The sequence below is a fragment of the Streptosporangium vulgare genome (assembly GCF_042428775.1).
GTDB lineage: Bacteria > Actinomycetota > Actinomycetes > Streptosporangiales > Streptosporangiaceae > Streptosporangium > Streptosporangium vulgare.
The window spans coordinates 340,023-570,708 of record NZ_JBHMBS010000004.1 but is presented as its reverse complement, the minus strand read 5'-3'; the positions used below and the strand labels follow the sequence as shown (position 1 = coordinate 570,708).

The following is a 230,686-nucleotide window of genomic DNA, read 5'->3' as shown; positions in this document are numbered from 1 at the left end:
CGATGCCGAGGGTCCAGCCGATCGCGGAGGCGGAGTGCCTGCGCATCCAGGCGCGCAGCCGTTCCAGCTTCGGGTCCAGCCGGCCTCCGGCGACGGTCTTGACGCCGAGCAGCACGAGCGGCGGCAGGACCATCACGAGCACGTAGCCCGCGAGCAGCGGCACCCACTGGGCGGCGGGCAGGTCCGCGCCGGTCATGAAACCGATCGCGCCGAGATAGGGGATCATCGTCGCGACCTCCAGCAGGGCGGCGGTCAGCCCCAGGAGGACCATCGCCCCCGGCCCGCCGAGGCGGGGCTCCCAGCGCCCCGGCTTGTCCTTCCGCTTCTTGGAGTCGAAACGGAAGCTGAGCAGGAACAGTCCCACGCCGATCACCAGCTGGATCCAGTAGGCGGTGCGGCTGTACAGGGCCTCCTCGAAGGTGTCGAGGGCCGCGGCCAGCCCGAGCATCAGGGCGACGCCGACGGCGAAGTAGAAGGCGGCGACCGTGGCGAGATAGACCAGCAGACGGCCGGCCGGTGACCGGTCCGAGGCGAGCAGGAGGTAGGCGGGGATGCCGAGGGTCCCGAAGCTCGTGCTGTCGACGAGCGCGAGGGCTCCCAGGGTCAGTACCAGTTCGGTGGTCAACTTCAGTCTCCGTCGGTGACGCCAGGGGACGCGGCGACCCCGCGTGCCCTTGTGCTCCGCGTCCGCGTCCGGGTCCGCACCCGGGTCCGCGTCCGGATCTGGGTCCGGGCCGGGGTTCGCTTCCGCGTCCACGTTCGCGACCGCGTCGCGCGGATCCCGGGTCCGCGTTCGGGTCCGGGTTCGCGTGCGAGCCGGGGTCCGGGTCCGCGTTCGGGGCCGGTGCCGTGGCCGGGGAGGCGGGTAGGGGGATCGGGTTCCGCTTCTTCTCACCTACGATCATGTGACGCCGGACCCCGCGTGACCTCCTGCGTGACGCCGAAGCCGCCGTACATCTTTCGGACTACGGCCGGTCGTTCGTCTTTCCGTCCACGTCCACGTTCGCGACCACGTCCACGTTCGCGACCACGTCCACGTTCGCGACCACGTCCACGTTCGCGACCACGTCCACGTTCGCGACCGCGTCGCACGGATCCCGGGTCCGGTACCCGTCGGGCGCGAACCCGGGCGCGCGGGGGACTCCCCGCGCGCCCGGGGCGTCACGGCTGGGAGGGCGTGCCGGTCAGGCCCCGCGAGATGCGGTCGCGCAGCCAGTGGTAGGAGGACTTCGGGGTGCGCGTCCCGGTGGGGAAGTCGACGTGCACGAGCCCGAAGCGCTGGCTGAAGCCCTCGGCCCACTCGAAGTTGTCCAGCAGGGACCAGACGTAGTAGCCGCGCACGTCCACCCCCTCGGCCCGCGCCTTCTCGACGGCCCCGATGTGGCCGTCGAGGAAGGCGATCCTGCCCTGGTCGTCGACCGTGCCGCCGGGGCCGGGCTCGTCGGGCTGGGAGCAGCCGTTCTCGGTGACGTAGACCGGGGGGAGGGCGTCGCCGTACCTGGCCTTGAGGCCGGAGAGGAGTTCGCGCAGGCCGTCCGGGACGACGGGCCAGCCGAAGGCGGTGGTGGGGTAGCCGGTGACGCCCGCGTCCTCGAAGGGGAGGCCCTCGCCGGTGGGCGCGGCGATCCGGGTGGGGTTGTAGTAGTTGATACCGAGGCCGTCGAGGGGGGCGCCGATCAGCTCCAGGTCGCCGTCGCGGACGCAGTCGAGGCTCACCTCGTACGCGGACAGGTCGGGATAGGCGCCGAGGAGGACGGGATCGTTGAACAGGCGGTTGTGCAGGACGTCGTAGGCGTCGGCGGCGGCCAGGTCGGCGGGGTCGGAGGAGGCGGGCCAGACCGGGGTGCAGTTGTTGGTGATCAGGACCTTCTCCGCGCCGCGCGCCCTGAGCTCCCGTACGGCCAGGCCGTGCCCGAGCAACTGGTGGTGGGCGGCCGGGAGCGAGTCCAGGACCAGGGTCCTGCCCGGGGCGTGGGTGCCCAGGGCGTAGCCGAAGACCATGTGGATGAAGGGCTCGTTCAGGGTGATCCACAGCGGGATCCGGTCGGCGAGCCTGTCGGCCACGGCGGCGGCGTACTCGGCGAAACGGTACACGGTGTCGCGGTTCAGCCAGCCGCCCTCGTCCTCCAGGGTCTGGGGCAGGTCCCAGTGGAAGAGCGTGGCGGCGGGGACGATGTCCTTCTCGCGGAGCGCGTCGGTCAGCCGGTCGTAGAAGTCGAGGCCCGCCTGGTTGATCGCGCCCTTCCCGTCGGGCTGGACGCGCGGCCAGGCGATGGAGAAGCGGTAGGAGTTCACCCCGAGGCCGGACATCAGCGCGATGTCCTCCGGCCAGCGGTGGTAGTGGTCGCAGGCCACGTCTCCGGTGTCGCCGTCGCGGACGCGGCCGGGCTCGTGGGTGAAGGTGTCCCAGATCGAGGTGCCCCGCCCGTCTTCGGCGACGGCGCCCTCGATCTGGTAGGACGCGGTTGCCGTACCCCACAGGAACATCCCGACCTCCAAATAGCGTGAGTCTGGCTCATGTTAATCCCCCGGGTCCGTCGTGGGGGATGATGGGGAGATGACGAACGTCTCCGGGGGAACGCTTCGCCGCCAACCCGCTCAGCGCCGCAGCCTGGAACGGGTGGAGCGCATGCTGGACGAGTGTGCGCGGTTACTGGACGAGGTCGGCTACGAGGCACTGACCACCAAGGAGGTCGCGCGCCGCGCAGAGGTGCCGATCGGCACTTTCTACCAGTTTTTTCCCGACAAACAGGGTCTCGTACGCGCGCTGGCGCTGCGCAATCTGGAGGCGTTCCTCGGCCGGGTCACGGTGAGGCTCTCCGAGGTGCGGCTGTCCGAGTGGACGGAGATGGTCGACCTCGCGATCGACGAGTTCGTCGCGATGAAACGGTCCACGCCGGGGTTCGCGGTCGTCGACTTCGGGGGAGTGCTCGCCTCGCCCGGCGGTCCCATCCTCATGGGGACCCGTCGCATGCTCGACGCCGCCCTGGAGAACAACGCCATCGTGGCCGACCGGCTCCGCACGATCGTCGTCGAGCTGCTCGGCGCCCCGCTCGGCCCCGAGCTGGACCGGGTCCTCTTCGTCGCCGTCGAGGCCGCCGACGCGGTGCTCAAGCTCGCCTTCCGCTCCCTGCCCGACGGGGACCCCGAGCTGATCGCCGAGTGCAAGCACCTGGTCCGCCGCTACCTGTCGGCGCACCTGCCGCAGGAGTGACGGCGCCGGCCGTCGTCGGCGGGCGCCGTCAGTGCGGGCTGTCAGCGGGTGGTGTCCGGGTGGGCGTGGTACGGGGGCGTCGGCGGGAGGTGAGGTCGAAGCGGGTGCGGGTCGTCAGCGGGTGGTGGTGTTCAAGCGTGTGCGGGTGCGGGTGTCAGCGGGGAGTGGTGTCCAGGCGGGTGCGGGTCGTCAGCGGGCGGCGTCCAGGCGGGCGCGGTGCTCGTCGTCGAGTTTGAGGTCCAGGGCGCCCAGGGCCTCCTCCAGCTGGGCGAGGGAGCTCACGCCGACGATCGGGACCGTCGTCACGTCGCCGCCGATGAGCCAGGCCAGCACCACCTGGTTGACGGTCGCGCCCAGCTCACCCGCGATCTCCCGCAGCACGGCGAGCCCGCGCTCGGTGCCCGGGTGATCGTAGATGTCCTGGATAGGCCGGTCCTCGCGGGTGTAGGCACCGAACATGAGCGTGTTGTACGCCCACAGGGTGAGGTCGGACTCCGAGCGCAGATAGTCGAGCATGTCGTCCTGGACCAGGACATGGCCCCCTTCCCGCAGCCGTACCCCCGGCCGGGGACGCAGGTAGGTGTGGCGGAGCTGGACGTTGGTGTAGAGCGGCCAGCCGTTCGCCCGCGAGGTGGCGCGGGCGCGCTCCAGGCGCCAGGCCGGTACGTTGCTCGCGCCGATCTCACGAACCTTGCCCGCCGAGGCCAGCTCGGCGAAGGCGCCCAGGGTCTCCTCCAGCGGAACGGAGCGGTCCTCGATGTGCGCCCAGTACACGTCGATGTGGTCGGTGCCCAGTCTCCGCAGGCTGCCCTCGGCCGCGGCGGCGATCGCCGTGGCGGACAGGCCCTCGGCGGAGTCCAGGGTCCGGTCACCGGGGACGGTCGGCCGCCCGCCGCACTTGGTGCTCAGCACCATCCGGTCACGGTTGCCCCGGGCGGCCAGCCAGCGCCCGATGGCCAGCTCGCTCTCGTCACCGGTGGCGCCCTCGTTCCAGAACGGGTAGTTGTTCGCGGTGTCCAGCAGGGCGCCTCCGGCGTCGGCGAACCGGTCGAGGATCGCGAAGACGGCCTTGTCGTCGAGGGCGGTGCCGAAGGGGATGGTGCCCAGGGCGAGGGGAATGCGTGTCATGAAGGCCACCCTGAATGCTGGAGTGGACTCCAGGGCAAGTGAATTTCCGAGAAATGGTAGGACTTGACCTTGAGTGGGTTCCAGGTGAAATGCTGCCCGGTGTGAGTGTGTACACACCGGGACAGGTGGTGGAGGAGACCGGCTTCAGCCTCGACACGCTTCGTTACTACGAGCGGATCGGGTTGCTTGAGTCGATCAGCCGTAACGCGGCCGGGCAGCGCAGGTTCACGCAGGAGGACGTCGGCTGGCTCGGCATGCTCCGTTGCCTGCGTGACACCGGCATGCCGATCGCGGAGATGCTCCGCTTCGCGGAGATGACCAGGTCGGGTGACCACACGGTCCGCGACCGCATCGCGCTGCTCGAAGCCCACGACCGGCGGGTGCAGGAACAGATCGAGAACCTGCGCGAGAGGCAGGTGGCGATCCGGAACAAGATCGCGTACTACCACTCGGTGGTCGACTAGGAACCGAGCGCCCCACCTCGGGGGTGCCGGGACCCGCGCGGCCCGCGTCGGCGGGTGCCGGGAAACCGCACGCCCCACCTCGGCGAGGAGCCGGACGTCGTGCGGCCCGCGTCGTCGGGTGCCGGGAAATCGCGCGGCCCGTGCCGGCGGGAGGCCGGACGGGCGCGCGGTTCGTGCCCGCGACGAGCCCTTGGGCCTCCGCGACGAGCCTTGGAGCCTCTGCGCCGAGCCCTGGGGTCCCTGCGGCGAGCGCTGGGGCTTATGGCCGTTCGGAAGCCGTACGACGGCTTTGCCCCTGGTCGAGGTGCCCTTTTCGGTCCGGCTGTTAAACCGGTATCGAGGTCGGGTGTCCGGGGAGGGGCCATGGTCGCACCGCGCGCGCGCCGGATCAACATTCCGCTGCGCCACGTCGCACTGATGTGCGGGGGGATGCTGTTCGCCCTCCTCGCCAACGTGACCTACCTCCAGGCGCTGGACTCCGAGCGGCTCAACGAGGACCCGCGCAACAAGCGGACGATGATCGCGCGCTTCGAGAGTCCCCGGGGCAGGATCCTGCTCCACGACGGCACGGTCATCGCGACCAGCCGCAAGGCCAGAAGCGCCACGTACCGATACCGCAGGGTCTATCCCGGCGGCCCACTCTACGCGGCGATCACCGGGTATTTCTCGCTCCACGGCACCGGCGGCGTCGAGCAGGCCGAGGAGGCCCTGCTGTCCGGCAACGACCCCCGGGTGAAGGTGCGCGGGCTGGTCGACGGCACCCGGGGCGGCGCCACGCTCAGGCTCACCGTCGACCGCGGTGCCCAGCGGGCCGCCTACGACGGGCTGCGCGCCACGGGGAAGCCCGGCGCCGTCGTCGCGATCGATCCTCGCACCGGCGCGATCCTGGCCATGGTCTCCCTGCCCTCGTACGACCCGAACCTCTACACGAGCTTCGACGCGGCCAAGCTCGACCGGGTGGACAAGCGGCTGCACGGCGACCCCGAGGACCCGCTGCTGAACCGGGCGATCCAGCGGAACTACCCGCCGGGACCCACCTTCAAAATCGTCACCGGTGCGGCGGCGCTCGGTTCGGGGCGCTACGACCTCGGCACCCGCGTCAGCGCCCCGAAGTCCTTCCGTCTCCCCGGCACCGGCACCTACCTGCGCAACCTCGGCGGCGCCGCCTGCGGTCGCGGCACCCTGCCCCTGCTCCAGGCGTTCAGGCTCTCGTGTGACACCCCCTTCGCGAAGCTGGGCGTCGACCTCGGCCAGGACGCGCTGCGCGAGCAGGCCGAGGCATTCGGGTTCGACACCGACGACCTGCAGGTGCCCATGCCGGTGGCCAGGAGCGTCTATCCCCCGACCCTGGACGACGCGCAGACCGCGATGTCGGCGCTGGGCCGGTCCGACGTCCGGGCCACCCCGCTCATGATCGCGATGATCGCGGCGGCGGTGGCCAACGACGGCTCGCTGATGCGCCCCCACCTGGTGGACGAGGTTAGCCTCGCCGACGGCACGGTGATCGACGTGACCGAACCCTCGCCGTACCGCCGCGCGCTCGGCGCCGAGGAGGCCGAACGGCTCACGGAGATGATGGTCGCCGTCACCGGGAGGGGAGGGGCCGGTGTCGCCGCGGCCGTCCGGGAGGTGAGGGTCGCGGGGAAGACCGGCACGGCGGAGAACGCCGTCCGAGGTGAGGAGCACGCTGTTTTCACCGGCTTCGCCCCGGCCGTCTCTCCCCGGATCGCCGTCGGGGTCCTGGTCGAGGGCGGCGGGCCGGGCGGGCGGGTGGCGGCCCCCATCGCCAGGGCCGTCATCGAGGCGTTCCTGGGTGGTCAGACCGGGTAAAGCCCTCGCGCTGGGGAGGTCCCCGGAGGCCGTCGAGGTCGTCGCCGAAACAGCCGTCGAAACAGCCGTCGAGACCGTCCCGGCATGGTCAGGCCGAGTAGGCCCTGGCCTGGAGGCCGTAGAGGTCGGCGTAGAGGCCGTCGAGAGCCATGAGCTCGTCGTGGGTGCCGTGCTCGACGACCTCGCCGTGGTCGAGGACGTAGATCCGGTCGGCGTAGCGGACGCTCGCCAGCCGGTGGGTGATCAGCAGTACGGTGCGCCCGTCGGCGTGCCGCCGGATGCGTTCGAACAGGGCGTGCTCGGCGCGGGCGTCCAGGGCCGCGGTGGGCTCGTCGCAGATGAGCAGCGGGGCGTCCCGGTGGAAACCGCGGGCCACCGCGATCCGCTGCCACTGGCCGCCGGACAGCTCGTGGCCGTCCTTGAAACGCCGGTCGAGCAGGGTGCTGTAGCCGTGCGGCAGCTCGGCCACCACCTGGTCGGCGCCCGCGACCTCGGCCGCGGCGACGAGCGCGGGCTCCCCCTTGTCGGTGCCCATGCTGATGTTGTAGCGGGCGGTCAGCGGCCAGCGCGTGTGGTCCTGGGCGATGACCGCGATGCGGTCGCGCAGCTCGTCGGGATCGACGTCCGCCAGGTTCGTGTCGTCCCAGCTGACCCGGCCGTCGTCCGGTTCGTACAGCCCGGACAGGATCTTGGCCAGCGTGGTCTTGCCCGAGCCGTTCTCCCCGACGAGGGCGATCACCTCGCCCCTGCCGATGGTCACCGTGAGCCCCTGGAGCGCCGGGGCGGTGGAACCCGGATAGGTGAAGACGACGTTCTCGGCGGTGATCCGCTCGAAGCTCTCCGGTGCCTTCGCCGGGCGTCCGGCGGGCAGCCTGCCCTCGGCCTCGGAGCAGAAGTCGAGGAAGTCGGTGAAGTAGAGGCCCTCCTCGTAGAGGCGGTTCGTGGCGTACATCAGGTTGGCCAGATAGGTCTGGCCCGAACGGATCGCCAGCACGGCGGTGCCCGCGACCGCCAGGGGGACCGCGCCCACCGCCAGCAGCACGCCTAGGGCGACGTAGACCATGGCGGTGCCGATGCCGCCCAGCGCCTCGCCGACGACCCGCGCGAGGACCTGCCGCCGGGCCAGGCCGAGCATGACGGCCTGCTCGGCGGTCGCCACCGCGTCGTACATCCGCATCAGGAAGCCGCGCATGGTGAACGAGCGCACCTCCGCGGCCGGGTCGCGGTCCGCGAGCAGCTCCGCGATGATCCACTTGCGGCGCCTCGCCGGGATCAGGGCGTACATCGTCGTGTAGCGCATGCGCGCCGAGCGGACCGCCGCCCACGCGTCGGGCAGCACCGCCAGCACCAGCAGCGGCAGCAGGACCGGGTGGAGCACCCCCAGCACGCCCGCCGCGGCGACGATGCCGATGATCGCGGTCAGCGTGTTGATGGCCGTGCCCACCACCTCGTCCGCGACGGCGACCCCGCGCGACCTGGCCCGCTGGAGCGCGTCGTGGAAGTCGGGGTCGTCGAAGGCCGCGAGGCCGACCCGGCTGGTCAGCCCGTACAGGCGCTCCTCGGCGATCCGGCCTACCTGGGGCTCCAGCCGCGACTGCGCCCAGCCCGCCCCCGCCTGCGTGAGGGTGCGCAGGGCCGCGGCCACCCCCACCAGGATCAGACCGGGCAGGGCGGCCCGTACCCGGTCGGGCGTCGGCCCCGCCTCGAACAGCGCCGACAGCACCCCCGTCGTGGCGAGCAGCCCGAACGCGGTGAACGCCCCGCTCAGGAGGCTCAGGGTGATCGCGACCGCGGTGTCGCGGGGACTGGCCGCCCACGCCAGCCTGACGGCCTGCGACACCAGCGCCGGAAGCCTGCGGGCGATGGTCAGGAAGCCGACCTTCGCCATCTTGTCGGTGTGGGCGTACCAGCCGGAGACGCTGATCTCACCGATCTCGGGAGCCGGGTCGGCGGGGGAGTCTGTCATGGGAGCAGTGTGAGTCGCCGCACCGGCGATGGCCATCGGATGAGCGCCGGATGGCCGTGTGCGGTCACGGCGGGGCAGGATAATCCATAGGCCGGAAAAGGCCTAAGACTGGGCATGGTTCGGTAATTGATGTCACACTTTCTGTGACGGTTCTATCCGCGACCTCTCCTAAGAGCCGATGACCCAGGACACCGCACACGCCTCCCTCACCGGAGGCAACCTCCCCCTCGAACCCAACGGCTTCGTGGGGCGTGAAGCCGACGTGGAAGAGCTCACCGACCTGCTGGGCGTCGCCCGGGTGGTGACGCTCTGCGGGGCGGGCGGCATCGGCAAGAGCAGGCTCGCGGTCCGGGTCGCGAGCCAGGTGGCGGGAGAGTTCCCCGGCGGCGTCTGGCTGGTCGAGCTGGCCGACGCGGTGCGCGGCGACCAGATCGAGCCCCGGGTGGCCGCCGTGCTCGGGGTCAAGGCCGAGCCGTCCCGCGCGCTGGCCGACACCCTGATCGACGCGCTCGGCGACCGGCGGCTGCTGCTCGTGATGGACAACTGCGAGTCGCTCATCGAGGAGTCGGCGCGGTTCTGCCGCGCCGTGCTCAACGTCTGCCCCGACGTACGCGTGCTCACGACCAGCCGCGAGCCGCTCCGGGTGGCGGGGGAGACCGTGTGGCGGGTGCCGCCGCTCACCCTGCCCAGGAGTGACGGCCACGACCTCGGCACGAGCGAGGCGGTGCGGCTCTTCCTCGGCACCAGCGAGGCGGTGCGGCTCTTCGCCGACCGCGCCACCGCCGCCTCGCGGGCCTTCTCCGTCACCGAGCAGAACGCGGCCGACATCGCCGGGCTCTGCGAGGCCCTCGACGGGATGCCGCTCGCCATCGAGCTCGCCGCGGCCCTGTGCAGGGTGCTGACCGTGGAGCAGATCAACGCCAGGATCAGGGACAGGTTCCGGCTGCTGTCGGCGGGCGACAGGACGGCCCCGGCCAGGCAGCAGACGCTCAGGGCGACCGTCGACTGGAGCTACCAGCAGCTCAACGAGCCCGAGCGGATCCTGCTGCGCCGTCTCGCGGTCTTCACCGGCGGGTGGACGCTCGACATGGCCGAGCAGGTCTGCGCGGGCAACGCGCTGTGGGCGGAGGACGTCCTGGGGGTGCTCTGCGACCTGGTCGACAAGTCGCTGGTCCTGGCCGACGCCGAGGTGGCGGGCGAGACGCGCTACCGCATGCTGGAGACGATCCGCGAGTACGCCATCGAGCAGCTCGACGCCTCGGGCGAGGAGGCCGAGTTCCGGCGGCTGCACCGCGACCACATGATCGAGGTCGCCGCCCGGATCCACCAGACGATCGTCCGGTGCCCCCGCCCGGCCTGGTCCGAGATCTGCCCGATGCTGGTCATGCTGGACGAGCTCCAGGCCAACGTGTGGGCGGCGGTGCGCTGGTCGGTCGAGTCCGCGGGCGACCCCGAGAGCGCGCTGCGCCTCCTGGTCCTGCTGCGCTGGCCGATCATCGCCGGGGGAAGGTTCACCCCGGCCGACAAGTGGCTCGACCGCCTGCTCGACGCCGCCCCCGAGGAGCTGACGCCGTGCGTGCGCGGCGACGCGCTCGCGCTGCGCGGGCAGGTCGCCTTCGGGCAGGGCGACCCCGACACCGCGCAGATCGCCTGCGCCGCCGCGGTCGACCTGTGCCGCGAGGCGGGCCTGTACGGACCGCTCAGCGGCGCGCTCGCCATCCTCGCCTGGGTCGCCATCTACCAGCGACGTCCCGAGCGGGCCAGGTCCCTGCTGGACGAGGCGCTGGAGGCCGTGCGCATGGTCGACGACCCCTGGCACGAGACGGTCATCCGGTCCATGGAGGGCACGTTCGCGCTGTCCGAGGGCAGGGCGAAGGAGTCGCAGCGGTCCTTCGAGGCCGCGCTCGCCATCGCCCACGATCTCGACAACCACTGGGCCGCGCCGGTCGCCCTCATCGGCCTCGCCCAGGTCGCCTGGCTCCGCGGCGACCTGGCGGAGGCCCGCGCCCACTACGAGCGCGCCCTCGACATGCTCCAGGACATCACCGCCCACTGGCAGGCCATCACCTGCCTGTCGGGGCTGGGCCGGATCGCGCTGGCCCAGGGAGACCTCCCCACCGCCCGGGGCAGGCTGATCGAGAGCCTGCGGCTCTGCATCGGGACCGGCCAGCGGCTCGGTGTGGCCCGGCGCATCGAGACGCTCGCGCAGCTCGCGCTCGCCGAGGAGGACGACCGCCGGGCGGTGCGCCTGGCCGGGGCCTCCGCCGCGATCAGGAGCGCGATGGGCGGCGCCGTGCTGCCCCCCGGCTTCGGGGCGCGGATGGAGGAGCTGCTCCAGCCCGCCCGGGTGCGCCTCGGCGACGCGCTGGTCGCGCAGCTGTGGGCGCACGGCCAGGAGATGTCCCAGGAGCAGGCGGTCCGCTACGCGCTGCAGTTCGACGAGCCGTACGAGACGCCCCTGCTGCTCGGCAAGCAGGCCGTCGCCCCCATGACCACGCTCACCTGCCGGGAATGGGAGATCGCCGAGCTGATCGCGAGGGGGATGAGCAACAAGGCCATCGCCGACGAGCTGGTGATCAGTCCCGCCACCGCGGCCCGGCACGTCGCCAACATCCTGGCCAAGCTCGGCTTCTCCTCCCGCACGCAGGTCGCCACCTGGGTCATCGAGCAGAACCGCTCCTAGCGGGCACGGCCGCCTGTTCGCCTGTTCGCCTGTTCGGCGGCTCGTCCGGCTTCACGGGCACGGCCGGCTTCACGGGCTCGTTCGGCTTCACCGGCTCACCCGGCGCCCGTGAGTTCCACCGAGTTCTACACACACCGGGCTACACATTCGCGGGTGTGAAGATACATCCCGGGATACGCAGTCCGGAGCATGTGTCGTGCCCGCCGCGCACCGTACGTTTTCCTGGTGTTCGACCGATGACGTCCAGCCTTCCGCACCGTGCCGGTCACAGTTCCGGTCCGGGACGGCAGGTCCACACCATCCCGGGCGTCTCGGTCGAGCACGCTGCGGACGTCGCGTGTCCTTGTTGATGGTCGAGGTCTCCTCGGAGGGGTGGGGGCCTGGGCCATGGGTCATGCGACAGCGGGCTCGAGTCGCGCAGGGCTCGGGCCCGCCCAGCCGTTTCCAGGTTCTTCTTCCGATTTCTCCTTCCAGCCGCGGCGTCGGGGGGCCGCGGACCGGGCACCGTCCAGGGGACGCCGGTGTTCGCGGGCCGGGCACTGTCCCAGGGGCGTCAGGGACTTCCAGGGGCGTCAGGGCCCGCGGATCGGGGACCGTCCGAGGAGCGCCGGGACGTGCGAGCCGGGCACCGGGCTCGTGGGCCGGGCACTTTCGAGCCGCAGGGGGCGAATACACAGTCATCTACATACATCTGCGGATGCCCGCGTGGATCGAGCGGCCCTACCGTCGGCGGAATGAGACCCACCTCCCCGTCCACCAGCTGCACCCTCACCGAAGCGGTGTTCGGCTACGCGCACGGTCGAGGTGACCGGCCCGCACTGATCGACCTCGGCGCCGGAGTGGTGTACGGCTACCGCCGGCTGGCCGCGGAGGTGACGCGGGGGGCTTCGGGTCTGGTGAGGCGGGGAGCCCGGCGGCGCCAGGTGGCCGGGATCCACGTCGACAGCGCGGTGGCCCAGACGCTGGCGGTGCACACGGTCATCGCGGCGGGCGGGGTGGCGGCGCCGATCACCTCCGGATGCGAGGAGATGGCCGACCTGCTGGCCGAGTGGGACGCACGGCTGCTCATCACCACCCCGCGCCTGGCGGACGCGTCCCTGCGGGCCGTCGAGGACTCGCGGGTCCGGCAGGTGATCGCGTTCGGCCAGGCCCGTGACACCGTCGACTTCGCCGACCTGCTGCTCCTTGAGCCCGTCCCGCTGCCCTTCCTCGACCCGGCGGTGCAGCCCGCCCTCCTGGTCGACGACGGGGGCGTGCTCACCCACCACGACCTGATCGTACGGATGAACGTGCTCGACGAGGGCGCCGAGCTGGGGAAGTCGGACGTCCTCCTGGTCACCTGGCCCCTGCGGTGCAGCCTGGCCATGACGACCCTGATCGGGCTGGCACTGATGCGCGGCTCCCTCGTCGTCGTGGCCCCCGGCCTCTTGCCCGACGAGCTGTCGGCGACCATCCACGACTTCGGTGTCACCGTCGTGGCGCTGTCCGACGGGGCGGTCCAGCGCGTCTGAGACGCTCGCCCGGCTTCCCGGCGGTTCGGGCCGTCTCGTGAATCCCTGACGGACGGCGGTTCCCGCACGTCCCCGGATCTTCGCGGGACGGCGGTCCCCGCGTGTCGCGGGGCCTCGGTAGATCGCTGACAGGGGGTGCCACCTGGGCCGATGCGTGTCCGACGGCGTGTGCTCCCGCCTCGTGGGTAGTTAACGACCAGCATGTTCTGCAAAAGGGGATCGTTCTCATGGCGCGCATTCTGATCACCGGCTCCACCGACGGCCTCGGGCTGATGGCCGCCCGGCTGCTGGTTCACGACGGCCACGGCGTCACGCTGCACGCGCGCAACGAGACCCGCGCCGACGACGCGCGCGAGGCGCTGCCGGAGGCGGAGGCCGTCCTCGTCGGAGACCTGACCACCATCGAGGGGATGCGGTCCGTGGCGGATCAGGCCAACGAACGGGACCGCTACGACGCGATCATCCACAACGCCGCCGTCGGATACCGGGAACCGAGCAGGATCGAGACCGCCGACGGCCTGTCCCACGTGTTCGCGGTCAACGTGCTCGCCCCGTACCTGCTCACGGCACTCATCACCCCGCCCGACCGGCTGGTCTACCTCAGCTCCGGCATGCACCGCGGCGGGGATCCCAAGCTGGACGACCTCCAGTGGAGAACCCGGAACTGGGACGGCTCACGGGCGTACGCCGACAGCAAGCTGCTGGACGTCGTGCTGGCGTTCGCGGTCGCCCGCCGATGGCCGGACGTGCTGTCCAACGCGCTCGAACCCGGCTGGGTCCCGACGAAGATGGGAGGGCCGGGCGCGCCCGACGACCTCTCCCTGGGCGCCGTGACGCAGGTGTGGCTGGCCACGAGCCAGGACCCTGCGGCCACCGTGACCGGCGGCTACTTCCACCACCAGGAACCCTGTTTCGCCCACCCCGCCGCGCGGTCGCCCGAGGTGCAGGACGGCCTCCTCGACGCGTGCGCCGAACTGACCGGCGTCCCGCTCCCGTCGCACGCGACGTGAGCGCGTCGTCACGTGAGGAACCGCCGGCGCTTCGATGCTCCGGCCTTCCCGCGTCCATCCCCGCGACGGTCGTCCATGCTCTTCTCGGCCGGTTCTCGCACGGTTCCACGACCTGGCGGCCTTCGCGAGACTGAACCGGACGAGGCCCGCGGACGTCTCATGATCATGCGATTGATCGTCCTCACGCCTCTCATCGCGTTGACCGCCTGCGGCACACCCGCGACCGTGGATCGGAGCACGGGCGCACCGGCGGCCTCCACCCCTGCTTCGGCGCCGGCCTCGATGGGGCCGCGGGCGGAGGCGGAGTCCGGACCCAGGTGTGCCCCAGCCCCCGCCACGAGGCTGGACGTCAAACTGCTCCGGCAGGTCGCCTTCGACTACGATCCCCTCAACTCCCCGGAGGAACTCGCGGCGAAGATGCCGCTGGTCGTCGCGGGAACCGTCAAGGACTTCGTACCGGGACCGGTCGTCGAGGAGGGGATTCCCGGCGACCGTACGCACTATGTGCTGATGCCGGTGCGGGTGACCGAGCGGTTCAAGGGGCGCTCGGCCGGTCTGGTCCACGTGAAGTTCTTCCAGGGCGGGACATGGAAGAAGCAGACCCCGGTTCACTCGGTGGCCGACTTCCGGAGGGGGATACCCGAGGGCACCAGGATCCTGCTGTTCGTCTCCCAGGACACCCGGGAGGAGTGGCCTGTGATCAAGGACCGGACGGTTCTCCCGGCCGGGACGCCGATCTACACGACCCATCCGCAGGGAGCGCTCCTCGGCAGGGGACCGCGGGTGATCGGCGGGATGGAGAAGATCAACCCGGCCTCTCGCTGGGGCGATCCCTGCGGTCTGGACGGTATCGCCACGCGGCTACGCGCCGCCGGGTATCGCGGTACCCCCTGAATCGGTCCTGGCGCTCCGGCCTCGGGTCGCCGGGCAGTCTGTTTCCTGACGGTTCCTCAGGGCCGGAGTCCCGAGGGGCTGACCAGGGAGTCGCCCAGCGCGGTGCGGTGGTACAGGACGCCCCGGCCGGTGCGGCTCCCGGTGACCAGGCCGGCCTTGCGCAGGGCGGCGATGTGGCCGCCCACGGTGCCCAGGCTCAGCTCCAGCAGGGGTACGAGCTGGGTGGTGGTCGCGGGGGTCGCCAGCTCCAGCAGGAGGCGGCTCCTGGTCCTGCCGATCAGCCCGGCCAGGCCGTCCGGCGTCTCGGGCGGGATGCCGGTGCCCCGGGCCGGATAACTGATCGCGTACGGCCAGTCGGTCTCCAGGTAGGAGCCGATCCCGGTGGGGAACACGGTCGGCACGAAGAGCAGCCCGCGTCCGTCGAGCCGGTAGGTCTCGTCCGCGTCCCTGGAGAGCACCTCGATGACACCGTCGGGACGCCAGCGGACCCGGGGGTTGAGGTCGTCGAGCGCCGCCGCCCAGCCGTAGGTGGCCAGGCGGCCCGCCCGCTGGACCACGTCCCGCTCCAGGATCGCGTGGAAGCGCGGCCACGCGGGAGAGACGATCTCCTGCCAGACCGCGGTCAGCGCCTCGGCGAACAGCCGTACGACGTCCGGTGAGAAGAGCACGTCCCTGACGGGATCCGGGAGGCGCGGCATCCCCTCCAGGTTCCTGGTGATCTCGGCGTGCGCCCGCGCCACCGGGGTGGCGCGCACCACCGCGAGTTCCGCCTCGACCGGGGTGTTCACCCCGGTCGGCGGCGGCGCGGGGAAGTCGGCGTTGTAGTCGCGCTCGCGGAACAGCGCCACCATGGGCCCCAGCCCGGGGTGCGCGAGCAGCAGTCTCCCGTACGGCTCCCGCATCCTTCCGGCCCACGCCCGCCACTCCCCGGCCTCCCGCCGGCCGGAGAGGATCCAGAGCGCGTGCTTGGTCACGATGAGCGGGGAGATGGCGAACCTGCTGGCCATGATGTCCTGCGGGGTGACCTCGATGCGGAAGACCATGAAACGACCTTTCGGATATATCCGAAAGCTTAGCCAGCCGTCCGGACACCTCCCAGCATCGTCTCCATGACCACACAAGAACGCGGCGCGACCTACACGGAGGTCTTCGCGAGCCGGGAGTTCCGTGTCCTGTTCGGCAGCTTCACCCTCCTGGTGGCGGGGGACCAGGTCAAGATGCTGGCCCTGTCGGCGCTGGTCTACGCGCGGACCGGCTCGCCGGGGTTGTCGGCGGCGACGTACATGGTGGGTTTCCTTCCGTACATCGTCGGCGGGACGTTCCTGCTCTCGCTGGCCGACCGGATCCGGCCGCGTGCGCTGATGGTCGCCGGTGAGCTGCTGCGGGTGGTGACCTGCCTGCTCCTGGCCTTCGCCGGGCTGCCCGTCTGGGCGACGCTGGTCCTGGTCCTGGTCACCGGATTGTTCTCGCCGGTCTTCGGGGCGGCGCGCAGCGCCCTCCTGCCCGACCTGCTGCCGGGCGACGCGTTCGTCCTGGCCAGGTCCGTGCTGAACGTGACGTCCGCCGGGGCCCAGATCGGCGGCCTGGCGGCGGGCGGCGCCATCCTCGCCCTCGCGGGACCCGCGGGGGCGCTCGCCGTCACCGCCGCCCTGTCCGCCCTGGCGGCCGCGGTGCTGCGCTACGGCCTGCCCGACTTCCCCGCCAGGAACGCGGGGGACTCGGGGCGCGCGGGGAGCGCGAGGGACGAGGGCTCCCCCGGCGCCGGTACGGAGGACACCGGTCTTCCCACCACCGTTCTCACCGACACCGGCCTCACCGGCGGCGGTGATTCCGCTGCCGGGAAGGCGGGGAACGCGAGCGTCGCGGACCCGAAGGGGGACGGTGCCGTACGGGAGACGCTGCGGGTCAACCGGGCCCTGCTGGCGGACCCCCGGGTGCGTGGCCTGCTGCTCGCGCAGTGGCTGCCGGTCTCGCTCGTGGTGGGTGCCGAGGCGATGATGGTCCCCTACCTGGGAAACGCCGCCGGGCTCGCGCTCGCCGCCGCCTCCGTCGGCCTGGCGGCCGGGAGCTTCGTCGTCGGCCGGTTCGTCTCGCCCGCGGGCAGGGAACGGCTGGCGTTTCCCCTCGCGGTCGTGTCGGGCGTCCCCCTGTTCGCCTTCGCCGTCCAGCCGGGGCTCGCCGGGGCCGCGCTGATCGTGATGCTCTCCGCGGCGGCGTCGACCGCCTGCCAGCTGGGGTTGCAGCGGTGGTTCGTGGACGCGGTGCCCGAAGCGGTCAGGGGGCAGGCGTTCGGCCTGGCCTCGGCGGGAATGATGACCGGCCAGGCCCTGGGCGGCGCCCTGGTCGGCGTCGCCGCCGAGGTGACCTCCCCGCACATGGCGGTCGTCGTCACGGGAGCCGCGACCGTCATCTCCTCCCTCGCCCTGCACCGGTCCCTGAGAGCGGGCGGACAGCGCCCCGCGTGACGACGTCCGCCGGCTCGCCTACGGTTCCGTCGGCGAGCCGGATCCGCGAACCCGGCGCTCTCGGGCTCCCGCCGGGGGCCTAACGGCGGGTGCCGAGCCATCCGCGTGAGGGACGGACGCGCAGGCGGCCGTACTCGAGTTCTCCGGTGATCCGAACGTGAATACCGCCCGGACGCGGGCGGCCGGGCGCCCCGCAGGTCACGCTGCCCCACCCGATGCGGACGCCGTCGGTGTTCGCGGTCGCGCCGGGCGGGAGGACGATCGTGGCGGAGCCGTACGCGAGCCGTAACTCGATGTCGATCTCCGGATACCGGACGAGGGCTCGGGACAGGTCGAGCCGCACCCTGCCGTACTCGGACTCGACGCGCAGCAGGCGCGGGACCCGCCAGTCGCCCGACCGTTTGACACGTCCGGCCGTGGGGGTCAGCCGGACCACGTCGTCCGGGGCGTCCAGGTCGTCGGGCAGGTCGGCGACCGCCGGCAGCAGGTCGCCGTGGGAGGTCGCCGTGAGCGCGCGTTCGAGCCGTTCCTCCATCTCGCCGGGGCCGAGGCGGCCGTCGGCGAACGCCTGCTGGAGCCGGTGCACGACCCTGTCGCGCTCTCTGCCGGAGACGCGTGTCCGCGGTTCCATCCGATCCGTCACCTGCCCTGTCTCGTCGAGGCGGATCACTGGCTGACCGCCTTCTTGTACAGCCGGATGGAGAGGGGTACGAAGACGACCAGGAGGAGTACCGACCAGAGCAACGTCGCCGGCACCGCGTGCTGGAGTGGCCAGGCGCCGGGCGTCGGCATGGCCGCGTTGGTGTTGCCGAAGAGTTCGCGGGTGGCCTGGACGACCGTGGAGACGGGGTTCCACTCGGCGACTACCCGCAGCGGTCCGGGCAGGCGGGTGCTGTCGACGAAGGCGTTGGACAGGAAGACCAGCGGCATCGACACGATGGTGGCGATGTTGTTGAACACCTCGGGCTTGCGCAGGGCGAGCGCGACCGTCGCGGTCACCCACGAGAACGCGTACGCGAACAGCAGGAGCAGCAGGAAGCCCAGCACGGCCCGGTAGGGCTCCGAGTGGACGCGCCAGCCGACGGCCAGCCCGACGAGGGTCATCGCGATGACGCTGCTCGCGTTCATGAGGACGTCGCTGGAGGTCTGTCCGGTCAGCACCGCCGACGGGGCCATGGGCAGCGTGCGGAACCGGTCGAAGATGCCCTTCTGCAGGTCCAGGGTGAGCGTGTAGCCGGTGATCTGCGCGCTCGTCACGATCGTCTGGACGAAGATTCCCGGGATCATGTACTCCTGGTACGACATGCCCGGCAGCTGCATCATGCTGCCGAAGACGTACGCGAACAGCAGCACGAACACGATCGGGAGGATGATCACGCCGCCCAGCAGGTCGGGCGCGCGCCTGATCTTGAGGACGTTGCGCTTGGTGATCGTCATGCCGTCGGCGATCGCCAGTTGGAGGGCGTTCATCGGGTGTGCTCCTTCGTCTTCGTCGTGGCCGGTTCGCCGGTCGAGTGTCCGGTGAGGGTGAGGAACACCTCGTCCAGCGTCGGCCGCCGCAGCCCGGCGTCGCGTACGGCGACGCGTTCGGCGGCCAGGTGGCCCAGGGCCGTGGTGAGCGAGGCCGTGCCGTCGCCGACCGGGATCGTGAGCCGGAGCGTGGCGTCGTCGGTCCGCGGGTCCCCCACGGCCAGGGGGGCGAGCACGCGCCGCGCGGTGTGCAGGTCGGCCGCGCTCGTCATGGTCAGCTCGACGCGGTCACCGCCGACCTGGTCCTTGAGCTCGTCGGCGGTGCCGAGCGCGATCACCCGGCCGTGGTCGACCACCGCGATCGTCCTGGCCAGCCGGTCGGCCTCCTCCAGGTACTGCGTGGTGAGCAGCACGGTGGTGCCGTCGGCGACGAGTTCGGAGATGACGTCCCACAGGCCCGTGCGGGCCCGGGGGTCGAGGCCGGTGGTGGGCTCGTCGAGGAACAGCACCGGCGGGGCGGCGACGAGCGCCCCGGCCAGGTCGAGGCGGCGTCGCATGCCGCCCGAGTAGCCCTGTACGGGGCGGTCGGCCGCCTCGCCCAGGTCGAAGCGTTCCAGCAGCTCGCGGGCCCGCTGCCTGCTGCGTTTGACGCCGAGGTGGTAGAGGCGGCCGACCATCTCCAGGTTCTCGGCGCCGGTGAGGTGGTCGTCGACGGCGGCGTACTGACCGGAGGCGCCGATGTGGGCGCGCAGCCGGTGCGCGTCGGCGACGACGTCGAACCCGGCGACCGTGGCGCGTCCGGCGTCCGGTTTCAACAGGGTGGTCAGGATCCGCACGGACGTGGTCTTTCCCGCGCCGTTGGGGCCGAGCAGGCCGAACACGGTGCCCTCGGGGACGGACAGGTCCATCCCGTCGAGGGCGACGACGTCGCCGTACTTCTTGACCAGCCCTTCGGCCGTTATCGCGGGGGGCATGTGGTCCTCTCCTTCGGTCGTTCGTACCGGTGAGATGAGGGGGGATGAGGGGGATGAGGGCGTGACGGGGTAGCGGGCGGTCGCGTGGCGACCGTCCGGTTGCGGTGAGCGGATGGGGCTAGATGTCGAGGTCCTCCACGGCGGGACGCTCGGCCATGTCGGCGATCAGGTCGTAGAACTCGTCGGGGATCCTGCCGCGCAGCTCCTGGAAGGTGTTCAGGACCTCGAGCGTGGCCTCGCCCTGGACGAAGCCCCAGCTGGAGTCGGTCAGGCCGAGATAGCTCCGCCACGCGCCGCGCGAGAGGAGACCCTCCAGCCAGTTGTCGGACCCCGAGGTCAGGCTGTCGGTCCAGTCGGGCGAGCGGTCCACGTGCAGGACGTACTTGTCCTTACGGGAGCGGTACACCCGGAACATCTCCACCCGGCTGCCCGTCGTGCGTCCCCACTCGCCGAGCAGCACCCCGGAGAAGCGCTGCTTGCGGCCCGTGCCACCCTGGCCGACCTGCACGATGATCTCGTCGTAGCCCTCCTGGCGGCCTTCCTCCATCTCCACGTAGCGCCGCAGCGCCACGCTGATCGCCGTCGACAGCTTGCCTCCGGCGAGCTCCTGCGCCCGCTGGAACAGGGGCAGGTCGTCGTCCGAGACGTAGATCGTTTTGTTGGGCATCGTTTCATCCTCATCCCGTATACGTATAAGGCTACGTATAGAACGGGGAGGGCGGCAAGGCCCTCCCCGGATTTCGCGTTATGTCGTGACTTAACGGTGATGAGCGCCGCCGGGCAGCACGTCGGCGAGGGCTCGGCCGCCGGGTCCGGGGATCAGAGTTCGACACTCTCGCCGGGCTTGAGCCGCCGGATGTCGGCGCCGAGCTTCTCGGCCTCACCGGCGAGCACGCCCTCCAGCACCTTGACGCCCCACTCGTTGATCAGACCGTCGTGGATCGCGTACGCGCGCCGGGGCGCCATCGTCCGCAGGTAGGCGATCATGTCGGGGACCGTCATCCAGGGAGCCTGGCCGGGCACCAGCAGCGTCGGCACGTCGACGACGGTCAGCGCGTCGCCCGGGTGGAGGACCTCCCCGTCGACGACGAATCCCACATTGTCCACCGGCGGTACGTCGGGGTGGCTGAAATGGTGTTTCTCTCCCACGACGGTCACCTCGAATCCGGCGATCGGCAGCACGTCCCCCGCCCGCACGACCCGTACGCGCTCGCCGAGCCCGGTCAGGTGCCGGGCCACGCCGGGGCAGGTATGGACGACGAGACGCGGGTCCTCGGCGACGGCCGCGCGCAGACGCTCGGGTTCGAAGTGGTCGAAGTGCTCGTGCGTGACGAGTACGGCCTCGGCGCCGGTGACGGCGTCGGCCTCCGGGGTCATCGCGCCGGGATCGATGACGAGGCTCCGCCCGTTCTTCTCCAGCCGCACACACGCATGTCCGAATTTAGTGAGTTTTATCGTCATGCGCCCCATGCTGCTCGCCCGATGGCGTCTCCCCGTTCGGATCTGCCGCAGGCGAACGCCGTCCCCCGATCGGCGGTCGTACGCGGAAGGGAAGCCACGGCCGATCAGGGCCGGGTCAGAGCCGGGTCAGGCGGTCGTACACGGTCGCGGCCGTCAGGCCGTAGGCGAGATGCGGGACGATGTCGGACACCCACGACGACGCGCTCCAGTCGCGCGGGTCGGTCAGGCGCAGCGCGGTGAGAGGGGTGACGCTCGCGGCCATCGCCATCGCCGACAGCCCCAGTGCGGCCACCGGCGGGGGAAGGCGCCGGTCCCCGGCGAGCAGGCCGTAGAGCCCGCCGACCGCCAGGCCGGTCGCGTACCCGAGCAGCGCGCCCAAGCCCTCGCGCCTGCTGTCGGCGGTCTCCCCGGAACCGAGATCGGCACCGGCACGCTCGGCCAGCTCGCCCGCGGCCCGGGCCGGTAGCACGCTCGCCGGTCGGCCGCGTACGGTCATGTCCAGGTAGCCGGCGATGTTCAGCGCGGTGGTGCCCGCCGCGCCCGCGAGGATCCCTGCCGTCAGGCTCACGGCCGCCTCCCCGCCGGGAGCGGGCGTACCGGACCGCGGGCGCGTCCCGGTCCCGCGATGCTCCGCGCCCGTGGGCGCCGCCCCTGGACGGCCGTCTTCCACCCCTGTGACATGCGTTCTCCCCCGAGTCGGCAGTGAGGTCGGTATGCCCGCCGTCGTCACGGCCAATCCCGCACCCGAGTCGCTGGTCTCGACCGCGTCGCCGCCCGGCCGCCCCGCCGGGCCCTCGGCCCCGCGGCCAACGCCCGGCTGTGGGCCGAGGCCGGACGCCTCACCGGCGTCGCCCTGCCCGCCCACGTCGCCTGACCGCTACCGGATCTCCGGGCGGATCCGTACGAAGGAGCCGGTCACGGCGGGAGCTCTCCCGAGCCGCGGGGGATGAGCCGGGTCGGCAGCTCGATTCGTTCGGGAGGGCCGTGGTCGCCGGAGAGGCGGCGGAAGAGCAGTTCGGCGGCGGTGCCGCCGAGCCGGACCGGGTCCTGGGCCACCACGGTCACGCCGGGGTCCAGCAGGTCCGCCAGCTCGAAGTCGTCGAAGCCCACCAGGGCGGGCCGGTGTCCCGTGCGCAGCGCGGCCACGGTGATCCGGCCGTTGCCGGTGAACACCGCCGTGGGCGGGTCGTCGCCGGAGAGCATCCGGACCAGGGCGGGACCGGCCTGCCGGGCCGGGCCGGTCGCGACCAGGGAGGCGTCGAAGGGCAGGCCCGCCTCCCCGAGGGCGCGACGGTAGCCGCGCAGGCGCTCGCCGGAGGTGAAGATGGGCGCGCTGTCGCCGACGAAGGCGACGCGGCGGTGACCGTGCCTGATCAGGTGGGCCACCCCCGCCCGCGCGCCCCCGGCGTTGTCGCAGAGCACCGTGTCGGTGTCCAGCCCGCCCGGCCGGTCGGCGAAGACGGCGGCGACGCCCGCGCCGAGCTCGGGCCGCAGGTAGTCGTGGTCGGTCCCGGCGGGCACGATGATCAGACCGTCGACCCCCCGGGAGCAGAAGGCGAGCGCCAGTTCCCGCTCGCGCCGGGGATCCTCCCCCGAGGAACCGCTGACCAGCAGCGAGCCGTGCCGGAGCGCCACGTCCTCGACCGCGCGGCTGAACCCCGAGTAGAAGGGGTCGGCGAGGTCCTCGATGACCAGGCCGATGCTCGCGGTCCTGCCCCGGCGCAGGACGCGGGCGCTCTCGTTGCGCCGGTAGCCGAGCCGCTCGATGGCGGACGCGACCCGCTCGGCGGTGGCGGGATTCACCCCCGGCTCGCCGTTGACGACCCGGGACACGGTCTTCAACGCCACTCCGGCCACCGCCGCGACGTCCTTCATGGTGGGACGTCCCCGCGAACTCTCTGTCACGGCCCCGATCATCGCCCAGGTTCGGCGCGGTGACAACGTTGTCATCCAGGTGATGTGCCAGGGGACGAGGCCGGGGTCAGCGGGGGGACAGGGTGCTGCTCCTGACGCCCGAGGCGTGCAGGTCGGCCTCCACCCGCGCGGCGGTGGCGAGCAGCGGCGGGAGCAGGTGGCGGCGGGCGGACTCCGAGGTCGTACGGCTCGCGTGGGAGGAGATGTTGATCGCGGCGGTCACCCGCCCCGAACGTTCCCTGACCGGGACGGCGATCGAGCGCAGGCCCTCCTCCAGCTCCTGGTCGACCATCGCCCAGCCCTGGGCGCGGACCCTGTCGAGCTCGGCTCCGAGGGCGTCGGGAGAGGTGATCGTCTTGGGGGTGAACCTGTGGAGCTCGACGTGCCCGAGGTAGGCGTCGAGGTCGCCGGGCGGCAGCCAGGCGAGCAGCACCCTGCCCATCGAGGTGCAGTGGGCCGGGAAACGGGTGCCGATGTTGATGGTCACCCGCATGATCCTGCTGGTCGCCACCCGGGCCACGTAGACGACGTCCTCGCCGTCGAGCACCGCCACCGACGCCGACTCGTGCACCTCGGCGACGAGGCGTTCGAGGTGCGGCTCGGCGACCTCGGGCAGCGAGAGGCTGGACAGGTAGGCGTACCCGAGGTCCAGGATGCGGGGGGAGAGCGCGAACAGCCGCCCGTCGGTCCTGACGTAGCCGAGGTCGACGAGCGTGAGCAGGAACCGCCGGGCCGCGGCCCGGGTCAGGCCGGTCGCGCGGGCCACCTCGCTGAGTGTCAGCTCGGGGCTCGTCGCGCTGAACGCCTTGATCACCGAGAGCCCGCGTGCCAGCGACTGCACGTGGTCCGAGCCACGGTCAACCGGTTCGACCATCCCCGCCCTCCTCGTTCCGGTCGAACTCTAGCGCCGCCCGTGCCACCGCGAACGCCCGGTTCGCGGCGGGTACGCCCGCGTAGATCGCGGTCTGCAGCAGCACTTCCTTGATCTCCTCCTCGGTCAGGCCGACGCGGAGCGCCGCCCGCACGTGCATGGCCAGCTCGTGCTCGTGCCCGAGCGCGGCGAGCATGGCAAGCGTGACGCAGCTGCGGGTCCGCCGGTCCAGGCCGGGACGGGTCCAGATCTCACCCCACGCGTACGTGGTGATGAACTCCTGGAAGTCCGCGGTGAACGGGGTGGTGCCCGCGACGGCGCGGTCCACGTGCTCGTCGCCGAGTACGGCCCGGCGCGTCGCGTCCCCGGCGGCCCACCCGGTCGTGCCGTCCGTCTCCCCGGTCTTCCCGCTCACGTGTCCGCTCTCCCGTTCATGTGTCCGCTCTCCCGTTCGTTCGTGCCGGTGTCCCGTTCGCTCATCCGCCGGCTCCCGTGAGGTTGTCGTGGGCGGCGAGCGCCCGGTCGACGAAGGTGGCGGCCGAGCCGAGGGCGCCCGCCGGGTCGAGGGCCGCGTCGATCTCCGCGGCGGTCAGGGAGACGGCGGGGTCGGCGAGCAGGACCTCGCGCAGCTCCGCGCCCTCCTCGGTGGCGCGGGCGCAGGCGGCGTCCACCAGCCGCCGGGCCTCCGGGGTGCCGCCGAGACGCACGACGACCTGCTCGGCCATGAGCAGCCCGCGGGTCGCCCCGAGGTTGGCGCGCATCCTGGCGGGGTCCACGGTGAGGCCCTCCAGCACCTCGCGGAGCCAGGAGGCCGCGCTGCCGGTGAGCCGGAGCAGCTCGCCCAGCGTCTCCCATTCGGCCTGCCAGGGGCCCGTCGCGCGCTCGTGTTCCTGGACCATGCCGTCCAGGACCGAGGCGACCAGCCCGGGGACGCGCTGGACGCAGGCGAGCACGGACATCGAGCCCACCGGGTTGCGCTTGTGCGGCATCGCGCTGGAGGTGCCCCGGCCGGGACCGGTGGGCTCGGCGACCTCCGCCACCTCGGTCTGGGCGAGCAGCTTCACGTCGTTCGCCACCTTGCCGAGCGTCCCGGCGGCGGTGCCGAGCGCGCAGGCGAGCCGGGCCACCGGGGTCCGGTCGGTGTGCCAGGGGAGGACCGGCTCGGCGAGCCCCAGCCGGGCCGCCAGGAGCGGCGGCACCTCGTGGCCCCGCTCGCCGAGGACCGACAGGGTGCCCGCCGCCCCGCCGTACTGGACCGGAAGCGGCACCTCCGCCAGCCCGGTCCGCGAGCGGTCCAGCGCGCTCAGCCAGCCCGCCGCCTTCAGCCCGAACGTGATGGGCACGGCGTGCTGCAGGACGGTGCGCCCGGCCATGACGGTGCCGCGATGCCCGGACGCCAGCCGCGCGCAGGCGTCCGCGCAGGCGGACAGGTCGGTCAGGATCGGGGTCAGCGCACGGCGGGAGACCAGCGCGGCGGCGGTGTCGTTGATGTCCTGGCTGGTGGCGCCGTAGTGGACGAACCGCCGCAGGCCGGGTTCGATCCGCTCCCGCAGGGCGGCGACCAGGGGGATGACGGGGTTGCCGGTCCGCGCGGCCCGCTCGCCCAGCTCGGCGATGTCGTAGAGGCCGGGGCGGCAGGCCCCCGCCAGCGCGGCGGGCACCTCGGCGGGGACCAGGCCGATCGCGGCCTGCGCGCCGGCCAGCGCGGCCTCGACGTCCAGCATGGCGGCCAGCCACGCGACGTCCGACACCTCCGCCGCGGCCCCGCCCCTGGCGAACATCCCGGAGAACAGGCCGGGGCGCGGGCCGTCGTTCGTGGGGGAGGGGCCGTTCGAGGGAGAGGGTTCGTTCGTGGGAGAGGGAGAGGGAGAGGTCATGTCCACCTCCGGGTGGTTCGGGCGCCGGTCATGGCCGCTCAGGAACCGATTCCCTCAAGGACGACGGCGAGTCCCTGGCCCACGCCGATACAGATGGCGGCGAGGCCGTACCCGCCGCCCCGGAGGTGCAGCTCGTGGGCGAGGGTGCCGAGGATACGCGCCCCCGAGGAGCCGAGGGGGTGGCCCAGCGCGATGGCGCCGCCGTTGACGTTGACGATCTCGGGGTCGAGGTCGGGCCACTCGGCGAGGCAGGCCAGCGACTGGGCGGCGAACGCCTCGTTGAGCTCGACCACGCTCAGGTCGGACCAGCCGACGCCCGCCCGCTTGAGGGCCGTACGGGCCGCGTCGACCGGCCCGATGCCGAACAGGTGCGGCTCGACGCCGATCACCGCGCGGGAGACGATCCTGGCCAGCGGGGCCCGGCCGGACCGGGCGGCCCCCGCCTCGTCGCCGACGAGCAGCGCGGCGGCGCCGTCGTTGAGGGGGGAGGCGTTTCCCGCGGTGACGGTGCCGCCGGAGCGGAAGACCGGCTTCAGGCCGGCCAGGGACTCCTCGGTCGAGTCGGCCCTGACGGACTCGTCGTGGCCGAGGGCGTCGAGCGGGACCACCTCGCGGCCGAAGACGCCGCGCTCCCAGGCCGCCGCCGCGCGCCGGTGGCTGCGCAGCGCGAACCGGTCCTGGGCCTCGCGGCCGATGTCGTAGCGGTCGGCGAGGATCTCGGCGCCCTCGCCCAGGGCGACCGTCCACTCGGCGGGCATTCGGGGATTGACCATGCGCCAGCCGAGGGCGGTGTCGTGCAGGGTCCGCTCCCCGCGGTCGAAGCCGCGTGCCGGTTTGGGCATCACCCACGGCGCGCGGCTCATCGACTCGGAGCCTCCGGCGATCACCAGGGACGCGTCGCCCACGGCCACCGCGCGGGAGGCGGCGATCGCCGCCTCCAGGCCGGAGCCGCACAGCCGGTTGAGGGTCGTGCCGGGCACCGTCACCGGCAGTCCGGCCAGGAGCACGGCCATCCGCGCGACGTCCCGGTTGTCCTCGCCCGCCCCGTTGGCCGCGCCGAAGAACACGTCCTCGACGGCGGCGGGGTCGAGGGCGGGGGCGCGGCCGACCAGCGCGCGGACGACGTGCGCGGCCAGGTCGTCGGGGCGGACGCCCGACAGCGCCCCGCCGTAGCGGCCGATGGGCGTGCGGACCGCGTCGAGGATGTAGACGTCGTTCACGATCGGAAGCTCCTGTCCGCCCGGTGCCTGGGTGTTCGGGTGTCACGGTCGCCGGAACGCGTGTTCGTTATACGAACGAGTGTTCTCTCAATGAACATACTGATTCGCCGTCCGGGTGGTCAACTCGGCGGGGCGCGCTTCCTTGACACGCTTGACGTCGGCGGCGTAATTTCCGCGATATGCCTCGTTCGTCCGGAGAATCATTGTTCGCATAACGAACGCCTCTTCCCATCGGGAGGTCCTGTGCGCCGTCCCCCAGCCGTCCTGGCCGGCCTCCTGACCGGCCTCCTGGCCGGCTCCCGGGTCGACTTCCTGGCCGGCTTCCTCATCGGCGGCGGGCGCGTTCTCCCCGCCGGACGTGTGAGGCTCGGCCGGGCAGCCCGCCGGGGACGGCCAGGGTGCCGGGACAGGGGCGGCGCCGCGAGCATCTCCGGCACCGTCGGCAAGCGGTTGTGCAGTTGAAAATGACGAAGGAGACGCTATGCCGCTTATGGAGGCGAAGACGTGGGCCGGGCAGGTTTTCGGGGACGGCTGGGTCACCTCGCATGCGGGTGACGCGCCCGTGATCGAGCCCGCCACCGGCGCGGAACTCGGCCGGGTCGGCGTGGCCGGGGCCGAGGACGTGGCGGCGGCGGCCGTGCGCGCCGTACGGGCGCAGCGGGAGTGGGCGGCGACCTCGTTCGAGGAGCGGGCGGCCGTGCTGCGGCGGGCCGGGCGGCTGTTCGAGGAGTACGCGGAGGAGATCCAGGACTGGCTGGTCCGCGAGGCCGGGTCGATCCGTCCCAAGGCGGGCGTGGAGACGCACGTCGCCGCCCAGGAGTGCCACGAGGCCGCCGCGCTGGCGTCCCAGCCGCTGGGGGAGATCCTGCCGACCGTCAAGCAGCGGCTCAGCCTGGCCCGCCGCGTACCCGCCGGGGTGGTCGGGGTGATCTCCCCGTTCAACTTCCCGCTGATCCTCGCCATCCGCTCGGTCGCCCCCGCGCTCGCCCTGGGGAACGCGGTGATCCTCAAGCCCGACCCGCGCACCGCCGTCTCCGGAGGCGTCGTCATCGCCCGCGTCTTCGAGGAGGCGGGACTGCCGGCCGGGCTGCTCCACGTGCTCCCGGGCGGGGTGGCGGCGGGGCAGGCGCTGGTCGGCGATCCGCTGGTACGGGTGATCTCCTTCACCGGCTCGACCTCGGCGGGGCGCGCGGTCGGGGAGGCGTGCGGGCGGCTGCTCAAGCGGGCGCACCTGGAACTCGGCGGCAACAGCGCGCTGATCGTCCTGGACGACGCCGACCTGGACCTCGCGGTCTCGGCGGGTGCCTGGGGCTCCTTCCTGCACCAGGGGCAGATCTGCATGACCACCGGACGCCACCTGGTGCACTCCTCGATCGCGGAGGAGTACGTGGCGCGGCTCGCGGAGAAGGCCGACCACCTGCCGGTCGGCGACCCGGCGGGCGGGCAGGTCGCGCTCGGCCCGCTCATCGACGCCGGTCAGCGGGACAAGGTCCACGGCCTGGTCACCGCGAGCGTCGACGCCGGGGCGCGGCTCGCCGCGGGCGGCACCTACGAGGGGCTCTTCTACCGGCCCACGGTCCTGGCCGACCTGCCCGCGCACTCTCCCGCGTACGTCCAGGAGGTGTTCGGCCCGGTCGCGCCCGTCGTGCCGTTCTCCACGATCGAGGAGGCCGCCGCGCTGGCGTCCGACAGCGAGTACGGCCTGTCGCTGGGCATCCTGACGCGCGACGCGATGCGCGGCCTGGCGCTGGCCGACCTCGTTCCCACCGGGATCGTGCACGTCAACGACCAGACGGTGGACGACGAGGCGGTGGCCCCGTTCGGCGGGGTCGGCGCGTCGGGCACCGGCTCGCGCTTCGGCGGGGGACGGGCCAACATCGAGGCCTTCACCGAGACCCGCTGGGTGACGATGCAGGGGAACATCGCGGCGTACCCCTTCTGACGAACTGACGGACCGGTTCCAACGGGGTATGCCCGGTGGACCACCGGGGGAGCGGGAGATTGTGGGTAACCTCCCCCGGCGGTGCGCTGTGAGGTATATGGGAGAGTTGGGCGGTGTCCGAGCCAGGGGGAAGTGTGTCGCGGGTGTCGCCGGTGTCGCGGGTGTTGCTCATCGCGGGGTTCGTGCTCGCGGCGCTCAACCTGCGGCCCGCGCTGGCCGGCGTCTCCCCGGTGCTGGACGAGATCATGGACGATCTCGGGCTGAGCGCCGCCGGGGGAGGGGCGATCACCACGGTCATGGTGGTCTGCCTGGGCGTCCTCGGCCCGCTCGCCCCCCTGCTCGCCCGCCGCTTCGGCCTGGACCGCACGCTCATGGCCGGGCTGCTGATCCTGGCGGCCGGAGTGGCGCTGCGCAGCACGGGAAGCGTCCCCGCGCTCTACGTGGGCGCGGCCGTCGCCGGCACGGCCATCGCCGTGATGAACGTCGCGATGCCCGGCGTGGTCAAGCAGCACTTCCCCACGCGGGTCGGGCCGTTCACCGCGATCTACGTCTCCTGCCTGGTGCTGGGCGCCGCGGTGGCGTCCGGCTCGGTGGTCCCGATCGAGCGGGCCACCGGGCTCGGCTGGCGCGAGGTGACGGCGATGACCGCGATCCCGGCACTGGCCGCCGCGGCGCTCTGGCTGCCCCAGGCGCTGCGTCGCCCCGCCCGCCCGAAGGTCGCGCCCAGGTCGTTCGCCGTGCTGCTCCGCAGCCGGGTGACCTGGTACGTCACCGTCTACATGGGCCTGCAGTCGCTCACCTTCTACATCATGCTGGCCTGGATACCGACGATCTTCAAAGACGCCGGGCTCCCCGCCGACCAGGCCGGATACATGCTCAGCCTCACCAACCTCGCCCAGATGGCGGCCACACTGACCGTCCCGGTGCTCGCGGGACGGGCCCGGTCGCAGGTGCCGTACGTCACCGCCGCGACCGTCCTCACGATCGCCGGATACCTCGGCGTGCTGATCGCCCCCGCCGCCCTGCCGTGGCTCTGGATGATCCTCCTCGGGGTGGGGCAGGGTGCCTCGATCGCGCTCGCCCTGCTCATCATCACGCTCCGCGCGCCCGACCCGGTATCGGTCACCGCGCTTTCGGCCGTCGCCCAGTCCGTCGGCTACACGCTGGCCGCGCTCGGACCGCTCCTGATCGGCGTCCTCTACCAGCTCTCGGGCGGCTGGACGCTTCCACTGCTGGCCGGGCTCGGCGCGTGCGGCCTGCAGCTGGCGGCCGGGTTCCTGGCCGGGCGATCGGTCGCGCCGTCCGGCGCCGACGAGCCCCGCCCGTCCGAGGACTCGCCCTCCCTGGCCTGACCCGCGCCGGATGTTCGCCTTCCCCGGCCCGACCTGCCGAGGGAATCCCTCTTCCCTGGCCTGATCCGTGCCGGGGATCCGCCTCGCCCGGCCTGAATCGCGCCGGGGATTCACCCTTCCCGGCCTGACTCGTATGCGGTAAACGCGCTGGTCAGCGGGGTTATGTGGCCTCTTGTGGCTTTCCTGGCGGGCGCGTAGCGTTGGACGGGGCCGCCACCGGATGACCGGGGGGCGGAGCCGCGTTCCGCGGCACGCCGTACGGCATCGCGTTCACCCGGATCAGGGTGGCCATCATTCCATTCTCTTCGCGCCTCCCTTCGCGACGGACCCCTGTGTCACAGGGGTTCCTCGCGACGCGGACGCGGACAGGGAGGCGGACATGGTCGTGACGGCGCGACGGCTCGTGAGGCGAGTTCCCGCCACCGGCGCGAACCTGCTGGTCGGCTGCCTGGAGAAGTCGGGGATCGAGTACGTCTTCGGCATCCCGGGCGCCAAGATCGACGCGGTGTTCGACGCCCTGGTCGGCGCCGGGTCACGACTGGTGGTGTGCAGGCACGAGCAGAACGCCGCCTTCATGGCCGCGGCGGTCGGCCGGCTCACCGGACAGCCCGGCGTGGTGCTGGTGACCTCCGGGCCCGGCACCTCCAACCTGGCCACCGGCCTGGCGACGGCGACCACGGAGGGCGACCCGGTCATCGCGTTCGCCGGGGCGGTGCCTCGCGCCGACCGGCTGAAGCGGACGCACCAGTCGATGGACTCGGTCGGCCTGCTCCGGGCGGTCTGCAAGTTCACCTGGGAGGTGGGCGACGTGGCCGCCCTGCCCGAGGTCGTGTCGAACGCCTACCGGGCGGCCACCACCTCGCCTCGCGGGGCCGTGGCCGTCATCCTCCCGCAGGACCTCCTCGGTGACACCACCTCGGAGCCCCCCGCGGGGACGCCGGACGTGCCGCCGCTCGGAGCCGCCCCTCCGGAGGCGATCGACCGGGCCGCGGACGCCGTCAGGCGGGCACGGACACCGGTCGTGCTGCTCGGGGCCCGGACCGGCGACCCGGCCGCCGCCGAGGCGGTGCGCGGCCTGATGTCCCGCACCGGGCTGCCGGTGGTGGAGACCTTCCAGGCAGCCGGGGTGGTGCCACGAGGTGACCTGGAGGGACGCTTCCTCGGCAGGGTCGGCCTGTTCCGCAACCAGCCGGGGGACGAGGCGCTCGCCCAGGCGGACCTCGTCCTCGCCATCGGTTACGACCACGTCGAGTACGCCCCCGGCCTGTGGAACCCGGGCCCCGGGGCGGGAGTGGAGATCGTCCACCTGGACGACGGCCCGGCGGAGATCGACAATCGCTACCGGCCGTCGGTCGAGCTGCGCGGCGACGTGGCGGCCACCGTGACGGAGCTGGCCGACCGGCTGGACGGGCTCACCCTCGCACCCGGCGCCGCGGCCCGTGTCGCGAGGCTGCGCGCCAGGCTCGCCGACCTGGACGCCGCGCCCGACGAGTCCCGTCCGGACCGCGTCCACCCCCTGCGGATCGTCCGCGCCCTGCGGGAGGCGGTCGACGACGACGCCACCGTGGTCTGCGACATCGGTTCCCACTACATCTGGATGGCCCGTCACTTCCGTACCTACCGGCCGCGCGGCCTGCTGTTCTCCGACGGCCAGCAGACGCTCGGTGTGGCACTGCCCTGGGCCGTCGCCACCGCGCTGGTGCGGCCGGGCCACAAGGTGGTGTCCGTCTCCGGCGACGGGGGCTTCCTGTTCTCCGCGATGGAGCTGGAGACCGCCGTGCGCGTCGGCGCCGACCTCACGCATCTGGTGTGGCGCGACGGCGCCTACGACATGGTCGCCTTCCAGGAGCGGCTGAAGTACGGGCGGACGTCGGGGGTCGACTTCGGCCCGATCGACATGGTGCGCTTCGCCGAGAGCTTCGGCGCGACCGGGATGCGGGCGACCAGCGCGGACGAGCTTCCCGCGGTGCTCCGCCAGGCCCTCGGCACGCCGGGGCCCGTCGTCGTCGACATACCGGTCGACTACAGCGACAACGAGAGCCTCGGGGAGGTCCTGCGCCTGGAGTCGTTCGAGTGACATCCTCCCGGGAGGGGTGACGGCACGATGGACGAAAGCCGCGGACACCGCGGACGCCAAGGACGCCAAGGACGCCAAGGACACCACGGCCTCCTGGACGGGCTGGTGCGCGCCTTCCTCGCGCACCGGGACGGCGACGGCGCCCTGCACCGGGACCCCACCCGAGCCCGCGAGATCTTCCAGTCGTCCACGATGGACGCGCTCCTGGACGGGGTGTACGAGGGCGATCTCACCATCGGCGAGCTGCGCCGCCACGGGGACTTCGGTCTCGGGACCTTCAACGAGCTGGACGGCGAGCTCGTGGGGTTCGACGGCCGGTTCCACCATCTCCGGTCGGACGGCACCGCCGTACCGGCCGACCCCGAGGAGAAGACCCCCTTCGCCGCCGTCACCTTCTTCCACGCCGACCGGGAGGCCGAGGTCGGCCCCGGCACCTCGCGCGCGGAGCTGGAATCGCTGTGCGACGAGCTCACCGCCGGACGCAACCTCTTCTACGCGGTGCGTCTCGACGGGCTGTTCACCCGGGTGACCACCCGCACCGTGGCCAGGCAGCACCGGCCCTACCCGCCCCTGGTCGAGGCCACCCGCGGTCAGCGCCTCACCACCTTCACCGACGTCGAGGGCACCATCGCGGGTTTCCGCACGCCGGACTACGCGCAGGGGATCGCGGTCGCCGGCTGTCACCTGCACTTCCTGGACGCCGGCCGCACCGGCGGCGGTCACGTGATCGACGTCACGGTAGGGCGGGCGACGCTGCGGATCGGCACCGAGGCCGAACTGCACCTCAGCCTCCCCCGGACACCGCAGTTCATGAACGCCGACCTCACCGGTCATGACGTGGACGCCGAGACGAGACGGGCCGAAGGGGGAGGGGCCGGCGGCGCCTGAGGCGACCCCCGCCACCCGGCGCCCGCCGGAAGCGGCCCGCCGTCCGCCGGAAGCGGCCCACCGTCCGGGGAAAGCCGCTCGCCGCTCGCCGGAAGCCGGCCACCGGAGGCCGAAGGCGCCCCGAAGGCCCGGACTCGCTCTCCGGGCCGGGGTGTGTCACCGGCCGCCCGCTCCCCGGGCCGGGACGGATCACCGGCCGCCCGCGCGTCCCGTTCCCTTCGCGAGTCGTTGTTCCAATGGTCATCCGGGCGGCTTACGTTCCTGGACATGATCCGTAGGCTTCTGGCCGCGGCGCTCGCGGTCCTCGCGACCGGTACCGTCGCCGTTGTGCTGCAACAACCCGAACCCGCCACCGCCGAGCCCCGCGGCCGCGAACCCGTCGTCATCGGCCACCGGGGCGCCAGCGCGCACCGGCCCGAGCACACCCTGCTCTCGTACGAGACCGCGATCGCGCTCGGCGCCGACTACATCGAGCCCGACCTGGTCTCGACGAAGGACCACGTGCTGGTGGCCAGGCACGAGAACGAGATCGGCGGCACCACGGACGTCGAGAACCACCCCGAGTTCGCGGCGCGCCGGACGACCAAGACCATCGACGGCACCCCGATCACCGGCTGGTTCACCGAGGACTTCACGCTCGCCGAGCTGAAGACGCTCAGGGCCGAGGAGCGCATCCCCGACCTGCGTCCGGGCAACACCGCCTTCAACGGCCTCGCGGAGATCCCGACCTTCGACGAGGTCGTCGCGCTCGCCAAGCGGAGCGGGGTCGGCGTCTACCCCGAGACCAAGCACCCGAGCTACTTCGACTCCATCGGCCTCTCCCTGGAGGAGCCGCTGCTCGATGTGCTCGGCCGGCACGGCTGGCGCGGGAGCCGGGACCCGGTCTTCATCCAGTCCTTCGAGACCGCCAACCTGCGCGAGCTGAGCAAGAGGACCAGGCTTCCGCTGATCCAGCTCGTCACCGCCACGGGTGCCCCGTACGACTGGGTCGCCGCCGGAGACCCGCGCACCTACGACACCATGGTCACCCCGGCCGGGCTCCGCGACGTGGCGGGCTACGCGGACGGCGTTGGTGTCGACACCAGGCGGATCGTGCCCACCGGCCCCGACGGCCGCCTCCTGCGGCCCACCTCGTTCATCAGCGACGCCCACCGGGCCGGTCTGAAGGTCCACACCTGGACCGTGAGGAACGAGAACTCGCAGCTCCCGGTGGACTTCCGGCTCGGGAACCCGGCGAGCCCTGCCTACCCGCGCGCCACCGGCGACGTGATGGGCTGGCTGGAGAGGCTCTACTCCCTCGGCGTCGACGGCGTCTTCGCCGACGACGCGGGCATGGCCAACGCCGTCAGGGCGCGCGTCTTCTAGCGTCCACCGGCCCCGCCCCCGGGTACGGCGACCCGTACGGGGTCTCGCGACGGCGAGATCCCGTACGGGTAGGCGACGCGGTCGGCCGAAGGAGGGGAAGAGGCAGGCGGCGGCTTTTCCCCGGAACCCGTCTGTCTCAGGCGACCTCGACCATCTGCTCGGCGTCGTCCATGGGGCGCAGCTCGTCGGCGTAGCTCACCGAGACGCGGCGCATCACGCCGCTGTCGCTGATGGAGTACTGGCCCAGGCGCCACAGCGGCGGCGAGTAAGCATGGATCGAGACGCTGCCGTGCACCGCGCCGGTGAGCCGGTGGATGTGGTCGGGGCCGAAGGAGAAGGACTCGCCCTCCGAGATCACGGTCTCCAGGTGCTCGCCGCCGATGCGGGGGTTGCACTCCAGGAGCGTCCCGGCCACCACGCGGACGGCGCCCGAGGAGGTGTCGTGGTCGTGCCAGCCGGTGTCGTCCTCGGGACGCCAGCACAGCAGCCAGACGTCCACGTGGGAGTCGCGGTAGAGGGAGGCGAAGTGGCGCCCGCCCTCCTCGGGGAACTCCACCTGGTCCTGCCACCCGGACGGGTCGGCGGCCAGCTCGTTGACCAGGTCGAGGAGCTCGCGCCGGTCGAGGGCGCGGGCGGGCAGGGCCTCGTAGCTCATGAGGTCTCACCGCCGGACGGCCTGGAGCCCGCGATGTCCACTCGCCAGGCGTGACCGACATGACGGGCGTGACCGGCGCGGTCGGCGGGCCCGGCGGCTCGTGCGCGCCGCTCGCTCACGGCTTTCCTCGCCGGGAGCACACAGCTCTCGCGGCCCTGGTACTGGTTCACTTGCGCGACTCCTTTCCGTTCAGCAGGCGGTTCGGGTTGGTGACCGCGATGGCGTGCCAGGCGGCGTCGCCGAGCGCGGGGTCGGGTGCGGTGGCGTAGGGCTGGTCGGAACCGCTCACCACGACGTCGACGCCGAGTTCGCGGACGACGGCGTCGATGGCGCGCGGGCCGTAGGAGGAGGTCTCCAGGAACATGTCGGGATCGACCTGTCCCCGGCCCTCGCCACCCCGGTTGGCCAGGCGCTCGGAGTGGAGCGGGGCCAGCCCGGCGAGCAGTGAGAAGCAGACCCGCAGGCGGGGGTGGCGGGCCCGCCCGAAGGCGGCGAAGGCGTACCACGCGGCGTGCATCTGCTGCACGTACGGCACGACGGCGGGCCACCAGCCGGGCCCCTCGGGCTCGGCGGCGGGACCGGGGTGCACGAAGAGCGGCAGGTCGCGCTCGGCGAGCACGTCGAGCAGCGGGGCGACCCTGGCCAGGCCCGCGGCGTCGCGCACGGCGGTGGCGGGCAGCTGGAGGCCGACGAGCCCCGGCCTCACGTCCCACACGCCGTCGCCGTCGCCGTCGCCGTCGCCGTCGCGCACGTCGCCCCGTACGCCGTCTCGCGCGTCGAGGGCCTTGGCGAGCCTGGCGGGGTCGATCTCGCTGAGGCAGGTCGCCGCCCAGGCGCCGAAGGGCGCGGGCAGCGCGAGGGCGTCCTCGTGGTAGGCGTCGATGATCGGCCACGCCTCGCCGGGGGGCAGTGACTCGACGCCGAGCGGGCTGGACAGCGACACGAGGGCCAGGTCGAGCCCCGCGTTCAGCGCGAGGCGCCCGGCGAGGTCGTGGTCGGCGGGGTCGACCTCGTAGGCGGGCTCGCCGTCCAGGTGGAGGGTCCAGCCGTCGAGCCGGGGCGCGGTCGTGCGACGTCTGAGCGCGTCCACGAACGCGGGCGTCCACAGATGCTGGTGAACGTCGACGGTCACGACGGGTCCCCTCCTTTCACGTCTTCGAGGTATTCCCTACCTAGAATAGGGGTAAACGTCTTCACCTCACCACATCCAACAGTGACACGGTTCAGTGAACCGTTTCAGTGAACCGCTTCACCTGGCTTCGTGTCAATACCCCCCGACGCCCCGCGACACCTCCGATCGGGTGGGTGGCGCGCCTGCGGAGGCCCCGAGGAATAGGCTGGTCCGATGCCCCAGCCCCGGAAACGAGCGACCATACGGGAGGTGGCGAAGGCCACCGGCCTGTCGCCCGCCGCCGTCTCGTACGCCCTGCGCGGTCTGCAGGTTTCTGAGGAGACCATCGAGCGGGTGCGCCAGGCCGCGGCCGAGCTCGGCTACGAGGCCGACCCCATCGCCCGCGCCCTGGCCAGCGGCCGGACCGGCATGATCGGCCTGCTCTGCGGCTCCCTGGAGGACCTCTGGCAGCAGGCGCTGGCCGTCGGCATCGGCCGCGCGCTCAAGGACAACGACCGCTACGCCCTGATCCTGGACGCCGCGGGAGACCCGGCCAGGGAGAACACGCTCGCCAGGCAGCTCCGCGACCAGCGGGTGGACGCGCTGATCGTGCAGCCGGTCGACCCCGCGGCGCCGCTCTGGGCGGAGCTGTGCGAGGGGTTGCCGGTGGTGTCGATCGGCGACGCCCTGGCCGGGGCGCGCGCCGCGGGCGAGGTCGTCTTCGACAACCGCGCCGGGGTGACCCTCGCCCTGGAGCACCTGCGACGGCGGGGCCACCGGCGCCTGGCCGTCCTCACCTCGACGCGGGCCAGCACCCCCGACCGGCCCGCCGACGTGCACGTCCTGGCCGAGGCCAAGCGGCTGGACCTGGACATCGAGATGGTCACCGCCTCCCAGTCGCTGGGGCCCGCCACCCGGGTCGCGGGCGAGATGCTCGACGCCGGCCACCGGGCGTTCTTCTGCTTCGCCGACTCGATCGCCTACGGCGTCTACGCGGCCTCGGCGGAGCGGAAGCTGGGCATCCCGTTCGAGGTGTCCGTGATGGGCTACGACGACCATCCCATGTCGGGCCTGCTCACCCCCGGCCTGACCACGGTCGACTGGGACATCGACGGCATCGTCCGGGCCGCCGTCCGCATCGTGGTGGCCGCCGCCGACGGCAACACGCGCCGCCGCCGCATCGTCCAGGCGCCCCAGCTCCGCGAGCGCGGCTCGGTCGGCTGACCCGCGGTCGGCTGACCCGCGGCCCCCGGCGGCCTCGCGGGTCTCAGGGAACGAGGCCGGGCAGGAGCCCGCGCGCCGCGTCGAGGTCGGCGTCCAGGGGGCGGTCCTCCATCGCGGGGTCGAGCGGCAGGTCGCAGGGCAGTCCACGCCGCCGCAGGGCCCGTACGGAGGCCACCAGCTCGCACGCCAGGACGATCTCCAGCGGTTCGGCGGCGGCGAGCGCGGAGCGGGCCGCCTGCGGGGTGAAGCTCGCGTGGTCCTCGGTGCCCAGGGAGAGCACGGCGCCGCCCAGGGTGACCGGGGCGGCCAGGTGGCGCAGCTCGGCCAGCGCGGAGTGCGCGACGTATTCGAGGATCATGACCCCGGACAACCCGGGACGTTCGGCGAGGAAGGGGAGCAGGCCCGTGTGGGCCGGGTCGTTCAGGGTGGCGAGCCTGGCGACGCTCAGCGTCGCGGTCTGCACGAGCGCGGCCCGCAGGGCGTCGAGGACGAGCGCGACCCGCGCCGAGTGGAAGTTGCCGTTGTGCCAGGCCCGGCCGTCGGCGATCAACGGGTTCTCCGGCGCGGCGTTCATCTCCTCGGTGATCGTCCGCTCCGCCCGGCCGAGCGCGTCGAGGACGGCTCCGTGGACCTGCGGGAAGGCGCGGTAGCCGTACGGGTCCTGGACGCGGCGCGGGCTGGTGGAGCCGACCAGGGCGCGCAGCGCGGCCGCGACCCCGGTCTGCTCGGGGCCCCGTTGCACGACGGGGGAGAGCGGTTCGAGCGAGGCGTCGACCGCCCGGAAGGAGTGGGCCGCGACCGCCGTGGCGGCGGACAGCAGGACGCCCAGGCGATGACAGGCCAGCGCCGCGTCGGCCAGGGTCGCCGCACCCGAGCTGATGAACGGCAGCGCGTCACCGGAGGCGAGCGCGAACCGGGGCACCGGATCCCCCGCCCGCGTCCCCGGCGGACCGCCCTCGGCGCCGCTCCCGGTTTCCGAGGCGGGATTCCCGGTCCGGCCGCCGGTGTCTCCGGCCCGCGCCCCGGTCCGTACGTCCTCGGCGGGCGAGGTCCAGGGAAGCTCGCCCAGGAGGCAGAGCGCGGTGGTGGCCAGGGCGGTGAGGTCGCCGGTGCCGATGGCGCCGTAGGTGCGGATCGGCGGGGTGAGGCCCCGGTTGACGGCGGCGGCGAGCACGGGCAGGAGCGCGGGATCGACCCCCGAGCCGCCGGCGAGCAACTGGTTGAGGCGGACCACGAGGGTCGCACGGGCGCGGAACGCCTCGATCACGGGACCGGCGCCGCCCGCGTGGCTGCGGAGCAGGTCGAGGCCGGTGTCCTCGGTCGTCACGTCCTTGTTGGCGCCCACGCCGGTGGTCCGGCCGTACACGGGCCCGTCGAGCAGGCCGGCCGTCCGCCACGCCGCCTCCGCGCGGCCGGTGGAGCCCAGCGCGACCCCGGAGCCGTGGGCCGCCCGGCCGACCTGCTCGCAGGTCAGGTGGGCGCCGTCAAGGACGACGGTCATCGGCTCAGTCGCCGACGATCGCGTCGAGGATCAGGTCGAGCAGCCAGCTGACCAGGCCGATGACGATCGCGCCCCAGAACGCGGCCCAGAAGCCGTCGACGTGGAAGGGCAGCGAGAGCTTGCCGGCGATCCAGCTGGTCAGCAGCAGCAGACCGGCGTTGACCACCAGGGCGAACAGGCCGAGCGTGAGGATGTAGAAGGCACAGCCGAGCGTCGCGATGATCGGCTTCAGGACCGCGTTGACGATCCCGAAGACGAGGGCGACGGCGACGAGCGTGCCGATCTCCTTGACGGGGGTCCGCGCGGACACCGTGATGCCGTCCACGAACTGGGTCGCCGCCCACAGAGCGGCTGCTACCACCAGTATTTTGATGATTATTTTCACGTTTCGGGATCCTCGCATGGATGGCCGGGCGGGCGGTAGGTTCGCGCCCCGAATATGGATATATAGGCATAACAGGTGATTTGCCGATCGACCGCGCGCCTCACCGATCCGGTCACCCCGGACGACGAGGGCACAGCGGTCGCCACGGTCGCCAGGACGGTGAGCCGACCCGTCACCCGCGGAAAGTTTCGCATCCGTGACCGTATGCGGTCATGAAAGTGGCGAGATCATGTCAGGCGCGCCGTTCCCCGGCGGGGAGAAACGCCGCCGGATGGGAAGGTCCCAGGTGAGGAGCACGAATCGCCGAGGGGGCCTCATGACGTCCAACGCCCGATCATCCACCGGTCGACCGGAGAAGCCGTTCGCCGGAGCCGGGAGAACGCCCGGAACCGGAACCGAGGCTCACTCCGTTCCCAAACCCGGCCCCCCGCCCAAACCTGGACCTCCGCCCAGGCCCGGCCCCCCGCCGAAGCCCGGTCCGCCCAAGCCCGGCCCCCCTCCCGGCCCCGGTCCTGACCCCGATCCGGGCACAGGGCCAGGACCGGGCACAGACCCCGATCCGGGCGCGGGCCCCGATCGGGGAACGGAGAGCGGGGAGAGCGGGGAGGGAGCCGGGGCCGGACCCGCCCCCGGGTCCGCGTCGCAGGCCGGGCACGCCACCGCGAACGGCACGAAGACCGGACCCGCCGGTCGTACGCCACAGGGGGAGGGGCGTACGACCTCCAGGGAGATCCGGCTCGCGTCGCGGCCCTCCGGGTGGCCGACCCCGGAGAACTTCGAACTGGCGGAGGTCCGGCTGCCCGCCCCCGCCGAAGGGGAGATCCTCGTCCGCAACCTCTTCATGAGCGTCGACCCCTACATGCGGGGCCGCATGAACGAGGGCAAGTCCTACACCCCGCCCTTCCGGGTCGGCGAGCCCCTCGACGGCGCCGCCCTCGGTGAGGTCGTCGTGTCACGCGCGCCCGGCCTCGCGCCCGGAGACACCGTCACCCACAGGTACGGCTGGCGCGAGTACGCCGTCCTCGACGCGAAGGAGGCCCGCCGGGTCGAGGAGATCCCCGGGGTACCGCTCTCCGCGTACCTGGGCGCGCTGGGCATGACCGGCCTCACCGCGTACGTGGGCCTGCTCGACATCGCCCGCTTCAAGGACGGCGAGGCGGTGTTCGTGTCCGGCGCGGCGGGGGCGGTGGGCAGCATGGCCGGGCAGATCGCCCGGCTGAAGGGCGCCTCGCGCGTGGTGGGCAGCGCCGGGTCGCCGGAGAAGGTGACCCACCTGGTCCGCGACCTCGGCTTCGACGCCGCCTTCAACTACCGCGACGGCGAGATCCACGAGCAGCTCGCCAGGGCGGCCCCCGGCGGGATCGACGTCTACTTCGACAACGTCGGCGGCGAGCACCTGGAGGCGGCCATCGACGAGCTGAGGACGTACGGCAGGGTCGCGATGTGCGGGTCGATCTCCTCCTACAACGCCACCGAGCCGGTCCCGGGCCCGAGGAACATCGGCCTGGTCGTGGGGAAGCGGCTCACCCTGCGCGGGTTCATCGTGTCCGACCACCCGGCGCGCCTGCCCGACATGATCGCCGAGGTGGGCGCCTGGCTCCGCGAAGGCAAGATCGCCTTTACCGAGACCGTGGTCGACGGCCTGGAGAACGCTCCGAAGGCGTTCATCGACATGCTCCACGGCGCCAACACGGGAAAGATGCTGGTCCGGTTGGCGCAGTGACGGTGCATACCGTCAATTGCGCATGATGGCCATATTCTCGGGGCAGAAGGGGCGTGAGGGGGTGGGTCTGTTGGAAACGGACGAGCTTGAGTCGCTGTCGGCCCAGGAACTGCATGATCGCGCGGTCCACTACGCCGTGCACCACGGAGATCTCGGCTTCCTGTGGGAGCTGCTCACGTTGATTCCCGCGGCGGAGGCGTCCTCGGGGAACGAGGACGAGACGACCAACGACCTCAGCCGGGTCTCGGCCCTGCTCAGCGACGCGATGGCCTCGGGCCACGGGCAGCTGGGCGAGGCACTGCGGCCGTTCTACATCGAATACCTGTCCAGGCATCCGGAGGCCTGAGGCGGGCCGGGCTCCCGCCTCACCCGGGCGTTCCTCTCCTCGCGGGCCTCTGTAGGGTGATCCGCAGATTCAGGGGAGGAACGCCATGGCACAGGTGAGGGTGGAGCGGACCGACGACGGGTTCGTGGCGCGCAACGACCGCGGAGCCGAGGTCGCCATGGGCGGCGGTGACGAGCAGGGGGTGTTCACCCCCGTCGAGCTGCTGCTCGCGGCGCTCGGCGGCTGCAACATCGTCACCGTGGAGCCCCTCACGGCCCAGCGGGGCCACCGGATGACCCGCCTGGCGATGACCGTCCAGGCGGAGAAGGTCGACTCGTCCAGGCTGGGGACGATCACCATCACCTACGACGTGGAGCTGCCCGAGGGCGACGAGAAGGCCGCCGAGGTCCTCCGTGCCGTGGCCCACCGCGTCGAGGAGAAGTACTGCACGGTGAGCCGGGCCCTGAGGGACAACATGGAGATCGACCTCGAAATCCCCTGACGGCCCGCGACCCCGCCGGCCCCTCCCTGGGCTCTCGCCACGCCCCTGCCGGGACCCCGCTGCGATCTCGCTGCGATCTCGCCGGGAGAATCCGCCGTGACCCCGCTGGGAGACCCCGCCGCGACCCCGCCGGGGGAGCCCGCGCCCGCGTGTTCTCCGCACCCCCCGCCCGGAAACCTGATGATCACCACGATCCCGGCCCGAACGGCAGGCGGGCCCTGGCGAGTGCCCGGAAACCAATGGAATCGCCTCCTCGATGCCGAATCCTCGCGTATCCACCGGGGTTCACGGCGCTTCGGTGATACCGGGTCAAGGTTGGGTGTAGGCGCAAAATCAACCTTTGGATGACGCGCACGTTACATTTGGCTAGGTAGTGTTGTTGCAGGTCGAGGGGTCTGCGAAGCCCGGGGGGAGCGTTGCAGAGACTTTTCACCGGATAAGAACGCGAGGGGGATCGCGTTCCTGAGCGGAGCCGCCGGAGTCTTGGGGGAGACGATGGCAAAGCCCGCGAAGAGGTCGGGGCCGGACAGTTGGGGGACTGTCCGGCCCCGCACCTGTTTCAGGACCCGCACCTCGCAGGGACCCCGTATCTGTTCAAGGACCGGACGGCTTCAAGACCTGTTCCAGGACCGGACGGCGTCGGACGCCCTGGTTCCTCCGGGAAACGGACAGGGTTCCCCGGGAGGCCGGACAGGGGCCGAACGGGATCAACCGGGGTGCGAGCGCGCTGAGGCTGCTGCTAGAGTTACCCCCGTTGCAAGCGCCGCTAGCTCAGTTGGTTAGAGCAGCTGACTCTTAATCAGCGGGTCCGGGGTTCGAGTCCCTGGCGGCGCACCACCGGCTGAAGCCGATGACCTGGGCACCTTCCACATCGTGGAGGTGCCCTCAGTCATTTCCGGCCCCCGTCGGGACCCTGCGGCCACGACCGCCCCTCACGTGATCGCCGATCTCTCTCCGGTGGGTGCCCGGGGGCGTGCGGATGGCGAAGGACCTGAGCGCGTACGGCGTCGTCGAGGCCGTTGAGCAGCCGGTCGGCGCGCCCGTCGGAGGACGCCTCAAGCAGTTGGGCGATGATGACCGGGGGCACGTGGTCGAGCACGTCGCATGCCCTTCTTGTCGGCATGGTCTCGATCAGGCGGATGGCGAGCGGGGCCGCGGCGAGGACGCGGACGATGCCGGCCGCGGTCCGGGCGGCGGTGCGCGCGAGGATCTTCGCGACCTCACCGGGAGGGATGGCGCCCAGCAACGCGCCGCCCTGTCCCGGATCGATGTGGTTCAGCGCCTGACCCGCGCGGGCCGCCCCCATCGCCCGGAGAACCGCGGCGGTCTCCTCTCGCCTGGCGGCCATCATGTTCAGCGCGGCACCGACGGTTCTCGCCGGGATCGCGTCGAGGAACGAGGCGGCCCGCTCCGCGGACATCTCCAGCAGGATCGCTCCCACGGCCTCAGGTTCCATCCGGATCAGTACCCGCTGGACGACCTCCGTGGGGAGGCGGGCGAGCAGCCTCGCGGCGGGCGAGGCCGCCATGGCGTTGACGACCCGGGCGGCCTCCGCCGGATCCAGCCCGCCGAGGTCCACGGGTCTCTCCGGGGTGTGCTTCGCGGCCCTGGGCGAGGGGGCGGGCCGGAGCGAGGGGGAGCGGGAGCGGTCGGGAGAGGGTGACGGGAGCGGTGAGGGTGGTGAGGCGGCAGGCCTGGACCGGCGCGGCGGGGGAGCGGGGTCGGCCGAGGGCGGCCGGGGAGTGGATCGGGGCCGGTGCGAGGGAGAAGCGGGGCCGGCCGGGGGCGGTGGGGGAGCGGGGCGGGGTGAAGACGGTGAGGGCGAGGGCGCGGCGACGATCGACCGCAGCACCCCGTCCAGCCCCCGCGCGTCCATCCGTCGGCCGGGGTCCTTGCGCAGCAGACCGGCGATCGCGTCGGACAGCGGCCCGGTACGGGTGACGCGAGGAGGGTCGTCAAGGGTGATGGCCTTCATGGTCGCCGGTACGTTGCCGCGGAGGAACGGGGAGCGTCCCTCCAGGGCGTGGAAGAAGGTCACTCCCAGTGACCACAGGTCGGCGGGCGGCCCCGGGGAAAGGCCGTTGATCCGTTCCGGTGCCATGTACTCCAGCGTGCCCGCGAAGGCGTTCTGCGAGGTGAGGCGGCTCTCGCCGACGATGTGGGCGATACCGAAGTCGACGAGAAACACCTCGCCCCCTTCGGCGATCAGAATGTTGGCGGGTTTCACGTCACGGTGCAGTACGTCGGCCCGGTGCGCGGCGGTCAGCGCGGCCAGCACCCGCCGGCCGATTTCGGCGATCCGGCGCTCGCCGAGGGGGCCGTGCTCGATCAGGTCCTGAAGTGAGCGGCCCTTGACGTAGGCCATCACGATCCAGGAGAGATCGTCCTCCACGAACATGTCGTAGATCTCGACTATGCCCGAGTGCCTGATCCGCGCTGCCGCCCGCGCCTCGCGCCGCACGCGCTGGTGACGTACGGACAGGCGCTCGCCGTTCGGGGCCAGGACGAGCTCCTTGAGCGCTACACGGCGCCCGAGCACCTCGTCCTCGGCCAGCCAGACATGGCCCATCCCGCCGCTGCCGATCATGGACAGCAACCGGTAGCGGCCGTTGACCAGGCGGCCGTTCATCACATACCTCCAACGTGGAGACCCGCGGCTTCGGCCGTGGAGGGTGTCAACCGGGGGATCCCGCAGGGTCAGTCGTCGTCATCGGGGAACAGCTCGATCTTGCCGTGGCGCTCGGCCGCCGGGCCGGTGGAGTCGGATCTGTGGAACACCCGGGTGCTCTGCATCTCGCGCAGCATGTCGTCCTCGGCGGAGTAGTGGTCGCTGTCCGGGTTCTGAGGGTCGGCCAGATGCGCGGTCTCCGACGGCCCGGACGGAGCCTGCGTCCCGCGGGTAGTGCGCAAGAAGTCTGGTTTTTCCCAGATATCCCATATTGATGAGGAGTCGTCGTCCTGCCTCGGCGCGGAACCCGCCGGGGGGGCCTGGTAACCGAACTGGGAGCTGTAACTGTCTCGCGCGTCGCGGAACTCCTGCTTCGCCGCGAGGTTGAGAATCCTCTCGTAGTTGCCGGGCTTCTGCATCAGCTTGACCGTCACCGGCAGGCACTCGATCAGCAGGAACACCAGGAACAGCAGGAGGTGGGTCGTTCTGAGGGTGACATCCTCGCCGGACACCTCGTTGAGGGCCTGCAGCCGGATCAGCAACCCGTTGGTGGTCCTGTTCTCCGTATCGAACGCGTCCTGCAGGTCGCGCTGGCGCTGCACCGCGGCGTCGAGCAGCTCCTGGGTCTTGGGCAGTGCCTGCGTCGCCTGGGCGAGGCGCTCCTTCTTGCTGTTCTCGTCCGTGGCGGTGAGCTCTGCCTTGCGGTCCTCGATCTGCCGGTTGAGCAGGTCGACCCGGTCCTTGGCCTTCTCGTAGGTGCTCTTGCTGGCCTGGGCCAGCGGACCGTTGCCCTTGCGCGGGCACGTCTTCCCGCCGTAGAGCTGACACTGCCACTCGTCGTAGAGATTCCTGGCCTGCGCCTGCTGGGCGTCGCGCTCGGCGGTCAGCGATCTGACCTTCGGATCCTTGGCGGGATCCAGCGGGACGTCGCCCTCGGAAGTGATCACGTTCTGGAGGGTCGTCGCCTCCTTGCGGAGGCGGGCGACCTCCTGGGCGACGCTGCCCGAGTTCTGCCGGACGGAGAAGTCGTTGGCGCGCTGCTGCTTGATCTGGACGATCTGCGCGTCGATCTCGGACTTGAAGATCTGCAGCACCAGCGGGGTCGAGATGACGAGGCCGAGCAGCACGGCCATGAGGATCCGGGGCAGGGCCACCCGCCAGCGCCTGGGCCCGTCGGCGTGCATGGTGCTGACCAGCCAGCGGTCGAGGCTCATGATGGCCAGGCCCCAGACGAGGCCGGCCAGGACGGCGAGGACAAGGGAGGTGCCGAGCGCGGAGTTCAGGGCGAACGTCATCGACACGAACGCCAGCACGCTGGTGGTGAGCACGGCTCCGCCGATGCCCTCGAATTTGCCCTGCTCGGTCGGGCAGAGTTTCAAGATCTTTGGACGTGCGCCGGACAGGGTGATCAGGAGTGTTCTCATCTATTCCCCTTCCGAATGGCGCCCACGCTCGCGGTTATGAACTTTAGATCATGGGCTGGGGGCGTCGCCATGCCGTCGACACTATTATAATTCCGTAAGGTGTGATTCCTTATACCGCAGGGAAATCAAGTCCGTGGGGCGCCGTGGAGGTGATCTTCGGCGGGGTGGTGCGACGCTGACAAAAGACAGAAAGACAATCGCACCGCGGGTGTTCGGAAATTCGCCAGGAGATTCCGGGGCGGGTGGAGTCGTCGCGCCGGCAGCAGTTCATGCCTTTCTTTGGACGCGTTACGGAGGCTTTCAGGTGACCGAGCCGGGTGAGGATCTGCTCCGCAAGGCCCTCGCCGGGGCGGTCGCGGGTCTCGACGAGTCCAGGCGGCTGACCGTGGTGGAGGTGGCCGCTGACGGCCTCACCACCTTCGAGCTGTATCGCGACGACCTGGGCAGACCGCGTTGCCGGTTCGATCCGGTGACGCCGTGGACCTCCCTGGCGGGTGAGCGTGGATGGGACCGTCCGGGATACGCCTCCACGCACCCCGACCTCGGGCGGCAGGATCCCACCGAGGAGGCCGTCATCCGCGCCGCGGGCATTCACCCCCATGCCGCGCTGGTCCTGGTGTGCTCCTTCCCTGACAGTCCCCTGGCCGGCCAGGCGCTGGCCTGGCTGCACGCCGCGTTCCCGGAGGCGATGGCTTTCGTCCAGGCGGACGTGCGGGTCGACGCACTGCTCCGCGAGGTCGTCACGAACGACCCGCTGGACCGCCCGTACGAACTGGTCGTGCTGAAGCGGAGCGTGGTGACGGGCCACCTCGAACTCAGTGCCCATCAGCTGTTCACCATCGGGGCACGGCCCGGCGCGGTCGCCAGGGTCACCGCGCGCTGCGAGGCGGGTGACGAGAGGGGCACCGCCTTCGCCGTGGTCGCCTGGGGCCGGAGGCCGCTGCTGCTTTCACTCCAGTCGGCGAGGCTCGCCCCCGGCCGTTACGACTTCACGGTTGAGCTGGAGAGGCCGGGCCGGGTCCGTCTCACCGGCCTGCCCGGCCTGGTGAAGGACGATCGCGACTGGGCCGACCTGGTCGCCGCGGTGCCGCGCCGCCTCGACACCCGGGCCGGGTCGCAGCACCTGATCTGCGCGGTCGAGATCAGCGGCGCCCCGGGTGACGTCGGGAAGCGACTTGAGCGCCTGCACCAGATGATCGCGACGATGTCCGCGGGTGCCTCCGGCCTCCTCGAGGTGTCGCTGGTCACCTATGGCGCGCACTCCTACGACCGAAGGGTCCCCGAGCGGAAGGTCGAGGTCGTGGACTGGCTGGTCTCCCCCGGGCACGCCCTGACCTCGCTGGCCGGCCTGGAAGAACGCCCCCCGGTGTCGAAGGGCCATCCGCACGGCGCACAGCTGGAGGACATGCTGGCCGCGGTGGCCGGCCGGATCGTCCCGGGCGAGGCCGAGCGGACGGTGCTGCTCACGGTCGGCGACCGGGGGCCGCATCCGGCCAGGGTGAACGGGACGATCCTGCCCTGCCCGCACCGCCATGACTGGCACGCTCTGCTGAACCGGCTCGAACAGTATCCGGGCATGGCGTTCGGAGCGATCTGCGACCGGGACGTCGGGGAGACCGATCCCGTCTGGTCCCGTCTGGGCGCGACGGCGCTGACCTGGCTGGACGCCCTGGACATCCGAGAGTTTCGCGCCGAACTCGGCTTGGCGACGCCCCAAGACCGATCGATTCCCTTCCCCCTGATCGAGGTGCCATGACGAACATGTGGAGCGGGCAGCGTACGGCCCCTGACGCAGGATCCGGGCGTTCGCAACCCAACATCACGATGTGGGGCGCTCCGGGTAGTGGTAAGACCACGTTTCTCGCCGCGCTCAACACCGCCCTGCTCCGCCAGGAGGACAACTGGAGGGTCGTGGGCGCGGACGCCCCGTCCACCAGCTTCCTGATGGAGAAGACCACGGCGCTGGTGCGGGACAAGGTGTTCCCCGAGGCGACGCAGAGTCTGGACAACTACAACTGGTTCCTGATCGGGCGCGAGCGGCAGCGGCGCGCACGCTGGTTGCGCAGGTCGAGGGAGGCCCGCGCCCTCAAGATCGGCATCAACCTGCTCGACCCGCCCGGCGGGGCCTTCGGCAGCAACCGGGGGGGCGCCAGCCAGCAAGATCTGCTCCGCAACCTGGTGCACAGCAGAGGCGTCGTCTTCCTCTTCGATCCCATCAGGGAGAACGAGGACGGCGACGCGTTCGAATACTTCTACGGGGCACTGGCCCAGCTCGCCGAGCAGGTGATCGCCGGATCCGAGGTGACGGACGGCAGGCTGCCGCACCATCTCGCGGTCTGCATCACCAAGTTCGACGACTTCAGGGTTCTGGAGACGGCGAAGCGGCTCAGGTTGCTCACGACCGACCCCGAGGATCCCTTCAGGTTTCCCCGGGTGGCGAACGAGGACGCGAAGGAGCTGTTCCAGCACCTGTGCAGAGTGTCGGCCAGCGGGAACGCCGATATGGTATTGAATGCTATTGGGCGATTTTTCCGAGAAGACCGAATTAGGTATTTTGTCACTTCGTCAATCGGCTTCTATGTCGGGCTCAAGAGTAGGACTTTCGACATGGACGACTATCAGAATCTCGTTCCGACGTTGTCCGAGTCCGCGGATGGTCAATCGGTCTCTGACATCAAGTACAACACCGAGATCCGGATACGCGGTGAAGTGCGCCCCATCAATGTGATGGAGCCGATGCTCTGGCTCGGGCAGCGGATTTTCACGCCGTAGCCGATCAGGAGGACTGGCCGATGAGCACGGTGCGGTTGCCGTTCGAATGGGCGGTGGGGGGCAAGCTCCCGGGCAGCGGTGACGACTACAAGATCCTCGCCTGCAGTCAGGGGCTGCTGAGCTACGACGACTTCGAAGAGATCAGAACGGTCTACACGATCGGCACTCCGGAGACGCTGCCCCAGGTCATGATCGCGTGGGTGGGCAGCGGCGACGACGCGCACCTGGTCCTGGCCATCCAGAGGTGGTCGGACGAGGAGGACAGGCAGCACCGCAGGATCGCCCGCACCAACTACTTCTGCGTGCCGTACTCCCACATCGCCCGGTCTCCCCGCCCGGTGTCCTACGAAGACCTCTACCACGTTCTCAAGGAGTGCCCGCTTCCCATGGAGGGCCAGCTCGTCGTCTCGGTTCCCACGCTCGACTCCGGCGCGCTGGCGGCAAGGGTCGACGGGAGTGCCATGACCACGGCCGCGTTGCTCATGACCGGTCAGCAGGTCTGCGTCGTCGAGGGCGAGGCCGTTCCGATGATTGAGCGCCTGCGATTCCTCGACATGGTGGCCGCGCTGCTCCCGTACGGCATGCGCGCGAGGCTGGCGGTGTCCACGTGGGCCAGCAGTACCGCCGATCACAAGATCAGGTTGGCGTTCACCCAGCATGTCCCGGCCAGGACATACCCGGTCGTCTGGGGGCACTTGGCGCACATCCCCGATGTTGAGGAAGACGCGTACCACTACCTGGCCCTGCTGGGACGTCACGATCCGGACGCCAAGCTGATCGACTGGCTCGCCGCGCGGACCGAACCGCTCACGTTCGGCAGGAACGGGAGGGGACGTGCGCTGGACCTGCTCCGGGGGTTCGCCCCTTCGTCCGCACCGGCACTCATGCCCCCGCCCGCCCCCGTGCCCGCCCGGCCGCCTGTCCAGGAGCCGCTGGAAGGGCTGCTGACCGAGTGCGCCGACGTCCTCGAAAGCGGGAGAACGGCCGAGATCAGGGCCGTTCTCGAACGGCTGGACGGCGTTGTCGCGAGCCGTGGACAGATGATCTCGGATGACGAGCGGGCCCGGTACCAGAAGATCATCGAGGATCGGCGGTTGCTGGCGCCGAGGGTCAACCTGCCCGAGGACCTGGAGGCTTACCTGCATGTGATGGTCCGGATGGCCGGACAGGGGCCGACGTCCGCGCAGGCGGGTGTGTCCACCCAGGACGAGGGCCTGCGGACCGGGGCGCCGACGACGGCGGTCGTTCGCAGGCCCCCTCCCGATCCGGTCGCCTCCATGAAGGCGGCGTACCAGCAGGGACGGGAGGAGCTGGACGCGAGGCTCAGGCTGCTGCGGACCACCGAGCTGGTCGCGGAGGCCGCGCGGCGGCCCTACGAGATGCGGACGGTGAGGATCGCCCGTGACGAGCTCGTCAAGCGAGGCGACGGCAACGCCAAGGACCCGAACGTCGCCGAGGCCCTACGCGAGTACGACTACCTCGCCGACGCGATCGACGCGCTCTATTCGGCCGGGAGCCGAGCCGGGTTCGACCTGCTCTCCGATCTGCTGAGGGCGGCCTACGGGCAGGAGCTCGACTCCCGGGCGTTCGAGCAGGTCTTCCCCTCACTGAGCAGGCGGCAGGGGACGCTGATCGCCGCCGCGGTGGTCCTGTCCGGCGTGGACGCGGGGGAGGCCCTGAAGCAGTCCGTCGTCAGGCTCGTACACGACTCGGGGCTCGACCGCGAGATCGTCGAGCGGGTGGAGGAGCGGCTGCGCGAATCCGAGCCCTCGAAGAAGCGGTGGTCCAGGCGCGAACGCCAGGGCGTCAAGGACGTCAAGGGTGGCAAGGACGTCAGGGATCTCAAGGATGTCAGAGGTCTCAGGGACCTCAGGGATGTCAAGGAGGTCAGGAACAAATCTCTTGTACCTACGCTGACCCTGTACTTCCTGGTGTTCCTGTTCGCCACCATCGCGCTGGTGGAGTTCTTCATGCTCATCCCGGGCTCCTGAGCGGAAGGCCGGTCATGTCGATAAAAGCCGAGTGGGCCCTGTGGGGCGTGCCCCCGGGAAGCAAGGACACGCACGACGTACTGGCCTGCAGCCGAGGGCGGATCGGCCGCTCGGGCTTCTCCGCGCTTGTCGACCGCTACGCGAAGGTGACCCCGAGGAAGCTCCCCCAGGTGACGATCGCCAGGGCGAGCGCCGACGAGGGCGCGCACATCTTCCTGGCCGTCCAGGAGTGGTCCGGCGCGCTCGACGGGCTGTTCCGGCGGATAGCGGTCACCCGCTGCTTCTGTGTGCCCTACGCGCAGGCCGCCTCCGGCCCCTTCTCCTATGAGGGGCTCTACCAGGCGCTGAACGGTCAGGTGCTGCCGTCCGGCGGTGATCTGCTCGTCATCGACCCACCGGCACTGGACGCCGAGGCCACCGCCGAGGCCGTGGACCAGACCGCCATGGGGGCGGCGGCCCTCCTGCTCACCGGCCGACGAATCTGCGTCGTCGAAGGCGGCGGAGCGCCGCTGCTCGACCGGCTCCGGTTCCTGGACACGGTGGCCGCGCTCCTCCCGTACGGCTTCAGGACCAAGCTGATCGCCTCGACGTGGGCCCCCTTCGCGGCCGGGCACCGGAACCGGCTGTTCTTCGCCGAGCATCCGTCGGAGGACGCGCTCAACATCACCTGGAAACAGGAGGTGAGCGTTCCCGAGAGCCACGACGTCGCCCACCGCTATCACGAGCTGCTGGTGAGCAGGAAGGAGAAAGGGCTCGCGGAGCTGATCGCGCGATTTTCCCGCGAGACCGGGCAGCGGAAGTTCTCCACGGAGACCCTGGAGGCGGTCCTTCCGATCGCCGAGTCCGGAACGGGGGCTCCCCGCACGCCGATCGACGACCTGCTGAGCGCCTGTGCCGACAGCATCGAGTACGGGCACGCCGACCTGATCCCCGGTCATCTGGCCCAGCTCGACGCGCTGCGGGGCTCGGCCGCCGTGAACGGCAGCGTGCGCCGCCGGCGCAACATCGTGAGTGACCGCCGCCTCCTGGCTCCACATCCCGCTCTGGTCCCGGCGGTTCAGGAGCATCTCTACGATCTGGTGCTGCACGTGGCCTACGGGCCCGAGCTCACCGTCGACGGGCTCGACCAGATTCTTGAGGAGGTGAATCCGATTCCCGCCCGGCTGCTGACCGCGCTGACCCGGATGCCGCCGGCTGATCCGGCCGTCAGGCTGAGACTCGCCGGCCGTCTCGACCCGCACCGGTCCGCACCGGTCCTCGCGCCGCTGTCCGTCGAGGAACTCGTCGCCGAGGGGGAGCGGGCGCCGGCCGACGCGCCCGTCGTGCGGCTCGTGTGCTCGGAGCTCGCCGCCCGCTGGGCCGAGCCCCTCCAGCGGACCGGCATCAGCGCGGCCCTGCGAGGCCGCGTGCGGCTCATGGCCGCGATCGAGCGGCTCGACGAGTCCGATGCGGACAGCCAGTTCGAGAGATGGCTCGTCCTGCTGGTGGCCGGATACGGCCCGTCCCTCGACTCGGACAAGGCGCGGAAGGCCTTCACCGTACATGCCGAGGCGTTGTCGGTGCCGCTGCTCGCCGCGCTGGCGCTGCTGTGCGACGCCCCTGCCCGCCGGCTGCTCCCGCACCTTCTCTTCCAAAGGCTTCTCGGCCAGGGCGGCATCACCTCGAAGACCTTCGAGAAGTTCCAGATCGAGCACGACACTCCGGAGCCTCTCCCGCCGGGGACGCGCACCACCCGGCCGGAGGAGTCCGGCGCCGACTCCTCACTCCTGCGACGCCTCGGGTTCACGTATCGCAAACGCGTCTAGGACGGGCCGGTTCGCCTCACTGCCGCGCCAGCCAGAGGAACGGCTCCAGCACGTCGATCGGACGCACCTCGCCGCGTATCCGGAGCCCGTCGGCGGGGTCGGTGCCGAATTCCGCGGAGAAGGCCGGCCGGTCACCCGCGGGCCCGGACCTCGTCGAGACGAGGTTCTGGTAGTCCTCCATGTCGAAATGCCCGCTCTTGGAGTTGACGTAGAAGCCGATCGACGAGGTCACGAAGTATCTGGTCCGGCCTTCGTGGAAGAAACGGGCGATGGCGTTCGGCACCATGTCCGTGTTCCCGCCGGGGGATAACCGGCACAGCTGCTGGAACAGCTCCTTCGCGTCCTCGTTCGCCACCCGGGGAAACCTGAAGGGATCCTCGGGGTCGGTCGTGAGCAACCTGAGCCGCTTCGCCGTCTCCAGAACCCTGAAGTCGTCGAACTTGGTGACGCAGACCGCGAGACGTTGCGGCAGGCGGCCGGTCGTATCGAGGTCCCGGCCGAGCCGCGGCAGCGCGCTCAGGAAGAAGCCGTGGGCGTCGTCCCCCTCCGACTCACGGAGGGGGTCGAAGAGATAGACGAGGTCATCGCAGGCGGCGAGCCATCGTGTCGTGTCCTCGCGCGGCCCGCCCGAGGTGTCCATGACGCCGAGATGGAGACGGACGCTGGTCTCGCGGCGCCCCATCCCCCAGAAGCCCCGGGAAGACAGACTTCCCCGGATCGTCAACTCCGTGTCGTCCAGGACGATGTTCGACGGGGGGAACCCGCGTTCCTGTACGAGGGCGTTGGTGAGCGTGACGAGCTGACCGGCCGCCGCCTGGTCGGCACCCAGCAGCGACAGGTCCGAGTCATGGCGCAGGGTCGCCACGTTGAGCGCGGCGAGAAAGGTGGCCTTACCGCTGCCCGCGGGGCCGAGCAGCCCGACACGGCGCACGCGCTGGCCGGGTTCCGGCGCCGGGCCGCGCTCGGCCGTGAACCTGCGCGTGGGAGCCGGCCTTCTCGCGGGGGCGGCGTGCTGTATGGCCATCGCGTCCACGAGGGCGGCAGGGTCGGCCCGGCGGAGTTCCACGAAATGGTCGGCGCCGAACCGCCTCAGGTGCGGGGACGTCCGGCCCGGCGCGTTGTCGGAGACGGTCATGAGGCGCACCCCGCGTTCGGCGAGTCGGCGGGTCAGCTGCTGGTGGTCGTAACGGTGCGGGCACGGGAGCCCCGCTTCGCGGCTGGCCCTGGCCGGATGGGGCGGCTGCCTCGCCAGCACCACGAGGACGACGGGACGGCCCGTCCCGCCAGAGGGGAGGAGGCTGTCTATGCGATGCAAGGCGTCTTCCAGGGGGGCCGCCCCCGGGAAGCTCTGCGACGTCGACCTCAGCTCCGCCAGTGATGCCAAGGCGTTCTCCGCGGGCTCCAGCCAGGAGCAGGTGACCACGGCCCGGCGCCCGTCGCCGCCGCGGCTGAAGTCGTGGTAGGTGTAGCCGACGAGCGCCACGTTCACCTCGCCGGGATATCTGGTCGTCAGCTGTTCGATCGTGGCCGCGGCCAGCTCCCGGCGTCGCAGGACGGCTTCGTCCCTCCCGGACATCTCGATAGCGAAGATCACGTCTGCCCGGCCTCGGTGAGCGAGGGAGGGCCGCGCGGCCTGTTCGCCCAGCAGGCCGTCCAGCGGCCTGGCGTCGGAATCCGGTGAGACATCGTCGTCGTGGTCCCGCGGGACTCCGGCGCGCACCGGGACCAGGTGACCCCGCCGGTCACGGACACCGGGTCCCCTTCCACCGCCCAGGGACAACTGTCCGGGAAGCAGCGCGTCCACCTCCCGCATCGTGATCGCCACACAGCCGCTCGGCCCGCGGACCTGCGTGACCATTCCGACGACGGCTCCGTAGCCGGGCGACCACACCGCGGCGCCGCTGAGGCCGGGGTCCAGCCGGTGGCCGGGATCGGTGGTCAGTGTGACGCTCCCGTGGGCGAGAGCGGCGTCCATCACCCCCTTGACGATCACACTCCGGCCCTTGGCGTCGGGCAGCCCCGCCGCCGACCACCGTCGTCCCACGAGGTCGTCCACTTCGTCCAGCCGTACGGGCGCCGTGACCACCTCGGGGGAGGGAGACTCCGCGAGCACCAGGACCGTCAGGTCACCCGAGGGTGTTCCCGCTCTCGCCCCCGTCCCCGATCCTCCCGAGGTCCTTGCGGCCACCGAGGCCCCGTACCGGTGCGCGGGCCGGTTCGCCCTGGGGAAGGTCACCCACAGCCGGTCCGTGGGCCGGTGGCCGGCCAGGATGACATGGGCGCAGGTCAGCACCCGATCGTCGTCGATGAGCACCCCGGCGCCCACCGGCGTCGGATCGTCCCCCCGATGGATCGCGGCGATCCAGGTTCCCTCCTCCCCCGGCCGCCTGCCGGGCCGAGGTCTCCCCGGCACGGTCTGGAGATCGGGCTGAGGATCTTCGTCCTCAGGGTTCGGCGTGGTGACGCGTACGGGCAGGATGTCGATCCTGACGGTGGCGCCCCGCTGGGTGCTGAGGCTGAGCCGGAGCTCGTCGTCCCCGGCGTCCCCCCGCGCGGTCACGACGAACCGGGCCGGTCCGTACGTGCCGCCGAACCGGTGGAGGATCACCGAGATGTCGTCCACCGACTCGACCGCGATCCGTTCCCCGCCGTCGAGCATGCAGCTGAAGGCGAACTCCTCCTCCCGGTAGGGCCACCCGTCGCCGGGCGACGCGAGCCTGAGATCCACCGTGACCAGGTACTCCTGACCCACCAGCATGGTCTGCGGCCAGCTGACCAGCGGTTCCAGCTGGACGGTGGGCGGACTCACCTGGCCTCCTCGCGCGGCCTCAGGGTGGTCTGCGGGTTTCCGAAGTACGTGTACATGAAGGCGTAGAAGAACGGGAGCAGCCGCGCGGCGGCCTCGGCGTCGTTCTCTGCGGGGACCTTCATGCTCGGTTCCGAGGCTTTTCTCCGGCAGTCGCGCAGGGCCACGACCACGGGCGTGTCGGGGTTCTCGGTGAGCGTGTGGAGCAGGGCCTTCGCCAGGTCGTATCCGTGCTCCCGGCCGACCTCTCCCATGGTGCCGATGAACCCCGAGGCCCCCGCGTCGAGGAAGACCTTGGCGAAGCTGCGCAGTGTGGTGTTGTCGAGGTCGGGGTCGACCCTCTCCCTGCCTGAGTGACAGGTGTTGAGGAAGACGAGCCCGCCGGTCTGTTCCAGGCGGAGCAGGTCGTGCGCGTGGATCTCGCGGAGACTGATCCCGCGCCCTGAGTCGCGAGGGCCCTCGATGAGCCTCATGTCGGCCCTGGCGTACGGGGTGTCGACCCTTCCGTACTCCCCATGGCAGGCCACGTAGACCAGGGAGACGGGATCGCCCTTCGCGTCCAGGGAGTTCAGCAGGGTTCTGAGGGAGACCTCCCGGGTGGTCACCTGGAACCGGTCAAGCAGGGCACGGTCGCCCGCCATGTCGGGAGCGACATAGGTGAGGATCTCGCCGGTGCATCTGGTCACCGCCGCGGTGGGCCTTCCCACCGAGCGGGCGATCGGGAACAGCGCGCCCAGCCATTCGACGGTCAGGTCCTTGTCGCGGTGCCACAGCAGTTCCCAGGGAAGGCCGTAGCCCGTCAGGTCCTCGATGATCATATAGACGTCGTCACCGTGCGCCCGGCGGATCTTGGAGAGAAAGCCCTTGAGGTCCTCACTGGCCTCCTTCGACCAGGTGATGAGGCGTATGAGTGTGCTGTTGGGAGACTCCCCGCCGTCGCCACCGTGGATGAGGTCTCCCAGTGTGAGCCTGGCGGGTCTCACCTGACGCGGCTGCCGCCGGTAGGCGAGTGCGATGCCGCAGCAGCAGACTCCCTCGATTCCGTAGCTCTCGGCGCCGCCGTCCCTCCACACTTTCAGGAAGGCGGTTTTGGGGGGCAGACTCGCGCTGAGCGCGATGGGGCTCGGGGGGAGAGGCCTCGGTTCGGAGACCACCGCGCCGAGGGCGTCGACCGGCGAAACCCGTCCCTCCGCAGCCTCGGGTGAGGAGTCCCTCGCTCGCGCGCGCCCGGCGCCGTGCGGCTTGAAGGAACGCCCCTCGTGGAGCAGGGCCCTGCGCAACCCGTTCGGCATGCCGGTCATCGGGATTCACCGCCCTGCTGGAGCCGGGCACCGCAGGCTTCGGCCAGCGCACGGGTCAGGGCCGCGCCCGGCCGGGGTCCCGGATCGAGGACGACGGCGTGGATCCGTTTCATTCTGCTCAGCTCACGTGCCATCGCCAGCGCGTCCTCCACCCCCTCGCTGCCGACGCGGTCGGGCAGCTCGCCCGTCGCGCTCGCGCGCAACGGTACGTTTCCGCGCCCGTCGGTGACGATGACGAGCAGCACGTCGTCGGCCGGCACCCTCCCCAGGTGGAGCCGGTGGCGCAGTGTCTCGACGGCGAGGTCGAGCCCGTGCGCGAGTGGGGTGCAGCGGCCCACGGGCCGTTCCAGGGCTCGTACGACCCGGGGGTCGAGCAGGCTGGACGCGCTGAACCGCTGGGCGCGGAGTTCGTTGGCGACGTCCGCCGCGCCGACCTCGATCACGGAGACGCCGGCCCTGCCGGTGTAGGCCCACTGCAGGTAGGGGGCGAGGGCGTCGAACCAGTCCCAGCCGATCCTGCACGTGTGGTCGAGGACGAGGACGAGGAGCCTGGCCGGGGCGGCGCCGCGGCGGTGAACCCTCAGGTCCGGCGGGATCAGGTGCAGGGAGTGCGGCGGGCGGGAGTGGTGGTCCTCGCACCGCCGTGCCTGCAGGGGAGCGGCGCCGAGGATGGTGGCGACGATGGCGAGATCGCCGAAGGTGCCCGGTCGCGACCCGATGGATCGGCCATGGCTCGGCCGCGACGAGGAGTGCCGCGTGGCCGGCGAACGGAGCGACCCCGGGTCTCGCTCGGGCTCGGCGTCGTCCTCCGGGTAGGGGCCGCCGGGGTCGGCGGGGGAGATGGGACCCGGATCGAGCGGCTGGGCGGGGCCCGGGGCCGCGACGTGGAACCCGTCCGCCCGAGGCGAGGGGGACGGTTCCTCTCCGCCGCGCCTCCCGGCTCCCCGGTCCCCTCCGGGGGCACGTCGTTCGCAGGCCTCACCGTCGGGGCCGGAGCCCCGCCCCCGGTCGCGCGGGGAGGGGAGTCGCAGGAGTGACGCCGCCAGCTCGACGTCGGCGTTCGTGGTCCGCGTACGGCCGTCGAGGGTCGCCAGCGCCCGGCCGATCCTGGCGAGGGCGAGGTCGCGGCGCGCACCGGTCGTGCCCGCCCGGACACGGTCGAGGACCTCTCCGACCACCTCGTCGGGCACCGTCGCGAGCCGGCCTCGGGCCAGCGCGCGGCGCCACTTCCCGGCCGGAGGCTCCAGCACCGAGGACAGCCCGGAGGCGTTGACGCGCAGGGGGAAGCGGTCGAGGAGATGGGGTGGGACACGGCCGGCGTCGGCGCGGGCACAGGTGGCCACCCACCGGGTTCGTGGCATCCAGGTCACGCTGAGCCCTTCGCGCTCCAGGTGGGCCACATCGGCGTCCAGGAGGGTGATCGCGGCCCGCTGCCCGGTGAGCGAGAGTCTCGCGAGATCGGAGACGAGGACGGTGCGGGGAGGAGCGCCGTGTTCGTCGACCAGAGGTCCGGGGGAGACGCCGAACGCGGGACTGGAGGTCAGGCCGATCCACGCGTTGTCGGCGACGGCCGACGTTCCCAGTACGTACGGGTGGGGATTTCCGAGAAGTGAGCCGAGCCAGTGCCCGATGTCGAGGAGCAGGGCGGGCTCCAGGTCGAACAGGAGCACCCCGCGGAGCCGCGGGTCGAGCGCGGCACACGCGAGGGCGTATCTCACCCGCACTGCGGTCGGCATGGCCATGGTCACTCCAGGATGATCCTGTTCAGCTGGTCCCGCTCCTTCGCGGTCCATGTGATGGACTCGCCGTACACCGCCTCGGGCAGACGGTGCGCCAGCGCGAACTCGGCCACCGCGCGGACGTCGTCGGGGGTGACGACCTCGTGTCCGTCCAGTGCCGCCCGCGCTCTGGCGGCCAGTGCCATCACCTTCTCGCCGCGGTGCCCGGCCACCTCGAACCTCGCCGAGATCCGGGAGCAGAGACCGAGGATCTCGTCCGGCATCTTCACCTGGCCCACTCTCGTCCTGGCCCGGTCGAGACGCGTCCGGATCTCCCGATCCCGCGCGGCCCCCTTCGCCAGCCACGGGGAGTCCGGCCTGGCGATCTCCTCCTCGAACCGCAGGACCGTGCGGAGGATCTCGTGCCGCTGCTCGACCGAGGTCTCGGCGCTGACCGGCACCAGAAGGCCGAACCGGTCGAGAAGCTGCGGGCGCAGCCACCCCTCCTCGGGGTTCATGGTGCCGACCAGCGTGAACTTGACGGCGACCGTCGGCCTGTCGAGCCCTTCCCGGTGGACCACCAGCACATTGGTCGAGGTGACGTCCAGGATGATGTTGACCAGATGATCGTCGAGGAGATTGACCTCGTCGATGTAGAGGAGGCCCTGTTTGTCGGCGGCTTCGAGCAGACCCGCCTGCCACTCGGTCTTGCCCGTCATCAGCGCGTCGATGCTCCAGCCGCCCAGCACACGGTCCTCGGTGGCGTTGATGGGCAGCGTGACCGGAAGCCCGCCGTAGGCCATGAGGCTGAAGGACCGTACCGTGGTCGACTTGGCCGTGCCGCGCTCGCCGCTGACCAGCACGCCGCCGATGCCCGGTGCGACGAAGGCCAGCTCCAGGCAGCGGCGCAGGTCCGTCTGCCCGACGACGTGGCTGTAGGGCAGAATGCGTACCTCGGTCATGGAATCGGCTTCCTCCAGCGCAGCGTCACCAGGAGCTGTGCCCCCGAGCTCAACTCCACGATCTTCGCGCCGACCTTGCCGTCGACCTTCACGGCGAGTTGCATCTCGAACTCGTCGGGACGCGCCTTCTCCGCCATCGTCGCGATCTGGTCCCGCGCCTCGTAGGCGCAGCTCGCCACCATCTGGATCGCCTCGCTGAACAGGTGACGGCTGATCACCAGCGGCTTTTCCAGCGGTCCCCGGGTTTCGCCGTCGTAGATCGATGAGAGGTCATTCGTCGGTAATTCGTCGAGCTCGATTTGGATGTCCCCGTGACCGGACGCACTCGGGACCGCCACCACAACCATGAAACCTCACCGGAGATTGACGTTGTTTCCCGTGCCGTATGGCAGGTCACTGATTCTGCCGTAGATGCCGGTGCGCGTCACCATATCCGATGATGTGCTTTCTTTGGAATGCGACTCGGTTGATTATCCGGCCATCGGGGCTTCGGGCGAAACAACTCGCATTCATCGGGGCCGGGGCGGATCTCCTGTGTTCTTGCAGTTCGTGCGAGGTGCCCGTCCAGCTGGGGAGCCTTTCGTGATCTCTTCCGTCAGGGGGAGAGGAGGGGGCCTGGTTCGTGCGGGGTGGCCGGTACGGGCGGGTTCTGCGCCGGTACGTGGCCACGAAGATCTATAAGTGTATTTAGGGGGAATAGTATGAAATATCGTCCTAATTCTGGCGGGGCACCCAAGGGATTCCGGCTGGGCGCCCGAGAGGACACGGAACAGCCGGTTCCCGGCCGTTCGTCGCCCCTCCAGACCTCCGCGGGCGCCTGGCCGGAAAGCCGGAACGGCTCCGCCGGTGTACGGCCGGAAAACGCGCCCCGACCCTGGTGGTCTTTCTTTGGAATCCTGTTCTTTCGTGTCAGGGCCTGTCGATGATCTCCCGACCCGTGGAACGGGTGAACTCCGCGGACGACCGCGCGAATTTCTCGTGTCCGCGGGGATCCAGACGTCCACGGCCCGCTCGGAACCAGCTGTGAGCGGGCCGTTCGACGGACTTCGATGTCACCGCACTGCCAATGCGGTTCGGGTTTACCGCCCGTCCGGGCTCGAACTCCCTTCCGTACTCCGCGGGCCCTCTCCAAGGACCGGGAGGGGACCGCGGCCACCGGACCCCGCAGGGTTCCGGTCGCGGTCGCGGTGAAGCCCTGACTCGGTGACGCGGCGACATGGAAGACCACGCCCGGCCGGACCGGTCGCGTGTGATCACGCCACGGCATGGAGAAGTGCGGGCTCCTGTCCCGGATCCGCGGAAGGTGGGGGGACGGTAAGCCCGGAACCGGGTGTTAGGGGTGAGGCCGTGTTTGACGACACGGTGGTCCGGGGTCTCACTCCGGGATCGCGGTCCGAGGCCGCGGCCCGACGGGCGTGGTCCGGAGCGGCGTGGAGGGGCGTGCCGTACGCCGGCGAGTTGGCGATCATGAAGAGAGCGCTCCCTGGCAAAGGATGATTGCGTTCACGTTTCCCGTCAACGCCGGAGCCGGTTCGGCCCGCCGACGTACCCGGCGAAGGTGGGAAAGCGCTTCCTCTGAAGGACCCCGATTCGGCCAGGTCAGCGGCGATTGGCACGATGCAAAGGGGAGTGAGGGAACGTTCCCCGAGATACGCCGGTACCCGCCCACGGTGTACGGGCTGTTTCCGTCAGGTTAAACAACCCCTTGACAAGGATTGTCGGGCAAGAGCAATCTCGGGTTGGGAGAGCGCTCCCTCAGATTTTTCGGTGTCCCCCTCCAGAGACCCCGGACCACCGTCCCGAGACCTTGACCACCGGTCCACCCCCCACAGAGACCTGGAGTCTCGCCCATGGCCTCGCTCCGCCGATGGTTACCACCCCTCACCGCTCTCCTCACCCTCACCGCCCTCCTGTGTCCGCTCCCTGCCACCGCGACCACTACGACGTCCGACACCGCGATCACCACGGCGGCCGACGCCGCGACCACCGCGGCCGCGCCGCCCGTCGATCCCGCCAAGTTCCAGCAGGTCACGCTGGCCAAGGGGGTCGCCGAGGTGGGGGAGCCCATGACGATGGCGGTGCTGCCCGACCGCTCCGTCCTGCACACCGCCCGTGACGGCACGGTCCGGATCACCGACGCCGCCGGGAACACCAAGGTCTCGGGCAAGCTCTCCGTCTACTTCAACGACGAGGAGGGCATGCAGGGCGTCGGTGTCGACCCGGGCTTCGCCACCAACCGGTTCGTCTACCTCTACTACGCGCCGCCGCTGTCCACACCGCCGAACGGTTCCCCGCCCGACGGGACCCCGGCGGAGTTCGCGCGTTTCGACGGCGTCAACCGGCTCTCGCGCTTCAGGCTGAACACCGACGGCACCCTCGACCTCGCGAGCGAGAAGAGCGTGCTGGAGGTCAGGGCGAGCCGCGGCGCCTGCTGCCACGTCGGCGGCGACATCGACTTCGACGCCGCGGGCAACCTCTACCTGACCACCGGCGACGACACCGAGCCCGGGTTCAACGACGGCTACGCCCCCCTGGACGACAGGCCGAACCGCAACCCCGCGCTCGACGCCCAGCGCGGCGCCGCCAACACCAACGACCTGCGCGGCAAGGTGCTCCGCATCAAGGTGAACGCCGACGGGTCGTACTCGATCCCGGCCGGCAACATGTTCGCCCCGGGCACCGCGAACACCCGTCCGGAGATCTACGCGATGGGCTTCCGCAACCCGTTCCGGATGAGCGTCGACAAGGCCACCGGCGTCGTCTACCTCGGCGACTACGGCCCCGACGCCGGCACCGCCGGCCCGCGCGGGCCCGGCGGGCAGGTCGAGTTCAACCGGATCACCGAGCCGGGCTTCTTCGGCTGGCCGTACTGCACGGGCAACAACACCCCGGCCGAGACCTACGCCCGCTACGACTACGACACCTCGACGATCGGCGCGAAGTACGACTGCGCGGGCGGTCCCGAGAACACCTCGCGCAAGAACACCGGCCTGGTCAAGCTGCCCGCGGCGAAGGCAGCCTGGATCACCTACGACGGCTGCACCCTGGTCCCGGAGTTCGGCTGCGGCGCGGAGTCGCCGATGGGCGGCGTCGTCTACCGCTACTCCGCCGCGCTGAACTCGCCGGTCAAGTTCCCGCAGTCGCTCGACGGGCACTTCCTCGCCGGTGAGCTCCAGCGTCAGTGGATCAAGGACATCGAGGTCAACGCGAACGGCACCCGGGGCACCATCCAGCCCTTCCCCTGGTCGGGCAAGCTGGTGATGGACATGGCGTTCGGCCCCGACGGCGCCCTCTACGTGCTCGACTACGGCACCGGCTGGTTCAACGGCAACGAGGACTCGGCGCTGTACCGCATCGAGCACATCGGCACCGGCGGGCGGGCGCCCATCGCGAAGGCGACCTCCGACAAGGTCTCCGGGAAGGCGCCGCTGACCGTGGCGTTCTCCTCGGCGGGCAGCTCCGACCCGGACGGCGACGCGCTCACCTACTCCTGGGCGTTCGGCGACGGCGGCACGTCCACCGCGGCCAACCCCACCCACACCTACACCACCGACGGCAGGCGGATCGTCACGCTGACCGTGCGCGACGGCACCGGCAACACCGCGACGGCGAACATCGAGATCAACGTCGGCAACACCGCGCCCGTCGTGCGGATCGACCTCCCGCTCAACGGTCAGGTGTTCGGCTTCGGCGACGCCGTGCCGTACCGGATCACGGTCACCGACGCGGAGGACACGACGATCGACTGCACGAGGGTGAAGATGAACTACATCCTCGGGCACGACACCCACGGGCACCCGATGGCCACCGCCAACGGCTGCACCGGCACGATCCAGACGCCCGGCAACGGCGAGCACGACGGGGCCGCCAACCTGTTCGGGGTCTGGGACGCCGAGTACACCGACGCGGGCGGGCTCACCACCCACACCCAGCACGTCACCCAGCCGAGGAACCGGCAGGCCGAGCACTACACCACCTCCCAGGGGGTGACCCAGTACGACAAGCCGGCCGCGCACGGGGCGAAGACCGTGGGCAGCATCGAGAACGGCGACTGGATCTCCTTCGACCCCTACGTCCTGAGCGGCGTCACCGGGTTCACCGCCCGGGTCTCCTCGGGCGGGGTCGGCGGGACGATCCAGGTCAGGGCGGGTTCGGCGACCGGGACCCTGCTGGGTACGGCCACCGTGGCGCCGACCGGCGGCTGGGAGACGTTCGTCGACGTCTCCGCCACCCTGGCGAACGCCCCGGCGGGAACCACCAGGCTCTTCCTGGTCTTCGCCGGGGGGACGGGCGCGCTGTTCGACGTGGACGACTTCACCCTGACCGCCGGGACGGGCCCGCCGCCCACCGGCACGCTGCTGTCGGCGGGACGCCCGGTCACCGCGTCCTCGACGGAGAACGCCGCCTCGGCGGGGTCCAACGCGGTGGACGGCAACCTCGGTACGCGCTGGTCGTCGGCGTTCTCCGATCCGCAGTGGATCTCGGTCGACCTGGGCTCCGCCCGCCAGGTGAACCGGGTGAGGCTGCAGTGGGAGGCCGCCTACGGTACGGCGTACCGGATCGAGACCTCGACCAACGGCACGACCTGGTCGCAGGCGCATGCGACGACCGCCGGAGACGGCGGCGTGGACGACGTGAGTTTCGCCGCGACGAGCGCCCGCTACGTGCGGGTGTACGGAACGCAGCGGGCTACCCAGTACGGCTACTCCCTGTGGGAAATGGAGGTCTACGGTGCGTAATATCATCGCGGTCGTCACCGCGTTGTTCGTCGTCATGATTGGTCTGGGGGCTCCGGCCATGGCAGCTGATCCGGCATACAAGGTTCTGGTCTTCTCCAAGACGGCCGGATTCCGGCACGACGCCATCCCCGCGGGCATCACCGCGCTGCGCGGGCTGGCGACCGAGAACGGCTTCACCGTCGACGCCACCGAGGACGCCGGCGCCTTCACCACGGCCAACCTCGCCCAGTACCGGGCGGTCGTCTTCCTGCTCACCACCGGCGACGTGCTCAACGCCACGCAGCAGGCGGCGTTCGAGTCGTACATCGGGGCCGGTGGCGGATACGTGGGCGTCCACGCCGCCGCCGACACCGAGTACGACTGGCCCTGGTACGGCAACCTCGTCGGCGCCTACTTCGCCTCCCACCCCGCCATCCAGCAGGTGACCGTACGGGTGGAGGACCGCACGCACCCCTCGACGGCCCACCTCCCGGCGACCTGGGTGCGCACCGACGAGCTGTACAACTACCGCACCAACCCCCGCTCCACCGCCCACGTGCTCGCCACGCTGGACGAGTCGACCTACTCCGGCGGGTCGATGGGGGCCGACCACCCGATCTCCTGGTGCAAGTCGTACCAGGGCGGCCGGTCCTGGTACACCGGCCTCGGCCACACCATCGCCTCCTACACCGAGCCGAACTTCCGGGCGCACCTGTACGGCGGGCTCCGCTACGCGGCCGGGGTCGTCTCGGGCGACTGCGGGACCACCCCGAACCCGACGCCCACCCCCACCCCGACTCCCACGCCGAGCCCGGGTGTCGTGCTGCTGTCGTCCGGACGTCCGGTGACGACCTCCTCCACGGAGAACGGGTCGTTCGCCGGGAGCAACGCGGTGGACGGCAACGGCGGCACCCGCTGGTCGTCGGCGTTCTCGGACCCGCAGTGGATCTCGGTGGACCTGGGCTCCGCCAGGCAGGTCAGCCGGGTCCGGCTGAACTGGGAGGCCGCCTACGGCAGGGCGTACCGGATCGAGACCTCGGCCAACGGCACGACCTGGACGCAGGCGTACGCCACGACCACCGGTGACGGCGGCGTGGACGACGTGAGCTTCACCGCGACGAGCGCCCGCTACGTGCGGGTGTACGGCACCCAGCGGGCGACCCCGTACGGCTACTCCCTGTGGGAGCTGGAGGTCTACGGCAGATAGGCCACCGGGGCCGCGAGGTCGGGCCCCGAGGTCTCCCGTTTTCTCCTGGACGATTTTTCCCGGACGAGAATCCCGGGCCGGTTCACCGGCCCGGGATTCTCGGCGTTTCCGGGCGGTCGCGGCCGAGCGCGACCGAGGGCTTCCGGCACGCCGTTCCCGGCCGGGCGCGAGGGCGGGGGTCAGGAGATGGATAGGGCGGGCATGGGACGCGACACGTCGCCGACTCGTGGCCGGACCAGGGGCGAGACGTTTCACCGCACGACCGTGTCGTCTTCGACGGGAAAGGCGGGAAATCGGCCGCGCCGAAAGAGACACCGTGCGCGTCTGCGACGTAGGTAATTCTTTCTATGGCGATAAACGGCGTGCCGGAGTCGGGTCTCCAGCATGTCGAACAACGAGGGTGAAGGTGACGATTAATAAGATCGGAGGCCGTGGCGCATCATCAATAATGCGCTGATGTGAGAAATGTCAAAAGAAAAGTTCGTTCGGTGACGAACAACAAAAATCCTCGTGTCGTGCGACGACGCGACGCCCGCTCCTGGCTGGCGGGGCCCTCACCGCCCTCGTCGCGCTCGGGTGCGTCGTCGCGACGCCACGTGCCGCGGGCGCGGTGGTTCTGACGGCTGCCTACACCGACGCGGCCTCGCGTACCCCGGCGGCCACGGTGGGGCGGAGCTGGGCGGGACCACGGTGACGCCGGGGGTCTACACCTCCGCGGCGGGCACGTTCGGGATCACCGGCACGCTGACCCTGGACGCGCAGGGTGATTCCGGACGAGGTGTTCGTCTTCCCGGCGGCGTCCACGCTGATCACCGCTTCGGCGAGCAGGGTGGTCCTGACCGGTGGCGCTCAGGCGCGTAACGTCTTCTGGCAGGTGGGCAGTTCGGCCACGCTGAGGACGGGCCCGATCGTCTTCACCGCGACCGTGGAAGTCCGTCGAGTCGACGGTCGCGATCCAGGCGGCGTCCGGGGAGTAACGAGTGTCGGTCACGGTGACATCACCGAGAGAGGCCGACACGGTGGCGGTGCCCGCCACCACGGATCCCAGGTCCGCGGTCGCCGGCACGCTGATGGAGAGGGCGCCGGTCGGCCTGGTGACGGTGTTGGTGTCCAGGGTGACGGCGCGGTTGCGGGCCAGGACGCGGCCGTTCACGCTCGCCCCGGTGGTCACGGTGATCGAGGTCAGCGCCAGGATGTTGCCCGCGAAGGCGGAACCGGTACCCAGCGTGGCCGGACCGGCCACCTGCCAGAAGACGTCGGCCGCCTGGCCGCCGCCGATGAGGGCCACCGTGCTGGCGGACGCGGTGACGAGGCTTGAAGCTGGAAGACGAACACCGCGTCCGGATCACCCCGCGCGTCCAGGGCCAGCGTGCCGGTGATGCCGAACGTGCCCGCCGCGGAGGTGTAGACCCCCGGCGTCACCGTGGTCCCGCCCAGCTCCGTCGCCACCGTGGTGGCGGCGGGAGGAGAGGTCGTCGACCGCGGAGCCCGGGTGATGGGCCCACGGCCGGACGGTAAGCCTGTTACAGCACCTGGCCGGACCGGCACATCGGTGACGTGCGGCGAGGACGACAGGTCGTCCGACCCCTGCACGTCCCTCGCGATTTCGGAAGACCCTGAGCCTTCTCTGACCACATGAGGTCAGCGCGAAAAGCTGGCGAGGATTGACGTTGACTCAGGTCCGGCTATCACCCAGATTTCGGACATTCCTGTTTTTCGGGGGATGTACGGAGGTAGCAATGAAACGTGCGAGATTAGTCATTCTCGCAATCGCGGTCCTACTCCTGGGCTTGGTCGTGAGCACACCCGCGTCGGCGGTCCCCGATCCGCCCGCCGGCGACGACGGAGTGAACGTCTACGTCGGCGAACTCACCGCGGAGCAGCTGAAGGAGCTGCTGAAGTCGGGCGTCGAGCGCGAGGAACTACGGTTCACCAAGTCCGCGGACGGCAAGAAGGTCACCGTCGAGGCGATCCTCGGCGCGGCCCAGGCGGAGCAGCTCCGCAAGGCGGGCCTCGGCCTGAAGGTCCAGCGGTCCGCGGCGGCGAGCAGGCAGGCGGCCAAGGGGGACGGCGTCTTCAAGCCGTACAGCGGCGCCGGAGGCATCCGCGACCAGATCGTCACCGCGGCGAACGCCAAGCCGAACATCGCCAAGGTCGTCGACCTCGGCACCACGGTCAAGGGACAGCCGCTCACCGCGATCAAGGTGACGAAGGACGCGCGGCAGCTCAGGGACGGGTCGCGCAAGGCCGTGCTCTACATGTCCGCCCAGCACGCCCGTGAGTGGATCACCCCGGAGATGACCCGCAGGCTCCTGCTCCACTATCTGAACGGTTACGGCACCAACCCCGAGATCACCCAGTTGGTCGACACCGTCGAGCTCTGGTTCATCCCGGTCTCCAACCCCGACGGCTACGACCACACCTTCACCGGGAACAACCGCCTCTGGCGCAAGAACCTCCGCGACAACAACGGCGACGGCCAGCTCACCAGCGCCGACGGCGTCGACCTGAACCGTAACTTCGACTACAAGTGGGGCTACGACAACGAGGGCTCCTCCGACAACCCGGCGAGCCAGACCTACCGGGGCCCGAAGGCGCAGTCCGAGCCGGAGACCATGGCCGTCGACACCCTCGCCAAGAAGGTCGACTTCACCTACGTCCTCAACTACCACTCGGCCGCCCAGCTGCTGCTGTACGGCGTCGGCTGGCAGCAGGCCACCCCTTCTCCCGACGACCTCATCTTCGAGGCGCTGCTCGGCGACGACGCGACGCCCGCCGTGCCCGGCTACGACCCCGACATCGGCGCCGAGCTCTACACGACCAACGGCGAGACCGACGGTCACATGACCAACAAGCGCGGCGCACTGACGATCACGCCGGAGATGACCACCTGCGAGGTGGCGGTCGAGAGCGTGCCGGACGACGAGTGGACGCTCGCCGACTGCGCGGGCGGCTCGGGCTTCACCTTCCCCGACAGCGAGGCCCTGATCCAGGCGGAGTTCGCGAAGAACATCCCGCTCGCGGTCGACCTCGCCAAGTCCGTGCAGAACCCCGACAGCCCGGTCTCCCCGGTGAACCGCACGGTCCCGGACTTCCGCCCCGACAGCTTCACCGTCTCGTACGGCGACCCGCAGCCGGTGGCCGTGACCATGCGGCGTTCCCTGTCGGCCAAGCAACTGCGCTTCCGGATCAACGGCGGCTCCGTGAGCGTGCGCGACCTCGAGGAGTGGGACGGCGGCGAGCGGTACGGCGACGAGAACGACCTGTACTTCGCCGAGTACCGCGCCAAGGTCGAGGGCGCCCAACCGGGGGACGAGGTAGAAGTCTGGTTCACCGGCGACAAACCCGGCACCGGGACCGTGGAGAGCCAGCACTTCACGTACAAGCTGGAAAAAAAGTCCAACGCCAAGGTGCTCGTCGTGGCGAACGAGGACTACACCGGCTTCAACCCCGACTACCCGGCGTCGGTGACCGCGCCGAAGTACGCGGCGCAGTACAAGCAGGCGCTGCAGACGGCCGGATACTCCTCGGAGACGTGGGACGTCGACGCCCAGGGCGTGCCGCACCACCTCGGGGTGCTCAGCCACTTCAAGGCGGTGGCCTGGTACCTCGGTGACGACCGGCTCGCGATGGACGCCCAGGACGTGGAGACCGACACCCCGTTCGGCCCGCTCCCCGACATGGACGTCAAGCGGCAGCAGCAGGACCTGACCATCTCCGTCCGCGACTACCTCAACGAGGGAGGCAAACTGCTCTACACCGGGGAGACCGCCGCGTACTTCGGTTTCTTCGGCACCAGCCTCGGCGGCATCTACTACGGCCTGGACGGCGCGCCGGACTCCGACTGCGTCATCACCAGCCAGGACGGCTTCTTCGAGGAGTGCCTCATCCTCGCCGACGACTTCGCCCAGTACTACCTCGGCGTCTACGGCCGCAACCCGCGCGTCGGGCCGACCGGGTTCACCGGCAGCGGTGCCGCGATGAACGGCACGAACGGCACCTTCGGCGGCCCGGCGCTCGCCGACAACCCGCTGGACGAGGCGGGCACTCTGCAGGTGACCAGCGACACGCTGCCACCCGCGCAGTTCCCGCAGTTCAGGAGCTCGGCCGTAGCCGACTACATCGGGGCGACCGGTCCGTTCGACCCGGTCGAGGGCGACTGGTACGTGGCGGGCCCGCACACCGACGACGCGTACAAGAGGCTGACGCGCACGGTCGACCTCGCGGCCGTCACCGCCGCGCAGCAGCCCAGGCTCCAGTTCCAGCTCTCGTACGACACCGAGGAGGGCTACGACAACGTCATCGTCGAGGCGCACACGGTCGGCCAGGACGACTGGACGACCCTGCCCGACCTCAACGGCGGCACCAGCGCCGACGTCCCCGCCCAGTGCGAGGCCGGCTTCCTGCTGGACGAGCACCCGTGGCTGCTGCGCTACCTCACCCCGGGCAACCCCTGCACGCCGACCGGGACGAGCGGTTCCTGGAACGCCTTCACCGGCAGCTCCGGCGGCTGGCAGCAGGTGGCCTTCGACCTGTCCGCGTACGCGGGCAAGCAGGTCGAGGTGTCGATCAGCTACGTGACCGACCCCGCCACCGGCGGCGTCGGCGCGTTCGTGGACGACACCAGGATCACCACCACCGGCGGCCCGCTCGCCGCCGAGGGCTTCGAGTCAGGTCTCGGCGCCTGGACGATCCCCGGGCAGCCCCCGGGCAGCCCGGCGAACGTCGGCGACTTCGCCAGGGCCCAGGCCGACAAGACGGCGGCCGTCTCGACGAAGGACACCGTGTTCCTCGGCTTCGGCCTGGAGCAGGTGGCCTCCCCGGCCGATCGCGCCGCCACCCTCAAGAAGATCATGAAATACCTGGTCGGGTAGCCGGGCTGTTCCACCGGTAACCGGTGCTTCCACTGACCGGGTCCGACCGTGAGGCCGGGCGTCACACCCGTGGCGCCCGGCCTCCGCGCGTCCGGGGTCCCCGTCCCGCCGCGGCGGTCGTCGTCCTCGAAGGCATCGGGCATCGAAACGGAGCACCACGCGGGATGAGCACGGTTGTGCGGTCGTCCGTGGTTCGAATGCCCGTCAGGGCAGCCGGTACTCCCATCCCTCGCGCCAGCCGAAGTCGGCCTCCACCAGCTTCTCCAGGGGGACACCGTCGATGAGGTGGTCGAACGCCCACCGTGTCGCGACGTGGCCGATCACCAGGACGCGCGTGTCGGACCAGCGCAAGGACAGGTCACCGAGAAAGCGGCCCACGCGACGCACCGCCTGCCGCCAGCTCTCCCCTCCCGGATACGGCGTGTCGAGGTGCTCGGACCGGTTCCGGTGCATCCGGATCGCGGGCATGCCGTTGCCGGTGCCGTAGTCGCACTCCCGGAGCCGCCAGTCATGCAGGATCGGGATGCCGGTGTCGGCGAACGCCAGGGAGGCGGTCTCGACCGCGCGGGCGAGGTCGGAGGTGAAGACGGCCGCCAGGCCGTCCCCGCGCCGTCGCCCGCCCAGTTCCCCGGCCAGGTGCCGTCCCCGCTCGGACAGTCGGCCGGGCAGCCATCCGGTGGCGATCCCCCGGTCGTTGTCCTCGCTCCACGAATGCGTCTCGAACACGATCTCCATCGGCATGCCGTCACGCTAACGCCGCTTCTGGCGTGCCTCCCGGCTCTTCTCGCAAAGCGGATCACCTGGCGGAGGCGACGATCGCCACCCCTCCGGAGAGGTCCAGGCCGTGTTCAGTCCTGCGAGTCGTCCCAGTAGTCCTTGAGCATCTCGCCGGGCCAGCCGGCCCTCGACTCGTCTACTTCTTGGACAGGTCGAGCACCAGGGCGTCGCTGGCCCTGGCGTCGGGTGCGGCCCGTACGGCGCCCACCAGCCGCCAACCCCAGCGCTGGTACATGGCGTGAGCGGGAGCGTCCCGATCAGCCAGCAGCGTCGCGTACGGCACGTCCTGCTGGGCCAGCAGCGTCTCCAGGAGCCGCCGACCTATGCCACGCCACCGGTAGTCCTCGCGGACGTCCAGCTCGATCACCGCGAACCTCGGCGAGCCCGCCAGCTCGGCGGGAGCGGGAGCGGCCTCTCCTGCCCACCACCGGTCTACCCCGAACGTGAGGCCGAAGGAAAATCCCACGAGCTCCGACCCGTCTCGCGCCGACACCAAGGCGAAGCTGTCATTCTTCACCTGCCTGCCCGTGCGTTCAAGAAACCGCTCACGGCTGTAGAGCGGGCCAGACAGATAAGGGGGTTCGGCGTAATTCTCCAGGTACAGGCGGATGTACTCATCACTGAGCACTTCGGCGGCATCATCGCCGGTCAGACACTGGTACTTGATATCGGTCACGTATCCTTCTCCGCTGCCGTCAGTGCGAGGTGTTCCCGGTACTCCGTAATGGCTCGTTGTGCCTTGTGCCCTGCAGGCGCGGCGTCGGCCACACCGTGAGCGACATGCAGCACGAACTGCGTCACATGCTTAGGTTCGAGGCTTGCCAGGATCGAGGCAGCGTTCTGGAGCCCATCGTCAACGGAGCCGTCCCGGACCGCCGAGGCCGCTTGGTGGAGACGGATCTGTACTACCGGCCGAGCGAGTCCGTGAGGATAGGAGTCGAGCGCCTCCTGCTGGGCCGAAGCGGCGTCCGGGGCGCCGGTCATGGTTCGGATGAGAGATCGGGTGTGCAACAGCCGAGACTCCGACCATCCCTCAAGGGACATCCGGTCGCGGGTAACGGTGTCGGAGAGCGTGGTGAAAACGTCGGCCTGCCGCTCCAGGCTGTCGCGCGCACCGGTGTGGTCGCCCATGAGGGCCAACGCGTAGGCGCGGGCGCAAAGAGCTTCTGCCGCGGCGCGTCCTGGCTGCTTGGCGGTGAGGGCGAGAGCGGTATTCGCGCGTGACAGCACCAAGGCTAGCGGTCGCCTCTCGTACACGGCCTGAACGGCTTCCCACGCGTATGCCGCTGCGGTGACCTCGTCGTCGCCGGTCTGGGCTGCGGCCCGGCGTGCGGAAACCCACCAATGCCTCGACTGGTGGGCGTATCCGGCCGCCCCGAGTACATAGGCCAGCAGGAACGTCAGCCGAGCGTTCACCATCGCCCAGCCAGCCGCGTCGCGGCTGGGGGCGGTCGGCAGTGTTTGCTGCAAAGTCAGCAGGTCCACCGACAGGTCACGGATCACCTCGGCCAAGGGACGCGATCTGACCCCATGGGCATGCTCCCACGCGATTTCTTCCCACTCGTCCAGGTCCGGTCCGCCGAGCCGCGTGTCCACGATGGTGCGCAACGGTTCCAGTCCTGGCAGTAGGACGGATGCGCCTGCTGTTGCGGCACCGAGTAGGAGCCGCCTCCGTACTTCGTCCATAACGACAGGATCAGGCAGGCCCGTTGATTCTGCTAGCGGCACCGGCCCGGTTTTGGTCGCCTGGACGAGCGCGTGTAGAGAGGTCAGGGCGCCGTCGGCGCGGTAAAGCCTGTCGAGGCTTTCGACGGCTTCGATCGGCGCGAGGCGCTCGCCACGCTCCTAGCGGCCAAGAACCGACCAATCGGTATTGATTTGCGCCGCAACGCCTTTGAGAGAGCCTTCGCGAAACTCTCGCCAATGCCTTAGGGAAGCGCCGAAAAGGGCAATTGGTGACTTCGAGGGATCAACCGTGTCCGGTCGACGAGGCATGACGACCTCCCGCTGTATTGGCCAATTTGGCTGCTCCTATTAGCCAAAACAGATCTCTAGATGAGCTCTTATCTTCCCTTCACTATGGCACGTAAGGCAATACCGAACGTGCCCCTTACGTCCAGCTGGTGCCACATTTACTTTTTTCTTTTTGGGGCCCAAAGGGACGTGAATGGCATCTGCTCTTGTAGCAGCACCTCAGTGGACGGTCGCATCGCCCCATCACGAAAGGAACAGGTGAATGATCAGGGAGTATCGCAAGACGATTCCGCCCTTAAGCAGGGCGGATGGGGACCTGAACATGGTCCTGGCCAGCGACGCCCTCAACCGCCTGCGTGCAGTCCTGCACGGACACCGGATCTACCCGTCCATCAGCTACTTCGACGGGATCACGCTGCACGTGGCGAACGAAATAGCGGTGCGCGTCCGGAGTGACGACGACGGCGGCCTGTTCTACCGCTGGAGGGACGAGCGTCCAGGCGCTTCCCGTGAGGAGTTCGAAGCACCCGCCGCCGACGTGGACGACATCGCCTCCCGGATCGCCGCCGCTCTCTACGGGGCGCCGAACGCGCAGATGACGCCATGAGACCGCCATGGCGACCTGCGGAGGAACGCTCAGGTCGTCACGCGGACCTGATCCTCACCGCTCGACCAGGAGGCGCGCCATGACAACCGCCGCGCCGACACAGCTGCGTGTCCCCTACGTCATCGCCCACGCGGACGAGGTCGCACCGCAACCCTTGTGGTTCGTACGGCGTCCGCTCGGCGGGATGCAGCTTGCCTACAAAGATCCGCGCCGGGGCGATGCGGTTCGTGGGGTGTTGCGCGTCCGCGTGCTGACCAACCGCCGAGGGGCGCCGCAGTGGCGGAAGCTCAACACGCTGCGTCAGTGGCGTTGCATGGAAAGGATGCGGTGCCAGGTCTGCGGGAAGGCCGCGACCGACCCCGCCACCGGACGCATCCCCTGGATCATGACCGATACCGCGTTCCGCGAGATCCCCGACGAGCCCACCGGGGGCCTCGCCAGTGCACCCCCGACCTGCTGGGCCTGCATCCCGGAGGCGCTGGCCACCTGCCCCCAGCTTCGTATCTCCTCGACCGTCTGCACCGTCGCCCGCGCCGAGCCCGTCGCCGTACTGGCCGACATGTTCACGCCCGGTCCGGGCCGGAGGGCCATCCCCACGGGGGAGCGCAACGTCGAGATCAGCCTGAAAGACGAGACGGTGCTGCCCTACGCGCTGGCCACGCAACTGATCGTCCACGTCCACGACCTCCAGCCAGCGGTTCGGGACTGAGGGACATGATCATCGAATCTACCCGCACGAAAAGTGAGGGCTGTAAATGATCAAGGAAGGCGCGTTCACCTACATCGACGGCCGCGACCTGGTCGTCCCCTACACCGGGAAGTACGCGGTGAAGGTCCCCGACGTGTTCGACCGGATCCGCGATCGCTGGGCCCAGGCGGGTTTGGCCGAGACGCCGTACCGGCCGTTGAGGGTCGAGTTCGAGTTGACGACCAAATGCAACGACACCTGCCCGAGCTGTGGCATGGGAGCCCTTTCCCTGCAGACGGGCCGGTCTCTGAGCGACCGGCAGTTGGAGCACCTGGTCGGAGAGTTCGCCGACGTCGGCCTGCCGTGTGTGGCCATCACCGGCGGGGAACCGTTCGTCGCGATGCGCGCGCTGTTGCGCTTCATGTCGCGGGCGCGCGGCGCGGGCGTGGAGGTCAACAAGCTCACCACGAACGGTGTCTGGGGGTCGGCCAAACGCTGTGGCCGCACCTTCGAACAGCTCGTGAAGGCCGGGCTGCTGGACAACGAGCTGTTCGTGCCGCTGCTGATGGTGTCGATCGGGGAGCAGACCACCCGGCTGGAGGACGTGGCCCGGATCATCCACCACACGGTCACCGAGTTCACCGAACGGGACCTGAACATCGCGATCAGCAGCCTCGCCGATCCAGCCGACCGCGAGCACAGGATCTACCCCCTCATGCGGCTGTACGAGGAGACCTACGGCGACTTTCCGCACGATCGCGTTCACTCCACGATGCGCGTCTACCTCGACAACGAGCGCCTGGAGGATCAGGCGCCGATCCATCGGCCCGGTCAGACACCTGTGGAGAAGTGGATGGACCACTGCTACGACTGTTTCGCGCCCACGGTCGGCTCCTACGTGCTGCCCACCGCGCTGTTGAAAGCCTCCGGTGACCTGTACACCTGCGCGGCGTTCAACGTGCCGGAAAAGCTCGGCTTCGGCAACCTGTTTCGCGAGCGGCTGCGCGACATCATCGCTCGCACCAACCGCTCGGCCTACGTCGCCCAGGTTCGTGCCGGCGGCGGCCTCAAGGCGCTGCACGACGTGATTCCTCGCGCCGAGACCGCGCAGATGACGTGTGACAGCTTTTGCGGCTCCTGCTCTCTGCTGATCAACGAGTTCGAGCAGCGCACCGGCGAAACCGGCCCCGGAGGACCGGCGTTGCCGTTCGTACCCACCGGCGCACTGTGGTCACGCACCGGCGCGGCCGGTGGCCGCCGTGGATGACGAGCTCTCGCCGCGAGCGGGGGTGGTGGCCGCCATCGCCCATGCCGCCCGGCGCACGCCACGCGACTGCGCCGATCCGGGTCTGGACCTGTGGAATGACCTGGGCATCGATAGCCTCTCGCTGCTGGAGCTGATTCGAGACCTCGAAAAGCGGTTCCAGGTGACCATCCCGGATGAGGACACCGGCCAGGCCAACACGGTCGGTGACCTCATCAGGACCATTCAGCGTCTCGCGGGCTCCGACCCGCCTGCGGACCCGACCAGATAGGCACACGATGACAAAACGACTTATCGAACCTCGCGGGCGCGGGTTCCTGCTGTTCGACTCCCACCCAGGCGGATGCGAGAAGATCGTCGGCGACATGTGGGATCGTGTCGCTCCCGCGATCCCGGACACGAAGGCCGAGCGCCGTCCGGTCGCCCTGGTCATCGGCTCCAGTGCCGGCTACGGGATGGCGACCACGATCGCCGGGATCCGCCGTTACGGCCTCGACGGTGTCGGCCTGTGCTTCGAGCGCCCGCCTACCGAGCGGCGTACGGCCACCGCGGGCTGGTACCGCACCGTCGCGACCGCCGAACTCGCGGCCAAGGCCGGTCGTGACTGGTCGTTCGTCAACGGCGACGCCTTCGCCGACGACACCAAGGAACAGGTGCTCGACCTGCTCGCCGAACGGTTCGGCGGCATCGACTACCTGATCTACAGTGTCGCCGCGCCTCGGCGCGTCGACCCCGTCACCGGGCAGACGCACCAGTCGGTGATCCAGCCGCTCGGGGCGGGGTACAGCACCAAGACCCTCGACGTCAGCGGAGACGAACCGGTGCTTAAGGAGATCTGGGTCGAACCGGGCAGCGACACCGAGCGGGCCGACACCATCAAGGTCATGGGGGGTGAGGACTGGGCCCTGTGGGTCGACGCCCTGAGCGACCGTGGTCTGCTGCGTCCGGGGTTCACCACCGTGGCCCTGTCCTACATCGGCTCGCACCTGACCGGGCCGATCTACCGGGAAGGAACGATCGGTGCCGCCAAGGCACACCTGGAGGAGACCGCGCTCACGCTGAACGGCGACCTGGCCGGGGTCGGCGGGCGGGCCATGACGTCGGTCAACGGCGCCGCCGTCACCCAGGCCTCCACCGCGATCCCCGGCATCGCCCTGTACGTCAGCCTCCTGCGCGGCGTCCTCGGTGAGGCCGTGCAGTCCCCGCTTCAGCAGTCCGTCGAGCTGTGGGACCGGCTCACCGGCGCCCAGGCGCTCGACCTCGACGACCAGGGACGCATCCGCCTGGACCAGTGGGAACTGCACCCGCGCATCCAGGAACAGGTGACCGAACGGTGGGAGGCCGTCGCCCCCGACACCATCGGCGACCTGGTCGACATCGGCTGGTTCACCGCCGAGGTGCACCGCCTGTACGGCTTCGACGTGCCCGGCGTGAACTACGGCGCGCCGAGTGAGCCCGACCTGCCCTGGCCCACCCCCACCGAGTAGCGCCCGACTGGAGGACACGTGACGACCGCAGGCGACCGCATCCGGCAGTGTGAAAAGTACATCCACCGGCCGCGCACCCCGTACAGAGCGCGTAAGGCCCGCTACGACGCGACAGCCGACCAGCTGTTTTCCGCGGGTATCTCCAACCGCGACATCCTCGTGGACGTCGGCGCGGGCGGGACCGAACTGGATGTGTGCCTGCGGGTCGACTACGGCTGGCGCGGCCGGTACGTGCCCGTCGACGGATGGCTCGACGGGGTGGATCTGGAGGCCTGGCAGCCGCCGCGAACCTTCGACTGGTTCGCCTGCCTGGAGGTCCTGGAGCACCTGCGCGACCCCGGCCGCCTGGTCGAGGCGCTCCAGGACAACGCGACCTGCGGTGTTGTCATCACCACTCCGAACCCCGAGGTCTGGGACGTCCTGGCCATGGACTCCACCCACCTCACCCCCATCAGCCAGGACATGTTGAGGGAGTGGGGTTTCCGAACCACCCTGCACACCTTCTACGGCAAGTACCAAGACGGCATCACCGGCTTGTGGACCGGGGCCACGTAGGCCGACCGCCTGTTTCGACGTGAAAGCGGCTTGCCTGCCGCGTGGGCCCCGGCCGGGGCCGATGACCTGCCCTTGTTCTAGGTCGATGCCAGCGCGGCGCGGACCAGTGAGTCGTAGGTGTCGGTCACCCGCTCCAACTCGACACCGAGCGACCGTGCGAAGGTGTCGAGCTCGACCTGCACGGCGGTCCCGGCTTCCTCGCCGCTCACCGTGCGCTCGATCTCGACGAAGGCCCCGGCGTGCTCGACCTCGTCAACGCAGATCGTCATGTTTCCCAGCGTCGCGGTGCGCCGGGTCTTCACGATGCGGACCGTGGGATGAAAGCCCATGAGCGTGATGGCGTGGTGCATCTGCTCGCGGTCGGCGACGGTCGTCTCGTGCTCCAGGCACGCCATCGCGTTGTCGACGGGTCGCTTCACGGTGAACAGGTGGCGGCCCTGCTGGGTGCGCAGCCGGGCGAACGACCTGCCGATCTTGCTGTCGGCATAGGTCCACCCGTCCTCGGCGTACGCCTGATCGTCCTGGTGCGCGGGGGCCGACAGCAGAGCTCCCCGCTGCGCGAGAGCGTCCTCCAGCGCCGCCAGGTCGCCCACCCGGTATTTGACCTCGATCTCCTGCACCCCGTGCGTCACGACGACCTCCCCGGTCTCTGCTACGACTCGGGGAGCCTACCGAGATTGCCAAGGCCCTCACGCGAGGAACGTCGCAACTGGTCGCGGCGGGCTGGTGGCCGGTGTCGTGGATGACCCGGTGGGGTGAGACCGTCCACACCCTGCCGTCGTAGGTATCGCGCCGGATCGCTGTGGCGCCGACGGCGGGGTACCCGGGCGCCCTGAATACTTAGCCCTTGCGCTAAGTATTCAGGGCGAGCAATACTTAGCCGCATGGCACAGTATTCGGCCGAGCTCGACGGTGTGTTCGTCGCCCTCGCCGACCCGACGCGGCGCGGCGTCATCCGGCGCCTCGGCCGCGGCCCGACGAGTGTGGGCGACCTCGCCCGTGAGTTCCCGATGACCCTTCCCTCCTTCATGAAGCACGTGCGGACGCTGGAGGCGAACGGCCTGATCCGCACGGTCAAGCTCGGCCGGGTGCGCACCTGTGTGCTCAACCGCGACCGGCTCGCTCTCGTCGACGGCTGGCTCGAAGAGCAGCGCCAGGTCTGGGAGGAGCGCACCGACCGGCTCGAACGCCTCGTCACCGATCCCAAGGAGAAACACCCGTGAACCCCGATCTCGACCTGAGCCTGCAGCGGGTCATCCGCGCACCCCGCGCCGCCGTGTGGAGAGCGTGGACCGACCCGTCCCTCTTCGGGCAATGGTGGGTCCCGGCGCCGACCGTGTGCCGCGTCGACCGTCTCGACGTCCGGCCCGGCGGCGCGCTCGTGACGCGACTGAGCGACGACGGGGTGGACTTCGTCCCGCACATGGACGCGAGCTTCCTCGTCGTCGACGAGTTCGAACGGATCGTGTTCACGAACGCGATCGACAGCGCCTGGCGCCCCGCCAACCCCGCGCCGGTGCCCATGACGGCCGAGATCACGCTGAGCGATCATCCGGACGGCACGGACTACCGGATCATCGTCCGGCACGGCGACCCGGCCGCCCGCGCCCACCACGAGGAGCTCGGTTTCCTCGAAGGCTGGGGCACGGTCACCAAGCAACTCGCCGTGTTCGTGGAAAGCCAGGTCGCGGAGAGCCAGGCCGTGGAAAGCCAGGTCGCGGAGAGCCAGGCCGTGGAAAGCCAGGTCGTGGAGAGCCGGGCCGCACGATGAAGATCACTCTCACCGAGTTCGTCACCCTCGACGGGGTCAGCCAGGGCCCCGGCTCGCCGGCCGAGGACACGAGCGGCGGCTTCACCCGGGGCGGCTGGCTCGTGCCCCACCTGGACGAGCTCTTCGTCCGGCGTACCTCCGAGTGGCTGGACCTCGCCGACGGACTGCTGCTCGGGCGGCGGACCTACGAGGCGTTCGCCCGGGACTGGCCGCGGATCACCGACCCGGACGACCCGTACACCGCGCGGATGAACTCACTGCCGAAGTACGTGGTGACCAACACCCTCACCGAGGGGAGCTGGCATCCGACGACCGTGCTGCGCGGTGACCCGATCCGGACCGTCGGGGAACTCAGGGCGCGGCCGGGACGGGAACTCCAGATCCACGGGAGCGCGCGACTCGGCAACGCCCTGCTGGCGGCGGGCCTCGTCGACACGCTCCGGCTCGTCGTCGCCCCTGCCGTGACCGGTTCCGGGCGGCGGCTGCTCGACCACCCGGGCCCACCCCTCGGCCTGCGGCTCGCCCACCACGAGGTGACGGCGACCGGCCTGCTGCTGCTCCGGTACGAGACCGCCGGCACCGCCCCGGTGGCGGAGTACGAGGGCGTCACGGCCTTCGTCTAGCGAAGTCCGGTGAGGTGACCAGGGGCGGACACGTCATACGAGTGCGTCACGGCCTTCGTCCAGCGCCGGCCGGTGAGGTGACCTGGGCCGGACTCGTCAGAGGAACGGCGGCTCAAGGCTCAGGTCGGGCTTGCCCGACAGGCTTCCCGTCTTGCTCCACTGCTCCAGCACGAGCGGTGAGAAAAGCCGCTCGTAGAGCAGCTCCGCGGTGCCCTGGACGCCGCCGGCCTCGCCGAGCGCGGCCCTGCGCACGAGCAGGTCGCGGCTGGCCAGCGGCAGGGCCCGGGCGTAGAGGCTCTTGCGGACCGACGACAGCAGCACGTCTCCGGAGTAGGACAGGCCGCCGCCGATGACCAGCTGGGAGGGATTCAGCAGGCTGACGACGAAGGCGAGAACCTCGCCGATCTGGGCCCCGGCCAGCTGCAGGACCTCCAGGGCCTCGTGGTCGCCGTGCTCGGCGGCGCGTGCCAGCGCGGCGGCGTTGAGCGGCCCGTTCTCCCGCATCGCCGCCAGCACGCTGCTGCGGCCGCTGTCGGCGATCTCCTCGGCCACCCGTGCGAGGGCGAATCCACCGGCGACGGCCTCCAGGCAGCCGATGTTGCCGCAGCGGCAGGGCAGCGTCTGGCCCGGCACCGGAAGATGGCCCACGTCACCGGCGCAGCCCCCGTCTCCGTGCTGGAGGACGCCGCCCATGATGATGCCCGAGCCGATCCCGCTGCCCAGCTTCACGTAGACCATGTTGCGGTGGCCCTTGCCGGCGCCGTACCGGTACTCACCGAGGGCGATGGCGTTGGCGTCGTTGCCGAGCCAGGCGGCCAGGCCGAGCTTGTCGCCCAGCCAGTCGCGGATCGGGAACTGGTCCCAGCCGGGCATGATGGGCGGGGACACCACGATCCCGCGATCGATGTCGACCGGGCCGGGGACGGTGACGCCGACCGCCCACGGGCGGCCGCCGACCTCGTCACGGACCCGCTGGCACAGCTCGACGCACACCCCCAGCACCTCGTGAGGCCCGGCCGCGATGTCGACCGGCTGCGACTGGTCGTCGATGATGGCGCCCGACAGGTCGACGGCGGCCACGGTGACCCCGCTCGCGCCCAGCGCCACCGACAGGACGTAACCCGCCCGCCTGCGCAGCGCTATCGCGCGTGCGCGCCGTCCTCCGGTGACGACCGACCCCGATCCGTCCTCCACCAGGTCCAGCTGGCGTAACTGCTCCAGGCGCTGGTCGACCTGGGCCCGGGTGAGGCCGGTGTGCGCCATCAGGTCCTGTCGCGTGAGCGGACCGGCGCCTCGTAACACCCTGACGACGTGCCCGGTATCTCCACTGCCCCGTTCCATCGCAGCCTCCCCCGTTACTGCACCACATGGCCTGCGCCACGAAGCTAGCCAGCAGACTTTTTCCTGTCAATCCGCAACATTTGCCGGTAATCTACATAAGTGGGGTGCTGGACGAAAATATCGAAGACGATCGAGGTGGCGAGGGGTGTGCCCGCCTCGGCCGCGGCGAAGCCGGGTAGCCTCCGCGTGTTCTTCGTGTCGCGTCCACGACGGCCCGCGGGTTCCCGCGGGGGGCCTCTCGCGCGTCCTTCGTGCTCTCGCCGCCGGCGCTCGTCGACGGGGCCGGGCGAGGTGGGGCGGTGGTCGATTTCCGCTGCTCAACGGCATGAATCTTTGGATCATCCGCAAAAGTTTGAACTTCTCAGAGGCGTTGATGTCGGACAGACTCATACTTTCATTGACGAAGTGACGTTCCGGCGTTCACAATGACTAACGGTGCAGATGAGCGGTAGTGGTACGTCAGAGGTTCCCACTGCCGGGTGATCGGCACCGGTGGCACGCTGAAGCCTCCCGGGTATTTCATTTTTCGTTGTGACGTCGGTCAGCGCCCGCGTCTTCCCCCCGAACGGATATGTGTGAATACTTTCCACGCGCACGATGACGACCAGGTCGAAGGCGGTGCCCTCGGGCGCAAGCTGGGACTGAGCCGTCGGCAGTTGTTCGCGGCGACCACGGGTATGGCCGCCGCCGCGGCCATCACCGCGCTGCCGGGCAGGGCGTCGGCCGCCGTCTCGGCCACCGCTCTGGGCACCCCCCTGATCCGCGACAGCAAGCGCGGCATCATCCTCTACACCGTCCGCGACGCCATCTCCCGCGACCCCAACACCACGACCCTGCCGTCGGGGTTCAAGGAGGTGCTCAAGGCGCTCAGCGAGATCGGCTACGAGCGCATCGAGTTCGCCGGCTTCACGCAGCACGCCAACGCCGAGGGCGGGGCGAACCTGGACAGCGTCGCCGGGGCGACGCTGCTGCGCTCGTGGCTGGACGAGTACGGGCTGCGGGCCGAGGGCAACCACGGGTTCATCCCGGGCTCCTGGCCGCTGACCCAGGCCGACCTCGACCGCTTCAAGGTCAGCCTGGAGATCGCCAACATCCTCGGCATGGACCACATGGGCACCGGCAACGACCCCACCGGCAGCAACTACAAGGCCGACTGGGACATCGCCGCCCAGAAGTGGAACGTTCTCGGGGAGATCGCCCGTAACTCCGGCTACGTCAAGCTGTACACCCACAACCACGACGCCGCCTACAACTTCCTGCTCGACAGCGGGCCGCTGGACGCCCAGGGCCGTCCGACGCGCTCCTCGGGGATCCGGAAGCTGGAGTACTTCCTGGGCATCACCGACCCCAAGTTCGTGAACCTGGAGATGGACATCTACTGGGCGCACGTCGCCCAGTACAAGCACCGGACCTACACCGCCCCCGACGGCTCCGTCCAGACCAACATCTTCAACCCGCTCGCTCTCGTCCAGGCGCAGGAGGGCCGGTACCCGCTGTTCCACGCCAAGGACGGAAAGATCAACACCGCGACCGCCAACGGCTACGACATGGTGCCCTTCGGTACGGGTGACATCGACTACACGACGTTCTTCCGTGGTCTGGTCAGCCAGCACCACTACCCGATGTACGAGCAGGACACCGCTCCGGGTGGTACGGCGAACCCGGCCCAGTCACTGCAGTTCGCCCAGATCAGCTACAACAACCTGTCCGCCCTCACCACGGAGTGATCCGTCGGTGGGTCCGGCGACCGGGCTCGCCTCCGGACGGGCCCGGAATCCGCCCGGCCATCACGCGGACCGGTACGACACCGGTGAGCGTGATGGCCGGCGACCTCCTTCGCGGCCGCTCAGGCACGACGGTCCGCGGCCGGTTGGACGTCCGCCGACAGGTCGGTGCGCAGGGCGAACGGCACGAAGGCGGCCAGGGTGACGACCGCGAGCCCGGTGGCGACGGCGAACACCGTCCGCACGTCCCACACCTCGGCCCCGATCCCGGCCAGCGCGGCGCCGGCCGGGATGACGCCCCAGCTGAGCACCCGCGACGCGGCGTAGACCCGGCCCAGCAGCTCGGGCGGCGTCAGGTTCTGCCGGAGTGTGGCCACGAGGATCCGCCAGACGCTTGAGCCCGCGCCGGCGATCACCATGCCCATGGACACCGGCCACGCGTCCGCGTTCAGGGCGACGGGCGCCACCAGCAGGACGGTGCCGACGGCGTCGGCGATGAGCAGCGTGGCCACCCCGAACCGGCGGCGCAGCGGCTCGACCACCATCGACGCGAGCAGCCCGCCGACGGCCATCGCCGTCATCAGCAGGCCGTACTGGGCCGCGGTGAGGCCGAGCGGGCCGGGGCTGACGGCGTGCACGACCATGAGCGCCGTCGGGACCGCCCAGACCACGTTCATCGCGGCGGTGAAGAGGGTGAGCGTCCGCACCACCGGCTGCCGCCACAGGAAGCGGAATCCGGCGATCACCTCGCCGCTCCCGGTGGGCCGCGTTCCCACCGGCGCGCGCCGGAGCGTCATCATGGCGAGTCCGGCGACCGCCAGGAGGTAGAGGGCCGCGCCGGTGCCGGTGGCCAGGGCCAGGGTGAGACCGGCGAGCAGGCCCGCGAGCGGCGGCCCCGCCAGCTGGTTGGTGACGTTGATGGTCGCCTCAAGCCGCGCGTTCGCCCTGTTGCGGCCGGCGGGCTCGACGAGCATGGGAACGGTCGAGGTCAGCGCCGTGTCGGCGAGTGTCTCGGCCACGCCGAGCAGCACCGCGGCGACCAGGATCGTCGGCAGCGAGAGCGCGCCGGCGAGGTGGCCGGCGGTGAGACCGGCCAGCACCGACGCCCGGACGAGGTTGACGCCGCCCAGCAGCAGCCTGCGGTCGACGCGGTCCACGATCCAGCCGGCGTGCAGCCCGAAGACCGGCCAGGCCAGGGTCAGCGCCGTCGTCACGGCCGCGACCCCGCCGGGGGAGGCGCCGGACGCCAGGGCGAGCAGCGGGAGCGCGAACAGGACCATGCCGTCGCCCAGGTTGGCGGTGCCGGTGCCGAACCACAGCCCGTTGAACGACCGGCCCAGCGAGATGGGGAGGACGCGCATGCCATTCTCACCTTTCAACACCATTTGAATGGTCATAGCGTGCTGGAGGTCGTCTTACCTGTCAACTGCTGTTGATCAGTGAGACAATGGGTGGATGATCGACGTCGAACTGGTCGGCAACGCCCTGTGCCTGGACTTCACCAACACGGTCAACAGCCGCCCGGTCGCCCGGCGCGACTGGCTGGCCACCCCTGAGGAAGCGGTGACCTGGGCACACGCGGCCGGTCATCCGATCGAGCGGCGGACGGGCCTCGCCGCCGCCCTGCCCGAGGCCCGCGACCTGCGCGAGACGGTGTTCCGGGTGTTCCGGCCGTTGACCGACGGGGACGACCCGCCGCGCGCCGATCTCGACGCGCTCACGGCCACGTACGCCGGGGGCCTCGCCCACGCCCGGTTCGAGCACGACGAAGGACGCTTCCGTTTCGTGTGGCCCGCCCCGCGAACCGTCGGGACGCTGCTCCGGGAGGTCGCCGCCTCCGCCGTCGACCTGCTCGCTCGCGGGCCGCTGGAGCGGATCCACGCCTGCCCGTCGTGTTACTGGCTGTTCCTCGACACCAGCAAGAACGGCCGCCGCCGGTGGTGCAGCATGACCACCTGCGGCAGCCGCGACAAGGCGCGGCGCTACTACGCGGCCCGCACCTCGCCCTGAGGCTTCCCGCACCTCGTCCTGAGGCTCCTCTCGGCCGGACTCCTGCCCGGACTCCTGCCCGGACTCCTGCTCGGTCGCCGTACGACGGGCGGTGCCCCTTCGCGCCCGGAGCGGGTGGGTTGACCTCAACAGCGCTTGAGGTCGCAGGCTGGGCGACGGCGTACACGAGCGAGGTGTACGCGAACGAGGTGTGCACGAGTGAAGGGGAATCCTGTGAAGGCGGCTGCTTTCTTCGAGTTCGGCGGTCCCGAGGTGTTGCGGACGACGGAGCTTCCGACGCCCGAGGCGGGCGAGGGGCAGGTGAGGGTGCGGATCAGGGCCGCGGGCGTGCAGCCGTTCGACCTGGCCGTCCGGGCGGGGTGGACCCCGGAGGGGATCGGCGGTGAGCTGCCGCGCGTGCCGGGCAACGAGTTCGCCGGGGTGGTCGACCAGGTGGGCGCGGGGGTGGACGAGATCTCCGTCGGCGCCGAGGTCCTGGGCTTCAACCTGCTGAACGCCTACGCCGAGTACGTGGTCGTGCCCGCGGAGAACGTCACGCCCAAGCCCGCGAACATGCCCTGGGACGTGGCGGGCGGTTTCACCGCGGGGACCCAGACCGCCCACATCGCGCTGCGGCAGCTCGGGGTGGGGGAGGGGGACACGGTCCTGGTCCACGCCGCCGCGGGCGCGGTCGGCACCGCGGCGGTCCAGCTCGCCCGGCTCTGGGGGGCGACCACGGTGATCGGCACCGCCCGCGAGGAGAACCACGACTACCTGCGCGAGCTCGGCGCGCTCCCGGTCACGTACGGCGAGGGCCTGCTGGAGCGGGTGCGCGCCCTCGCCCCCGGCGGGGTGGACCTGGTCCTGGACGGCGCGGGCGGCGAGGCGCTGGAGGTCTCCCTGGAACTGGTGAAGGCCGAACGCGTCCTCACGCTCGTCGAGCACGGCAGGGTCGACGAGCTGGGGATACAGCGGACCCAGGGGGTGCGGCTGGCGTCCCGCCTCGCCGAGCTCGCCGCGCTGTACGCCGAGGGCCGGCTCGTCTTCCCGGTGCGGAGGACCTACCCGCTGGAGCGGGCCGCGGACGCCCACCGGGAGGTCGCCACCGGGCATGGACGGGGCAAGGTTGTGCTGGTCATGGACTGATATGGCCGTATCGCTGGTCTTATGACCGGAATCCTTAGTAAGGTTTCTTGTTAATAACGTGCTATCCGTCGGCTCGTTGGACAGTCCTGCCTCCCATTCATCGCTCCAGGAGGAGTCCACGTGCATCTGCGACACAAGCTGGCCACCGGTACCGCCGCCGCGATCAGCGTAGGGTCCCTGTTCGCCCTGCTGCCGTCCACCGCGGCGGTCGCCCACGGGTCCATGTCGAACCCGCCCAGCCGAGCCTACGTCTGCAAGAACGAGGGCCCGGAGACCCCCAAGTCGGAAGCGTGCAAGGCGGCCGTCGCGGCCGGGGGCACCCAGGCGTTCTACGACTGGCACGAGGTGTCCCGGCTGGAGGCCGGCGGCAACCACCGCCAGATCATCCCCGACGGCCAGCTGTGCGGTGCCGGGCGTGACAAGTATCGCGGCCTCAACCTCACCAGGAACGACTGGCCCGCCACCTCGGTCTCCCCGGGACCGCTCACGGTCACCTACCACGCGACCGCGCCGCACGCGAACAGCAACTTCGAGTTCTACATCACCAAGCAGAGCTGGAACCCGACCCAGCCGCTGCGCTGGTCGGACCTGGAGCACATCAGGACATTCAACAACCAGAACCCCACCCAGTTCACGAACTGGACGATCAACCTCCCGCAGCGGAGCGGCCGTCAGCTCATCTTCTCGATCTGGCAGCGCATCGTGGGCAGCACAGAAGCCTTCTACACCTGTTCCGACGTGAACTTCGGCGGGAGCAACCCCAGCCCCTCGCCGACCCCGACGGTGACGCCGACGGTGAACCCGACCCCGACACCCACCCCGACCCCGACCCCGACGAGCCAGCCGGGCGGCACCTGGCAGGCGGGCACCGCCTACGCGGTGGGCGCCACGGTGACCTACGGCGGCGCGACCTACCAGTGCCTGCAGGCGCACACCGCGCTGGCCGGTTGGGAGCCGCCGAACGTCGCGGCCCTGTGGCGACGCCTCTGACCCGGTGAGATCCGGCCGGGGTGGCCGCCGCCACCCCGGCCGGACCCGTGGTCTCCCGAGAATCTCCCGACAGTCGAGGAGTTCGTCATGAAGCGCGCGGTTCCGGTGGTCCCGACGGTCGTCCTGGGGATCCTCCTGCTCTCCGGCTGCGGTGCCGACAGCATCCAGGAACTCCGCGGAGGTCCGGCCGGTCACGGGGCGCACGGGGCCTCCGGCGCCCCCGTTCAGGTGACGTCGCCCTCCGCGTCCGGCCAGGGTTCCGATCACGCCGCGCACGGTGGCCCCGGACAGGATCCGGAACAGGGCTCCGGACAGGATTCCGGGCAGGATACGGAACAGGGCTCGGGGCAGGGCGGCCACGGTTCCGACCACTCGGCGCACGGCGCCGGCGCGGGACTGCCCAGCCCCTCGCCCGCCCCGCCGATGGGGACCGCCGCTGGGGTCGCCTTCAACCCTCCCGACGTGATGTTCCTGCAGATGATGGTGCCCCACAACACCCAGGGCGTACGGCTGGTACGGCTGGTGCGCGAGCGGCCGGTCCGCCCCGAGGTCAAGGAACTCGCCGAGGCGATCGGCGTGACCCAGGAACGCGAGTCGGCCTCGATGTCCGGCCTGCTGACCGCCTGGGGGCAGCCCGCGACCGCGAAGGACGACGAGCACGCCGCTCATGGCGGGATGCCCGGGGTGAGCGAGGAGGAGATGGCGGCGCTGATCGCCGCCCCACCGGCCGAGTTCGAGCGGAGGTTCCTCGACATGCTGATCGCCCAGCAGGACGACGCCGCCCAGATGGCCAAGGTGGAGATCGCGACCGGGCTGCACTCCGAGGTCACCGAGATGGCGAAGCGCGTCGACGTCTCGCGTACGGCGCAGATCGCGCAGATGCTGGCCCTGCGCGGCCAGTAAGGGCGCGAGGGCCGGTGAGGGGCGCTGAGGGCCGGTTGACGGCCAGGTGGAACCGGTGAGAGGCGCCGAGGACCAGGTGGAACCGGTGAAGACCAGTGAGGATTTGTCCTCACACTCCCTTATGTGAGATATATTTCCTACTTGATATAAGGGGAATTAAGGGAGAGTCATGCGCAAGATCTTTGGGGTCGTGGCCGGATTGATCCTGGCCGGAACCCTGGCGGCATGCGGGGGGACGTCCACCGACACGGCCCAGCCCGGCGCCGCCGACACATCGAAGGCCGACGCCCCGCTCAAGGTCGGGGTGAACCCCGTGCCCCACGGCGAGGTGCTCAAATACGTCAAGGACAACCTCGCCGCCAAGGCCGGGCTGAACCTGGAGATCGTCGAGTTCACCGACTACGTCCAGCCCAACACCCAGCTCGACGAGGGCAACCTGGACGCGAACTACTTCCAGCACATCCCGTACCTGGAGGAGTTCTCCAAGGGCAAGGACATCAAGCTCAGCTGGGTCGTCCCGGTGCACATCGAGCCGCTCGGCCTGTACTCGAAGAAGATCAAGAACGTCTCCGAGCTCGCCCAGGGCGCCCAGGTGGCACTGCCCAACGACGCGAGCAACCTCGGCCGCTCGCTCAAGCTCCTCGCCGACAACGGCGTGATCACCCTCAAGGAGGGCGTCGGCGTCAAGGCCACCGAGCGCGACGTCGCGGGCAACCCCAAGGAACTGGAGTTCAAGCCCCTTGAGGCGGCCCAGCTGCCCCGCTCGCTGGAGGACGTGGACGCCGCGATCGTCAACGGCAACTACGCCCTGGAGGCCGGGCTGCAGCCCGCGACCGACTCCCTGATCCTGGAGAAGGGCGAGGGCAACCCGTACGCCAACGGCCTGGTCACCGTCCCGGCCAAGGTGGACGACCCTCGCGTGAAGAAGCTCGCCGAGATCCTCACCGGTCCCGAGGTCAAGAAGTTCATCGAGGACAGGTACAAGGGCGCGGTCCTGCCCGCCGAGTGACCCGCCCGGCTGTCCGTCGGGCGATCCGCCCCTGGGCGGTCACCACCTCACGCGCGACGCCTCGGCCGCGCCTCCCGCACGTCTCGCGGAGGGCGCGGCCGACGGCTTTCCCGCTGACGGCTTTTCCGGGGCCCGCGGGCCTGTGACGAGGAGCGGGAGGCCGCGGTCCGCATTTACGTCCCCCGGGTGACGTTTGAGATCCGCACGAGGGATAGATGGGGTGCGTTGGCTCGAAGGAGGAGATCCCATGACCATCGCAGGCGGCATCGTTCTCATTATGCTCGGCGCCATTCTCACGTGGGCGGTCGAATTCGACATCGCCGGATTCGACATCAACATCGTCGGTGTCATCCTGATGATCGGCGGTCTCGCGTGGCTCCTGTTCGCGGTGTACCGGCTCAGCCTCGCCCGCCGGGCGGTGGCACCGAACTCCACGGCCACCACGGTGATCGAGGACCCGGTCACCCAGCGCCGCACCTACCAGGAGCGCCACTACAACGACCCTCCGGCGGTGTGACCCCGCAGATCTCTCCCGCGAGAGAACCGCGACCCCGCGAGAGAACCGCGACCTCAGCGGATGCCACCCGCCGCCCGGATCCGTTAGGACCCGGTCCCCACGGGTAGGCGTGCCGTTTCAGTGAACGCCGAACGGAGGGCAGGACGTGAGCAGAGTCGTATCCCGCGGCGCGAGCGCCGTGAGCGGAATGCTCGGTGGCGCGATCGCCGGGGTCATCTTCAAGCAGGTCTGGAAGCTCGCGTCGGGCAAGGACGACGCCCCCCAGGCGACGTCGGACGAGTACGGCTGGGGAGAGATCCTCGTGGCGTCGGCCATCCAGGGCGCCATCTTCGGCGTGGTCAAGGCCGCGATCGACCGTTCCGCGTCCCGGAGCATCCACAGAGCCACCGGAAAGTGACTCCACGAGGTCGCCACCGCCACCGGTGACCGGCCTCGCGCCGGAGGCCCCCGGTCCCGTTCACGGGACCGGGGCCTCCGCGCGTTCAGAGCCGTCCGGGGGTACGGGCTCGGGGTTTTCCGTGCCTTCGCGCGTCCGGAGGCCGTGCCGGGTACCACCTTCACGGGGCGGTGGTCGGCGATGGTTCCCGCGCGCCCGAAAGCCGTAGCGCGGCGAGGAGTGCCTTGGAGCGGACGGGGTCTCCCGTCCCGGGGGCCCGGGACGGGAGTGAGAGGAGCCGTCAGGCGGCTCCGGGACAGGGGCCGGCCTCGGCCGCCCGCCGCGCCGGGGCGCGGGAGGAGAGCACCTCCGCGTACACGGCCGACGTCTGGGCGGCGATCCGGTGCCAGTCGTAGCGTGAACGTGCCCGCGCGACGGCCGCCGCCCCGTAGGCCGCCAGCAGGGACGGCGCGGCGAGCAGCCGGCGCAGCGCGTCGCCCAGCGCGTACGGCTCGCGCGGCGGGACCAGCAGGCCGGTGACCTCGGGGACGACGGTGTCCAGATGCCCGCCCACCGCGGACGCCACCACCGGCACTCCGCAGGCCATCGCCTCCAGGGGCACGATGCCGAACGGTTCGTACCAGGGCATGGTGACCACGACGTCCGCCGAGCGCATCAGGGTGGGGACGCTCTCCCTGTCCACCCTGCCGAGGAACCTGACGCGGTCCGCCACGCCGGCCCTGGCGGCGACGCGCGAGAGCCGGCCCGCCTCCGGGTCGTCCGGGTCGCCGCCGGCGACGACCAGGGTGGCGCCGGGGATGCGGGCGAGGGCGTGGATCGTGGTGTCCACGCCCTTGCGGCGGACGGGACGGCCGATGGCGAGCAGGACGGGACCCGGCCCGAGGTCCCTCTTCGGGCCGGAGGGGGTGAAGGAGCGTACGTCGACGCCGCAGGGAACGACCCTCGTCCGGCTCCGTGGAACCCGCATCCCGCGCAGCTCCGCCACCTCGTCGGCGCAGGTCGCGACGACCGCGTCGACCTGCGAGGCGACCATCGCCTCGATCCTGAGGCGTTCGGGCGGGCTGGAGTCGGCCCTGCCCTGGTGGCGGCGCTTGACCGTGCCCAGGGCGTGGAAGGTGTGCACGATGGGGACGGCGGCGTCCCTGGCGGCGGCCAGGGCGGCCAGGCCGCTCATCCAGAAGTGGCTGTGGACCATGTCGGGCGGTGCCGCGCTCCATCGCCTGGCGAGCCACCGGCCGAAGTCCGGGATCCAGGGGAGCAGGTCGTCCTTGGACAGGGTCATGGCGGGTCCGGCGGGGACGTGGACCACGGTGACCCCGGGGGCCAGGGAGGTCTCCTCAGGCTGCGAGGGGCACTCCCTGCGGGTGTAGACGGTCACCTCGTGCCCGCGCTCGGCGAGCGCGAGGGACAGGGCGGCGACGTGGACGTTCTGGCCCCCGGCGTCGGCTCCGCCGACGGTGGCGAGGGGGCTCGCATGCTCTGACACCATTGCGATCTTCATGGACACGGCTCCACCGGGTGTACGGGGCAGGCGTGCCTGCGTCCTGGGCATACCGGCCTCCCCTGCCCTGGCAGAGGGCTTTAAACGTGTTTGACCTTGGGTTTCACGGGAAGGCGAGCAGTTTTGGACGGAAAGGAGTTCGACGATGGAGGCTCCCCAGTACGTCGCGGCGCGCGTTCAACGCGCGCTCGCCGAGGACGAGAGAACCACGGAACTCGGCATCCGGGTGGACATCCGGGGTGATCAGCTCTATCTGCGCGGTCAGGTCGTCAGCGCCGACCGCAGCGAGCTGATCGCCGAAGTCGCAGGTGAGGCGGCCCCCGGGCTGAACGTCCACAACGAGATAGACGTCATGGACGTACGGGACCCGGTGGGGGAGGAGAGGCTGTGAGAGACGTGCGGATCGCGGCGGTCGGGGACGTACACCTGGACGAGAGCCGCAGGGGGAGCTATCGCAAGCACCTCCACGACATCGGGGAGAAGGCCGACGTCCTGCTGCTCGCCGGGGACCTCACCCGGCACGGCACCATGGAGGAGGCCCGGGTGGTGGCGGACGAGTTCAGCGACCTGCCGATCCCGGTGGTGGCCGTGCTCGGCAACCACGACCACCACTCCGACCAGCCCGCGGAGATCGCCGCCCTGCTGCGCGACACCGGGATCGAGATCCTGCACGACGACGCGATCGTGCTCGACGTCGACGGGGTGCGGCTCGGGGTGGTCGGCGGCAAGGGCTTCGGCGGAGGGTACGCGGGCAAGTGCGCCAGCGACTTCGGCGAGCCGGAGATCAAGGCGTTCGTCGGGCACACCAAGCGGATCGCCGACCGCTGGCGGGTGGCGCTGAAGGAGCTGCAGGCCGACCACAGGGTCGTGCTCTCCCACTACTCGCCGGTCAAGGACACCCTCGCCGGGGAGCCGCTGGAGATCTACCCCTTCCTGGGCAGCTACCTGCTGGCCGAGGCGGTCGACGCCGAGGGCGCCGACCTGATCATCCATGGGCACGCCCACGCCGGTACGGAGAAGGGCGTCACGCCGGGCGGCATCCGGGTGCGCAACGTGGCGCTGCCGGTACTGGGCCGGGCGTACGGCGTGTATCTCCTCTGACATCTCCTCTGCCGCGGATCCGGTGCGCGGATCGATCCGGCGCACGGATCCCGGCGCACGGAACCGGCGGGCGAGTCTGATGTGCGAATCCGACGGCGGGAGTCCGGTGACGCGGAGTCCCGCCCGAGGAGAGACCGCGGCCGGGCTCGGGCACGCCTTGGGCGCGTCCAGGACATTCCCTAACCTTTTAAACCTTCTTGAATCTTCTCTGACCTTCTCCGACTTTCTTGAACCGGCCCGGGACACGCCTCGGACGTGAACCGGGACGTGAACTCGAATACGCCTTGGACCTGAAGCCCTGGACATGAAGAAGCGGGCCGGGGGATACCCGGCCCGCGAGGCTTCTTTTGGGAGTTCGGGGCGCTTACGTGCTTCTTGCGGTGTCTCTTTGTTCTTTGTTCTTCGTGAGCGTGGGGCTCATGTCGAGAAGTGTGCCGGCCCTGTCAGGCCCGCACCGGACGGCGTACGGACATCAGGCCGTACGGAACGGTGTGCGGGTCGTGTGGCCCGCACCTGGGCGGTGTGCGAGCGCTGGGCTCGCACCGGTCATGTGCTGCGGCGAGCGCTGGGCTCGCGTCACACGTTGAAGATGCTCACACCCCCGGGACCGACGAGGAAGCCGAGGACGATGAGGACGATCCCCCAGAGGAGGTCGCGACGGGCCAGGATGACGTAGATCCCGGAGATGACGAGGACAACTGCGATGATCCAAAGCAAGGTAGCCATAACCGGCCTCTGCCCTCACAATTCACTACTTAACATCTTCATCATCCTTGGTTCTGTACAGATCAACTATCGGCTGGATGAACCACAGCCAGGCGCTCAGCAGGGCCACGACCCCGGCGAACACCGCCGCGGGCCAGGCGTTGAGCACCGTTTCCGCGACGAGCGCGACCGAACTCGTCATCGCGACCGCGAGCCCGGCGAGCCCCGCGATCCCGAGCGTGTTGGAGCGGTGCAGCATCCTCTCCTTCAGCCCGGTCCTGAACAGCAGGCGATGCTGGGCGGCGGGGGTGATGAAGCAGACGGACGCGACGCCCGCGCTCAGCAGGGCGATGAAGAACAGCCAGTGCCCCAGGTCGTCCACTTTGTTGAAGCCGGCCGCGAACGGAAGGGTGAACAAGAAAGCGAACAGCACCTGCACGCCGGTGACCGCGACGCGCAGGCCCTGTAACAACTCGCCGAGTTCGCGGTCGACCCGTTCCTTACGTGTTTCTCCGGGTTCAGGATGCTCATTTTGCACATCTTCGGGCAGAATCATGCGCTCCGTTTACCCAAGGAAAGGTTTGGCATGCCTACCTGGGTAGCTACTTGGCATGCCTACCTGGGTGGCTACGGGGTACGCGTGGGCTATGGGAAGCCACAGTCACGAGGTCACCGACGCGATCCTGGAAACGCTGAAGCGAGCGAGCAGCGGGCTGAAGGACGCGGACGTCAGATTCGCGCTAGCCGGAGGCTGTGCCGCCTACGCGCGCGGAGCCGCCCCCTCGCTCCATGACGTCGACTTCGTCCTCCCCCAGGAGGACGTGCCGCTCGCGCTGGAGGCGCTGGGCAAGCTGGGATTCGAGACGTCCAGGCAGCCGCCGGAGGACTGGCTGGTCAAGGCCTTCGACGAGGGCCGGCTGGTGGATCTGATCTTCTCGATCTGCGACCATCCGGTCACCCCCGAGTTGCTGAAGCGGGCGGAGCCGATGAAGGCCTCGGCGGTGATCCTGCCCGTCCTGGAGGCCACCGACCTGGTCATCTCGTGGCTGCTGCCGCTCTCCGAGCACAGCTGTGACTACGGCTCCCTGCTGCCCCAGGTCCGCGCCCTGCGCGAGCAGGTCGACTGGGACCGCGTCGCCGCCGTGGTCCAGGACTCCCCCTATGCCTCCACCTTTCTCATCCTCCTCCAGCGTCTTGACGTCATCCCCGGCCCCATCGACTCCTCGGGCGACCCGACCTGGCCCTGAGCCGCGACCGTCCCGCGAACGCGGAGGGGCCCCGCCATCCTTGGCGGGGCCCCTCTCGTCGTCTCGTCCGGCGTGCCGGGTCTGCCGGGTGTGTCGGCCCCGACCGGTGTACCGGGCCTGCCTGGTGTACCGGGCCGGAGATCCCGGGCCCGAAGGCTCCGGGTTCGACGATTCCCCAGGTCAGAAGGTGCCGGGGCCGCCGCCGAAGGGGAAGCGGCCGTAGTACTCGCCGACACGGTCGCGGTATCCGGGCTCCCTGAAGTTCGACTCGTCGAACTCGGGAGCGTCCTTGATCTCCTGCTTGGTGCGCGCGATGTAGACCTTCTTCTCCTGCGGGTCGATCTGCGTCACCGTGCTCGCCGGCAGGAGGACCTTCTTGCCGAAGATCCACGGGCCCGTGTCGACGACGAGGTAGCTCTCGCCGACCTCGTAGGTCGCCTCGTCGATGGAGCCGATCTTCCCGTCGGTGGCCTCGACGTGGTACCCGGCGACGTCGAGCGTCCTGTCCTGGTCGTACACGTCGGCTCGATAGTTCCAGAGCTCAGGTTGCATGGTCGAACATCTCCCTTGACTTGATACTCCGGGCTCCGGTTCACGTACCCGAGCGAGGAGCCCTAAACGGCATTTCCCCAAGTCAACGGCTATGGAACACCGTTCGTCCGCCTTCGTTTCCCCAGGTCGTCGCAGAGTTTCGCCGGCCGTCCCCGGAGGCGGATCCCGCCGCCCGATGCTCTCTGTCGGCATATATCCGCTCATGTGCGGACCACAGTGCCGGGTCCGGTAGGCTTGTCGAAGTCAAGCGCCGCTAGCTCAGTTGGTTAGAGCAGCTGACTCTTAATCAGCGGGTCCGGGGTTCGAGTCCCTGGCGGCGCACCACATCGAAACCCCAGTTCAGGGCGCTGAGCTGGGGCTTTTCGATTTTTGAGGGGCTCCGGCGGCGTTGAGGTGCTCCCGTGGCCGGGGTTACCGGGAAGATCTCCGCCCATCGGGAGCGGCGGGGTATCAAGTGCGAGAGCGTCGCCGGCCACAGGCGCTCAGCCGGTTCGTAGCGCACCCACGAGACTTGACGGCGCAGGACCGCGTTCTGATGCCGAAGCACCGGCAGTTCCGCGTCCTTGGAGACGCTCCTTCGTGGCAGCGGCGCGGGCAAGGACAACAGGCGCCGGGTGACGGCGTACACGGTGGACAAGATCACGAGGCGTGATCCCAGGCGATCCGGACCGGCCATTCGGCGCCCGACCCCATCCGCACATCGAGCGCAGGGCTCAGCGCGGAAGTGATTCGAGTTCTTGAGCCCCGCAGGGGTCAGTGCTTGCAGCCGTGTACGCGGGGCTCACCCAGATGGCCATCCGGTCGGGGGAGGTGGCACAGCAGCGCGCTCCGGAATGGGAGGGAGCGCCAGGACGCAAGATGGGATGCCCTCCGGGGCTGCCGGCGTACGGGAGGCGACCTGGCGGGTTGCCCGTAAGGCGGGAATCCTGGCGTTCACGCTGGTCGTTGTCGGCGTTCTTGTCCTGGTGCTGCGAGACCGAGGGCGGTTCGGCCTCCTGGTGTCGACCGGCGCCATCGCTGTGCCTTCCTGCACGCTCTTGCTTGGTGCGGCTCCTTCATCCCCGGAGGTTCGACCTTTTTGATGCGCCGGACTTCGACGAAGGGGCTTCCCCGGTGGCGATGGGGGACGCCGTTCATGTTGTTGGCTACCGCGCTGGCACAGGGCGTGGGCCTGGCTTGGAAGGCCCGCGTCGGCGAGGAGCCGGGCCCCGGTGATCGCGAAGCACCGAAGTGAGGCTCATCGAAGCCGCCTTATGATCGATTCGCCGGCGCCCACGCAGAGCGGAAGCGCCTGGACGATCAGCTTGCTCGTCGCTTCGACAGAGGAGTCGTCGACGGCCTGCCCGGTGTTGAGGACACGCCACTGTGTGAGCCCGACCAGTAGGTCGAGGGCCAAGTCGAGGTCGAGGTCTGCGGGCAACTGGCCACGCTCCACCGCGCTCCTCAGGAACCGCTCGCACGCGGTCCTGCGCGGTTGCCGGATCGCGGTGTCGAACGCCTCGGAGAGCTCGGGGTTGCGGGCGGCCTCGGCTGTCAGATCGAGCACGATGCGCATGACCACGGGATCCGACAGCGTATCCGCCACCGCTCGGACGTAGGCTCGCACATCGCCACTCAGGTCACCGGCCCCGCCTGCCGGGACCTGCCGGGAGGCGACGACGTCGATGAGGTCGACCACCATCGCCTCTTTCGACGACCACCGCCGGTAGAGCGCGGCCTTTCCCGTACCGGCCCGCCGGGCCACCGCACCCATTGACATACCGGCATAACCTGTCTCCGCCAGCTCGGCGACCGCCGCCGCGACGAGGGTGTCGGTGACTGTCTGGCGCAGCACGGCGGCGCCGCGACCACGCGGGCGGATCTCGGCCATACCGGCGACAGTAACACGAGACGGAACGGTTGCGTTCCAACTTCAGGGCCGCTTATTCTCCAAACGGAACGGATACGTTCCGTCCTGAATCGGGGGAAGACATGACCGACGTAGACGTACTCGTCGTCGGAGGCGGACCGACCGGACTGACGCTGGCTTGCGAGCTGGCCCGGCGCGGTGTCACCTTCCGGGTGATCGACAGATCTCCCGAATTCCACCACCAGTCTCGGGGCAAGGGCATACAGCCGCGCAGCCTGGAGGTATTCGATGATCTCGGCGTGGTCCAGGACTTTCTGGACGCCGGGGCATCCGAGATGCCGGCGCGGATTCACATGGACCGCCGGTTCATCGCGGAGCTACACCTCCTGGCCGGTGCCCGCTCGCGGCCGGATGTGCCGTACCCGACGCTCGTCCTGTTGCCGCAGTGGCGCACCGAGCAGATCCTCCGTGCACGCTTGGCCGAGCTGGGCGGTCACGTGGAGCGCGGCCTGCGACTGACCGGCCTCAAGCAGTCCGACAGCCAGGTCGTCGCGCAGCTCGCCACGGGTGAGGTGATCCACGCCTCCTACCTCGTAGGCTGCGACGGCGGCGGTAGCGCCGTGCGCGAGGCCGCCGGGATCACCTTCCCCGGGCTGGTGTCGGAGACCGAGCACTACCTGCTCGGCGACGTGGAGGTGGACGGTCTGCCCCGCGACGGCTCCTATGTCTGGTACGCGGCGGATGAGTCCTCCGTGGGCCTCGCACTGCTGCCAGGTACGTCGGCGTGGCAGTTCGGCCTCACCGTACGCCCTGGTGAGGAGGGGGCCGGCCAGGAGCCCTCACTCGAGCTTTTCCAGCGCCTGTTCGCGCAGCGCACCGGCCGGACGGATGTGCGCCTGCACAACGCCACCTGGCTGTCGCGCTTCAGCTACAAGGTACGGCTCGCCGACCGTTACCGTGCCGGCCGCGTCTTCATCGCCGGAGACGCCGCCCACGTCCACCCGATCGCGGGCGGGCTCGGCATGAACACCGGCATCCAGGACGCCTACAACCTCGGCTGGAAGCTGGCCCTCGCGGTACGCGGCCAAGCCCCCCACAGCCTGCTCGACACGTATGAGCGAGAGCGCCGCCCGGTGGCCGAATCCGTGCTCAAGACCAGCGGCGCCGGCATGACAGCGCTGTTCTCCACCAAACCTCTGATGACCTTCCTGCGCGACTGGATCATCCTGCCGCTGATGCGCAACCCCGCGGTGACCAGGGCGATCGTGAGCAAGACCTCCCAGCTCAGCGTGAACTACCGCGACTCTGAGCTGTCGGTCGGCGACAAGGGCAAGGTCCGTCCCGGCGACCGAGCGCCCGACTCGCCGTGCCGGCACCCAGTGACCGGCGAGCGGTCGCGGCTGTTCGACCTCTTCCGCGGCCCCCACTTCACACTGCTCCAGTTCGACGCGGTGGTGCCGGGTCTGGCCGAGTGCCTGGACAGGCTCCACGGCAACGACATCCGCGTCTACCAGCTGGAGTCAGGCCCCCCGAGCAGGCGCTACGGTGCCGGCAGGGGCACGCTCGTCCTCGTCCGACCGGACGGCTATGTGGCCGTACGGACCCGGTCAGGCGACGCGGTGGTCGACTACCTGAAGACAATCTTGGTCGCCTGAACGGGAACGAGCCGCTCCAGCCCGCTACTGCCAGTCGTCGCACCGGGCCAGGTACGCGAGTTCTGGAACCTCTTCGCCCTGCCCGACACCGCCGACACCCTCAAGGCCAAGATCGGCCCGTTCCGCGATCTCCTGGTTCCCATCCGGTGACGGCATGCGGGGGTCACAGCCCGGCCAGCCCTCGCTCATGGAGGTCCGGCGGCCGATCCCAGGGACCGCCCCACGATGGGAGTGCTCGCCCAGGCCTCAGGGATCGTTTGACGTAGGCGGCGGACACACGCCAGACGCGCTCCCGGCCCTATACGCGCGTGCCTTCCTGCGTTCCCAGGAGCGGCAGGCCCGCCGCGTACCGCCGAAGGAAAACCGCGGTCGGGGTGTCCGCGGTCGCGACGGCGTCCGGGGTGCCCTCTGCGACCACCGCACCCCCATCCGGACCGGCTCCGGGCCCCAGGTCGATCGCCCAGTCGGCGGACGCGGCGACAGGGATGTCATGCTCGGCCACGACGACGGTGTTGCCCGAGTCGAGCAACACATCGAACGCGTCAACCACCCGCTGAATGTCAGACGGGTGCAGGCCCGAGACGGGTTCGTCGAGAACGACAAGGCCGGCCCTGCGGCTCGCAGCACCTCGCTGGATCGCCGACGCGAGTTTCAGCCGCTGCGCCTCGCCCCCGGACAACTCCGTGGCGCTCTGGCCGAGTTGGAGATAGCCAAGCCCGACCTGGTCCAAGGCTCCCAGAATCTCCGCGAGCTGTCGGGGCTCGGAGAACCGCTCCACGGCCTCGGCGACGGTCAGCTCCAGGACCTGATCGATGGCCAACCCCTGATACCTGATTTCCAAGGCCTCCGGCTTGTAGCGCCGCCCCTCGCACGCGTCACAGACCACCCACACATCCGGCAGAAAGTGCATGTTGACCAGCTTGCGGCCGTATCCCGTACAGGTCTCGCAGCGGCCGCCGTTCGCGGTGTTGAAGCTGAACCAGGAGGCGTTGACCCCGCGCCCGCGCGCCACGTCGGTTTCGGCGAACAGCCTGCGGACAATGTCGAACGCCTTGCTGTAGGTGGCCGGGTTGGATCGCGGCGTCCGCCCAAGCGGTTCCTGATCGACGACGGCGACCCAGCTGAACCCCTCGATGCCGGTCACCTCCCGCACCACGTCGGTCACCGTTCCGTCCAAGGCGGCCTCCACGCTCGCCGCCAGCGCACCGAGCAGGCTGCTCTTGCCGCTGCCGCTCACCCCGGTCAGGCAGGTGAGCCGACCGGCGGGGAAACGCACCTGGTCTGCGGTCACGTTGCGCGCACGCAGGCCGTGCAGCTTCACCCAGCCGGTGTCATCCCCGACCGGGCGGCGGGTCCGGCGTAGCCGCGGCCCCTCGCCGGCGAGGTAGCGCCCGGTCAGTGACCTCGGGTGGGCGGCGGCATCGGCGGGAGGCCCCGACACCAGGACCTCACCGCCGAGGCGACCGGCACCGGGCCCCATATCGATCACCCAGTCGGCCCGGCTGATCAGCTCGGGATCGTGCTCGACGAGGAGCACCGTGTTACCGGCCGCGCGTAACTCCAGGGCGATGTCGAGCAGGTGCGCCTTGTCCGCGGGATGCAGCCCGGTCCCGGGCTCGTCCAGAACGAAGATGATGCCGCTCAGTTCGGTGCTGAGCTGTGCGGCGAGCCGGGTTCGCTGCAACTCGCCCCCGGACAGAGTCGCCGCGCTCCGGGACAGCTGGAGATGGGCCAGGCCGAGCCGGTCCAGGATTCCGAGTCTGCGGCCCAGGTCCTGCAGCAGCGGCTCGCCCACCTCTCGCTGCCGGGAGCCCAGGTCGTCCGCCACCCGTTTCGCCCAGCCGCGCACCTCCCGTACTTCCACCTCGATCAGGTCGGGGTAGGTCAGCCCGCCGAGCCGCACGGACCGGGCCACCTGGTCGTACCCGCTGCCGCCGCAGGTGCCGCAGGACTGCTTGCGCATGTACGGCAGGTAGCGCTGCTTGGCGCTGGCGGTCTGGGCGTTCACGAACACCCGCTCCACCTCGGCGAGCGCTCCCCGCAGCGGCTGGCTCGAGGTGTAGGTCACCAAAGCCGTCTCATTCTTGTTCGTCATGTCGATGGTCGCCTCGATCTTTTCGTCGCCCGTGCCGTACAGCACGCAGTGACGGAACTCCTCAGGCAGCGACTGCCACGAACGGCCGAGGTCCACGCCGCGCTTCTCGGCGAGCGCCGGTACGAACGCGTGCTCCCCTGATCGCCACTTCGCATACCAAGGCGAAGCCCCTTGGAAGAGCGGAAGCTCCGGATGGGTGATGACCAGGTCCTCCTGCGCCTCCCAGCGCCCGCCCACCCCGTGGCAGTCCCCACAGCTCCCTTCCGGCGAAGCGCGGTCGAAGTGAGCGGTTGTCAGATGTCCGTCTCCGCTGCCCGCCGCCGGGTCCGCGTCGATCCCCGGAAGGCGCGAGTACAGCAGCCCCAGGTGCCCGTCGATGCCGGTGATCGTCGCGACCGTGGAGCGCGGGTTGCGGTTCAGGCGGCGCTGGTCGACCGCGAGCGTCGCGCCGAGTCCCAGGATGCGGTCGACCTTCGGCCGATTGCGCTGGGTGATGTATTGCCGGACGAACGGCGAAAGCCCTTCCAGATACCGCAGTTGGGCCTCGTTGTGCAGCGTGTCGATCGCCAGCGAGGTCTTGCCGCTGCCACTCACCCCGGTGAAGGCGACGAGCAGCCCCTTGGGGATGCTCACGGACACATTCCGCAGATTGTTGGTACGAGCCCCCACCACGTCGATGGTCTCGCGCACCATGCTCGCAATGTCTCGTACGAACGCAGTCAATCTTCTTCCACCTTTCACAACGCAGCAGAACAGGGGCGGACAGGCCCTCCGCCCGTGCCGAACAAACCGATATGCGGCCACCGCTCGTCATCAACTTGACTGAACGGCTCTTATCGGACCCCCATCACATGGCTGAGGTCCTGACCCATCCCGTTCGGGTCCACGTCCGCCGCCGACCGGTGAAGCCATGCTCGCCTCAAAACCCGACACCGCATGTCATGTTTTCCGCGCCGCCTTGCGAGCCACACTGGGCCATCTGGCCGGACACCGCACACGGCGACGACGCCTTCGCGCCCATCCGGACTGGGCGGCGGCGGGTGCCGTGGGCCCCTTGCCGGGGGTGTGCCGGGACCGACCCCCGCCCGGTCGCGTCAGGCTCGCCGGCCCACGGCGGCCCTGGCGCCGCGACGCCGCCACAGCAGCCCGGAGACGGCGCCGAGGGTGATCAGTGAGCCGGTGAGCACGAGTGCCCGCCCGTCGGGGCCGCTCTCGCCGCCGCCTCCGGTCTCGGCTCCTCCGGCCGGTGTCTCGTCGATCCCGCCGCCCGCGTCCTGCGGGGTCTCGGCCGTCTCGGTGTCCTCGTCCGCCGGGGGCGGGCTGACGGGATCGGTGGCCGTGTCCGTCGGGTCGGGGTCGGTCACCTGGCCGCCCGCGGTGACGGTGAGGGGATAGGTCGTCAGGGTTTCCTCGTTCAGGGACTCGCACTCGATCAGCGGGTTGGTGGGCAGGGTCCCGAAGTTGATGGCGGCGGGCTTCACCGCCGCGGTGCCCGGGTTGTTCGACGTGGTCGCGAGCGCGATCTCGGCCGTCGGCAGCGGGATGGTCTGACCCGCGCCGACCGCTTCGAGGGTGCCCACCCCGGTGGCGGAGGTCAGCCCGGGAAGGTCGCTGATGGAGGCGTACGCGTACAGCTTGGTGCCCTCGGGCAGTCCCGCGGCGGGCGCCGCCAGCCCGGTGCCGACGTAGGTGCCACGCCAGCCGATCGTGAACCGCTGTCCCGTGGCGGCGGTGGCCGGCACCGTCATCTCGACGTTGATCTCGATGCTCTGCTTCTCGGCCACGCCGTCGGTGGTGCACTCGTACTCCACGACGTCGGCCGCGACGGCCGAGCCCTGCCCCGCGGAGGAGGGAAGGGGATGCCAGAGGAGCACCAGCCCCCCGGCCAGGGTGGCGGCTGAGAGAACCGAGCGGACGCGCACGTCGCCTCCTGCTTATGACGGATGGGGCACAAGGGGAGACGGTGGGGGCGGAGGTTCGGTTGACACCAATGACACCAAAAGCCCTATCTGTGCGGCGGTTCCGTCTCGTGTGGGTGGCAGATGTTTGCTAGCCGGGACGAGAAAAGCACCGGATGGGAGACGTTCGTCCCATCCGGTGCCTTGGTCGACTGTGAGGCCACGAAACTACGAGGCTACGAGGCGTAGACCTCGAACTCGGAGAGCTGGCCGGCGGGCCAGCCGCTGTTGGCGGTGAAGGTCAGGCGCAGGTGGCGCCTGCTGGTGGCCGGGAAGGTGATGGTGGCCGTGTTACCGGTGGCGGGGTTGAAGGTGTAGGTCGCCGAGCCGACGACGCCGGTGAAGTTCGTCCCGTCGGTGCTGCCCAGGAGGGCGATCGCCTGGGTGCGGGTGGCCCAGTCGGCGGCCGGGGGCAGCTTGAGGACGACCCGGCCGACGCTCTGCGTGGAGCCGAGGTCGACCGTGACCGACTGCGGGAAGGCGTTGTTGTTCGACTCCCAGTAGGTGCTCGCGTTGCCGTCCACGATGTTGCCCGACCCGTACACCTGCGCGTGGCTGGTCTCCGTGGTCGGCTTGCCCTGCGCCAGGTTGGTGACGGGCGCCGAGCCGCCGGTCCCGGTCAGGGCCACGGTCAGCGGCCCGTTCGGGTCGTTGCTCGCCACGCTCAGGGTGCCCGTGCGGGTGCCCGTCGCGGTGGGGGTGAAGGTGACGTTGACGGTGCAGGAGGCGCCCGCGGCGAGGGTGGTGCCGCAGGTCCTGGTCTGGGCGTAGTCGCCGGTGGTGGCGACCGTGCCGAGCGTCGCCGACCCGGTGCCGGTGTTGGTGACCGTGACGGCCTGCGCCGGGCTCGTGCTGCCGACCGTCCCGGCGGCGAACGTCAGGCTGACCGGGGAGGCGGCCAGCGACACGGTCGGCGTGGGGTTGCCGCCGCCCGGGAAGATCTGGAACTCCGAGATCTGGGCCGCGGGCCAGCCGGTGTTGGCGGTGACGTTGATCCGGACATAGCGCACGGACGAGCTGGTCAGCGGGATCGTGACGCTGTTGCCCGAGGCCGGGTCGAAGGTGTGTCCGGCCGAGGCCTTCAGCGTGGTCCAGGTGGTGCCGTTGGTGCTGCCCTGGACCGACAGGGTCTGCGTCCTGGTCGCCCACGCGGCGGGCGGCGGCAGCTTCAGGGTGACGGAGCCGACGCTCTGCGCGCTGCCGAGATCGGCCTGCAGCCACTGCGGGAAGGCGTTGTTGTTCGACTCCCAGTAGGTGGAGGTGTTGTCGTCGTTGGCGCTGCCCGGCGGGAAGCCGCCGTTGGAGCTGCTCGCCGTCATCGTCGCGCCGAGCGCGAGGTTGGTGGTCGAGCTCGTGCCGCTGCCGCTCAGGCCGACCGTGAGCGGGCTGTTCGGGTCGTTGCTGGCGACGGTCAGGCTGCCCGTGCGGGTGCCCGAGGCGGTGGGGGTGAAGGTGACGTTGACGGTGCAGGAGGCGCCCGCGGCGAGGGTGGTGCCGCAGGTCCTGGTCTGGGCGTAGTCGCCGGTGGTGGCGACCGTGCCGAGCGTCGCCGCGGCGGTGCCGGTGTTGGTGACCGTGACGGCCTGCGCCGGGCTCGTGCTGCCGACCTGGCGTGCCCCGAAGGACAGGCTGCCCGGGGAGGCGGTGAGGGCGACGCCGTTGGTGCCGCTGCCGGAGAGGCTCACGGTCACCGGGCCGCCCTGGGCGCTGCTGGCGACGGTGAGCGTGCCGGTGCGGGTGCCCGTCGCGGTCGGCCTGAAGGTGACGTTGACGGTGCAGGTCGCGCCCGCGGCGAGGGAGCTGCCGCAGTTGTTGGTCTGGGCGTAGTCGCCGGTGACGCTCACCGAGCCGATCGGGGCCGCGGTGGCGGCTCCGTTCGTGATGGTGACGGTCTGCGCCGGGCTGGTGGTGTTGACCTGGCGCGCGGCGAAGGACAGGCTGCCCGGGGAGCCGGACAGGCCGCCGGTGTTGCCACCGCCACCGGGGTAGATGTAGTTCGGCGTGGGCCAGGTGCCGGTGCAGGTCGTGCTGCTGGGGCTCCAGCCGGTGTTGCCGGTGCCGAAGACGGGTGTGAAGGCCGTGCCGACACAGTTGTGGATGGCGACACCCGCGCCGATGTGCGCGGCCCTGACGTTGTTGAACGTCATGTTCGCGCCCGACTGCGCCTGGATCATGTACGTGCCGGTGCCGTCGATGTCGACGTTGTTGAAGTTCACCGTGCTCGTGGTGCCCTCGATCATGTGGATCGCGGCGTACGAGCTGTCCAGGATGTCGGTGTCGGTGACGTTGATGGTGGCGTTGACCGGCTCGTTGAGCCCGCTGAACCAGATGGCCCCGACGCCGAAGTGCCAGTTGAAGTCGTTGTTGCCCGCCCGGAGCAGGGTGTTGCGGGCGACGGTGTGGGTTCCGGCGACCGCGGTGCCCTGGCCGGAGTTGACGCCCGGGTAGCGGTTGGAGATGTGGATGCCGCCGCCGTTGCTGACCGTGTCGGCCACCACGTTGTCGGTGATCTGGATGTCCCTGCCGCCGTACGTGACGATGTTGTTGGCGAGCAGCGTCACGCCCACGGTGTTGAACGTGAACTTGTTGCCGACGTTGGGCAGCCGTTCCGGCCACATGGCCAGGGCGTCGTCACCGGTGTTGCGCAGGAACGTGTTCGTGACGGTCGAGTTGGTGACCCCGGTGTGGAAGTTCACGCCGTCGGCGGTCTGGTCGAGGATGCGGCTGTTCTTGATGGTGAAGTTGTTCATCGGGCCGTCCATCCAGGCGCCGACCTTGGTGTGCTGCATCCACACGTTGTCCACGACCGAGTCGGTCATCGCGCCGCCCATGGCGTTGACCTGGTCGTTGTCCTCGCGCTCCATGATCTCGCCGATGATGGCGAAGTCCTTGAGCGTGACGTTGCGGCTCGGGCCGCCCGCCTCGTGGGCGCGGATCTCACCGCCGTAGCCGCCGCCCTGGACGTACTTGCCGTAGACGCCGACGGCCCGGTTGCGCTGGGTGGGGTGGCGCCCGCCGAGCACGCTGTACCAGGGACCGGCTCCGCGCAGGGTGACCCCGTCGACGACCACGTGGTCGTAGAGGTTGTACGTCCCCTCGGGGATGTAGACCTCCTTGCCCTGGGCCTTGCCGGCGTTGACCGCGGCCTGGAAGGCGGCGGTGTTGTCGACGCTCGTGTTGTTCTTGACGGCGCCGAAGTCGTCGACCGACAGCGAGCCGGACGGGCGCCCGATCGGGCCGCCGACGACCTCGAAGTCGGCGAGGTCCACGGTGACCGGGATGCCGCCGGTGGACTGGATCCGCACCTTGGCGCCCGCGGCGAGCGTGGACCCGAACATGGTCCGCGTCTCGTCGTAGAAGTGGTGGGGGTTGGTGTCACCCGGGTTGTTGTTGAACGGGTAGCCGCCGTAGTACCAGCCGTACTTGGAGGTGAGGGTGAGGTCCTTCAGGTGCGTGCCGTTGATCCGCAGGCTGGCGGTGGTGTTCTGACCGGTTCCCGAGGCGTTGTCCGGCACGCTGTAGCGCAGCGACATCGCGTTCGCCGGGCGGGTGAGCGTGAACTCCACGTACTCGCCCGAGGAGTCGAGCGTCACCGCCCTGCGGCCCGAGGCCTCCGAGGGGAGGCGGCCGTAGATCCGGTCGGGGCCGATCACCTGGCCCGTGTGGGCGGTGTCCTCGGCCTCTATCTCGAAGAAGGGCACGGTGGCGCCCCGCCCCGGGAAGTCGAACGGGGAGTCGGCCCGTACGGCCGCCGTGGCGGGGGTGACGGGTAAGGAGGCCAGCCCTCCCGCCGTCAGCGCCGCGATCGTGGCGATGGTCCAGGCCTTTAGCCTGCCGGACTTCTTCATCGGCTGACCCTTCACTGTACGAAGAGCCGGACGCTTCGCGGCCGGAGCGTCGGGGGACGTCGGCCGGTGGTGCCCGGGGGGTATCCACACCTTAAAATGACGAACAGATTGCTGCAAGATTTCAGCGAATACATGAAATGTAACGACCGCGTTGCGTTGGTTCTTGTGCGGAAATTTTCATGCAACTGTTTGCGCATGGCTGGAAGCCGCTTGCGTGGCGGTGGAAGCGGCACCCGGCGCCGGTTCGGGCTCCCGGGGCTCTGGAGCGTTCCTGATGATCGGGTAGTGCCCCGGCCGGCCGTCGTGATCCATGGCGGAATATCCCGAATGCGGAACATGGGAAGGTTCGCCGGTTTTTCGGCGAAGGTCGATGTGCTGCCATACGATGCTTCATCGTGGTGAGCTGGTACGGAACGGTACAGCGAGACGAAACGTCCTGGAGTCCGTCGGGCGGCACGCCGACACGAGAGAACGGCGGCGGTTCCGTGAGGCTGTTCGGGGACGAGCGGAAGACAGCGCTGTCAGATGAGTGATCCCGGGCTGCGGTTCTCGATACTGGGACCGGTGCGCGTCTGGCGGGACGGCGACGAGCTGGAGAGCGGCTCCCCCCAGCAGCGGCTGGTCCTCGCCGTCCTCCTCCTGGCCGAGGGCAGGGCGGTCGGCCACGACCACCTGCTCGACGCCGTCTGGGGCGAGTACCGTCCCCGCACCGCGATGGGCACGCTGCGCACGTACATCTCGCGCCTGCGCTCCGCCCTCGGCGCCGAGGTGATCACCTCGATCGGCAGCGGGTACGCCCTCGCCGGCGGGACCTGCGACCTGGTCACGATGGAGGAGCTGTCCCGCGAGGGACGGTACGCCGAGGCTCTGGCGCTCTGGCGGGGAGAGCCGCTCGCCGGGCTGGAGGGAGGCTACGCCGAGGGCCAGCGGGTGCGGCTCCGGGAGCGGCGGCTCGCCGTGCTGGAGCGCAGGCTCGCCGGGGAGGTCGAGGAGGGCAGGCACGCCGAGGTCATCGCCGAGCTGACCACGCTCCGCGGGGAGCATCCCGCCAGGGAGCGGCTGTCCGGCCTGCTGATGCTGGCGCTGTACCGCTCGGGGCGGCAGGCGGAGGCGATCGGCGTGTTCACCGACACCCGGGAACTGCTCGCCGAGAGTCTCGGCATCGACCCCTCGCCCGAGCTGGCGGAGCTCTATCAGCGGATCATCACGGCGGACCCCGCCCTCGGTCTGAGGAAGGTGGCGAGCCCGCCCGTCAGGCAGGTGCCCCGGCAGCTCCCCGCCGACACCGCGGACTTCACCGGCAGGGAGTCCGCGGTCGACGAGATGGTGGACGCCCTGAGGGCGGGCAGCGCCTCGGCGCTGGTGATCTCGGCCGTGTCCGGCACGGGCGGCATGGGCAAGACCACCCTGGCCGTCCACGTGGCGCACCGCCTCGCGCCCGACTACCCCGACGGCCAGCTCTTCGTGAACCTCAGGGGCTCGGGGGCGCAGCCGCTCGCGCCGGAGACCGTGCTCGGCAGGTTCCTGCGCTCCCTCGGGGCGGAGGTCCCCGCCGACTCCGAGGAGCCGGGCGAGCGGGCGGCCATGTACCGCTCCACGCTGGCGGACCGGCGGGTGCTCGTCGTCCTGGACAACGCCGCGAACTCGGCGCAGGTACGGCCGCTGCTGCCGGGCGCCGCCGGGTGCGCGGTGATGGTGACGAGCCGCGCGAAGATGGCCGGCCTGTCCGGCGTACGCCAGGTCGACCTGGGCGTGCTGCCCCACGGCGAGGCGATGGCGCTGCTGGCCAAGGTGGCCGGGGAGGCGCGGGTGGCCGCCGAGCGCGAGGCGGCGGCGGAGCTGATCGGGGCGTGCGGGCACCTGCCCCTGGCGATCAGGATCGTGGCCTCGCGGCTGGCGGCGCGGCCCGCCTGGAGCGTGGCCAGGATGCGCGACCGGATGGCCGACGAGCGCAGGCGCCTGGCGGAGCTGCGGGCGGACGACCTGGCCGTCGAGGCGACGTTCGCCCTCGGCTACGACCAGCTCGACGCCGCGCACGCCTCGGCGTTCCGGCTGCTCGCCGTCCCCGACGCGGCCGACTTCTCGCTGGGCGCGGCGACGGCCGTGCTCGGCCTGGACGAGGCGGACGCGGAGGAGGTGTGCGAGGCCCTGGTGGACGTGAGCATGCTGGAGTCGCCCTCACCCGGCCACTACCGCTACCACGACCTCCTCAAGATCTTCGCCCGGTCGCGGCCGGAGGACGAGGACGTACGGCGGGCCGCGCTGGCCAGGCTGCTCGGCTACTACCTCTCCGGCATGACGGCGGCCTACCACCTGACCTATCCGGGCGCCCCGGTGTCCGGCTCGGACCGGCCCGCCTCCCCCGGCTCCTTCTCCTCCGGCTCCTCCTTCTCCTCTGGTTCCTCCTCGCCCGGTCCTTCCTTCCCCGGCCTCCTCTTCGAGGACGAGGAGGCCGCGGTGAACTGGGCGGAGGACGAGGAGCAAGGGGTGATCAGCTGCGTGCACCAGGTCGCCCAGACCCCGGGAAGCGTCCTGTCCGACGCGATACGGCTGCTCGACATGGCGTCCGACGTGCTGGAGACCGACGTGACCCCCGAGCGCTACGAGCGGGCGGCCGGAGCCCTGGTCGAGGCGGCGGCGGCCAGAGGGGAACGCCGCGCCGAGGCACACGCCCGGTGCGTGCGCGGCGGGTTCTGGACGAGCCGCTGGTTCCTCGACGCGGCGATCGAGGACGGCGTCGCCGCGCGGGACCTCAGCCTCGCCGAGGACGACCTGGCACGGTACGCGGAGAGCCTCAACCTGCTGGCCATGGCCGCCTCCAACCGCGGCTCGAAGACCGAGGCGATCGCGCTGTACGCCGAGGCGGTCGAGGTCTGGCGCGGGCTCGGCGACCGGAGCAGCGAGACGGTCGGCCTGGGCAACATGGCGCTCGCGCTCGCGTCGGTCGACAGGACCGCCGAGGCGGTGGAGGCCGTGGAACTGGCCGACCGCACCATCCGCGAGCTGGGCGGCGGGGCGGATCCCGACATCCTGTACCGGTCGGCCGTCGTGCTGCGCGACGCCGGGCGCCCCGAGGAGGCGCTCTCCCGGCTCCTGGAGACGCGGAAGGCGTACCGGAGGCTCAAACAGCGCGTCCGGGAGGGGGCGACCCTGCTGCGGATGGCCGAGACCCACCTCGCGCTGGGACAGCTGGACCGTGCTGTCGACTGCGCCGAGGACTCGCTGGGCCTCATGGCGGAGGCGGGCGACGAATGGATCCAGGGCAAGGCGCTCGTCGCGCTCGGCCAGGCGTTCTCCCGTCTCGGCCAGCCGGGCCGGGCCGGGGCGTGCCTGACCGAGGCGCTTGAGATCTTCGTCCGGCGGAACATGCCCGAGGCCGACGAGGTACGGGCCCTGCTCGACCGGCACGGGGCCTCACGGCCGAACGCCGAGCCGAGAGCGACCGCCCTCACCGGCTGAGCCCCCGCCCTGCGGGTGTGCTCGGCCTGCCGTCTTCCGCGTCCGCCTTGCTCGCGTGGTGAATCGTGTGTGCCTTCCGCGCGTGCTCGGTCCGCGTGGTGAATCCGTGCGTTCCCTAGCACACCGCGCGTGGTGTGCTAGGGAACGCCTTCGGGCGCGGTGAGACCTGCGGTGAGAGCTGCGGTGAGACCCGCGGTGATGCCTGCTGTGAGACCCGCGGTGAGACTCGCGCCCGCGCGAGGGACGGAGTGAAAAGCCTGCTCGCGGGGCGGGACGGCGTGCCTTCCGGCGGTGGGGTGCGTGTGAACCGCGAGCCGGAGGGGGCGGCGGAGTACCGCGTCCGGGCCCGGAACTGTCGGTGCCGGCTGGCATCATCAGGGGTGTGGATCCGCGCTACTACGACGTGCGTCGCCGCCCCGGCCGTCATGACGGCCAGGCCGGCGAGGTCGTGGTGTCCTCCCGAGGGGAAGCGAGGAGGACGGTGGCGGTGCGGTTCTCCATGTGCCGCCAACCCGGGGTGGCCCGCCACAGGAGGAGGCACTCATTCCCCTAAGTCCTACGGGCAGGGATGTCGAGAACGCATCCGTGGCTCCGATTCTCTGTGATCGGCGGAACGAGACGGACGACGATTTTCGAGGAGGAACGACCATGCGGCCCACGAAGACGAACACCCTGAAGGTGCCCGGCGCGACCCTTCACTACGAGATCCGCGGCTCGGGCCCGACCCTGCTGCTGATCTGCGGCGGGATATACGACGCCGCCGGATACGCGAGCCTGGCCCAGCGACTCGCCGACCGCTACACGGTGGTGACCTACGACCGGCGCGGCAACTCGCGCAGTCCCCTGGACGGGCCGCCGGAGCCGCAGAGCATCGAGACGCACGCCGACGACGCGCATCGCGTGCTGGTGGAGGTGGGGGTCACCGCCGACGATCCCGCGTACGTCTTCGGCAACAGCTCGGGGGCGATCATCGGCCTGGAGCTGGCCGTCCGCCATCCCGAGCAGGTGCGCGTCCTGGTCGCCCACGAGCCGCCGCTCTTCGAGCTGCTGCCCGACCGCGACCGCTGGCGCGCCGTCGTCCGGGACGTTGAGGAGGCGTTCGCCAAGGAGGGGACCGAGGCCGCCATGAAGGCCTTCGCCACCGGGTTCGACAGGACCGGCCACGAGCACGAGGAGGCGGCCACCCACGGGGAGCAGGGAGAGCCCACCCCCGAGATGGCGGAGGCGATGGCACGGATGGAGAAGAACACGGAGTTCTTCATCGGCTACGAGGTGCCGCCGTTCGTCAGCTACCTCCCCGACGTCGAGGCGCTCCGGGCCTCCTCGGCGCGCGTGGTGATGGTGGCGGGCGAGGAGTCGGAGGGGCAGCCGCCCTACCGGGCCTCCTTCGTCGTCGCCGAGCAGATCGAGGGGCGGCACGTGATGTTCCCCGGCGACCACGGGGCCTTCGGCACCCGGTACGAGGCGTTCGCCGCCAAGCTCGACGAGGTGCTCTCCGGCTCCTGAGGTGACGCGGCCCGGCGGCCGTCTCCTGGTGACCCGGCCCGGGAGACGGCCGCCCCCGCGCGGGTCTGCTGCTCTCTTCCGGAGACCGGAGACCGGAGATTCGACAGAGACGAGGCCGCCTACACCCGCGTGCGGGCCTCCTCGATCTGGTGCGCGATGTTCCTCGCGCCGCTCGCCTCGGCGAGGGCACTCGCCTCCTTGGCCAGCGCGAGCGCGTCGTCACGGCGGCCCTGCGCGGCGGCGATGTAGATCAGCCCGACCAGGTTCGCGGCGACACCCGGCCAGAAACCGAGCTCCCGGCGGAGCCGTACCGACTCCTCCAGCCGTTCCCGCGCCGTCTCCAGCCGCCCGGCGGCGTGCTCCGCCGTCCCCAGGTGCCGCAGCGCGTACGACATCAGCAGCTTGTCACCGGCCCGCGCCGCGAGTTCGTGCGACCGTTCGAGGAACGGAACCGCGGTGTCGTCGTCCCCGCGGACGACCTGGTGGAGGAGACCGACCCAGAGCAGCGACTCGCTCTCGCCGCGCGGGTCGCCGAGCGCCCGGTAGAGCTCCGTCGCACGCTCGAACAGCGCCAGCTCGCGAGGATCCTCGTTCCCGTCCTCGAAGAAGCGCGCGTGCATGATCCGGCCGCGGGCCAGCGCGAGACCGGCCTCGACCGCGTCCAGCTCCCGGTCGGCCACCTCCAGCACCCCGGCCTCACCGTCGAAGACCGCGCGTTCGTAGAGCACCCTCGCCCGTTCGAGTCTTTCCTCCGCGCTCATCCGCCCAACCCCCCGTTCATCCGGATCCGCCCACCGCGTCGAACACCGTACGCGCCGGACGAGGCGTGACACCAGCCTTCCGGCTGCCGGGAGAGCTTGGCCGGCGGGTTACGGAAGCCCGTCGCGGGAATGGTCGTCAAGCCTTACGAGATCTGCGTGACGGTTACGACTCGGGCGTGAGAGGGTGCAGATCATGCTTATGATCGGACAGCATGCGCGGTTGACCGGGATCGGATACGAGGGATGCGACCTCCACGGATTCATCCAGAGGCTTCACCGTGAAAACGTCACGTTGCTGGTCGACGTCCGGCTGAACCCGATCTCCCGGAAGCGTGGATTCAGCAAGACCGCCTTGGCCAACGCGCTTGCCGGTGCAGGAGTCGCCTATGAACATATGCGAGAGCTCGGCAATCCCAAATGGAACAGGGCAGGGTTCGGTGGCAGCCCGGCCGAGCTGGGGGCAGCTCGCGGTGTCTATGCGGGGCAGCTCATGGATGCCGACGCACGCGAATGTTTGAACCGGATCGCGGAAGCCGCTCAGCGGCAGACAGTGGCGATCATGTGTTTCGAAGCCGACCAGGATCGCTGTCATCGCGACCTCGTCCTGGAGGCTGTTCGTGAACGGTTCAGCCACGCGGTGTCGGCTTGAGCCGTTGGGGATAGGCCACTCCCAGAACTATGAAGCTCTGCGGATGGGCCTGCTGGTTACCGACGTAGAAGACGGTGTCTCGATCCGACGCGCACATCAGATCCCAAAACTTTTCACGAATGACCCGTTTTACCCCAATGTCGTTGCGAGCGTTCACGGTGCGCTGGAGGGCGACCAGTTCCCAGTCATAGATTCCCTGACGGTGCGTGTTGCAGTCGGCCGAATGGCAGCGGTAGCGGTACCAAGCCTTGAAGCGGGGTGCTTGGAGCGCGGTTCGAGGCACGGAGTCGAAAAGACCGAGCTGCTGAACGTACCGGTCGATCTTCTGTCGCTCCGCAGGCGTCCAACCGGGGTGAGGTTCGACATCCAGCGCAAGGATCTCCTTGGGCCGGATGGCTGCCAGTGACTGGGCCGCGGGATGCCGGCGGACGGCGGCGATGAGGTCGCACATGGATTCCTCGATGTAGTCATCGAGGTACGGCATCCGTTTTGACCAGCCGTCAAGATGCCCCTGTACGACGAAGCTGTCGGCCCGCGGTCGCCAGCTTTCCGCCCTTGGATCGTTCGAAGTGGGTTTGGCTTCCAGGGTGACGACATCATATTTCCGGAATTGGCTATTGCCGTCTAGCTCGCGGAAGTTGATTGGGTAGAGCCGTACCCATCCCGGTTGGTCGAGGTCGAGCCGTAGTGCGGCCACGCAGACGGTTTCCCCGTAGCTCTCCGAGGGATTGGGGGCGGCCTTGACGGTGATCAGCACTCTCATGCGCTGAAAGCGGTTTTCCAACGGCTTGATCTGGGCCGTTTCGAGATCGGGACCGAACAGGGAACGCTGCTCCGCCAACACACCCTCCGCGCTGACACAATGGTGATTCACAAGGTTAACCTTGCTTTCCTCCGCTGTGCTTTGCTAGAGAGAGTTGTCCACAACTGGACGGATTTCCGGCTAATCAAGCATCTCGCTCAGAGTAACCGTCGTGAGACCAGGTCCTTGGTCCGCACGCTCAGTTGCTTGATGATAAAGGTGTCGAGCCGTTCGGGGGCTGGTTCGACGCGCTGAGCCTCCACCCGTTCGTCCTAATTCGTGGATCAATCGTCAATGACTGGAGGAGGCGGCCGAATCGTTCCCGTTTCCAGCGAGGCAGGTTGTTCAGCGGGAGTCTGACGACGCCGCACTGCCGATGAGGTGTCGTGTCAATCGATTGATCACTCGCCTGCTCAGCCACCTGTGGTCATGAGAGGGCTGACGAATCCCGCCCGCAGCAGATGCTCGTAAGCGGTCCGCACGTGATCAGGAACATCCTGCTCGACGGCGAAACCGAGCTTGGGGTATTCGATGACGCGTTTGAGGTCGCCGACGAGCATGTCGACGACCAGATGCTCGTCGCCGATGGATTTCACGTAGGCGTTGAGGGCGAGAGGCCCAGAGGCGCACACGACATCCACCTCGGACCAGGTCGTTTTGCCCTCATGCCTCTGCCGGTCATGCTCGATCGCAGGTGAGAGCCTTTTATCTCGGCTCTCACGCCTCCCTGCGGACGAGGTGATGGAAGTGATCGTGGCGGCCACCGGCTCAGCGGGCGACGATTCGTCGAAGAACACCGGGGAAGTACGGCTTGGCCCCGCAGACGCTCGATGGTGGATTCCGGCCCGCTGGTGTCGGCCGTCTCGACGACTGGCACGTCATGGCGCGCGTACTGCTTCCCGGCTCTGTCTCGCGACGAGCCAGAATCCTGCTCAACGAGGTGTTGTCGAGAGCGGGGGTTGACGCCGAGGCTCTGGGGGACGCCGAGAACGCCGTGGCCGAGCTGGCGGCCAACGCCGAGGAGCACGCCTGCGGGCCCTTTGAGCTGCGCGTCGTTTTTGTGGACGGCAGCCTGGCCTGGTGTGAAGTCGTCGACGGCGACCGAGACCTCGGTGACATTCCCGCGATCCTCGATCGGCTCCGTTCCCGTGGTGACGAGCCTGGCCTCGATCTGTGGGAGGAGCATGGCAGGGGACTGTTGCTCGTGTATCTGCTGTCCAAGGGCTGCTGCCAGGCATACCCGACCCGGATGTGCGCGACCGGAGCATCGGGGAAGGCCGTCGTCTTCGCCCTGCCCTGGAAGGCCGATGCTCACCTTCCCCCGCATCCCTGGGCAGCGGCCTTCCCGGATCACCGATCATCCACCTGACCTCAGGCCCGTTGAGACGGTCGGGACGCACGCCGCCGGCCTGATTCCCCCTTCCGAGGGAAGGTCGGCGGCGGCTCGAAGAGACTGCCCAAGGGGCCGCGCGAGCCGCTGCCCCCCTCAGCACGGCGCGCGGGTCAGGTCCTTCAGGTGAAGCGGCGCAGGGCGAAGCGGGGGTGGGGGCCGGTGTGGCCGAGGGCCAGGTCGGCGGTCATCCGGCCGATCAGGGGGGCGAACTTGGCGCCGTGGCCCGAGCAGGGGGAGACGATGACGAAGGGGCCGACGCGGTCGAGGACGAAGTCCTCGTCGGGGGTGATGGTGTAGAGGCAGCTCGCCTCGGTCAGCGGGGTGGGGGCGAGGCCGGGCAGCCACCTTCGGACGTGAGAGGTCACCACGTCGCGGGAGGCCGGATCGACGACGCCGTCCCTGGTGGTGGCGGTGACGGGCTTGCCGAAGTCGTGCTGGGCGACCTTGACCGCGGGCAGGGAGCCGCCGTCGCCGCCCGAGGGGAGCCCGTAGATCTGCGGGCCGTCGGTGTGGACGAAGACGGGCCAGCGGGCCTCCGGGTCGTGCGAGAGGAAGTGGAAGACCTGCTGCTGGGTCACCCGCAGCGGGGGCAACCCCACCGGCACGCCGAGCGGTCCGGCGAGTTCCGGCAGCCAGGGACCCGCGGCGACGACGACGGTGGCGGCGGTCACCTCCGGGCCCTCGGTGCGCAGCCGGACGCGTCCGTCGGGCAGGGGCTCGGCCCCGGTGAACCGCACGCCGGTGATCACCTGGGCGCCCAGCTCGGCCGCCCGGTTCACCGCGGCGGCCACGGTCGCGTCGGCGTCGACCGTGCCCGCCTCCGGGTGGTGCAGCACCGGTCCCTCGAAGCTCATGAACGGCCACCGCTCGGCCGCGGCGCCGGGGGAGAGCAGCTCGTGCGGCACGCCCGCCTCCGCCAGCAGCCGGGCGAGCCCTTCGGGGTCGCGTCCCGCGCCGAGGTCGACGCCGCCGGTGACGCGGAGCAGCGCCGTCCCGGTGTCGTTCTCCAGCTCGCGCCAGAGCTCCCCGGACAGGCCGGTGAGGCGTACGTACTCCGGGTCGGCGTAGGCGCGGCGGTAGATCCGTGAGGTGCCGTGCGAGCTGCCGCGCCGGTGGCCGACGTCGTACGCCTCGATGAGGGTGACGGCGTGCCCGCGGCGGGCGAGCTCCCAGGCCGTGGCCGAGCCCATCAGCCCCGCGCCGATCACCGCGATCTCCGTCTCGATCCGGTCGGGGGCGTCCATCGGCGGCTTCTCCCTTCGAGGACCGTCGCCGTCGTCGTCCTCGACGGCGGGGTTCTCCACGGGGGCGATCCTAGACGAACGTGCGAGAACGGCCCCGGCCGGACCCTCGCGGGCCCGGCCGGGGCCGGTGTTTCCTCGGGGACGCCGATCAGGGGAAGGTGATCGGACGGCGGTGATCACAGGGGGACGGTGATCACGGGGTGATGGCCAGAGGGTGCCAGAGAGGGTGGGGGAGCGGTGGTGATCACGGGGGACGTGGGTGGAGCGGCGGTGGTCACCGGGGGACGGTGACCGCCATAGGGCGGGGAAGTGGTGCCGCAGGGGGCGATCAGCTGACGTTGGCGCAGATGGCGTAGACGCTGATGCCCACGTCGTTGTGGCCGGGCTGGCGGCCGAGGCCGATCCAGCCGCCGCCGTCGTCGGTGGGGAAGGAGCCCACCAGCACGGCCTCGTTGCCCTGCGCCTCGGCGCCGCCGCCGACGGCCTTCTTCCCGCCGGGGCAGCGGACCACGCGGCGCTGGAAGTTGGGGACGTTGGCGTTCGGCAGCTTCACGAGCTGGTAGCCGGTGAAGTCGGCGACCGCCGGGACGGCGGGAGCGGCGGGCACGGAGGCCGTGGCCGGAGCGGCGATCGTCATCGCGGTCAGACCCGCGACGCCGGCGGCGGTGACGCTCAGTGCGACGGTCGTGAGCTTCCTGCTTCGCATGTTCTCTCCTGGGGCGGGGAGTGCCTGAGTGGTCACGCAAAGTAAATTGCCCGTCACGGTGAGTGTCCAGCCTTGGTTTTGTCACTGCCGCGACAGTTGCGCCTGTTCCGGTGGTCGGGCATGTGCGGCCCTTGGGCCCCTGCTCGCGCGGCGATCGGCGCCTCGGCGGTCGCCGGTCCGCGGCCTTTTCCGATGGCGTCCGGGGTCGGAGGCGGGCGCCGGCAAGGGGTCGATCGGCGATGGACGTCGATCGATGGAGAGAGCGCTCTCAGATCAGGATAGATCCACTTCTTGATCGTCGGACAGAGGGTCGGTGCGGTGCGTGTGGCTCCGGGGTGGCATCGCTGCGCGGTGGAACGCCCTATTTTCTGCGCTTACGCCCTCTCGCCTGCATCTCTATGCTTTACCTATTCGTTACCAACGTGAAACATTGACTGCCGTGACGCAGCCCGTTACTTTTCGGTGAGAGAGCGCTCTCTCATATCGGTCAGCTTCAGAGCCCGATTCCTCTCCCCGGAGGCACCCCCCAATGGATCCCTCGATCCGGACCACGGGTCCGGACAGCGCGCCCCCCCGTGAAGGACGACTCGCCCAGTCGGCGGCCCGCTTCAGGGCCCGCCGCCGCCGCCTCGCCGCCGGTGTGGTCGTCGCGATGGTGGCCGGACTGCTCGGCCTCGGCGCCGCCCGCTCGGCCGAGGCCGCCACGGTCGGCGCCGGCAGCTACGCCGACACCCTCCCGGCCGGCCGCTCACTGCCGGCCGGCTGCGGCTCCATCTCCACCAACCCCCGCCAGTGGGTCACTTCCAACGCCCCCGCCGGGGCCGTGCCCACCAACGACTGGTGGTCGTCGATCCTCTACAAGAAGACCGACTGCGCGTACGGTGAGCCGCTCCACGCGCACCCGATCTCGTACGACACCTTCGGCAACGGGCTCGGCTTCTCCTACAACACCACCCCCGCCATCAGCGGCACCGCGACCGGCGTCGGCGAGTACCACTACCCGTACGTCGAGAACATCCGCGTCGGCGTCGCGGGGCTGAGCTCGCCGGACGTCAAGGTCGACGGCTGGAGCGACTGGACCGTCACCCCGTACTGGAGTGGCGGGGGCCGGACCATGAAGGCCACCATCGGCCACGGCCTGCCGTTCGCGTACTTCCAGATCACCGGCGGCGACGCGCAGATCACCGCCGCGGGCACCCCCACGGTGTGGTCCAACAGCGGCGCCACCATCGGCTTCACCGCCGGGGGCCGTGACTACGTCGCCTACGCGCCGACCGGCGCGACCTGGTCGGTGAACGGCGCGACGATCAGCTCCTCCCTGGCGGGCAGGGGCTTCTTCTCCGTGGCCGCGCTCCCCGCGGGCGGCGACCGCGCGGCCCTGGCGAGCACCTACGGCCAGTACGCGCACGCGCACGTCACCGGCACCCGCGTCTCGTACGCCTACAACCAGGCCGCGAGCTCGCTCACCACGACGTACGCCTTCACCACCACGGCCAGGCAGGGCAGCCAGACCGGCACGGTCATCGCGCTCTACCCGCACCAGTGGAACTACCTGACCGGCTCGACGCCGCTGGCGCAGACGTACGTGTCGGCGCGCGGGCCGATGAAGATCGTCACCGGGACGCAGTTCACGACGACGATGAAGTACACCGGCGTGCTGCCCGAGATCCCCGCGGTGGCCGACAGCTCGGGCGCGGACCTCACCACGGTCACCAACCAGCTGAACGCCGAGCTCGGCAACCCGATGGACATCCGGGGCGACGACACCTACTGGACCGGCAAGGGCCTGGGCCGGGCCGCCCGCATCGCGGAGATCGCCGACCAGCTCAACCTGACGTCGGTGCGCACCGCCGCGCTGAACGCCATCCGTACCCGCCTCAACGACTGGTTCACCGCCTCGTCGGGCAAGACCAGCCGGGTCTTCTACTACAACCCGAGCTGGGGAACCCTGCTCGGGTATCCAGCCTCGTACGGCTCCGACCTGGAGCTCAACGACCACCACTTCCACTACGGCTACTACATCGCCGCCGCCGCGACCCTCGCCAAGTTCGACCCCAACTGGGCGAAGACGAGCCAGTACGGCGGCATGGTGGACCTGCTGATCCGCGACGCCAACAACTACGACCGGAACGACACCCGCTTCCCGTACCTGCGTGACTTCGACATCTACGCGGGCCACGACTGGGCGGCCGGGCACGGCTCGTTCGGCTCGGGCAACAACCAGGAGTCGTCGTCGGAGGGTATGAACTTCGCCAACGCCCTCATCCAGTGGGGCCAGGCCACCGGCAACACCGCCGTCCGTGACGCGGGCATCTTCATCTACACGACCCAGAACGCGGCGATCCAGGAGTACTGGTTCGACGTGCGCGACCAGAACTTCCCCGCGGCCTTCGGCCACAGCACGGTCGGCATGGTCTGGGGCAGCGGCGGCGCGTACGCCACCTGGTTCAGCGGCGAGCCGGAGATGATCCAGGGCATCAACATGCTCCCGATCACCGGCGGGCACTTCTACCTGGGCGACAACCCCGCGTACGTGAACACCAACTACGCCGAACTGGTACGCAACAACGGCGGGCCGCCCACGGTGTGGCAGGACATCCTCTGGCAGTTCCAGGCCCTGGGCAACGGCGACGCGGCCCTGTCGAACCTGCGCGCAGCCGGTTCCTACACCCCCGAGGAGGGGGAGAGCAGGGCGCACACCTTCCACTGGATCCGCAACCTGGCCGCCCTCGGCACGGTGGACACCTCCGTCACCGCCAACCACCCGCTCGCCAAGGTGTTCAGCAAGAACGGGGCCCGCACCTACGTCGCCTCCAACATCACCGGCAGCGCGCTCACGGTGACCTTCTCCAACGGGACCGTGCTCAACGTCCCGGCGGGCAAGACGGTCACCTCCGGCGCCTTCACCTGGAGCGGCGGCAACGCGGGCGGCGGCACCACGAACCCCGACCCGACACCCACCCCCACCCCGACGCCCACCCCGACCCCGACTCCCACGCCGACCCCGGGTGGCTTCACCGCGACGCGCTACCTGCAGAGCGGCGGCGGCCTGCCGGGCACGGCCGGCGCGGCGGGCAGCGTCGCGGTGGCCGCCGCGAACGGCAACCACGACGGCGTGCCGACCAACGCCCGGGTCTTCACGGCGACCGGTCTCACCGCCACCCACAACGGCGGCACCACCGCGTTCGACCTCTTCGTGGACGCGGGAACCTCGGTCGCCAACGGCACCCAGGTCCGGGTCTCCTACGACCTGACCGGCAACGGGAGCTGGGACAGGGTGGAGACCTACGCCTACTTCGCCACCGACCCGGTGACGGGCTGGGAGCACTACACGCAGGGAGCCGGCCCGCAGTCCTCCTCGGGAGCGCTCGGCAACCTGTCGAACGGCCAGGTGAGGGTCGAGGTCTGGAACGCCATCGGCAACGGTGCCGTCAACCTCGGCACCGGCAACCAGTCGACCGTGAGGCTGCCGTTCGGCTGACCCCCCTCAGCTGATCGGTGAAGGGACGGCCGGGAGCGTGAGCCCCCGGCCGTTCTCGTCCTGCCCGGGAGGCGGCGGCAGGCCGATCGGGTTGGCGGGCGGCATGACGCCCGACTCCAGGACGGCCATGGTGAGCGGGTACAGCAGCAGGGCGAGCTCGGAGGTGCGCTCGTCGCCCAGGGCCCGCCAGGGAACGGCCGCGGCCTCGTCGGTCAGCCGCTCGATCCGCTCGCGCTCCCGCGTGCCCTCGGCCGTCAGGGCGCCGGAGTCGTCGACCCAGCCGCGCTCGCGCAGCGCGGCGGCACCGGCCTCCCACTCCTCGTCGTCCCAGCGTCGCGCCAGGCGCAGCTGGTCCGGGTCCGTCTCGCCCGCCGCGACCTTGAGCAGGTGGGACTGGACGGGGGAGACGCCGTGGGAGACGAGGGCGGCCACGTGCCCGTCGCCCCGGTGCTCGCGCAGGGTGGTCGCGGCCTGCCAGAGCAGCAGGTGCGGCTCGTCGGGCGCGGGCAGCGCCTGGTTGGCCGCGCCGAGCACCCGGCCCGCGGTGTCGGCGAGCCCGGCGGCCTCCCAGGCGAGCTCGGCCGCCGCGCGCAGGTCGTCGGAGCCGGTCACCTTGTCGGTGAGCAGGTTCCGCAGCGCCGCCCCCGCCCCGTCGAGCCGGGCGCGCAGCACGTCGCCGGGGGTCGCGAACGTCCAGGCGTCGGGGAGCGCCCTGGCGACCCTGGCCGGCGGGAAACCGTGGAAGGCCGCCGTGACGACGCCGGGGCCGACCGGCCCGAGCGGGGCCGCCCTGCCCGCGAAGTAGCCCATCCAGAAGCCGCGCATGCCGACCGCGTCGGCCGCGGCCCGCGCCTCGGGAGCGAAGTATGTGACGGCGTGCAGGGGCTCCAGTAATTGCCACATGACACGCGGAACGTTCGGTTCGGGTTCCGGCACGGTCTCACACCCCGTCTCATGGATCCTGGCGGATCGGCTGTGCATTGTTCATACGGTACTCGTCGGAACGACCGGACGATCTCTTGACGAGAGAGCTGTCATCTGGTCGGAACCCTGACCTGATCTGGGAAGACAAGGTCATCTCACCTGTCAGGTTGGGTCTTCTCAAGGGGGGACGGGCGAGTTATCAAGAGCTCAGGACGAACTGTGATTCCAGACATTCCCGCTCGCTGGTGACACGGTCACGTCCGATCGCCCCACCCCACGAACCAATGGAGTACGGCATGCCGCAGTTACGAAGAGTCACTTTTCACATCCTGTGTGTCATCGCGATGCTCACCGCGAGCGTCATCGCGACGGCCACCGGAGCGCAGGCCTCCGTACCCAACCGATGGGGCTTCGCGGTGGTCGACGTGACCTCCGGTATCCCCGACCTCAACCACCAGGCGGGCAGCTGGGGGCCGGGCTTCAACGTCAGCGTCACCCCGGGCGGGGTCGGGCAGACGTTCGTGCGGTTCCCGCAGATCGCGATCACCGGTGGCGTGGTCCACGTCACGGCGATCTCCGACAACGCCTACTGGTGCCAGGCGCAGAACTGGGGCCCCTCGGGCACCGACGTGGTCGTGGCGGTGCAGTGCTACCGGTACGGCGGGGCCCAGGTCTTCACCCCGTACAGCATCGTCTTCGAGCAGAGCACCGGCACCCTGCCGCTGCCGCAGGCGTTCGGCTACGTGCACTACAACGGCGGCGGCATCACCTCCCAGTTCAACTCGGCCGGGGCCGTGAACACCGTCGGCGGGGGCGCGGGCGTCTGGACGGTCACCCTGCCCGGCCTGGGTTCCTCGGGCTTCGCGGGGAACATCCAGGTCACCGCGGTCAACCCCAGCCAGCCCGCCCGCTGCAAGGTCGGCGCCTGGGCTCCGGGCGTGGGCGCGCAGGCGGTCCAGGTGCGCTGCCACAACGTGACGAACGTGCCGCTCAACACCGGATGGACGCTGACCTACCAGCGTGAGCGCGCCATCACCGGCGCGGCGATCCCGCCGAAGAACTTCGCCTACACCTTCGACAACACCCCGGCCAACCCCGGCCCGTACGCGCCGGTGCCCGCGCCGGTGAACTACAACTCCCAGGCGGGCGTGAACACGGTCCAGAGCTCGGGACTCGGCCAGCGGCTGGTGACCTTCCCGAAGGTCGGGATCCTGCAGGACCAGGTCCAGGCCACCGCGTACGGGTCCGGACCCGAGTTCTGCAACCTGCAGACCATCTGGAACACCAGCGGCAGCAACGCGTTCGTCCGCAACGTCGTCTGCTACAACGCCGCCACCCGTGTCGCCCAGCCCTCGCTGGTCACCTACACCTCGGCCTTCTGAGGGCACTCCGGCCTTCTGGCAGCATCTCGGCCTTCCGAAGGCGCCTCGGTTCCTGAAGGCACCTTGGCTTTCCGAAGGCACCGTGGTTCCTGAAGGCGCCTCGGTCTTCCGAAGGCCGGGGGTGCGGTGCCGCCCGGTGTCCCCGGGCGGTACCGCACCGCCCGCCCGAATGGACGCCGCTCTCCCGGGTAGCCGGAGGCGATGGCGACTTATGGCTTTCATTCCTCACACGAGCAGATCCATCCGGCAGAGCTGCTGAAGGCGGTCACGCGGGCCGAGCAGGCGGGGTTCGGGGCGGCGATGTCGTCGGACCATTTCTCCCCGTGGAGCGAGCGTCAGGGGCAGTCGGGGTTCGCCTGGTCCTGGCTGGGCGCGGCGCTGCAGGCCACGAACCTGCCGTTCGGCGTGGTCAACGCCCCCGGCCAGCGCTACCACCCGGCGATCATCGCCCAGGCGATCGGCACCCTCGGCGCGATGTACCCCGGGCGCTTCTGGGCCGCCCTCGGCACGGGCGAGGCGAGCAACGAGCACATCACCGGCGACCGCTGGCCGCGCAAGGAGCTCCGCAAGCGGCGGCTGCGGGAGTGCGTCGACGTCATCAGGGCGATGCTGGCGGGGGAGGAGGTCAGCCACGACGGCCTGGTGACCGTCGACCGCGCCCGGCTGTGGACCCGCCCCGACACCCCGCCGAAGCTGGTCGGCGCGGCGGTGAGCGCCGACACGGCCCGCTGGTGCGCGGAGTGGGCCGACGGCCTGATCACGGTGGGGGGACCCGTCGAGCGGCTGCGCGAGGTCATCGGCGCCTACCGGGACGCCGGAGGGAAGGGCAAGGTGGCACTCCAGGTCCACCTCAGCTGGGCCGAGAGCGACGACGAGGCGATGGCCATCGCCCACGACCAGTGGCGGAGCAACGTCTTCTCGCCGCCGGTGAGCTGGGACCTCGAGACCGCCGAACTCTTCGACGTGGTCTCCGCGGACGTCTCGCCGGAGAAGGTGGCCGAGACCGTCAACGTCTCCTCCGACCTGGGCTGGCACGCCGCCAGGATCAGCGAGTACGCGGACCTGGGCTTCGAGGAGATCTACCTGCACCACGTGGGTCAGGAGCAGGCCGCCTACATCGACGCCTTCGGCGCGAAGGTGCTTCCCCAGCTGAGCTGAGCCGATGTCGGCGCGCCGACGCCGGCGCGCGGCCGTCGGGGGGTGACGGCGCGGCCGGGTTCCCGGTGGGGGAGGGACGCGCGGGTGGGTTCCCGGCAGGGCTGTAGGGGGACGGGACCTGGCCGGAGGGGGTAATGACGCGGGTGGGTTCCCGGCCGGGCCGTAGGGGGGACGGGCCCGGCCGGCGGAGGCGACGACGCGGACAGCTTCCCGGCCGGGCCGGAGGGGGCGACGACACGGGCGGGTTCCCGGCCGTGTGGTCGGCGCCTTCGGCCACCGGAGGTCATGGCATAAAGCGGATCTTCCTCACTTTTCACGACATGTGATGGAAACAATTAGGGAGGAATCAATTCACAGACGTAGGTGAATGTTCTACATTTGTCATGGGAGCGCTCCCATCAGAAGGAGGCGCAGTGTCTCTCCAACCCGACTCATCCGCGACATCCCTCGACGTCGCCCCCGAGTACGAAGGCGAGTGCCTGCTGCCCGCCGTTCCCGCGAGCGTGCGCGACGCTCGCGCGCTGGTCCGCCGGGAGCTCTCCCTGTGGGGCGCGGACGACCTCATAGACGACTGCATGCTGATCGTCAGCGAGCTGGTCACCAACGCCGTCAGGTACGGCGGTGCCGCGTGCGCGCTGCGGATCCAGGGCGGGGGGAGCTACGTCCGCGGCGAGCTCTTCGACCCGGGGGAGGGGGCTCCCCGCGTGTGTGCCCGTGACATGGAGGCCACCGGCGGCCGGGGACTCCAGATCGTCGACTCGCTCGCCGACGACTGGGGTGTCGCCCATCCCCCCTCCGGAGGGAAGATCGTCTGGTTCGTCCTCGGTCTCCCCACCCCCTCCCGTCCCCGTCCCGCCGTCGCCCCGGTCCTGCAGTTCAAGTAGGCGCGTGCCCGGAGTGGCCCGCTGTCCGCGGTGACCTGGTGGTCCCTGTCGCCGGGGGTGGGTGTGCGGCCGCGTCGTCCGGCCCCGTAGTGTGCGGGACGGCCAGCCCTCCAGGGAGAGAAACGCATCGTTCATGACGTATGACCACACCCGCCGTGCCTGCTACACCGGATATGTCACCCAGGCCATCGTCAACAACCTGGCCCCTCTGCTGTTCATCGTGTTCCAGACCCGCTACCAGCTGCCCCTGGAGATGCTCGGGCGCCTGGTGCTGCTCAACTTCGCCACCCAGCTGGTCACCGACATCGTGGCCGTGAAGTTCGTGGACCGGACCGGTTACCGCGTCCCGCTGGTGCTGGCGCACATCCTGTCGGCGCTGGGACTGGTGCTGCTGGCGGTGGCCCCGGCGGTGTCGCCCTCCCCGTACCTGGGACTGTGCGTCGCGATCATCGTCTACGCCGTCGGCGGCGGCCTGCTGGAGGTGCTCGTCAGCCCCGTCGTGGACGCGCTGCCCAGCCCGCAGGAGGGCAAGGCGGCGGCGATGAGCCTGCTGCACTCCTTCTACTGCTGGGGACAGGTCGCGGTGGTGGCGGGCAGCACGCTGCTGCTGGCCTGGATCGGCCAGGACGCCTGGCAGGTCCTGCCCGTGGCCTGGGCGCTCGTCCCGCTGGTCAACATGGTGGCGTTCCTGAGGGTGCCGCTGCCCGCGACCGTGCCCGACGAGCACCGTACCTCCCTGCGGGCGCTCTTCGGGGCTCCCGCCTTCGCCGCCGCCGTCGTGCTGATGCTCTGCGCGGGCGCGGCCGAGCTGACCATGTCGCAGTGGTCCTCCCTCTTCGCGGAGGACGGGCTGGGCGTCTCCAAGGTGTGGGGCGACCTGGCGGGCCCGTGCCTGTTCGCGGTCCTGATGGGGATCGGCCGCATCGTCTACGGCCTGTGGGGCGAGAGAATCCCGCTGGTACCCGCGATGGCCGCGTGCGGCGCGCTGGCGACCGTCTGCTACCTCGTCGTCTGCCTGTCCTCCAACCCGGTGGTGAGCCTCGTCGGCTGCGCGGTGTGCGGCCTGGCCGTCAGCCTCCTGTGGCCGGGGACCTTCAGCCTCGCCGCGGCCCGCTTCCCCCTCGGCGGCGCGGCCATGTTCGGCGTGCTGGCCGTCTTCGGCGACGCGGGGGGCGCGGCCGGTCCCTGGATCGCCGGGGCCGCCGCGGACGCCTCCTCCGCCGCCGGCGGATTCCTGACCACCCTGTCGGACGCGCTCCCCGACGACGGCGGCTCCGGCCTGCGCACCGGCCTCCTCGTCGCCACCGCCTTCCCGCTCGCGGTCGTCGCCCTCACCCTCGCGTACGGCGTCCGGAGGCGGGGCGCGGTGGGCACGGCGAGCACGGCGGACACGGCGGGCATGCCGACGGGCGGGACGCCCGGTGAGGCGGCGGGTGAGGTGGAGCGGCCGATCGGCGGGTAGCCGGATGGGGCATCGGGGCATGACATCCCTCTTTCATGGGCACCTCGTATCCCAGCGGCACCGCACACTCGAGGAGCGTTTCACCATGACCCCGGCACCCATGGACTCTCCGGCGCGTGCCGGGTCCCTTGAGGGTGCGACCGCTCCTGGGAACGTGACCGCTCCTGGAGGTGCGACAGAGAGCGCGGCCGGGAGTACGGCCGGGGCGGAGGATTCCGGGGGCCCGGAACGCGCGGCCAGGGCGGGGAAGGCCGAGGCCGCGGGGCGCGTGCCCGGGTCGGCGGGGGCCGGGGGCCTGGCGCGGGCGATCGAGGCGATGCCGCTGGTGGACCACCATGTCCACGGCGCCCTGGACGGCGACCTGCCGCGAGGGCGGTTCGAGGAGCTGATCACCGAGTCCGACCGGCCGGTGCCCGGCTGGATGACCCAGTTCGACTCGCAGCTCGGTTTCGCCGTCCTGCGGCACTGCGCGCCCGTCCTCGGTCTCGACCCGCACCCTGACCCGGAGACCTACCTCGCCCGCCGCGCCGAGCTCGGGGCCGGGGAGACGAACCGGCGCCTGCTGGCCGCGTCCGGGATCGATCACTTCCTCCTGGAGACCGGCTACGGGGGCGAGGAGATCCTCGGCCCGGCGCCGATGGCGGCCCTCACGGGGCGGCCCGTCGAGGAGATCGTCCGGCTGGAGTCGGTCGCCGAGGGGGTCGCCACCGAGGGGACCGACGCCGCCGGGTTCGCCGCCCGCTTCGAGGCGGCCCTGTGGGAGCGCGGCCGTACGGCGCGCGGCCTGAAGAGCGTCGCCGCCTACCGGTACGGGCTCGACCTCGACCCCGCCCCGCCCACCCCGGCCGAGGTGGTGGCGGCTGCCGGTCGCTGGCTGCGCGAGTCCGAGCGGACCGGGACGATCCGCCTCGACGACCCGGTGCTGCTGCGCCACCTCATCTGGGCGGGCATCGAGCGCGGGCTGCCGCTCCAGTTCCACACCGGGTACGGCGACCCCGACCTCGACCTGCGCCGCTGCGACCCCCTCCTGCTGCGCGGCCTCATCGAGCTCGCCGAGCCCCGGGGCGTCCCGCTGCTCCTGCTGCACTGCTACCCGTACCACCGCAACGCCGGATACCTCGCCCAGGCCTACCCGCACGTCCACTTCGACGTCGGGCTGGGGGTGAACCACACCGGGGCGCGCGGCGTGGCCGTCGTGGCCGAGAGCCTGGAGCTGGCGCCGTTCGCCAAGATCCTCTTCTCCTCGGACGCCTGGGGTCCCGCCGAGCTCCACCACCTGGGCGCCCTGCTCTGGCGCCGTGCGATGGTCCGCGTCCTCGGCGGGTTCGTCGCGGACGGCGAGTGGAGCGAGCCGCAGGCGATCCGGGTCGCCACCATGATCGGCGCGCGGAACGCCCGCCGCGTCTACGGCCTCGGAGAGACCGGGTGACCGGCTGACCGGCCCCGGGGCCGGTGACGAGAACGACCATCACGTACGACGAGAACGGCGCCCATGTCACCCATGTACCACCAGAACGGCACCACGCACAGTCAGAGGGAGACCCATGATCGGCACTCACGTCCGCGCGCTCGCCGCGCTCGCCGCACTTGCCGAGGAGGACGCGTGAGGGTGAGCCGCGACGCTCGCCGGCTCGGAGGGCGGCGATGAACGAGATCCACGAGCGGCTCCGCGCCGCTCTGCACGCCGAGCTGCCCGCGGCCTTCCAGCTGCGGCGGGAACTGCACGCCGAGCCGTGCGTGTCGGGAAAGGAGGAGCCGACGCTCAAGCGCGTGCTGGACGCGCTGCCCGAGGGCGACGCGATGGAGCGGGTCGCCGGAACCGGCGCGCTCCTCCGCGTCGGTGGCGAGGGGCTGGCCATCGGGGTACGCGGGGAGCTGGACGCCCTGCCGATCCCGGAGGAGACGGGCGTGCCCTGGGCCTCGCGCAACGGCGCCATGCACGCCTGCGGCCACGACGTGCACCTCGCGGCCCTGGTCGCGCTGACCAGGGCGGTCGACCGGGTACGGGCACCGGCGCCGATGGTCGCGGTGCTGCAGCCGCGCGAGGAGACCCACCCCTCCGGGGCCCGCGACATCGTCGACTCCGGCGCGCTCCGCAGGAACCAGGTCGGCGCGATGATCGCGGCACACGTCCAGCCGGTGCTCGGCGCCGGTGAGACGGCCTGCACTCCCGGGGCGGTCAACGCCTCCTCCGACGAGTTCACCGTCACCGTCCGGGGGCAGGGCGGGCACGCGGCCTACCCCCACCTGTCCCGCGACTCGGTCCTGGCGCTCGCCCAGATCATCGTGGCCGCGCAGCAGCTCGTCAGCCGCGACGCCGACCCGATGACGCCGACCGTGGTCACCTTCGGCACCGTGGCGGCGGGCAGCGCCCCCAACGCGATCCCGGGACAGGCCTCCGCCCGCGGCACCCTCCGTACGATGTCGGAGCCGTGGCGCCACCAGCTGCACCACCGCTTCCGTGAGATCGCCGAGGGCGTCGCCCGCGTCCACGGCTGCGAGGCGGAGGTGCGGATCACGCCCGGGGAGCCGGTGCTCGTCAACGACGCCCGCCTCGCCGAGGAGACGGGCTGCATCCTCGTCGACGTCGCCCACCACATGCCCGCCACGCTGCGCTCCTGCGGTGCCGACGACTTCGCCCACTTCGCGTCGGTCGTGCCGTCGCTGATGCTGTTCGTGGGCACCGACACGGCCTCGGGGCTGCACAGCCCGCACTTCCTGCCGGGAGACGAGACCGTGACGGCGCTCGCCGAGAGCCTGCTCGCCGCCTATCTCGCCGCCGCGCGGGTGATCGGCGCGGGTGGCTGACCGGGTGTTCCAGGCGTTTGGCGGCAATCGGTGGAGGTTGCCGTCAAATGCCTGGAACGCTGGAGGTGTGAAGGTCGTTGACATGGGTGCGGCCGGTCACCGGGGGGGTGGCCGGGCTCGTCCGGGGGTGAGATGTCGACGATGGTGATTTTCCGCTCGTCAGGCGGGGCCGCTCCGCTCGCGGCCGCCGATGGTAAACGGACACCCGAAAATGCGAGACTTCCGGCAGTTTGCCGTTAGTCCCTTTTGTGGTGTTTCTCGGGGAGAAATATTGCTACTTCCTTCCGTATTGCGACTTGACGGCGTCCCTGTCCGGGAGCGATTCGACTTCTGGTGGGAGGCCGTCGCGCGGTCGGTCGTCTCGGTGGACGTTTCCAGTGACCAGGCCGCCGACTTCTGGGCCGAGATGCACATGCTCGACCTCGGGGTGGCGCAGCTGTCCCGGGTGCGGTGCGTCTCGTTCGACGCGCGCCGCAGCCCGAGCAGGATCCGCCGCTCCGATCCCGGCCACTACCAGCTCTCCCTCACCCTTCGCGGCCGATCGGGCATCCAGCAGGTGGGCCGGGAGGCCGGCCTGGCACCGACCGACATCACGCTGTACGACACCTCCCGCACGTTTCACGCCTGGACCGTGGCGGAGGATCCGGGCTCCAGGACGGCGGACGGATCGCGTCCGAGCGTGTCCGACGGGCTGATCCTGCAGTTTCCCCGAGACCTCCTCCCGCTCCCGGCCTCGGCGGCCGAACGGTTGCTGGCGGTGCGGCTGTCGGGCAGGGACGGCATCGGCGGGCTGCTCAGCGGGTACCTCCACCAGTTGATCGCGCAGCTCGACAGCCGCTCGCCCTCCGAGGCCCTGCGGCTGTCGACGGTCGCCCTCGACCTGGTCGCCGCCCTGCTGGCCCACGAACTCGACACGGACGCGTCCGGCTTCCTGTCCGACCCCAACGGGGTCCTCCTCATGCGTGTCCAGGCGTTCATCGAGAGGGAACTGGGCGAGGCGGACCTGTCGCCTTCGACGATCGCCGCGGCCCACCACATCTCCGTTCGTCACCTGCACAGGCTCTTCCAGTCGGAGGGCGTCACCCTCGGAGGCTGGATCCGCCTGCGAAGGCTCGAACGCTGCCGCCGTGACCTGGCCGATCCCCTGATGGACGACCTGCCCGTCCGCGCCATCGCCTCACGCTGGGGTTTCAGCAGCGACGCCCACTTCAGCCGGGCCTTCCGAGCGGCCTACGGTGCCTCGCCCGCGGCCTACCGGCGCCATCTCAGGGAACCGAGGCTCATGGCGGGCGTCTCCGCCGAGAGCGCGGTGCCGGTTGACGGCCACTCGGCCTGACGGCCACTCGCCTTGACGGCCACTCGGCGAGCTCGGGGCCCTGGGGGAATGCCAGGGGAGACGACAGGGGAGAGCCGATCGCGGGTGACGACGGCTCCGGTGGTGACGACGCGGGCGGAGCGGAGCATCCGGACGGCGGCCCCGGGTGCCCGCGTCGGCTGCTCTCCGGCCGGCCCGGCAGAGCCCCGAAGCGACCCCGGGATGCCACCGGACCGGCCGGAGACCCGGCCCTTGACCCGGGGCGGGTGGCGTTGCGGTGTGGGTCACCGAGGAGTCGACCGGTGGCGTGGTGGAGATGGACGACCTGGAGGCCGCGCCCCGGTACGGGACCGTACCGGGGCGGATGCCGTGCGGGGCGGCACGCTCAGTCGAGCCGGAAGGTCTCCGTGAACGTGTCGACGTGCCTTCCGGCCTCGGCCCACTGCCCGGCGGGAGTGAAGAACCAGAACATCGCGGTGCCGCCGGAGTCACGGGTGACGCATCGGGCGTAGAGGCGGTGGGGCAGGTTCGACGCGCTCTTGTGCGCGAAGCCGAACTCCAGCTCGGCGCCCTTGCCTCCGGCGACGGGGACCGGGCGCCTGGTGAACTCCTGGTAGGAGCCGGACGCGATCATCGATTCCTGGAGCGCGTCGCGCAGCTGGTCGAGGATGACCGCCGGGTCCCGGGTCTCCTTCCTCTTCGGATTCGCGAAGGCACCCAGGTACCAGGAGGACGGGGAGAGGATGGAGTCTCTGGGGCGCTCCCAGCTCACCTGGTCCCCGCTCTCGTCCTTCGCCCAGCCGTCGGGTACGGCGATGGAGAATCCGCGGCGATCCGTGTGGAGGGTGAAGCCGTGCGGCAGCGGGTTGCGGCCCGTGGAAGGCCGGCCTTGGCCGGGGGAGGCCGTCGGGCCGTTCCCGGGGTCGCCGGGGGTCGCCGGGCCTCCGGCCGGGTTCGGCGAGGTCGCCGGGTCCTTCCCCGAGGCCGTCGCGGCTCCGCCGGAGGTGGGCGTCGGGGTGCTCCCCAGCCCGAAGGTGTCCGGCGACCAGACCACCACGGCGGCCACGGCGGCCACGGCCAACGCCAGGCTCACGGCCACGGGCGCCCATCGCGACGGCCGCCGCGGGGCACCGGGCCGGGCCTGGTCTCCCGGAGGCACCGGGTCGGTCACGCCGGAGGAGACGCGCCGGATCCGTCCACCGCCGCCCGTCGTGCCCGAGCCCCCGGCGAGGTGCGGGCCTTCCCACGGGACTTCGGTGGCGATCGGCGTGAGCAGCGCGGTGACCTGCGAGGCCGTCAGCCGCTCGGCGGGGTCCTTCCTGAGCATGCCCTCGATCACGGGGAGGAGCCGGTCCGCGTACCGGGCGGGCGCGGGCGGCTGGTTGACGATCGCCGCGATCGTGGCCACCGGGCTCTCCCGGTCGAACGGCCTGCGCCCCTCCACCGCCTCGTACAGCGTCACGCCCGTCGCCCACAGGTCGGAGGCGGCCGAGGCGCGCTCGCCGTCGAGCTGCTCGGGCGCGAGGTAGGGGATCGTGCCCAGCAACTGTCCGGTACCGGTCAGGTCGGTGGTGTCGTGGACGGCCGCCGCGATCCCGAAGTCGGTCAGCACGGCCCGGTCGCCTCCGTCGCTCCCGCCGCCCCCGTCGTTCCCCCTGCTCCCGCCGTTCCGGCCGTTCCCGCCGTTCCCGAGCAGGATGTTGGCGGGCTTGACGTCCCGGTGCACGATCCCCGCGGCCTCCGCCGAGACCAGCGCGGAGATCACCCGCAGCCCGATCCGCGCCACCCTGGCCTCGGCCAGCCGTCCCTCGTCCTCGATCACCTTCGCCAGGGAGGGGCCGTCCACCAGTTCCATGACGATCCATGGGCGGCCGTCCTCCTCGACCACGTCGTAGACGGTGACGATGCCGGGGTGACCCCTCAGCGAGGCCGCCGTACGCGCCTCGCGGAGCGTTCGGCGCAGCCGCCGCTCGCGTTCCTCGGCGGTCAGCCGGGCGGGCAGCGCCACCTCCTTGACCGCCACGGTCTGGTGGAGCAGCTCGTCCCTGGCCCTCCAGACGACGCCCATGCCGCCCGCCCCGAGGGTGGCCAGCAACCGGTACCGGCCGGCCAGCATCCGCGACGGGTCCTGCGGAGCGTACGAGGGATCTTCCGGCATGCGGACGAACCTACCGTTCGGAGGCGGGACGGCGGGTGGCGGTCAGTAACCCACGGCGGGGTCGATCACTCCCTCCAGCGGGCGGCCCGCGCGCAGGTTGCCCACGTTGCGCTCGACCCGCTCGCAGAGCATCCGCGCGACGTACTCGGCGGAGTCGGCGGAGTGCGAGGTGATGAGCACCCGGGGGTCGGCCCACAGGGGGTGCCCGTCGGGGAGCGGCTCGGGATCCGTCACGTCCAGACCGGCGGCGGAGATCGTTCCCGCGCGGAGGGCCTCGACGAGCGCGCCGGTGTCGATGTGCGCGCCACGGGCGACGTTGACGACGGCGGCGTGCGGCGGCAGCAGCGCCAGCTGGGCGGCGCCGACGACGTGCCTCGTCTCCGGCGTGAGGGCGAGGGCCAGCACCAGGAGGTCGGTCTCGGGAAGCACGGCGGGCAGAGCCGAGGGCGGCAGCGTCTCCGGCGTTCCCGGTGTTCCCGGCGCTCCCCGTGTTCCCGGCGTCTTCGGTGTTCCCCGTGTTCCTGGCGTTCCCGGTGTCTGCGGCGTGCCCGGTGTCCCGTCGGCGCCCCCGGTCTTCTCGGGGTGGCGGCGGATCACCCGGATCCGGCACTCGAACGGCCGCAGGAGGCGGACGAGCTCGGTGGCTATGCCGCCGCCGCCGAGGATCGTCACCCGCCGGCCGTGCAGCGACCGGGGATCCCCCGGACGCCAGCCGGGCGTCCGCGCCTGGCGGGAGAGGTCGCGCAGGCAGGCCAGCATCAGCATCAGCGCGTGCTCGGCGACCTGCCCGGCGAACGCCCCCTTGGCACAGCTGAAGACCACCGGGCGGTCGAGCACCCCCGACGACGTGAACCTCTCCACCCCCGCCCAGGGGAACTGCACCCATCCGATCCGGGGATGGGCGTCCAGCGTCGCCCCGAGCAGCTCGGGCTCGCCGGGAACGAGCCACACCAGGCCGGTGGCGTCGGCGAGCGGGACGTTGGCGCCGCCGCCGCGGGACACCGCCTCCTCGATCCCGAGCCGCAGCCGGTCGAGCTCGCCGTCGGTGGAGCCGGGCGCGGAGGGGGCTATCGCGATGCGGGCTTCCATGGACGACATTCTGTCGTAGATCACTTGCCGCGTATCACCGGCCGGAGGGTGATCACACCTCGACGACCACTTCCCGGAAGTCCGGGAGTAACACGGGAATTGACCGCTATCGCGCGGGCGTGTGAAATGCCGAGTCGCGGACACGTGACGCATTCGACGACCTCGTCCAGCGCGAACCGATTCGCTCGCGGGGCTGTGAGCTGGGTAAATCCTCGTCCACGACGACGGGACTCCGGGGGCGCTACATTTTCCTGGGGAAGACGGGCGTTTCTGGAGGGCGAATCGTTTTGGGCAGAGGAACGATCATCGGCGGCCGTTACGAGTTGGATCCCACGTCACGTCGTTCCGGCGGAATGGGAGAGGTCTGGTTCGGCTACGACAAACGCCTGGATCGGCAGATCGCCATCAAATTCATCAAAGCCGACAGGTTTCCCGATGGTCGCCGGGACGAGGAACTGGCCAGGCGTTTCGTCCGCGAGTCACGGATCACCGCCCGGCTGGAGCACCCGGGTGTGCCGACCATCTACGACTGCGGGCCGCACGGCGACGACCTCTACATGGTCATGCAACTCGTCAGGGGGTGTTCCGTCGAGACGTTGCTCGACGAGACGGAGGTGCCCGTCGCCTGGGCCGTGGCGATCGCCGCCCAGGTGTGCTCGGTCCTGGCCGTGGCCCACGCCAGCTCGCTGGTCCACCGCGACCTCAAACCGGGCAACCTGATGCTCTGCCCCGACGGCACGGTCAAGGTCCTCGACTTCGGCATCGCCGCCGCGCTCGCCTCCGCGGACACGACGAACCTCACGAGGACGGGCGAGGTGCTGGGCACACCGGCCTACATGGCGCCGGAACAGGCCATGGCCGGGACCGCGGGACCACGGAGCGACCTCTACTCCCTCGGCGTGATCCTGGACGAGATGCTCGCCGGGACCAACCAGTTCGCCGCGCCCACCCCGCTCGCCTCGATGCGCAACCACACCGACGTCACCCCCCGGCCGCTGCGCGCGAGAAGGCAGGACGTCCCCGAAGGGCTGGAGCGGCTCGTCCTGCGGTTGCTCGCGAAGACGCCCGAGGAGCGGCCGGTGAGCGCCGACGCCGTCTACGAACGGCTGCTCGACTTCTGCCGCGAGCTGCCGCCCTTTCCCGGCTACGTCGACCTGGACACATCCCATCCGGCGCGCATGTACGCCACCGTCCTCGGCCGGATCTCCTCCCCGCGGGCCGACAACCGGCGGCCCGCCCATCCGGTACGGCCGGCACGGATCAGGCGTGCCGCGGGACTGGCGCAGATCGAGCGGGGCGACATCGAACGCGCCCGCAAGGAGGCCGACCTGCTCAAGGCGGAAGCCCGGTTCGGCCAGGCGGCGGACCTCCTGGCGGAGCTGGTCGGGCCCGCCGCGGGCTCCTTCGGCTCGACGAGCTCCGCCGTGGTCGACCTGCGGATCGAGCTCGCCGAGGCCCTCTTCCTCGGCGGCGACTACCGCCGGGCGGCGCCCGAGTTCCAGCGGCTCGCGGCCGACGTGGCGAGGGTGGAGGGGCCCGACAACAACCTCGCCCTGCGGTGCCGGTTGATGGAGGCGGGCTGTCACGCGGCGATCGGGGAGACGAGCCTCGCCCTGTCCCAGCTCCGGCGGCTGCTGGCCGACGAGAGGCGGTTCGGCGCGGGAGAGGAACGGATCCTGGAACTCCGGCGCCAGATCGGCATGGTGGAACTCGACGCGGGCAACAAGGGACGGGCCAAACGGCTGCTCGGCGAGCTGCTGCCGGACCTCGAACGCCGTTACGGCCCGTACCACCAGAGCGCGGGAGAGGTCCGCGCGATCCTCCAGGGGCTCGCCGATCGCTGACGCGCTCTGCCGCTACCGGGCCGCGACGACCTGTGGAGAAGCTCACGGGATCGAGCGGCGCGGGTCTGCGACCGGTGACACATGATGTCCCGTACGGGAATCGGGGGATTCTTTTACGGGGAGCGATATTGAACAAGTACGGAGGGGGTCTCGCCGTGTGCGCGGGACCGCTGCTCGGCACGACGCTGTTGACGGCTCCCTCGGCTCCCTCGGCTCCCTCGGCGGCCTCGCCGCGGACGAGCCCGTTCCGGTGCTCGCCTACGGCATGGACGAGGGCACCGGCACGACCGTGCGGGACGGCTCGGGGAAGGGCAACAACGGCAGGGCCTACGACACCACCTGGGCGGACGGCAGGTTCGGCGGATCCGTGCGGTTCTCCGATGACGGCAATGGCTGGATCGCCACGCCGTCGTCCACGTCGCTGAGGATGACCGAGGGCATGACCGTCTCCGCCTGGGTGAACCCCTCGAAGACCGGTACGGAGCAGATGCTCCTCAAGTGGGCGAACGCGGAAACCGACTTCAGGGTGTTCGCGTCCGAGCCGGGCTCGTCGAGTCCCTCCGTCGTAGCTCTCGGCGACATGTCGCCCCCGTTCCAGCTGCCGAGTCGCCGCACCCTGCCCGTCGGGGCCTGGAGCCACCTGGCGGTCACCTTCGAGAAGGGCACCTTCGCCCTTTACGTCAACGGGGAGCCGGCGGAGATGCGGAGGGGATCTTTCTCTCCTTCCGACGGCGCGGCGCTCTTCGGGATCGCGGGTTCGAACACCGCTCCCTTCGCCGGCAAGGTCGACGAGGTGAGGGCCTACACCGCGGCTCTCAGCCCGGCCCAGGTCAGAACCCTCATGGAGACGCCGGTCCCCTGACAGGGGGCGAGGTACGGTCCGCGCGCCCGCGCGGACCGTACCGGTACGGGGAGGGCGGCGGGAACGGGGAACGGCCGGATCCGGGGAGTCGTCCAGGAGCCGTCCACCCGACGCGGACAGGGCCGTGACCGTCGCGGTCGATCGTTCACGTCTCGCTCTCCCTCCCGCTGGGGGAGCCCCGCACATCCTGGTCCCGGAAGCCTGGTACGGCGCCCACGAGGGGCGCTCTCTGTGGGATCCCGGTTCGGCTGTCATTTGACAGGGCTGTGAGCCAGGCGTTTGGAGATCGTCCCAGCCGGATGTCATCGCTGTCTGTACCAGGGCGATGTCATCTGGCTGGGTCGTATCGTTTGCCCGACGTCGTCCTCACCTCCGAGGAGGAGGCCGCCTACCGGCACACCGTGACCTGGATCAATGCGATGTGGTCGCCGGGTTCGCCTCTGGCCCGGTTCCTGAGAATCATGGATGCGCCGCGTCGGCGGGTCCGCCAGAGCACCGGCCGCGAGGCCGAGCCGTCGGCCGCAGTGCTGGACTCCCAGAGCGTCAAGGGCGCCGTCGGGTCCTGTGTGTGCCACTAGGACGCGGGAGGTCTTCGCTGTGCGCCCGGTTCCTACGTGGTCATCGGGTGGCGAAGGCCTCGGTGGCTTCTGTCTCGTCCGTGACCGCGGGAGTCGTGTTCTTGGGGCCGCGGAAGGCGATGTAGACGAGCAGGACGCCCATGACGGCGGCGCCTGCCCACATGGCCTGCTGCCAGCCGTCGACGAAGGACTGCTGGGCTGCGTGGAGCAGGTCCTGGGCGCGCGGGCCGGCGTCGCCGGCCGCTTCGACGGCGTTGGCAACACCTTGGCGCGCGGTGTCCGCGGTTCCTTGGGGGATGCCGTGCAGCCGGTCGTCGATGGCGCTGCGGTAGCCGTTGGCCAGCAGCGCGCCGAGCAGAGCGACGCCGAGTGCGGTGCCGAACTCGCGGGTGACGTCGTTCAGTGCAGAGGCAACACCCTGCTTGGCGCGCGGCAGGGAGGCGGTGATGGCAGTGGTCGACGGGGTCATCGACAGGCCCATGCCCAGTCCCATAGCGAGCAGTCCGGGCAGGATGGACAGGTAGCCGCCCTCGACGGAGACGAACAGGGCCATGAGCGCGAGACCGAGTCCGGCCAGCGCGATGCCTGCCGCCATGGTGGAGCGGGAACCGATTCCCGCGGCGAGCTTGGGGGCCAGGCCGGAGGTGGCCATCATCATGACGGCCATGGGCATCATGGCGGCCGTGGACAGCAGCCCGGACCAGCCGAGCACGGCTTGGAAGTACGGGAAGAGGACCACGCCGATGCCCGCCTGGACACCGAAGACCACCAGCAGCGTGATCGAGCCGCTGCTCAGGCCGCGCTCGCGGAACAGCCGCACGTCCAGCAGCGCGCTGTCGTGGCGGTGCAGTTCCCAGGCCACGAAGCCGATGGCGGCGAGAAAGCCGACGGCGAGGCTGATCAGGGTGGCGGGGGCGGTCCAGCCGCGTTCGGGGCCTTCCTGCAGGACGAAGATGAGGCCGGTCACGGCGAGGGTGGAGAGCAGTGCGCCGGCGGTGTCGAAGTGGTGGGCCGAGGTCTCGCGGGAGTTGGGAACCGACTTCAGGGTCATGGACAGGGCCACGAGGATCAGGGCCACCGGCAGAGCGAACAGCCAGCGCCAGGTGGCGACGTCGACGAGAAGGGCGGAGAGGAACATGCCCAGGACGCCACCGCCGCCGGCGACGCCGGTCCATACGCCGATCGCCTTGGCGCGCTGTTCTTCGGGGAAGGTGGAGGTGATGACGGCGAGGGTGATCGGCATGACCATCGCGGCGCCGATACCGCTGGCGACGCGCGCGGCGAGCATCACCTCCGCCGTCGGGGCCAGGGCCGAGACAACGGTGGCGACGCCGAAGACGCCCAGTCCGGCGAGGAGCATGGGCTTGCGGCCCAGGCGGTCTCCGATGGCGCCGAGCGGCAGCAGCAGCGCCGCGAGGGCGAGGGTGTAGATGTTGATGATCCACAGGACCGTGCTCTGCGAGGCGCTGAACTCCACGGCCATGTGGGTCTGCGCGACGTTCAGGCCGGACACCGAGGCGATGACCGACATCAGCGCGAGGGAGACGGCGATCAGGACCGTGCGCAGCTGACGCGCATCCGGCGTGCCTTCGCCACTGGCTGGCGGGGCTTGTCGAGGCTGGGGTGTACTCATGGTTTCCTCACAAAATGGGCATGTCGAGTTGGCGCCGGGCAGGGCCCGTCGGCGGGTGAAAGGGGTGGGTGGGGCCTGGCGGGCGCAGGGCGGGGCGGGCCGGGCGGCCGGACCCCAAGGGGATGTCAGGGGGCGGGTGTCTCGCCCCGTGCCGCGGCGAGCGCGGCGTCGGTGTCCGCGGTGACCAGCACGGCGTTGATGTGGGAGCCGGCCAGGGCACCGGCCGCGGCGGAGGCGCCGACCTGGGCGGAGAGATCGGTGGCGTTGCCCGCCACCCACACGCCCGGCACCTCGGTGACGCCGGCCATGCCGGAGACGAAACGGCGGCCCATGGTGTCGGGCAGGTCCTCCATCGGCAGCTTCAGACCGTCCAGACCCTCGGTGCGGGCCTGCGTCTGCGTGGCGACCGCAAGGACGCGGCGGGCCACGACCTGCCCGTCCGTCAGGCGCAGCCCGGCGAGGGTGCCGTCCTCGCGGTCGACGACCTCCCGCACCGGGGTGTCGACGATGCGGATGTCGCGGGCGGCCAAGCGCGTACGGGCGTCCTCGTCCAGGGAGGTGCCGTGGGTGAAGTAGATCAGGTCCTTGGTCAACTGGCGGAACAGAAGCGCGTGGTGGACGGAGGCCGGGCCGGTGGCCAGGACGCCGATGGGCTGATCGCGCACCTCCCAGCCGTGGCAGTACGGGCAGTGCACCACACCGTGTCCCCAGTGCTGCCTGAGGCCGGGGACCTCGGGCAGCACGTCCCGCAGGCCGGTGGCCACCAGGAGGCGGCGCGCGGTGATGCTGCGGCCGTCGGCCAGGGTGAGGGTGAAACACAAGTCCCCGTCGGCCGACGGGGCGGCCGGGGCGGCCGAGGCCACCTCGCCGAAGACGACGCGCCCGCCGTACCGGCGCACCTGCTCGCGGCTCCGCCGAAGGATCTCGTGCGGTGGGGTGCCGTCCAGCACGATGAAGCCGTGCATGGCCGCAGCCGACGCGTTGCGCGGGGAACCGCTGTCGATCACGACGACCGAGCGGCGGGAGCGGGCCAGCATCAAAGCGCCGTTCAGCCCTGCGGCGCCCCCGCCGATCACCACTGCGTCGACGGTCCCACCAGGCAGTGCGTCGCTCGCGTACGGAGAAGTCGTCACAGCCATGTCCTCCTGCTCTTTGTCGTGCGTGGTTCCAGACGGTGTGGACCCTCTGCCTGCGACGCTAACCCCGCATTGCATCTAAGGCATACAATGTTGCCTATGACGCAAGAAAGTGGAGAGCTGGACAGCCTTGTGCGCAAACGCATCCGCGCGCTGCGGGTGGCGCAGGGCTGGTCACTGGAGGAACTGGCCACCCGCGCCCACCTCAGTCAGTCCTCACTGAGCCGTATCGAGAACGGCCGGCGCCGCCTCGCACTGGACCAGTTGGTCACCCTCGCTCGCGCCCTGGACACCACGCTGGATCAGCTCGTGGAGACCGCCGCCGACGACGTCATCACCAGCCCGATGATTGACAGCACCCACGGCCGGATGCGCTGGACCCTGAAGGCCGATCCCGGCGTGAGCGTGGTGCGCCAGCGCCTGACCGACCCCCCGCCCGACAACCCCGCCCGCATGCGTGCCCATCCGGGGCGCGAGTGGCTCGTCGTGCTGTCCGGCACCGCGATCCTCCTGCTCGGCCAGCGCCGTTTCCGCGTCGAGACCAACCAGGCCGCCGAGTTCCCCACGATGATGCCGCACGCGATCGGCGCCGAGGGCGGGCCCTGCGAGATCTTGGGCCTCTTCGACCATGACGCCCGCCGCGGCCACCAGCGCGACGACGATGGCGGCGGCGGCAGCGACGCTCAAGGCTCTCCCGAATGACGGCGGAGTCGCACGATCGACTCCGCGGCAGTGACCTATTGCGCACCAGGCAGCACCCGCGACCATCGTCTTGCGTAAACGGCAAGATGTCACGCCTCTGGCGCATAGTGGTCCTAATGTGAAGAACATGAGCCAAACACATACGCATGCCCCCCACCACGATGCCTCACACGGCCACCACCACGAGCAGGACACCAGCGGCCAGGCGGAGATCCTCGACCTGGACGCCGAGGTCCTCGCCGAGCACACAGCCTCCATCACCGCATGGCTGCCACTGAAGACGAGCCCGCGTCAGATCGTGGACCTGGGCTGCGGCACGGGCGCGGGCACCTTCGCCCTTCTCGACCGCTTCCCCGACGCGCACGTCACCGCCGTCGACGCGTCCACCGAACACCTTCAGCGCCTGCGCACCAAGGCGTGCGCCCGCGGCGCCGAGGAACGTGTGCGCACCGTGCAGGCCGACCTGGATGAAGCCGCCTGGCCCGACCTCGGCTCACCGGACCTGATCTGGGCATCGGCCTCGATGCACCACATGGCTCACCCTGAGCGAGCACTGCGCACCGTCCACGACACGCTCGCGCCCGGCGGCCTGTTCGCCGTCGTCGAACTGGCCGGCCACCCCCGCTTCCTGCCCGAGGACGCCCCCGAGGACCGGCCCGGCTTGGAAGAGCGCGTCCACGCCGCAGCCGACCGCCGCCAAGCCGAACACATGCCCCACCGCGGCGCCGACTGGGGCCCGATGCTGACCGCCGCCGGCTTCATCGTCGAAGACGAACGCACCATCGCCGTGAACATCGAGGGCGACCGCAGCAAAGCGATCGGCCGCTACGCCCTCGGCGTCCTGCAGCGCATCCACAGCGTCATCGCGGACAGACTCTCCCCCGAGGACCTCACCGCGCTCGCCCGACTCCTCGACACCAACGGCCCGCACAGCATCCTGCGCCGCGACGACCTGACGGTACGCACCGAACGCACCGTCTGGGCCGCCCGCCGCCGTACCTGACCGCGAACGTGGGGGCGGCCGTAGCTCCTGAAACGCCAGATGTACGGCCGAGCGGGCTTCGCCCTGCTCCGACAGCGGATCCTGCTCTCCTGAGCAACGTTCCGTCACCACCGGATTCGTGCCAGAGCCGTTTTTCTACAGTCCCGGCGAAGGTGACATCGTGGTGACATCGGATTCGGGAAAGTGACATCCAAACTGGGACGCTACATCTCGCCCGTCACCGGTCAGTTCGTACGGGTGTTGGGGAGGTGCTCGCCCAGGTAGCCGATCCAGATCTTGCCGGTGGCGCCGCCGGAGTCGTCGTGGAAGTACATCCGGGGCGCGGGGTAGCCGACGGGCCGGAGCTTGACGTGGGACTCCATCAGGACCTGCCTGTCCGGGTTCACCTCGGGCGGGACGGCGAAGGTCCGGCGGTCGCTGAACTTGGAACGGGTGACCACGCTCTTCGACTCGCGCATGGACAGCATCCCGGTGGGGATGGTGAGGCGGCCGGAGGAGCCGTGGGAGCACCACTCGTAGAAGCCGCCGGCGAACTCCCCGCCGGACCGCGCCCTCGCGAAGTCCTCCAGGGCGCGCAGCGAGTCCCACGCCTTCGCCGCCCACGTACGCGACTGGGCCGGGTGGTCCCAGTCGAGCCGGGCGGCGGCGCCGTCGGTGTCGCCGACGACGATGTGGGGGAGGCTCTCGCGGGCCTCGATCAGGACCTCGACCAGGCTGGCGGGTTCGAAGACGGGGCTCTCCTCGGGCATGCCGTACACCGGCTGGCCCGCCTCGGCGAGCCTGCCCTCCAGCCAGCGGACCCGCTCGGCGAGCTTCCTGGCGCTCGTGACGGCCTCGGCGTACTCCTCGGTGAGCAGCCGGTACTCCTCGCGGAGACGCTCGGCCTCGGCGGCCGGACGGTCGCCACCCCCGTCCCCGAGAGAGGCGTTCCCGAGAGAAGGGTTCCCGAGAGGGGCGTCCAGGAGGGGAGCGTTCGCGAGAGAGGGGTTCGCGAGAGAGGGGTTCGCGAAAGGGGCGTTTGTGAGAGGGGCGCCACGCCGTTCCGTGACGATGTCGCGCAGGCCGGAGAGATGCGCGCCGAGCGTGTGGAGCTCGCGGAGCACCCTGGCGAGGTCACCGCCGGAGGACTGCGACGACGTGGCGAGCCCCAGCGCCGCGTCCAGGTCACCGCGCAGTTCCTTGACCACCATGTCCGCCACCACCTGGGCGATCTCCTCCGCCCCGGAGGTTCTTCCGGCCGTTTCGGTCTCCTCGGTTCCCCCGGGTTCCCTGGTCGTCCTGGTCTTCCCGGGCTCCTCGCGTTCCTCGGTCTCCTCGGTTTTCGTGATGACGGCGGCCTTCTCCGCGTCCGGGCCCGGCTCGCCTGCGGAGACCTCGGCGGTCCCGTCGGCCGCGGTGGGCGCGGTGGGCGCGGTGGGCGCGGCGGGTGCCGGGCGCCGGGTCATGGCCATCATCCGCCGCCGCAGCTCCTCACGGGCGGGGTCGGTCTTCGCGGGCCGGAGCGCGGTCTCGGCGATCTCGCTCAGGTCGGCGCGTCCGGCGAGCACCCGGTAGACGACGTGGAGCGTCCGCTGGACGTCCGCGGGAAGCTCGCGGTGGACGGTGTCGCCGACCGCTCCGGTGACGATCCGGTCCAGGGCGGCGTCACCCTGGTCCCGGATCATGGCGGCGCCCATCGGCGGGTGCCTGCGGGGGTGGCGTTCCTCGGCGGGGTCGAAGGGGGCGAGGTAGGTGCGGATCCCGCCGCCGAACACGCCCAGCTCCCTGCCCATCACCTTGTTGAACCGGTTCTGGGTGCGCAGGTCGGCGAGCCGTACCACCAGGCTCGCGCCGGTGACCGCACCGGCCAGGTAGTCGGCGTGGGACCGCGCCGCCTCCGGGTTCTGGGGGTCCACGGAGAGGACGAGGATCGGCATCCTCCTGCGGGGTTCGGTCATCACCGGGACGAACCGGTCCATGCCCTCCTCGTCGAGGACCACCGGGCCGTCCTCCACCTGGACGCCGCCGTCGCTGATGCGCGCGGTGCGCAGGTACGCGGGGAGGAAGCCGGGCACGCTCACCACCCCGGGGTCGCGCCGTTCCCGCCGTTCCGGCTCACGCCTCCCGCGCCGGTACGGTTCCCGCCGGTGCCCTCCCGGCTCGCGCCCCTCGTGCCGGTCCACGGTGACGATGACCCACCCGGTCATGCCCGGTACCGATTCGGCGTAGGTCACCCGGGTCCGCAGGTGCCCTTCCCCGTCCGGCTCGTCCAGCGTGTAGCGGCCGCAGTCACCGCGCCGTTCCATCGTGAGCCGTGCCCGTCCGGCCTCGGCCTCGACCATCGCCCGCGCCGCACCCGGGGGCGGGAACCCCTTCCGCTCGACCCACTCCGAGAAGGTGCGGCGCAGCCGGATCGAGATGGGGGCGGCCGGGTCGCGCAGCACCGCCTGATATAACCGCGTCACGTTCGACGCCATAGTCACGACACCTCATATGTCATCAACCTGGGGGATGTACGGCTCATGTCCGATAAATGGACGCCAGTCGTACGGGGTTGGATGTCAGCCGGGCTCCACCGGTTCTGGTGGGTGAGCTTTGTGCACCATAAATGGTGTTTAGTGCTGAATTAAGCGCGTATAAGGCATAAATCGGGTTCAGCGGGCGGGGGTGTTGCCGCGATCGGCCGACTTTGTCGCCCCCAGTGTGACGACCTGGCGGCCTGGTGTCGCGGTCTTTCCCCGAGGTGGCCGCGCAGCGGCCGTCCGGGACGGGCTCTCCGTGCGAGGTCCCGTCCGGGGAGCTTTCCGCGTGAGGCCCTGTCCGGGGTGCGGCTTCCCGCGTGAGATCCGGTCCGGGGTGGTGCTTTCCGTGCGAGGCCCAGTCCAGAGTGGTGCTTTCCGTGCGAGGTCTCGTCCGGGGTGGGGTCTCTCCGTGTGAGGCCGCTTTCATAGGGGAGGGCGATTGACGGCGTACCGGGGCGTGCGGTGCGGCCGGATGGAGTTCACCCGTCCGGGGGCCGCGAATCCCGGTGACCGGCTAACCAGTTGACCGGCTATCGGTAGAAATTTCTTAATATGGTGTTCTGTGCACCATGTTCGTTATTTCGTGGGCCGAAGGATTATTTGTTCGAAGTGTCGCCGTTCGGCCCGTGACACGCGCGGGGAAGCGTCTCCCCGGGGCGGCGAGCGTCAGGCGCGGGGAGCCGCCTCGTGGGCGGCGAGCGTCAGGTCTCCACGCCGATGCGTACGGGACCGCCCTCGGGGTCGATCGCGGCCAGCAGGTTCGCCGGGACGCGGAACACCCGGCCGGGGGCAGCCGGCCACCACAGCCGCCTGCGGGCGACGACCCTGCCCGCCTGCCGCAGGACGACGCGGGGGAACGGGATGTAGCGGTCGCTCCACAGCAGGAGCCGGTGACGGGCCGGGGCGGGGTCTCCGGGACGGAAGATCTCCGGTGACACCCAGCGGAAGGGCCTGTCGGCGAGAAGCCGCACCTGCTCGGCCGGTGGGCTCCTGCCGTCCAGCCAGGCGACGACCGAATCGGCCACGTGGGCACCGTCGATCGCCGCGATGTCGGCCGTGTCGACCGGGTGCAGCAGGTTGCCCACGGCGAACACGCCGGGCCGGTCGGTCCGCAGCGCGCCGTCGACCAGAGGACCGTTCGTGCCGGGGTCCAGGGCGATCCCCGCGGCGCGCACCAGCTCGTGGTCGGGGATCCAGTCGCCGGTGAGGACGAGCGTGTCGCACTCGACGACCCGCCTCTCGCCGGTGTCGATGTTCTCGACCTCGACCGCTTCGAGCTCCGGCCGGCCGATGATCCTCGTCACGCGGGTGCGGGTGGCGACCCGGGTCCGGAAGAGGATCCTGCCGGGGACGCTGAAGAGGGCGTAGGAGTCCGCCCGCGGGTACTCGGTGGTCATCAGGACGGTCCGGCACCTGGCCTCGCGCAGGGTCAGCGCGGCCGACCAGCTGACGAGCTCCGCGCCGGAGATGACGGCCTTCTTGCCGACCCCTCCGTTGCGCAGATGGACGATGTTCTGCAGGTGGCCGGTGGTGTAGATGCCGTGGGCGCGGTCTCCGGGGATGAGGCGGGCAGGGCGCGGGCGCTCGCGGGCACCGGTGGCCAGGATGACGGCCCGTGCCTCGACCCGGATGCGGCCCATCGGGGTGGTGGCCTCGATCGCGTGGTCACCGGCCCAGTTCGTCACGGTGGCGTCCGTCCGGATCGTCGCACCGGCGGCCTCGGCCTGCCGCACGAGCCTCCTGGCGTAGGCGGGCCCGCTCAGGAAGCGTCTCATGTCCCTGAGCCCGTAGCCGGGATGGTCACTGTGCCGGGGAATGCCTCCGGCCGTACCCTCCCGGTCCAGGACGAGCACCTCACCGTCGACCCTCGGCGCGAGCTCGCGGGCGGCGCTCAGCCCGGCCGGCCCGCCGCCGACGATGACGACGGCCGGGGTGAGGACGGTGATCTCGGTGGCCGTCATCGGAGGGACTCCAGCGAGGCGTGCCGCCGCCCGGCGCCGCCGTCTTCGTTGTCGCGGCCGCTCTCGTCTTCGCCGTCCCGGGTGCTCTCGGCCCTGGCGGTCAGCAGCCTCCCGACCTCGGCGCCGCAGAAGAACCCCTGGCAGCGCCCGTTCAGCGCCCGGGTACGGCGGCGAAGCCCCTCCAGATCGACCGGTGGGATCGGTGAGCGCAGGGCGTCGCGGATCTCGCCGGAGGTCACCCGCTCGCAGAAGCAGACCACCTTGCCGTACGCGGGGTCGGCGGCGATCCGGGCGGCGTCCTGGTACGGGCGCGGGTACGCCTCCCCGAGGTTGGGCATGAGAGGCGGCTCCGGCAGGTCTTTTCGGGGCACGAGCGTCAGGCCGGCGTCGCGGGCCAGCTCGGCGACGTACACGGCGATGGCGATACCGGCGGTCAGGCCGGTCGAGCGGATCCCGCCGATCAGGACGTAGCGCCGCCCCGGGTCGGCCTCGATGAGATAGTCCGGGTGGTCGCTCGCCGCGCGCAGGCCGGCGTAGGTCGCGGTGACCTCCTCGCGCAGCAGGCCGGGCATCAGCCTCTCGCCCATGCTCAGGAGGAACTCCAGCCCTGCCTCCGAGGTCCCGGTGTCGGTACGGTCGGTGAGATCCTCGGCGGTGGGGCCGAGCAGCACGTTGCCGTAGACGGTCGGGGTGATCAGCACGCCCTTGCCCCAGGGGCCGGGCACCGGCAAAATGATCTTGTCGACCAGCGGGCGGGCGAACTTGTCGTAGACCAGCAGCTCGCCGCGCCGCGGTGTGACGGTGAAACGGTCGTGGCCGAACAGCCGGTCGACGACGTCGGCGCCGAGCCCGGCCGCGTTGACGACCCAGCGGGCGTTCACGTCCCCGCCGGAGGTGCGCAGCACGGTCACGTCGCCGGCGTCCTCGGCCGACAGGACCGCCCGGTTCAGCAGCAGCGTCACCCCGCGGCCGACGGCGTCCGTGGCCAGGGCGAGGTTGGTGGTCCAGGTGCAGATGATGGACTCGCCCGGAACGGTCAGGCCCCCCAGGGCGCCATCGCCCAGGTGGGGCACCTGCCGGTACACCTCGGTGAGGCCGACGATCTCCGTCTCGTCGTACCCGTTCCGCTCCGCCTTCTCCCGCAGGTCCGGCAGCGCGTCGAGCTCCTCGGTGTTCCAGGCCACCAGCAGGGCCCCGGTGCGCTCGAGGGGGATCCCGGTCCGTGCCGCGTAGTCGGAGAGCAGGCGGTAGCCCTCACGGACCAGCCGGGCTTCGAGGGTGCCGGGCTCGGCGTCGAACCCGGTGTGCAGGATGGCGGTGTTCGCCTTGCTCGTACCGTCACCGACGTCGTCCCGCGCGTCCAGCAGCGCGACGCTCAGCTCGTAGGCCGAGAGCTCCCTGGCGACGGCCGACCCGATGATCCCGGCGCCGATCACCGCCACATCGAACGCGGCGGATGCGGCGGATGCGGCGGATGCGGCCGACGCGGCGGATGCCGTGGTGTTCGTCGTGTCCATGGTGTGCGTCGTCTCCGTGGTGTTCGACGTGGTGGTGCCCTTTCTCGTGGTGTTCACCGTGTTCCCCCCTGGGGCAGAGTGGAGGCGACGGCGTCCCTCCAGCGGGAGCGGAAGCCGGCGGCCCGGTCCGCGGACCATCGGGGCTCGTACGTCGTGCCGGGTTCCCAGGTGTCCACCGCGTCCTCCAGGGAGAGCGACGGGTCGAGCGCGGCGCGGGCCAGCGCCACCGCGCCCATCGGGGTGGCGTGCGGGGAGGGGTAGACGTCGACGCGGATCCGCGTCAGGTCGGCGACCGCCTGCATGAGGACCCGGCTGCGGGTGAGCCCGCCGTCCACCCGCAGCCGGGTCAGCGGCCGCCCGAGGTCGGCGGCGACGAGGTCGCCCAGCTCGGCGACCTGCGCCGCGATCCCCTGGAGGACGGCGAGCACGAGGTGCCCCGGACCGGTGGAGAGGCTCATCCCGGAGAACGAGGCCCTGGCGTCGGGCCGCCACCATGGAGCGGCCAGGCCCGCCAGCGCCGGGACGCACAGAACCCCCTCGGAGTCGGCCGCCGCGGCCGCGTCGAGGTCCGCCGCGCTGTCGACGAAGCCGAGGTCGCGCATCCACCGTACGGCGGAGGCGGCCGTGTAGACCTGGCCGTCGAAGCAGTACGAGGTCTCTCCCCGGGCCCGCCAGGCGACCGAGGCGGCCAGCCCGGCGGTGGAGCGCGCGGCGGAGGTGCCGGTGTTGGCGAGCAGGAACGCGCCGGTGCCGAAGGTGCACTTCGCCTCGCCGGCCCGCAGGCAGTTCTCGGCGAGCAGCGCCGCCTGCTGGTCGACCACGAGCCCGGCGACGGGGACGCGCCCGCCGAACGCGGAGGTGTGGCCGACCACCTCGTCGCACGAGACGATGCGCGGCAGGCGTTCCCCGCCGAGCCCGAACAGCTCCAGCAGTTCCGGCTCCCACCCGGCGTCGTCGAGCCGGGTGACCAGCGACCGGCCGGCCGTGGTGACGTCGGTGACGAACTCCCCGGTCAGGTGATGGACGATCCAGGAGTCCGAGGTGGTGACCACCCCTTCCCCGGTCACGTTCCGGCGCAGCCACGCCATCTTCGGCGCCGAGAAGTACGGGTCGAGAACCAGCCCGGTGATGTCGGCGATCCGCTCCCCGGATCCGTCCAGTTCCGCGCAGATGCCCTCCGACCTGCGGTCCTGCCAGACGATGGCGGGGGAGAGGGGAGCACCCGTCACCGGGTCCCAGGCCAGCACCGTCTCGCCCTGGTTCGCCAGCGCGACGGCGTCTATCGGCACCCCGGCCCGCGCGACGGCCCGGCGGCCCGCGTCGAGTACCGAGCCGAGCAGTTCCCCGGGGTCCTGCTCGACCCCGCCCCCCGGCAGGTAGGCGGGGCGGACCGGCACCTCGGCGAGGCCCAGCACCTCGCCGCCGCCGTCGACGACGATCGCCTTGGTGGCGGACGTGCCCTGGTCTATCGCCAGTACGGTGGTCACCCCGGGTGTACCCCCTCCGTGTTCGACCTTGGGAACGTTCACGACAGGACGACCGTCCCGCCCTCGCGGGTGACGGCGTCCCGGATGGCGGGCGGCGGCTCCGCCTCGGTGATCAGCCCGGCGGTCTCCCACAGATCGACGACCCGATGCCGGGCGACCAGTCCGAACTTGCTCGAATCGGCCAGCACGTACGAGCGCGCCGCGTTCCTGAGGATGATCCTCCGCGTCGCGATCTCGTCCAGGTAGTAGTCGGTGAGCCCGGCCGTCGCGTCGACGCCGCCGGAGCCGAGGAACGCGATGTCCGGGTTCAGGTCCGCGAAGAACGCCTGGGCGACCGAGTTCGAGATCGCGAGGTCCCCGGCCCTGAGCCGGCCCCCGCAGACGAGGACCTCGACGCCGGGCCGCTCGGACAGCTCCGCCGCGACCAGCAGGGAACACGTGGCGACGATTCCGGAGAAGTCCAGCGGGAGCGCCCGCGCCACCTGCACGGCGGTGGTCCCCACGTCGATCACGACCGTCTGGCCGGACCGCGCCAGTCCCGCCGCGGCACGCCCGATGCGCCGTTTCGCGTCCGCGGCGGTCCCGGTGCGCTCGGCGAACGGGGCCTCCTCACCGGCGGCCTGCCCGAGCGCGATCGTCGCGCCCCCGTGGACGCGCGCCAGCGTCCCCCGGCGTTCGAGCAGGACGAGGTCGCGGCGGATCGTCTCCGCCGACACGCCGAGTTCGCGCGCGAGATCGTCGGTGCTGACGACCCGGCAGGCCCGGAGCACCTCCCCGATCCGCGAGTGCCGCTCGGTGGGTAGCACTACTTGACCACTTTTGTGGATATTTGTGGACCCATAAGGGAAAGCATGCGCCGATGTTGGGGTGCGGTCAATGCACTCCTGTCACATTCGGGCTTTTTGCCCTTTCTTTCCGAAATGGTGGCAAGGCTGCCATGGAGGTGCCGAGGGAGAGGATTCCCAGCTACCGCGCACTGTGCGTGTGGTGATACGCCTCCACCACGTCTGAGGGAAGACGGCCGCGGTCGCCGACGGCATACCCCTGGGTGCGGGCCCAGGTGCGGATCTGTGGCGTGGTTGTGTCGGTTGAGGAAGAGCCACCGCGGGGTAAACCGTTCCAAGCTCCGATCGGAGATTCGTTCATGTCGCCGGAGTCGCCGTCTTCGAGCCCGTCCCAGCCATCGTTTCCCGACAGGGGCAGGGCGCTCCACGATGGGGATGCACTGGTCTGATCTCCTGGGGCCTCACCCGGTGAGATACCTCGTCGGTCGAGTTCGGCCCAGAGAGATTCCATGGCCGTCTGAGGATCGAAGTAGAACTCGCTCTCGCGGATGCGCCAGAACCGCCACCCCGCGCGTTTGAGTTCACGCTCCCGGTCGAGGTCGGCTTCCCGTTGTTCCGGGGTGCCGTGCCAGAAGTCACCGTCACATTCGACCGCGAGGCGCCCTTTGGCGCCGCTGACCACGAGGTCGATCCGGCGGCCGTTGACCTCCACCTGAGGAACGACGTTGTATCCGCGTTCGCGGATACGGAGGAATACCCGCTGCTCGAAGAGCGAGTCGAATTCCGGATGAGGATCGTCGGGGGTCACATCGCTCAGCGATGCCGCGAGCAGTGTCGCGGGCGGGTTCAGCATGTAGCCGAGGAGTGATCGGCGAAGGCATGTCGGTGAGAGGAGATCCGGACTGACGGAGTGAAAAAGCCACATCTGATCCTTGGCCCGTGATGCGGCCACGTTGAACCTGCGTTGCCATTCGGTGCTCGTCACCGCGGAGCGCTTCTCGGCGATCACCATGGAGAGGAACATCACGTCGCGTTCGTCGCCCTGGAAGTCGGGTGGCGTGCCTACTCGGAGGCGCCGTCTCTCCCAGTCCTTGGGATCCAGCCGGTCGAGCAGCATGTTGTGAATCAGCAGCGTCTGCCCTGTGCCCTGCAGCACGACGACGCCGAACGTCTTGCCCTTGTAGGCCGGATCCTCCATGCAGGCGAGGATTCGATCCACGATCGCTTCGGCCTCCACCACGTTGCGCAGCCGGGTTGCCGATCCCTCACTCCGCGCACAGGTCACGCGCACCACCCGCAGCGGCGGCAGACGGTCGGCGCCGAACTGCCGGAGCGGTACCAGCGGTTCGTCCGCGTAGAACTGCCCGGAGGAGAAATTAATGATCTCCGGCATACATCGGAAATGCTCCTTGAGTCGCAGGACCGTGCCGAATCTCGTCGCGAGCAGGTCGAAGAGACTCGACTTGGGAGTGAAGGCGTCCCGGAGGTAGGCGGGCAGGTCCGGTAGGTAGGTCGACAGCTTCGCGAAAATCGGCTCAAGCTCACCGTGGGTCACAGTCGAGGGAGCGCATTGCTTGTCGTCGCCGACGACGATGACACGGGGGGCGAGCCAGAGCAAGAAGAGTGCCTCGATACTCGCCTGGCTCGCCTCGTCGACAATGACGACGTCGAAGGAGTCGCGAATCGGCGGGATCGTCTCCAGTACCTGCTGGAGCGGCATGATCCAGGCGGGAACCGCATCACGGGCATGGTGCATGGCCTCGCGCGCGAGGGACTGGAACTTGCTCGCGTATCGTCCGGTGCCTTTTCCCAGCTTGCCGATGTGGTCCTGGTAGGCCCGCAGCGCCGTTGTCTGACGGGAGTTCATCCGGCTCAACGCCGCCTGCCAGGCCTGTTCGGCGGCGAGTTCCGCCGTCAGGCGCATCTCTCGTGCGGTCGCGGCTTCGAGTTCGGCTTCCAGGCGCTGCTCAAGGCCCGGCCGACGTTGCTCGGCGAAGAACGTTCGTGCTTTGGCCCACGCCCAGGCGCGGTCCCAGGTGGAGAAGTGCGGCTGCCACGTTCCTGCCTCCGCCAGCAGGCTGAGCAGCGCGGGGTGGGCATCGCGCACTCGGCTCGCGAGCTCGTCGCAGCGCCGCTGCTCGGCTTGTTCACGGTGCGCGTTGGCGAGAGAGGTGAGGCACAACTGGTAGGTGATGTCATCACGTATGGTAACCGAGTACCCGGCTTCCAGCAGTTCCGGGGGCGGAGCACCGATACGGGCTTCGTGCTGGAGCGTCACGTGGAGGTCGTTGAGTGCCGCAGTGGCCTGCTCGGCTTCTGTCTGAAGCCGAACGGCGTGCAGGGCCGTCGCGTACGACGACCATTCCGTGGGAGTGCCGAGTCTGATGTGCACGCCGGTCGAAGCGAGCAGCTGTGCCGTCTCCGCCACTCCCGGCATGATCTGACGCACCTGATGGAGCCGGTCGAAGGCGTCGCCCAGTTGCGCGACCGTACGGTGCAGGGGCTGGTCTTGTGGAAACCTCACTTCGACCAGCCCCCATCCGCGCAGGAGCTCTACGACCGCGGCCCGGCCCTCCAGCTCGGCGATGACCAGTGACAGAAGCTCCGCGTTGGACGGTGTGATCCCGTCGACCGACGTGTCGGTCAGCCACGGCTCTGCCTGCTTCTGCACGGCCGGCCGGAACAGGCCGCGTTTGAGCTGGTTGCCGGCGGCGAGGTAGTCGCGCAGTCCTCGAATGGACTCGAGATAGGAACCCATCGCGCCCGGTGTGTCCAACGGCGGGTGCTGGATTTCGCGATAGCCGATATGGCGGATCGCGTTCCGGGCTGTGTCAAGACGGTCGGTATGGGCCGCCAGCTGATCCCACACGGCGGTCTCGCGTCCGCCGAGTCCGTCGGTCAGTGCGCGGACCGTCCAGTCGCTCGGATCCCAGGCGGATGCGTCCTCAGGCAGGCCGAGCTGTCGCAGGCGGAGAGTGACGTCGGCCGCGATGGTCTCCAGCCGGATGATCAGGTCGAAGTCGAGGTGCTCAAGTCGTTCGGAGATATCCGTCTGTGCTTTCCGGGCCATGTTCTGGGCAGCGGACTCCGCCGCGATCAGGGCTTTGAGCGTCTCCACTCCGGGGAGCGCGGCCACATCGGGGATCCGCTGCGAGACCCTCGCCTTGCGCCGGGGGGTCTCTTCGGCGAGCAAGGTGATGAGTTCCGCAGCCTCACCGGCGGAAACGGGCGGTGTGGGTGACGCCGAGGCCGACAGAGGAACCGGCATCCACCGGCAATCCGGTTCTTCCTGCCGCAGTCGCCGGACCACGGCGGCGAGAGTCCCGGAATAGCCGGTGGCGATCTCGGGATAGCGATAGGTCTCGGACTCGCGTAACGCGCGGACCCGCTCGGTCAGGTCCGCGGTCATGCGGCGAGCGGATTCGAGCTGGTGTCGCTTCTCGGTGATGCTCTTGGCCTGTCGGACGGGGTCGAAGGATGAGAAGCGGTTCGACAGCGCTTTGATGCCGCCTTCGAGTTCCGCGGAGCCGCCGCGACCGAGATCGGTCATGGAGACGCACAGCGCGGCTATCTCCGGCGGGAGCTTGTCACGCAGGACCCGAAGCGCCTGCCCTTTCTGGCTGGTGACCAGCACACGCTGCCCCTGCGCGAGCAGTGCCGACAGCAGATTGGCGATGCTGTGGGTCTTTCCGGTTCCGGGCGGTCCCTGGACGACGACACCGTTGTCCGAGCGCAGACGCGTCATGATCGTCCGCTGCTCGGGGTTGGCGGCGAGCGGGAACAGCGGATCCCGCCCAAGGGTCTCTCCTGGCGTGCTCTCCCTTTCCCGGAGGAAGGCCATACGTTCCGCCGGTTCGAGAGGACTGACGAGTTGTGCCAGTCCGAGGGGTGTCTGGGCGTCCGGCCCGGTCAGCGTGGCCATCATCTGGTCGTAGTAGGAGATCAGGGAACCGTGGTTTCGCCTGCGGAGTACGAGCGCTGGGGCAAGTCGTATCTCCGTTTCCTTGACGGACATGTCGCTCAGGGACCAGTCGTGCCGGTATCGGGGCTGGGGATTCGTGTTCAGGCCGCGATCGCACCATGACTCCAGCACCGGGGCCACCGAACTCTGCAGCCCGATGCCTTCGCCCTCCCTGACACGGCGACGAAGGTGATCGGTGCGCTGTGGGACGAATCCATCGAGATCGGCCAGTAGTTCACGGTCTTCGAGCGTGGGTGCAGTATCACCCAGCAGAACGTGCACTCGTTCGGTGTCCTGATCGACCCGAAGGTGAAGACGTGTCGTGAGGAGATGATTCCGGATACGCGTACCGCCGGGTGCGACCCAGGAGAGCAGGCCGGTCGCCAGCACGAGTTCCCACTCGTCGTCGATCTGGTCCAGTTGGTTGGAGATCGAGTAGAGGTCGCGGTGCCAGCGCTGTTGCCGTATACGATCGCGTTCCCGATCCGCCCACACCTGCCAGTGGGGTACCCACCTGTCGTAGGCCCTGACCACATCGGGCCGGTCCTGCTGGGTTTCCCATCGAGACACCACCTTCCCGTTCTCGTCGGTCTCCTCGATGCGACGCGGACCGGTTTTGGACAGTTCGGGGGCGTCCAGCTCGGCGTCGACCAGCTCCTCGTGGCGTACCCATCCGTGAAGTTCGTCCGGGAGGCTGGGAGGCGGTGTGTTCCGGATGTGATCGACGGAGAGGAACACCTCACCCGGTCCGGCCTCTCCGTGTGGTTTGACCTCGTCCGGCAGGTCTACCAGCCAGAGGACCTGAGCGTGGTTGCGGAGATCCCTGATCGGGACGCGACGAGCCGATGCCAGATCACGGAGAAACTCGACCAGCCGCGTGGCGGAGTCGACCAGCTGGGGGTCGCGGGCCAGGGACTGCTGCGCACTCACGCGGCTCTCCTTCGAGTCGTATGGATTGTGTCTCGGGGCCGACGCAGGCCGGAACGGGGGCTTGGCAAGGTGGCGCCTCGGCGCCGCGAACGCCGTCAGGGATTGACGAAAAGACCGGAAGGAGGCCGCGGGGTGCGCGCGAACATGGGCCTCTCTTCATGAAAATGGTCTCTGATGGGCGAGATGCTAGTAGTTACATGACCACGTGTGAATGGACCGTTCCCGTAATGAGACGGCTTTGCCGTCACGCATCACGCTTGTGGGGTGTTTTAGAGCATGCCAAAAGCGTAAATTGTGCAGTTTTGTCATAAGAAAGCGACGTATTGACTCTGTGTTCTCCTCTATGGAAGCCTCCAACCCTGCCCGCTTTGGGCTATACGCCAACTCATTGCCGGATTGTCCGGACAGGTCGAGGGCAAGAGGCGGAACCGCAGACCGGGCGGCGCCAGTGCGCGCCGCCCGCGATCGAGAAACGCGTGGTCTACCCTCGACCATCGGTGACGGCTGAATCATCGACGGCTTCCTCTTCCTCCGCGAGGGTGGGAAGCACGTACTCCTGGGCGAGCGCCGCCAGGTGCAGAGGAAGCGGCAGGGACAGGGCGTCGAGATAGTCGGCCGCCTGGCGCAGTTGGTGGACGGCCATGGCCAGGGCCTCGGGAGTGTCTCCCTCCTCACCGGAGATGGCCGGGTGGCAGCCCAGGACGGTGACCTCCATGAGAGCGGGGTTCCATGCGGGGGTCTCGGTGTCGATGGTCAGCTCGCCCTTGCGCTTTCCCGCCCGCAGTGGACGAGGGGCCAGTTTGTCGGCCTCCACCGCGGAGGCGCGGAAGGTTCCGGCCTTGTCGGTGGTGCTGTAGAAGACCCGTGAACCAGGAGCATCGGACCACAGCCCCGCGGCAAGGCCGTTGACTCCGGAGGGGTTGCCGATTCCCCACCACTGAGGCGTCTCGCGCCCGCTAGCGTCGCGCACCCGGACCAGCCGCAGATCGGAGTCGAGCCGACCGGCCGACGCGTGGCCGGTCCTGATCAGGTCCGGTACGACCTGACCGTCCTGGAGCCAGGGCCAATGCGTCCGGCCGTTCTGGGAGTGGGCGAGCAGCAGGGTGGGGCGGCCGTGCAAGGAGCGGAGCATCTTCTGTAGGTAGCGGGCGGTCTTCGCGCGCTGTTCGTCCCCCTTCCGGCGCCGTTCCTGGAAGGTGACGTAGGGCTGGGGTCGCCCGTCGCCAACCGGAGACGGCGACATCTCCGTGCCGGGCGCGGGATCCTCCTCGGTCTCGTCCGACGCGCCGGGGGCGCAGTCCTCGTCGATCTCATCCGACATGTCGGGGAGTTCGGCGATCCCGGCCAGCCGGAGCAGGAACTTCGGGTAGGGGAGCCAGACGCGCTGTTCCGGGTCCCAGCCGCGGATCACGGCATGCCGTGATCCAGGCTTGGAAGGACTTACGAGAACTGTGACCGGAGTGTGCCGGGCTACCCGGGTGGGGCCGTCGGCGCGGCGCTTCACCATCCACACGGCGGCGTAGTGGAGATCGGCGGGAAGCCGGTCTCCCAACGTGTGTTCGGGCACGACCCGCACGCCGAGCTGACGGAGCCCGTCCAGCCAGGCCGAACGGGCGCGGTACGCCGCGTTCTTCTCGGAGTTGTAGCCCCTGGCCTTTCGGGGGACGGCGGTGAACTGGGTGACTACTCCGGCGTCGGCACAGCCCAGTCGCAGGGCGAACTTGGGATCGTGGGCCGGGGTTGTGAAGTCGGCCCGCCGGTCGATCTCCACCAGGGCCAGGGCCGCGGCGTCCGGATCGGCGCCGTCGGCGACCAGGAAAGCGGCGACAGCGGCTCGACGGGCGGTGATGGCCGCGGCGAGAGCCCGCCCCCTGCCACGGGTCGCCGGGTCGATGTCGAGGGAGTCGGCGAGACCTCCGGACAGAGGCAGGCAACGCAGCCGGACGGCGAGTTCGGGCGTCTCCCACCGGAGGAGGACCGGGTCACCAGGTTTGGCCGTGTCGAAGGCCTCGGCCGCGGGGGCGCCGCCGTCACCGTCCAGGGCGAGTACCTCGGTGAGGGCCGCGATCGCCGTGTCGCGCATGGCGGTGGTCTGCCACAGGAGACGGGCCTCCATGACCGGGACGCCGGTGGGCGGCGTTTCCTCGTCCGACAGGGATCGTACGGCGACCGCGAGGGCGGCGCGGCGGGTATGGGCGGTCCGCACCTCCTCGGCTTTCTTGGCGTCTCCCTGAGGCTTGGGCCGCGCGTTGGCGGGTGTGTTCGAGGAGATCCCGCTGCGTCTCAGGTCGGGGGCGCGCAGCAGCCCTGCGGGAAGTGCCTGTTCGGCCCACTCGACGATCTGCGAACGTTGATTGGGCATCAGGCCGGCTTTGACACCGTGCTGGCCCATGTGGTTGCTGTGCACCACGGCGGCACGTACGCCGGGCCCGTCGCCGATCCATCGCTCGGGCGCGGTGAGCAGCTCCGCCGGGTCGGGGAAGGGCTGCCCGAGGGCGATGTCCCGCAAGATTCCGGCGGGGCCCGCCTCGCGCCAGCCATGGGCCCGCTCGTCACGGTTCCAGGTGAGCCGGGCCACCGCGTAACGCTCGCAGGCGGGCGTTCCCGGAAGCCAGGGCACGGTCGGGCGCAGGTAGACCGACGTGTCGCGGCGGAAGGGCAGATAGAGGCGCCCGTTCGCGGCGGGGTGGGTGGCCCACCGTCTCAGCCCCGTGTGGATGTGCAGCCGGGGGTGCGGCGAGAAGGGGACGGTATGCAGAGAGATGTTGACGACGACGGAGAACCACCAGGTGCGGTCCTTGCCCTGGTGTGGCAGAGGTTGCGACATCAGCTCCGCGCCCTGCTGGCGGGGGCCGCGCGGAACGGCCCTGAACCGTAGAAGACCGGCCCCCGTGTCGTAGGGCGGCAGGGCGAGGACACGGCGCGCCAGATGGTCGGTTGCGAGCTGGAACTGTCGGCCGAGCGGGAGCGCGGTGCCTCCGTCGGTGGTGTCGCAACCCAGCAGGTCCACCTCCACCTCGTGCCAGCGCGGCGGGTCGGCGCGCAGTTCGGCGAGGGCCTCGACGACCCTCGCACGATGTTCCGGCTCCGGGCGCAGATTGCGTACCCAGGCGGTGAGCAGCCGCTCGAACGCCGCGTCCGGTAGTGGGTGGGGGATGTCGGCGGGCGCGTACAGCCAGAAGTCCTTCTCGCCGCCGTGCTTCTCCGAGCCTCGCCCCCGCACCACCAGGTCGGGAGCGAGACTCTGCAGTACGCCATCCATGCGGTAGGTGGGGACGGTGCGGTACGGCTCCGCCTCGGTGTCCCGGCCCGTGTCGCACAGTGCCAGCAGGCTGTCGCGCCACTGTTCGGGAAAGGGCAGGGCGCGGTATCGGGCGGTCAGCGGAGCGGCGCCGGGAGCGAGGAGATAGGCGGCGCGGCGGATCTCGTTGTAGGTGAATCCCATCGGGGGCTCCTGGGGTGAGGTTTCTGTCAGGGACGGCCGGGACCGGCGGTCATGCCGCAGAGGGCGTCGTAGAGCGGCCGGTAGAGCATCTGGACGAGGGCGGGATCCGCCGGGTCGGCGAAGAGGCCGGGGCTGGTGCCGACATCGAAGTAAGGGGCGAGAACGGCCCGCAGTTCGGCCAGCAGGCCGTCACCGGGGCCACTGAGGCGAGCGGTCCGCGCGGTGTCGGCTCCCGGTGCGGTCGCCACCGCGTACCGCGGGGCGAACCTGGCGTCCACGAAGACCACCCTGGCCGGGACGCCGCCACGCACCAGGCGTCCGATGACCTGCCATATCGCCACCAACTGGTCCCAGGCGAAAGACCGCTTCTCCGCGGGAGCGAGCCGGGAGTACACGTAGCGGCGGGAGAGCAGCCTGCGCCACTCACGGCGGGCCTCGTGGCGGAAGGCGAGCCCTGCCGCGTCGAGGCTTTCCGCCTTGGCGACCAGATCCCCGAAGGTGGCTCCTTCGAGGTCGGGGTGGTCACGTACGAAGCGGGCCACCCAGTCGTTGATCGCGAAGATCGACAGGGACAGGTCGTCGGGCCGGGGGTGGGGGCGGGCGAGGAAGAGCACGGTTCCGAAGGCGGCGGTGCGTTGCGCGTTGAGAATGTTGTGGCCGCGTTCGATCGCCATCAGCGGGGCCACCAGAACCTCGGCGTCCGGATCCTCGGCGAAGGAGGCCAGGTCTCCCCGGCGTACGGCGGCGGCGTGGACGCGGCCGTCGGAGCCGAGGCCCCCGCCTCGCACGGCCTGCTCCAGGTCGGCGTCGTCTGCGGCGAGAACCCGGACCCGACCGCGCCAGCGCTCCATCTCCTGCAGCATGTCCGCGGCGGCGTTCGCCTCCCGGTAACTGCCGACCAGCAGCAGGGCCCTGCGGCGGCTGTCGTCGCCGATCAGGGCGAGCTCCTGTTCGAGCGGGCTGGGCAAGCCACCTCGGCCGGGACGGCCGAGGCGGGTGATCATCTGGCGGAGCACCGCCGGCCGCACGGTCTGGTCCTGGCCCGACAGGCTCAGCGGGGTGTTGCCGTCGTCGTAGAGGAAGTGCGTGCGGAAGACGGTGTCCCGGATGGCTTCGAGGGCGTGGGGATCCGGCTTGAGCACCGCCTTGACGGGGGCGAGGACGTGGGCGCGGGTGGAGGTGCCCGCCCAGCTGGTTCCCGACATCAACAACACATGGGGTCCCGGATGTCCTGTGGAGGGGACGGCGCCCAGGCTGGGCAGCGACAGCAGCAGTTCCCGGCCGACTCCGGCACAGCGGAAGAACCGCAGGGTGCCGCTGCGGCGGCCCTCGGGATCGCGGTCCTGCTCCTCGGGCAGGTACTGGAAACCGATGACGTTGCCCATCGGGGCTTCGGGGACGATCGGGGCGTAGTCGAGCGGTGGACGCCTGGAGAGTTCGTTGTCGGTCGAGTCGAGGTTGAGCGCGGCCTCGACCTGGGGCCACAGGAAGGTGAGCCGATCGAGACGCTGGTGCAGCGCGGCGAGCAGGAGGCTGAACTCCAGCCGCTTGGTGGTGCGGTCGTACCAGGGGACACTGCCGGGAACGTCGGCCGGATCGGGTTCACCGGTGTGTCGGCGGGCGGGCGGCGGCAGGGAGCCGTCCAGCAGGGGGGAGCCCTTGAGAAGCAGGTCCAGAACCCCGCGCACCCGCTGTCGTGTGCCGTTCTCGTTCAAGGTGTGCAGTAGGTCATGGGTGGCCTGGACGAGGCGGTCGGCGTCCGTTCCGTAGGGCCCGCGGTCACCGAGCGGGTCGTCGCGGAAGGTGTCCAGGACGGCGGTCACCTCTTGCCTGCGGCCGGCCTGCGGAGAGGCTTCCCGCGAGGCCGGCCGTGACGCCGTTTCGTGGTGCGCGAGTCGTTCGTCGTCTTCGTAGAGGATCGTCTCGTCGGGCATGTCGTCGGCGAGGCCGGGGACGGCCGGGGTGTTCGGGGAAGTCTCGCCAGGGGCCGGATACCAGTCGGCGATCAATTTCTCCTGCAGGGTCCAGGCGCTGAAGTACTCGATGTCGGCCCAGGTACGTAGGTCCTCGTCACTCATCAACATGGCGTACAGCCGGTTGGTGGCGACGCTCACCACGTCGAGCGAGACGGCCCAGCGCTCGACGTCGCGCTCGGACAACGGTAGCCGTCCCTGTCTGGCGAGCTCGTCGATCTTGTGGGTGTGCAGCTTGTCGAGCCAGGACTCCGGCCCCCTGGTAACCAGGGTCGCCGACGGAGCGAACATGGTGTCCAGCTGCATCTGCACCCGGTCGGCCTCGTCCACGATCATGATGTCGCTGCGGAGGCAGGCCAGTTCCAAATAGCGCAGCCGTTCCTCGTTGAGGTGGTTCGGCACGGGGCTCTGCACGAGGCTGGCGGGGTTCGCGACCCAGATCAGGGCATCGACGAGTTCCCGGGCGGCGCTGTGCCGGGGGCAGGCGCTCCAGATCGGGCAGCCGTGTGCCCGGCCGAGCCGGTCCGGCGGCTCCTCACTCCGGACCGGCTCGCCGATCGGATCGGGACCGGGCAGTGTTCGATTGGCGGCGGGGTCGGATGTCTTGCGGGCGGGGTGAAGGCCGGTGCACGGGGCGTCCGCGTAACGGAGCGGTTCGACGGCCTCGTTGCCGCGCAGGGCGTCCACGACGCAGACGGTGCTCAGGTCGTCGAAGCCCGGGTGGTCGTGGGTCAGCAGGGATCCGGGAGCGCGGGCGGCGAGGCGGCGGTGCAGCCGCTGCACGTGGGTTTCCCGAGTGGTGGTGCCCAGCACGGGGGCGGCGGCCAGGCCGAGCTCACGGAAGAGGGCGGTCAGCGTGAGCTGCTCGGCGACATCGCCGACCACCAGCGTGGTCCTCATGCCCCGTCCCGCTGCCCAGACCGCGATCAGCGACATCAACGTGCTCTTGCCCGCTCCGACCATGCCGACCAGGTGCAGCAGCCCATCGAGGCCGAGTACCTCGGCGGGCGCGAATCCCCGGCCGTCGTCGGTGCGCGTGTCCAGGCTCAGGGCGGCGAGGCGCCGCTCCCAGTCACCGGGGGGCCGGCCGACCTGCCGTTCGGTGTCGTCCATCCATCGGGCGGTGTCCGCGAGTTCCGCCAGAGGTACGTGCAGAGGCCGTTCCTTTCGCGTGTCCCCCGCGGCGAGCCCGTGGCCTGGAGCGGGCGCCGGGCGCAGCGACTCGGGGAGGGTGACGGAGGTGATCCGGCGGCGTTCGACGAAACGGTGCGAGCCGGGGCTCGCGAGGGGCAGCTCACGCCGCGCGAAACCGGGCATGCTCCGCAGCTCGGCGTCGTACGTCGCGAAGCGACCGGTTGCGACGAAGGGCTCCGCCCGCCGGGCGGGGTCGCCCGGCGACGGCAGGCGGTAACCGCGCAGCCGCTCCGGAAGTTCCCGGTATGTCTCCAGACTCTGCAGCCACATCCTGCGGCGGCGCAGGGTCCACAGCAGGTGGCGGGCGGAGACGAGCAGCCTCTCCTCGTCCGGGGTGGTGGCGAGGCCGCCGGCGCGGGCGAACGGGTAGCCGCCGAGGAGCACCCATACGCCGTCGGCGGGCCGCTCGGGGTCGAGGCGTTCCATGAGCCGCAGGCCGAGTTCCACCTGGAAAAGCAGAGAGGGCTTGATGCCGCCATGTTCCTGAGGCCAGAACCCCGAGATGTCGGAGACGAGATGCCGGTACCAGCTTTCGGTGTCACGCATCGAAGGCTCCGTTCGCGGAGGTGTCGCCGTCGGCCTGCGTCAGGCGGCCGGTGGGGCCGGTGTCGCCACGCAACCGGGCGTGCGCGGCCGCGACCAGTTGCCGGTCGGTGAGCAGCGGGAGACCTCCCGCCGCGGGCGTGCGATTGCGGGCGTATACCCGCAGGTAGTCCGGGCGGGCGTCGACGCGGTACCGGGGGACCACCCAGCAGGCCTCGTCGTACGGAGGCTGCTGCCGGACCTCGGTGGCGGCCTGACCGAGAAGGCCCGGGTGGGCCCAGTCCTTGACGTCGACCGCCCAGACCCAGCCGTCGGGGAAGGTGATCCGCAGGTCGTAGGCATCGAAGCCGGGCCACATCTCGACCGGGAGACGAAGGGCCCTCAGCTCCCTCTCCAGATAGGCCTCCGCCCGGCCGGGGCCTGTGACGAACTGCCGCAGTGGACGGCTGAGCTGCCACAGCGCGCCGGTCTCGTCGGCGCGCAGCGTCCGCCCCGGTGGGGGCTGCCCCTGCCGCCGGCATCGATCGCGCTCGCACCACCAGCCGCCGTCGGTGAGGGGGACGAGCAAGGTCAGGCAGCGGGCGCACGTGACGTACGCGCCGTCCCTGCAGAAGCTGTCGGGGACGCGCTGGTATATCTGCTCGACGAGCTCCCTGACCGGATACAGAAGGAGGTCGGTGGCCACCTCGAACATGTCGCCGCCGGTGAGGACGGGACGCTCCACCAGTAGACGGCGGAAGGCGGTGTAGGACTCGGGGGCCTCGTGCTCGCGGCACAGCCGCATCGCGGAGGAGATCACCGTCCGGTCGTAGTGCTCCGCCGCGCTGTCACGGGCACGGGTCCACCATTCGTGGCACAGCTGGGTGGGTTTGCCGGAAACAGGATCGATGAGGAGGTCGTCCGGCCCGAAGGCGTCCTGGGGGAGGTCCAGCGGCCAGTCCTCGACCGGACGGGTCCGGCACCAGGCGAGGAGTTCGGGCACGCTTCCCGGAGGGTGGGCGCCCCGCAGCAGGCAGGCGAGCGCCGTGCGATCCAGGGCACGCTGTGCCTCGGCGGGATAGGGGAGCGTGAACGCCTCCAGGTCGGTCATGTCGGCGAGTCGCAGGACGGCCGTGGCGAGTGTCTGCAGCAGCGGGACACCGGCGTGCGCGGACCAGTCCGCGAGTGACGAGGAAGGTGGGGACGGTGACATGAAACGGGGCTCCTCAGGGGGTCCTCGGAGAAACGGGGCGGTGTCAGGCCACGGGGTCCGGCGAGGGGGTGAGGTGCTCGCGACCGGGCCGGCACCAGTCGAGGGCCTCGCAGCCGCCGCAGTGCCTGCCGGGAACGGCGGAGTAGGAGGTGTCCCGCTGCCAGGGGCCGGCCATCTCGGCGATCACCGTGCGAGCCTCGTCGACGACGGAGGGAAGGCCGGGGTCCAGCACCTCCAGGCCCCCGTCGTCCGGATAGAGCATCTCCAGCTCGATCCGGGAGCGGCGCGTGTCCCCGCCGAGCACCCCGGAGGCCATCATGAGAACGGCCAGGGCGAGCTGGGGGTAGGTGCGCATCAGCGCCCGGCCCTCCCACAGATGGTTGCCCGCGGTCTTCGTCTCGCGCCAGATCCACCCGCCACCGCGGGTGTGGAGAAGGTCGGGGGTGGCGATGACGACGACGTCGAGCTCGGGGTCGTAGCAGGTCAGCTGCGGCTGAACGCGCACCCGCTCGCCGGGATCGAGCCCGTCGAGCGGGCACAGGGCCGCGTGCTCGGCGATCATACGAGCGCCCGCTCTGGCCTCCTCACCGGTGAGGACGTGCCCTCCGGCGGACCAGTTGCCCGGATCCTCGGGCCCCGCTGATTGCCCGCATCCCATGAGGGGACGGGTCGCGTGCCGCTCGTTCAACCAGGCGTCGACGGCCCGGCCACGCAGGATCGCGGTGTTCTCGGGACGTGGTGATCTCAGATTCAGCTGCCTGGTGAGGTGGAAGCGGGCGGGACACTCGACGTGTGTCCGCAGGTCGCTGGCCGACACGCTGCGCCGGGGGCGTGACAGGTGGGCGGCGAGGCCCAGCATCCCCGGGGCCCGGTGCAGCGTCGTGCACCCGTTCAGGGCCTTGCACCCGACGCACCCGGAGCCGGGGACGCGCCCGGCGGCGTCCACCGCGCGGCCCAGGGCCGGCACGGTGTGCTCGGCATAGCGCCGCAGGATCTCCTCCAGGTCCCAGTCGGCCAGAAGAGTGCTGCTGCCGTCACCGCAGCCGACGTCCACGATCCGGACCCGCCGGGGACGGACGGTACGGGCAGCGGGCAGGCCCCTCAGCGGACGGTAGAGCTCGCCGTACCCCGACGTGCTCGGGACGCCGAAGGCGGCGGTGTGGGCCGCCGCGGCCCTCTCGGCGTTGGAGCGTTCCTTCTTGGCCGTGCCGAAGGACAGTAGCCGCAGTTCGCGCACACCACCGTCGGCGGAGACGTAACGGCGTCCCCACGCGGTCTGTTCGTAGTGCGAGGCCCCACGCCGGTCGGGTGACCTGAGGTCACGCCGAACCACCCATTCCTCGGGAACGGGGTAGGTACGCACCGTCCTCGAGGCGTTCTCGGCCTCGCGGGCAGCGAGGTACCGGGGCACCGCCGCGGCGGTCCACTCGATCAGCCCGGGGTGGGCCGGGGGACGGCCTTTTCCGTCGAAGGTGCCTTGTGTCCGGTGAAGTTCCGCCATCGCCTGCGCGGTCGGCACCCCCCGATGTTCAATCAGGTCAAGGGCGTCCATGAACGGCTTCAAGGTGAAGCCCTGCAGAGGGTCGCGGCGGCGGCGAGGTGACTCAGGGGTCGCGCGAAGCCAGATGCGAGCCCCGGCGGCGACCGCGGTGGGACAGTCGCGCGAGTCCTCCCTGGTCGCCGGCAGCCCGGTGCGCACGGCTGAGCCGTCACCGGCGGTGCCGGGGGGTGGAAGCCAGACGGTCATCGGATCCCCTCTGTCGTTCAGAGCACGCGGACACGGACTTCACCGGGGAACCCCGGGAAGCAGTCTCCAGAAAACACGAACATGTGAACTGAGTCAAGTGATGTTCTGTGGCATTGAGGATTCACGCTAGGCTGTTCGTGCCGTTACGGAAAGCCGTGCGAGCGATTCATGGGATCTGTGTGAACACAGACCGGAAGGTGAACATGAAGCCTGGTGATGTCCTGAACGGCCGATACCGGCTGCTGGAGCTTCTCGGCAAGGGCGGCATGGCCGAGGTCTGGAAGGCCTACGACAGCGGTTCGAGGCGCGAGGTCGCCGTCAAGCTGGTGCGTCCCCTTCCGGAGCTCGCCGACTGGTTCGACACCGACGACATGAACGAAGGCCGGGCCGAGCTGCACGGCCGGTTCCGGAGGGAGGGGGCCCTGCTCGCCGACCTCGACCATCCCGGCATCCCCGAGCTGTACGACCGGGGCACCCACGGAGACCGCCCGTACATCGTCATGCGACTGGTCGAGGGCAGCCCGCTCCACCGGTTCCTGGCGGCGCACCGTCCGCTCCCGCGTCCGGTGGTGGTGGCGATCGCCTCCCAGATCGCCGCCGCGCTCAGGCGTGCCCACGAGGTCCCCGTGGTCCACCGCGATCTCAAGCCGCAGAACGTGATCATCGCCCGTGACGGCACCGTCGTCCTCATCGACTTCGGGATCGCGATGCCGCTGCGTCCCGGTGTCACCCGCTACACGGCACGGGGGGCCACCCTCGGAAGCAGGGGCTACATGGCACCCGAGCAGATCAGGGAGGAGCAGCTCACTCCTCACACCGATCTGTACGCGCTCGGCTGCGTGCTCTTCGAGTTGTTCACCGGTCGGCAGCCGTTCGACCCCGACGGCGAGGGCGGCATCATCGTCCAGCACCTGCACAGCGAGCCGCCCTCGGTTCACGACCTCGTCTCCGGCGTTCCGGAGGATCTGGCCGAGCTCACCAGGAGGTTGCTCGCCAAGGGCCCGTACGACCGCCCTCTCGACGCGGGGGAGGTTCTGGAGGCGCTGAGTTCCCACCTTCCCGGTCCGGGAACCCCGGCTCCCTCTCCCCGGGTGGACCCGGACCCCACGCTCCCCTTCAGGGAGCCGCGCGATCTTCCTCGCCCGGGGAACCCGGCCGATGCGCGGCGTTCCGCCCCCTCCCCGCTACCCGCGCGTTCGCATCGGACCGCAACGTGGCTCAGCCGCCGGAACGTCGAGGAAATCCTCGCCGAGGTGAGGAACGAACTCGTCGTGGGAGAGGCCGGGCCCGCCACCGAGCGTCTCGTCGCCCTCCTTCCCGACGCGCGACGACAGTTCGGTGCCGACCAGCTCGTCAGGGCGGCGCTGATCGCGTGCGCGGACAGCCTGCGCATCGCGGGAGACTGCGGCAGGGCCGGAGCCCTCTACCGGCAGCTGGTCGACGATCTCGGTTACGCGACCGATCCGCCTTTCCTGGCCGCGTCACTGATCGCCAGGCTGGGCGTGGCCGAGTGCCGTATTCCGTTCGGAGAGCTCGACGCGGCACTGGACGGCCTGCGTGTCGTGGTGTCCCGGGCGGGTGCGCTGCCCGCCGGGCTCGCCGGCGCGGTCGGCTCCCGCTGTGAGGACCTGGGCGTGGAACTGTCCGAGCTCGGCCGGGGTGAGGAGGTGGGGGAGATCCTCGCACTCCTTCCACGCCGCGCGTCCTGACGCCCTCGGGTCCGCCCCGTCACATGCCCCCGGGGCGGCCGTTCACGACCAGTCGCGGGGCATCGTCCCGGCGGCCAGTCCGTCGGTCAGCCCGTCGACCAGCTCTCCGCCGATCGTCCGCGCCTCCCGCAGCGACCGTTCGAAGGCGGTGAGCCGCCGGAAGGCCTCGCCGTAGCGGCGCTGCTCCGCAAGGGGAAGCCGCAGCACCTGCAGCCTGCGGACGTCGATGCGGGAGGAGGTCGAGGCGTGGGTTCCGGCCTGCCTCGCGTTGGCCGGGGCGCGTAGGCAACCGGCCAGGAACCAGGGGTCGAGCAGTGTCGGATCCGCCCGGAGGGCGAACAGCTGCGAGCCCAGCACCGTGGGGGCATCGGTGTCGACCCAGGCGCCGAACGCCCGGTAGGCCCCGACGACCACCACCTCCTCCGGGCCGGTCACGGTGAGGGTGCCCGCCGTCTCGCCCGCCAAGGCTTCACGCGCGGGTAACCAGCCGGACGGCCTGCCTCCGGCCAGCACGTCGGTGACGGTGAGCACGGGTACGGCGTCGTCGGGGGCGTCATCGGTGCGCACCGCGCCGTCCGCCGGTTGCTGTCCGGCCCGCATCGTCATCGCGCCCGCCCGGAGCAGGTCGCCCACGGTCACCGTGCCCTGACCCGCGGGTTCCTCGCCGCTCAGTTCGAGCGCGGACAAGGTCGCGGTCAGGTCCCGCAGCTCGTGGAGCAGGGTGCCGAACCGGTTCCACGAGCGTCGCAGGCCCAGGTTTGCCGAGGTCCCCCTCTTCGGGACGTGTCGTGCCGGGGTGAGGTCCACCTCGTCGTCCAGAAGGTCGATCACCGGGACCACGGCATGGTCGGCCGGCCGGTCCCTGTCCTTGTCTCCCGGCTGTATGGCCAACACCACGCGCCTGTGCAGGAGGGGCCAGTCGATCGCCGCCCTGCCCGTCCTCTGTCTTCCCTCCGACAGCTCCGGCTGGATCCCGGCCGCGTCGACCAGGAGCACCCCGGCCTCCGTCCCCGCTCCGTCTCCGGCCGGTGCTCGCAGGACCCACAGGTGCAGCGCGACGCTGTGCGGGGGCGCGGATCCCGGGGGGAGGGCGACCACCGCGCGCAGCACGCCGCTGCGGAGCAGCCCGGCCCGGATGCGGCGCCCCGCCCGGCGGGAGGCGACACCGGGCGGCATCAGCAGCACCGCCGTCCCACCGGGCGCCAGGCGGCTCAACGAGTGTTGTGTCCAGGCGAGCTCCGGTTCGGTGCGGGGAGGCAGGCCGTACGTCCAGCGGGCGTCGGTGGCGAGCTCCTCGTATCCCCAGTCGCGCTCGTTGAACGGCGGGTTGCACAGCACCACGTCGGCGCGGACGTCCGGATGGGGGTCGGCGCGCAGCGTGTTCCCGGACCGGACGTCCACCTCCCACGCGGTCTCACGCTCCGGCGAGTGACCGGCGAGCAGGATCCGTACGGCGGCCAGCGCCGCCTGGGTCGGGTCGACGTCCTGGCCGAGTAGTTTCAGCGGGACACCCGAGGGACGCGTGTCCACCTTGCCGGCCCACTGCCGGGCGGCGGCGAGCAGGAGACCGCCCGTGCCGCACGCGGGGTCGAGCACGGTGCCGACATCGCTCGCCTCACCGTCGCGCGACAGCTCGGCGACCTTCGCCATCAGAGCCGCCAGCGGGCGCGGCGTGACGCCGATCTGCCGGACGTGGGTGTCGAGCCAGCGGCCGAGCAGGAAGTCGAAGGTGTCCCGGGCCCCGTGTTTCCTGGCCAGGCTGACCGCGCGTTCCACCAGGGACCGCTGGGCATCGGAGAGGCCGTTGTGGTACGGAAGTCCCTCGGCCGCGTCGGTGTCGGGCGGACCTGCCGCGTGCCCCGCCTCCTCTCGGGCGAGCCGGGCACCGGCCGCAGCGATCGCCCTCCCCATCGTGTCGCGGTCCCCAAGGGCCTCGAACTCCGGCCACAGCCGTTCCCGGCTGCCGACCTCGTCGAGCTTCCCCTGCCGCCTCAGCCACTCCTCCACCTGTGACAGCGCGAACTGAGGGCTGGTGTCCGTGCCGCCGACCGGCGCGGGAAAGCTGTCGTGGCGTCGGCGCCAGTTGCTGACGGCCGCGCGCCCGACACCGGCGATCCTGGCTATCTCAGCCAGGGTGACGGAGACCGATGGGTCGACAGAAGGAGGCATTGTGTCTCCGGGTAGGGGACAGGACGGTGACGACCTTCCCCGCTGAAAGGCACGATAACGGCGTATACCCAGGTAGGCAGGCACCGTGACTTTCCAGGAAGGTCCTTTCGCAGCCTATCCGTTGACTCAGTTCACCTGGGAGCCGACCCGGCCGCAGGGGCCTGGCCAAGGGCGATGGCGAGGCCATCTCCGGCCCACCCGGTGCTGTCTCTCCAGATCGTCTTGATGTTGAAGGTCGTGGTCGGCCCCCCCGGAGCCAACGCGGGCTCCGGGGCTTGAGGAAACAGATGGAACAGCCACCTGCTGCCGTCGCCCTCACCGCTTCCGGTGTATTCGAGAGGTAGGTCAGGGGAGCGGCGAGCCGGGCGCCCCACGCTGGCCGTTATGCCAGAGGCCGGTTGGGGTCATGCGGTGGTGGCGTATTTCCAGGATCTTGGCGAAGTCTCGTTGACGCGACGGGATACCGTGCACCAGCATCACCTGCTGGGCCGCGACCTCGTCGGCGATCTCGAGCAGGCCCCGCTTGTCGGCGTGTGCCGACAGCCGCATCATCTCGATGCGGGCTCTGAGGGGAATCCTCCTTTCTACGCCGTGGTCGTCGATGGGCAGGTGCGAGGCGTGCTCCTCGGCGAGTCTGAGTAACCTGGCGCCTCCGGATTCCTCGTCCTGATATCCGGAGAGAAACAGCGCACTGTTGGCTTCCGGCAGGATGCGGGCCGCCCACTGCACAGCCGGCCCCCCGGTGAGCATGCCCGATGTGGTGATCACCACTCCGGAGGTGAACTGGTCAAGGTCGTCGGGGCGGTTGGCTCGTTTCACATTTCCGCCGACGATGCGCAACGGTGATCCACGGTCCGCGGTAATGGATTCGAACGAAGATGTGATGTCCGCGGCCATTCCATCGAGAAGCACCGGTACGTGGGGAAGTCGGTTCCGCATGATCAGCGCGAGCTCTTGGGCGCGGCCGAGTGCGAAGGCTGGGATGAGAACACGTCCACCGGCCGAGTAGACGTCTTCGACGGCTCGGACCAGGTCGTTGACGCGCGTCTCTCGCGCATCGTGGATTTCGGCACAGCAGGTGGACTCCATCACGAGCAGGTCCGCCTCGCGTGCCACATCTGGGATCTCGTAGCCGTCCACGCTCTCCTGACGGAAACCGGAGATGTCACCGGTGACAACGACGCGCTGTTCACCGGCTTGGACGACGACTCCGGCGGCCCCGAGGATGTGGCCCGCGGGAAACAGCTCAAGCGTGAGGTCTCCGATCCGGCGCCGCACACCGTACGGGATCTCCTCGCAGCGCTGGACCGCGGCCTTGACGGTGTCGCCGTGATAGAGCGCCTCGCCGCTCGCCCCCCACTCGCGATGGGTACGTCGTCGCAGGTCCATCAGTTTCGCGGAGTCGGTCCACATGGCGGGCATCAGCCGCACGGTCGCCGGGGTCGCGATCACTCGCAGCCTCGGCATCCGCTCGACCAGCGCGGGGACGTACCCACAGTGGTCGGTGTGCGCATGGGTGACCACCACGGCGTCGATCGGTCCACTCAGGGCCTGATCGATGTCGCGCGGCGGCTGGGCCGGATCACCGGGACGTAGCCCAGCGTCGACGAGCAGGCGGGTGCCACCGGCCTCGATCAGCACGCACGAGCCGCCGATCTCGGTGGCGCCCCCCAGAGGCAGGACGCGCAGCTGGAGTTCCCGGGTGACGGTCACCCGGGGCTCCGGTGGGATGTCCGGTGGGGACACGATCGCCTGAAGCGCCGCGACAAGCGCTTCGGGCTCGATGCCTGTGACCTTCGCCGCGAGTGCGACGAGCGGAGCGACGGCGGAGGTCCGCCGATCGGGTACGGGGTCGCCGTCAGGTGTGTCGAACGTACGTCGCAGGGCGCCGAGGAGGTCGGCGACGCTCGAATCCGGATCATCGAGACGCCGCTGGAGGGTCGACACCTGGATGTCCAGTTCCTCGACGCGCTTCTCGGCTTCCTCAAGGATGGCCCTGGTGTTCCGAAGGTCCGCGGCGGTGTGCTCGTTTCGGCCGTTGGCCCGCTCCAGCCGGGCCCGGAGGTCGTCGACCTTTCTCTGGTGTCTCCGCAGCCGGGTCTGCTGGAGGCGGTCCGTTCTGTTCAGCTGTTCCGCCAGCCGGAGTCCCGCCTGGAGGACATCGTGGTCAGAAGAGAGCAGCAGCGTCGCGAGAGCCCGTGACTCCGGCTGGTCGTCGGGAATCCGGAGATCTCTCCGGAGACGATCCCGGAGTCCCTGGAACCTGACCAGTGCCTCGATGAGCGTTTCCCTCTGGGCGGTGACGAACTGGTCGACGTCGTGTTCCCGCCCGGCCAGGGCGGGCCGGGACAGGAACACCTCGGCCACCGCACGGAGGATCGGCAGCAGCGGATCCGGTGTCACCGAGACCGCTCCATCCGCCGGGTCGCGTTCATGAGAACGGATTCGCGTTCGAGCTTTCCGTCGGTGCGGGGTACGAGTGCACCCAGCGTACGGAGCACCTCGACCAGGTCCGCGGTGGAGACGTAGCCTTCCTCCCGCAGATGGGATTCGGAGAGCGGATGTCCCTCCTCCTCCGCTCCGGCCAGAGCCAGAAGGTCCGAGATCGTCTCCGGGTCGTCGGCGATCTCGGTCAGCCGCACAAGCTCCCGCCAGGCGGATCCCAGAGCCATGCCGGAGAGAACCCCCGTGGACTTGACGAAATCATCTGGCCTTTGGTGGAGATAGGTCCGGCATGTCTCCAAGGCGTGTTCGCGATCGACGTCGGGCCTGCTCAGGTCCTGGATCACCTTGCTGATCAGAACCGGCCACCCGCCGGTGACCCGCAACAGTGCCCCCTGACTGGTCTCGTCCTGGAATCCCAGCCCTTCCTCGTACATCCACTGCCGAACTCCCGGCCGGTTGAACGGCTGCAGCTCCACGAGGTTGGCCGTGCTGGTCAGATCGTCGATCTCGTCTTTGGCCGTGTCCGCCCCGCGGCCGACCGTCAGCCACTGAAGGGCGTGTTCCGGTGGGGCGATGACGGCGATGGCGAGAGTGCCGCCACTGGACAGCGAGACCGCGCGCGAGGCCGAGCGCATGATGCCGGTGCCCTTGATGTGCGAGAGGCCGGAAAGATCGACGATGACAAGGTTGTGTCCCGAGTTGTTGCTCGCCCGCTGTATCGCTCCGTCGAAGGTGAGGCCGTTCTCGCCGACCCGCCATGTCTGCGCCTGGCCGTGCCGCCTGGCCTCGTCCTGAAGCGCGGCCGCCACCCGGTCGAGCTGCAGCGCCTTCGAGCCGGCGATCAGGTGGAGCACGTTCCGCCGGCGCAACAGCCAGGAGACCTGACTGCCGGTCAGCGGGGAGCGCTCGCGGTGTCCCAGATAGGCGGCACGATAGGACTGCGCGTCGAAGGAGTCGGCCTGCTCGAAACTCTCGGCCTGTTCGAGGACGGCCTCGACCTCGTCGGTGCCGCCGAGCAGGTTGAGGATGTGCGGGGTGCGCAGCCGGTAACGTTCCCGGTCGGCGGCGAGAACGCCGAGGTTGACGCACTCCTCCAGGAGCCCGCGAAAACCGTCACTGGAGGAGTCCTTGAACCCTTGGGGCCACCATCCCTGACAGGCGACTCGCAGCTCGCCGGCCGTCATCGTGGCGTCCGCGCCCGCGTCGAGAGAGTGGAACGCCACCACGTAGGCGATGACCTTGTACCGCTTGTCCAGGTTGAGCGTCAGCTCGAAGCGGTGACGGAAACCGCCGGCCAGTTTGTTGTCCCGCCAGACGGCGTCCACATCCTCGCGGGTGATCTCGTAGGGCAGTGCCGCCTGCGGGGCGGGAAGCCGTCGCAGGCGGGTCAGCAGGGACTCCGCGAAGAGCTGGATCAGGGCGGGGGCGTTGTTGGCCTCCGCGATCACCCGCGAGGCGAGGGTGGCGGGGAAGCGCAGGCCGAGCGCGGCCAGCGGCCTGGTCAGCAGGTTGAACGCGTCCTGCGGGTCGAGCGGCCCGATGGCGATGTGTTCTCCGAGATGTGCCAGTGGCTGGTTCGACAGGCTGTCGAAGCGGGCGGTCTTGTGCAGCCCGGCGAAGACGACCTTCACCCTGTGGTCGGTCTCGTTCATCAGGTTGCGCAGGGCGATGACGTTGCTGAACGCGCGCCGAGCGTCCTCGTTGAGGAACTCGTCGGCCTCGTCCAGCAGGATCAGCAACTGCCGCGCCGGGTCTTCCTCGATCCACTCCTTCACACCGTGGCAGATCTCCTTCGGGTCGGAGAGTGTCCTCGCCGACTGCGGAAGGATCTCGGCGGCGGCGAGTTTGCCGGCGAGCATGGGCCAGAGCGACTCCACGGGGACCATCCGGCCGATGTTCTGGACGATCTCAAAGATGATCTTCCGGTCCGGGTCGGACCTGCGGATCTGCCGCTCGGCCTTGCGAAGCAGGGCGGACTTGCCGAGTTGCCTGCCGCCGTAGACGAACGAGGAGCCCGTCCTGCTCATGACCTCCTGCAGTTGGTCCGAACGTCCGTAGAACATCTCCTCCGGTACGTCCCCGGTGGGCGCGTACGGGTTGGCGGAGCTGAACGGCGCGAGCAGGCTCACCGTGGAGGTCCAGCTGGCTTCGGGCAGGAGCGCCAGATAGCTGACCGCGGCGTCGTCGATGACGGCCGTCACCGGGGTGGTGCGCTTGCGGCTGACCGCGATCAGCTGGCGCCGCTGCTCCACGGTGAGGACACCGAAGTAGAAGACCAGGACGGTCTGACCCTCCGGCTGGTCCTTCAGCCATTCGACGACCTGCTGCGGGGCCGGGGACTTCCACACGAGCAGCAGCTTGAGGCGGTCACCCGACGGGCTCATCCCGGATCCGAAGGCCGGCAGCAGGGCCTCGCCTATCGTGCTGACATTGTTGAGGGCGACCCAGGTCCGGTTCTGCGCCTCGTTGTGGCCGGCCTCCTGGTCGGCCTCAAGGCCGATCATCTGCAACACCGCCGCGATGGGGCTTTTCAGGTTGCCCGCGGCCTTGGGGCCCTGGGACATGGTCTGCCAGAAGCGCAGACCGAGTTCCGACACTCCGAACCGGCCTCTCGGGATCCCGGAGACCGACAGCCCGGCCTGTGCCAGCACGTCGCCCAACTCGGGATCGGTGACGTCGTTCTTGAACTTGAGGGCGTCCTTGAGCTTCTGGAGCCAGTCGTCGCTCTCCGGCCGCTGCCGTCTCGATGAGCGGGAGGACACGCTCTCGAAGGCCCTGGGGAAGTGCGGGAAGAACCTGCTGAGATGGTCGACGGCGTCGGAGCGTTCGGGAAGCGGCTTTCCGGCCTGTGCCTGCGCGATGAACTCGTGAGCCGTGGTCAGGTCGCCCACGTCGATGAAGCCCTTGATCCGCTCCTGCACGTCGGCGACGTTGGAGTTCTCGGCGCTGAGGGCGGCGAGCCGCTCCTGCTCCACGGCGATCCTGTCATCACGGATTTTCTCCGCTTCCCGCTTCAGCTCCTCCAAAGCGTGGAAGATGACGCCGAAGTCATCCCGCTCGTCACCGGCCAGCGTCTGGAGCGTCGCGGAGAAGCGGGTCGAGGCGATCTCGGGGAGCACACCGTCTCGGCGCCACTCCGCGATCTGGTCACGGATGTTCTCGATCCGATCACCGCGCTCGTTCCTGGCGGCGGAGACGAGCTTCTCCCGGCGGTTTCGGAGCTCGGCCGCGAGTTCCTGGTCCTGATCCGACAGGACGGCGATGACGGCCCGGGTGCCCTCGTGGTCGCCGAGATCGGCGCGCGCGAGAAAGGCCGCACGCCAGTCTCGGTCACTTCCACCGCACAGGGGCGTGAGCTCGCTCAGGGCGGGGGTGTCGTACGGGGCCAGGGTGCCGGCTTCGACCCTGATCGTGGGAGAGAACAGGAGATCGCCGTTGAGCACGTGGGCGATCGAGGGCTCGGACTCCGGCGGGGGACTTCCGTCCAGCAACCTGAGGGTGTCACGGACCAGCGTCGAGGCGGCCGACGCGGCAGCGGCCAAGGGCTCCGCGGACTCGGCGAGCCTTACGAGTTCCTCCTCGGCCTGGACTCTGTTCTGGTTGACCACCGCACGGAGGTCGTTCAGTGCCCCGACGACCGAGGGAACGCCGAAGCCGTCGGTGCGTAGCGCCTCCACCTCGTGGACGGCCGTCACCCAGGTCGCCACGAGGTCCAGAGCCCGGTTGACCTTCTCCACCAGCTTGATCCGCGCGCTGGAGTGGATCCGGCTGCTGCCGCGGTTCGACGTCCGCTCCTTGGCCGCGGCGTCGATCGTCCGATCGATCATGTGACCGGCACGGAGCTCCTTGAGCTTCGCCCTCGCGTTCCGCATCTCGTTCTCGTCGTCGCGAGCCGCGACGGCGAGCAGAGCACCCAGCGGGGCGTTCTCCTGGAGCAGGAATTTCCATACCTCGGTGGCCCGTTGAAATTTGATCGTCTGAGAGGGGGCCTCCTCAAGAAACCTCAACGCGGCCAGGGAGGCGTCTTTGCGGTTGTTCTCCGCCTGCGAGGCGTCCTGCAACCTCTCCGACAGACCCGGCATGAGATAGGCGCCGTCCTTGGCGACCTTGGCGAAGGCCTTTCCGTACGCGGTCAGCGCCGGGAGGTCGGAGACCACGGGGGAGAGGTCCTCGATCAGCGGGACGGTCTCCGGGGTGGGGTGGATCAGGCCGGTCCGTATCGCCGCGGCCCAGCAGAGCAACTGCCCGGCCGTGTCCTCGGCGAGGGCCTTCGACGTCACGTTCGCGGCCGATTCGGTGAACATGGCCGACAGCCGTCCGGCGAACTCGCTCATCTCGGCGGCCATGGCGGCGCACCGTCGCGCGTTGACCTCGGCGCTGGGGCGGCCCGCCGCCACGCGAAGCCAGGCGGCCAGGCCCAGCTGTCCGGCACGGATCGCCTCCGCCTCCGCCTCGGCCGCCTTCGGGGGAAGTCCCGCCAGATGGTCCGTGGGCGACGGAGAGGAGGAGACATGGTCGATCGTTGTCATCCCGGGGCGCGCCGGTTCTTCGGACTCCTCGTTCACCGGTGTGATCTCGGCCGCGGGCCCGGCGGAGAAATCAGGGGAGGCGGGACCGCCGGTCACCGCTGTGGCGGGTTCGGCCGAGGGAGTCCGCTCCGACGCCGAGGGCTCCCGGACGGATGGCTCCGCCGGCCGCCTCAAGCCTTCCTCCAGAAAGGCGTCCAGGTCGGCCAGCTCATCCTGATCCTCCGGGGGAGGAGGAAGCATGGCGCCCTGAGTCGGTGACGGCGTTTCCGGCTCGTCCGTCGTGGGGGGCGTTCCTCCCTCGTCCCGTCCGTCGTCGTCGGGCTGATCCCCTTCGGGGAATTCGCTGTCGGCGGGGGTGGACGAGGCGATGTTCGGTGGCTCGGGAACCGTCAGCCGACCTTGCACCGCGGCCAAGGCCACGGCGGCCCAACCGTCCGGTGCCTCCCGCCTGAACCGATCATGCAACTCGGATGTCCGCAGGAAGGCGTCGGCGTCGGCGGCGAGCCGGATGAGCTCGGCGAGCGTCTCCAGGATCGGAGACTCAGCGCGGGCGGCGGCACGGACCTCCTCCAGCTGTGTGTCGAGGACGGGCGGGCCCTCAAGGTGAGCCAGTGCGAGTATTCGACGACGCCGGGAACCCGCCGACGCGACATGGTCGAGGGTTTGCTGGAGGGCGGCGACCGTGCCGTCGTCGGCGATCGTGGAGTCGGCCGCCGACGCGAGCCTGTCTCGTAACCCGTCGAAGCCGATGACGCTCCGCGTGATCACTTCCAGGTCGTGGTCAAGGGGCCGGCGTGCGTCGGCACATGCTCGCTGCACGTTTCCGGCGGCCTCGGCGGCCTTCAGAAGCGTCTGGCGTAGACGGCTCATCTCTTCCCGCAACGCCTCGATGGAATCCTCGGCGAGGATGTGGGCGTCGTTCTTCGCGGGCTCTTGGGGTTCTTCCGGTTCTGTCGTCAACTCGGGCTCTTCGGGCTCGTAGTGGTCGATTTCTTTGATCCCGTTGAGATCCGAATTCTTGAGTGCGGCCGCTGGAAGTGACTGCTGGGCGGCGTCCCGAAGTTCGGAGAGCGAGATCGGTGTTTCGGGAAGTTCCGGATGCAGGGTGCGAAACCCCTGCCAGGCGGTACGGACCGCTTCGGCGGTGTCCAGGCCCATACGTTCGGAGGCGGGAACGAGCAGTGCGAAGGCCAGCGGAGACAGTGGTAGGTCATACCGGCAGATGTGCGCGACGACGAGATGGGAGAGGTCGTCGGTGAGGCCTCTCGTGTTCGCCAACATCTCGACGAAGCTGGGCGCCGCGGACGCCGACGACATCGCCTCGGCGGCGGAACTCGGTCGGAGCAGCCTCGCACAGGTGTCCGCGGTGAGCTCGTCGTGGTTCTCGAATCCGTGGATGAAAGGCAAGCTGAGAACATGGGTGAGCGACGTGCTTCGCTTCCTGTCGTTTCCCCTGAGCGCGTGCACGAGGCTGGTCGCCGCTGATTTGCTGATCGACCGCATGTCGGAAAGCCCCACGTGTCGCAATATCTTCTTGCGGAGAACCGGGGGGTAGTGGACAACGCTCCACAGAAGATCTTCCGCGGTGACCCTGGCCGTCATCTCCGTTACGACCAGATCGACGTCCGTAAACACCTTTTGTGTACTTAAATAACCAAATGGTGCAGAGTGGCGGTTATGCGGGTTCTTCTTGGTGCAGTGCTGCACTGTCGGCGTCTCCCCCTTTCGTATCGCTGACCCATATCGTAGGGTTTCGTGTTCTTAGATTCCTCGTTTAGGGATAAAGTGCATTCGCCTGGAAGAGGTGGTGTCGAGCCGCGAGGGCAAAGGCGCGGCCCCGGCGCGTACGACCTGTGATCGGCGATCGGAATTCGTGTCACAGTCCGATCTGGCGGCGACCGAACTACGCCACGCGGTGGACACGGTCTCTCGTGGCGGAGTCGCCGCTCCGCCTTCGATGTGCACCGCGTCACATCATGGAACGTAGACCATCTCAACAGGAATGTGAACTAAGTCCACAGAGTTTCTTTGTGTGGACGTGAGACGACGATAGGCGTACAGTCCGGTTCACGCCCCTGGCGGAACGTTCCCGGGGCGATCGACTTTGCGGGCGCTTGAGGCCTGCCAGACTGGTTGGCCGCGCTCTTTCCCGTGGCCGCAGGACGGCGGGGTCGTGAGCGCCGCAGGTGGGAAGCCGTTGGCGAGGAGTGAATGGTGACGAGCGCGACGCCCCTGAAGACGTCCCCGAGGCAGGCGGCAGGGGAAGGGCCGGCGATCGGTGCCCTGGTGGCGGTCCGCGGGCAGCGCTGGGTGGTCGGCGAGGTCGAGGCGAGCGGCGCCAACACCCTGGTGAGCCTGCAGAGCGTCGAGGACGGACGCTACGGTGACCGGCTCGACGTCATCTGGGAGATCGAGCCAGGCCGCCGCGTCCTGCCCAGCGGCTCGCTGCCCGACGTGACGCCCGAGGGTTTCGACCCGCCCGAGCGGCTGGCCGCCTTCCTCGACGCCGTCCGCTGGTCCGCGGTGGCCAGCGCCGACGTCAAGACGCTCCAGGCGCCGTTCCGCTCGGGCGTCGCCATCGAGGACTACCAGCTGGAGCCGGTGGCCCGCGCCCTCGACGCGCCCCGGGTGAACCTGCTGCTCGCCGACGACGTCGGCCTCGGCAAGACCATCGAGGCCGGGCTCGTCGCCCAGGAGCTGCTGCTGCGCAACCGCGCCCGCCGCGTCATGATCGTCTGTCCGGCGGGTCTCACCCTCAAGTGGCGCGACGAGATGGCCGAGAAGTTCGGCCTGGACTTCACGATCGTCGACACCGAGCGCTGCGCGGTCGTGCGCCGCACCTACGGCTCCGCCGCCAACCCGTTCCAGGTCTACCCGCTGACGATCGTCAGCCTGCCGTGGCTGCGCGGCCAGAAGGCGCAGCGGCTGCTGGACGAGGTGCTCGACCCGGCCGGGCTGGAGCGCCGCTTCGACCTGCTCATCCTGGACGAGGCCCACCACGTCGCCCCCGCCGCGCCCAAGCAGGTCTACGCGGTCGACTCCCAGCAGACCCGGCTGGTCCGCCGCCTCGCCCCGCACTTCACCCACCGGCTCTTCCTGTCGGCGACCCCGCACAACGGCTACCAGGCGAGCTTCACCGCGCTGCTGGAGATCCTCGACGACCAGCGGTTCGCCCGGGGCGTCACCCCGGATCCCGCCGCCGTCAAGGAGACCGTCGTACGCCGCCTCAAGCGGCACATCGTCGACGGAAAGGGGAAGAAGCGCTTCCTGGAGCGCGCCGCCCACGCCGTCCCGGTGCTCTACCCCGACGACGAGCGCGAGGTCCACGGCCTGCTCAAGGAGTTCGCGGCGCTGCGCCGGGCCCGGCTCAACCGGAGCAGGAAGGGGCGCAAGGCCGCCGACCTGGTCACGTTGCTGCTCAAGAAGCGCCTGTTCTCCAGCCCCGCCGCGTTCGCCCACACGGTCGGCGTCTACCTGAGCACCGTCACCTCCACCGCCCAGGCCGCTTCCGACGAGAACGACGAGGATGACGAGATCCCCGACTGGATGGAGGAGTACTGGGGGGACATAGTCGACCTCGACGACGAGCCGCTGGCCGAGGCCGAGGACGCCGCCGTCGGCATGGCCGCGCCGCTCCAGGGCGCCGCCACCAAGGAGGAGGTCGCGCTGCTCACCCGCATGCGCGGCTGGGCCCTCGACTACGCCTCCGCTCCCGACGCCAAGGCCCGCGAGCTGATCACCTACCTCAGGGCCGTCTGCCGTCCCGACAAGGACTGGACCAACGAGCGGGTCGTTGTCTTCACCGAATACCGCGACACCCAGAAGTGGCTGGCCGAGCTGCTCCGCCAGGAGGACCTGGCCGGAGACCGGCTCGCGATCCTGCACGGCGGGATCGCCGCCGACGAGCGCGAACAGCTCCGCATCGCCTTCCAGACCGACCCCGCCGAGCACCCCGTCCGCGTCCTGCTCGCCACCGACGCCGCGAGCGAGGGCATCGACCTGCAGAACCACTGCCACCGGCTGGTCAACTACGACATCCCGTTCAACCCCAACAAGCTGGAACAGCGCATCGGCCGGGTCGACCGGTGGGGCCAGAAGCACAACCCCGAGATCCGTCACTTCGTCGGCACCGGCTGGGAGAAGGCGGTCGACTCCTATGAGGCCGACCTTGAGTTCCTCTCCCGGGTCGCCGGGAAGGTCGCTCAGATGGAGGAGGACCTCGGCTCCGTCAACGCGGTGCTCGCCGAGGCCGTCCAGCGGCGCATGCTGGGCGACATCTCCGACTACGACATGGAGCGCGCCGCCGCCAGGGAGTCCCGGCAGACCGTCCAGGCCGAGACGAACGTCGGCGAGCAGGTCCGCAGGCTCCGCGCGAACCTCGACGACACCGTACGCGAGCTCGGCATCACCCCGGCCAAGGTGAGGCGGGTCGTCGACACCGCGCTCGACCTGGCCCGCCAGCAGCCGCTCCGCGTCCACGTGGACGACAAGCACCTGGCCGACGGCCTGCACGACGTGCAGCCGCTCACCGGCTCCTGGGAGCGGGCCACGGCCGGGCTCGCCGGCAAGCTCAGGAGGTCCGGCGAGCCGCCCAGGCAGCGGCCGGTCACCTTCGACGAGAAGGCGACCCTCGACCCGCGGGGCAGGGTCCGCGACGACGTGGTCCTCGCCCACCTGAACCACCCGCTCGTCGCCATGTCCACCCGCCTGCTGCGCACCGCCGTCTCCAACCCGGAGGTCGGCCTGCACCGGGTGACCGCGGTGGTCAGCGACGACCCCGCCCTGGAGACCGTGCTGGTCGGGGCGTTCTTCCGCTTCGTCCTGGTCGGCGGCGACGGCGTACGGCTGCACGAGGAGGTCCTGCACGCCGGAGGCTGGATCCCCGAGAACGGCCGCTTCCGGCGGCTGGAGAACCTGACCGTGCTCGGCGGCCTCCTGGACCGGGCGCTCACCGGCGGCACCCCCGCCTCCGCTCCGGTACGGCACCGCCTGGCCGGGCTCTGGCCGAAGGTCGGCGAGGCGGTCCTGCAGTCGATCGACTGGCGCGTCGACGGCAAGGACCAGAAGCGCGACCAGCTGGAGCGCAAGCTCGTCCAGCGGATGGAGGCCGAGCAGGGCAGGGTCGCCGACAACCTGGCCCGGTTCGAGACCGCGCTCCGCGCCAGGCTCGCCGAGAACGAGGACGAGGACGCCCTGTTCAGCCGCATCGAGGCGGCCCAGAGCAAGGAAGAGCTCGACCAGTACCGCAAGGACCGCAGATCATGGGAGGACCGTTTGTCCCGCCTCGCCGAGGAGCGCGACCGCGAGCTTGAGACGATCGCGTCCCGCTACCGCGCCCCGCAGCCGCACCGGTTCCCGGTGGCCGTGGTCTTCGTCGTGCCGAAGCGGGAGGCAACCCGATGAGCAGGCCAGGTTCCGGCAGGTCCTTCGGCGCGGAGCGCGACTCCGGGCGGCAGCACCAAGACTGGCTGAGCCTCGTCGAGGTCTCCGGCCCGTTCCTCAGCCTGCCCGTGCTGCGCTCGGCCTGGCCCGCCCTCGACCCGCTGGACAAGCGGGAGCGCGAACGGCTCCGCGTCGAGCACGCCACCTGGCAGGCCGGCAAGAGGCGCAGACCCTGGATCGCGTACGTCCTGCGCGAGCTGCTCGGCTGGGGCGACGCCGTCGAGATCGGCGGGCTCGACCGGCTCACCGTCCAGGTGCCCGAGCACGACACCTCCCTCACCCCCATCTTCGCGCTGTCCGTACCGGGCGGTGAGCCCGCGGCCGGTGCCGCACGGAGCGAGCCCGCGCCGGGCCCGGACGCGCCCGGCGTCGCGCCCGGCCCGGGTGCGACCGAGGACGTCCGCCTCCTCGGGATGATCACCAGTGGCCATCCCGCCGCCCGGATGAAGTCCTCCACCTGGGCCGCCACCCCCGTCGACCGGATGGCCCACCTCTGCCGTCACCACGGCGTCGAGCTGGGCCTGGTCACCGACGGCCGCTGGTGGGCGCTGGTCTGGGCGCCCAAGGGCGGCGTCACCACCACGGCCGTCTTCGACGCGATGCCCTGGCCGGAGGCCGCCGAGCGCGACGTCGTCCGGGCGTTCGTCTCGCTGCTCGGCCTGCGCCGTTTCTTCGAGGTGCCCGTCGGCGAGCGGCTGCCCGCGCTGCTGGCCGCGAGCCTCGACAGCCAGGAGGAGATCACCGAGGCCCTCGGCGTCCAGGTGCGCCAGGCCGTCGAGCTGCTCGTCACCGCCATCGGCCGCGCGGGCGTGCGCGACGACATCGGCGCGCACGACGTCTACCGGGGTTCGGTGGCGGTGATGATGCGCATCGTCTTCCTGCTGTTCGCCGAGGAACGCGGCCTGCTGCCCGCCGACAACGAGGTCTACGCCGCCTCCTACTCCGCCGGACGGCTCTGCGCCGAGCTGGAACAGCGCGCCGTCGAGGGCAGCGAGACCGAGCTGGAGAACGCCTACGGCGCCTGGCACCGGCTGCTCGCCGTCTTCGAGGCCGTCTACCGGGGCGTCGAGCACCCCCGTCTCAGCATGCACCCGCACGACGGCTCGCTGTTCGACCCGCACCCCTCCACCTGGATGCCGCTCACCATCGACGACCGCACCGTCCTGCACATGCTCCAGGCCGTCCAGTACGTCCAGGTCGGCAAGGGCAAGAACCGCGAGCGCCGCAGGCTCAGCTTCCGCTCCCTGGACGTCGAGCAGATCGGCTACGTCTACGAGGGCCTGCTGTCGTACGAGGGCTTCCGCGCGGCCGACACGGTCGTCGGTCTCGTCGGCAAGTCCGGCAGGGAGGCGGAGGTCGAGCTGGCCGCCCTCGAAAGCCTCGCCGCCGGTTTCGGCGGCGCGACGGGCGACGGGTTCGCCGCGAAGCTCGCCGAGACCTACAAGGACTCCGGCATCGGCACCGCCGGTGCGCTCACCCGGCACCTGGCCCCGCGCGACGAGGCCGCCGAGCTGGAGGCGACCCGCAGGCTCCTCGCCGTCACCGGCGGCGACGCCGAGCTGACCCGGCGGCTGCTGCCGTTCGCCGGGATCATCCGCGACGACCTGCGCGGCCTGCCCGTCGTCATCCTGCCCGGCACGCTGTACGTCACCGAGTCGGCGCTGCGTAAGAACACCGGCACCCACTACACGCCGAGGAAGCTCGCCGAGTCGGTCGTCGAGGGAGCCCTGGAGCCGCTGATCTACACGGTCGGTCCGCTGCAGACCGCCGACCGCACCCAGTGGAAGCCGAAGACGTCCGCCGAGATCCTGTCGCTGAAGGTCGCCGACATCGCGATGGGCTCGGCCGCCTTCCTGGTCGCCGCGGCCCGCTATCTCGGTGAGGCCCTGGTCGACGCCTGGTCCCGCGAGGGCGACGAGCGCGCCACCGCCTACCGCGAGAGCGCCCCCGAGCGTACGGCCGACGCCGACGCCGACCCGCTCGTCATCGAGGCCCGCCGCCAGGTCATCGAGCACTGCCTGTACGGCGCCGACATCAACCCGATGGCCGTCGAGATGGCCAAACTGTCCCTCTGGCTCGTCTCCATGGACCCGGCCCGGCCGTTCACGTTCGTGGACGATCGACTGGTGGCGGGGGACTCGCTGCTGGGAATCACGTCGATCGAGCAGCTCGAATACATGCACATGGACCCGGTGAAGGGGCGGAAGATCCACGAGGGCATCTTCGACTGGACGGCCGGGGTGCGGGAGAAGGTCGCCGAACTGGCCGAGAAGCGCCGGGAGATCGCCGAGATCGAGCTGGGCGACGACCCGCTGGCGGCACTCGCCAGGAAGCGGGCGCGGCTCGAAGACGTGGGAATCGCCTCGGGGCAGCTCCGGCTGTTCGCTGACCTGGCGGTGGGGGCGGCGCTGGCTTACGCGGGGAAGGGCGAGCGGGGGCTCAGGGCGGGGTCGGAGCATGCGGCGAAGCTGGCGAATGATGTTTTCGAGGGGCGGGGGGAGCTGGAGGCTCGGGAGGTTCGGAGGGAGTGGCTTGCTACTGATCACGTAGACGGCAGCTTCGACCGTCAGCCAATTCACTGGCCGCTTGTCTTTCCTGAGGTTTCCGAGCAGGAAGGCTTCGATGCGATTATCGGTAACCCGCCGTTTCTCGGCGGCAAGAAAATTAGCGGAACCTCTGGATCGATCTACCGCGATCACTTGGTTGAAGCTATCGCAAATGGCGTAAAGGGTAATGCCGATCTAGTTACTTACTTCACGCTTCGCGCTCATGGCTTACTGAATTCTGGTGGACAAACCGGCATTATTGCCACCAACACTCTGGCTCAGGGCGACAGCCGTGAGGTTGGCCTCGACCAGCTTGTGATGCAAGGGACGGTGATTCGGAAATGCATCAAAAGCCGCCCCTGGCCGTCCAAGAGCGCCGTCCTGGAATACTGTGCTATCTGGACCACTCAAGCCGTGCTCGGTGAAAAGGCAGAGATTAAGGCAGAGGGCGTCGTGGTTTCTGGTATCACGGCCTCCCTTGATCCCGAGTCTCGTGTCTCCGGTAACCCTTACCGATTGGCCGCTAGTCGAGGGCGTGCCTTCATTGGTAACTTCGTCAATGGAATCGGCTTTGTAATGGCAGACGGTGAGGCAGACAGTCTGATTTCCGCTAACGGGAGAAGCGAGGAGGTTCTATTTCGCTATCTGAATGGTCAGGACCTGAATTCGCGTGCGAGTCTTACGGCAAGTCGCTGGATCATTGACTTCCGTGATTGGCCGTTGACGAGAGCGGAGCAGTATCCGCAGTGCCTGGAAAGGGTTCGGCAACTGGTCAAGCCCGACAGAGACAAGCTTCCCGACAGCAAGCGAGCTACCCGAGAACGCTGGTGGCAGTATGAGAAGCTCGCGCCAGGGCTCCGAGCCGCTATTTCAGGGCTGGATCGGGTCATTGTGATCACGCTGGTCAGCAAAATTGTGATGCCGGTGATGGTGCCTACAAAGCAGGTCTTCTCGCACATGCTTGGGGTGTTTGCGACTGATGACATGGCGATGCTGACGTTATTGTCGAGTGGGACCCACTACTGGTGGGCACGTTTGCGAGCGTCGTCCATGAAAGCAGATCTTCGTTACACGCCGTCAGATGTGTTCGAGACGTTGCCTCTCCCTGGGTTCACCCGGGAGATGCGAGACTTTGGCAATCGCCTGGACATCTTTCGTCGGGACCTCATGCTCTCCCGCCAGGCCGGGCTGACCGCGACCTACAACCTGGTCAACGACCCCAAGTGCCATGACGACGACGTAGTGGAACTCCGCCGTATTCACAAGGCAATTGACGAGGCGGTCTGTCGCGCCTATGGCTGGGACGACCTGATCGACCAGCTCGACCATGGTCACCACAATGCAGGCAGGGAGACCCGTTACACCGTTGGTCTCTTCGCGCAGCGGGAGCTGGTGGACCGGCTGCTGGAGCTCAACCACGCCCGCTACGCCGAAGAGGTCGCCAAGGGCCTGCACAACAAGGGCGCGAAGCCCAAGCTCCCTCGCGCTACGAAGAAACCCGCAGCCGAGGGCGGCCTGTGGTGATCGGGTAAGTACTCAGCTCATGTCTTCGGGGCTGAGCAGCCCCAAACGGAGCGCCGCGCGCTCGTAGACATCCATCTGGGCGCGAGGGCCGACGGCCAGGACTTGGATCACCGGAAGTGCGCCCGACCGGGGGGCGGGAAGCTCGCGGTAGACAATGCGCCACCGTGCGAGCTTCGGGATCTCGTCGAAATAGAGACGGCGGCACCCGGTGAGATCGGGTTCGGCTGTACCGATGAGTTCTTTGCCGCGCTCATCACCGTAGATGAGGTTCTGGATCCGCAGGATCGCGATTTTACGGAGGCGATGCGTCGGAAGGTTCTTGAGGTCATCGTGGACCTCGGGCCTCAGGCGAGCATCGAAGATTCGTTCACGGGGAGACATGTGCCGAAGAGTAGTCGAATGACTACTCTTCGGAGTTAATATTGCCGCATCCAGTCACGCGGCCGACTCGTGTCCATTTGGTGTCGAAGATGATGGCTCTTCTATGTCGATCCCTAGGGAGTCGGCGACCTCTTCCAGGGTCAGGTCGGGACTCGTGGTCGAGGTGGCCAGTCGTTCCCGGATCAACGGGGCCAGCTGGATCTCGTCGATGAGGTCGGCGAGCTGCTCGTAGAGCTCGAAGCTGATAATGACAGCCTCGGGCTTGTATCGGCGGCCGATGACGACGGGCTCGGCCTGGAGGCCTTGCTCGCCGATTCGGGCGACGGTCTCGCTGAGCTGGGCGCGGGCGGAGGAGATGGGCTCGACACGCACGAATTTCGTCATGGCGTGAGGGTAGCATCACGTAGCGCGACTTGTACAACTCCTTGTACAAGTCGCATCTACCGTACGAGTCCATGCAGCAGAGCGATCCACATGGCCTCGGCCTCTCCGGCGGGCCAGTGGTCGCTCTCGTCGATCGACGGGTTGTTCCGTGCGCGTGTGGTGCGGCGGATGAACCTCAGTCCACCCGCCTGGCACAGCTCGTAGAAGGCCGCGTCACAGTCGCAGGTCCATCGCACGACCCGGGCCTGTCCATCCCCGCGTGCGGGATGCCAGGTCATCTCCTCGCAGTGGGATCGCACGGGAAGCACGTGCGGGCTGAGACAGCGGGGTGGGTGGTCCCAGCGGATCACGGGGTCACCGTCCGCTCAACTGGAACCACACGACACGGCCGGCGAGGATCTCGTACCAGCCCCAGGCCGACGACAGCTCCCTGACCAGCCAGAGCCCGCGCCCTCCGCCGCTGTCGGGGGTCACGCCCGCGCAGACCAGAGGCCGGTGCCCGGCCGCAGAGCCGGCGTCGATCACGTCGATGTGGAGCGTTCCATCGTGGTGGGCGACGGCGATGGTGATCCGTCCACTGGGGCAGCGGCCGGAGTCGGAGTGGCGTACGGAGTTGGTGACGAGTTCGGTGAGGAGGAGTAGCGCGTCGTCGGTGTGCGGGTGGTCGATCCCTTTCAGCAGATCGCGGACGTAGCGGCGGGCCCGGGGAACGGCGGCGATCTGCGCGGGCAGATCGACCTGGCCCAGCAGCCCCAGCGCCCTCACCGCGCCACCTCCACCAGCCGCTCGGCCGCCTCCCGCATCCTGCCGCGCCCCTGACGGTCATGGCTCTGCTGGGCGCGGTCTCGCCGCTCCCAGGTGAACACTGAAGTGCGACCCCGCTGAGCCGTGGCGACCCTCGACCGTCCTGGCGGCGCGAAGATCTCCACGCTCGGCCGCCGACCGGGCGAGAGCCTGACCACGGAGTCGAACCCGAGATCGTTCAACTCCCAGGCCAACTCCAGCAACTCACCGCCCCACCCTCGAAGATCACGAATTTTCATCCCCTCGCCCGCCCCTCTCGTTGGGTCCTGTGGGTCATGTGGCGCCGTGTGTCATGGGCTCCGCCGACGGCTGGCCTTGCAACACAGTCAGATAGTCCATCGTGTACGTTGAGTTATCAAGCGGTTCTGCAAAGTTACCGTTTTTCCGACTTCCCGATTCTGCTGTCACGGAACGCGGATACCTGCACACTTTCAGTAGTCAACTCGGGAGGTTGCTGTGGTAGCAGGGCGTGGTCCCACTGTTCGACGTCGGAGACTGGCCAGCGAGCTCCGCAGGTTGCGAGATCTCAATGCGATGACCCTCGAAGAAGCTGCCCAGCGCGTCGGCTGGTCCGTCGCGAAGGTGTCCAGGATCGAGACGGCCCGCGTCGGGATCACGTCTCCGGACCTCACTCGCCTGCTCGACCTGTACGAACTCGACACGAGCAAACGATCTGCCCTGCATGCTCTGGCGCGAACAGCGCGCATGAAGGGGTGGTGGGACGCTTACGCGAACTCTCTACCGAGTGACTATGCGACCTATATCCAGCTCGAAGCGGATGTGGCGTTCATCCGCAGCTTCGACAACGTGCTCGTGCATGGTCTGCTCCAGACAGAGGACTACGCTCGCGAGGTCATCCGTTCGGCTTTGATGGCCCTGTCCTCGCCCGCAGAAGTGGAGCGCCGTGTCGAAGTTCGCATGACTCGTCAGAAGCTTCTGCTGAGAGAAGAGAGCCCTATTCGGTTCTGGACCGTGATCGACGAGGCTGCTCTTATCCGCCAGATCGGTTCGACGGGGACCATGCGTGGGCAGTACGTCAAGCTCCTTGAGCTGGCGGATCGGGACAACGTCACGATCCAAGTGCTGCCGCTCGCCGCTGGCGTCCATCCGGCAACCGCCGGCACCTTCGCCATCATGGAGTTTCGTGAAATTTACGATCCCGCTGTGGTGTATGTCGAGACCATGACGAGTAGCCTGTATGTGGAGAATGACAGTGAAATGTACTGGTACACACTAGCGTTCGACCACTTGCGGGCGGTAGCGCTAGGTCCGGACAGTTCAAAGGTGTTGATCGAGAAAATGCTTGAGGAATCCACCTAAGATATGCCCTGCGCTGAAGGAAAAGGGGAGGCCCGAAGTGGACATGTCCCGTATCGAGTGGCGAAAGAGTAGCCGCAGCGGCAACGGATCCAACTGTGTTGAGGTCGGACTCTGGCGCAAGAACTCCCTCAGCGGTGCTGGTCAGGACTGCGTCGAGGTCGCCCTTGCCGATATCTCGCAGGCCGAGCCCGGCCCGGATGCTGACCTGCTCGTCCTTGTCCGCGACTCCAAGGACCCCGACGGGGCCATACTGGCTTTCACCTCGGCTGAATGGGACGCCTTCCTCGACAGGATCAAGGACGATGGCTTCGGCGACCTGGATGCGCGTCACGAGGCATGACGTGAGTTCGTAGCATCGGCTCCCGGTCAGATTTCAGCTTGATGTGTCACTGCCGCGCGGCGGAAGGCTGAACCTTCGCGGGGGCGGACTGGATCTCCTCTTCGAGCGCCTTGACGAGCGCCCTGGCCGCCTGGCGTAGTCGTGCGCGACGGGCGGTGAGATCTTCGGTGAACGTCCTGGCCTTCGGGCCCACCCACACCGACTGGCCGGTGAACTGGCCGTGGGCAGGGTCGAGCGCGGCCTCAAGGAGGGCGACTCTCGCCCTGAGCTCCACCAACGCCTGTTCCAGCACCTGACGCCGCGGGTTGGGCACCAGACCTTCCGGGCCAGGATTCATATATCCCTCTTCGGATGCCGATACATCGGGCGGACTATTGGACATTATTGGATCTACAGCACCTCGGCCAGCCCCGGAGGAATGCATGACACGTTTTGTATGGCGCGGCATCCTGGTTTGCGTGGTGGTAGTGCCGGCGGTGTCCGGGTGCGGGGACAGTGGTCCTACGGCGGCCGAAGCGGGCGAGACCCTTAGGACGCACATAACTGAGCTGATGAAGCAGAGTCACGCTTTGAATGTCCGTATCACCGACCCGGGTGGACGCGACCTGCCCTGCGGGGAGGGCAAGGCCAAGCGAACCTTTGCTGCCGTCGGTGAGGACCCGGCGGAGGAACGTGGGCCGGACAGTCTCAACAATCTTCTGCTCGGGGCACTTTCTGGAGTGGCTTCCTATCGAATTTCCGAAGACAGAGGCAACGCCCCTATCCGGCTCGCCAGCGATGAATACAAGACAATGATCATTTTGGAGTCGCCCGGCAACGGGAACTACGAGGTCAGGGGCGAGACCGAGTGCCTCCCGAACTCCTGAGCTAACTGTCGAAGGCCAGGCCTCGTTGCCTCCCCCGCTTGTTGAGGCTCTCGAACTGGTTTGCCATTTGGCTGGAAAGCCGTCCTAACGAGAGTTCATCGTTGCTCCCCATCCCATTGGCGGCCGCCCACTTCTCGAAGGCTTCAAGCCCCTTGTTGCCTTGCTTGATCAGTTCGGAGAACGGTTTAAGGTTGCCCCTGACGTCGGCGATGGCCACGCCGGGTGGGCAGAGCTCCTGCCACTCCGCGGGTGTCACCCTCGGAGTGAAGCCGTTGGCCATGAGAATCTGCGCATACGTGTGCTGGCGGCCGAGGGTCTCGATGGCGTCCTTCTTATCGGCCAAGCCCACCCGTGTCTCGTCCTCTTCGCCGAAGATGTCTCCGGCGGTGTCATAAGTGGAGAAGGAGAAGCCCACGAGTGTCCAGAAGTATGAGGCCGCCTTGGTCGTGGCGAAGAGGCCCGTCACCCCGACAGTGGTGTCGCGCAGGTATTTCATCAGGTCCGCTTGCTTTTTGTCAGCTATGTCCAGTGTGCCTTGGATCTTCTCGATGGCGGCCAGTTCAAAGCCGCGCACGTTGCCCAGCGCGTTGAACACCTGGTCCATGTGTTTGACGTCGCCGGTGCTGCGGGCCGTCGCCGAGGCGTCGGCGATGAGTTTCATGCTGAAGGCACCCATTCCCTTTTCGAACGGGGCGAGGTTCTCCGGGGAGTCGGCGAAGATCTTCAGGAAGCGGTAGGTGTCCTTCGGGCTCAGGGTGAACGCCGCCGTCATGCCGAACGCCGAGGTGAAGGGCTTCAGCGTGCTCTCCTCGGTCATGTTCGCGTCACCGATGTTCGCACCTTCGGTGATCTCGGCGGCGTAGGCGCCGGCCAGCGTCGACATGAAAGGCCTGACTTCCGGCGCGACCTCCATCGGGGTGGCTGGAGAGTCCTTGGTGCCGTCGGTGTCCTTGAGGTTTCCCATGATGGTCATGACGTTGAAGGCGAACTTCGCGGCCTCGGGGCTGTGCGGGCCCTTCTCGTAGGCCCCGCCTCCGGCGGCGAGCATCCGGCCGAACTCCGTGTGGACATCGAAGTCCGTTTTCCAGGGCTGGCTGCTGGACCTTCCGTATTCAATGCTGATTTCGTGCTCAAAGCCCCAGGGTCTCGCGTTGGGGAAGGAGTCTTCTATGCGGTTGAACTCAGTGAACAGGTCTCTGAGGTCCTCACGTGACATGGGGTTGAACAGGTTTCTGGCCACCTCGGGATTGTTCGCCAGGGCGGGCAGGAACGGAACGAGGTCGGTCTTCCAACGCCGGGGACGGCTACCGTCGCCGGCACCGATCGGCTTTCCCACTCCGCCTCGCAGCATCTGGGTGAGCCACGGGACGGGGAAGGTGCCGTACGCGAGCAGGCCCGCCAATTGGGTTTTCGGGGCTTTCTTGAGGTTGTCCGCCTGCCAGGCGGAGCCGAGGAGGGCAGGTTGCGCGCCGACCGCCGTGCCCAGCGCGTCGCCTATGACCTTGCGATGCTTGTCGGCCGCCTTCTTGTCGTACCTCTCCAGGCGACCGATCATGCTGAGCATGCCCTCGGGGCCGATGGACCGGAAGAACCCGGCGGTGAGGTAGGCGTCCTTCTGCCCGGCGGCGAGCTTTTCGAGAAGGCGGTCGTAGGCGGCGTTGGGCAGGCCGAGGGAGGACTCGGGAAGGCGGCGGAACTCGGCGGCGAGGTCGGTGCCCTTCTTGGCGTTGCCCGCCGGGGACTTGCCCGTCTTCTCGTCGTAGGGCAGCAGCCCCCACCGGAACGGGTCCTGGAGCGGGTCGCCGGTCCACAGTGAGCCCTGTTTCGGGAGGTGGGGTGCCCCTCCCAGCATGGGGAGGTCCTGGTCGATCGTCTCCAGGCGTTGGCGGAGTTTCGGGAGCTCGTCGCCGACCCAGCCGTCGATCTCCCTGATCGGCCCCAGCCCCGCCGCCGGCACCCCGGCCGCCGCGAGCAGCTGCCGGATCCGCTCGGACTGCTCACCGATCACGTCGCGCCCGCGTTCCAGCGCGGTGACGAAGCTCCGCATCAGATCGGGGTCGATTCCGGTGAAGTCCGGCGACGTGGGCCCCGCTCCCGGCGACATCGACTCCACCATCCCCTCACTCTGTTTTTAGTTATTTCACCCTAGTTCCAGAATGAGCGATTTTCAGCTGGCAGAGCAGATCGCCCAAGGTTCTGACCTGCCTGGCAGGTGTCATACGCCGTCATCGCGTAATAGTCGAGTTCTCCCTGGTGGGGGTTCGAATCGGAGCAACCCGTCCCAGTGTCCGGCTTCCGGCAGAGGGACGACATCCGGAAACCGGCTGACAGTGTTTCCGGTCGTTCATTCGTGGCGAGCCGCGTCACGACCGAGACGTACACCCGCCGCCGGACCGTGAAGATCACAAGGCGACGCCACGTGGTCGAGGTCGGCTACCGCCTTCCGTGAAGGGAATGCCGGTACAAGCCAAAAGCGCGCGCTTTTACCTGGATGTGTTTTCTGGCGGCGTCGGGTTTCTCCGGCGTCGTGACCCGCACCGTGAACGAGATCCCGTAAACCGTCCGTATGTGGAAACCCGGAGGCGCCACGTTGTCGAGGCCGGCCACTGCGGATCGGCAGGTGAGATCACGTTCGGCGATCCGATGTTCGGTACCGATTCATCCGCTCTCGCCACTCCGGGTATGGAGCGATCCGTATCATTCACACCATGTCTTCAACCGGCGGCCCCGACTTTCGCCACAGCGCTGACGGGCGCATTCCCGACCGGTCTTCCTGGCGAGGCTTCCCCCTCAGCATCGTCTGGGCGTTGGCTCCGCTGTACACCTGCGGATTCGCGGCCCCCTTCATCATCGGACACGCCGCCATACGGCTGAGAAGCCGGAATCTGGGCTTCGCGACCGGTGTCTACGGAACGTTTCTGCTCGCGTACGCCACCATCGCCAGTGTCATGGACGACGGGAACCCCGCGACCGAGGTGGAGCCACTGGTGAGCGCGGCGGCGGGGGTATGGGTGCTTGTGGGCTGGCTGGGCGGTACGGTGCACGCGTTGTTCCTCCGGTCCAAGGTCTTCCGCTCTCAGCCGAGGCGTCCGGTCCCCTCCGCGGCCTGGGGCCACACCCCCGCACCTCCGCCGTCCTACCGACCCCCCACCGCTCCGCCCGCGTCGTCCTACCGGGCCCCCGCCGGACCGTCCCCGTCGTTTCCCCGGCCTTCGTGGAACGACATGGGCGCCGCGCCCGACTCTCGCTCCCTCGACGGGATCGGGATCGGGATCGACAGAATCGGGCCGTACGCGCTGACCCGGAAGATCGGCCAGGGCGGCCAGGGAGCCGTCTATCTCGCGCACGGCCCGGACGGTCAACCGGTGGCGATCAAGGTGCTGCACAACCGGATCATCGGTGGCGCGGCCGAACGCGAGAGCTTCGTCAAAGAGGCGGCGATGGCCCGGCTGGTGCGTCCCTTCGCCACGGCCAGGGTGATCGACGTCGGTGTCGTCGACGACCTGGCCTACATCGTCAGCGAATACGTGCCCGGCCCATCCTTGGATCGGCTGGTGCGACAGGAGGGGCCGAGGGGTGGAGACAGTCTGACCCGGCTGGCGATAGGGACGGCGGCGGCGCTCAACGGCATCCACGCCGCGAACGTGGTGCACCGGGACTTCAAGCCCGCCAACGTCCTGATCGGCCCGGACGGTCCACGGGTGATCGATTTCGGGATCGCCAGAGCGGTGGACCGGTTCACGATGACCTCGGGTGGTCTCAGGGGCACGCTGATCTACATGTCCCCCGAGCAGATCTCCGGAGATCCGGTCGGACCGGCGTCCGACATTTTCAGCTGGGCCTCGACCATGCTCTTCGGCGCCACGGGCAGGCACGCCTTCGACGGTGCCTCCCACCCGCACATCTTCCGGATGATCCTCGAACATCACCCCGACCTGTCCGTGCTGCCCCCGGCGCTTCGGGATCCGGCGGCCGCCTGCCTGGCCAAGGATCCACGGGACCGGCCGACCGCCGCCGAGGTGATGACGGCGGTCACCGGCTGAACCGGGACACCGCCTCGGCGTACAGGTGGATCGGCCTCGTCACGCGATCGACCACGCCCGGCAGTGGCGGCAGGTCCCGTACGAACGGCAGGAGCCGGCGGAAGACCTCGTCGGCGCGTTGCGGGCGCTTGTCGGGGTCCTCTTCCAGCAGGGCCGTCACCAGCGCGTCGAGCTCCCGGGGCACCGAAGCCTCCCGGAGCGCTCCGGGACGCATCGGGGTGAGGCCAACGTGTTCGTCAACCTTGGCGACGAGGCCCGTCGTCTGGAACACCCGCTCACCGGTGAGCATCTCGTAGAGGACGCAGCCCGCCGAGTACAGGTCGGTCAGCGCGCTGGTCCTGCCGCTGTGAACATGCTCGGGAGCCATGTAGCGGGCGGTTCCCGGAGCCCCCAGCGTCCCGGTGATCACCGAGAAGTCCGGTGAGTTCAGGACGGTCGCGACACCGAAATCCAGGACGACGAGGGTCGCGTCGCGGCAGAGCATGAGATTGCCCGGCTTCAGGTCCCGGTGAACGAGCGAGTGGTGATGCGTCGCCGACAGCACGGCGCACAACTGTGCCCCGATCAGGGCGGCCCACGAAACGGGGAGCCTTTCGTGCGCGTCGAGCACGTGCGTGAGGGTCCATCCGTCGACGAACTCCATCACGAGGAAGAACCCGTAGTCGTCCTCCCCGAAGTCGTAGACGGTGGGCACACCGGGATGGCGGAGCAACGCCATGACTTGGGCCTCACGCCTGAACCGCCGAAGGGTCTCCTCGCTGATCCGGTCACGCCGGACGCGCTTGACGGCCACCCGCCGCCTCAGACGGGTGTCGACGCCCTCCCAGAGCTCACCCATGCCGCCCCGGCCTATCGGCCGGCGTAGTTCGTATCGCTGCGCGACCACCAAAAGACTCCGGGTTTCAGACGTGGGGGAGGATTGACGTCCTCCGTGAGGAGCGTCAGGACGGCTGTGGAAAAACGGGTAGCCGGGGATGTCCCCCGGCTACCCGTTGGTGTCAGGAGGCGTCTGTCGATCTTTTGACTTGGATTTTTTTATGCTTTGTGCCGTCGACGACGGTCCGCCCCGCGAGTGGTTTCTTCAACTTGAACTGCACAGGATGCAGGTAGCCTATTGAGTGTGTGGCGACATTTTCCCAGGGCCAGGGGCGAGGGCAGGAGTTTTCGCTCACCTGAACTTTGATAATCACCTTGGAGGATGATTCGAACACTTCCGATCCTGTAACCCGCTCGCAGTGTGTGCCGTCCTTGTCGGGCTTTCCGAAGATCACGTTTGCTGTCAAGGTCAACTCATCGGCGGACAGCGTCGCAAAATAGATCTTCTCCCAGTGAGGGGCGCTGCATGCCGTCAAGGCCAGTGCCGCAGAAGCAAGGGTGATCGCCTTGAGGTGCTTACTGAAGCGGGTAGTTGTCATGGACTCGAAGTGTTTCCTATCTACGTTTCATGACGTCGCCGCCATATGCCTGGCGGACGGAATGGATATCGGTGAAGTATTCGCCACAGTCACCGATCAGCGGGGCATTTCCAGCGCTGTGAATCCCCTTGGCGATAATATATCCAGCACCTGGCTCGATGGTGTAAACAGCTCCACCGGAGTCGCCGCTGTCAGTGCATCCGTTGTCTCTGGTGCCTTCTACGACGTTTTTCGTCACGCCCTCCTCTTTCAAGTCGATGGAGGTGTTAGGATTTGTGACCTTCCAGCTACAGGTCTGGCCCGTGTTCATACCGCCAACGCAGTACAGGTCACCGTTTTGGGCGCGGCGGGGCCAGCTGCGCTTCACGGGACGCTTCGTGGTCGAGTCGTAAGCACCGACGAAGATGGACGCCGTCGGTTGCTTCGGCGCCTGGGTGACTTGCACCAGTGCGGAGTCGCCGAGCAACTTGCTCTGGCCGGGGAGAGCTACGGTTCCCGTACCGTATTTCTGATTGCCCAGCACGCGCCGTCCGTACGAAAAAGCACCCTCGACGTCATCGTTCCGCAGACAGTGTCCAGCGGTCACAAGTCGTCTCCCCGCCGGAAGTGACCATGCGAAGCCCATGGTGCAAGGTTGATTCTGACCGTTGAGGTAGGCTCCTGCGCCGTTGATGTAGTCATCATTGTCGTTGTCCCGGCTGTCTTGAAACTGTGGGTGCTCGGCGTTCGGATCCAGTCGGATGACAACGGTATTGGTGCCGTAGCGTTGGGCGAGGGCCAATCGCATCTCGGATGACACGGCATTGGCGGTGAAGAGGACCTGGTTGCGTTCGGGCCATGCTCGGCCGGAGACGATGCTCTCAGCGCCGGGCAGTTGGCTCGCGTCCGCGTGCAGCACTTCCGACACGATGCTGGAGAGCCGTGCCGAGCTGACGCTCACATCAGGCACCTGCGGGGCGAAGCTGTAGTTCTCTGTCTGGCCGGCCGGTCCTTCGAGGTCTTCGTCGGTGTCGTCGCCCGTGTAGGTGCCGGGGACGGTCCAGTCGGTGCCCGCGAGACCAAGGTGGGAGGTTCCTGCCAGAAGTGCGGAGCCGATCGTACGACCGCCGGTGGTGGCGGCGGGAACGATGACCTGACCGCTGACCATGTCGACGTACGGAGTGGCGAGCGCGTCGGAGTTCGCTTCGACGCGATCCTGCGCCGCGCTCAGGGCATGAGCCTGAGGTTCGGCCATCTGCAGGGCGTCGGCGCCCCATTTCTCCGGAGCCGAGATGACCTCCACGCCGCCGGAGTCGGCGGGATGGACGGTGACGGGGGAGCCGACGGGATTGAAGGTCGCGGTGACCTTGGGCGGGTCGTTGAAGTCGGTGTCCTCGGAGGCGGGAAAGACTCGGTAGTTCCTTTCCGCGCGCTCGGTCGGGGACATGAGGACCAGGCCGTAGTTTCCGACGTCGCCGGTCCATTGACGGGCCATAGCGGTGATGTCCCAGGTCATCGGAGCGGGCTCGCATGCTCCGCCGACGCTGCGTCTGTTGGTGACGGCGTTTTCGGTGCTGTTGGTCGGCTGCGCGGCCCAGGTGACGGTGGCGGGATTCCAGGCGGAGGTAACCCGACGGACCTGAATTCCGTCACCGACCGCAGTGCCGCAACTGGGGCCGTCGATATTGAGCAGGGACAGGGTGACGTTGCTGACCTGCTGTCCGACAAGAGGTGACATGTTGAACTTCAGGTAGGCGCGGGACTTGCTGCCGTCTGGGTCCGTGCCCGCCTTCAGGGTGCTGCCGTCGCCGTTCGGAAAGTTGGGGGTGAGGCTCCAGACGTCGGCGTCGGCGGTGGGGGTGATGCTGAACGCGGACTGGATGGTCACCGGATATGACGTGGCCGGATCGGCCAGGTACGCGGGGTCGGGCTTGAGGAGCAGTGTTTGCTGCCCGTTCGCGGTGGCCACCCCGGCCTCGACCGCCCCGGCTTCGGTGCTACGGCTCTTCGTGGTCTCGGTGCCACGCAGGAAGGGCTTGGGGGCGACGGCGACGTTGAAATCGTCGTCATCGGTCACTCGTAGACGGCCGTCTGGGGCCTCGCGCAGTGCGAGGCCCTTGCCCCGCACTGGGATCTTGAGCTCCAAGGCCTCGGCCGGGCGGGTCCGCAGGACCACGTCGTAGCGGAAGCCGGTCGCCAGTGCGGTGACCACGAGGTCGGCACCTGGGCCGGCCGCGTCGGCATAGGTGGCTCGGCTACCTTCCAGCTTCGGTTTGGATAGCCCGGTGGGCCATGACAGGGCCAGGGACTGCTCGGGCGTGGGGGTGAAGGTGGTCAATGCGTCAGTGCCGCCGCCTGGAGACAGCGACAGGTCGCCTTTGATGACCTTCGGTTTGATGACGCCGTTCTGCTCCACAAGGGTGGGGTCGATCCACGCCCAGGCGCCGCTCTTCCGGACGCGGACGGGCCTCGGCCAGATCTCCGTGGTCACACGTCCGTCGGGATAGCGCCAGTATCGCGTGGTTTCGGTTGCCGCTCCGAGTAACTCGACAGGTGCGGTTTGTGAACCGGCGGCGATTTCCTGCTTGGTGGTTCCGCTGGGCGCGGGATCTGCTGACGCCGTGGAAACGGGGGCGATCGTGAGGAGAGAGGCGATCAGAAGTCCGGCGATTGCTCCTCGGCCTAGATGATTAAACTTGGTTGAAACCTGGGGGAATGGGGGCACAAAACTCCTATCTCCGACAGAGATCATCAAGCTAGTAAAAAATAACAGTAAGGATCGCCTGGGACAACATGGTCACGTGGTCGCTTTGTGTGACTTATCGGCGTGCCGGTGAGGTAGCTGAGCGTTACATTGAGTCGAGGATCGTGTGCTCAGACTTCTTCATCGGTACGCCTGCTCCACTCGTTGGCGGAAGAAAAGGCTCTCTTGTCTGTCATGACATCCGACGAACCCGTGGGGGTGAACGTTTCTATGCGGAGGGTGAGTTTCTGCTGTTCAGGATGTGGAGATGCTGCCTGTACTCCTGGACAAGGAGGAAGATTTCTTCTCGATGTCGATCTATGAAGTCGCTCAAGGAGAACAGGCCGACCCAGTTCTCGACGATTTCAGGCTTCAGGTCCTGAGGCAGGATGACCGTGTTGTCATGCTCCTCGAACCCGCCTTGGGTTAGCGGGATGAGGGTCGAAGAGTGAGCCGCGTACCGCATTTCCAGAAGGTTGAGCAACTCGTGGTCGGCCTGCCAGGCCAAGTCAACGCACCTGGCAAGCTGCCAGTCCGTGCTGTCGTGAAATACCTGTTCGACGCGACGACGCAGGTCGGGTATGCCGATGCCGTTCCAGTGAAGCACACCCCGCAGTATGTGGTACGGATGATCTTCGTCGCGCGGTTGAGCAATCGCCACGACCATCGGCTCACACTCACTCAGGCTCTTCGTCAGGGTCTCCGCGTGGTACTCCCTGATGCTCTGGGGCATTGCGTGAACCAAGGCCGCGATGAGATCGCACGGATTGTAGATGTGCAGGTTGACGTCGTATTCGCCAGGCAGCTCGCGAACAAGGTCGAGCCAACCGCCGACAATCTCGGCCCAATCCTCATTGGTGGCCAGGCACTCCATCGCGGCCTGCCGGAATTCGTTCCAGCGCGACACGATTTTTGTGCTGGCGCTGTTATGGAAGCGAATCTTTGCCCCACCATCGTTTCCGCGTAGAGCGTTGATGAAGTCACCGGTCTCGTACGGGCCGCGCGTGAAAGCCCCCGAGGTGCGAACCTGGTTGACCACCCAGTGAGGATCGTCGGCGAGGGTCAAGAATTTTTCGGGATAGGCGGTCTCGGCGCTGTCACCAAAAACCGAACTTGTCACGTGGCACAGCGCGTCGTACTCATCAGGATGTTCATACTCGTCACGTTCGGTTTTATCCAGGATCTCGTGATCACACTCCTGTCCGCACGGTGGCCGGCCCTTGCGAGAACTGGCGCGACCGAAGCCCAGATACAGGGCGTGGGGATACATCACGATTCCCGAAGGGCCGCAATAGTCAAGATCAACGCCGACAAGGTCATCCACGTGCGCTTCGGCGGCGCGACGAACCACCTGCTTCCAGCACCTGTCCCGTCCATCGCGATGCTCGAACAGATAGATGAAGTGGATCGGCGTCAGCTTCTGGTCGAGCGGCTCCGGCAGAAGATCAACCCGTCGCGCATCGAGCGGAACCCCGTCATCGTCAATCCGCAGACTGTATCCGCGAAGATCGTGCTGCCAGTTGCGGGCGAGATTACTGAGCGGGGCCAGGAGTTCTTGCCACTGCGGCTCAAGGGCGACCACGATCACCCGGATGTCGTCGGAAGGAATCCGCTTCTCACGTCGGAGTAACTCCACATACTTCGTGATCTCCTGGGTGGCTTCGCGGGCCGTCTGGTTCGCTCGCTTCAGCTCGATGACCACCCACATGTTGTGCCGGTCGCGAGCGAGGATATCGATCCGGCCGCCGGTTCCCTGAGAGTTTGTCAGGACGTACTCCTCATCGACACGGCGCAGTCCCGGCTCAAGGAGATGCAGCCGCTGTGCAAGAAACCCCCGGATGTGGTTCTCGTGCGGAGTGGTGGTCACGCGGTGCCTCCTGGCTGCTGGCTGAAGCATTGACCATAGAGTCCATGGACGACAATTCGAGCGTTCACCGGCTTCCACGAATTTGACCGAGGAAGCTCTCGCGCGTTGTGGTGGGAGCCGGATCACGTGTCGATGTTCGAAGACGGGCGGTGAAGGGCAGGCCGACATTGCCAGACCGTGTGCTCGTGCTTCGCGGACATGCCGAAGACCAGGCAAACTCTGCTGTAATGAACGGCCAAGGCGGGGTCTTCGGCGAGAGGTGTCGACGGGCGTGATAAATGACCAAGAGGACCTTTTTCCGGACTTAGGCGACAAGCAGCAGGGGCTTGACCTGGTGGGTGGGGGCACAGCCGCGGCCGGGCAGGAGAAGGCACCTCATGCTCTGGACGTGCCGCAGGACTTCGAGCAGGCCACGTCCTTCGAGGTGCGCGGCGCGTTCGAGGAGCTCGTCCGGCGTGACCTGCTCGGCCCGTGGGGCGGCGAGACCGAGGAGCTGCCACCCAGGGCGTCCGGGCCGCGCGAGCGCTACCTCGTCGGCATGCTCGGCCCCAAGCCCTCGCGCAGGCCCCCCGGGGAGGACGCCGGCGAGATGCCGGAGACCGAGATCGGTCCCGAGGGCGACGGCAGTGAGGGGGAGCTGCCCGAGGTGCTCACTCCACAGAACCTCGGCCGCATCTGGGCCTCCTCCATGGGCCTGTCGTTCGCGGTGCTCGGCGATGTCGACGTGCTCGCCGTCACCGCCTCATGGGGCCGGTACGGCAAGGCCGACACCGTGGTCGAGGACGCCAAGGGCAGGGAGCGGACCGTCCCGATCTGGTCGCGGGAACCGATCCGGTACGACCGGGAGATCCGGCTCGACGGCGCGCCCTCCCAGCGGCTCCCGCTCACGATGGAACGTGCCGACGCCCCCGGTGTCCTGTTGCGGGTGGCCGTACGGCCGCAGCGGGACGGCAGGAGGGTCGTCGAGCTGACGTTGGTCAACCAGCAGGCCGAGCCGGAGCGCAACACCGACACCGCGTGGCTGTTCCAGGCCGAGCTGACCGTGACCACCCCCGATCGTGCCACCTCCGGCCATGACATTCTCGACCGCGCCGAGCCCAGTCCCGACGCCTGCGTCTTCCTGCCGATCGACGACCCGCTGGACGACCTGGAGGCCGTCGGCGAGGACCTGGAGGAGCGGCATCTACGGCTGCTCTACCGGGGCGAGCGCCGGTACGCCTCGGGCCGCAACGTCGCCGTGCACGCGGACGTGCCGGAGGGGCAGCGGTGCGCCGAGCGGCTGCGCACGACCTGGCTGCCCGCCTACGACGTGCCCGCCACCGTCGCCCCGGACGGCGAGGGCACCGACCTCGCCGAGGTCGAGCTGTCCATGGACGCCCTCGCCGTCGCCTCGCCCGAGGAGCTGAAGGCCGGGCTTCGGCCGCTCGCCGACGGCTACGCGGCCTGGCTGGACGGGCAGGAGGCCCGCATCCCCGGGTTGCCGGAACCGCTCCGCGAGGCCGCCGAGGTCGCCGTCTTCAAAGCCAGGCGGGCCGCGGGCCGCATCCGCGACGGCGTCGACCTGCTCACCGACCCGAAGCGCGAGCACCACGCGGACGCGCTGGCCGCGTTCCGGTTCGCCAGTACGGCGATGGCCTCGCAGCGCCGCCGTACCGCCGTCGGGAAGCTCCGCGACGAGCTGGGCCTGGGCTACGAGCAGGCCATGGCCAAAGTCGAGGAGCAGGGGGCGAAGGCCGCGCGGTGGCGGCCCTTCCAGCTCGCGTTCGTGCTGCTCAACCTGCCGTCGCTGACCGACCCCGAGCACCCGGAGCGGGCCGCCGACTCCTCGGCGACCGTCGACCTGCTCTTCTTCCCGACCGGTGGCGGCAAGACCGAGGCCTACCTCGGGCTGACCGCGTACACGTTCGCGATCCGCCGCCTTCAAGGCACGGTTGGCTCCGGCGCCGACGCCCGCGACGGCCGGGCCGGGGTGTCGGTGCTGATGCGCTACACCCTGCGGCTGCTCACCGCGCAGCAGTTCCAGCGTGCCGCCGCGCTGGTGTGCGCCGCCGAGGTGCAGCGCCGCGAGGACCCGGCGACCTGGGGTGAGGAGCCGTTCCGTATCGGCCTGTGGGTCGGCGGCTCGGTCTCCCCGAACTCGTTCAGGGAGGCGGCCGACCAGATCGACGAGGCCAGGCAGGCTCCAGCGAGCCGCAGGACCAACGTGCTGCAGACGCTCACCTGCCCGTGGTGCGGGGAGAAGCTGACCGGCGACCGGAGTCTCGACATCGACGAGGACCGCAACCGGGTGCTGCTGTACTGCGGCCGGGGCAGGGAGGGCGACGCCGACCTCTGCCCGTTCTCGCGGCTCGGCGAGGACCGCATGCTCACCTCCCGGCTGGACGACCCCGGGGAGATCGCCGCGCGCAGGGACGGCCTGCCGATCCTCACCGTCGACGAGGAGATCTACAGGTTGGTGCCGAGCCTCGTCATCGCCACCGTCGACAAGCTGGCCCAGCTTCCCTGGAAGGGGGCCGCCGGTCACCTGTTCGGCAGGGTCGGGCAGTGGTGTCCCCGGCACGGCTACCGTCACGCCGACCTGGACGACCAGGCCAATTGCGGTGGCAGGCACAACGCCAAGGGAAGACTTCCCAGGGTCGTCAGCCGCCCGGTGGTGCGGCTCCGGCCCCCGGACATGATCATCCAGGACGAGCTGCACCTGATCTCCGGCGCGCTCGGCACCACGGTCGGCCTGTTCGAGGCGGCCGTGGACGAGCTCTGCACCTGGAGCCCGGCACCGGGCCGGCCGACCGGCCCGAAGATCATCGCTTCCACCGCGACGACCAAGCGGGCCGAGCGCCAGGTGCTCGGAGTCTTCGGACGGGGACTCGCGGTGTTCCCGCCGCAGGTCGTCGACGTCGCCGACACGTTCTTCTCCCGGCAGGTGCCGGTCACCCCGAAGACCCCCGGCCGCCGTTACCTCGGGGTGTGCGCGCACGGGGTGCGCCTCAAGTCCGCCGAGATCAGGCTCGCCGAGATCCTGTTCCTGGCCGGGCAGACGATGTTCGACCGGTACGGCGAGCCCGCCGACCCGTACATGACCGTCGTCGGTTACTTCAACGCCACCCGCGAGCTCGCCGGCATGCGCCGCTACATGGACGACGACGTGACCACGCGGGTGCGGACCCACGGCAGGCGCAAGGGCCTGTCGAACCGTCTTCTCAGCCCGACCGACATGCTCTCCATCGTGGAGCTGACCTCCCGGATCTCGTCGGCCGACATCAGCGAGGTACTCAGGCGGCTTGAGGTCGGCTTCGACCAGGAGCTCGACACCTCGGTCCGGCGGTCACGGGTGCGCGCCGAGATCGGTGACGTGATGAGGGAGAAGAACAAGGACAGGCGGCGGGCTTTCCACCCGCTGGCGGACCGCCAGTACCGGCGGGGGGCGAGCAGGCAGCCCGTCGACGTGGTGCTCGCCACGTCGATGCTCCAGGTCGGCGTCGACGTCTCCCGGTTCGGGCTGATGGTGGTCACCGGGCAGCCGAAGAACACCGCCGAGTACATCCAGGCCTCCTCCCGGGTCGGCCGCGACGCCGAGCGCCCCGGCCTGGTGATCACGCTCTACAACTGGTCGCGCCCCCGCGACCTGGCGCACTACGAGGACTTCGAGCACTATCACGCCACCTTCTACCGCCAGGTCGAGGCGCTGTCGGTCACGCCGTACACGCGCCGGGCCCTGGATCGGGGCACGGCCGGGACGTTCGTCGCCGCGGTGCGCAACGTGGAGGAGTCCCACGCGCGCAACCGCGATGCCGAGGACGTCTCACTCTCCGGCGAGGTCGTCGGCCGGATCGTCGACCGGTTCCTCGCCCGCGCGGAGGCGGCCGGGGACACCCGCGCCCGCGACTACCTGCGAGAGCGGATCAGGGTCGTGACCGACGCCTGGGAGTTGCGCAAGAACGGTCCCGCGCGGCTGGGCTACGAGCGGCGCAAGAGCACCACGAAGGAGATCGTCGCCGGCCTGCTGGACCGCGCGGGCAACGGCCGGTGGGGTGACCTGACGGTCGGCAACTCGATGCGCGAGACGGAGAACGAGATCAACCTGCTGCTGCCGGGCGGCGGGGACATCTTCACCCCCGCCTACGCGGCGCCGCCGTGGACGTTGCGCCCGCCCGAGGACGACGGCGAGGGTGTGGACATCCCCCAGGGCGACGAGATGGGTGTCTCGACGCTGGACGAGAAGGGCGGCAGGTGATGGCCGACTCCGCGGCGTACCGGCGGCGGGTGGGGGCGGTGCGCCCCAGCCACCTGATGTTCACCTCCGGCGTCGGCTCCATCGTCGACCTGCCGAACTTCTCGGTGCTGGTCAGGGGGCTGGACGAGTGGCGGCACGACAATCTTGGCGACGCCACGCAGATCATCGCCGAACCCCGGCTGCTCGCCGCCGTCCAGGCCATCCTCGGCAAGACGATTGGGGACCTCAGGCCCGCACCGTGGCTCCCGGGGATCGACACCAATCCCAACGGGGACGCCTCGCGGGTCGGGGTGCCCGTCCTCCCGTTCCCGAGCTGGATGCGGTGCACCACCTGCAACCTGCTGGCGCCGATCGACACGCAGGCGTTCGGCTTTCAGAACGACAAGGCGCGCAAGCCGCACGAGGCCCAGTTCTTCCACGAGTGCGGGCGCGGCAACAGGAAACGTCGGGTGGTCGGTGCCCGCTTCGTGCTGGCCTGCGCGGCGGGACACCTGGACGACTTTCCCTACCTGGAGTTCGTGCACCGGGGCGAGGAGTGTTCCAAGGTCGCCAAGCCCAACCTCCTGATGGAGGACTACGGCGGCAACATCGGGGCCAACGTGCGGATCGTCTGCCAGCGCTGCGACGCCGACCGCAACATCCGCGAGGCCATGGGACGGCGTGGCAGGGACCAACTGCCGCGCTGCCGGGGGCGCCACCCCCATCTCGGCACGTTCGCCGAGCAGGGCTGTGACAAGCAGCCGCACATCCTCGTCGTGGGCGCCTCCAACCAGTGGTTCGCGCAGACCCTCTCGGCGCTCGCCGTACCAGAGAGCGGGGCGAACGAGCTCGACGCCAGGATCGAGAAGTTCTGGGGAAACCTGCAGCACGTCCCCGGGCCGGAGAGCCTGCCGTTCATGCGCACGATGGCGCCGCTCTCCTACGAGTTCGAGAAGTGGCCCGACAACGGGGAGCTCTGGGCGGCCATCGAGCGCCACCGTGCCGGGCTCGACGGCGCGGGCACCGACCCGGAGAGCCGGACCGACCTGCTCACCCCCGAATGGCAGGTCTTCTCCGGCCCCACGCTCCCCGAGCCGAGCGACGACTTCACTCTTTACCGGCATCCGGACGGCGTGCCCGCTCCGCTGAAGGACTACTACGCGGACGTCGTCCAGGCCGAGCGCCTGCGTGAGGTCCGCGCGATGATCGGCTTCACCCGGCTGGACGCCCCTGACTTCGAGGACCCCGACCTGGTGATCCGGGCACCGCTCGCACGGTCCAAGCCCACCTGGGTGCCGGCGAGCGAGGTGCGTGGTGAGGGCATCTTCCTGAGGGTGCCCGAGGAACTGCTCGCCGCCTGGGAGAAGCGGGTGCGTGCTTCCTCGTTCACGGACGAGCGCCGCGAGACGCACTCGGTGCCGGAGGAGCACCGCGAGGCGTACGGCCGGTTTCGCGAGCATCGCTACTCCGACCGGCTCCCCGCGGGTTTCGACAGGTATCGCGGCTGGCCGGGCCTGCGCTACTACGCCCTGCACACCCTGTCCCACCTGCTGATCCGTACGATCGCGCTGGAGTGCGGCTACAGCTCCGCCAGCCTGTCCGAGCGGATCTACGCGGGCACCGAGGACGACCCGCGCAGCGGACTGCTGATCTACACGGCGGTGCCGGACGCGGAGGGCACTCTGGGCGGCCTGGTGTCGCTCGCCGAGCCCGACGAGCTGGTGCGGCTGACCCGCCGTGCCCTGTCGGACGCCAGGCGCTGCTCCTCCGACCCGCTGTGCGCCGAGCGGCTGCCCCGTAGGCCCGAGGACTTCCTGCACGGGGCCGCCTGCCACGTCTGCCTCTTCGTCTCGGAGACGACCTGCGAACGGGGCAACCGCTACCTCGACCGCAGATTCGTCGTCCCGATCGGCGATCCCGACCTGGCCCTCTATTCCGAGATTCCATGAAGCCCTGTTCTCATCCCGAGCTTCCGTGACGCCGGACTCGCGTTTCGTACGGGCGGTGGCGGAGGCCGCCGCCCGTCTCGGACCCGTGCGGCTCCGCGTCCTGGCAGGGCGGATCGCCGAAGGGTGGTTGCGCTCGGCGATCCCCTCGTCGGTTCCGGTCCCCGGCTTCGCCGAGGCGGCACTGGCCGTACTGGCGGCGCAGGAGGACGACGGGATCTCCGACGGCGAGGCCGTGGCCTATCTGCGTGGCGTCGCCGACGGACACGCGCAGCAGGCGGACGTGATCCGGGTGGAGTCTGTGTGGAGCGGGCCGAGCACCCACCCCGTGCCGGTCCGGGCCACCGCCCAGGTTCTGGTGGACCTGGTGGGGGAGGCGTCACACGAACTGCTCCTCATGACCTACTCCGCGACGCCGTACGCGCCCCTGGTCGACGCCCTCACCTCGGCGGTGCGACGCGGGGTGTCGGTTGTGGCCGTTGTCGAGACGTTGCAGGGCGCGGGCTCCGCGCTGGGCGGCGCGGAACCTGCGGCGGCGTTCGCGGCGGTCGCGGGAGTCGAACTGTGGCACTGGCCGGTCGCCAGGCGGACAGAGAAGGGGGCGAAGACGCACGCCAAGCTCGCCGTCGCCGACCGGCGCGTCATGCTCGTCTCCAGCGCCAACCTCACCCAGTCGGGAGTCGCCAGGAACATCGAGGCCGGCCTGCTCGTGCGGGGTGGCACCGCCCCGCGGCGTGCGGCCGAGCACATCGCCGAGCTGCGTTCCCGGGGCGTGCTGGAAAGGCTTCGATGAGCTGGGAGGAAACGGTCGTGCGATGGCCTCACGGTCACCGGGGAAAGGAGCACCGTCAGGGAAACCTGCGATGTGATCCGCGGACATGTACGTTTTACCGGAAAAATCCTTAAGGATTGTCGCGAAAAATCGTAGCCCCCGCGAAAGGCAGGCCGTTTTGGGCAGGCGGACGATTATCGGAGATCGCTACGAACTGGACCCGGTGTCCCGCCGCGCGGGCGGCATGGGAGAGGTCTGGTTCGGCTACGACAAACGCCTGGACCGGCCGGTCGCGGTCAAGTTCATCCGGATCGACAGGCAGGCCGACGGCCGACCCGACGACGAGCTCACCAAACGTTTCGTACGTGAGTCGCGGATAACCGCCCGGCTGGAGCACCCGGGAGTGCCCACCGTCTACGACTGCGGATCGCACGGCGACGACCTCTATCTGGTCATGCAACTCATCAACGGATGCCCGGTCTCCTCGCTGCTCGACGAGACGGAGGTACCCGTGGCCTGGGCCGTGGCGATCGCCGCCCAGGTGTGCTCGGTGCTGGCCGTGGCTCACGCGGGCTCGCTGGTGCACCGCGACCTCAAGCCGGGCAACCTAATGCTCTGCCCTGACGGGACGGTGAAGGTCCTCGATTTCGGCATCGCCGCCGCGCTCGGCCCCAACGTCGCGACGAAGCTCACCGGGACGGGCGTCGTGGTGGGCACCCCCGCCTACATGGCGCCCGAGCAGGCCATGAACGGCGTCACCAGCCGACGGAGCGACCTGTACTCCCTCGGCGTGGTCCTGGACGAGATGCTCGCCGGTGACAACCAGTTCGCCGGTCCCACGGCGCTGGCCTCGATGCGCAACCACACCGACATCGCGCCCCGGCCGCTGCGCGAGAGAAGGCAGGACGTCCCCGAGGGGCTGGAGCGGCTCGTCCTGTGGCTGCTCGCCAAGGCACCGGACAGGCGGCCTCCCGGCGCCGACGTGGTTTACGAGCGGCTGATGGACTTCTGCCGCAACCTGCCGCCGTTCCCCGGCTATGTGAACCTCGGCGCACCGCATCCGGTACGCATGTACGCGGCCGTCGTCGGGCGGATCGCGGCCGACGAGGTCACCGCCGGTCGAATCGGAGCCGATGGGGTCGCTGCCGGTCAGGCCGCCACTGCTCGGAACGCGGATGGGGGCGCCGGGCGGGGCGTCCTTAACCCGCGCGTCTCGGACCGGTCGACGGCCGAGAGCGGACAGCCCGTGTCCTCTCAGCCGACCGGGATCCGCCATGACAAGGGCGCTGGGCGGACCGAACAGAACGACAAGAAAGCGCGGAGCGGACGGGTGGACCTCGCGTTCGCCCGCAAGGACGCCGCGGCGCTCAAGGCCGAGTCCCGGTTCTCCCAGGCCGTGGAGGTGCTGGCGGACGCGCTGGAACGCGCCGCCCGAGCCTTCGGGCCGAAGAACCCGGAGGTGATCGACCTGCGGATCGAACTGGCCGACGCCCTGTTCCTCGGCGGGGACTACCGGCGAGCGGCCCCCGAGTTCCGCAGGCTCGCGGCAGACCTCGCCGAACGGGAAAAGCCCGGGCACGACCTCGTACTGCGCTGCCGCCTCATGGAGGCGAACTGCCATGCGGCGGTCGGAGAGACGAACCTCGCTCTGACCCAACTCGGTGCGCTTCTGGACGACGAGCGACGTTTTGGCGTCGACGAGGACCGGATCCTGGAGTTGCGACGCCAGATCGGGCTGTTGGAACTCGGCTCCGGTCGAAGACTGCGGGCGAAGACCACATTGAGTGACCTTCTTCGGGATCTCGAACAGAGGTACGGTCCCCGTCATCCCAACGTCGACAAAATCCGGGAAATCCTGGAAAGCCTTGATGATCTATAACGTGTACGAGCATTCTTGTAGGTCGTCTCCAAACGTGAGAACCCCCCGGAGGACATGGCGTGGCAAAGCTCGGGATCGACAAGGACTTTCTCCGTGATTACGGAAAGTTGGAACGATCCGTCCAGGAGCGCGTCGCGGAGGTCTTCGCGAAGTTCGAACAGGCCACGCATGCCGGACTGCACCTGGAGAAACCGAACAACGCACGCGACCCCCGATTCCGGACCATCCGGATTGACAAATTCTGGCGCGGGGTCGTGCTGGCGCCCGAGGCGGGCGACTCGTTCACGCTGCTGAAGGTGCTCCCGCACGACGACGCCTACACATGGGCGCAGCGGCGGAAGGCCTCGGTGAACACGGCGACCGGCCGCATCGAGATCAGGGACGGGGTGGCGATCGACGCCACCCTGCCCGAACTGGCCAGGATGGCCGACCGGGCGCCGCGACGGCTTTTCGACGACGCGGGCGACGCCGACCTCAGGCGACTCGGCGTCGACGAGCAGACCCTGGCCTTCGCCAGGGTGCTGACCGACGTCGTGCAACTGGAGGCCGCCAGATCCTTCCTGCCGCAGAACCAGTGGGACGCTCTCTACGGACTGGCCGCGGGCATGACCCCCGAGGAGGTGTGGGGTGAGCTCGGTGTCGTGCCGGGACGGGAGTCGTACGACATCGAGGACATCACCGCGGCGGTCGAGCGCACCCCGGAAAGAGTGGTGCTGGTCGAGGGGCCGAAGGAGCTCATGGAGGTGTTCCGGCACCCGTTCGCGCTCTGGAAGATCTACCTTCACCCGGCGCAGCATCACGTGGCGTACGCACGCTTCAACGGGTCGGCGCGCGTCACCGGCGGTCCCGGTACGGGCAAGACGGTCGTCGCGCTGCACCGCGCCCATCACCTCGCGGGCCTCGGGGCGGGGCCGGTGCTGGTGACCACCTTCACCTCGACGTTGTCCGCCTCGCTGGAGGCGGGGCTGCGGCTGCTGGCCGACTCGGCCAAAGTCCGCGAACAGATCGAGGTGCGGCATGTCGACCAGCTCTCCTACCAGGTCTTCGCCGAGCGGCACGGCCGCCCCGCCATCCTGCGGGACAGGGAGGAGAAGGACATCTGGCGACGGGTCGTCAAGCGGCTCGACGTGTCTTTCACCGAGACGTTTCTCGCCGAGGAGTGGCGGCACGTGGTGCTCGCCCAGCGGGTGACAAACGCCACCGAATATCTCAAGGCCAAGCGGGAGGGACGGGGCCGCGGGCTGGGCACCCGGCAGAAGGCCGAGGTGTGGCAGGCGGTGTGGGAGTTCGAGGAGGAGCTCAGACGGCGTCGGGTATGGACGTACGAGACGATCTGCGTCGAGGCCACCCGCCTGCTGGAGGAGCGGACGGACAAGCCGTACCGGCACATCGTCGTCGACGAGGCGCAGGACCTGCACCCCGTCCAGTGGCGGCTCCTGCGCGCGGCGGTCGCCGAGGGGCCCGACGACCTGTTCATCGCGGGCGACACCCACCAGCGGATCTACAACAGCCGCGTCTCCCTGCGGGAGATTGGGATCAAGGTCGGGGGACGTTCGTCGCGCCTCACCGTCAACTACCGGACGACCGCCGAGATCCTCGCCTGGAGCCTCGGCATGCTCCACGGCGAGCGGATCGACGACATGGACGGTGGGCTGGACACGGTGGCCGGTTACCGGTCGCAGATACACGGGCGCCCCCCGGAGCTGCGTGGATACCGCACACAGAAGGACGAGTTGGACGCGCTCGCGCGCGGGGTCCGGGAGTGGCTGGACGCGGGAGTGGAACCGGGGGAGATCGGCGTCGCCGCCCGATCCAACATGCTGGCGGACGCGGCGATCACCACGCTGGAGCAGGCCGGTGTCCCCGCGCGGTCGCTGGCCAAGGCGCAGGACGCCGACGACGCGGTCCGGGCCGGGACGATGCACCGGATGAAGGGACTGGAGTTCCGGTGTGTGGCGGTCATCGGGCTCTCGGAACACCAGGTGCCGTCGTCGAACGCCGTCACCCCGGTCGAGGAGGATCCACTGACGCATTCACAGGACCTCCAACGCGAGCGCTGCCTGGTGTTCGTCGCGTGCACCCGGGCGCGGGAGCAGCTCCGCCTCTCCTGGTACGGCGCGGCCAGCCAGTTCCTGGCCGGTTTCGCCACGTGACTTTCAGTAAAAAGTCAAGCACGAAACGTACGGCGACATCTAAGATCATCAGTTCGTCACGATGAAGGCGGGACATGGCCAAGCTCTCGGTACTCCTCCACCAGATCGACAACGGCACCGTGCTCCTGCCGGAGTTCCAGCGGGGATACGTCTGGAACCGCGACCAGGTCCGCGGACTCATGCGCTCGCTGTATCGCGGGTATCCGGTCGGCGGCCTGTTGCTGTGGGAGACCGAGCCTGACCAGGCCTCGGTGCGTGGCGGTGCGACCGACGGCGGGGTGCGACTGCTGCTTCTCGACGGCCAGCAGCGCATCACCTCCCTTTATGGCGTCATCCGCGGTCACGCGCCCGCCTTCTTCGAGGGAGACGCCTCAGCTTTCACGGGTCTCCGCTTCAATGTCGAGGACGAGAACTTCGAGTTCTACGCCCCGGCGAAGATGCGAGACGACGCCCGATGGGTGGATGTGACCCGCCTGTTCACCGATGGGCTGGAGCCGTTCATCAAGGACTTCAGCACGGCCCCGGACAGATTCACCACCTACCTCGAACGGCTCAACCGACTGCGGCAGTTGCTTGAGAGGGAGTTCCACGAGGAGAAGATCACCGGTCCGGACAAGGACATCGAGGTCGTCGTCGACATCTTCAACCGGGTGAACTCCGGCGGCACCGCGCTGTCCAAAGGAGATCTCGCGCTGGCGAAGATCTGCGCGCACTGGTCCCCCGCCCGGCAGGTGATGCGTGACCACCTGAAGCGGTGGGAGGGCGCGGGATTCGACTTCTCCCTGGACTGGCTCCTGCGTAACACCACCGCCGTGGCGACGGGACGCGCGGTGTTCACCGCCCTCGACGCCGTGTCGGCCACCGACTTCGAGACCGCCCTGGCCAAGTCCGTCGGATACGTCGGCAACTTCCTGGACGCGGCGTCCGGACGCCTCGGCCTGGACCACGACCAGGTCGTCATGGGCCGCTACGCGATTCCGGTCATCTCACGCCTGCTCCACCTCAGCCCCGGAGGCCGGTTCGCCGACGCCGTCCACCGCGACAAGGTGCTGTTCTGGTATGTCCACTCGGCACTGTGGGGACGTTTCGCCGGCTCCACCGAGACCGTCCTCGCCCAGGACTACGAGGTCGTGAAGGAGTCGGGCATCGACGGTCTGATCGCCTCTCTGGAACGCTGGCGCGGCGGGAACCTGGAGATCCAGCCCCATGACTTCGACGGCTCCACGAAGGGGGCGCGCTTCTACCCGCTCCTCTACATGATCACCCGGGTCAAGGGGGCACGGGACCTCGGCAGCGGTCTGGAACTGCGTGCCGAGGCGCTGGGCAAGCTCAGCACACTCCAGGTGCACCACATCTTTCCCAAGGCGCTCCTCTACAAGGCCGGATATGACCGGGGACAGGTCAACGCCGTCGCGAACTTCTGCTTCCTGACGCAGGACACCAATCTCATGATCGGGAAGCGTTCTCCCGAGGAGTACTTCGCGGAGGCCGAGAAGAGGCAACCCGGCGTGCTGGCCTCGCAGTGGATCCCCTCCGACCCTGACTTGTGGCGGATCGAGCGCTACGTCGACTTCCTCGCCGCCCGGCGCGAACTGCTCGCACAAGCCGTTCAGTCGTTCCTGACCGAGCTCCGCGACGGCGCCTCCGCCGCGACCGCCACCGAACTCCGGCCGGTGACGGTGGTCGCCGGCGAGCAGGACGATGTTCGTTCGGCACAGGTCAAGGCCATGGCTGAGGAGCTGGTGCGGCTGGGATACGCCGAACCGGCGCTTGACAGTGAGATCGCCGATCCCGTCACAGGTCGCGCGCTTGCCGTCGCGGAGGCCTTCTGGCCGGATGGGCTACAGGCAGGGCAGGGCAGACCTGTGGTTCTGGAGCTCGACCCCGACGTCGCGGATCTGCCACGGCTCGAAGAGCTGGGGTACGAGGTGTTCACCTCGGTCGACGCACTGCTCGGTTACGTGAACCGCCGCAACGAGAACGCAGCGGGCACCCGTGGTGACGAGAGCGTCATGGGGGAGCAGGCCGTCGCCTCGGACGAGCCTCAGGCCAGAGTGAAGGTTGACGCCGAGTTCGACGCGGCGATGCGCTCCGTCTACGACAGGGCACGAGGCGAGGCGAACTACCACGCGACGTACTTCCTGAGCATGCTCGCTGAGCACGGCAGCCTCGCCACGGCCCGCAAGCTCCTGCACGCGCCGGCGGTGTCCGACGGCTTCGCCGCCCTGTGGGAGCGCGGGCGTCTCGATCTGACGGTCGAGGCACTCGTTGTCCAGTCACGCTTCGCGGATCTCTTCACGCCCGCCGAGGTCGAGATCGCCCATCACCGTCTTGGTCAGTTCGGTTACCACTGATCGGCCATCGGACGGTTCCTCGCGGTACCCCTCTTGTGGCCGGTGGGTGATCGACTTCGGGGGAGCGGCTCGTCAGGGGCGAGCGCTTTGTTTCCTTGATCCTCTCTCTCCTCTTGGAAAGTGCACGTGCGTCACCGTTCTGACCGCCGGTATCGTTCCGGGCGGCCCGCCGCGCGTGTCGGGGGTGGCGCCGGTGTCCCGGTGACGGGTGGCGGGTCAGGCCCGGCGGTGGGCGTCGTCGAGGTAGTGCAGGACGGCGGTGACGCGCCGGTCCGCGCGGTCGGTGGGGGCCAGGTCGAGCTTCGCGAAGATGCTGCGGATGTGCTTGTGGACGGCGCCGTCGGTGACGAACAGCCGTTCGGCGATGGCGGTGTTGCCCAGCCCCTCGGCCATCAGGGCCAGCACGTCGCGCTCGCGGGGGCTGAGACGGTCCAGCCGGGTGTCGGGCCGGCTGCGGGTGAGGAGTTGCGCGACGACGTCGGGGTCGATGGCCGTGCCTCCGTCCGCCACCCGGTGCAGCGCGCTCAGGAACTCCTCGACCCGCCCGACCCGCTCCTTCAGGAGATAGCCGAGGCGGGAGCTGCCCTGGGCGAGCAACTCGGTGGCGAACGCCTGCTCGACGTAGGCGGACAGCACGAGCACGGCCAGGTCGGGGCGGCGTCGCCTGGCCTCGACGGCCGCGACGATCCCCTCGTCGGTGTGGGTCGGCGGCATCCGGACGTCGACGATGGCGACGTCCGGCCTGTGGGCGTCGACGGCGGTGAGGAAGCCGTCGGGGTCGGCGGCGGTGGCCACGACGTCGAGTGACTCGGCGCGCAGCAGCAGCGCGAGGCCCTCGCGCAGGAGCGGGTCGTCCTCGGCGATCACGATCCGCATGGCAGGCTCACCGTGAGGGTGGTGGGTCCACCGGGAGGGCTGTTCAGCATGAATGTCCCGTCGTGTGCTTCGGTACGGCGGCGGATGCCGACGAGCCCCGACCCGCTGCGCTCGTCCGCCCCGCCGTGGCCGTCGTCGGTGATCTGGAGGTGGAGCCGGTCGGCGTCGCGGTGGACCTTGACCGTGGCGTGCCGGGCCTGGCTGTGCTTGGTGACGTTGGTGAGCGCCTCGGCCGCCACGAAGTAGGCCGTGGCCTCGACGGAGGCGGCGCACCGGACGGGGATGTCGGCGTCGATCCGGCACGGGATCGGGCAGGTCGTGGCCAGACCGGTGAGGGCGTCGGCGAGGCTCCGGTCGGTCAGCACCGGGGGCAGGATGCTGCGGGCGACCGCGCGAAGCTCGGCGAGCGCCTGCTCGGCGGCGCTCTGCGCGCGTTCGAGGATGGCGTCGGCGTCGGACGGGTCGCGTGCCAGCGTACGGCGGGCCGCGCCGAGCAGGATGGTGACGGCGACGATCCGGTTCTGGGTCCCGTCGTGCAGCGACCGTTCGATCCGCCGCAGCTCGGCGGCGTGCGCGTCCAGCGCGGCGGCGCGGGTCGCGGTGAGTTGCGCTACCCGCAGCGCGAGGTCGGCGCCGGGGTCGGCCGACAGGAGCCGCCGGCCGGGCCACGCCTGCAGCCGCGCCATCCCCGGTATGAGGAGCAGGGCGAGGACGATCCACCCCAGGCCGAGCAGGCTGACCCCGAGGGCACCGGGCAGGTCGCGTACGGTCCAGAGCCCCATGGCCGAGGTGGCCGCCTCTTCCGGGGGCAGCAGCCACCACCACAGCGGGAAGGTGGTGTTGGTCACCGCGCTGAAGGACACCGTGAGACCGGCCAGGCTGAGGAACAGCCCGAGGGTGGCGTGGGTGACCATCCAGCCCAGCTCCCGGCGAACGGCCGGATCGGTGAGGGCGGCACGCAGGCCGGACGGCACCGGGTCCGGGCCGATGATCTCCGGACCCCAGCGGGAGAGCCGTGCGCGTTCCCGGTCGGCGACGGCGCGCAGCCCGCGCAGCGCGGCGGGCACCAGGAGCACGCCCACGCCGAAGAGGCAGGCCAGCGCGGTGGCGGCCACCAGAAGGAACGCGACCAGCGCCAGAACCGTGGTGCCCAGCCCGCCGACGAGGTGCTCGAAGGCGTCCAGGGTGGCGCGGGCGCGGGCGAACACGTCCCATCGACGTGCCGGTTTCCGTACGGCCACGGGGTCAGGGGTCGGCATCCGCACCTCCTGGACCAGACGAACCTCCTGGACCAGACGATAGGGCACCGTTCGGGTCGTCGTCAGATCGTGGGCGAAGGAGTGTCAAGGAGCGCCGAAGAGTACAGCCTGCTGTACCTCGGTTGTCCGGTGGGCAGGATCGCGGTGAGCGGTGATCGTCCGTAGCGTCGACGTGTGACAGGTGATCCGCCGAGCCCGGTCCCGGTCGAGCCCGGTCCCTGTCAAACCCTGTAAAGCCTGTCGAGCCCTTTAGAGCCTGTCGAGCGAGGAGCGCACCGTGACCGATCTTCACCACATTCCGGAGGCCGCCGAGGCGCCACGTCCGGTACGGCCCGCCGGGGTGCGGACCGGGCGGACCGGGATGGTACGTCCCGTGCTGTGGTTCCTGCTGATGGTCAGCGCGGTTCTCAACGTGGTGTTCTCGTCCATCGGCACCAACGTCCTCGCCGGCATCGGGTTCGGGCTGGCCACCCTCGCGTGCGTCGCAGCCCTGATCGTCCACCACTACCGGAACCGGCGCCGATGAGCGCCGTGGTCGAGTTCGGCCGGACGGCGGCGATGGTCACGTACGGCCTGGCCGTCGCCACCGTCCTCGCCGTCGCCGCCGCCGTCGCGATCCCCGTGCTCCGCCTCGCCGCTGCCGTCCCCGTGCTCCGCCTCGCCGTGCCCCGGCCCGCTCCGGTCCCCGCCTCGCCCCGCTCCGTGCCGCCTAGCCCCGCCTAGCCCCGCCTCGCTCCGCCTCGGACGGTGATGACGAGTGCGACAGGGGTGACGAGGACGGCGGGAACGACGGGGATGGCGGGGATGGGAGGGGCGGGGCCGGCAGGCGGGTCCGAATACTTTTCATATTGAATAGGCGCTGATTTAGCTGCCGTGTTTGAAGACAGGGAGATGGGGAAAAGGAATGCCGCCGCGAGCCGGCGGGTGAAGCGCGTTTTTAACTGAACGCGTTCCCGGACGGTATTCGGGGTCCCCCGGCGTCATGCCCGAGGGCGAGTCCGGCACCGAGACCCGGGTCCGCGAACGCCGTCCGTGCCCGGCGAGCAGGGGGAGTGCCGAGCGTGACCGCGCCGATCGGCACGATCATCAATTTTTGTCCGATGTTTGAGGCCGGTTGTAGACTGGCCGAAAATAAATCGGGTTCTTCCCGGCATGACCCTTGGAAGACCTTCGAGTCGGCCACGTCCTTCGAGGTGCGTGACGCGTCCGGCCGCCATTCTCCGATTCGTGAACAAGACGCGAGGGCGTCGCGTCCGGGCTTCGGTATCGCCTCGTCACATTTGAGAGATCGATTAACGCGGCATAATTGCCTATTCTTGGAATATGGCCGATTCGATGGGGGCGAAGCTGGCCCTTCGCTATCTTCTCCTGCGTCCGCTCGGCCACGGCGGAATGGGCACCGTGTGGCTGGCCAGGGACGAGGCACTCGACCGTGAGGTCGCCGTCAAGGAGGTGAGGATCCCGGAGGGCGGCGACGAGCGGAGCCGCGCCGAGTTGGTGGCCAGGGTGACGCGGGAGGCCGAGGCGATGGCGCGGCTGCGTCACCCGGCGATCGTCGCCGTACACGACGTGCTGGTGGAGGACGGCAGGCCGTGGATCGTGATGGAGCGGCTGCACGGCCGCAACCTCGCCGACGAGCTGGCGGCCCGCGGCCCGCGGCTCCCCCTCCAGGTGGCCACGATCGGAGCCTTCCTGCTGGAGGCGCTGGTCGTCGCGCACGCGCACGACGTGCGGCATCGTGACGTCAAGCCGGGCAACGTGTTCCTGACCGACGACGACCGCGTCGTCCTCACCGGCTTCGGCGTCGACCGCTCCCCGGGCCTGCCCGCGCCGACCGGCACGCGCCGGGTCGTCGGCACGCGCCAGGTCATCGGGACGCCCGGGTTCGTCGCCCCGGAGCGCCTGGCCGGCGAGAGCGGCGGTCCCGCCTCGGACCTGTGGTCGCTGGGGGCCACCCTCTTCACCGCGCTGGAGGGTGTCCCGCCCTACGAGGGCTCTCCCGCGGACGTGATCCGGGCGACGCTCACGCGGGATCCGCGTCCGCCGAGGGTCGCCGGTCCGCTGGCGTCACTCCTGCGCTGGCTGATGGCCCGCGAGCCCGAGGCGCGCCCGGACGCCGAGATCGCGCTGGGGCTGCTGCGGCAGATCGCGGACGGTGAGTCACCGCGCATCACCGTGCCCCGGACGACCGGTCGCCGGACGCGCCGGTGGACCCCGGCGGTCCTGCTGGCCGTGACGGCGGCCGTGGCCTCCGCCGTGGCCGCCATACTGCTCACGAGAGAGCCCGCACCGGCGGACAGGCCGGTTTCACCGGTGTCACCGGTGTTCGAGAAGGCCGTGGATCTCTGTGGAGCGCTGTCCCCGGAGCAGGTCACCGGGCTTCTCGGCGCTCCGGCCGGCGGGCGCGCGTCCGAGAACGGCTGCGAGTGGACGATCCGCGGCGCGGGGGTGGAGCTGACCGCCGTCACCGGCTCCGGCACCCCGGGCCCGTGGTCGCTGACCCCCGGTTCCGCGCGCGAGCTCTTCACCGCTCTGGAGAGGCAGCGGGTCCACGGTACCCGCGACGTGGAGTGGACCTGGTACGAGATCGGGGTCGGGGACAGGCAGCGGATGACCAGCTCCGCTCCCCGCGCGCTCACGGACGTGGGAGACGAGGCGTTCTCCTGGAACGCGGCCAACGCCGATGGGCGGGTCCGCATGACCGTGGTCACCTTCAGACTCGGCAACCTGGTGGCGGACCTGCGGTACGTCGATCTGGAGGCCGGATCCGGCGATGCCCTGCGACAGGCGGGCGTCGAGGCGGCCAGGTCGGCCGCGGCCACCCTGCGGGGCATGGGGTAGGAGGGGCCGGCGCGGACCTGCCGGCCGGTAGGGGCCCGGCGTCGACCCGCGGCCGTACGCCACCGGCTCACGACACCGCTGGAGAGGGCGGCTTCGGCGCGGCCTGGCGGGCGAACCGGTGCGGGTGCCCCTCGGCTCAACGGGAGCCACTCCCCGGCCTGTGACGGGCGCGGAGATGACCGGGGCGGTCGTCGAGCGGAGTCGCCCTGGCCGCCTGGGAGGGACGGGAACCGGCCGGTCGTCGAAAAAGATGGAGAAGACGGGAAAGGCTCAGAAGTACACTTTCGGCCGGAGCGGGCACGGAACTCTCGATAAGGGCGGACACGAAATGCGTCGGGAGACGAAACTCCCGGCGCCCGGTTCGCGACCACGAAGTGATGGGCCGGGACTTTTGTGCCGGAGGTGATGGCGACGGTGTCAGGTGAGCGGGGTCATCGGTCCGACGCTCGATCTCCAGTGGAGATAGGGGGGCTAGGTCACCGTGTGGTGGACAATTTCCAACGAGTGCTCGATTCGGGTTGAACGACGTTATGAGGTGATCTGCGATTGAGGTGATGGGTCGCGTGCGCGTGTGCGCTGCTGCCGACTCGTCCGCGTAACGGCGACACCCGTACGCACCTGGTCCCGGGTGGATTCTGCGACCGGAGGTCGCGTGCCGGGCCGACCGGCCGTAGCCCGCCGGATTCGGAGGCTCACCACGGTGTTGAAGGTTTCGATCTAACCAGCCAGGAAAAAGCGAGAAAAGTTTACACAGAAGATTCAACGATACGGTTGAGGGAGTTGCCTGGACGAACGAAGAGACAGGAGTCGCCATGGCCGCCGATCCACCGGTCCGAGACGACGTGTGGGCGTTCGGCGGCGAGAGCGCCGCCGAACTCGGCTCCGCGATGACGAGACTTCTCCGGTCGCTTCCCAGCAGGCCCCGCCTGCTCGGTCTGGGGGAGGCCACGCACGGTGAGGAGGCGCTCCCCCGGCTGCGGAACGAGGTCTTCCGGCATCTCGTCGAGCACGAGGGCTACCGGTCGATCGCGCTGGAGAGCGACTGCCTCGCGGGCCTGATCGTCGACGAGTACGTCACGGAGGGCGTGGGAACGTTCGACGACGTCATGCGCCACGGCTTCAGCCACGGACTGGGCGAACTGGAGACGAGCCGCGAGCTCGTGCGGTGGATGAGAGAGCACAACCGGGACCGTCCCGCACCGGACAGGGTCCGGTTCTTCGGGTTCGACGGCCCGTTCGAGATGACCGGGGCGGACAGCCCGAGGCGGGCCCTCACCGCGCTGCTCGGCTACCTCGCGGACCGGCTGGAGATCGACCTTCTCCCGTACACCGTGGGCACCGTCGAGCACCTGGTCGGCTCCGACGACCGGTGGACCGATCCCGCGGTGACGACGGACCCCTCCCTGTCCGTGGGACTGTCCGCCGACGCCGGGGAACTGCGTCTCATCGCGGACGACCTGCTGGCGTTGCTCACCGCGGAGTCGCCGCGCCTGATCCGCGCGACGTCGCGTGACGAGTGGTGGCGGGCGCACCTGCACGGGCGTACCGCGACCGGGCTGCTCCGCTACCACGCCGTGATGGCCGACACGTCCGAGGCGCGCCTGGTGCGGCTCATGGGCCTGCGCGACGTGATGATGGCCGGCAACCTGCGGGCCGTCGCGGAGCGGGAGCGCCGGGCGCGGCGCGGGCCGACACTGGTCCACGCCCACAACCGCCATCTCCAGAGAGAGGAGAGCCGCTGGCTCCTCCCGCCGGGCTGGGGGCCGCTGGAAGGCCGGACGCTGAGGTGGTGGAGCGCCGGCGCGCTCGTCGGCGCGCGGCTGGGCGACGAGTACGCCTTCGTGGCGTCGGCCCTGGGAGCCGCACCGCACCAGGGGCTCGGCGCTCCGCGCCCGGACACCCTCGAGGGGATCCTGTCCACCCTCCCGGGGAACCGCTACGTCGTCGACTCGGCGAGCCTGGCCGAGGCTCTCCGCGCCACGGGGACCGAACCGGTCCCGCGCACCGACACGTCGGCGAACCACGGCTACTTCCCGCTGGACCCCGGCCATCTGCGCGAGACCGACGGGCTCCTCTTCGTCAAGCACCTCACCCCAGGACCGGGCGCGTGACCCGATCGTGCGGTCCGCGCCGGGCCTGGTGCGTGACCTGACCGTACGGACCGGCCCTGGTGTGTGGCCTGACCGCGTGGACCGGGCCTGGCCCGGCGCGTGAGTCGGTTGACCACGGGACCGGGTCGGTCTACACCGGCGGCCTCCAGTCGCCGAGGTGGGTGCGGATGGTCCGCCCGGCCGCCTGCTCCGGGGTCAGCTGCGGCCTGTTCTCGGGAACGGGGATCGCCGCTCCCGGACCGGAGTCGCGGTACTCGCCGAACCTGGCCTCCTGCCAGGGGTAGCCGGAGCTCATGTTCACGTACGGGGCGGTGGTGTCGATCACGGGGCCGAGCCAGGTCTCGCGCACGGTCAGCATCGGGACGGCGGTCGGGTCGCTGCTCGGCCGCCAGGGACGGGCGAGACCGTAGGAGCCGTCGGGGGCCTCACCGGTGACGCGGCACCTGGTGGCCAGGTAGCCGTACGGGTTCGCGGCGGCGGTGCTCGGCGCGAACACGAAACCGTAGGGCAGGAACGACACGTCGCGGGTGAGGGCGCGCAGCTCGCATCGGTCGAAGACCGCGGTGGCGCGGCCGAAGACGAAGTCGACGTCGCCCTCGATGTGGCAGCGCCGGTAGTACTGGCGGGAGAAGGCGGCCAGGTTGGGGGTGTCGGCGTACAGCGTGTCCTGGTGGCCGAGGAAGTGGCACGCCTCGAAGGCGGAACGGTCGCCCATGACCTTCACGGCGACGGCCTGCGTCGCGGTGATCTCCGGGTGGTCGGCGCGCAGCCAGTCGTTGGCGAAGGTCACGTGCGCCGCCGTGAACCCGTCGGCCTGGACGGTGGTGGTGGCGCTGCCGCTCGTCCCGTACGTGCCGCCGCCGGGCTTCGGCGTCCCGGCGGCGTTGTCGAAGACGATGACGACGTCCCGGGCGTCCCGGGTGGCGCCGAGGAAGGTCAGGCCGGTCTTGGCCTGGGGCACCAGCACCGTCTCGCGGTAGGTCCCGGCCGCGATCACCAGGGTCCAGCCCTGTTCCGGGGCGTCCGGTGTCGCGCCGACGGCCGCCTGGACGGTCGGGTGGTCGCCCCGGCCCTGGGAGTCGACGTACAGCGTGCGCTCGTTCCGCCGGTGTCGCGGTGATCCGTACGGCCCGAACGGATGCCGGGTGGCGGCCCCGGCCGCCGCCCCGGCCGCCGGGACGAGCGCGAGGCCGAGGGCCGCGGCCGCGGCTCCGGCCAGCGTCCGGCGCCGGCCGAACAGTGGACTCTGGGGCGACATGGCCACACTCCTGTGTTCGCTACGCGAAAAGCTTCCTTCGAAGCAACAATTGGAAGTTAGATAAATCAGAAAGTAGTGTCAACAGTCGTGGTTTATCGCTGATGATGTGATTTAAGGGATGAGTCGGGTCGTGCGCGTGATCACAACCGGAAGTGTGACACCGATGCCGCGACTCGGAGGGGCCAGAGGAACCACAAGGACCAGGAGGGCGAGAAGGACCAGAAGGGAATGGTCTCGGGCGCGATATCCGTCGCGTGGGACATGAAACTTTCAGGGACGCCGGAATGCCTCACCCGCTGGTGAAGCCGGTCGACCCTGGGGTGCCCCGGCGAGAAAATCGCTTTCCCGCCCGTGCCGGTCTCACTACACTCGCCACTGATCACGCGCCGCCGCGACACCGCGGCGCGCGCCTTGACCGGAGAGGCTTGACCAGAGAGGGGAGCATGTCGTGCGCCATCGCACCGCCGTGGTCGTTCCCCCGTCACGCTACGACGTGATCCTGGTGTCTTCGTCGGTCCCCGACGCCGGCCGCGCGGCCCGCGTCGAACGCCCGTGACGAACCTCTGACCCCTGCCCGCCCGGCGAGGCGTGTCCGCGTGTCGCCGTGCCGTGCCGGAGGTCCCTCCACGACCTGACCTCGGGTCGTGCCGTCCGGGAATCGCGCCGTCCTGTCCGGATCACTCCGAAGGGCCACGGGCCGTGCGTACCGACCTGCGTCATCACATCACCGACTCGCTGAACGGCGTCCGCAACCTGGGCATCCTCGCCCACGTCGACGCGGGCAAGACCACCATCACCGAACGGATCCTGTACGTCACCGGCGCCACCCACAAGCGTGGCGAGGTGCACGACGGGACGACCGTCACCGACTTCGACTCCCAGGAGCGCGACCGTGGGATAACCATCTTCGCCGCGGCGGTGAGCTGTGCCTGGAACGGCCACCGCGTCCATCTGATCGACACCCCGGGCCACGTCGACTTCTCCGACGAGGTGGAGCGCTCGCTGCGGGTGCTCGACGGCGCGATCGCGGTGTTCGACGCCGTCGCGGGCGTCGAACCGCAGAGCGAGTCGGTGTGGCGGCAGGCCGACCGGCACGGGGTGCCGCGGATCGCCTTCGTCAACAAGCTCGACCGCGCCGGTGCCGACCTCGACGCGGCGGTCGCGTCGATCCGCGAGCGGCTGCGGGTGGTCCCGCTGGTCGTCCAGCTGCCGATCGGGCGGGAGGACGGGTTCACCGGCGTGGTGGACCTGCTGCGCATGCGGTCACTGGTCTGGGCCGGGGGCCGCGACACGTTCGAGGAGGGCCCGGTGCCGGACGCCCTGCTGGAGGAGGCGCGCCGGCGCCGGCGGCTGCTGGAGGAGGCGGTGGCCGAACTGCACCCGAGCGCGCTGGAGGAGTTCTGCGCGGAGTCGGCGATCTCCGCGCCGACCCTCGCCGCCGCGCTGCGCGACCTGACCCGTACGGGTGAGGGCGTGGTGGTGCTGTGCGGATCGGCCTACCGCGACCGGGGGATCGAGCCGCTGCTGGACGCCGTCGTCGCCTACCTGCCCTCGCCGCTGGACGTGCCGCCGGTACGCGGCACCGAGGACGGCTCCCAGGACGGCGGCCGGGACGGCGCGGTGCGGGAACGGGCCGCCGACCCGGCGGCGCCGTTCGCCGCCCTGGTGTTCAAGGTGAGCTCGACCGCCACCGGTCGGCTGTCCTATCTGCGCGTTTACTCGGGGACGATCCGGAAGGGAGACACGGTGCTGGACGCGGGCGCGCGGCGTACCGAGCGGATCGGCCGGATCCTGCGGGTACAGGCCGACCGGAACACCGAGGTGGACCTGGCGGTGGCCGGGGACATCGTCGCGGTCGTCGGGCTGAAGGCGGCCCGCACCGGGGCCACCCTGTGCGACCCCTCGGCGCCGCTGGTCCTCGAACCGCCGACCGTGGCCGACCCGGTGGTCTCCGTCGCGGTCGAGGCCCGCAGGAGCACCGACACCGGCCGGCTGGCGTCGGCGCTGGCGCGGCTGGTCGAGGAGGACCCCTCACTGGTGGTCCGGACCGACCCCGAGACCGGCCAGACGGTGCTGTCGGGGATGGGCGAGCTGCATCTGGAGGTCGCGGTGGAGAAGATCCGCCGCGCCCACGGGCTGGACGTCGGGGTCGGGCGACCACAGGTGGCCTACCGGGAGACGGTCGTGCGCGGGGTGTCCGGGTTGCTGTACCGGCACGTCAAGCAGGACGGCGGCGCCGGCCAGTTCGCCCACGTCGTCCTCGACGTGGAACCACTGGAGTCATCGGAGCCACCGGACGCCGCCCCGGACGCGGAGGGTTTCGTGTTCGGCTCGGCCGTCGTCGGCGGGCGGGTGCCGAAGGAGTACGTACGGGCGGTGGAGGCGGGTTGCCGGGACGCGCTGGCCGAGGGGCCCCTCGGCGGGCATCCGGTGACCGGCCTGCGGGTCACGCTGACCGACGGGGCCACCCACCCCAAGGACTCCTCGGAGATGGCGTTCCGCACGGCCGGCCGGTTCGCGCTGCGCGAGGCGCTGCGGGCCGGCGCGATGGTGTTGCTGGAGCCGGTGGTCGAGGTCACGGCCACCGTGCCCGACGACGCCGCCGGCGGGGTGCTGGGCGATCTGGCGGCCCGGCGCGGCCGGGTCACCGGCTCGACCGCGCGGGCCGGGACGGTGGTGATCACCGCGACCGTGCCGCTGGCCGAGCTGTTCGGCTACGCGACCCGGCTGCGCAGCCGGACCCAGGGCCGGGGCACCTTCACCACCCGGGCCACCGGTTACGCCCCGGTCCCGCCTGGCTCGGCGCCCGACGGGACGCCGTCCCGGTAGAACCTGCGGAAACCGGTAGACCCCGGTAGGGGGCGGCGGGGACCGGCGATGGTCCCGTCCTCGGGCGGGACCATCGCTCGGCGGCGTGCCGTGCGCCGCCCCCCCTGCCGTGACCCGCCCGGTACCGGACGACCCACGTGAAGCGCACCGAAACCATGCCGTCGAAGCCACGCGAGGTCCCGCAAGGCCGGAACACCTTGTACATCGAGGTACGTCGAGGTGTATCGAGCCTCCGTTCTCCGGCGGGTTATGCTTCCTCGTCCCGCCGATGACCGACCGGCCGGGAATCGGGGACACGCGCGATCCAGGTCAACGAGTGACGTGAGGAAGGCTTGTTCGTGAGCAGCGAAGCCGTGGATGAGTTCGTCGAGACCAAGGTCCAGCCGCAACACCGGGAAATCGTGAACACGCTGCGCACGCTCATGAAGGAGTGCGCCCCCGACGCGACCGAGATGATCAGCCGCGGGTCGCCCGCCTGGCAGGGCCGTAAGCTCCTGGCGATCATCAGCGCCAGCAAGACGCACCTCACCTTCGCCTTCGCGCGGGGCGCGGAGTTCGAGGACTCCTTCGGCCTGCTGGAGGGCGTCGGGAAGACGACGAGGCACGTCAAGCTCAAGAAGCCGGAGACCGTGAACCAGGAGGCCCTGCGCGACTACGTGCGGCAGGCCGTGCGGCTGGACCAGGAGTAGCCGGCCGGGACGGTGAAATGTCGCAGGCGATCCCTACCATTCGATCGACCGATCAGAAGGCCGGACGGGAGACCGATATGGGCGCGTGGGGCATGGGACCGTTCGACAACGACGGGGCCCTCGACCAGCTGGGCGACCTCGACGAGGTCGAGGCCAAGGACATGACGGACCGGCTCGCCCTGGCGATGCGGGAGATCCTCGACGACGCCGAATACGTGGAGGGGCCGGAGATGAGCGGGGCCGTGGCGGTGGCCTGCCTGGTCGGCGCCCGCGTGATCGGCACCGAGCCGGACGACGCCGCCGCCCGGTGGCTGGAGAGCAACCCCTTCGAACCGTCCACCGAGCTCCGCGACCTCGCCCGGGCCACCATCGACCGGGCGACCCGCCCCGACGACAACGAGCTGTACGAGCTGTGGGAGGACTCCGGCTCCCTGGACAGATGGCTCGCCTCCCTCGCCCCCTACCGCCAGGCCCTGGCCTGACCGGCCGGGGTGAGGCACCCGGGCAGGGCGCGGGGGCCGGAGCGGGCGTGGCGTGGGCGGTGCTCGCGCCGGTGCTCCGACCGCCCTCGGCGAGGTGCCGAGGGCGCCCGGCGGCACCTGCCCGTACGTCCTCTCGGGGCGCGCCCGCCGGTCAGGAGAGCTGGCGGGTGGCCAGGCGGGCGAAGAGGCCGTCCCGGTCGGCGAGGAGATCGTCGTAGGTGCCCTGCTGGACGATCCGCCCCTCGTCCATGACCACGATGCGGTCGGCGGCCACCACCGTGGAGAGCCGGTGGGCGATCACCACCCGGGTGGCGTTGAGGCGGCGGGTGCTCTCGGCGACCCGGCTCTGGGAGGGGTTGTCCAGCGCGCTGGTGGCCTCGTCGAAGAACACGATGCGGGGCCGGGCGACCAGGGCGCGGGCGATCATGAGGCGTTGCCGCTGGCCGCCGGAGAGCGTGCTGGTGCCCTCGGAGAGCACCGTGTGCATGCCCATCGGCATCGCCCTGATGTCGTCGGCGAGCCCGGCCATCTCGGCCGCCGCCCAGGCGTCGTCCACGGTGTGGATGCCGCTGCCGACGATGTTGGCCTGGATGCTGCCCGCCTGCAGCGCGCCGTTCTGGAGCACGACCCCGCACTGGCGGCGCACCGCGGAGACGTCGAGTTCGGCGAGGTCCTGGCCGTCGTAGAGGACGGTGCCCGACAGCGGGGTCTCGAAGCCGAGCAGCAGCCGCAGCACCGTGGACTTGCCGCTGCCCGAGGGGCCGACCAGCGCGACGAACTCGCCGGGCTCGATCGAGAGGGCGACGCCGTCGAGGGTGAGCGGCCCGTCCTGGCCGTAGCGGAACGACACCTTGCTGAGCCCGAGCCGTCCCGAAAGGTCGCCGGGGTCGGCCTTGGTGCCGTCGGTCTCCGGCCGGGCCTCCAGGATCGGCCTGATGTTCTCCAGCATCGGCACGACGCCCATCGCGGTGACGGCGGCGGCGGTGAACTGGAGGCTGGAGGCGAGCAGCAGGCTGAGCGCGGTGAAGAACGGCAGGAACGTGGCGACCGGGATCTGGCCCGCCATCGGCCCGGCCACCACCGCGAACACGACCGCCGTGCAGACCAGCGGGAATCCGGCGTTGAACGTGGTCACCGCGTTCTGGATGCGGCGGGCCGAGGCGGTCAGCGAGCGGCCCCTGGTGACCTCGCGCGTCCACTCGGCGAACGCCCGCTCCTCGGCGGCGGCGGCCCGCAGCTTCGGCATCGCGGTGAGCATCTGGAAGACCCGGGCCGACATGGTCCGCTCGTGCTCGTAGGACTGCCGCTGCCAGCGCAGCTGCATACGCCCCGCGACGATGGCGAACCCGAGTCCGAACAGCATGAGCGCCGTGGCGACCAGGGCGAGGCGCACGTCGTAGAAGTAGACCAGGACGAGGTTGGCCGATCCGGTGAGCAGCCCCAGCGTGGCCGTGGTCAGCATCCCGGAGAGCATCTCCTGCGCCGAGCTGATGCCCAGCACCGTGGTGCCCAGCTCGCCGGTCGAGTAGCGGGTGAAGAATCCGGCGGGCAGGGAGAGCAGCCGGGTCCACAGTCCCGACTGCAGGGCCGAGGTGGTACGGCTCTCGATCCGCAGCACCGCGATGTTCTGCACCACCGACAGGGCGGCGATCACGAACCCGGAGCCGATCACCAGCAGGGAGCCCTGGACGATGAGGTCGAGTTCGGCCCGGACCGTGAACACGCCGAGCACCTTGCCCGTCATGATCGGGACCAGCAGCCCGAGCAGGGCGACCAGCACCCCCATGGCGGCGAACCGCAGCAGGTCACGCTGGTTGCCGCTGTCGAAGAGCCCCAGGCGCAGCAGCGCGCCGACGGTCTTGACCGAGGCGGGCAGCGGCCGGTACAGCACGTGTGCCCGCTTCTCCAGGTTGCGGGCGACGGTCGCGGTGACCGGGGTGAGCACGCCGTCGTCCACCATGACGTAGCCGTGGCCCATGGTGAGCAGCGCCACGGGACGGCCCGCGGAGGTGCTGCCGACCATGGGCCCCAGGTCCTGCTTCCACCACGGGCCGTCCAGCCGGACCATCCGGGTCCGTACGCCGGAGGCGAGCGCGATCGCCTGCAGGTCGCCCATCGGACGGTCCTGGCCGCCGTGCCGTACCGGCGGCCGGACCTCGAAGCCCAGGTGCGCCGCGACCAGCCGGGCCGCGGCCAGGGCGGGCGGGTCGTTCGCCACGTCGGCCAGCTTGACCTGGACCTCGGTGTCGCGCAGTACGGCGTCGAAGCTCCGTACGGCCTGCGTCAGCACGGTGCTCTCGCGTTCGCGCAGGCCGGTGAGGGCGGCGCGTTCCTCCTCGAGCTGCCGTTCGAGGCGTTCGTCGACGGTGTCGAGCAGCCGGACGGCGTGGGCGGCGAGGAACTCGCAGAGCAGGCCCTCGTCGAAGACCGAGTGCAGCGAGCGGGTCCGCAGCCGGGTCCTGGCGCGGGTGACGAGCCAGTCCCTCTCGGTCAGGCAGATGTCGCTGCCCACGCCGAACACCAGGCCGTCGCTGTTGCCGATCCCCACCTCGCCCTCCTCGACGCGCACACAGCGCACGCCGTCGACCGACCGCAGGGTACGGCCCGTGTCCAGTTCCGCGGTCCCGTTGACGGGCAGCGGGACGAACTGGCGGGGCGGCAGGGTGGCGGGCAGCGCCTCGGCGAGCAGCTCGATGCCGCGGTCGAGCCCCTTGACCAGCGAGGCGGCTGCCTCGGGGGACAGGTCGTGCAGCATCGCGACCAGGACGTCGGCCAGCACGGCGCCGGGCACCGGGCGGACCACGATCACGTGGCGCGGGCCCGGCGGCACCCCGCAGGCCAGCACCGTGCCCGCCTCGGCCCGGCCCAGGAAGTTCCAGCGCCCCTCCAGCTCGCCGTCGGCGGTACGGACCGCGAACAGGTCCACCGTGCCCGACTCGACCAGCAGCATCCGCCCCGGGTTGTCGAGGATCATGAATCGGTCGGTGCCGAGATCCATCGGGGTGGCGACCCCGGCGAGTGCTGTCAGCGCTGTGGGGCTCACAGTCCTCCTCCGGTGTTGAACAGCCGCGTGTAGATGCCGTCGGCGGCGAGCAGCTCCTCGTGGCCGCCGCGCTCGGCGACCCGGCCGCGGTCCAGGACGATGATCTCGTCGGCGTCGCGGATGGTGGACAGCCGGTGGGCCATCAGCAGGCAGGCGCAGCCGCGGCGGCGCAGGTTGTCCATGATGACGCGTTCCGTCTCCGGGTCCAGGGCGCTGGTGGCCTCGTCGAGGATGAGCAGGGTCGGCTCCGCGGCGAGCGCGCGGGCCAGTTCGAGCCGCTGCCGCTGGCCGCCGCTGAAGTTGCGGCCGTCCTCGCGGACGAACGAGTTGATCCCGCCGGGGCGGGCCAGCACGGCGTCGTAGACGGCGGCGTCGCGGAGCGCGGCGAGCACCACCTCGTCGGGGACCGCCTCGTCCCACAGGGTGAGGTTGTCGCGTACGGTCCCGGCGAACAGCACGATGTCCTGGTCGACGTAGGCCATCGAGCTGGCGAGCACGGTGCGCGGGATCTCGTCCAGCGGGTGGCCGTCGAGCAGGATCTGCCCGGAGCGCGGTTCGTACAGGCCGGTGAGCAGGCGGCCCAGGGTGGACTTCCCGCTGCCGGAGCCGCCCACGATCGCGACCCGGCTGCCCGGGGTCATGCTCAGCGAGAGGTTCTCGATGATGGGATCGGTGAGCGGGCCGTACCCGAAGGTGACCTCCCGCAGTTCGAGATGGCCCTCCAGGCGGGTGCCGATCTCCGTCTCGTCGCCGGTGCGCTCGAAGCAGCGGGCGATCGGGTGGCGTTCCACGTCGTGGATGCGCTTGGCGTCGGCGCTGAGGTCCTGCAGGCGGCCACCGAGGTTGGTGAGCTGGGTGACCGGCCTGCTGAGCGCGGCGAGCAGGGTCTGGAAGGAGATGAGGATGCCGATGCTGAGCACGCCCTCCACCACCCGCAGGCCGCCGATGAGCAGCATCAGGCCGGTGTTCACGGTGGCGAGCAGGGGCGGGACGACGACGAGCACCGCGGTGGGCACGCCGAGCCGCTGCTGCGCGGAGACGACCTTGGCCAGGAAGCCCGCCCAGCGGGTGAAGGCGTCGGGCTCGGCGCCGGTGGCCTTGACCGTCTCGATCATGCTGAGCGTGGCGAAGGTGGTGCCGGTGAGGTTGCCGCGGTCGGTGCGGAGCGCGGTGACCGCGTCCTTGCGCGCCCGGGCGACCCAGCGCAGCACCAGGATGTTCAGCGCCGCCATGCCGACGCCGATGACGCCGAGCAGCACGTCGTAGCGGACCAGCAGGGCGGCGTAGAACGCCACCAGCACCATGTTGATCACGGTCAGCGCGAGGTCGCGGGAGAGGATCTCGGCCACGGTGTCGTTGGTGGAGATCCGCTTGGCGACCTCGGCCGGGCGGCGTTGCAGGAAGAACTCGATGGGCAGCCGCAGCAGGTGCCGGAAGAAGCGGGCGGAGCCGACCAGCCCGACCCTGATCTCCAGGCGTAACAGGTAGTACTGCTGCACCGAGGTCAGCACGAAGATGGCCGCCGCGGTGAACGCCATCACGATCAGCAGCGGTGGCAGGACGCCGGGGGAGTCGCCGGTCAGCACCCGGTCGATGAAGACCCGGTAGTAGGCGGGTCCCGCGATGCCGGGCAGGAGCAGCAGCACGCTGGCCAGCAGCACCAGCGGCAGGGCGCGTCCGGACGGCAGCCGCCACTGGAGCAGCGCCTTGCTGAGCTTGGCGCGCTCGCCGCCCCGCTTGAAGTCGGGGCCCGGCTCGAAGGTCAGCATGATCCCGGTGAAGCCGGAGTCGAACTCCGACCACTCCATCAGCCGCGGCCCCGACGAGGGGTCGTTGACCGCGACCATGGTGCGGCCGAACCGGGTCACCAGTCCCTCGACCACGATGAAGTGCTGGAACGCCCAGAAGACGATCACCGGGCCGGTCTGGTCGCGGAGCAGCTCGGCCTCGACCTGGAAGCCCTTGGCGATCATTCCGTAGGAGCGGGCCGCCGCGAGCATCGAGGACGCCTTGGACCCGTCCCTGGACACCCCGCAGCGGCCGCGCAGGTCTTCGAGCGGGACGTGCTTGCCGTAGTGGCCCAGGACCATCGCCAGCGCGGCCGCGCCGCACTCGACCGCCTCCATCTGGATCACGGTCGGCACCCGGTGGCGGTTCTTCCTGCGGGGGCGCGGGGCCTGCGGCTGCTTCTTGGACGCGGGCTTGGCGGGCTTGGCGGGTTTCGCGGGCTTGAGTGTGGTGTTCGTCATCGGTGCCTCCTCCGCTCAGCGCCCGAGCACCAGGTCGAACGGCGTCTGCTCGCCCAGGTGGATGGAGGCCGACACGGTCACCTGGGAGTCGAGCCGCACGGGCGGTCCCTGCGCGGTCGACCAGGCGTATCCCGAGTGCGCGCCCGGTTTGGGGATCAGGTCCACGATGATCATCAGCGGGGCCTGGACGGCGGCGTACCGCTTGGCGGCCAGGTCGCCGCCCACCAGCCCGGCCAGCGCCTCACCGGTCAGGGGATAGCGGCTGACCGAGGTGACCGTGCCGCGCAGCAGCCCGAAGGCCGCGGCGGGCGCGGTGGACACCTCCAGGTCGACCGGGCGGCCGGGGGCGATCCACGCGGCCCGGTCGGCGGGCACGAACACCATGGCGACCAGCCGGTCGTCGGGCAGGTCGGTCCGCTCGACCGTGGCGACCGTGGTGCCGACGGCGACGACCTGGCCGTCGTTGACCGTGGTGCCGACCACCTGGCCGGTGAACGGGCTCGCCACTTCCTGGATCTTGCCGTCGGCGT

Annotated in this window: 163 protein-coding genes, 2 tRNA genes and 4 pseudogenes (2 of these 169 only partly in view); 87 read left to right on the top strand and 82 right to left on the bottom strand. The window is 69.9% G+C overall.

Annotated features, from left to right (window positions below; genetic code table 11):
• Together ACFFRH_RS11890 and ACFFRH_RS11885 are read right to left on the bottom strand one after the other, a co-directional pair.
• On the bottom strand, window positions 1-625 hold the 5' portion of the coding sequence (locus ACFFRH_RS11890; RefSeq protein WP_386156176.1) for a GAP family protein. 50 nt of this gene lie to the left of the window's left edge; 625 of the gene's 675 nt are visible here — the first part of the coding sequence; the start codon lies at window positions 623-625; the stop codon falls past the left edge of the window.
• Window positions 626-1,161: 536 nt separating this feature from the next.
• Window positions 1,162-2,487: a GH1 family beta-glucosidase gene (locus ACFFRH_RS11885; protein ID WP_386156174.1), complete on the bottom strand. Its 1,326-nt coding sequence runs from the start codon at window positions 2,485-2,487 to the stop codon at window positions 1,162-1,164.
• A gap of 70 nt (window positions 2,488-2,557) precedes the next feature.
• On the opposite strand from ACFFRH_RS11885, the gene ACFFRH_RS11880 reads away from it, so the two are divergent.
• The gene (locus ACFFRH_RS11880; RefSeq protein WP_386156172.1) at window positions 2,558-3,214 is read left to right on the top strand and encodes a TetR/AcrR family transcriptional regulator; all 657 of its coding nucleotides are present in this window, start codon (window positions 2,558-2,560) and stop codon (window positions 3,212-3,214) included.
• A 189-nt stretch (window positions 3,215-3,403) separates the two neighbouring features.
• Here ACFFRH_RS11880 and ACFFRH_RS11875 read toward each other — a convergent pair whose 3' ends face one another.
• Window positions 3,404-4,342, bottom strand: coding sequence for an aldo/keto reductase (locus ACFFRH_RS11875; RefSeq protein ID WP_386156170.1), 939 nt, complete (start codon window positions 4,340-4,342; stop codon window positions 3,404-3,406).
• A gap of 101 nt (window positions 4,343-4,443) precedes the next feature.
• Here ACFFRH_RS11875 and ACFFRH_RS11870 point away from each other — a divergent pair, with 101 nt between their 5' ends.
• Window positions 4,444-4,806 carry a MerR family transcriptional regulator gene (locus tag ACFFRH_RS11870; protein ID WP_344747038.1) on the top strand — a complete coding sequence of 121 codons (363 nt, stop codon included), beginning with the start codon at window positions 4,444-4,446 and terminating at the stop codon, window positions 4,804-4,806.
• A gap of 363 nt (window positions 4,807-5,169) precedes the next feature.
• A complete protein-coding gene (locus tag ACFFRH_RS11865; RefSeq protein ID WP_386156168.1) occupies window positions 5,170-6,636 on the top strand; it encodes a peptidoglycan D,D-transpeptidase FtsI family protein in 1,467 nt (488 codons plus the stop codon).
• 88 nt (window positions 6,637-6,724) lie between these two features.
• Here the strand turns inward: ACFFRH_RS11865 and ACFFRH_RS11860 are convergent, their stop codons facing one another.
• Window positions 6,725-8,602: an ABC transporter ATP-binding protein gene (locus tag ACFFRH_RS11860; RefSeq protein WP_344747034.1), complete on the bottom strand. Its 1,878-nt coding sequence runs from the start codon at window positions 8,600-8,602 to the stop codon at window positions 6,725-6,727.
• 178 nt (window positions 8,603-8,780) lie between these two features.
• Here ACFFRH_RS11860 and ACFFRH_RS11855 point away from each other — a divergent pair, with 178 nt between their 5' ends.
• The 4 genes from ACFFRH_RS11855 to ACFFRH_RS11840 all read left to right on the top strand — a co-directional run bounded on the left by ACFFRH_RS11855 (window position 8,781) and on the right by ACFFRH_RS11840 (window position 14,700).
• Window positions 8,781-11,285, top strand: a complete 2,505-nt coding sequence (locus ACFFRH_RS11855; RefSeq protein WP_386156166.1) for a tetratricopeptide repeat protein — start codon at window positions 8,781-8,783, stop codon at window positions 11,283-11,285.
• A gap of 734 nt (window positions 11,286-12,019) precedes the next feature.
• Window positions 12,020-12,796 (top strand): AMP-binding protein, encoded by a 777-nt coding sequence (locus tag ACFFRH_RS11850; protein WP_344747033.1) that lies wholly within the window; start codon window positions 12,020-12,022, stop codon window positions 12,794-12,796.
• 227 nt (window positions 12,797-13,023) lie between these two features.
• Window positions 13,024-13,806, top strand: a complete 783-nt coding sequence (locus tag ACFFRH_RS11845) for an SDR family NAD(P)-dependent oxidoreductase (protein ID WP_344747032.1) — start codon at window positions 13,024-13,026, stop codon at window positions 13,804-13,806.
• 159 nt (window positions 13,807-13,965) lie between these two features.
• On the top strand, window positions 13,966-14,700 hold the full coding sequence (locus tag ACFFRH_RS11840; protein ID WP_344747031.1) for a hypothetical protein: 735 nt from the start codon (window positions 13,966-13,968) through the stop codon (window positions 14,698-14,700).
• A gap of 56 nt (window positions 14,701-14,756) precedes the next feature.
• On the opposite strand, the gene ACFFRH_RS11835 is transcribed toward ACFFRH_RS11840, so the two are convergent.
• Window positions 14,757-15,743 (bottom strand): ArsR/SmtB family transcription factor, encoded by a 987-nt coding sequence (locus ACFFRH_RS11835; protein ID WP_386156163.1) that lies wholly within the window; start codon window positions 15,741-15,743, stop codon window positions 14,757-14,759.
• A 66-nt stretch (window positions 15,744-15,809) separates the two neighbouring features.
• On the opposite strand from ACFFRH_RS11835, the gene ACFFRH_RS11830 reads away from it, so the two are divergent.
• Complete coding sequence (locus ACFFRH_RS11830) at window positions 15,810-17,165, top strand: MFS transporter (RefSeq protein ID WP_344747030.1); 1,356 nt, start codon at window positions 15,810-15,812, stop codon at window positions 17,163-17,165.
• Between the two features lie 79 nt (window positions 17,166-17,244).
• Here ACFFRH_RS11830 and ACFFRH_RS11825 read toward each other — a convergent pair whose 3' ends face one another.
• From ACFFRH_RS11825 to ACFFRH_RS11775, 11 genes are all read right to left on the bottom strand, one after another.
• Complete coding sequence (locus tag ACFFRH_RS11825; RefSeq protein WP_344747029.1) at window positions 17,245-17,796, bottom strand: DUF1707 SHOCT-like domain-containing protein; 552 nt, start codon at window positions 17,794-17,796, stop codon at window positions 17,245-17,247.
• A gap of 35 nt (window positions 17,797-17,831) precedes the next feature.
• The gene (locus ACFFRH_RS11820) at window positions 17,832-18,635 is read right to left on the bottom strand and encodes an ABC transporter permease (protein WP_344747028.1); all 804 of its coding nucleotides are present in this window, start codon (window positions 18,633-18,635) and stop codon (window positions 17,832-17,834) included.
• Complete coding sequence (locus ACFFRH_RS11815) at window positions 18,632-19,609, bottom strand: ATP-binding cassette domain-containing protein (protein WP_344747026.1); 978 nt, start codon at window positions 19,607-19,609, stop codon at window positions 18,632-18,634. Before ACFFRH_RS11815 ends, ACFFRH_RS11820 begins: the two co-directional genes overlap by 4 nt.
• A gap of 118 nt (window positions 19,610-19,727) precedes the next feature.
• Window positions 19,728-20,276, bottom strand: coding sequence for an EXLDI protein (locus tag ACFFRH_RS11810; RefSeq protein ID WP_344747025.1), 549 nt, complete (start codon window positions 20,274-20,276; stop codon window positions 19,728-19,730).
• A gap of 152 nt (window positions 20,277-20,428) precedes the next feature.
• On the bottom strand, window positions 20,429-21,070 hold the full coding sequence (locus tag ACFFRH_RS11805) for an MBL fold metallo-hydrolase (protein WP_344747024.1): 642 nt from the start codon (window positions 21,068-21,070) through the stop codon (window positions 20,429-20,431).
• 115 nt (window positions 21,071-21,185) lie between these two features.
• A complete protein-coding gene (locus ACFFRH_RS11800; RefSeq protein ID WP_344747023.1) occupies window positions 21,186-21,638 on the bottom strand; it encodes a hypothetical protein in 453 nt (150 codons plus the stop codon).
• Between the two features lie 347 nt (window positions 21,639-21,985).
• A complete protein-coding gene (locus ACFFRH_RS11795) occupies window positions 21,986-22,975 on the bottom strand; it encodes a LacI family DNA-binding transcriptional regulator (RefSeq protein WP_386156159.1) in 990 nt (329 codons plus the stop codon).
• A 76-nt stretch (window positions 22,976-23,051) separates the two neighbouring features.
• Window positions 23,052-23,858, bottom strand: coding sequence for an IclR family transcriptional regulator (locus tag ACFFRH_RS11790; RefSeq protein ID WP_344747520.1), 807 nt, complete (start codon window positions 23,856-23,858; stop codon window positions 23,052-23,054).
• A complete protein-coding gene (pcaC, locus tag ACFFRH_RS11785) occupies window positions 23,842-24,270 on the bottom strand; it encodes a 4-carboxymuconolactone decarboxylase (protein WP_344747519.1) in 429 nt (142 codons plus the stop codon). Before pcaC ends, ACFFRH_RS11790 begins: the two co-directional genes overlap by 17 nt.
• Before the next feature lie 61 nt (window positions 24,271-24,331).
• Window positions 24,332-25,732: a 3-carboxy-cis,cis-muconate cycloisomerase gene (gene pcaB / locus ACFFRH_RS11780; protein ID WP_344747518.1), complete on the bottom strand. Its 1,401-nt coding sequence runs from the start codon at window positions 25,730-25,732 to the stop codon at window positions 24,332-24,334.
• 38 nt (window positions 25,733-25,770) lie between these two features.
• Window positions 25,771-26,952 (bottom strand): thiolase family protein, encoded by a 1,182-nt coding sequence (locus ACFFRH_RS11775; protein WP_344747517.1) that lies wholly within the window; start codon window positions 26,950-26,952, stop codon window positions 25,771-25,773.
• 243 nt (window positions 26,953-27,195) lie between these two features.
• Between ACFFRH_RS11775 and ACFFRH_RS11770 the strand changes: the two genes are divergently transcribed.
• The 6 genes from ACFFRH_RS11770 to ACFFRH_RS11745 all read left to right on the top strand — a co-directional run bounded on the left by ACFFRH_RS11770 (window position 27,196) and on the right by ACFFRH_RS11745 (window position 34,576).
• The gene (locus ACFFRH_RS11770) at window positions 27,196-27,414 is read left to right on the top strand and encodes a hypothetical protein (protein WP_344747516.1); all 219 of its coding nucleotides are present in this window, start codon (window positions 27,196-27,198) and stop codon (window positions 27,412-27,414) included.
• A gap of 19 nt (window positions 27,415-27,433) precedes the next feature.
• Window positions 27,434-28,894 carry a benzaldehyde dehydrogenase gene (locus ACFFRH_RS11765; RefSeq protein ID WP_386156156.1) on the top strand — a complete coding sequence of 487 codons (1,461 nt, stop codon included), beginning with the start codon at window positions 27,434-27,436 and terminating at the stop codon, window positions 28,892-28,894.
• Between the two features lie 152 nt (window positions 28,895-29,046).
• Entirely contained in the window at window positions 29,047-30,246 is a 1,200-nt protein-coding gene (locus ACFFRH_RS11760) for a CynX/NimT family MFS transporter (protein WP_386156154.1), read from the top strand.
• Between the two features lie 379 nt (window positions 30,247-30,625).
• On the top strand, window positions 30,626-32,323 hold the full coding sequence (gene alsS, locus ACFFRH_RS11755) for an acetolactate synthase AlsS (RefSeq protein ID WP_344747514.1): 1,698 nt from the start codon (window positions 30,626-30,628) through the stop codon (window positions 32,321-32,323).
• Window positions 32,324-32,350: 27 nt separating this feature from the next.
• Entirely contained in the window at window positions 32,351-33,211 is an 861-nt protein-coding gene (gene budA, locus ACFFRH_RS11750; RefSeq protein ID WP_344747513.1) for an acetolactate decarboxylase, read from the top strand.
• A gap of 267 nt (window positions 33,212-33,478) precedes the next feature.
• Window positions 33,479-34,576, top strand: a complete 1,098-nt coding sequence (locus tag ACFFRH_RS11745; RefSeq protein WP_386156151.1) for a glycerophosphodiester phosphodiesterase — start codon at window positions 33,479-33,481, stop codon at window positions 34,574-34,576.
• A 136-nt stretch (window positions 34,577-34,712) separates the two neighbouring features.
• On the opposite strand, the gene ACFFRH_RS11740 is transcribed toward ACFFRH_RS11745, so the two are convergent.
• Both ACFFRH_RS11740 and ACFFRH_RS11735 read right to left on the bottom strand, forming a co-directional pair.
• Entirely contained in the window at window positions 34,713-35,231 is a 519-nt protein-coding gene (locus ACFFRH_RS11740; RefSeq protein WP_344747512.1) for a cysteine dioxygenase, read from the bottom strand.
• 166 nt (window positions 35,232-35,397) lie between these two features.
• Window positions 35,398-36,363: an amidohydrolase family protein gene (locus tag ACFFRH_RS11735; protein WP_386156148.1), complete on the bottom strand. Its 966-nt coding sequence runs from the start codon at window positions 36,361-36,363 to the stop codon at window positions 35,398-35,400.
• Between the two features lie 213 nt (window positions 36,364-36,576).
• On the opposite strand from ACFFRH_RS11735, the gene ACFFRH_RS11730 reads away from it, so the two are divergent.
• Window positions 36,577-37,566 (top strand): LacI family DNA-binding transcriptional regulator, encoded by a 990-nt coding sequence (locus tag ACFFRH_RS11730; RefSeq protein WP_386156146.1) that lies wholly within the window; start codon window positions 36,577-36,579, stop codon window positions 37,564-37,566.
• Between the two features lie 43 nt (window positions 37,567-37,609).
• Here ACFFRH_RS11730 and ACFFRH_RS11725 read toward each other — a convergent pair whose 3' ends face one another.
• On the bottom strand, window positions 37,610-39,067 hold the full coding sequence (locus tag ACFFRH_RS11725; protein WP_386156144.1) for an aromatic amino acid lyase: 1,458 nt from the start codon (window positions 39,065-39,067) through the stop codon (window positions 37,610-37,612).
• A gap of 4 nt (window positions 39,068-39,071) precedes the next feature.
• Window positions 39,072-39,452: a phage holin family protein gene (locus ACFFRH_RS11720; RefSeq protein ID WP_386156142.1), complete on the bottom strand. Its 381-nt coding sequence runs from the start codon at window positions 39,450-39,452 to the stop codon at window positions 39,072-39,074.
• Window positions 39,453-40,182: 730 nt separating this feature from the next.
• On the opposite strand from ACFFRH_RS11720, the gene ACFFRH_RS11715 reads away from it, so the two are divergent.
• The 4 genes from ACFFRH_RS11715 to ACFFRH_RS11700 all read left to right on the top strand — a co-directional run bounded on the left by ACFFRH_RS11715 (window position 40,183) and on the right by ACFFRH_RS11700 (window position 42,839).
• Window positions 40,183-41,175: an NADP-dependent oxidoreductase gene (locus ACFFRH_RS11715; protein ID WP_386156227.1), complete on the top strand. Its 993-nt coding sequence runs from the start codon at window positions 40,183-40,185 to the stop codon at window positions 41,173-41,175.
• Window positions 41,176-41,236: 61 nt separating this feature from the next.
• The gene (locus tag ACFFRH_RS11710; protein WP_386156140.1) at window positions 41,237-41,521 is read left to right on the top strand and encodes a hypothetical protein; all 285 of its coding nucleotides are present in this window, start codon (window positions 41,237-41,239) and stop codon (window positions 41,519-41,521) included.
• A gap of 85 nt (window positions 41,522-41,606) precedes the next feature.
• The gene (locus tag ACFFRH_RS11705) at window positions 41,607-42,002 is read left to right on the top strand and encodes an OsmC family protein (RefSeq protein ID WP_386156138.1); all 396 of its coding nucleotides are present in this window, start codon (window positions 41,607-41,609) and stop codon (window positions 42,000-42,002) included.
• Between the two features lie 760 nt (window positions 42,003-42,762).
• Window positions 42,763-42,839, top strand: a tRNA-Lys gene (locus tag ACFFRH_RS11700).
• Window positions 42,840-42,891: 52 nt separating this feature from the next.
• On the opposite strand, the gene ACFFRH_RS11695 is transcribed toward ACFFRH_RS11700, so the two are convergent.
• Both ACFFRH_RS11695 and ACFFRH_RS11690 read right to left on the bottom strand, forming a co-directional pair.
• The gene (locus tag ACFFRH_RS11695; RefSeq protein ID WP_386156136.1) at window positions 42,892-44,631 is read right to left on the bottom strand and encodes a protein kinase domain-containing protein; all 1,740 of its coding nucleotides are present in this window, start codon (window positions 44,629-44,631) and stop codon (window positions 42,892-42,894) included.
• Window positions 44,632-44,699: 68 nt separating this feature from the next.
• Complete coding sequence (locus ACFFRH_RS11690) at window positions 44,700-46,094, bottom strand: DUF4407 domain-containing protein (RefSeq protein WP_386156134.1); 1,395 nt, start codon at window positions 46,092-46,094, stop codon at window positions 44,700-44,702.
• A gap of 304 nt (window positions 46,095-46,398) precedes the next feature.
• On the opposite strand from ACFFRH_RS11690, the gene ACFFRH_RS11685 reads away from it, so the two are divergent.
• The 4 genes from ACFFRH_RS11685 to ACFFRH_RS11670 are packed head-to-tail and all read left to right on the top strand — an operon-like array spanning window position 46,399 to window position 52,662.
• Window positions 46,399-47,850: a hypothetical protein gene (locus tag ACFFRH_RS11685; protein ID WP_386156132.1), complete on the top strand. Its 1,452-nt coding sequence runs from the start codon at window positions 46,399-46,401 to the stop codon at window positions 47,848-47,850.
• On the top strand, window positions 47,847-48,866 hold the full coding sequence (locus tag ACFFRH_RS11680) for a DEAD/DEAH box helicase family protein (RefSeq protein ID WP_386156130.1): 1,020 nt from the start codon (window positions 47,847-47,849) through the stop codon (window positions 48,864-48,866). Before ACFFRH_RS11685 ends, ACFFRH_RS11680 begins: the two co-directional genes overlap by 4 nt.
• A 20-nt stretch (window positions 48,867-48,886) precedes the next feature.
• Window positions 48,887-50,857: a hypothetical protein gene (locus ACFFRH_RS11675; RefSeq protein WP_344750249.1), complete on the top strand. Its 1,971-nt coding sequence runs from the start codon at window positions 48,887-48,889 to the stop codon at window positions 50,855-50,857.
• A 14-nt stretch (window positions 50,858-50,871) separates the two neighbouring features.
• Window positions 50,872-52,662, top strand: coding sequence for a hypothetical protein (locus ACFFRH_RS11670; RefSeq protein ID WP_344750250.1), 1,791 nt, complete (start codon window positions 50,872-50,874; stop codon window positions 52,660-52,662).
• A gap of 16 nt (window positions 52,663-52,678) precedes the next feature.
• Here the strand turns inward: ACFFRH_RS11670 and ACFFRH_RS11665 are convergent, their stop codons facing one another.
• Genes ACFFRH_RS11665 through ACFFRH_RS11645 form a run of 5 tightly spaced genes read right to left on the bottom strand, consistent with a single transcriptional unit; the run spans window position 52,679 to window position 59,796 of the window.
• Window positions 52,679-55,471, bottom strand: a complete 2,793-nt coding sequence (locus tag ACFFRH_RS11665; RefSeq protein WP_386156127.1) for a trypsin-like serine peptidase — start codon at window positions 55,469-55,471, stop codon at window positions 52,679-52,681.
• The gene (locus tag ACFFRH_RS11660; protein WP_344750252.1) at window positions 55,468-56,769 is read right to left on the bottom strand and encodes a CHAT domain-containing protein; all 1,302 of its coding nucleotides are present in this window, start codon (window positions 56,767-56,769) and stop codon (window positions 55,468-55,470) included. Before ACFFRH_RS11660 ends, ACFFRH_RS11665 begins: the two co-directional genes overlap by 4 nt.
• Entirely contained in the window at window positions 56,766-58,511 is a 1,746-nt protein-coding gene (locus ACFFRH_RS11655) for a hypothetical protein (protein WP_344750253.1), read from the bottom strand. Before ACFFRH_RS11655 ends, ACFFRH_RS11660 begins: the two co-directional genes overlap by 4 nt.
• 2 nt (window positions 58,512-58,513) lie before the next feature.
• Window positions 58,514-59,449 (bottom strand): AAA family ATPase, encoded by a 936-nt coding sequence (locus ACFFRH_RS11650; protein WP_344750254.1) that lies wholly within the window; start codon window positions 59,447-59,449, stop codon window positions 58,514-58,516.
• Entirely contained in the window at window positions 59,446-59,796 is a 351-nt protein-coding gene (locus tag ACFFRH_RS11645; RefSeq protein WP_344750255.1) for a CU044_2847 family protein, read from the bottom strand. The genes ACFFRH_RS11650 and ACFFRH_RS11645 overlap by 4 nt, the downstream gene beginning before the upstream one ends.
• Window positions 59,797-61,299: 1,503 nt before the next feature.
• Here ACFFRH_RS11645 and ACFFRH_RS11640 point away from each other — a divergent pair.
• The 4 genes and pseudogenes from ACFFRH_RS11640 to ACFFRH_RS11625 form a co-directional block, all read left to right on the top strand.
• Window positions 61,300-64,188 (top strand): PQQ-dependent sugar dehydrogenase, encoded by a 2,889-nt coding sequence (locus ACFFRH_RS11640; protein WP_344750256.1) that lies wholly within the window; start codon window positions 61,300-61,302, stop codon window positions 64,186-64,188.
• A complete protein-coding gene (locus tag ACFFRH_RS11635; RefSeq protein WP_344750257.1) occupies window positions 64,181-65,374 on the top strand; it encodes a ThuA domain-containing protein in 1,194 nt (397 codons plus the stop codon). The genes ACFFRH_RS11640 and ACFFRH_RS11635 overlap by 8 nt, the downstream gene beginning before the upstream one ends.
• 510 nt (window positions 65,375-65,884) lie before the next feature.
• Window positions 65,885-66,094, top strand: a pseudogene (locus tag ACFFRH_RS11630) (hypothetical protein); the annotation flags it as partial.
• A 43-nt stretch (window positions 66,095-66,137) separates the two neighbouring features.
• Window positions 66,138-66,218: pseudogene (locus ACFFRH_RS11625) on the top strand (hypothetical protein); the annotation flags it as partial.
• Between the two features lie 309 nt (window positions 66,219-66,527).
• On the opposite strand, the pseudogene ACFFRH_RS11620 reads toward ACFFRH_RS11625, so the two are convergent.
• Window positions 66,528-66,796, bottom strand: a pseudogene (locus tag ACFFRH_RS11620) (ice-binding family protein); the annotation flags it as partial.
• A 374-nt stretch (window positions 66,797-67,170) separates the two neighbouring features.
• Between ACFFRH_RS11620 and ACFFRH_RS11615 the strand changes: the two are divergent.
• Window positions 67,171-70,248, top strand: coding sequence for a M14 family metallopeptidase (locus tag ACFFRH_RS11615; RefSeq protein ID WP_386156123.1), 3,078 nt, complete (start codon window positions 67,171-67,173; stop codon window positions 70,246-70,248).
• Between the two features lie 204 nt (window positions 70,249-70,452).
• Here ACFFRH_RS11615 and ACFFRH_RS11610 read toward each other — a convergent pair whose 3' ends face one another.
• From ACFFRH_RS11610 to ACFFRH_RS11600, 3 genes are all read right to left on the bottom strand, one after another.
• Window positions 70,453-70,989 carry a histidine phosphatase family protein gene (locus ACFFRH_RS11610; RefSeq protein ID WP_386156121.1) on the bottom strand — a complete coding sequence of 179 codons (537 nt, stop codon included), beginning with the start codon at window positions 70,987-70,989 and terminating at the stop codon, window positions 70,453-70,455.
• Window positions 70,990-71,161: 172 nt separating this feature from the next.
• Window positions 71,162-71,701, bottom strand: coding sequence for a GNAT family N-acetyltransferase (locus ACFFRH_RS11605; RefSeq protein WP_344746974.1), 540 nt, complete (start codon window positions 71,699-71,701; stop codon window positions 71,162-71,164).
• The gene (locus ACFFRH_RS11600; RefSeq protein WP_344746975.1) at window positions 71,698-72,633 is read right to left on the bottom strand and encodes a hypothetical protein; all 936 of its coding nucleotides are present in this window, start codon (window positions 72,631-72,633) and stop codon (window positions 71,698-71,700) included. Before ACFFRH_RS11600 ends, ACFFRH_RS11605 begins: the two co-directional genes overlap by 4 nt.
• A 628-nt stretch (window positions 72,634-73,261) precedes the next feature.
• On the opposite strand from ACFFRH_RS11600, the gene ACFFRH_RS11595 reads away from it, so the two are divergent.
• From ACFFRH_RS11595 to ACFFRH_RS11570, 6 genes are all read left to right on the top strand, one after another.
• Window positions 73,262-73,606 carry a hypothetical protein gene (locus ACFFRH_RS11595; protein ID WP_344746976.1) on the top strand — a complete coding sequence of 115 codons (345 nt, stop codon included), beginning with the start codon at window positions 73,262-73,264 and terminating at the stop codon, window positions 73,604-73,606.
• A 79-nt stretch (window positions 73,607-73,685) separates the two neighbouring features.
• Window positions 73,686-74,315, top strand: a complete 630-nt coding sequence (locus ACFFRH_RS11590) for a hypothetical protein (protein WP_344746977.1) — start codon at window positions 73,686-73,688, stop codon at window positions 74,313-74,315.
• Window positions 74,316-74,361: 46 nt separating this feature from the next.
• Entirely contained in the window at window positions 74,362-75,561 is a 1,200-nt protein-coding gene (locus ACFFRH_RS11585; protein WP_344746978.1) for a radical SAM protein, read from the top strand.
• Window positions 75,554-75,829, top strand: coding sequence for a phosphopantetheine-binding protein (locus ACFFRH_RS11580; RefSeq protein ID WP_344746979.1), 276 nt, complete (start codon window positions 75,554-75,556; stop codon window positions 75,827-75,829). The genes ACFFRH_RS11585 and ACFFRH_RS11580 overlap by 8 nt, the downstream gene beginning before the upstream one ends.
• Before the next feature lie 7 nt (window positions 75,830-75,836).
• Complete coding sequence (fabV, locus tag ACFFRH_RS11575; protein ID WP_344746980.1) at window positions 75,837-77,045, top strand: enoyl-[acyl-carrier-protein] reductase FabV; 1,209 nt, start codon at window positions 75,837-75,839, stop codon at window positions 77,043-77,045.
• Between the two features lie 18 nt (window positions 77,046-77,063).
• Window positions 77,064-77,600, top strand: coding sequence for a class I SAM-dependent methyltransferase (locus ACFFRH_RS11570; RefSeq protein WP_344746982.1), 537 nt, complete (start codon window positions 77,064-77,066; stop codon window positions 77,598-77,600).
• A gap of 77 nt (window positions 77,601-77,677) precedes the next feature.
• Here the strand turns inward: ACFFRH_RS11570 and cyaB are convergent, their stop codons facing one another.
• Window positions 77,678-78,232: a class IV adenylate cyclase gene (cyaB, locus tag ACFFRH_RS11565; protein ID WP_344746983.1), complete on the bottom strand. Its 555-nt coding sequence runs from the start codon at window positions 78,230-78,232 to the stop codon at window positions 77,678-77,680.
• Window positions 78,233-78,484: 252 nt separating this feature from the next.
• Between cyaB and ACFFRH_RS11560 the strand changes: the two genes are divergently transcribed.
• Genes ACFFRH_RS11560 through ACFFRH_RS11550 form a run of 3 tightly spaced genes read left to right on the top strand, consistent with a single transcriptional unit; the run spans window position 78,485 to window position 79,994 of the window.
• The gene (locus tag ACFFRH_RS11560; protein ID WP_344746984.1) at window positions 78,485-78,823 is read left to right on the top strand and encodes an ArsR/SmtB family transcription factor; all 339 of its coding nucleotides are present in this window, start codon (window positions 78,485-78,487) and stop codon (window positions 78,821-78,823) included.
• Window positions 78,820-79,371, top strand: coding sequence for an SRPBCC domain-containing protein (locus ACFFRH_RS11555; protein WP_344746985.1), 552 nt, complete (start codon window positions 78,820-78,822; stop codon window positions 79,369-79,371). The genes ACFFRH_RS11560 and ACFFRH_RS11555 overlap by 4 nt, the downstream gene beginning before the upstream one ends.
• On the top strand, window positions 79,368-79,994 hold the full coding sequence (locus ACFFRH_RS11550; RefSeq protein ID WP_344746986.1) for a dihydrofolate reductase family protein: 627 nt from the start codon (window positions 79,368-79,370) through the stop codon (window positions 79,992-79,994). Before ACFFRH_RS11555 ends, ACFFRH_RS11550 begins: the two co-directional genes overlap by 4 nt.
• Window positions 79,995-80,090: 96 nt before the next feature.
• Here the strand turns inward: ACFFRH_RS11550 and ACFFRH_RS11545 are convergent, their stop codons facing one another.
• On the bottom strand, window positions 80,091-81,335 hold the full coding sequence (locus ACFFRH_RS11545; protein WP_344746987.1) for an ROK family protein: 1,245 nt from the start codon (window positions 81,333-81,335) through the stop codon (window positions 80,091-80,093).
• A 575-nt stretch (window positions 81,336-81,910) separates the two neighbouring features.
• Between ACFFRH_RS11545 and ACFFRH_RS11540 the strand changes: the two genes are divergently transcribed.
• Complete coding sequence (locus ACFFRH_RS11540; protein ID WP_344746988.1) at window positions 81,911-83,062, top strand: sugar phosphate isomerase/epimerase family protein; 1,152 nt, start codon at window positions 81,911-81,913, stop codon at window positions 83,060-83,062.
• A 119-nt stretch (window positions 83,063-83,181) separates the two neighbouring features.
• Here ACFFRH_RS11540 and ACFFRH_RS11535 read toward each other — a convergent pair whose 3' ends face one another.
• Entirely contained in the window at window positions 83,182-84,420 is a 1,239-nt protein-coding gene (locus tag ACFFRH_RS11535) for an MFS transporter (protein WP_386156114.1), read from the bottom strand.
• 94 nt (window positions 84,421-84,514) lie between these two features.
• On the opposite strand from ACFFRH_RS11535, the gene ACFFRH_RS11530 reads away from it, so the two are divergent.
• The 7 genes from ACFFRH_RS11530 (at window position 84,515) to ACFFRH_RS11500 (ending at window position 90,010) form a co-directional block, all read left to right on the top strand.
• Window positions 84,515-85,069: a CGNR zinc finger domain-containing protein gene (locus ACFFRH_RS11530; protein ID WP_386156112.1), complete on the top strand. Its 555-nt coding sequence runs from the start codon at window positions 84,515-84,517 to the stop codon at window positions 85,067-85,069.
• A 213-nt stretch (window positions 85,070-85,282) separates the two neighbouring features.
• Complete coding sequence (locus tag ACFFRH_RS11525; RefSeq protein ID WP_344746992.1) at window positions 85,283-86,194, top strand: NADP-dependent oxidoreductase; 912 nt, start codon at window positions 85,283-85,285, stop codon at window positions 86,192-86,194.
• 120 nt (window positions 86,195-86,314) lie between these two features.
• On the top strand, window positions 86,315-87,184 hold the full coding sequence (locus tag ACFFRH_RS11520; RefSeq protein WP_344746993.1) for a lytic polysaccharide monooxygenase auxiliary activity family 9 protein: 870 nt from the start codon (window positions 86,315-86,317) through the stop codon (window positions 87,182-87,184).
• An 87-nt stretch (window positions 87,185-87,271) separates the two neighbouring features.
• Window positions 87,272-88,087, top strand: coding sequence for a DUF305 domain-containing protein (locus ACFFRH_RS11515; protein WP_344746994.1), 816 nt, complete (start codon window positions 87,272-87,274; stop codon window positions 88,085-88,087).
• Between the two features lie 169 nt (window positions 88,088-88,256).
• On the top strand, window positions 88,257-89,096 hold the full coding sequence (locus ACFFRH_RS11510; RefSeq protein ID WP_344746995.1) for a MetQ/NlpA family ABC transporter substrate-binding protein: 840 nt from the start codon (window positions 88,257-88,259) through the stop codon (window positions 89,094-89,096).
• A 247-nt stretch (window positions 89,097-89,343) separates the two neighbouring features.
• Window positions 89,344-89,613, top strand: a complete 270-nt coding sequence (locus ACFFRH_RS11505; protein WP_344746996.1) for a DUF6458 family protein — start codon at window positions 89,344-89,346, stop codon at window positions 89,611-89,613.
• A gap of 145 nt (window positions 89,614-89,758) precedes the next feature.
• Window positions 89,759-90,010, top strand: a complete 252-nt coding sequence (locus ACFFRH_RS11500) for a DUF4235 domain-containing protein (RefSeq protein ID WP_329084950.1) — start codon at window positions 89,759-89,761, stop codon at window positions 90,008-90,010.
• 280 nt (window positions 90,011-90,290) lie between these two features.
• Here the strand turns inward: ACFFRH_RS11500 and ACFFRH_RS11495 are convergent, their stop codons facing one another.
• Complete coding sequence (locus tag ACFFRH_RS11495; protein WP_386156108.1) at window positions 90,291-91,511, bottom strand: glycosyltransferase; 1,221 nt, start codon at window positions 91,509-91,511, stop codon at window positions 90,291-90,293.
• 145 nt (window positions 91,512-91,656) lie between these two features.
• Here ACFFRH_RS11495 and ACFFRH_RS11490 point away from each other — a divergent pair, with 145 nt between their 5' ends.
• Together ACFFRH_RS11490 and ACFFRH_RS11485 are read left to right on the top strand one after the other, a co-directional pair.
• Window positions 91,657-91,902 carry a BON domain-containing protein gene (locus ACFFRH_RS11490; protein ID WP_344742808.1) on the top strand — a complete coding sequence of 82 codons (246 nt, stop codon included), beginning with the start codon at window positions 91,657-91,659 and terminating at the stop codon, window positions 91,900-91,902.
• A complete protein-coding gene (locus ACFFRH_RS11485; RefSeq protein WP_344742810.1) occupies window positions 91,899-92,612 on the top strand; it encodes a metallophosphoesterase family protein in 714 nt (237 codons plus the stop codon). Before ACFFRH_RS11490 ends, ACFFRH_RS11485 begins: the two co-directional genes overlap by 4 nt.
• Window positions 92,613-93,188: 576 nt before the next feature.
• Here the strand turns inward: ACFFRH_RS11485 and ACFFRH_RS11480 are convergent.
• Window positions 93,189-93,338, bottom strand: coding sequence for a GPGG-motif small membrane protein (locus ACFFRH_RS11480; RefSeq protein WP_184719841.1), 150 nt, complete (start codon window positions 93,336-93,338; stop codon window positions 93,189-93,191).
• Window positions 93,339-93,363: 25 nt separating this feature from the next.
• Window positions 93,364-93,873, bottom strand: a complete 510-nt coding sequence (locus ACFFRH_RS11475) for a DUF6328 family protein (protein ID WP_344742814.1) — start codon at window positions 93,871-93,873, stop codon at window positions 93,364-93,366.
• A gap of 91 nt (window positions 93,874-93,964) precedes the next feature.
• Here ACFFRH_RS11475 and ACFFRH_RS11470 point away from each other — a divergent pair, with 91 nt between their 5' ends.
• Entirely contained in the window at window positions 93,965-94,564 is a 600-nt protein-coding gene (locus ACFFRH_RS11470) for a nucleotidyltransferase family protein (protein WP_344742816.1), read from the top strand.
• A gap of 180 nt (window positions 94,565-94,744) precedes the next feature.
• Here the strand turns inward: ACFFRH_RS11470 and ACFFRH_RS11465 are convergent, their stop codons facing one another.
• The gene (locus tag ACFFRH_RS11465; protein WP_344742817.1) at window positions 94,745-95,116 is read right to left on the bottom strand and encodes a PRC-barrel domain containing protein; all 372 of its coding nucleotides are present in this window, start codon (window positions 95,114-95,116) and stop codon (window positions 94,745-94,747) included.
• Window positions 95,117-95,363: 247 nt separating this feature from the next.
• Here ACFFRH_RS11465 and ACFFRH_RS11460 point away from each other — a divergent pair.
• Window positions 95,364-95,440, top strand: a tRNA-Lys gene (locus tag ACFFRH_RS11460).
• Window positions 95,441-96,353: 913 nt separating this feature from the next.
• On the opposite strand, the gene ACFFRH_RS11455 is transcribed toward ACFFRH_RS11460, so the two are convergent.
• On the bottom strand, window positions 96,354-96,986 hold the full coding sequence (locus ACFFRH_RS11455; RefSeq protein WP_344742818.1) for a TetR/AcrR family transcriptional regulator: 633 nt from the start codon (window positions 96,984-96,986) through the stop codon (window positions 96,354-96,356).
• Between the two features lie 101 nt (window positions 96,987-97,087).
• Between ACFFRH_RS11455 and ACFFRH_RS11450 the strand changes: the two genes are divergently transcribed.
• Window positions 97,088-98,620: an FAD-dependent monooxygenase gene (locus ACFFRH_RS11450; protein ID WP_344742819.1), complete on the top strand. Its 1,533-nt coding sequence runs from the start codon at window positions 97,088-97,090 to the stop codon at window positions 98,618-98,620.
• A 298-nt stretch (window positions 98,621-98,918) separates the two neighbouring features.
• Here ACFFRH_RS11450 and ACFFRH_RS11445 read toward each other — a convergent pair whose 3' ends face one another.
• From ACFFRH_RS11445 to ACFFRH_RS11435, 3 genes are all read right to left on the bottom strand, one after another.
• A complete protein-coding gene (locus ACFFRH_RS11445) occupies window positions 98,919-101,408 on the bottom strand; it encodes an excinuclease ABC subunit UvrA (RefSeq protein ID WP_344742820.1) in 2,490 nt (829 codons plus the stop codon).
• Window positions 101,409-101,809: 401 nt separating this feature from the next.
• Window positions 101,810-102,637, bottom strand: coding sequence for a hypothetical protein (locus ACFFRH_RS11440; RefSeq protein WP_344742821.1), 828 nt, complete (start codon window positions 102,635-102,637; stop codon window positions 101,810-101,812).
• A gap of 212 nt (window positions 102,638-102,849) precedes the next feature.
• Complete coding sequence (locus tag ACFFRH_RS11435; RefSeq protein WP_344742822.1) at window positions 102,850-106,521, bottom strand: choice-of-anchor D domain-containing protein; 3,672 nt, start codon at window positions 106,519-106,521, stop codon at window positions 102,850-102,852.
• A gap of 525 nt (window positions 106,522-107,046) precedes the next feature.
• Here ACFFRH_RS11435 and ACFFRH_RS11430 point away from each other — a divergent pair.
• Together ACFFRH_RS11430 and ACFFRH_RS11425 are read left to right on the top strand one after the other, a co-directional pair.
• The gene (locus ACFFRH_RS11430; protein WP_344742823.1) at window positions 107,047-109,980 is read left to right on the top strand and encodes an AfsR/SARP family transcriptional regulator; all 2,934 of its coding nucleotides are present in this window, start codon (window positions 107,047-107,049) and stop codon (window positions 109,978-109,980) included.
• Between the two features lie 648 nt (window positions 109,981-110,628).
• Window positions 110,629-111,486 carry an alpha/beta fold hydrolase gene (locus ACFFRH_RS11425; protein ID WP_344742824.1) on the top strand — a complete coding sequence of 286 codons (858 nt, stop codon included), beginning with the start codon at window positions 110,629-110,631 and terminating at the stop codon, window positions 111,484-111,486.
• A 119-nt stretch (window positions 111,487-111,605) separates the two neighbouring features.
• Here ACFFRH_RS11425 and ACFFRH_RS11420 read toward each other — a convergent pair whose 3' ends face one another.
• On the bottom strand, window positions 111,606-112,247 hold the full coding sequence (locus tag ACFFRH_RS11420; protein WP_344742826.1) for a tetratricopeptide repeat protein: 642 nt from the start codon (window positions 112,245-112,247) through the stop codon (window positions 111,606-111,608).
• Window positions 112,248-112,440: 193 nt separating this feature from the next.
• On the opposite strand from ACFFRH_RS11420, the gene ACFFRH_RS11415 reads away from it, so the two are divergent.
• Entirely contained in the window at window positions 112,441-112,896 is a 456-nt protein-coding gene (locus tag ACFFRH_RS11415; RefSeq protein WP_344742833.1) for a DUF488 domain-containing protein, read from the top strand.
• On the opposite strand, the gene ACFFRH_RS11410 is transcribed toward ACFFRH_RS11415, so the two are convergent.
• Together ACFFRH_RS11410 and ACFFRH_RS11405 are read right to left on the bottom strand one after the other, a co-directional pair.
• Window positions 112,874-113,737: a DUF8757 domain-containing protein gene (locus ACFFRH_RS11410; RefSeq protein ID WP_344742827.1), complete on the bottom strand. Its 864-nt coding sequence runs from the start codon at window positions 113,735-113,737 to the stop codon at window positions 112,874-112,876. The genes ACFFRH_RS11415 and ACFFRH_RS11410 overlap by 23 nt on opposite strands.
• Before the next feature lie 374 nt (window positions 113,738-114,111).
• Complete coding sequence (locus ACFFRH_RS11405; protein ID WP_344744756.1) at window positions 114,112-114,495, bottom strand: hypothetical protein; 384 nt, start codon at window positions 114,493-114,495, stop codon at window positions 114,112-114,114.
• 14 nt (window positions 114,496-114,509) lie between these two features.
• Between ACFFRH_RS11405 and ACFFRH_RS11400 the strand changes: the two genes are divergently transcribed.
• Entirely contained in the window at window positions 114,510-115,067 is a 558-nt protein-coding gene (locus ACFFRH_RS11400; RefSeq protein WP_386156100.1) for an ATP-binding protein, read from the top strand.
• A 143-nt stretch (window positions 115,068-115,210) separates the two neighbouring features.
• Here ACFFRH_RS11400 and ACFFRH_RS11395 read toward each other — a convergent pair whose 3' ends face one another.
• Window positions 115,211-116,395 carry an FAD-dependent oxidoreductase gene (locus ACFFRH_RS11395; protein ID WP_386156098.1) on the bottom strand — a complete coding sequence of 395 codons (1,185 nt, stop codon included), beginning with the start codon at window positions 116,393-116,395 and terminating at the stop codon, window positions 115,211-115,213.
• Window positions 116,396-116,663: 268 nt separating this feature from the next.
• Window positions 116,664-117,041, bottom strand: coding sequence for a hypothetical protein (locus ACFFRH_RS11390; RefSeq protein WP_344744753.1), 378 nt, complete (start codon window positions 117,039-117,041; stop codon window positions 116,664-116,666).
• A 529-nt stretch (window positions 117,042-117,570) separates the two neighbouring features.
• Between ACFFRH_RS11390 and ACFFRH_RS11385 the strand changes: the two genes are divergently transcribed.
• The gene (locus tag ACFFRH_RS11385) at window positions 117,571-120,522 is read left to right on the top strand and encodes a glycosyl hydrolase (protein WP_344744752.1); all 2,952 of its coding nucleotides are present in this window, start codon (window positions 117,571-117,573) and stop codon (window positions 120,520-120,522) included.
• A 6-nt stretch (window positions 120,523-120,528) separates the two neighbouring features.
• On the opposite strand, the gene ACFFRH_RS11380 is transcribed toward ACFFRH_RS11385, so the two are convergent.
• On the bottom strand, window positions 120,529-121,425 hold the full coding sequence (locus tag ACFFRH_RS11380; RefSeq protein WP_344744751.1) for an SCO6745 family protein: 897 nt from the start codon (window positions 121,423-121,425) through the stop codon (window positions 120,529-120,531).
• 317 nt (window positions 121,426-121,742) lie between these two features.
• Between ACFFRH_RS11380 and ACFFRH_RS11375 the strand changes: the two genes are divergently transcribed.
• The 7 genes from ACFFRH_RS11375 to ACFFRH_RS11345 all read left to right on the top strand — a co-directional run bounded on the left by ACFFRH_RS11375 (window position 121,743) and on the right by ACFFRH_RS11345 (window position 130,476).
• Window positions 121,743-122,828: a hypothetical protein gene (locus ACFFRH_RS11375; protein ID WP_344744749.1), complete on the top strand. Its 1,086-nt coding sequence runs from the start codon at window positions 121,743-121,745 to the stop codon at window positions 122,826-122,828.
• A 201-nt stretch (window positions 122,829-123,029) separates the two neighbouring features.
• Entirely contained in the window at window positions 123,030-123,986 is a 957-nt protein-coding gene (locus ACFFRH_RS11370; protein WP_344744748.1) for a TIGR03885 family FMN-dependent LLM class oxidoreductase, read from the top strand.
• 413 nt (window positions 123,987-124,399) lie between these two features.
• Window positions 124,400-124,870, top strand: a complete 471-nt coding sequence (locus ACFFRH_RS11365; RefSeq protein ID WP_344744747.1) for an ATP-binding protein — start codon at window positions 124,400-124,402, stop codon at window positions 124,868-124,870.
• 133 nt (window positions 124,871-125,003) lie between these two features.
• Complete coding sequence (locus tag ACFFRH_RS11360) at window positions 125,004-126,332, top strand: MFS transporter (RefSeq protein WP_344744746.1); 1,329 nt, start codon at window positions 125,004-125,006, stop codon at window positions 126,330-126,332.
• Between the two features lie 154 nt (window positions 126,333-126,486).
• Window positions 126,487-127,761 carry an amidohydrolase family protein gene (locus tag ACFFRH_RS11355; RefSeq protein ID WP_386156093.1) on the top strand — a complete coding sequence of 425 codons (1,275 nt, stop codon included), beginning with the start codon at window positions 126,487-126,489 and terminating at the stop codon, window positions 127,759-127,761.
• A 215-nt stretch (window positions 127,762-127,976) separates the two neighbouring features.
• On the top strand, window positions 127,977-129,140 hold the full coding sequence (locus tag ACFFRH_RS11350) for a M20 metallopeptidase family protein (protein WP_344744744.1): 1,164 nt from the start codon (window positions 127,977-127,979) through the stop codon (window positions 129,138-129,140).
• Between the two features lie 190 nt (window positions 129,141-129,330).
• Complete coding sequence (locus tag ACFFRH_RS11345) at window positions 129,331-130,476, top strand: AraC-like ligand-binding domain-containing protein (protein ID WP_386156090.1); 1,146 nt, start codon at window positions 129,331-129,333, stop codon at window positions 130,474-130,476.
• 364 nt (window positions 130,477-130,840) lie between these two features.
• On the opposite strand, the gene ACFFRH_RS11340 is transcribed toward ACFFRH_RS11345, so the two are convergent.
• Complete coding sequence (locus tag ACFFRH_RS11340) at window positions 130,841-132,613, bottom strand: serine/threonine-protein kinase (RefSeq protein WP_344744742.1); 1,773 nt, start codon at window positions 132,611-132,613, stop codon at window positions 130,841-130,843.
• A gap of 42 nt (window positions 132,614-132,655) precedes the next feature.
• Window positions 132,656-133,702: a D-isomer specific 2-hydroxyacid dehydrogenase family protein gene (locus ACFFRH_RS11335; RefSeq protein WP_386156088.1), complete on the bottom strand. Its 1,047-nt coding sequence runs from the start codon at window positions 133,700-133,702 to the stop codon at window positions 132,656-132,658.
• 287 nt (window positions 133,703-133,989) lie between these two features.
• Here ACFFRH_RS11335 and ACFFRH_RS11330 point away from each other — a divergent pair, with 287 nt between their 5' ends.
• The 3 genes and pseudogenes from ACFFRH_RS11330 to ACFFRH_RS11320 form a co-directional block, all read left to right on the top strand.
• Window positions 133,990-135,546: a serine/threonine-protein kinase gene (locus ACFFRH_RS11330; RefSeq protein WP_344744740.1), complete on the top strand. Its 1,557-nt coding sequence runs from the start codon at window positions 133,990-133,992 to the stop codon at window positions 135,544-135,546.
• A 157-nt stretch (window positions 135,547-135,703) separates the two neighbouring features.
• Window positions 135,704-136,408, top strand: a complete 705-nt coding sequence (locus ACFFRH_RS11325) for a LamG domain-containing protein (RefSeq protein ID WP_344744739.1) — start codon at window positions 135,704-135,706, stop codon at window positions 136,406-136,408.
• A gap of 455 nt (window positions 136,409-136,863) precedes the next feature.
• A pseudogene (locus ACFFRH_RS11320) lies at window positions 136,864-136,956 on the top strand (IS5/IS1182 family transposase); the annotation flags it as partial.
• A gap of 70 nt (window positions 136,957-137,026) precedes the next feature.
• Here ACFFRH_RS11320 and ACFFRH_RS11315 read toward each other — a convergent pair.
• A complete protein-coding gene (locus ACFFRH_RS11315) occupies window positions 137,027-138,619 on the bottom strand; it encodes an MFS transporter (protein ID WP_386156085.1) in 1,593 nt (530 codons plus the stop codon).
• A gap of 125 nt (window positions 138,620-138,744) precedes the next feature.
• Entirely contained in the window at window positions 138,745-139,752 is a 1,008-nt protein-coding gene (locus tag ACFFRH_RS11310; RefSeq protein WP_344744732.1) for an NAD(P)/FAD-dependent oxidoreductase, read from the bottom strand.
• Between the two features lie 102 nt (window positions 139,753-139,854).
• Between ACFFRH_RS11310 and ACFFRH_RS11305 the strand changes: the two genes are divergently transcribed.
• Together ACFFRH_RS11305 and ACFFRH_RS11300 are read left to right on the top strand one after the other, a co-directional pair.
• Window positions 139,855-140,457, top strand: coding sequence for a helix-turn-helix domain-containing protein (locus tag ACFFRH_RS11305; RefSeq protein ID WP_344744731.1), 603 nt, complete (start codon window positions 139,855-139,857; stop codon window positions 140,455-140,457).
• A 127-nt stretch (window positions 140,458-140,584) separates the two neighbouring features.
• Window positions 140,585-141,460 (top strand): class I SAM-dependent methyltransferase, encoded by an 876-nt coding sequence (locus ACFFRH_RS11300; protein ID WP_386156082.1) that lies wholly within the window; start codon window positions 140,585-140,587, stop codon window positions 141,458-141,460.
• A 224-nt stretch (window positions 141,461-141,684) separates the two neighbouring features.
• Here the strand turns inward: ACFFRH_RS11300 and ACFFRH_RS11295 are convergent, their stop codons facing one another.
• From ACFFRH_RS11295 to ACFFRH_RS11250, 10 genes are all read right to left on the bottom strand, one after another.
• Complete coding sequence (locus ACFFRH_RS11295; protein WP_386156080.1) at window positions 141,685-143,916, bottom strand: hypothetical protein; 2,232 nt, start codon at window positions 143,914-143,916, stop codon at window positions 141,685-141,687.
• A gap of 746 nt (window positions 143,917-144,662) precedes the next feature.
• Complete coding sequence (locus tag ACFFRH_RS11290) at window positions 144,663-145,922, bottom strand: NAD(P)/FAD-dependent oxidoreductase (protein ID WP_386156078.1); 1,260 nt, start codon at window positions 145,920-145,922, stop codon at window positions 144,663-144,665.
• On the bottom strand, window positions 145,919-147,496 hold the full coding sequence (locus tag ACFFRH_RS11285; RefSeq protein WP_386156076.1) for an NAD(P)/FAD-dependent oxidoreductase: 1,578 nt from the start codon (window positions 147,494-147,496) through the stop codon (window positions 145,919-145,921). Before ACFFRH_RS11285 ends, ACFFRH_RS11290 begins: the two co-directional genes overlap by 4 nt.
• Window positions 147,493-148,926: an FGGY family carbohydrate kinase gene (locus tag ACFFRH_RS11280; protein ID WP_386156074.1), complete on the bottom strand. Its 1,434-nt coding sequence runs from the start codon at window positions 148,924-148,926 to the stop codon at window positions 147,493-147,495. Before ACFFRH_RS11280 ends, ACFFRH_RS11285 begins: the two co-directional genes overlap by 4 nt.
• A gap of 38 nt (window positions 148,927-148,964) precedes the next feature.
• Complete coding sequence (locus tag ACFFRH_RS11275; RefSeq protein ID WP_386156072.1) at window positions 148,965-149,732, bottom strand: DeoR/GlpR family DNA-binding transcription regulator; 768 nt, start codon at window positions 149,730-149,732, stop codon at window positions 148,965-148,967.
• Window positions 149,733-149,892: 160 nt separating this feature from the next.
• Complete coding sequence (locus tag ACFFRH_RS11270; protein ID WP_386156070.1) at window positions 149,893-154,602, bottom strand: PDDEXK-like endonuclease domain-containing protein; 4,710 nt, start codon at window positions 154,600-154,602, stop codon at window positions 149,893-149,895.
• A 481-nt stretch (window positions 154,603-155,083) separates the two neighbouring features.
• Window positions 155,084-158,047, bottom strand: a complete 2,964-nt coding sequence (locus tag ACFFRH_RS11265; RefSeq protein ID WP_386156068.1) for a pPIWI_RE module domain-containing protein — start codon at window positions 158,045-158,047, stop codon at window positions 155,084-155,086.
• 26 nt (window positions 158,048-158,073) lie between these two features.
• Window positions 158,074-161,760 (bottom strand): pPIWI_RE_Z domain-containing protein, encoded by a 3,687-nt coding sequence (locus ACFFRH_RS11260; RefSeq protein WP_386156066.1) that lies wholly within the window; start codon window positions 161,758-161,760, stop codon window positions 158,074-158,076.
• On the bottom strand, window positions 161,753-162,949 hold the full coding sequence (locus tag ACFFRH_RS11255; RefSeq protein WP_386156064.1) for a pPIWI_RE_Y domain-containing protein: 1,197 nt from the start codon (window positions 162,947-162,949) through the stop codon (window positions 161,753-161,755). The genes ACFFRH_RS11260 and ACFFRH_RS11255 overlap by 8 nt, the downstream gene beginning before the upstream one ends.
• A gap of 43 nt (window positions 162,950-162,992) precedes the next feature.
• Window positions 162,993-164,696, bottom strand: a complete 1,704-nt coding sequence (locus ACFFRH_RS11250; protein ID WP_344750082.1) for a PD-(D/E)XK nuclease family protein — start codon at window positions 164,694-164,696, stop codon at window positions 162,993-162,995.
• A 203-nt stretch (window positions 164,697-164,899) separates the two neighbouring features.
• Here ACFFRH_RS11250 and ACFFRH_RS11245 point away from each other — a divergent pair, with 203 nt between their 5' ends.
• Window positions 164,900-166,405 (top strand): serine/threonine-protein kinase, encoded by a 1,506-nt coding sequence (locus ACFFRH_RS11245; RefSeq protein ID WP_344750083.1) that lies wholly within the window; start codon window positions 164,900-164,902, stop codon window positions 166,403-166,405.
• 42 nt (window positions 166,406-166,447) lie between these two features.
• On the opposite strand, the gene ACFFRH_RS11240 is transcribed toward ACFFRH_RS11245, so the two are convergent.
• The 3 genes from ACFFRH_RS11240 to ACFFRH_RS11230 form a co-directional block, all read right to left on the bottom strand.
• Window positions 166,448-168,574, bottom strand: coding sequence for an N-6 DNA methylase (locus ACFFRH_RS11240; RefSeq protein WP_344750084.1), 2,127 nt, complete (start codon window positions 168,572-168,574; stop codon window positions 166,448-166,450).
• A 345-nt stretch (window positions 168,575-168,919) separates the two neighbouring features.
• Window positions 168,920-170,521, bottom strand: a complete 1,602-nt coding sequence (locus ACFFRH_RS11235) for an MBL fold metallo-hydrolase (RefSeq protein ID WP_344750085.1) — start codon at window positions 170,519-170,521, stop codon at window positions 168,920-168,922.
• Window positions 170,522-170,973: 452 nt separating this feature from the next.
• The gene (locus ACFFRH_RS11230) at window positions 170,974-177,255 is read right to left on the bottom strand and encodes an nSTAND1 domain-containing NTPase (RefSeq protein WP_386156060.1); all 6,282 of its coding nucleotides are present in this window, start codon (window positions 177,253-177,255) and stop codon (window positions 170,974-170,976) included.
• A gap of 507 nt (window positions 177,256-177,762) precedes the next feature.
• Here ACFFRH_RS11230 and drmD point away from each other — a divergent pair.
• Both drmD and ACFFRH_RS11220 read left to right on the top strand, forming a co-directional pair.
• Window positions 177,763-180,951 (top strand): DISARM system SNF2-like helicase DrmD, encoded by a 3,189-nt coding sequence (drmD, locus tag ACFFRH_RS11225; RefSeq protein WP_386156058.1) that lies wholly within the window; start codon window positions 177,763-177,765, stop codon window positions 180,949-180,951.
• Complete coding sequence (locus ACFFRH_RS11220; protein WP_386156056.1) at window positions 180,948-185,060, top strand: Eco57I restriction-modification methylase domain-containing protein; 4,113 nt, start codon at window positions 180,948-180,950, stop codon at window positions 185,058-185,060. Before drmD ends, ACFFRH_RS11220 begins: the two co-directional genes overlap by 4 nt.
• Window positions 185,061-185,072: 12 nt before the next feature.
• Here ACFFRH_RS11220 and ACFFRH_RS11215 read toward each other — a convergent pair whose 3' ends face one another.
• The 5 genes from ACFFRH_RS11215 to ACFFRH_RS11195 form a co-directional block, all read right to left on the bottom strand.
• Window positions 185,073-185,441 carry a hypothetical protein gene (locus tag ACFFRH_RS11215; protein ID WP_344745940.1) on the bottom strand — a complete coding sequence of 123 codons (369 nt, stop codon included), beginning with the start codon at window positions 185,439-185,441 and terminating at the stop codon, window positions 185,073-185,075.
• Window positions 185,442-185,495: 54 nt separating this feature from the next.
• A complete protein-coding gene (locus ACFFRH_RS11210; protein WP_386156054.1) occupies window positions 185,496-185,825 on the bottom strand; it encodes a type II toxin-antitoxin system Phd/YefM family antitoxin in 330 nt (109 codons plus the stop codon).
• A 56-nt stretch (window positions 185,826-185,881) separates the two neighbouring features.
• Window positions 185,882-186,103, bottom strand: coding sequence for a hypothetical protein (locus ACFFRH_RS11205; protein ID WP_344745942.1), 222 nt, complete (start codon window positions 186,101-186,103; stop codon window positions 185,882-185,884).
• A gap of 76 nt (window positions 186,104-186,179) precedes the next feature.
• The gene (locus ACFFRH_RS11200) at window positions 186,180-186,590 is read right to left on the bottom strand and encodes an ATP-binding protein (RefSeq protein ID WP_344745943.1); all 411 of its coding nucleotides are present in this window, start codon (window positions 186,588-186,590) and stop codon (window positions 186,180-186,182) included.
• Window positions 186,587-186,868 carry a hypothetical protein gene (locus tag ACFFRH_RS11195; protein ID WP_344745944.1) on the bottom strand — a complete coding sequence of 94 codons (282 nt, stop codon included), beginning with the start codon at window positions 186,866-186,868 and terminating at the stop codon, window positions 186,587-186,589. The genes ACFFRH_RS11200 and ACFFRH_RS11195 overlap by 4 nt, the downstream gene beginning before the upstream one ends.
• Before the next feature lie 217 nt (window positions 186,869-187,085).
• Here ACFFRH_RS11195 and ACFFRH_RS11190 point away from each other — a divergent pair, with 217 nt between their 5' ends.
• Together ACFFRH_RS11190 and ACFFRH_RS11185 are read left to right on the top strand one after the other, a co-directional pair.
• Window positions 187,086-187,949: a helix-turn-helix domain-containing protein gene (locus ACFFRH_RS11190; RefSeq protein ID WP_344745945.1), complete on the top strand. Its 864-nt coding sequence runs from the start codon at window positions 187,086-187,088 to the stop codon at window positions 187,947-187,949.
• A 43-nt stretch (window positions 187,950-187,992) separates the two neighbouring features.
• On the top strand, window positions 187,993-188,289 hold the full coding sequence (locus tag ACFFRH_RS11185; protein WP_344745946.1) for a DUF397 domain-containing protein: 297 nt from the start codon (window positions 187,993-187,995) through the stop codon (window positions 188,287-188,289).
• 46 nt (window positions 188,290-188,335) lie between these two features.
• On the opposite strand, the gene ACFFRH_RS11180 is transcribed toward ACFFRH_RS11185, so the two are convergent.
• Entirely contained in the window at window positions 188,336-188,626 is a 291-nt protein-coding gene (locus ACFFRH_RS11180) for a hypothetical protein (protein WP_344745947.1), read from the bottom strand.
• A 214-nt stretch (window positions 188,627-188,840) separates the two neighbouring features.
• Here ACFFRH_RS11180 and ACFFRH_RS11175 point away from each other — a divergent pair, with 214 nt between their 5' ends.
• On the top strand, window positions 188,841-189,155 hold the full coding sequence (locus ACFFRH_RS11175) for a hypothetical protein (protein ID WP_386156050.1): 315 nt from the start codon (window positions 188,841-188,843) through the stop codon (window positions 189,153-189,155).
• Window position 189,156: 1 nt separating this feature from the next.
• Here ACFFRH_RS11175 and ACFFRH_RS11170 read toward each other — a convergent pair whose 3' ends face one another.
• Entirely contained in the window at window positions 189,157-191,271 is a 2,115-nt protein-coding gene (locus ACFFRH_RS11170) for a hypothetical protein (RefSeq protein WP_344745949.1), read from the bottom strand.
• A 592-nt stretch (window positions 191,272-191,863) separates the two neighbouring features.
• On the opposite strand from ACFFRH_RS11170, the gene ACFFRH_RS11165 reads away from it, so the two are divergent.
• Window positions 191,864-193,198, top strand: a complete 1,335-nt coding sequence (locus ACFFRH_RS11165; protein ID WP_386156047.1) for a serine/threonine-protein kinase — start codon at window positions 191,864-191,866, stop codon at window positions 193,196-193,198.
• Here the strand turns inward: ACFFRH_RS11165 and ACFFRH_RS11160 are convergent.
• The 4 genes from ACFFRH_RS11160 to ACFFRH_RS11145 form a co-directional block, all read right to left on the bottom strand.
• Window positions 193,188-194,084, bottom strand: a complete 897-nt coding sequence (locus ACFFRH_RS11160; protein ID WP_344745951.1) for a serine/threonine-protein kinase — start codon at window positions 194,082-194,084, stop codon at window positions 193,188-193,190. The two genes, ACFFRH_RS11165 and ACFFRH_RS11160, sit on opposite strands and share 11 nt — an antisense overlap.
• A 112-nt stretch (window positions 194,085-194,196) precedes the next feature.
• Window positions 194,197-194,613, bottom strand: coding sequence for a hypothetical protein (locus ACFFRH_RS11155; protein ID WP_344745953.1), 417 nt, complete (start codon window positions 194,611-194,613; stop codon window positions 194,197-194,199).
• A gap of 16 nt (window positions 194,614-194,629) precedes the next feature.
• Window positions 194,630-197,083 (bottom strand): DNRLRE domain-containing protein, encoded by a 2,454-nt coding sequence (locus ACFFRH_RS11150; RefSeq protein ID WP_344745954.1) that lies wholly within the window; start codon window positions 197,081-197,083, stop codon window positions 194,630-194,632.
• A gap of 481 nt (window positions 197,084-197,564) precedes the next feature.
• On the bottom strand, window positions 197,565-199,202 hold the full coding sequence (locus tag ACFFRH_RS11145; protein ID WP_386156044.1) for an endonuclease NucS domain-containing protein: 1,638 nt from the start codon (window positions 199,200-199,202) through the stop codon (window positions 197,565-197,567).
• Between the two features lie 334 nt (window positions 199,203-199,536).
• On the opposite strand from ACFFRH_RS11145, the gene drmA reads away from it, so the two are divergent.
• The 6 genes from drmA (at window position 199,537) to ACFFRH_RS11115 (ending at window position 212,519) form a co-directional block, all read left to right on the top strand.
• Window positions 199,537-203,436 (top strand): DISARM system helicase DrmA, encoded by a 3,900-nt coding sequence (gene drmA, locus ACFFRH_RS11140; protein ID WP_386156042.1) that lies wholly within the window; start codon window positions 199,537-199,539, stop codon window positions 203,434-203,436.
• Entirely contained in the window at window positions 203,436-205,364 is a 1,929-nt protein-coding gene (gene drmB / locus ACFFRH_RS11135; protein ID WP_386156040.1) for a DrmB family protein, read from the top strand. The genes drmA and drmB overlap by 1 nt, the downstream gene beginning before the upstream one ends.
• 25 nt (window positions 205,365-205,389) lie before the next feature.
• Window positions 205,390-206,154, top strand: a complete 765-nt coding sequence (drmC, locus tag ACFFRH_RS11130; RefSeq protein WP_386156038.1) for a DISARM system phospholipase D-like protein DrmC — start codon at window positions 205,390-205,392, stop codon at window positions 206,152-206,154.
• Window positions 206,155-206,356: 202 nt separating this feature from the next.
• Complete coding sequence (locus ACFFRH_RS11125; RefSeq protein ID WP_386156036.1) at window positions 206,357-208,012, top strand: serine/threonine-protein kinase; 1,656 nt, start codon at window positions 206,357-206,359, stop codon at window positions 208,010-208,012.
• Window positions 208,013-208,071: 59 nt separating this feature from the next.
• Window positions 208,072-210,165: a UvrD-helicase domain-containing protein gene (locus ACFFRH_RS11120; protein WP_386156034.1), complete on the top strand. Its 2,094-nt coding sequence runs from the start codon at window positions 208,072-208,074 to the stop codon at window positions 210,163-210,165.
• Window positions 210,166-210,239: 74 nt separating this feature from the next.
• Window positions 210,240-212,519 (top strand): GmrSD restriction endonuclease domain-containing protein, encoded by a 2,280-nt coding sequence (locus ACFFRH_RS11115; RefSeq protein ID WP_344743223.1) that lies wholly within the window; start codon window positions 210,240-210,242, stop codon window positions 212,517-212,519.
• Between the two features lie 216 nt (window positions 212,520-212,735).
• Here ACFFRH_RS11115 and ACFFRH_RS11110 read toward each other — a convergent pair whose 3' ends face one another.
• Together ACFFRH_RS11110 and ACFFRH_RS11105 are read right to left on the bottom strand one after the other, a co-directional pair.
• On the bottom strand, window positions 212,736-213,395 hold the full coding sequence (locus ACFFRH_RS11110) for a response regulator (RefSeq protein WP_344743224.1): 660 nt from the start codon (window positions 213,393-213,395) through the stop codon (window positions 212,736-212,738).
• A complete protein-coding gene (locus tag ACFFRH_RS11105; RefSeq protein ID WP_344743225.1) occupies window positions 213,383-214,654 on the bottom strand; it encodes a sensor histidine kinase in 1,272 nt (423 codons plus the stop codon). The genes ACFFRH_RS11110 and ACFFRH_RS11105 overlap by 13 nt, the downstream gene beginning before the upstream one ends.
• A gap of 277 nt (window positions 214,655-214,931) precedes the next feature.
• Here ACFFRH_RS11105 and ACFFRH_RS11100 point away from each other — a divergent pair, with 277 nt between their 5' ends.
• From ACFFRH_RS11100 to ACFFRH_RS11085, 4 genes are all read left to right on the top strand, one after another.
• Window positions 214,932-215,180 (top strand): hypothetical protein, encoded by a 249-nt coding sequence (locus ACFFRH_RS11100; RefSeq protein WP_344743226.1) that lies wholly within the window; start codon window positions 214,932-214,934, stop codon window positions 215,178-215,180.
• Window positions 215,177-215,377, top strand: a complete 201-nt coding sequence (locus ACFFRH_RS11095) for a hypothetical protein (protein WP_344743227.1) — start codon at window positions 215,177-215,179, stop codon at window positions 215,375-215,377. The genes ACFFRH_RS11100 and ACFFRH_RS11095 overlap by 4 nt, the downstream gene beginning before the upstream one ends.
• A 600-nt stretch (window positions 215,378-215,977) precedes the next feature.
• Window positions 215,978-217,495 carry a serine/threonine-protein kinase gene (locus ACFFRH_RS11090; protein ID WP_386156030.1) on the top strand — a complete coding sequence of 506 codons (1,518 nt, stop codon included), beginning with the start codon at window positions 215,978-215,980 and terminating at the stop codon, window positions 217,493-217,495.
• 812 nt (window positions 217,496-218,307) lie between these two features.
• Window positions 218,308-219,606 carry an erythromycin esterase family protein gene (locus tag ACFFRH_RS11085; protein ID WP_386156028.1) on the top strand — a complete coding sequence of 433 codons (1,299 nt, stop codon included), beginning with the start codon at window positions 218,308-218,310 and terminating at the stop codon, window positions 219,604-219,606.
• Window positions 219,607-219,736: 130 nt separating this feature from the next.
• Here the strand turns inward: ACFFRH_RS11085 and ACFFRH_RS11080 are convergent, their stop codons facing one another.
• The gene (locus tag ACFFRH_RS11080) at window positions 219,737-220,864 is read right to left on the bottom strand and encodes a pectinesterase family protein (protein ID WP_344743231.1); all 1,128 of its coding nucleotides are present in this window, start codon (window positions 220,862-220,864) and stop codon (window positions 219,737-219,739) included.
• Between the two features lie 699 nt (window positions 220,865-221,563).
• Here ACFFRH_RS11080 and fusA point away from each other — a divergent pair.
• From fusA to ACFFRH_RS11065, 3 genes are all read left to right on the top strand, one after another.
• On the top strand, window positions 221,564-223,693 hold the full coding sequence (gene fusA, locus ACFFRH_RS11075; protein ID WP_344743232.1) for an elongation factor G: 2,130 nt from the start codon (window positions 221,564-221,566) through the stop codon (window positions 223,691-223,693).
• Window positions 223,694-224,031: 338 nt separating this feature from the next.
• Complete coding sequence (locus ACFFRH_RS11070; protein WP_344743233.1) at window positions 224,032-224,382, top strand: DUF1801 domain-containing protein; 351 nt, start codon at window positions 224,032-224,034, stop codon at window positions 224,380-224,382.
• A 77-nt stretch (window positions 224,383-224,459) separates the two neighbouring features.
• Window positions 224,460-224,864, top strand: coding sequence for a DUF4259 domain-containing protein (locus ACFFRH_RS11065; RefSeq protein ID WP_344743234.1), 405 nt, complete (start codon window positions 224,460-224,462; stop codon window positions 224,862-224,864).
• A gap of 151 nt (window positions 224,865-225,015) precedes the next feature.
• On the opposite strand, the gene ACFFRH_RS11060 is transcribed toward ACFFRH_RS11065, so the two are convergent.
• The 3 genes in view from ACFFRH_RS11060 to ACFFRH_RS11050 are tightly spaced (at most 15 nt apart) and all read right to left on the bottom strand, a layout consistent with a single transcriptional unit that may run on beyond the window.
• The gene (locus ACFFRH_RS11060) at window positions 225,016-227,907 is read right to left on the bottom strand and encodes an NHLP bacteriocin export ABC transporter permease/ATPase subunit (RefSeq protein WP_344743235.1); all 2,892 of its coding nucleotides are present in this window, start codon (window positions 227,905-227,907) and stop codon (window positions 225,016-225,018) included.
• Window positions 227,904-230,156 carry an NHLP family bacteriocin export ABC transporter peptidase/permease/ATPase subunit gene (locus ACFFRH_RS11055; RefSeq protein WP_344743236.1) on the bottom strand — a complete coding sequence of 751 codons (2,253 nt, stop codon included), beginning with the start codon at window positions 230,154-230,156 and terminating at the stop codon, window positions 227,904-227,906. The genes ACFFRH_RS11060 and ACFFRH_RS11055 overlap by 4 nt, the downstream gene beginning before the upstream one ends.
• A 15-nt stretch (window positions 230,157-230,171) precedes the next feature.
• Window positions 230,172-230,686, bottom strand: partial view of a biotin/lipoyl-containing protein gene (locus ACFFRH_RS11050; RefSeq protein ID WP_344743237.1) — the 3' portion only. It continues 298 nt past the right edge of the window; only the last 515 of its 813 coding nucleotides appear in the window; its start codon lies off the right edge, out of view — the gene reads right to left on this strand; its stop codon occupies window positions 230,172-230,174.

What these genes read in the sequence shown, in the direction of transcription:
- ACFFRH_RS11880 (WP_386156172.1), top strand. Translation starts at nt 2,558, where the DNA reads ATGACGAACGTCTCCGGGGGAACGCTTCGCCGCCAACCCGCTCAGCGC.
- ACFFRH_RS11530 (WP_386156112.1), top strand. Translation starts at nt 84,515, where the DNA reads ATGATCGACGTCGAACTGGTCGGCAACGCCCTGTGCCTGGACTTCACC.
- ACFFRH_RS11210 (WP_386156054.1), bottom strand. Translation starts at nt 185,825, where the DNA reads ATGACGAAATTCGTGCGTGTCGAGCCCATCTCCTCCGCCCGCGCCCAG.
- ACFFRH_RS11505 (WP_344746996.1), top strand. Translation starts at nt 89,344, where the DNA reads ATGACCATCGCAGGCGGCATCGTTCTCATTATGCTCGGCGCCATTCTC.
- ACFFRH_RS11215 (WP_344745940.1), bottom strand. Translation starts at nt 185,441, where the DNA reads ATGTCTCCCCGTGAACGAATCTTCGATGCTCGCCTGAGGCCCGAGGTC.
- ACFFRH_RS11165 (WP_386156047.1), top strand. Translation starts at nt 191,864, where the DNA reads ATGTCTTCAACCGGCGGCCCCGACTTTCGCCACAGCGCTGACGGGCGC.
- ACFFRH_RS11875 (WP_386156170.1), bottom strand. Translation starts at nt 4,342, where the DNA reads ATGACACGCATTCCCCTCGCCCTGGGCACCATCCCCTTCGGCACCGCC.
- ACFFRH_RS11360 (WP_344744746.1), top strand. Translation starts at nt 125,004, where the DNA reads ATGACGTATGACCACACCCGCCGTGCCTGCTACACCGGATATGTCACC.
- ACFFRH_RS11245 (WP_344750083.1), top strand. Translation starts at nt 164,900, where the DNA reads ATGAAGCCTGGTGATGTCCTGAACGGCCGATACCGGCTGCTGGAGCTT.
- ACFFRH_RS11550 (WP_344746986.1), top strand. Translation starts at nt 79,368, where the DNA reads ATGAAGATCACTCTCACCGAGTTCGTCACCCTCGACGGGGTCAGCCAG.
- ACFFRH_RS11350 (WP_344744744.1), top strand. Translation starts at nt 127,977, where the DNA reads ATGAACGAGATCCACGAGCGGCTCCGCGCCGCTCTGCACGCCGAGCTG.
- ACFFRH_RS11820 (WP_344747028.1), bottom strand. Translation starts at nt 18,635, where the DNA reads ATGAACGCCCTCCAACTGGCGATCGCCGACGGCATGACGATCACCAAG.
- ACFFRH_RS11810 (WP_344747025.1), bottom strand. Translation starts at nt 20,276, where the DNA reads ATGCCCAACAAAACGATCTACGTCTCGGACGACGACCTGCCCCTGTTC.
- ACFFRH_RS11430 (WP_344742823.1), top strand. Translation starts at nt 107,047, where the DNA reads ATGAGTGATCCCGGGCTGCGGTTCTCGATACTGGGACCGGTGCGCGTC.
- ACFFRH_RS11660 (WP_344750252.1), bottom strand. Translation starts at nt 56,769, where the DNA reads ATGACCGGCATGCCGAACGGGTTGCGCAGGGCCCTGCTCCACGAGGGG.
- ACFFRH_RS11185 (WP_344745946.1), top strand. Translation starts at nt 187,993, where the DNA reads ATGTCCCGTATCGAGTGGCGAAAGAGTAGCCGCAGCGGCAACGGATCC.
- ACFFRH_RS11645 (WP_344750255.1), bottom strand. Translation starts at nt 59,796, where the DNA reads ATGGTTGTGGTGGCGGTCCCGAGTGCGTCCGGTCACGGGGACATCCAA.
- ACFFRH_RS11095 (WP_344743227.1), top strand. Translation starts at nt 215,177, where the DNA reads ATGAGCGCCGTGGTCGAGTTCGGCCGGACGGCGGCGATGGTCACGTAC.
- ACFFRH_RS11585 (WP_344746978.1), top strand. Translation starts at nt 74,362, where the DNA reads ATGATCAAGGAAGGCGCGTTCACCTACATCGACGGCCGCGACCTGGTC.
- ACFFRH_RS11265 (WP_386156068.1), bottom strand. Translation starts at nt 158,047, where the DNA reads ATGGGATTCACCTACAACGAGATCCGCCGCGCCGCCTATCTCCTCGCT.
- ACFFRH_RS11480 (WP_184719841.1), bottom strand. Translation starts at nt 93,338, where the DNA reads ATGGCTACCTTGCTTTGGATCATCGCAGTTGTCCTCGTCATCTCCGGG.
- ACFFRH_RS11855 (WP_386156166.1), top strand. Translation starts at nt 8,781, where the DNA reads ATGACCCAGGACACCGCACACGCCTCCCTCACCGGAGGCAACCTCCCC.
- ACFFRH_RS11115 (WP_344743223.1), top strand. Translation starts at nt 210,240, where the DNA reads ATGGCCAAGCTCTCGGTACTCCTCCACCAGATCGACAACGGCACCGTG.
- ACFFRH_RS11335 (WP_386156088.1), bottom strand. Translation starts at nt 133,702, where the DNA reads ATGGAAGCCCGCATCGCGATAGCCCCCTCCGCGCCCGGCTCCACCGAC.
- pcaB (WP_344747518.1), bottom strand. Translation starts at nt 25,732, where the DNA reads ATGACCTCTCCCTCTCCCTCTCCCACGAACGAACCCTCTCCCTCGAAC.
- ACFFRH_RS11420 (WP_344742826.1), bottom strand. Translation starts at nt 112,247, where the DNA reads ATGAGCGCGGAGGAAAGACTCGAACGGGCGAGGGTGCTCTACGAACGC.
- ACFFRH_RS11835 (WP_386156163.1), bottom strand. Translation starts at nt 15,743, where the DNA reads ATGGTCTTCCGCATCGAGGTCACCCCGCAGGACATCATGGCCAGCAGG.
- ACFFRH_RS11170 (WP_344745949.1), bottom strand. Translation starts at nt 191,271, where the DNA reads ATGGTGGAGTCGATGTCGCCGGGAGCGGGGCCCACGTCGCCGGACTTC.
- ACFFRH_RS11490 (WP_344742808.1), top strand. Translation starts at nt 91,657, where the DNA reads ATGGAGGCTCCCCAGTACGTCGCGGCGCGCGTTCAACGCGCGCTCGCC.
- ACFFRH_RS11090 (WP_386156030.1), top strand. Translation starts at nt 215,978, where the DNA reads ATGGCCGATTCGATGGGGGCGAAGCTGGCCCTTCGCTATCTTCTCCTG.
- ACFFRH_RS11085 (WP_386156028.1), top strand. Translation starts at nt 218,308, where the DNA reads ATGGCCGCCGATCCACCGGTCCGAGACGACGTGTGGGCGTTCGGCGGC.
- drmB (WP_386156040.1), top strand. Translation starts at nt 203,436, where the DNA reads ATGGCCGACTCCGCGGCGTACCGGCGGCGGGTGGGGGCGGTGCGCCCC.
- ACFFRH_RS11815 (WP_344747026.1), bottom strand. Translation starts at nt 19,609, where the DNA reads ATGCCCCCCGCGATAACGGCCGAAGGGCTGGTCAAGAAGTACGGCGAC.
- ACFFRH_RS11790 (WP_344747520.1), bottom strand. Translation starts at nt 23,858, where the DNA reads ATGGTCGAACCGGTTGACCGTGGCTCGGACCACGTGCAGTCGCTGGCA.
- ACFFRH_RS11370 (WP_344744748.1), top strand. Translation starts at nt 123,030, where the DNA reads ATGGCGACTTATGGCTTTCATTCCTCACACGAGCAGATCCATCCGGCA.
- ACFFRH_RS11865 (WP_386156168.1), top strand. Translation starts at nt 5,170, where the DNA reads ATGGTCGCACCGCGCGCGCGCCGGATCAACATTCCGCTGCGCCACGTC.
- ACFFRH_RS11610 (WP_386156121.1), bottom strand. Translation starts at nt 70,989, where the DNA reads ATGCCGATGGAGATCGTGTTCGAGACGCATTCGTGGAGCGAGGACAAC.
- ACFFRH_RS11375 (WP_344744749.1), top strand. Translation starts at nt 121,743, where the DNA reads ATGCCGCAGTTACGAAGAGTCACTTTTCACATCCTGTGTGTCATCGCG.
- ACFFRH_RS11590 (WP_344746977.1), top strand. Translation starts at nt 73,686, where the DNA reads ATGACAACCGCCGCGCCGACACAGCTGCGTGTCCCCTACGTCATCGCC.
- ACFFRH_RS11240 (WP_344750084.1), bottom strand. Translation starts at nt 168,574, where the DNA reads ATGCCTCCTTCTGTCGACCCATCGGTCTCCGTCACCCTGGCTGAGATA.
- ACFFRH_RS11475 (WP_344742814.1), bottom strand. Translation starts at nt 93,873, where the DNA reads ATGATTCTGCCCGAAGATGTGCAAAATGAGCATCCTGAACCCGGAGAA.
- ACFFRH_RS11885 (WP_386156174.1), bottom strand. Translation starts at nt 2,487, where the DNA reads ATGTTCCTGTGGGGTACGGCAACCGCGTCCTACCAGATCGAGGGCGCC.
- ACFFRH_RS11105 (WP_344743225.1), bottom strand. Translation starts at nt 214,654, where the DNA reads ATGCCGACCCCTGACCCCGTGGCCGTACGGAAACCGGCACGTCGATGG.
- ACFFRH_RS11080 (WP_344743231.1), bottom strand. Translation starts at nt 220,864, where the DNA reads ATGTCGCCCCAGAGTCCACTGTTCGGCCGGCGCCGGACGCTGGCCGGA.
- ACFFRH_RS11315 (WP_386156085.1), bottom strand. Translation starts at nt 138,619, where the DNA reads ATGAGTACACCCCAGCCTCGACAAGCCCCGCCAGCCAGTGGCGAAGGC.
- ACFFRH_RS11850 (WP_344747033.1), top strand. Translation starts at nt 12,020, where the DNA reads ATGAGACCCACCTCCCCGTCCACCAGCTGCACCCTCACCGAAGCGGTG.
- ACFFRH_RS11450 (WP_344742819.1), top strand. Translation starts at nt 97,088, where the DNA reads ATGACCGACGTAGACGTACTCGTCGTCGGAGGCGGACCGACCGGACTG.
- ACFFRH_RS11290 (WP_386156078.1), bottom strand. Translation starts at nt 145,922, where the DNA reads ATGACGGCCACCGAGATCACCGTCCTCACCCCGGCCGTCGTCATCGTC.
- ACFFRH_RS11690 (WP_386156134.1), bottom strand. Translation starts at nt 46,094, where the DNA reads ATGAGAACACTCCTGATCACCCTGTCCGGCGCACGTCCAAAGATCTTG.
- ACFFRH_RS11740 (WP_344747512.1), bottom strand. Translation starts at nt 35,231, where the DNA reads ATGAGCTACGAGGCCCTGCCCGCCCGCGCCCTCGACCGGCGCGAGCTC.
- ACFFRH_RS11465 (WP_344742817.1), bottom strand. Translation starts at nt 95,116, where the DNA reads ATGCAACCTGAGCTCTGGAACTATCGAGCCGACGTGTACGACCAGGAC.
- ACFFRH_RS11385 (WP_344744752.1), top strand. Translation starts at nt 117,571, where the DNA reads ATGGATCCCTCGATCCGGACCACGGGTCCGGACAGCGCGCCCCCCCGT.
- ACFFRH_RS11650 (WP_344750254.1), bottom strand. Translation starts at nt 59,449, where the DNA reads ATGACCGAGGTACGCATTCTGCCCTACAGCCACGTCGTCGGGCAGACG.
- ACFFRH_RS11510 (WP_344746995.1), top strand. Translation starts at nt 88,257, where the DNA reads ATGCGCAAGATCTTTGGGGTCGTGGCCGGATTGATCCTGGCCGGAACC.
- ACFFRH_RS11065 (WP_344743234.1), top strand. Translation starts at nt 224,460, where the DNA reads ATGGGCGCGTGGGGCATGGGACCGTTCGACAACGACGGGGCCCTCGAC.
- ACFFRH_RS11805 (WP_344747024.1), bottom strand. Translation starts at nt 21,070, where the DNA reads ATGACGATAAAACTCACTAAATTCGGACATGCGTGTGTGCGGCTGGAG.
- ACFFRH_RS11445 (WP_344742820.1), bottom strand. Translation starts at nt 101,408, where the DNA reads ATGGTGCGCGAGACCATCGACGTGGTGGGGGCTCGTACCAACAATCTG.
- ACFFRH_RS11845 (WP_344747032.1), top strand. Translation starts at nt 13,024, where the DNA reads ATGGCGCGCATTCTGATCACCGGCTCCACCGACGGCCTCGGGCTGATG.
- ACFFRH_RS11415 (WP_344742833.1), top strand. Translation starts at nt 112,441, where the DNA reads ATGCTTATGATCGGACAGCATGCGCGGTTGACCGGGATCGGATACGAG.
- ACFFRH_RS11455 (WP_344742818.1), bottom strand. Translation starts at nt 96,986, where the DNA reads ATGGCCGAGATCCGCCCGCGTGGTCGCGGCGCCGCCGTGCTGCGCCAG.
- fabV (WP_344746980.1), top strand. Translation starts at nt 75,837, where the DNA reads ATGACAAAACGACTTATCGAACCTCGCGGGCGCGGGTTCCTGCTGTTC.
- ACFFRH_RS11250 (WP_344750082.1), bottom strand. Translation starts at nt 164,696, where the DNA reads ATGACCGTCTGGCTTCCACCCCCCGGCACCGCCGGTGACGGCTCAGCC.
- ACFFRH_RS11345 (WP_386156090.1), top strand. Translation starts at nt 129,331, where the DNA reads ATGGTAAACGGACACCCGAAAATGCGAGACTTCCGGCAGTTTGCCGTT.
- ACFFRH_RS11255 (WP_386156064.1), bottom strand. Translation starts at nt 162,949, where the DNA reads ATGTCACCGTCCCCACCTTCCTCGTCACTCGCGGACTGGTCCGCGCAC.
- ACFFRH_RS11055 (WP_344743236.1), bottom strand. Translation starts at nt 230,156, where the DNA reads ATGACGAACACCACACTCAAGCCCGCGAAACCCGCCAAGCCCGCCAAG.
- ACFFRH_RS11220 (WP_386156056.1), top strand. Translation starts at nt 180,948, where the DNA reads ATGAGCAGGCCAGGTTCCGGCAGGTCCTTCGGCGCGGAGCGCGACTCC.
- ACFFRH_RS11260 (WP_386156066.1), bottom strand. Translation starts at nt 161,760, where the DNA reads ATGCGTGACACCGAAAGCTGGTACCGGCATCTCGTCTCCGACATCTCG.
- ACFFRH_RS11305 (WP_344744731.1), top strand. Translation starts at nt 139,855, where the DNA reads ATGACGCAAGAAAGTGGAGAGCTGGACAGCCTTGTGCGCAAACGCATC.
- ACFFRH_RS11340 (WP_344744742.1), bottom strand. Translation starts at nt 132,613, where the DNA reads ATGCCGGAAGATCCCTCGTACGCTCCGCAGGACCCGTCGCGGATGCTG.
- ACFFRH_RS11655 (WP_344750253.1), bottom strand. Translation starts at nt 58,511, where the DNA reads ATGGCCATGCCGACCGCAGTGCGGGTGAGATACGCCCTCGCGTGTGCC.
- ACFFRH_RS11860 (WP_344747034.1), bottom strand. Translation starts at nt 8,602, where the DNA reads ATGACAGACTCCCCCGCCGACCCGGCTCCCGAGATCGGTGAGATCAGC.
- budA (WP_344747513.1), top strand. Translation starts at nt 32,351, where the DNA reads ATGGACGAAAGCCGCGGACACCGCGGACGCCAAGGACGCCAAGGACGC.
- ACFFRH_RS11110 (WP_344743224.1), bottom strand. Translation starts at nt 213,395, where the DNA reads ATGCGGATCGTGATCGCCGAGGACGACCCGCTCCTGCGCGAGGGCCTC.
- ACFFRH_RS11390 (WP_344744753.1), bottom strand. Translation starts at nt 117,041, where the DNA reads ATGCGAAGCAGGAAGCTCACGACCGTCGCACTGAGCGTCACCGCCGCC.
- ACFFRH_RS11765 (WP_386156156.1), top strand. Translation starts at nt 27,434, where the DNA reads ATGCCGCTTATGGAGGCGAAGACGTGGGCCGGGCAGGTTTTCGGGGAC.
- ACFFRH_RS11670 (WP_344750250.1), top strand. Translation starts at nt 50,872, where the DNA reads ATGTCGATAAAAGCCGAGTGGGCCCTGTGGGGCGTGCCCCCGGGAAGC.
- ACFFRH_RS11495 (WP_386156108.1), bottom strand. Translation starts at nt 91,511, where the DNA reads ATGAAGATCGCAATGGTGTCAGAGCATGCGAGCCCCCTCGCCACCGTC.
- ACFFRH_RS11470 (WP_344742816.1), top strand. Translation starts at nt 93,965, where the DNA reads ATGGGAAGCCACAGTCACGAGGTCACCGACGCGATCCTGGAAACGCTG.
- ACFFRH_RS11830 (WP_344747030.1), top strand. Translation starts at nt 15,810, where the DNA reads ATGACCACACAAGAACGCGGCGCGACCTACACGGAGGTCTTCGCGAGC.
- ACFFRH_RS11640 (WP_344750256.1), top strand. Translation starts at nt 61,300, where the DNA reads ATGGCCTCGCTCCGCCGATGGTTACCACCCCTCACCGCTCTCCTCACC.
- ACFFRH_RS11730 (WP_386156146.1), top strand. Translation starts at nt 36,577, where the DNA reads ATGCCCCAGCCCCGGAAACGAGCGACCATACGGGAGGTGGCGAAGGCC.
- ACFFRH_RS11155 (WP_344745953.1), bottom strand. Translation starts at nt 194,613, where the DNA reads ATGACAACTACCCGCTTCAGTAAGCACCTCAAGGCGATCACCCTTGCT.
- ACFFRH_RS11380 (WP_344744751.1), bottom strand. Translation starts at nt 121,425, where the DNA reads ATGTGGCAATTACTGGAGCCCCTGCACGCCGTCACATACTTCGCTCCC.
- ACFFRH_RS11435 (WP_344742822.1), bottom strand. Translation starts at nt 106,521, where the DNA reads ATGAAGAAGTCCGGCAGGCTAAAGGCCTGGACCATCGCCACGATCGCG.
- ACFFRH_RS11300 (WP_386156082.1), top strand. Translation starts at nt 140,585, where the DNA reads ATGAGCCAAACACATACGCATGCCCCCCACCACGATGCCTCACACGGC.
- ACFFRH_RS11515 (WP_344746994.1), top strand. Translation starts at nt 87,272, where the DNA reads ATGAAGCGCGCGGTTCCGGTGGTCCCGACGGTCGTCCTGGGGATCCTC.
- ACFFRH_RS11180 (WP_344745947.1), bottom strand. Translation starts at nt 188,626, where the DNA reads ATGAATCCTGGCCCGGAAGGTCTGGTGCCCAACCCGCGGCGTCAGGTG.
- ACFFRH_RS11195 (WP_344745944.1), bottom strand. Translation starts at nt 186,868, where the DNA reads ATGAAAATTCGTGATCTTCGAGGGTGGGGCGGTGAGTTGCTGGAGTTG.
- ACFFRH_RS11205 (WP_344745942.1), bottom strand. Translation starts at nt 186,103, where the DNA reads ATGACCTGGCATCCCGCACGCGGGGATGGACAGGCCCGGGTCGTGCGA.
- ACFFRH_RS11560 (WP_344746984.1), top strand. Translation starts at nt 78,485, where the DNA reads ATGGCACAGTATTCGGCCGAGCTCGACGGTGTGTTCGTCGCCCTCGCC.
- ACFFRH_RS11695 (WP_386156136.1), bottom strand. Translation starts at nt 44,631, where the DNA reads ATGAACGGCCGCCTGGTCAACGGCCGCTACCGGTTGCTGTCCATGATC.
- ACFFRH_RS11175 (WP_386156050.1), top strand. Translation starts at nt 188,841, where the DNA reads ATGAAGCAGAGTCACGCTTTGAATGTCCGTATCACCGACCCGGGTGGA.
- ACFFRH_RS11705 (WP_386156138.1), top strand. Translation starts at nt 41,607, where the DNA reads ATGGCACAGGTGAGGGTGGAGCGGACCGACGACGGGTTCGTGGCGCGC.
- ACFFRH_RS11425 (WP_344742824.1), top strand. Translation starts at nt 110,629, where the DNA reads ATGCGGCCCACGAAGACGAACACCCTGAAGGTGCCCGGCGCGACCCTT.
- ACFFRH_RS11595 (WP_344746976.1), top strand. Translation starts at nt 73,262, where the DNA reads ATGATCAGGGAGTATCGCAAGACGATTCCGCCCTTAAGCAGGGCGGAT.
- ACFFRH_RS11840 (WP_344747031.1), top strand. Translation starts at nt 13,966, where the DNA reads ATGATCATGCGATTGATCGTCCTCACGCCTCTCATCGCGTTGACCGCC.
- alsS (WP_344747514.1), top strand. Translation starts at nt 30,626, where the DNA reads ATGGTCGTGACGGCGCGACGGCTCGTGAGGCGAGTTCCCGCCACCGGC.
- ACFFRH_RS11680 (WP_386156130.1), top strand. Translation starts at nt 47,847, where the DNA reads ATGACGAACATGTGGAGCGGGCAGCGTACGGCCCCTGACGCAGGATCC.
- ACFFRH_RS11675 (WP_344750249.1), top strand. Translation starts at nt 48,887, where the DNA reads ATGAGCACGGTGCGGTTGCCGTTCGAATGGGCGGTGGGGGGCAAGCTC.
- ACFFRH_RS11725 (WP_386156144.1), bottom strand. Translation starts at nt 39,067, where the DNA reads ATGACCGTCGTCCTTGACGGCGCCCACCTGACCTGCGAGCAGGTCGGC.
- ACFFRH_RS11545 (WP_344746987.1), bottom strand. Translation starts at nt 81,335, where the DNA reads ATGGAACGGGGCAGTGGAGATACCGGGCACGTCGTCAGGGTGTTACGA.
- ACFFRH_RS11535 (WP_386156114.1), bottom strand. Translation starts at nt 84,420, where the DNA reads ATGCGCGTCCTCCCCATCTCGCTGGGCCGGTCGTTCAACGGGCTGTGG.
- ACFFRH_RS11825 (WP_344747029.1), bottom strand. Translation starts at nt 17,796, where the DNA reads ATGGAACCGCGGACACGCGTCTCCGGCAGAGAGCGCGACAGGGTCGTG.
- ACFFRH_RS11745 (WP_386156151.1), top strand. Translation starts at nt 33,479, where the DNA reads ATGATCCGTAGGCTTCTGGCCGCGGCGCTCGCGGTCCTCGCGACCGGT.
- ACFFRH_RS11295 (WP_386156080.1), bottom strand. Translation starts at nt 143,916, where the DNA reads ATGGCGTCGAACGTGACGCGGTTATATCAGGCGGTGCTGCGCGACCCG.